Origin of the sequence: Streptomyces sp. NPDC051183 (assembly GCF_040682455.1) — a bacterium.
GTDB lineage: Bacteria > Actinomycetota > Actinomycetes > Streptomycetales > Streptomycetaceae > Streptomyces.
In genome coordinates this window covers 57,672-281,733 of record NZ_JBFBBA010000003.1, presented here as the reverse complement: position 1 = coordinate 281,733, position 224,062 = coordinate 57,672, and the positions used below count along the sequence as shown (strand labels likewise).

The 224,062-nt window shown below is 72.0% G+C and carries 195 protein-coding genes and 6 pseudogenes; 100 read left to right on the top strand and 101 right to left on the bottom strand.

What is annotated here, in order from left to right; genetic code table 11:
- Nucleotides 1-585 (top strand): AAA family ATPase (locus tag AB0M99_RS04490; RefSeq protein WP_365917153.1); only part of this gene is annotated, 585 nt, incomplete at its 5' end.
- Between the two features lie 39 nt (nt 586-624).
- On the opposite strand, the gene AB0M99_RS04485 is transcribed toward AB0M99_RS04490, so the two are convergent.
- From AB0M99_RS04485 to AB0M99_RS04475, 3 genes are all read right to left on the bottom strand, one after another.
- Nucleotides 625-1,518, bottom strand: a complete 894-nt coding sequence (locus tag AB0M99_RS04485) for a hypothetical protein (RefSeq protein ID WP_365917152.1) — start codon at nt 1,516-1,518, stop codon at nt 625-627.
- Between the two features lie 482 nt (nt 1,519-2,000).
- Nucleotides 2,001-3,515 carry a glycosyltransferase family 4 protein gene (locus AB0M99_RS04480; RefSeq protein ID WP_365917151.1) on the bottom strand — a complete coding sequence of 505 codons (1,515 nt, stop codon included), beginning with the start codon at nt 3,513-3,515 and terminating at the stop codon, nt 2,001-2,003.
- 148 nt (nt 3,516-3,663) lie between these two features.
- Nucleotides 3,664-3,912: a hypothetical protein gene (locus AB0M99_RS04475; protein ID WP_365917150.1), complete on the bottom strand. Its 249-nt coding sequence runs from the start codon at nt 3,910-3,912 to the stop codon at nt 3,664-3,666.
- Between AB0M99_RS04475 and AB0M99_RS04470 the strand changes: the two genes are divergently transcribed.
- Nucleotides 3,887-5,239 (top strand): GNAT family N-acetyltransferase, encoded by a 1,353-nt coding sequence (locus tag AB0M99_RS04470; protein ID WP_365917149.1) that lies wholly within the window; start codon nt 3,887-3,889, stop codon nt 5,237-5,239. The two genes, AB0M99_RS04475 and AB0M99_RS04470, sit on opposite strands and share 26 nt — an antisense overlap.
- A gap of 64 nt (nt 5,240-5,303) precedes the next feature.
- On the opposite strand, the gene AB0M99_RS04465 is transcribed toward AB0M99_RS04470, so the two are convergent.
- The 4 genes from AB0M99_RS04465 to AB0M99_RS04450 all read right to left on the bottom strand — a co-directional run bounded on the left by AB0M99_RS04465 (nt 5,304) and on the right by AB0M99_RS04450 (nt 9,302).
- A complete protein-coding gene (locus tag AB0M99_RS04465; RefSeq protein ID WP_365917148.1) occupies nt 5,304-6,398 on the bottom strand; it encodes an alpha/beta hydrolase-fold protein in 1,095 nt (364 codons plus the stop codon).
- A 122-nt stretch (nt 6,399-6,520) separates the two neighbouring features.
- Nucleotides 6,521-7,042: a 2-amino-4-hydroxy-6-hydroxymethyldihydropteridine diphosphokinase gene (folK, locus tag AB0M99_RS04460; protein ID WP_365917147.1), complete on the bottom strand. Its 522-nt coding sequence runs from the start codon at nt 7,040-7,042 to the stop codon at nt 6,521-6,523.
- A gap of 132 nt (nt 7,043-7,174) precedes the next feature.
- Entirely contained in the window at nt 7,175-7,879 is a 705-nt protein-coding gene (locus AB0M99_RS04455; protein ID WP_365917146.1) for a lytic polysaccharide monooxygenase, read from the bottom strand.
- A 70-nt stretch (nt 7,880-7,949) separates the two neighbouring features.
- A complete protein-coding gene (locus AB0M99_RS04450; protein WP_365917145.1) occupies nt 7,950-9,302 on the bottom strand; it encodes a fibronectin type III domain-containing protein in 1,353 nt (450 codons plus the stop codon).
- A gap of 285 nt (nt 9,303-9,587) precedes the next feature.
- Here AB0M99_RS04450 and AB0M99_RS04445 point away from each other — a divergent pair, with 285 nt between their 5' ends.
- Nucleotides 9,588-10,604, top strand: coding sequence for a hypothetical protein (locus tag AB0M99_RS04445; RefSeq protein ID WP_365917144.1), 1,017 nt, complete (start codon nt 9,588-9,590; stop codon nt 10,602-10,604).
- Between the two features lie 129 nt (nt 10,605-10,733).
- A complete protein-coding gene (locus AB0M99_RS04440) occupies nt 10,734-12,281 on the top strand; it encodes a hypothetical protein (protein WP_365917143.1) in 1,548 nt (515 codons plus the stop codon).
- Nucleotides 12,282-12,367: 86 nt separating this feature from the next.
- Here the strand turns inward: AB0M99_RS04440 and AB0M99_RS04435 are convergent, their stop codons facing one another.
- Nucleotides 12,368-14,929, bottom strand: coding sequence for an FtsX-like permease family protein (locus tag AB0M99_RS04435; RefSeq protein ID WP_365917142.1), 2,562 nt, complete (start codon nt 14,927-14,929; stop codon nt 12,368-12,370).
- A 401-nt stretch (nt 14,930-15,330) separates the two neighbouring features.
- On the opposite strand from AB0M99_RS04435, the gene AB0M99_RS04430 reads away from it, so the two are divergent.
- Nucleotides 15,331-15,657: a hypothetical protein gene (locus AB0M99_RS04430; RefSeq protein ID WP_365917141.1), complete on the top strand. Its 327-nt coding sequence runs from the start codon at nt 15,331-15,333 to the stop codon at nt 15,655-15,657.
- On the opposite strand, the gene AB0M99_RS04425 is transcribed toward AB0M99_RS04430, so the two are convergent.
- Nucleotides 15,654-16,391: a VOC family protein gene (locus AB0M99_RS04425; RefSeq protein WP_365917140.1), complete on the bottom strand. Its 738-nt coding sequence runs from the start codon at nt 16,389-16,391 to the stop codon at nt 15,654-15,656. The genes AB0M99_RS04430 and AB0M99_RS04425 overlap by 4 nt on opposite strands.
- 133 nt (nt 16,392-16,524) lie before the next feature.
- Between AB0M99_RS04425 and AB0M99_RS04420 the strand changes: the two genes are divergently transcribed.
- Together AB0M99_RS04420 and AB0M99_RS04415 are read left to right on the top strand one after the other, a co-directional pair.
- Nucleotides 16,525-17,136 carry an AraC family transcriptional regulator gene (locus tag AB0M99_RS04420; RefSeq protein ID WP_365917139.1) on the top strand — a complete coding sequence of 204 codons (612 nt, stop codon included), beginning with the start codon at nt 16,525-16,527 and terminating at the stop codon, nt 17,134-17,136.
- A gap of 153 nt (nt 17,137-17,289) precedes the next feature.
- Entirely contained in the window at nt 17,290-17,823 is a 534-nt protein-coding gene (locus tag AB0M99_RS04415) for a hypothetical protein (RefSeq protein WP_365917138.1), read from the top strand.
- Between the two features lie 66 nt (nt 17,824-17,889).
- Here the strand turns inward: AB0M99_RS04415 and AB0M99_RS04410 are convergent, their stop codons facing one another.
- From AB0M99_RS04410 to AB0M99_RS04390, 5 genes are all read right to left on the bottom strand, one after another.
- Nucleotides 17,890-20,409 (bottom strand): aldehyde dehydrogenase family protein, encoded by a 2,520-nt coding sequence (locus tag AB0M99_RS04410; RefSeq protein ID WP_365917137.1) that lies wholly within the window; start codon nt 20,407-20,409, stop codon nt 17,890-17,892.
- Nucleotides 20,406-21,566 carry an acyl-protein synthase gene (locus tag AB0M99_RS04405; protein ID WP_365917165.1) on the bottom strand — a complete coding sequence of 387 codons (1,161 nt, stop codon included), beginning with the start codon at nt 21,564-21,566 and terminating at the stop codon, nt 20,406-20,408. Before AB0M99_RS04405 ends, AB0M99_RS04410 begins: the two co-directional genes overlap by 4 nt.
- A 23-nt stretch (nt 21,567-21,589) precedes the next feature.
- Nucleotides 21,590-22,738 (bottom strand): GNAT family N-acetyltransferase, encoded by a 1,149-nt coding sequence (locus AB0M99_RS04400; protein ID WP_365917136.1) that lies wholly within the window; start codon nt 22,736-22,738, stop codon nt 21,590-21,592.
- Complete coding sequence (locus AB0M99_RS04395) at nt 22,735-24,006, bottom strand: AMP-binding protein (RefSeq protein WP_365917164.1); 1,272 nt, start codon at nt 24,004-24,006, stop codon at nt 22,735-22,737. Before AB0M99_RS04395 ends, AB0M99_RS04400 begins: the two co-directional genes overlap by 4 nt.
- A 347-nt stretch (nt 24,007-24,353) precedes the next feature.
- Entirely contained in the window at nt 24,354-25,472 is a 1,119-nt protein-coding gene (locus AB0M99_RS04390) for a right-handed parallel beta-helix repeat-containing protein (RefSeq protein ID WP_365917135.1), read from the bottom strand.
- Between the two features lie 483 nt (nt 25,473-25,955).
- Between AB0M99_RS04390 and AB0M99_RS04385 the strand changes: the two genes are divergently transcribed.
- Genes AB0M99_RS04385 through AB0M99_RS04360 form a run of 6 tightly spaced genes read left to right on the top strand, consistent with a single transcriptional unit; the run spans nt 25,956 to nt 34,686 of the window.
- Nucleotides 25,956-27,017 (top strand): 3-oxoacyl-[acyl-carrier-protein] synthase III C-terminal domain-containing protein, encoded by a 1,062-nt coding sequence (locus AB0M99_RS04385; RefSeq protein WP_365917134.1) that lies wholly within the window; start codon nt 25,956-25,958, stop codon nt 27,015-27,017.
- A gap of 3 nt (nt 27,018-27,020) precedes the next feature.
- Nucleotides 27,021-27,905 (top strand): hypothetical protein, encoded by an 885-nt coding sequence (locus AB0M99_RS04380; RefSeq protein WP_365917133.1) that lies wholly within the window; start codon nt 27,021-27,023, stop codon nt 27,903-27,905.
- A gap of 4 nt (nt 27,906-27,909) precedes the next feature.
- Nucleotides 27,910-29,874 (top strand): fatty acid CoA ligase family protein, encoded by a 1,965-nt coding sequence (locus AB0M99_RS04375; RefSeq protein ID WP_365917132.1) that lies wholly within the window; start codon nt 27,910-27,912, stop codon nt 29,872-29,874.
- Nucleotides 29,871-30,962, top strand: a complete 1,092-nt coding sequence (locus AB0M99_RS04370) for an NAD-dependent epimerase/dehydratase family protein (RefSeq protein WP_365917131.1) — start codon at nt 29,871-29,873, stop codon at nt 30,960-30,962. The genes AB0M99_RS04375 and AB0M99_RS04370 overlap by 4 nt, the downstream gene beginning before the upstream one ends.
- Nucleotides 30,959-34,006, top strand: a complete 3,048-nt coding sequence (locus AB0M99_RS04365; RefSeq protein WP_365917130.1) for a non-ribosomal peptide synthetase — start codon at nt 30,959-30,961, stop codon at nt 34,004-34,006. Before AB0M99_RS04370 ends, AB0M99_RS04365 begins: the two co-directional genes overlap by 4 nt.
- The gene (locus AB0M99_RS04360; RefSeq protein ID WP_365917129.1) at nt 34,003-34,686 is read left to right on the top strand and encodes a formyltransferase family protein; all 684 of its coding nucleotides are present in this window, start codon (nt 34,003-34,005) and stop codon (nt 34,684-34,686) included. The genes AB0M99_RS04365 and AB0M99_RS04360 overlap by 4 nt, the downstream gene beginning before the upstream one ends.
- A gap of 23 nt (nt 34,687-34,709) precedes the next feature.
- Here AB0M99_RS04360 and AB0M99_RS04355 read toward each other — a convergent pair whose 3' ends face one another.
- A complete protein-coding gene (locus tag AB0M99_RS04355) occupies nt 34,710-34,868 on the bottom strand; it encodes a DUF6126 family protein (protein WP_365917128.1) in 159 nt (52 codons plus the stop codon).
- A 236-nt stretch (nt 34,869-35,104) separates the two neighbouring features.
- Between AB0M99_RS04355 and AB0M99_RS04350 the strand changes: the two genes are divergently transcribed.
- Nucleotides 35,105-36,217 (top strand): PP2C family protein-serine/threonine phosphatase, encoded by a 1,113-nt coding sequence (locus AB0M99_RS04350; RefSeq protein ID WP_365917127.1) that lies wholly within the window; start codon nt 35,105-35,107, stop codon nt 36,215-36,217.
- A 36-nt stretch (nt 36,218-36,253) separates the two neighbouring features.
- Here AB0M99_RS04350 and AB0M99_RS04345 read toward each other — a convergent pair whose 3' ends face one another.
- Complete coding sequence (locus AB0M99_RS04345) at nt 36,254-37,411, bottom strand: serine hydrolase domain-containing protein (protein ID WP_365917163.1); 1,158 nt, start codon at nt 37,409-37,411, stop codon at nt 36,254-36,256.
- A 407-nt stretch (nt 37,412-37,818) separates the two neighbouring features.
- On the opposite strand from AB0M99_RS04345, the gene AB0M99_RS04340 reads away from it, so the two are divergent.
- The 3 genes from AB0M99_RS04340 (at nt 37,819) to AB0M99_RS04330 (ending at nt 43,694) form a co-directional block, all read left to right on the top strand.
- Nucleotides 37,819-41,838, top strand: a complete 4,020-nt coding sequence (locus AB0M99_RS04340) for a polymorphic toxin-type HINT domain-containing protein (RefSeq protein ID WP_365917126.1) — start codon at nt 37,819-37,821, stop codon at nt 41,836-41,838.
- Entirely contained in the window at nt 41,838-42,299 is a 462-nt protein-coding gene (locus tag AB0M99_RS04335) for a hypothetical protein (RefSeq protein WP_365917125.1), read from the top strand. The genes AB0M99_RS04340 and AB0M99_RS04335 overlap by 1 nt, the downstream gene beginning before the upstream one ends.
- Before the next feature lie 126 nt (nt 42,300-42,425).
- Nucleotides 42,426-43,694 carry a pyroglutamyl peptidase gene (locus tag AB0M99_RS04330; protein WP_365917124.1) on the top strand — a complete coding sequence of 423 codons (1,269 nt, stop codon included), beginning with the start codon at nt 42,426-42,428 and terminating at the stop codon, nt 43,692-43,694.
- Nucleotides 43,695-43,706: 12 nt separating this feature from the next.
- On the opposite strand, the gene AB0M99_RS04325 is transcribed toward AB0M99_RS04330, so the two are convergent.
- The 3 genes from AB0M99_RS04325 to AB0M99_RS04315 all read right to left on the bottom strand — a co-directional run bounded on the left by AB0M99_RS04325 (nt 43,707) and on the right by AB0M99_RS04315 (nt 47,732).
- Nucleotides 43,707-45,071, bottom strand: a complete 1,365-nt coding sequence (locus AB0M99_RS04325; protein ID WP_365917123.1) for an NAD(P)/FAD-dependent oxidoreductase — start codon at nt 45,069-45,071, stop codon at nt 43,707-43,709.
- A 118-nt stretch (nt 45,072-45,189) separates the two neighbouring features.
- Nucleotides 45,190-45,564 (bottom strand): hypothetical protein, encoded by a 375-nt coding sequence (locus AB0M99_RS04320; RefSeq protein ID WP_365917122.1) that lies wholly within the window; start codon nt 45,562-45,564, stop codon nt 45,190-45,192.
- A 59-nt stretch (nt 45,565-45,623) separates the two neighbouring features.
- Entirely contained in the window at nt 45,624-47,732 is a 2,109-nt protein-coding gene (locus AB0M99_RS04315) for a SpoIIE family protein phosphatase (protein ID WP_365917121.1), read from the bottom strand.
- 335 nt (nt 47,733-48,067) lie between these two features.
- On the opposite strand from AB0M99_RS04315, the gene AB0M99_RS04310 reads away from it, so the two are divergent.
- The 5 genes from AB0M99_RS04310 to AB0M99_RS04290 all read left to right on the top strand — a co-directional run bounded on the left by AB0M99_RS04310 (nt 48,068) and on the right by AB0M99_RS04290 (nt 51,883).
- Nucleotides 48,068-48,271 (top strand): cold-shock protein, encoded by a 204-nt coding sequence (locus AB0M99_RS04310; protein WP_150521945.1) that lies wholly within the window; start codon nt 48,068-48,070, stop codon nt 48,269-48,271.
- 425 nt (nt 48,272-48,696) lie between these two features.
- Nucleotides 48,697-49,287 (top strand): hypothetical protein, encoded by a 591-nt coding sequence (locus AB0M99_RS04305; protein ID WP_365917120.1) that lies wholly within the window; start codon nt 48,697-48,699, stop codon nt 49,285-49,287.
- Nucleotides 49,288-49,456: 169 nt separating this feature from the next.
- Nucleotides 49,457-50,260 (top strand): ABC transporter substrate-binding protein, encoded by an 804-nt coding sequence (locus AB0M99_RS04300; protein ID WP_365917162.1) that lies wholly within the window; start codon nt 49,457-49,459, stop codon nt 50,258-50,260.
- A complete protein-coding gene (locus AB0M99_RS04295; protein WP_365917119.1) occupies nt 50,257-51,057 on the top strand; it encodes an amino acid ABC transporter permease in 801 nt (266 codons plus the stop codon). Before AB0M99_RS04300 ends, AB0M99_RS04295 begins: the two co-directional genes overlap by 4 nt.
- A gap of 7 nt (nt 51,058-51,064) precedes the next feature.
- Nucleotides 51,065-51,883, top strand: a complete 819-nt coding sequence (locus AB0M99_RS04290) for an amino acid ABC transporter ATP-binding protein (protein ID WP_365917118.1) — start codon at nt 51,065-51,067, stop codon at nt 51,881-51,883.
- Nucleotides 51,884-51,902: 19 nt separating this feature from the next.
- Here the strand turns inward: AB0M99_RS04290 and bla are convergent, their stop codons facing one another.
- Nucleotides 51,903-52,817, bottom strand: a complete 915-nt coding sequence (bla, locus tag AB0M99_RS04285; RefSeq protein ID WP_365917117.1) for a class A beta-lactamase — start codon at nt 52,815-52,817, stop codon at nt 51,903-51,905.
- 159 nt (nt 52,818-52,976) lie between these two features.
- Here bla and AB0M99_RS04280 point away from each other — a divergent pair, with 159 nt between their 5' ends.
- The 3 genes from AB0M99_RS04280 (at nt 52,977) to AB0M99_RS04270 (ending at nt 55,213) form a co-directional block, all read left to right on the top strand.
- On the top strand, nt 52,977-53,246 hold the full coding sequence (locus AB0M99_RS04280) for a DUF6225 family protein (RefSeq protein ID WP_365917116.1): 270 nt from the start codon (nt 52,977-52,979) through the stop codon (nt 53,244-53,246).
- Nucleotides 53,247-53,342: 96 nt separating this feature from the next.
- Entirely contained in the window at nt 53,343-54,194 is an 852-nt protein-coding gene (locus AB0M99_RS04275; protein ID WP_365917115.1) for a PP2C family protein-serine/threonine phosphatase, read from the top strand.
- A gap of 47 nt (nt 54,195-54,241) precedes the next feature.
- The gene (locus AB0M99_RS04270) at nt 54,242-55,213 is read left to right on the top strand and encodes an MASE1 domain-containing protein (protein ID WP_365917114.1); all 972 of its coding nucleotides are present in this window, start codon (nt 54,242-54,244) and stop codon (nt 55,211-55,213) included.
- 15 nt (nt 55,214-55,228) lie between these two features.
- Here AB0M99_RS04270 and AB0M99_RS04265 read toward each other — a convergent pair whose 3' ends face one another.
- Nucleotides 55,229-57,529, bottom strand: coding sequence for a family 20 glycosylhydrolase (locus AB0M99_RS04265; RefSeq protein ID WP_365917113.1), 2,301 nt, complete (start codon nt 57,527-57,529; stop codon nt 55,229-55,231).
- 142 nt (nt 57,530-57,671) lie between these two features.
- Nucleotides 57,672-57,860 carry a hypothetical protein gene (locus tag AB0M99_RS04260; RefSeq protein ID WP_365917112.1) on the bottom strand — a complete coding sequence of 63 codons (189 nt, stop codon included), beginning with the start codon at nt 57,858-57,860 and terminating at the stop codon, nt 57,672-57,674.
- A gap of 194 nt (nt 57,861-58,054) precedes the next feature.
- Here AB0M99_RS04260 and AB0M99_RS04255 point away from each other — a divergent pair, with 194 nt between their 5' ends.
- Complete coding sequence (locus AB0M99_RS04255) at nt 58,055-58,426, top strand: hypothetical protein (RefSeq protein WP_365917111.1); 372 nt, start codon at nt 58,055-58,057, stop codon at nt 58,424-58,426.
- Between the two features lie 21 nt (nt 58,427-58,447).
- Complete coding sequence (locus AB0M99_RS04250; protein WP_365917110.1) at nt 58,448-59,416, top strand: hypothetical protein; 969 nt, start codon at nt 58,448-58,450, stop codon at nt 59,414-59,416.
- A 1-nt stretch (nt 59,417) separates the two neighbouring features.
- Here AB0M99_RS04250 and AB0M99_RS04245 read toward each other — a convergent pair whose 3' ends face one another.
- Nucleotides 59,418-60,005: a TetR/AcrR family transcriptional regulator gene (locus AB0M99_RS04245; RefSeq protein ID WP_365917109.1), complete on the bottom strand. Its 588-nt coding sequence runs from the start codon at nt 60,003-60,005 to the stop codon at nt 59,418-59,420.
- 54 nt (nt 60,006-60,059) lie between these two features.
- Here AB0M99_RS04245 and AB0M99_RS04240 point away from each other — a divergent pair, with 54 nt between their 5' ends.
- Nucleotides 60,060-60,938, top strand: a complete 879-nt coding sequence (locus AB0M99_RS04240) for an alpha/beta fold hydrolase (RefSeq protein WP_365917108.1) — start codon at nt 60,060-60,062, stop codon at nt 60,936-60,938.
- A gap of 15 nt (nt 60,939-60,953) precedes the next feature.
- Nucleotides 60,954-61,268 (top strand): hypothetical protein, encoded by a 315-nt coding sequence (locus AB0M99_RS04235; protein ID WP_365917107.1) that lies wholly within the window; start codon nt 60,954-60,956, stop codon nt 61,266-61,268.
- 21 nt (nt 61,269-61,289) lie between these two features.
- On the opposite strand, the gene AB0M99_RS04230 is transcribed toward AB0M99_RS04235, so the two are convergent.
- From AB0M99_RS04230 to AB0M99_RS04220, 3 genes are all read right to left on the bottom strand, one after another.
- On the bottom strand, nt 61,290-61,970 hold the full coding sequence (locus tag AB0M99_RS04230) for a hypothetical protein (RefSeq protein WP_365917106.1): 681 nt from the start codon (nt 61,968-61,970) through the stop codon (nt 61,290-61,292).
- A gap of 75 nt (nt 61,971-62,045) precedes the next feature.
- A complete protein-coding gene (locus AB0M99_RS04225) occupies nt 62,046-64,703 on the bottom strand; it encodes a CHAT domain-containing protein (RefSeq protein WP_365917105.1) in 2,658 nt (885 codons plus the stop codon).
- Nucleotides 64,693-66,393, bottom strand: a complete 1,701-nt coding sequence (locus AB0M99_RS04220; RefSeq protein WP_365917104.1) for a tetratricopeptide repeat protein — start codon at nt 66,391-66,393, stop codon at nt 64,693-64,695. Before AB0M99_RS04220 ends, AB0M99_RS04225 begins: the two co-directional genes overlap by 11 nt.
- On the opposite strand from AB0M99_RS04220, the gene AB0M99_RS04215 reads away from it, so the two are divergent.
- A complete protein-coding gene (locus AB0M99_RS04215) occupies nt 66,371-67,399 on the top strand; it encodes an aldo/keto reductase (RefSeq protein ID WP_365917103.1) in 1,029 nt (342 codons plus the stop codon). The two genes, AB0M99_RS04220 and AB0M99_RS04215, sit on opposite strands and share 23 nt — an antisense overlap.
- A gap of 4 nt (nt 67,400-67,403) precedes the next feature.
- Here the strand turns inward: AB0M99_RS04215 and AB0M99_RS04210 are convergent, their stop codons facing one another.
- From AB0M99_RS04210 to AB0M99_RS04190, 5 genes are all read right to left on the bottom strand, one after another.
- Nucleotides 67,404-68,243, bottom strand: a complete 840-nt coding sequence (locus tag AB0M99_RS04210) for a dienelactone hydrolase family protein (RefSeq protein ID WP_365917102.1) — start codon at nt 68,241-68,243, stop codon at nt 67,404-67,406.
- 58 nt (nt 68,244-68,301) lie between these two features.
- On the bottom strand, nt 68,302-69,024 hold the full coding sequence (locus tag AB0M99_RS04205) for a hypothetical protein (RefSeq protein ID WP_365917101.1): 723 nt from the start codon (nt 69,022-69,024) through the stop codon (nt 68,302-68,304).
- An 82-nt stretch (nt 69,025-69,106) separates the two neighbouring features.
- Nucleotides 69,107-70,327 (bottom strand): cytochrome P450, encoded by a 1,221-nt coding sequence (locus AB0M99_RS04200; protein ID WP_365917100.1) that lies wholly within the window; start codon nt 70,325-70,327, stop codon nt 69,107-69,109.
- Nucleotides 70,328-70,474: 147 nt separating this feature from the next.
- Nucleotides 70,475-73,870: an Ig-like domain-containing protein gene (locus AB0M99_RS04195; RefSeq protein WP_365917099.1), complete on the bottom strand. Its 3,396-nt coding sequence runs from the start codon at nt 73,868-73,870 to the stop codon at nt 70,475-70,477.
- A 404-nt stretch (nt 73,871-74,274) separates the two neighbouring features.
- Nucleotides 74,275-74,943: a CAP domain-containing protein gene (locus AB0M99_RS04190; RefSeq protein WP_365917098.1), complete on the bottom strand. Its 669-nt coding sequence runs from the start codon at nt 74,941-74,943 to the stop codon at nt 74,275-74,277.
- A 266-nt stretch (nt 74,944-75,209) separates the two neighbouring features.
- Here AB0M99_RS04190 and AB0M99_RS04185 point away from each other — a divergent pair, with 266 nt between their 5' ends.
- Nucleotides 75,210-76,457 (top strand): SLC13 family permease, encoded by a 1,248-nt coding sequence (locus tag AB0M99_RS04185; RefSeq protein WP_365917097.1) that lies wholly within the window; start codon nt 75,210-75,212, stop codon nt 76,455-76,457.
- Nucleotides 76,458-76,526: 69 nt separating this feature from the next.
- Here AB0M99_RS04185 and AB0M99_RS04180 read toward each other — a convergent pair whose 3' ends face one another.
- Entirely contained in the window at nt 76,527-78,107 is a 1,581-nt protein-coding gene (locus AB0M99_RS04180) for a hypothetical protein (protein ID WP_365917096.1), read from the bottom strand.
- 493 nt (nt 78,108-78,600) lie between these two features.
- Between AB0M99_RS04180 and AB0M99_RS04175 the strand changes: the two genes are divergently transcribed.
- The 3 genes from AB0M99_RS04175 (at nt 78,601) to AB0M99_RS04165 (ending at nt 80,869) form a co-directional block, all read left to right on the top strand.
- A complete protein-coding gene (locus tag AB0M99_RS04175) occupies nt 78,601-79,068 on the top strand; it encodes a LuxR C-terminal-related transcriptional regulator (RefSeq protein ID WP_365917095.1) in 468 nt (155 codons plus the stop codon).
- 104 nt (nt 79,069-79,172) lie between these two features.
- A complete protein-coding gene (locus AB0M99_RS04170; protein WP_365917094.1) occupies nt 79,173-80,210 on the top strand; it encodes a hypothetical protein in 1,038 nt (345 codons plus the stop codon).
- 50 nt (nt 80,211-80,260) lie between these two features.
- The gene (locus AB0M99_RS04165) at nt 80,261-80,869 is read left to right on the top strand and encodes a nucleoside/nucleotide kinase family protein (RefSeq protein WP_365917093.1); all 609 of its coding nucleotides are present in this window, start codon (nt 80,261-80,263) and stop codon (nt 80,867-80,869) included.
- Nucleotides 80,870-80,886: 17 nt separating this feature from the next.
- Here AB0M99_RS04165 and AB0M99_RS04160 read toward each other — a convergent pair whose 3' ends face one another.
- The 3 genes from AB0M99_RS04160 to AB0M99_RS04150 form a co-directional block, all read right to left on the bottom strand.
- Nucleotides 80,887-81,624: a class I SAM-dependent methyltransferase gene (locus AB0M99_RS04160; protein WP_365917092.1), complete on the bottom strand. Its 738-nt coding sequence runs from the start codon at nt 81,622-81,624 to the stop codon at nt 80,887-80,889.
- A 122-nt stretch (nt 81,625-81,746) separates the two neighbouring features.
- On the bottom strand, nt 81,747-83,291 hold the full coding sequence (locus AB0M99_RS04155; protein ID WP_365917091.1) for an FG-GAP-like repeat-containing protein: 1,545 nt from the start codon (nt 83,289-83,291) through the stop codon (nt 81,747-81,749).
- Between the two features lie 221 nt (nt 83,292-83,512).
- Nucleotides 83,513-83,953, bottom strand: coding sequence for a MarR family transcriptional regulator (locus tag AB0M99_RS04150; protein WP_365917090.1), 441 nt, complete (start codon nt 83,951-83,953; stop codon nt 83,513-83,515).
- A 68-nt stretch (nt 83,954-84,021) separates the two neighbouring features.
- Here AB0M99_RS04150 and AB0M99_RS04145 point away from each other — a divergent pair, with 68 nt between their 5' ends.
- Nucleotides 84,022-84,396: a cupin domain-containing protein gene (locus AB0M99_RS04145; protein WP_365917089.1), complete on the top strand. Its 375-nt coding sequence runs from the start codon at nt 84,022-84,024 to the stop codon at nt 84,394-84,396.
- 46 nt (nt 84,397-84,442) lie between these two features.
- Here the strand turns inward: AB0M99_RS04145 and AB0M99_RS04140 are convergent, their stop codons facing one another.
- Complete coding sequence (locus tag AB0M99_RS04140) at nt 84,443-85,654, bottom strand: endonuclease/exonuclease/phosphatase family protein (RefSeq protein WP_365917088.1); 1,212 nt, start codon at nt 85,652-85,654, stop codon at nt 84,443-84,445.
- A gap of 172 nt (nt 85,655-85,826) precedes the next feature.
- Here AB0M99_RS04140 and AB0M99_RS04135 point away from each other — a divergent pair, with 172 nt between their 5' ends.
- The 5 genes and pseudogenes from AB0M99_RS04135 to AB0M99_RS04115 all read left to right on the top strand — a co-directional run bounded on the left by AB0M99_RS04135 (nt 85,827) and on the right by AB0M99_RS04115 (nt 89,196).
- The gene (locus AB0M99_RS04135) at nt 85,827-86,009 is read left to right on the top strand and encodes a hypothetical protein (RefSeq protein ID WP_365917087.1); all 183 of its coding nucleotides are present in this window, start codon (nt 85,827-85,829) and stop codon (nt 86,007-86,009) included.
- 55 nt (nt 86,010-86,064) lie between these two features.
- Nucleotides 86,065-86,727 (top strand): hypothetical protein, encoded by a 663-nt coding sequence (locus tag AB0M99_RS04130; RefSeq protein ID WP_365917086.1) that lies wholly within the window; start codon nt 86,065-86,067, stop codon nt 86,725-86,727.
- 117 nt (nt 86,728-86,844) lie between these two features.
- A pseudogene (locus AB0M99_RS04125) lies at nt 86,845-87,129 on the top strand (nuclear transport factor 2 family protein); the annotation flags it as partial.
- A gap of 88 nt (nt 87,130-87,217) precedes the next feature.
- Nucleotides 87,218-88,123 (top strand): hypothetical protein, encoded by a 906-nt coding sequence (locus tag AB0M99_RS04120; RefSeq protein WP_365917085.1) that lies wholly within the window; start codon nt 87,218-87,220, stop codon nt 88,121-88,123.
- Between the two features lie 146 nt (nt 88,124-88,269).
- Nucleotides 88,270-89,196, top strand: a complete 927-nt coding sequence (locus AB0M99_RS04115) for an endonuclease/exonuclease/phosphatase family protein (protein ID WP_365917084.1) — start codon at nt 88,270-88,272, stop codon at nt 89,194-89,196.
- 23 nt (nt 89,197-89,219) lie between these two features.
- Here the strand turns inward: AB0M99_RS04115 and AB0M99_RS04110 are convergent, their stop codons facing one another.
- Complete coding sequence (locus tag AB0M99_RS04110; RefSeq protein ID WP_365917083.1) at nt 89,220-89,960, bottom strand: SDR family oxidoreductase; 741 nt, start codon at nt 89,958-89,960, stop codon at nt 89,220-89,222.
- 128 nt (nt 89,961-90,088) lie between these two features.
- Between AB0M99_RS04110 and AB0M99_RS04105 the strand changes: the two genes are divergently transcribed.
- Together AB0M99_RS04105 and AB0M99_RS04100 are read left to right on the top strand one after the other, a co-directional pair.
- Complete coding sequence (locus AB0M99_RS04105) at nt 90,089-93,601, top strand: molybdopterin-dependent oxidoreductase (RefSeq protein WP_365917082.1); 3,513 nt, start codon at nt 90,089-90,091, stop codon at nt 93,599-93,601.
- Between the two features lie 80 nt (nt 93,602-93,681).
- The gene (locus AB0M99_RS04100; RefSeq protein WP_365917081.1) at nt 93,682-95,292 is read left to right on the top strand and encodes an FAD-dependent monooxygenase; all 1,611 of its coding nucleotides are present in this window, start codon (nt 93,682-93,684) and stop codon (nt 95,290-95,292) included.
- Here AB0M99_RS04100 and cpt read toward each other — a convergent pair.
- Both cpt and AB0M99_RS04090 read right to left on the bottom strand, forming a co-directional pair.
- Nucleotides 95,289-95,819 (bottom strand): chloramphenicol phosphotransferase CPT, encoded by a 531-nt coding sequence (cpt, locus tag AB0M99_RS04095; protein ID WP_365917080.1) that lies wholly within the window; start codon nt 95,817-95,819, stop codon nt 95,289-95,291. The genes AB0M99_RS04100 and cpt overlap by 4 nt on opposite strands.
- Nucleotides 95,820-95,873: 54 nt before the next feature.
- Nucleotides 95,874-96,071 (bottom strand): hypothetical protein, encoded by a 198-nt coding sequence (locus AB0M99_RS04090; protein WP_365917167.1) that lies wholly within the window; start codon nt 96,069-96,071, stop codon nt 95,874-95,876.
- Here AB0M99_RS04090 and AB0M99_RS04085 point away from each other — a divergent pair.
- Nucleotides 96,010-96,305 (top strand): annotated as a pseudogene (locus tag AB0M99_RS04085) (CGNR zinc finger domain-containing protein); the annotation flags it as partial. The gene AB0M99_RS04090 and the pseudogene AB0M99_RS04085 sit on opposite strands and share 62 nt — an antisense overlap.
- Before the next feature lie 33 nt (nt 96,306-96,338).
- Here AB0M99_RS04085 and AB0M99_RS04080 read toward each other — a convergent pair.
- Complete coding sequence (locus AB0M99_RS04080; RefSeq protein ID WP_365917079.1) at nt 96,339-98,282, bottom strand: hypothetical protein; 1,944 nt, start codon at nt 98,280-98,282, stop codon at nt 96,339-96,341.
- Nucleotides 98,283-98,468: 186 nt separating this feature from the next.
- Here AB0M99_RS04080 and AB0M99_RS04075 point away from each other — a divergent pair, with 186 nt between their 5' ends.
- From AB0M99_RS04075 to AB0M99_RS04060, 4 genes are all read left to right on the top strand, one after another.
- Entirely contained in the window at nt 98,469-98,915 is a 447-nt protein-coding gene (locus tag AB0M99_RS04075; RefSeq protein ID WP_365917078.1) for an Ig domain-containing protein, read from the top strand.
- A gap of 313 nt (nt 98,916-99,228) precedes the next feature.
- Nucleotides 99,229-100,452 carry a hypothetical protein gene (locus AB0M99_RS04070; RefSeq protein WP_365917077.1) on the top strand — a complete coding sequence of 408 codons (1,224 nt, stop codon included), beginning with the start codon at nt 99,229-99,231 and terminating at the stop codon, nt 100,450-100,452.
- 80 nt (nt 100,453-100,532) lie between these two features.
- The gene (locus AB0M99_RS04065; protein WP_365917076.1) at nt 100,533-100,991 is read left to right on the top strand and encodes a hypothetical protein; all 459 of its coding nucleotides are present in this window, start codon (nt 100,533-100,535) and stop codon (nt 100,989-100,991) included.
- Between the two features lie 70 nt (nt 100,992-101,061).
- A complete protein-coding gene (locus AB0M99_RS04060) occupies nt 101,062-101,973 on the top strand; it encodes a S41 family peptidase (RefSeq protein ID WP_365917075.1) in 912 nt (303 codons plus the stop codon).
- Between the two features lie 41 nt (nt 101,974-102,014).
- On the opposite strand, the gene AB0M99_RS04055 is transcribed toward AB0M99_RS04060, so the two are convergent.
- Nucleotides 102,015-102,587, bottom strand: a complete 573-nt coding sequence (locus tag AB0M99_RS04055) for a helix-turn-helix domain-containing protein (RefSeq protein ID WP_365917074.1) — start codon at nt 102,585-102,587, stop codon at nt 102,015-102,017.
- Between the two features lie 121 nt (nt 102,588-102,708).
- Here AB0M99_RS04055 and AB0M99_RS04050 point away from each other — a divergent pair, with 121 nt between their 5' ends.
- The gene (locus AB0M99_RS04050; protein WP_365917073.1) at nt 102,709-103,149 is read left to right on the top strand and encodes a nuclear transport factor 2 family protein; all 441 of its coding nucleotides are present in this window, start codon (nt 102,709-102,711) and stop codon (nt 103,147-103,149) included.
- Nucleotides 103,150-103,306: 157 nt separating this feature from the next.
- Here the strand turns inward: AB0M99_RS04050 and AB0M99_RS04045 are convergent, their stop codons facing one another.
- Complete coding sequence (locus tag AB0M99_RS04045; protein WP_365917072.1) at nt 103,307-104,329, bottom strand: winged helix-turn-helix domain-containing protein; 1,023 nt, start codon at nt 104,327-104,329, stop codon at nt 103,307-103,309.
- A gap of 299 nt (nt 104,330-104,628) precedes the next feature.
- On the opposite strand from AB0M99_RS04045, the gene AB0M99_RS04040 reads away from it, so the two are divergent.
- Nucleotides 104,629-105,177 carry a hypothetical protein gene (locus AB0M99_RS04040; protein WP_365917071.1) on the top strand — a complete coding sequence of 183 codons (549 nt, stop codon included), beginning with the start codon at nt 104,629-104,631 and terminating at the stop codon, nt 105,175-105,177.
- Nucleotides 105,178-105,243: 66 nt separating this feature from the next.
- On the opposite strand, the gene AB0M99_RS04035 is transcribed toward AB0M99_RS04040, so the two are convergent.
- On the bottom strand, nt 105,244-106,428 hold the full coding sequence (locus AB0M99_RS04035; RefSeq protein WP_365917070.1) for a serine hydrolase domain-containing protein: 1,185 nt from the start codon (nt 106,426-106,428) through the stop codon (nt 105,244-105,246).
- Between the two features lie 107 nt (nt 106,429-106,535).
- The gene (locus AB0M99_RS04030; protein WP_365917069.1) at nt 106,536-107,687 is read right to left on the bottom strand and encodes a 3-oxoacyl-[acyl-carrier-protein] synthase III C-terminal domain-containing protein; all 1,152 of its coding nucleotides are present in this window, start codon (nt 107,685-107,687) and stop codon (nt 106,536-106,538) included.
- Nucleotides 107,688-107,941: 254 nt separating this feature from the next.
- On the opposite strand from AB0M99_RS04030, the gene AB0M99_RS04025 reads away from it, so the two are divergent.
- A complete protein-coding gene (locus AB0M99_RS04025) occupies nt 107,942-109,309 on the top strand; it encodes an AMP-binding protein (RefSeq protein ID WP_365917068.1) in 1,368 nt (455 codons plus the stop codon).
- Nucleotides 109,310-109,519: 210 nt separating this feature from the next.
- Here AB0M99_RS04025 and AB0M99_RS04020 read toward each other — a convergent pair whose 3' ends face one another.
- Together AB0M99_RS04020 and AB0M99_RS04015 are read right to left on the bottom strand one after the other, a co-directional pair.
- Nucleotides 109,520-111,016 carry a cellulose binding domain-containing protein gene (locus AB0M99_RS04020; RefSeq protein WP_365917067.1) on the bottom strand — a complete coding sequence of 499 codons (1,497 nt, stop codon included), beginning with the start codon at nt 111,014-111,016 and terminating at the stop codon, nt 109,520-109,522.
- 109 nt (nt 111,017-111,125) lie between these two features.
- A complete protein-coding gene (locus tag AB0M99_RS04015) occupies nt 111,126-112,043 on the bottom strand; it encodes an EamA family transporter (RefSeq protein WP_365917066.1) in 918 nt (305 codons plus the stop codon).
- A 78-nt stretch (nt 112,044-112,121) separates the two neighbouring features.
- On the opposite strand from AB0M99_RS04015, the gene AB0M99_RS04010 reads away from it, so the two are divergent.
- Nucleotides 112,122-112,619, top strand: a complete 498-nt coding sequence (locus AB0M99_RS04010) for a MarR family transcriptional regulator (RefSeq protein WP_365917161.1) — start codon at nt 112,122-112,124, stop codon at nt 112,617-112,619.
- A 95-nt stretch (nt 112,620-112,714) separates the two neighbouring features.
- Here AB0M99_RS04010 and AB0M99_RS04005 read toward each other — a convergent pair whose 3' ends face one another.
- The 3 genes from AB0M99_RS04005 to AB0M99_RS03995 all read right to left on the bottom strand — a co-directional run bounded on the left by AB0M99_RS04005 (nt 112,715) and on the right by AB0M99_RS03995 (nt 115,685).
- Nucleotides 112,715-114,106, bottom strand: a complete 1,392-nt coding sequence (locus tag AB0M99_RS04005; protein WP_365917065.1) for a hypothetical protein — start codon at nt 114,104-114,106, stop codon at nt 112,715-112,717.
- Nucleotides 114,107-114,348: 242 nt separating this feature from the next.
- Complete coding sequence (locus AB0M99_RS04000; protein WP_365917064.1) at nt 114,349-115,095, bottom strand: hypothetical protein; 747 nt, start codon at nt 115,093-115,095, stop codon at nt 114,349-114,351.
- 182 nt (nt 115,096-115,277) lie between these two features.
- Entirely contained in the window at nt 115,278-115,685 is a 408-nt protein-coding gene (locus AB0M99_RS03995) for a hypothetical protein (protein WP_365917063.1), read from the bottom strand.
- A gap of 134 nt (nt 115,686-115,819) precedes the next feature.
- On the opposite strand from AB0M99_RS03995, the gene sigJ reads away from it, so the two are divergent.
- Both sigJ and AB0M99_RS03985 read left to right on the top strand, forming a co-directional pair.
- Nucleotides 115,820-116,788, top strand: a complete 969-nt coding sequence (gene sigJ / locus AB0M99_RS03990) for an RNA polymerase sigma factor SigJ (protein WP_365917062.1) — start codon at nt 115,820-115,822, stop codon at nt 116,786-116,788.
- Between the two features lie 70 nt (nt 116,789-116,858).
- Entirely contained in the window at nt 116,859-117,428 is a 570-nt protein-coding gene (locus tag AB0M99_RS03985; RefSeq protein WP_365917061.1) for a DinB family protein, read from the top strand.
- A 27-nt stretch (nt 117,429-117,455) separates the two neighbouring features.
- On the opposite strand, the gene AB0M99_RS03980 is transcribed toward AB0M99_RS03985, so the two are convergent.
- From AB0M99_RS03980 to AB0M99_RS03965, 4 genes are all read right to left on the bottom strand, one after another.
- A complete protein-coding gene (locus tag AB0M99_RS03980) occupies nt 117,456-121,715 on the bottom strand; it encodes a trypsin-like peptidase domain-containing protein (protein WP_365917060.1) in 4,260 nt (1,419 codons plus the stop codon).
- Nucleotides 121,716-121,719: 4 nt separating this feature from the next.
- Nucleotides 121,720-122,061 (bottom strand): CU044_2847 family protein, encoded by a 342-nt coding sequence (locus AB0M99_RS03975; RefSeq protein ID WP_365917059.1) that lies wholly within the window; start codon nt 122,059-122,061, stop codon nt 121,720-121,722.
- Nucleotides 122,062-122,159: 98 nt separating this feature from the next.
- The gene (locus AB0M99_RS03970) at nt 122,160-123,122 is read right to left on the bottom strand and encodes an endonuclease/exonuclease/phosphatase family protein (protein ID WP_365917058.1); all 963 of its coding nucleotides are present in this window, start codon (nt 123,120-123,122) and stop codon (nt 122,160-122,162) included.
- Between the two features lie 356 nt (nt 123,123-123,478).
- Nucleotides 123,479-124,648, bottom strand: coding sequence for an alpha/beta hydrolase (locus AB0M99_RS03965; protein ID WP_365917057.1), 1,170 nt, complete (start codon nt 124,646-124,648; stop codon nt 123,479-123,481).
- 363 nt (nt 124,649-125,011) lie between these two features.
- On the opposite strand from AB0M99_RS03965, the gene AB0M99_RS03960 reads away from it, so the two are divergent.
- From AB0M99_RS03960 to AB0M99_RS03940, 5 genes are all read left to right on the top strand, one after another.
- Nucleotides 125,012-125,437: a subtilase-type protease inhibitor gene (locus AB0M99_RS03960; RefSeq protein WP_365917056.1), complete on the top strand. Its 426-nt coding sequence runs from the start codon at nt 125,012-125,014 to the stop codon at nt 125,435-125,437.
- 202 nt (nt 125,438-125,639) lie between these two features.
- Nucleotides 125,640-126,470, top strand: a complete 831-nt coding sequence (locus tag AB0M99_RS03955; RefSeq protein ID WP_365917055.1) for an AraC family transcriptional regulator — start codon at nt 125,640-125,642, stop codon at nt 126,468-126,470.
- A gap of 126 nt (nt 126,471-126,596) precedes the next feature.
- Entirely contained in the window at nt 126,597-126,719 is a 123-nt protein-coding gene (locus AB0M99_RS03950) for a hypothetical protein (RefSeq protein WP_365917054.1), read from the top strand.
- Nucleotides 126,720-126,731: 12 nt separating this feature from the next.
- The gene (locus AB0M99_RS03945; RefSeq protein ID WP_365917053.1) at nt 126,732-127,433 is read left to right on the top strand and encodes a GNAT family N-acetyltransferase; all 702 of its coding nucleotides are present in this window, start codon (nt 126,732-126,734) and stop codon (nt 127,431-127,433) included.
- A 64-nt stretch (nt 127,434-127,497) separates the two neighbouring features.
- Nucleotides 127,498-129,804 carry an Rv1355c family protein gene (locus AB0M99_RS03940; RefSeq protein WP_365917052.1) on the top strand — a complete coding sequence of 769 codons (2,307 nt, stop codon included), beginning with the start codon at nt 127,498-127,500 and terminating at the stop codon, nt 129,802-129,804.
- A gap of 55 nt (nt 129,805-129,859) precedes the next feature.
- Here the strand turns inward: AB0M99_RS03940 and AB0M99_RS03935 are convergent, their stop codons facing one another.
- Together AB0M99_RS03935 and AB0M99_RS03930 are read right to left on the bottom strand one after the other, a co-directional pair.
- Nucleotides 129,860-130,048, bottom strand: a complete 189-nt coding sequence (locus tag AB0M99_RS03935) for an antitoxin (protein ID WP_365917051.1) — start codon at nt 130,046-130,048, stop codon at nt 129,860-129,862.
- A 37-nt stretch (nt 130,049-130,085) separates the two neighbouring features.
- Nucleotides 130,086-130,376: a hypothetical protein gene (locus AB0M99_RS03930; RefSeq protein WP_365917050.1), complete on the bottom strand. Its 291-nt coding sequence runs from the start codon at nt 130,374-130,376 to the stop codon at nt 130,086-130,088.
- A gap of 233 nt (nt 130,377-130,609) precedes the next feature.
- Between AB0M99_RS03930 and AB0M99_RS03925 the strand changes: the two genes are divergently transcribed.
- Complete coding sequence (locus AB0M99_RS03925; protein ID WP_365917049.1) at nt 130,610-131,470, top strand: hypothetical protein; 861 nt, start codon at nt 130,610-130,612, stop codon at nt 131,468-131,470.
- A gap of 30 nt (nt 131,471-131,500) precedes the next feature.
- Here the strand turns inward: AB0M99_RS03925 and AB0M99_RS03920 are convergent, their stop codons facing one another.
- A complete protein-coding gene (locus tag AB0M99_RS03920) occupies nt 131,501-135,649 on the bottom strand; it encodes a hypothetical protein (protein ID WP_365917048.1) in 4,149 nt (1,382 codons plus the stop codon).
- Between the two features lie 122 nt (nt 135,650-135,771).
- On the opposite strand from AB0M99_RS03920, the gene AB0M99_RS03915 reads away from it, so the two are divergent.
- From AB0M99_RS03915 to AB0M99_RS03905, 3 genes and pseudogenes are all read left to right on the top strand, one after another.
- A complete protein-coding gene (locus tag AB0M99_RS03915) occupies nt 135,772-136,023 on the top strand; it encodes a hypothetical protein (protein WP_365917047.1) in 252 nt (83 codons plus the stop codon).
- Nucleotides 136,024-136,372: 349 nt separating this feature from the next.
- A pseudogene (locus AB0M99_RS03910) lies at nt 136,373-136,912 on the top strand (ArsR family transcriptional regulator); the annotation flags it as partial.
- Nucleotides 136,913-136,984: 72 nt separating this feature from the next.
- Nucleotides 136,985-137,404 carry a cupin domain-containing protein gene (locus tag AB0M99_RS03905; RefSeq protein WP_365917046.1) on the top strand — a complete coding sequence of 140 codons (420 nt, stop codon included), beginning with the start codon at nt 136,985-136,987 and terminating at the stop codon, nt 137,402-137,404.
- On the opposite strand, the gene AB0M99_RS03900 is transcribed toward AB0M99_RS03905, so the two are convergent.
- The 3 genes from AB0M99_RS03900 to AB0M99_RS03890 all read right to left on the bottom strand — a co-directional run bounded on the left by AB0M99_RS03900 (nt 137,391) and on the right by AB0M99_RS03890 (nt 139,533).
- Nucleotides 137,391-138,008, bottom strand: a complete 618-nt coding sequence (locus tag AB0M99_RS03900) for a TOPRIM nucleotidyl transferase/hydrolase domain-containing protein (protein WP_365917045.1) — start codon at nt 138,006-138,008, stop codon at nt 137,391-137,393. The genes AB0M99_RS03905 and AB0M99_RS03900 overlap by 14 nt on opposite strands.
- A 69-nt stretch (nt 138,009-138,077) precedes the next feature.
- Nucleotides 138,078-138,485: a nuclear transport factor 2 family protein gene (locus tag AB0M99_RS03895; protein ID WP_365917044.1), complete on the bottom strand. Its 408-nt coding sequence runs from the start codon at nt 138,483-138,485 to the stop codon at nt 138,078-138,080.
- A 79-nt stretch (nt 138,486-138,564) separates the two neighbouring features.
- A complete protein-coding gene (locus AB0M99_RS03890; RefSeq protein WP_365917043.1) occupies nt 138,565-139,533 on the bottom strand; it encodes a GNAT family protein in 969 nt (322 codons plus the stop codon).
- Between the two features lie 53 nt (nt 139,534-139,586).
- Here AB0M99_RS03890 and AB0M99_RS03885 point away from each other — a divergent pair, with 53 nt between their 5' ends.
- The 3 genes from AB0M99_RS03885 to AB0M99_RS03875 all read left to right on the top strand — a co-directional run bounded on the left by AB0M99_RS03885 (nt 139,587) and on the right by AB0M99_RS03875 (nt 143,857).
- Nucleotides 139,587-140,207, top strand: coding sequence for a TetR/AcrR family transcriptional regulator (locus tag AB0M99_RS03885; RefSeq protein WP_365917042.1), 621 nt, complete (start codon nt 139,587-139,589; stop codon nt 140,205-140,207).
- Nucleotides 140,208-140,334: 127 nt separating this feature from the next.
- Nucleotides 140,335-141,558, top strand: a complete 1,224-nt coding sequence (locus AB0M99_RS03880) for an FAD-dependent monooxygenase (protein ID WP_365917041.1) — start codon at nt 140,335-140,337, stop codon at nt 141,556-141,558.
- 106 nt (nt 141,559-141,664) lie between these two features.
- Nucleotides 141,665-143,857 (top strand): tetratricopeptide repeat protein, encoded by a 2,193-nt coding sequence (locus tag AB0M99_RS03875; RefSeq protein ID WP_365917040.1) that lies wholly within the window; start codon nt 141,665-141,667, stop codon nt 143,855-143,857.
- A gap of 73 nt (nt 143,858-143,930) precedes the next feature.
- Here the strand turns inward: AB0M99_RS03875 and AB0M99_RS03870 are convergent, their stop codons facing one another.
- Together AB0M99_RS03870 and AB0M99_RS03865 are read right to left on the bottom strand one after the other, a co-directional pair.
- Entirely contained in the window at nt 143,931-144,272 is a 342-nt protein-coding gene (locus tag AB0M99_RS03870) for a hypothetical protein (protein ID WP_365917039.1), read from the bottom strand.
- A 71-nt stretch (nt 144,273-144,343) separates the two neighbouring features.
- Nucleotides 144,344-145,330 carry an MsnO8 family LLM class oxidoreductase gene (locus AB0M99_RS03865; protein ID WP_365917038.1) on the bottom strand — a complete coding sequence of 329 codons (987 nt, stop codon included), beginning with the start codon at nt 145,328-145,330 and terminating at the stop codon, nt 144,344-144,346.
- Nucleotides 145,331-145,506: 176 nt separating this feature from the next.
- On the opposite strand from AB0M99_RS03865, the gene AB0M99_RS03860 reads away from it, so the two are divergent.
- Nucleotides 145,507-146,751 (top strand): FAD-dependent oxidoreductase, encoded by a 1,245-nt coding sequence (locus AB0M99_RS03860; RefSeq protein WP_365917037.1) that lies wholly within the window; start codon nt 145,507-145,509, stop codon nt 146,749-146,751.
- Nucleotides 146,752-146,796: 45 nt separating this feature from the next.
- Here AB0M99_RS03860 and AB0M99_RS03855 read toward each other — a convergent pair whose 3' ends face one another.
- The 5 genes from AB0M99_RS03855 to AB0M99_RS03835 form a co-directional block, all read right to left on the bottom strand.
- Nucleotides 146,797-147,426, bottom strand: coding sequence for a GNAT family N-acetyltransferase (locus AB0M99_RS03855; protein ID WP_365917036.1), 630 nt, complete (start codon nt 147,424-147,426; stop codon nt 146,797-146,799).
- 52 nt (nt 147,427-147,478) lie between these two features.
- The gene (locus tag AB0M99_RS03850) at nt 147,479-148,276 is read right to left on the bottom strand and encodes a VOC family protein (RefSeq protein WP_365917035.1); all 798 of its coding nucleotides are present in this window, start codon (nt 148,274-148,276) and stop codon (nt 147,479-147,481) included.
- Between the two features lie 31 nt (nt 148,277-148,307).
- Nucleotides 148,308-148,934: a TetR/AcrR family transcriptional regulator gene (locus AB0M99_RS03845; protein ID WP_365917034.1), complete on the bottom strand. Its 627-nt coding sequence runs from the start codon at nt 148,932-148,934 to the stop codon at nt 148,308-148,310.
- 101 nt (nt 148,935-149,035) lie between these two features.
- On the bottom strand, nt 149,036-149,875 hold the full coding sequence (locus AB0M99_RS03840; RefSeq protein WP_365917033.1) for an NmrA family NAD(P)-binding protein: 840 nt from the start codon (nt 149,873-149,875) through the stop codon (nt 149,036-149,038).
- On the bottom strand, nt 149,872-150,285 hold the full coding sequence (locus tag AB0M99_RS03835; RefSeq protein WP_365917032.1) for a nuclear transport factor 2 family protein: 414 nt from the start codon (nt 150,283-150,285) through the stop codon (nt 149,872-149,874). The genes AB0M99_RS03840 and AB0M99_RS03835 overlap by 4 nt, the downstream gene beginning before the upstream one ends.
- 452 nt (nt 150,286-150,737) lie before the next feature.
- Here AB0M99_RS03835 and AB0M99_RS03830 point away from each other — a divergent pair, with 452 nt between their 5' ends.
- The gene (locus tag AB0M99_RS03830; protein WP_365917031.1) at nt 150,738-151,397 is read left to right on the top strand and encodes a cutinase family protein; all 660 of its coding nucleotides are present in this window, start codon (nt 150,738-150,740) and stop codon (nt 151,395-151,397) included.
- A 33-nt stretch (nt 151,398-151,430) separates the two neighbouring features.
- Here the strand turns inward: AB0M99_RS03830 and AB0M99_RS03825 are convergent, their stop codons facing one another.
- The 5 genes from AB0M99_RS03825 to AB0M99_RS03805 form a co-directional block, all read right to left on the bottom strand.
- Nucleotides 151,431-152,504, bottom strand: a complete 1,074-nt coding sequence (locus AB0M99_RS03825) for a BTAD domain-containing putative transcriptional regulator (protein ID WP_365917030.1) — start codon at nt 152,502-152,504, stop codon at nt 151,431-151,433.
- 207 nt (nt 152,505-152,711) lie between these two features.
- Nucleotides 152,712-153,269: a DUF1062 domain-containing protein gene (locus tag AB0M99_RS03820; RefSeq protein ID WP_365917029.1), complete on the bottom strand. Its 558-nt coding sequence runs from the start codon at nt 153,267-153,269 to the stop codon at nt 152,712-152,714.
- Nucleotides 153,270-153,469: 200 nt separating this feature from the next.
- Nucleotides 153,470-154,519 carry an FUSC family protein gene (locus tag AB0M99_RS03815; protein ID WP_365917028.1) on the bottom strand — a complete coding sequence of 350 codons (1,050 nt, stop codon included), beginning with the start codon at nt 154,517-154,519 and terminating at the stop codon, nt 153,470-153,472.
- A 65-nt stretch (nt 154,520-154,584) separates the two neighbouring features.
- On the bottom strand, nt 154,585-155,694 hold the full coding sequence (locus AB0M99_RS03810; RefSeq protein ID WP_365917027.1) for a HAMP domain-containing sensor histidine kinase: 1,110 nt from the start codon (nt 155,692-155,694) through the stop codon (nt 154,585-154,587).
- Nucleotides 155,691-156,467 (bottom strand): response regulator transcription factor, encoded by a 777-nt coding sequence (locus tag AB0M99_RS03805; RefSeq protein WP_365917026.1) that lies wholly within the window; start codon nt 156,465-156,467, stop codon nt 155,691-155,693. The genes AB0M99_RS03810 and AB0M99_RS03805 overlap by 4 nt, the downstream gene beginning before the upstream one ends.
- Nucleotides 156,468-156,606: 139 nt before the next feature.
- Between AB0M99_RS03805 and AB0M99_RS03800 the strand changes: the two genes are divergently transcribed.
- The gene (locus tag AB0M99_RS03800) at nt 156,607-157,284 is read left to right on the top strand and encodes a DUF2064 domain-containing protein (protein WP_365917160.1); all 678 of its coding nucleotides are present in this window, start codon (nt 156,607-156,609) and stop codon (nt 157,282-157,284) included.
- A 13-nt stretch (nt 157,285-157,297) separates the two neighbouring features.
- On the opposite strand, the gene AB0M99_RS03795 is transcribed toward AB0M99_RS03800, so the two are convergent.
- From AB0M99_RS03795 to AB0M99_RS03780, 4 genes are all read right to left on the bottom strand, one after another.
- A complete protein-coding gene (locus tag AB0M99_RS03795) occupies nt 157,298-158,602 on the bottom strand; it encodes an MFS transporter (protein ID WP_365917025.1) in 1,305 nt (434 codons plus the stop codon).
- Nucleotides 158,599-159,723 (bottom strand): PLP-dependent cysteine synthase family protein, encoded by a 1,125-nt coding sequence (locus tag AB0M99_RS03790; protein ID WP_365917024.1) that lies wholly within the window; start codon nt 159,721-159,723, stop codon nt 158,599-158,601. The genes AB0M99_RS03795 and AB0M99_RS03790 overlap by 4 nt, the downstream gene beginning before the upstream one ends.
- A gap of 121 nt (nt 159,724-159,844) precedes the next feature.
- A complete protein-coding gene (locus tag AB0M99_RS03785) occupies nt 159,845-160,192 on the bottom strand; it encodes a hypothetical protein (protein WP_365917023.1) in 348 nt (115 codons plus the stop codon).
- Nucleotides 160,193-160,380: 188 nt separating this feature from the next.
- The gene (locus AB0M99_RS03780; protein WP_365917022.1) at nt 160,381-160,758 is read right to left on the bottom strand and encodes a hypothetical protein; all 378 of its coding nucleotides are present in this window, start codon (nt 160,756-160,758) and stop codon (nt 160,381-160,383) included.
- Nucleotides 160,759-160,960: 202 nt separating this feature from the next.
- Between AB0M99_RS03780 and AB0M99_RS03775 the strand changes: the two genes are divergently transcribed.
- Nucleotides 160,961-161,821 (top strand): maleylpyruvate isomerase N-terminal domain-containing protein, encoded by an 861-nt coding sequence (locus tag AB0M99_RS03775; protein WP_365917021.1) that lies wholly within the window; start codon nt 160,961-160,963, stop codon nt 161,819-161,821.
- Nucleotides 161,822-161,942: 121 nt separating this feature from the next.
- Here AB0M99_RS03775 and AB0M99_RS03770 read toward each other — a convergent pair whose 3' ends face one another.
- From AB0M99_RS03770 to AB0M99_RS03755, 4 genes are all read right to left on the bottom strand, one after another.
- On the bottom strand, nt 161,943-162,293 hold the full coding sequence (locus AB0M99_RS03770) for a hypothetical protein (RefSeq protein WP_365917020.1): 351 nt from the start codon (nt 162,291-162,293) through the stop codon (nt 161,943-161,945).
- Between the two features lie 32 nt (nt 162,294-162,325).
- On the bottom strand, nt 162,326-162,691 hold the full coding sequence (locus AB0M99_RS03765; RefSeq protein ID WP_365917019.1) for a CorA family divalent cation transporter: 366 nt from the start codon (nt 162,689-162,691) through the stop codon (nt 162,326-162,328).
- Nucleotides 162,692-163,196: 505 nt separating this feature from the next.
- A complete protein-coding gene (locus AB0M99_RS03760) occupies nt 163,197-164,237 on the bottom strand; it encodes an alpha/beta hydrolase-fold protein (RefSeq protein ID WP_365917018.1) in 1,041 nt (346 codons plus the stop codon).
- Nucleotides 164,238-164,401: 164 nt separating this feature from the next.
- Nucleotides 164,402-166,861: a penicillin acylase family protein gene (locus AB0M99_RS03755; RefSeq protein ID WP_365917017.1), complete on the bottom strand. Its 2,460-nt coding sequence runs from the start codon at nt 166,859-166,861 to the stop codon at nt 164,402-164,404.
- 216 nt (nt 166,862-167,077) lie between these two features.
- Here AB0M99_RS03755 and AB0M99_RS03750 point away from each other — a divergent pair, with 216 nt between their 5' ends.
- The 5 genes from AB0M99_RS03750 (at nt 167,078) to AB0M99_RS03730 (ending at nt 172,247) form a co-directional block, all read left to right on the top strand.
- A complete protein-coding gene (locus tag AB0M99_RS03750; RefSeq protein WP_365917016.1) occupies nt 167,078-167,350 on the top strand; it encodes a hypothetical protein in 273 nt (90 codons plus the stop codon).
- 139 nt (nt 167,351-167,489) lie between these two features.
- Complete coding sequence (locus AB0M99_RS03745; protein WP_365917015.1) at nt 167,490-169,166, top strand: FAD-dependent oxidoreductase; 1,677 nt, start codon at nt 167,490-167,492, stop codon at nt 169,164-169,166.
- A gap of 23 nt (nt 169,167-169,189) precedes the next feature.
- On the top strand, nt 169,190-170,650 hold the full coding sequence (locus AB0M99_RS03740) for an ATP-binding protein (RefSeq protein WP_365917159.1): 1,461 nt from the start codon (nt 169,190-169,192) through the stop codon (nt 170,648-170,650).
- Nucleotides 170,647-171,000, top strand: coding sequence for a UBP-type zinc finger domain-containing protein (locus tag AB0M99_RS03735; RefSeq protein WP_365917014.1), 354 nt, complete (start codon nt 170,647-170,649; stop codon nt 170,998-171,000). Before AB0M99_RS03740 ends, AB0M99_RS03735 begins: the two co-directional genes overlap by 4 nt.
- A 140-nt stretch (nt 171,001-171,140) precedes the next feature.
- Nucleotides 171,141-172,247, top strand: a complete 1,107-nt coding sequence (locus tag AB0M99_RS03730; protein ID WP_365917013.1) for a substrate-binding domain-containing protein — start codon at nt 171,141-171,143, stop codon at nt 172,245-172,247.
- Nucleotides 172,248-172,272: 25 nt separating this feature from the next.
- Here the strand turns inward: AB0M99_RS03730 and AB0M99_RS03725 are convergent.
- Nucleotides 172,273-172,680, bottom strand: a pseudogene (locus tag AB0M99_RS03725) (agmatine deiminase family protein); the annotation flags it as partial.
- 160 nt (nt 172,681-172,840) lie between these two features.
- Between AB0M99_RS03725 and AB0M99_RS03720 the strand changes: the two are divergent.
- Nucleotides 172,841-173,407 carry a GNAT family N-acetyltransferase gene (locus tag AB0M99_RS03720; protein ID WP_365917012.1) on the top strand — a complete coding sequence of 189 codons (567 nt, stop codon included), beginning with the start codon at nt 172,841-172,843 and terminating at the stop codon, nt 173,405-173,407.
- Complete coding sequence (locus AB0M99_RS03715) at nt 173,404-174,492, top strand: ABC transporter substrate-binding protein (RefSeq protein ID WP_365917011.1); 1,089 nt, start codon at nt 173,404-173,406, stop codon at nt 174,490-174,492. The genes AB0M99_RS03720 and AB0M99_RS03715 overlap by 4 nt, the downstream gene beginning before the upstream one ends.
- A gap of 64 nt (nt 174,493-174,556) precedes the next feature.
- On the opposite strand, the gene AB0M99_RS03710 is transcribed toward AB0M99_RS03715, so the two are convergent.
- Nucleotides 174,557-175,414 (bottom strand): NAD(P)-binding domain-containing protein, encoded by an 858-nt coding sequence (locus AB0M99_RS03710; RefSeq protein WP_365917010.1) that lies wholly within the window; start codon nt 175,412-175,414, stop codon nt 174,557-174,559.
- Between the two features lie 75 nt (nt 175,415-175,489).
- On the opposite strand from AB0M99_RS03710, the gene AB0M99_RS03705 reads away from it, so the two are divergent.
- Nucleotides 175,490-178,609, top strand: a complete 3,120-nt coding sequence (locus tag AB0M99_RS03705; RefSeq protein ID WP_365917009.1) for a BTAD domain-containing putative transcriptional regulator — start codon at nt 175,490-175,492, stop codon at nt 178,607-178,609.
- A 256-nt stretch (nt 178,610-178,865) separates the two neighbouring features.
- Nucleotides 178,866-179,597, top strand: a complete 732-nt coding sequence (locus AB0M99_RS03700; RefSeq protein WP_365917008.1) for a hypothetical protein — start codon at nt 178,866-178,868, stop codon at nt 179,595-179,597.
- A gap of 86 nt (nt 179,598-179,683) precedes the next feature.
- Here AB0M99_RS03700 and AB0M99_RS03695 read toward each other — a convergent pair whose 3' ends face one another.
- Together AB0M99_RS03695 and AB0M99_RS03690 are read right to left on the bottom strand one after the other, a co-directional pair.
- Nucleotides 179,684-181,057: an FAD-dependent oxidoreductase gene (locus tag AB0M99_RS03695; RefSeq protein WP_365917007.1), complete on the bottom strand. Its 1,374-nt coding sequence runs from the start codon at nt 181,055-181,057 to the stop codon at nt 179,684-179,686.
- Nucleotides 181,058-181,137: 80 nt separating this feature from the next.
- On the bottom strand, nt 181,138-182,424 hold the full coding sequence (locus tag AB0M99_RS03690) for a chloride channel protein (RefSeq protein WP_365917006.1): 1,287 nt from the start codon (nt 182,422-182,424) through the stop codon (nt 181,138-181,140).
- A gap of 294 nt (nt 182,425-182,718) precedes the next feature.
- Here AB0M99_RS03690 and AB0M99_RS03685 point away from each other — a divergent pair, with 294 nt between their 5' ends.
- A complete protein-coding gene (locus AB0M99_RS03685) occupies nt 182,719-183,741 on the top strand; it encodes a glycosyl hydrolase (RefSeq protein ID WP_365917005.1) in 1,023 nt (340 codons plus the stop codon).
- Here AB0M99_RS03685 and AB0M99_RS03680 read toward each other — a convergent pair.
- From AB0M99_RS03680 to AB0M99_RS03660, 5 genes are all read right to left on the bottom strand, one after another.
- Nucleotides 183,712-184,932 carry a cytochrome P450 gene (locus AB0M99_RS03680; RefSeq protein ID WP_365917004.1) on the bottom strand — a complete coding sequence of 407 codons (1,221 nt, stop codon included), beginning with the start codon at nt 184,930-184,932 and terminating at the stop codon, nt 183,712-183,714. The genes AB0M99_RS03685 and AB0M99_RS03680 overlap by 30 nt on opposite strands.
- Before the next feature lie 137 nt (nt 184,933-185,069).
- Complete coding sequence (locus tag AB0M99_RS03675; protein WP_365917003.1) at nt 185,070-185,327, bottom strand: hypothetical protein; 258 nt, start codon at nt 185,325-185,327, stop codon at nt 185,070-185,072.
- Nucleotides 185,324-185,923: an RNA polymerase sigma factor gene (locus tag AB0M99_RS03670; RefSeq protein WP_365917002.1), complete on the bottom strand. Its 600-nt coding sequence runs from the start codon at nt 185,921-185,923 to the stop codon at nt 185,324-185,326. Before AB0M99_RS03670 ends, AB0M99_RS03675 begins: the two co-directional genes overlap by 4 nt.
- 246 nt (nt 185,924-186,169) lie before the next feature.
- Nucleotides 186,170-188,359: a catalase/peroxidase HPI gene (gene katG / locus AB0M99_RS03665; RefSeq protein WP_365917001.1), complete on the bottom strand. Its 2,190-nt coding sequence runs from the start codon at nt 188,357-188,359 to the stop codon at nt 186,170-186,172.
- A gap of 266 nt (nt 188,360-188,625) precedes the next feature.
- The gene (locus AB0M99_RS03660; RefSeq protein ID WP_365917000.1) at nt 188,626-189,600 is read right to left on the bottom strand and encodes an anti-sigma factor RsbA family regulatory protein; all 975 of its coding nucleotides are present in this window, start codon (nt 189,598-189,600) and stop codon (nt 188,626-188,628) included.
- 197 nt (nt 189,601-189,797) lie between these two features.
- Between AB0M99_RS03660 and AB0M99_RS03655 the strand changes: the two genes are divergently transcribed.
- Nucleotides 189,798-190,343 (top strand): ATP-binding protein, encoded by a 546-nt coding sequence (locus tag AB0M99_RS03655; protein ID WP_365916999.1) that lies wholly within the window; start codon nt 189,798-189,800, stop codon nt 190,341-190,343.
- A gap of 47 nt (nt 190,344-190,390) precedes the next feature.
- Here AB0M99_RS03655 and AB0M99_RS03650 read toward each other — a convergent pair.
- Nucleotides 190,391-191,248 (bottom strand): annotated as a pseudogene (locus AB0M99_RS03650) (SigB/SigF/SigG family RNA polymerase sigma factor); the annotation flags it as partial.
- A 134-nt stretch (nt 191,249-191,382) separates the two neighbouring features.
- On the opposite strand from AB0M99_RS03650, the gene AB0M99_RS03645 reads away from it, so the two are divergent.
- A complete protein-coding gene (locus AB0M99_RS03645) occupies nt 191,383-194,289 on the top strand; it encodes a HAMP domain-containing protein (RefSeq protein ID WP_365916998.1) in 2,907 nt (968 codons plus the stop codon).
- A 33-nt stretch (nt 194,290-194,322) separates the two neighbouring features.
- On the opposite strand, the gene AB0M99_RS03640 is transcribed toward AB0M99_RS03645, so the two are convergent.
- A complete protein-coding gene (locus AB0M99_RS03640) occupies nt 194,323-196,593 on the bottom strand; it encodes a SpoIIE family protein phosphatase (protein ID WP_365916997.1) in 2,271 nt (756 codons plus the stop codon).
- A 213-nt stretch (nt 196,594-196,806) separates the two neighbouring features.
- Nucleotides 196,807-196,980: a CsbD family protein gene (locus AB0M99_RS03635; protein WP_365916996.1), complete on the bottom strand. Its 174-nt coding sequence runs from the start codon at nt 196,978-196,980 to the stop codon at nt 196,807-196,809.
- 202 nt (nt 196,981-197,182) lie between these two features.
- Between AB0M99_RS03635 and AB0M99_RS03630 the strand changes: the two genes are divergently transcribed.
- The 6 genes from AB0M99_RS03630 (at nt 197,183) to AB0M99_RS03605 (ending at nt 200,550) form a co-directional block, all read left to right on the top strand.
- Nucleotides 197,183-197,551 carry an STAS domain-containing protein gene (locus AB0M99_RS03630; protein WP_365916995.1) on the top strand — a complete coding sequence of 123 codons (369 nt, stop codon included), beginning with the start codon at nt 197,183-197,185 and terminating at the stop codon, nt 197,549-197,551.
- Nucleotides 197,552-197,644: 93 nt separating this feature from the next.
- A complete protein-coding gene (locus AB0M99_RS03625) occupies nt 197,645-197,974 on the top strand; it encodes a plasmid stabilization protein (RefSeq protein WP_365916994.1) in 330 nt (109 codons plus the stop codon).
- 131 nt (nt 197,975-198,105) lie between these two features.
- Entirely contained in the window at nt 198,106-198,261 is a 156-nt protein-coding gene (locus tag AB0M99_RS03620) for a DUF6131 family protein (RefSeq protein WP_365916993.1), read from the top strand.
- Between the two features lie 52 nt (nt 198,262-198,313).
- Complete coding sequence (locus tag AB0M99_RS03615; RefSeq protein ID WP_365916992.1) at nt 198,314-198,469, top strand: DUF6131 family protein; 156 nt, start codon at nt 198,314-198,316, stop codon at nt 198,467-198,469.
- Nucleotides 198,470-198,623: 154 nt separating this feature from the next.
- A complete protein-coding gene (locus AB0M99_RS03610) occupies nt 198,624-199,991 on the top strand; it encodes a mycothione reductase (protein WP_365916991.1) in 1,368 nt (455 codons plus the stop codon).
- A gap of 73 nt (nt 199,992-200,064) precedes the next feature.
- Nucleotides 200,065-200,550 carry a DUF6328 family protein gene (locus AB0M99_RS03605; RefSeq protein ID WP_365916990.1) on the top strand — a complete coding sequence of 162 codons (486 nt, stop codon included), beginning with the start codon at nt 200,065-200,067 and terminating at the stop codon, nt 200,548-200,550.
- A gap of 3 nt (nt 200,551-200,553) precedes the next feature.
- Here AB0M99_RS03605 and AB0M99_RS03600 read toward each other — a convergent pair whose 3' ends face one another.
- Nucleotides 200,554-200,916 carry an STAS domain-containing protein gene (locus AB0M99_RS03600; RefSeq protein WP_365916989.1) on the bottom strand — a complete coding sequence of 121 codons (363 nt, stop codon included), beginning with the start codon at nt 200,914-200,916 and terminating at the stop codon, nt 200,554-200,556.
- Nucleotides 200,917-201,092: 176 nt separating this feature from the next.
- Here AB0M99_RS03600 and AB0M99_RS03595 point away from each other — a divergent pair, with 176 nt between their 5' ends.
- On the top strand, nt 201,093-201,272 hold the full coding sequence (locus tag AB0M99_RS03595; RefSeq protein ID WP_365916988.1) for a hypothetical protein: 180 nt from the start codon (nt 201,093-201,095) through the stop codon (nt 201,270-201,272).
- A 108-nt stretch (nt 201,273-201,380) separates the two neighbouring features.
- On the opposite strand, the gene AB0M99_RS03590 is transcribed toward AB0M99_RS03595, so the two are convergent.
- Both AB0M99_RS03590 and AB0M99_RS03585 read right to left on the bottom strand, forming a co-directional pair.
- Complete coding sequence (locus tag AB0M99_RS03590) at nt 201,381-201,953, bottom strand: GNAT family N-acetyltransferase (protein WP_365916987.1); 573 nt, start codon at nt 201,951-201,953, stop codon at nt 201,381-201,383.
- Nucleotides 201,950-202,648, bottom strand: a complete 699-nt coding sequence (locus AB0M99_RS03585) for a 2-phosphosulfolactate phosphatase (protein WP_365916986.1) — start codon at nt 202,646-202,648, stop codon at nt 201,950-201,952. The genes AB0M99_RS03590 and AB0M99_RS03585 overlap by 4 nt, the downstream gene beginning before the upstream one ends.
- A gap of 192 nt (nt 202,649-202,840) precedes the next feature.
- Here AB0M99_RS03585 and AB0M99_RS03580 point away from each other — a divergent pair, with 192 nt between their 5' ends.
- The 6 genes from AB0M99_RS03580 to AB0M99_RS03555 all read left to right on the top strand — a co-directional run bounded on the left by AB0M99_RS03580 (nt 202,841) and on the right by AB0M99_RS03555 (nt 211,143).
- A complete protein-coding gene (locus tag AB0M99_RS03580; protein ID WP_365916985.1) occupies nt 202,841-204,325 on the top strand; it encodes an aldehyde dehydrogenase family protein in 1,485 nt (494 codons plus the stop codon).
- A 15-nt stretch (nt 204,326-204,340) separates the two neighbouring features.
- Nucleotides 204,341-205,942 carry a GMC oxidoreductase gene (locus tag AB0M99_RS03575; RefSeq protein WP_365916984.1) on the top strand — a complete coding sequence of 534 codons (1,602 nt, stop codon included), beginning with the start codon at nt 204,341-204,343 and terminating at the stop codon, nt 205,940-205,942.
- The gene (locus AB0M99_RS03570) at nt 205,939-207,039 is read left to right on the top strand and encodes a glycine betaine/L-proline ABC transporter ATP-binding protein (RefSeq protein WP_365916983.1); all 1,101 of its coding nucleotides are present in this window, start codon (nt 205,939-205,941) and stop codon (nt 207,037-207,039) included. The genes AB0M99_RS03575 and AB0M99_RS03570 overlap by 4 nt, the downstream gene beginning before the upstream one ends.
- A gap of 52 nt (nt 207,040-207,091) precedes the next feature.
- Nucleotides 207,092-209,155 (top strand): ABC transporter permease subunit, encoded by a 2,064-nt coding sequence (locus tag AB0M99_RS03565; RefSeq protein ID WP_365916982.1) that lies wholly within the window; start codon nt 207,092-207,094, stop codon nt 209,153-209,155.
- 109 nt (nt 209,156-209,264) lie between these two features.
- The gene (locus tag AB0M99_RS03560; RefSeq protein ID WP_365917158.1) at nt 209,265-210,146 is read left to right on the top strand and encodes an ABC transporter substrate-binding protein; all 882 of its coding nucleotides are present in this window, start codon (nt 209,265-209,267) and stop codon (nt 210,144-210,146) included.
- Nucleotides 210,147-210,267: 121 nt separating this feature from the next.
- On the top strand, nt 210,268-211,143 hold the full coding sequence (locus tag AB0M99_RS03555) for a hypothetical protein (protein ID WP_365916981.1): 876 nt from the start codon (nt 210,268-210,270) through the stop codon (nt 211,141-211,143).
- A gap of 12 nt (nt 211,144-211,155) precedes the next feature.
- Here AB0M99_RS03555 and AB0M99_RS03550 read toward each other — a convergent pair whose 3' ends face one another.
- Entirely contained in the window at nt 211,156-212,250 is a 1,095-nt protein-coding gene (locus tag AB0M99_RS03550; protein WP_365916980.1) for a HAMP domain-containing sensor histidine kinase, read from the bottom strand.
- Nucleotides 212,251-212,260: 10 nt separating this feature from the next.
- Nucleotides 212,261-212,974: a response regulator transcription factor gene (locus tag AB0M99_RS03545; protein WP_365916979.1), complete on the bottom strand. Its 714-nt coding sequence runs from the start codon at nt 212,972-212,974 to the stop codon at nt 212,261-212,263.
- Nucleotides 212,975-213,060: 86 nt separating this feature from the next.
- Here AB0M99_RS03545 and AB0M99_RS03540 point away from each other — a divergent pair, with 86 nt between their 5' ends.
- A complete protein-coding gene (locus AB0M99_RS03540; protein WP_365916978.1) occupies nt 213,061-214,086 on the top strand; it encodes an endonuclease/exonuclease/phosphatase family protein in 1,026 nt (341 codons plus the stop codon).
- A 37-nt stretch (nt 214,087-214,123) separates the two neighbouring features.
- On the opposite strand, the gene AB0M99_RS03535 is transcribed toward AB0M99_RS03540, so the two are convergent.
- The gene (locus AB0M99_RS03535) at nt 214,124-215,098 is read right to left on the bottom strand and encodes a WYL domain-containing protein (RefSeq protein ID WP_365916977.1); all 975 of its coding nucleotides are present in this window, start codon (nt 215,096-215,098) and stop codon (nt 214,124-214,126) included.
- Between the two features lie 136 nt (nt 215,099-215,234).
- On the opposite strand from AB0M99_RS03535, the gene AB0M99_RS03530 reads away from it, so the two are divergent.
- Nucleotides 215,235-215,630, top strand: a complete 396-nt coding sequence (locus tag AB0M99_RS03530; protein ID WP_365917157.1) for a RidA family protein — start codon at nt 215,235-215,237, stop codon at nt 215,628-215,630.
- Between the two features lie 17 nt (nt 215,631-215,647).
- On the opposite strand, the gene AB0M99_RS03525 is transcribed toward AB0M99_RS03530, so the two are convergent.
- On the bottom strand, nt 215,648-215,905 hold the full coding sequence (locus AB0M99_RS03525; protein WP_365916976.1) for a hypothetical protein: 258 nt from the start codon (nt 215,903-215,905) through the stop codon (nt 215,648-215,650).
- 106 nt (nt 215,906-216,011) lie between these two features.
- Nucleotides 216,012-216,535, bottom strand: a pseudogene (locus tag AB0M99_RS03520) (helix-turn-helix domain-containing protein); the annotation flags it as partial.
- Between the two features lie 182 nt (nt 216,536-216,717).
- Here AB0M99_RS03520 and AB0M99_RS03515 point away from each other — a divergent pair.
- Together AB0M99_RS03515 and AB0M99_RS03510 are read left to right on the top strand one after the other, a co-directional pair.
- The gene (locus AB0M99_RS03515; RefSeq protein ID WP_365916975.1) at nt 216,718-217,254 is read left to right on the top strand and encodes a hypothetical protein; all 537 of its coding nucleotides are present in this window, start codon (nt 216,718-216,720) and stop codon (nt 217,252-217,254) included.
- A gap of 181 nt (nt 217,255-217,435) precedes the next feature.
- Nucleotides 217,436-219,070 carry a multicopper oxidase domain-containing protein gene (locus AB0M99_RS03510; RefSeq protein ID WP_365916974.1) on the top strand — a complete coding sequence of 545 codons (1,635 nt, stop codon included), beginning with the start codon at nt 217,436-217,438 and terminating at the stop codon, nt 219,068-219,070.
- Between the two features lie 14 nt (nt 219,071-219,084).
- Here the strand turns inward: AB0M99_RS03510 and AB0M99_RS03505 are convergent, their stop codons facing one another.
- Nucleotides 219,085-219,663 carry a hypothetical protein gene (locus AB0M99_RS03505; protein WP_365916973.1) on the bottom strand — a complete coding sequence of 193 codons (579 nt, stop codon included), beginning with the start codon at nt 219,661-219,663 and terminating at the stop codon, nt 219,085-219,087.
- 187 nt (nt 219,664-219,850) lie between these two features.
- On the opposite strand from AB0M99_RS03505, the gene AB0M99_RS03500 reads away from it, so the two are divergent.
- Nucleotides 219,851-221,155, top strand: coding sequence for a cytochrome P450 (locus tag AB0M99_RS03500; RefSeq protein WP_365916972.1), 1,305 nt, complete (start codon nt 219,851-219,853; stop codon nt 221,153-221,155).
- A gap of 25 nt (nt 221,156-221,180) precedes the next feature.
- Nucleotides 221,181-222,287 (top strand): amidohydrolase family protein, encoded by a 1,107-nt coding sequence (locus AB0M99_RS03495; RefSeq protein ID WP_365916971.1) that lies wholly within the window; start codon nt 221,181-221,183, stop codon nt 222,285-222,287.
- A gap of 104 nt (nt 222,288-222,391) precedes the next feature.
- Here AB0M99_RS03495 and AB0M99_RS03490 read toward each other — a convergent pair whose 3' ends face one another.
- Nucleotides 222,392-223,861, bottom strand: coding sequence for an MFS transporter (locus AB0M99_RS03490; protein ID WP_365916970.1), 1,470 nt, complete (start codon nt 223,859-223,861; stop codon nt 222,392-222,394).
- Between the last annotated feature and the right edge of the window lie 201 nt (nt 223,862-224,062).

Below are 224,062 nucleotides of genomic sequence, written 5' to 3'. Positions count from 1 at the left end.
TACAGCGTGGTGCTCCTGGACGAGGTCGAGAAGGCCCACCCGGAGGTCTTCGACGTCCTGCTCCAGGTCCTCGACGACGGCCGCCTCACCGACGGGCAGGGCCGGACGGTGGACTTCCGCAACACCATCCTGATCCTGACCTCCAACCTCGGAAGCCAGTACCTCGTCGACCGGTCGACATCGGTGGAGGACAAGCACACGCAAGTCATGGAGGTGGTCCGCTCGTCCTTCAAGCCGGAGTTTCTCAACCGCCTCGACGACCTCGTCGTCTTCTCCGCCCTGAGCAGGGACGAGCTGGCCCACATCGCCGAGCTCCAGATAGCAGGACTGGCCCGGCGGCTGGCCGACCGCCGCCTGACGCTGGACGTCACCCCCGAGGCCCTGGCCTGGCTCGCCGACAAGGGCAACGACCCCGCCTACGGGGCCCGGCCCCTGCGGCGCCTGATCCAGACGGCCATCGGCGACCGCCTCGCCAAGGAGATCCTCTCCGGCGAGGTCAAGGACGGCGACACCGTACGGGTCCACGCCGACGACGATCACCTGCTGATGGGAGCGAGGAGCGAAGCGGAGATGCCGCAGGCCTGAGGATCGCGGCGGGCCGCGCCGCGCCGCGCCGGGCCGGGATCAGACCTCGTACACGGGGGTGTTCCTGGCCCAGCGGGCCGCCTTCGTGCTGGTCCCGGCAGCGGTACTCGTCCCGGCGTCGGTGGTCATCGGCGGTACCAGCGCGCTGGGGATGACGTACTCCAGCTCCGCCGAGGCCCCGCCCCCGGCGCCGGCCTGCGGGCTGATGGTGTGCTCCTTGTGCGGCTTCCCCCGGGCCCACAACGCAAGGGCGTTGGGCTTCTTGTCCCATTCGACGCGGATGCGGACCGTCGCGCGGTTCCCGTACTGGAGCGCCCCCTCGCCGTACGACAGGGTGTCCGTCCGCTCCTGCCCCAGACTGCTGGTGTGGCCTTTTGCCCTCTCCCGCTTGTACGCGACCCCCGCCGTCGCGTTGCCGCCCAGCTGCTGGAGGCCCATCAGGGTGCCCGCGGTGCCGGTCGCGGAGAAGGTGGGCCCGGTGGTGAGGGTGTTGCTGTCGGCCAGGGAGCCCGTCGCCTTGTGAGCCGTGCCGACGGTGGCGTTCGGCAGGGAGACGGGCCCCGACGGACGGCCTTCGGGCAGCAGCGAGATCCATACCCGGCAGTCGTAGTTCCAGGTGTGGTTGCTGCCCGTCAGGTGCGCCAGCAGCTTCGCGCTGCGCCCGATGAAACTCGTCCCGAGGGCGATGAGGTGCTGCCCCGAGAGCACCTGCTCCAGCAGGTCGAAGTTCCGCGGGGTACGCAGGGCCTCGGGAAGCTTGGCGTGGACCTGCGCGAAGAGCTCGGTGTCGACGTGCAGGCTGCGGACCTGGCTGCTGAGGGGGAGGGGTAGGGGTTGTGGCTCGGGCTGGGGTATTGCGCGTGCGGGGGCACGAAAGGCCCTCCGGTTTTGCCGGGCACGCTCGAATGGGGTGCTGTAAACGGATCCGGGCATCGGTCACCACCGCACGGTCGACGTTTTCACACTGGTTGTGAGCAGTGTGGCACGGCAATCCGGCGTGCCGGATGGGACGAAAGTCCCGAAGGAGCAGACCCGGGAGGGGGATGACATCGACACTAGGCCAGGAAAAAGACGAAGACTGCACGAATCGGCCTTCATTCGCTTTTCTTACGGCCTTTTTAAGGGTGAGCTGAAGCGGGGTTAGGGAAAGGGGCGGACCAGCCGTTAAGTGGAGGCCTTCGGCCTCCGGCTGCCCCACACTCGGACGATCCGCCCCTTCCCCTGCCCCTTCCCTTGCCCCTTCACGCTCCGTGGGACCCTTCGTGAACCTGAAGAAGTGCGGCACCCTCCTGGGATCCGCCCTCGTCGTCTCCGGCCTGCTCGGCGACCCTCCGGCCGACGGCATCGACGACGAAGCCCGGCTCAAAGCGCTCGACGCCCACCTCCCCGAGTCCGGTGGGTCCGACGACTCCGGCTCAGGTGGTCGTGACCGTGGCGCGCGCCGGGGTGGAGCGAGAGCGCTGGAGCGCGGGACGACGCCGGGTCCGGGCGGGCTCCTTGACGCTCTGTGAGCGCGTGAGGGGGTTGATCTCGTGCCACGCGGCGTGCTCGCGGGCCGCCCCCGGCGCCCAGCCGACCGAGCCGTCGTACCACGGCCCGACCGTCCACTCCGTACGGGTGCCCGCGGGGACCACCGTCCCGCCGGGGCCCTGCCTCGTCCTGCGGCCGAAGTACCTCTGGCGGAACGAGCGCTGAGTCGCCGGCGCCGTCTGCATGGCCGCCTGCGCCATGGCGTCTCCCGCGTGCTCCCAGGAGTACTCCGCGAGGTAGCCGTAGAGCGTACGGGCCTCGTCCCACCGGCCGGACAGGTCCTGCCGGAGTCCCTCAAGGGCTTCGGCCCAGGCCTCGGGCACCGACTCGCCCTCATGGACGCGGACCACGCAGTTCCCGCCGCCCGGAGCCTTGTCGAAGAACCCGGCGGCGCCGCTCTCCGCGTTGACCAGTACGGGTATGCCGCGCCCGGCCGCCTCCGTGGCCACCAGTCCGAACCCTTCGTGCAGCGACGGCATGATCACCGCGTCCGCACGCTCACGGTCCTTGACGAGGTCGTCCGGATTCTTGGTGAAGGGCAGCAGCGTCACATTGCCTTCGGCGCCGTACTCCTTCACCTTGGCCACCCACTTCTGGTGCTCCGCGGGCTCCTTGACCGGATCGGGCCCTCCCCGGACCGTCAGGTGAAAAGTCGCTCCATGACGCTGCTTCAGGATCCCCATGGTGCGGATCGCGTTGTCGACGCCCTTGATCTCGTCCGTGGCCCGTCCCGGCAGGAGGAGGTCGACCCGCTCGGCACCGCCGTGCGGCCCCGCGATCAGTTCACCGATCTCCGTACCGGGTACGAACTCGTGCAGCCCCGGCACGTGCAGCACCTGATCGGACAGGCGCTCGCACTCGGCTGTGAGCAGCGCCCCCACACCCGTCACGAGGTCGGCCCGGTGCATGATCCTGCGCTCGGAAACGGCGTTCCTGGCGCCCTTCTCCCACCGGTTCTTGATCTTGTCCAGCCGCACGGGGCTGGTGTGCAGGAAGTGGATCAGCCGGGCGTCCGGGAACCACTGCTCCCGGATCGACTTGGCCGCCGGTCCCGAGAATCGGGAGTGGCCGATGACCAGTTGGAACGGTTCGTCTCCGGGCGCGAGTAGCCCGTACCCTGCCGGACTGCCCTTCACGAGGCTCTCCAGCGCTTCGCGCGGCTCGCGGCCGGGGGTGAAATCCGGAACGTTGACGATCCGCGTGTCGCCGTGCTGCCGACCCATGCTCGCGGCGTCGTACCGGTCGTCCGGGTCGACCGTCAGCAGTGTCACGTCGTGGCGCTGCGCCAGGCCCTTGCACAGCTCCATGTTGAACACCGGTACCCCGCCCAGGCCCAGTCCGCTGACGTCGGACAGGACCAGGATCCGCAATCGGGGCTGGTCCGGTTTGGTGGTCTCCACCTGCATGTTCGTCCTCTCCGGTCATGAGGCCGCACACCCCCTCCCGAGGAGAATGAAGCCCATGAGTGTATGTGACTCTCCATCAGCATCACTGGAGGTACGGGTCGGAATCCATGGACCAATGGCCCTAAAGGCCATGAACCGGGTCTCAGGTGGCGTTCCGGCCAAAGAAACGGACAGCCACCGTCTCTGTTCCGCGGATGCCTTGCACCGAACTGCCGTGGATGAACAGGCAAACGCGCCACGCCACCTGATGGATCGACGGCTGCATGTGGTGGCGTGAAGCAGCCCGGCTCCCTGTGAACACCTGGTTCCCGTTGCTACAGATGGGGCGACGATCACCAAGAACCAGAACCAGGAAGGTGCCCGAGATGTCGTCGAAGACGTCCACGTCCACGCCCGTACCCACCTCCACCTCCACCCCCACCCGGCCCGTCAACCGCGGCCTCCCGCCCCCCTCGTGGGAGGTGCGCGCCCTGCCGGCCGACCACTGGCCGTCGTTCTACGCCGCGGTGCTCGGCGCGTTCCACGAGACCGAACCGCAAGAGGCCACCGAGCTGTGGCGAACCCTCGCCGAGCCGCAGCGCTGCGTGGTCGTCCAGGACCGCGGCGCCATCATCGGCACCGCCGGGGCCTTCTCCTTCCGCATGACCGTCCCCGGCGGACAGCTCGTGGACACCGCCGGGGTGACCATGGTCAGCGTCCAGCCGACCCACCGACGGCGCGGTGTCCTCAGCACCCTGATGCGCCATCAGCTGGAGTCGCTCCAGCGCCAGGGCCAGCCGCTCGCGGTACTGACCGCTTCCGAGGCGCCGATCTACGGGCGGTTCGGCTACGGGGTCGCGGCCCGGCAGCTCTCCCTGGACATCGCCTCCCGCCGGGTCCGGATCCCCGCCCGGTCCGGCAGTGACGGTGCCGGCGGCGCCGATGTGGAGCTGACCGTGGAGGACCCGTACAAGGCCCTCGACGCCTGCGAGGAGTTCTACGCGCGTCAGGTCCCGCTGCGCCCGGGCATGCTGACCCGCGCCGACGGCTGGGAGCTGCTGCCGCTGCTCGACCCGCCCGCCTGGCGCCACGGCGCGTCCCCGCTCGAATGCGTCGTCGCCCGGGTCGACGGTGAAGTCGTCGGCTACGCCCGCTACGCGGTCGCCGTCGACTGGTCCCGCACCAACACGGCCGAAGGCACCGTACGGGTACGCGACATCGAGGCCCGCGACCCGCACGCCTACGCCACGCTGTGGCGCTTCCTGCTGGAGACCGACCTCACCTCCAGGGTGATCGCCCCGAACAGGCCCGTGGACGAACCGTTCCTGCACCTGGTGTCGGACGTCCGCCACTGCACGCCCACGGTGCTTGACAGCCTGTACGTGCGCGTGGTGGACGCCCCCGTCGCGCTGACCGCCCGCGCGTACGCCACCGAGATCGACCTGGTCCTGGAGATCGAGGACGTCCTGGCGCCCTGGAACCAGGGTCGTTGGCGGCTCACCGGGGACGCCTCCGGGGCGGTGTGCACCCGTACCTACGACGCCCCCGACCTCACCCTGGACGCCTCCGCGCTCGGCTCGGCGTACCTGGGCGGCGTCACCCTCACCGAACTGGCCGGCGCGGGCCGGGTCCGTGAGCACCGGCCCGGCGCGCTCACCGCCGCGACGACCGCCTTCGCCTCGGCCGCGGCCCCCTGGCTGCCGTACGCCTTCTGCCGCTCGCTGCTGCCGCGGCTGTGACTCCGGGGCCCGTCCTCCCCCCGGAGGACGGGCCCGCCCGCCGAGTCCTTCTTCCGTGGCTCCGCTACTGCGGCTTCGGGCCCTTCATCAGCTTGCTGAGCTGCTCCAGGGGGCCTTCCTTCATGCCCCGGACGTAGTCCCAGCCGTTGTGGTCGCCACCCTGGATCTCGTGGATCGAGACCTTGATCGGGCCCTTGCCGAACTGCTGCTGGAACTTCTCCATCCGCTCGCGACCGCCCTCCTTGGTGCCGTACTGGAAGAGGACGTTCACCTCGGGGCCCTTGTCGTTGATCAGCTTCGGGGCGAGCTTCTCGGGGTTGTTCGCGTCCATTTCCGCCTGGTGGCCCTTCCAGAGCGGGGAGTCCGGGACGATCTCGCCGCCGTTGGCGAGGACGGCCCGGAAGCGGTCCGGCTTCTGCAGGAGCTGCTTGAGGCCGACGAAGGCGCCGGAGGAGTTGCCCATGAAGGCCCAGCCGTCACGGGACTTGTAGGTACGGAAGTTGGCCCGGGCGAGGTCGGGTATGTCCTCGCCGATCCAGGTGCCCATCTTGGCCTGGCCCGGGATGTCGGAGCCGTCGTAGTAGAACTTGTTGTCCGGGTTGAGGATCGGCATGACCAGGATGAACGGGAGGCTCTTGCCGGCCGAGGCGCCCTCGGAGATGGCCTTCTGCAGACCCAGCTGCGGCATGGTCGCCCAGTAGTTGTCGGCGTTCCCGTTGCCCCCGGGCAGCGCGATCATGACCGGGAAGGCGCTCTTCGCGTACTCCGGCCGGTCGTACTCCTTGGGCGTCCACACCCAGACGCTGCCCTCGAAGCCGGACTTGGCGCCCTTCACCCGGGCCTTGGATATGCGGGTGCCGTCGTCCAGCTTGACCGTCTGCTTGAAGTCGGCGAACGGTCCGGCGGGGAGCGACACGTCGGGGTCCGCGCTCGGCGTCGGGGCCTGCTTCCCGCCGCCGGCCGCCTTGTCCTTGCCCGTGTCCGCCGCGGCGGGGGGCTTCGCGTAACTGACGGACTCGCCGTTCCCGTCGAACCAGTCCGTCTTCCAGAAGACCAATCCGGCGCCGGCCCCGGCGAGCAGGGCAACGGCCACCGCGGAGCCGATCCACACCTTCTTACGGGATCGCGTGGGCGGCTGCGGCTGCGGGTACTCGTGCACGAACGTCGCTCCGAACAGTTGCGGCTGCCCTCAGGGGCAGAACGGTTTGGTTCCTCGCTCCCTCTGATGCGTTTCGCGACCTTTAAGGTTGCAAAAATATGCAAAAAGATGTCGTTTCGGTTTCAAATTCCCGGCAGGTTCAGCACCAGATCGGGGCGGCGGCGCACCTCGGAGGTGTCGGCCGCGGCCAGCAGGTCCGCGACCGGGCCCGCTCCCGCGAGGACCGCTGCAGGTTCGAGGCAGTGCCAGGGAGCCAGGACCCGGGCGCGCGCGTGGGCCCGCGGATGCGGGAGCGTCAGGTCCGGGTCGTCGCAGACCAGGGCGGCGTACCCCACGAGATCGGCGTCGATGGTGTCCGGCCCGACCCGGTCCCCGCGACGCCGCTGGAAGGCCTCCTCTACGGCCTGGCAGCGATCGAGCAGGGTGGCCGGCGCCAGCACGGTGCGCACCAGCGCGACTGCACTGAGCACGGCGGAAGCCGGTCCGCTCCCGCCGCACGGCGCCTCGTAGACGGGGGAGACGGCCTCGACGACGAGCCCCGGGGTGTCGCCGAAAGCGTCGACTGCACCCTGGAGCGTCTCCATCCGGTTGCCGAGACACGCGCCGAGGGCGATCACGGCCGACTCGCTCCGCACGTAGTACATCGATGACTCCGGGATGTGGTGGAAGTGGCTGTCCGCCCGATTGTGGCCATGCAGAACGGCCCACCGGGTCGGCCGTCGGGATACGTCCTGTCGCCGAAAGGATGATCTTCGGCGCTGGGGCCTTTGGACGGCTCACTTGAAGGTGACGTCCGAGCAGGAGTAGAAGGCCTCCTCGCTCTGGAAGGATCCGTCGGGCTTCTTGAGGCCGTGCCAGATCGTGTAGATCATGTGCTTGCCCTTCTTCTCCGGCAGCTGAGCCGTGAAGTTGAACATCTTGCTCCCGAGGAACCCCGGGGCCGCCGCGACGGCCGCGGTGTTGTCGGCGCTGAGGAAGGGGGTGTCCTCCAGGTCCGACCACTTCAGCGGTTTCGTCGGGTCGTAGCCGTCCTTGGTCGCGTACATCTCCATGCGGTACGGGTTGTGCAGCGCGCTGATGTCATAGCGCAGGGTGTACTCCTGGCCGCTCGGCAGCGTCGTCGAGGGGAAGTCGGCGCGCGGCAGGTCCAGGCCCGCGAACTGCGCGTTGTTCGCGCTGCACAGCTTGCCGTCGGGGATGACGGCGCGGTGCTGCGGGGAGGACGTGGGGGTGGTGTGGTCCATGGCGCGGCCCTGGACGATGGACTTCCAGTCGCCGAGCTGGCCCGTGCTGATGTCCTTCGCGGCCCGGCAGGCCGGGTTCTTCGGGTTCCAGCCGTCCTTGGCGCAGACGACGGCGCGCCCGGCGGGGTCGCCGGTGGCGCCGTGCGCGGCGGCCGGGCCGGCGGCGAGGGTGGTCAGGGCCAGCGGGACGGCCCCGAAGGCGGCGGTGAGGACCGCGAGGCGGCGTCGGGTGGTCATGGCGGGATGCTCCTTGGCGGCGCGGTGGCGGGTGGGGGAGGGAAATGGGGAATACGGCCCGGGCGGACCGTCAGCGGCCGGTGGTGACGGTCTTCTCCTCGGAGAACGCGCTCCACTTGCCGTCGCCGAGCTTCGCCCGGATCTTCACCTTGAAGGTCCTGCCCGCCTTGTCCCCGACCAGGACCTCACGGGTGGCCGTACCGGACGGGATCGGCATCACCGGGTCGCCGGTGCCCCACATGAACGTCTGGGCGGGCTTGCCGTCCAGGTACACCTGGTACGTGCCGATCTGGCCCTGCCCAGTCGGCACGGACCACTTCAGGTTCAGGTAGTGCTGCGTGACGTTGCCGTTATGCTTGCTGCTCGCGGACGCCGTCAGGCCCCCCGGGGCGTTGCCGCCTCCGCCGCCCCCGTCGGGCGCCTTGTCGGTCCGTACGGCGGCCTCGTCGGTCGGCGCGGACTCCTTGCCCGCGGAATTCACCGCCGTCACCCGGAACTTGTACGCCGTGTCCGGGCTCAGGCCGCCCACCGTGGCGGTCGTGGCGCCGGCGTCCACGTCCTGCACCTTGGCGCCGTCGCGGTAGATCCGGTACCCGGTGACCCCGGCCGGGTCCCCGTCCCCGTCCTTGCCGGTCTGCCAGGTCAGGGAGGCCTGGTAGGGGCCGGACGCCTTGCCGTCGAGCTTCTTCGGGATGGTCGGGGCGGGACGGCCGGGGTCCGGGGCCTTCTTCGTCTTCAGCTGGATCTCCTTGCTGAAGGCGGAGGTCTTCCCGGACTCGGTGACCGCACGGACCTTGAACTTGTACGCCGTGTCCGGCGTCAGCCCCTCCACGTTCGTCATGGAGATGTCGCCCCCGACGGTCTTGACGGGCTTGCCGTCCTGGAAGACCTCGTACTTGGCGATCTTCGAGCCGAAACCGGTCGACGGCTTCCACATGACGTGGACCGTCCGGTGGTCGATGACGTACGAGCCGGTCTCCTCCGGAGCCGTCGGCGGCTCGGGGTCCTGCGACCCGCCCGAGCCGTTCACCTTGCAGCCGGTGATCTGCGGAACGGCCTTGCCGCCCGGGTTGATCCCGACGTTCACCAGACGCTCGCCCTTGGCGGGGACGGCGCCCCGGTCCTCGATCGGGGTGACCGTGACGCGCTTGCCGTTCTGGACGAGCTTGAACGCCCAGGGGTTGTCGATCGTGGCCTGGCCCTCCGAGACCTCGAACTCCAGCTTCCAGTCCTTGGCCGCGCTCTTGCCCTGGTTGCTGAGCGCGAGCCGCCCCGAAGCCCACCACTTGCCGGCGCCGTCGGCGACCCCGCAGGTGGTGCTGAGGTCGTTGTCGGAGCCGGCGTTCGCGGCGATGGGGATCGCCAGCGCCCCGAGTCCGAGGGAGACGGCGGCGCACGTGAGGACCATTCGCTTACGGGACATCGAAGATCAGAACCTCTGGTCGGGAGCATGTTCGGCCTGCGGCCACAAGATCGACACTAGGTTCCGTTGTGCAGCAAAAATGACAGGATGCCCCGTTGTTCGGGTTCCTTATAGTCCCGTTAAGGGTCGGATATGACGCCCATAGGGTGCGCCTCGCGGCGTGAGGGTCGCGCGGTGATCAACATCCTGGTCGGCCGAAAAGGTGAGTCGCCCGGGGGGCGCTTGCGTGAAGGTGGATGGAGGGCCTCCGCCCCCATCCACCCCACCCCGCACGAGAGGTGACCCATGTTCAGCTTCACGCACAAGCGCAACGTCGTGGACCCCGGTATCGAGTTGACCTACAGGGGCAAGCAGAGCCAGGCCAAAGCACGCGGCAAGGCCCGCCAGGTCGACGATCAGGTGCGCGAGTACCTGAAGAAGGGCGGGGGAGGGCCGTTCGCCGGGAACGGCCTCGGCGGCAAACTCGCGGACTTCTGCACCGCGTACGGGATCACCGGCGAGGGACGTAAGGACTTGGCCCGCCAGCTCCTGGAGCGCGCGATGCGGGACCGGAGCGACATGCGCCGGGCCGACCAGCAGCGCATCGCCGGGTGGGAGAAGGAGGCGAAGGCGCACGCGCAGCGCGTCCTGGACCAGGCGCCCGCCTGGTTCTACGGGAGCGAGCTGGGATGCGCGTACATCGCCCAGCTCTTCCGCCTCTGCAACCGCGCCCCCGAGCAGGACCTCGCGGACGCGCCGTCCGTCGAACGACTGGTCAAGGAGCTGAAGAGGACGCTCCAGGGGCAGGGGCGCGACGCCGAGGTCGACGCGATGATGCCGGTCTTCGCGCAGATCCTGGGCATGCCGAAGGAGAAGGCGGCCGCCTACTTCCGGGCCGAGTTCAAGGCCCCGGGCGGGCGGCTGGACGGTACGTACTACCGCGCCGAGGTGCTGTCATGCCTCGACTGCGAGGAGGGGGACGTGCTGCGCACCCAGGCCCCGACCTCGATCTCCGGCAAGCGGGAGAAGGCGGAGGACTTCTTCGAGCACCGCAAGAAGTACCGCGGCGCCTCCGGCGTCGACGTCCTGTACGTCTTCGACGCACCGCAGGCCAAGCGGCTGCGCACGGCCCTGGACGTATCGAGTACCGGCGAGGGCGAGGCGGTCGTCCCGGACCGCGCGTTCTTCCGCGTGACCAAGGTGCTCCGGCAGGGCTCCCGGGTGGAGGTCCACCTGACCCCGATCCGCTCGGAGCAGGCGAGCAGGACCCCGTGGAGCTGGCTGGGCCACGACGCCGGCCTGCGCCTCCCGGCCCGGCGCTGACCGGGAAGCTGCCGCGTGGAACCCGCGGGGACCAAGGACCCTTGATCCACTCGGACCGCGCTGCCACGCTCGGAATCTCATTCCAGGGATCCGGAACCGGAACCGGACCCGTACCGGAAAGAGGCGGACGTGCCACTGACCCCCGCAGCCACGGCCAAGGCGCCGGCCCGCAGGAACGCGCAGCCCCCTGGCCGCGAGAGCGCCGAAGGCACGGCCACCGGGCAGGTGAAGCACGAGCCGACCCCGGCCGAGTGCGCGCAACTGGCGCACTGGGTCGGCGGCGGGGGCACGACGCCCGGCCACGGCGAGGCACTGCGCATGCTCGGCTCCGTCGGGAACAACTGGGTGGCGGCGAAGGGCGCGTACGTCGGGAGGGACGGCGCCCCCATGCTCACCCTCACCGGCTTCCGGCGCCCCTACGTCGACGAACTGCTCAAGGCGCTCCTGCGGAACCATCCCGGCGCCTTCCTCGCGGCGCCGGGCAGTGACAACGAGACGTCCGACTACGACGTCGCCGTGCTCGGCGGCGAGGGGACCTGGGCGGTCCTGCGGGAATTCAACAACATCATGCGCGAGGTGTGGGGGACCGAGTCCGGAATCACCTTCGATACCAACGTCTACGTCGACCTGGCCGTGCCGCCCACCAGCCGCCTGCCGTCCAGCGCCGATTCCTGGCAGATGAAGGGCGGCCGGCCCAATACGGATCCGGAATGGGTCCGGGTCCAGGAGACGGCCTCGCTCGCGAAGATGCGCCGCTTCATGTCCGCGGGGGATTGGCAGCGCTTCACCCGCGGGATCAGGGACGAGGTCATGGCCGCATCCGGCGCCGGAGACGGAGGCCGGCCGGTGGCCGCCCGGTTCGAGCAGACCCGCCGCACGGACTCCCTCTTCGGCGCCGCCGACGGCCTCTACCGTGCGTACGTCCGCGACCTCGCCCGCCTGCTCCGAGCCCGCGGGCACGGTGCGGATCGTCCCGCGATGGACGACGAGCGCCTCGTCACGCACCTGGAGCACCACGACGAGAACGCCGTGATGGAAGCCAGGAACGTCCTGTACGCCGTCCACATGCGCGGCGCGCAGAACCTGGCCCGCTCCTTCGTCCGTCGCGGCCCGTCCGCCGCGGGCGATCCCGCACCCCGTTCCAAGCCGAACGTCGCGGACCTCAACGCGCGGGCCCAGATCTACGCCATGGAGGCGTACCACTCCGCCGGCGCGGTCTTCGACGTGGTCCACCGCCAGCAGGCGGGCAAGGTCACCGCCGAGGAGCTGTCCGAACCCGACTACGGGCAGTCGTTCAACGAGCAGGTGGGCGACGCGCTCAAGGACCTCACCCACTACGGGAGCGACCCCGGCAAGGCCTTCTACCAGAGCTCGAAGTACGTCTACCGGATGACGCTCGCGGCCGACAAGATCCTGGAATACGGCGGGGGTTCACTGCCCCCGCAGGCGGAGGAACTCCTCGCTGCCCTCCGGCATCTGAGCTCCAAGACCGGGGTACTCCAGCGCATCCGCAACGGTGCCGACAAGGAGTTCGCATCCCTGACGGAGGACCAGAGGTCGGCCCGCGCCCGCACGGAGACGCTGGGCCTGCTGGGCACCGATTCCCTCGACGAGTTCCGCCGCCGCCTCCTCGACCTGGCCCGCGCTGTCCTCGTCATGCGCTACTCGCGCCCCTGACGCGGTCCGCCCGGTCGTGGCATCACCACGGCCGGGCGAACGGGCAGCCCCGGACCCCGGACCCGGCTCCCGAGACCACATCGGGCCTACTCGGCCTTGATCGCCTCCAGGGGGTTCAGCCGCGCCGCCCGGCGCGCCGGCCAGAGCGCGGCCAGGATGCCGATGAGCAGGGCCACGGCGAGGAAGGCGCCGATCCGGCCCCAGGGGATGACCAGTGCGTACTGGGGGAAGCTCTTGACGACCAACTGCCCAGCGAAGGCGGCGATGAGGGTGCCGAGTCCGATGCCGAGCGCCGCGCCGAACAGTGAGATGACCACCGACTCCAGTCGGATCATCAGCTTGACGCCTCGCTGCTGGAGCCCGACCGCCCGCAGCATCCCGATCTCCCGGGTCCGCTCGAAGACGGACAGGGCAAGGGTGTTCACGATGCCCAGCACGGCGATCAGTACGGACATCGCGAGCAGGCCGTAGAGCATGTTGAGGGTCATGTAGATGTTCGCCTGTGCGTCCTTGCGCATCGCGTCCCGGTCCTTGACCTGGACCAGCGGACTGTCGCCCGCGGCCTTGGCGAGCGCCGGGGTCAGATCACCGGCCCCCGCTGCGGCCTTGACCAGCATCGTCATGGCATGCACCTTCTCGCCGCCGAGGTGCGGGGTGACGGTGCCCGTCGTGGCGACGGCCGTACGAGAGAGCGGTTCCCCCTCCGTGCTGTAGATGCCCGCGACCTCCAGGTGGCCCGAGGTCCGGTCCGGATAGGGCACCTCGATCCGGGAGCCGACGTTGGCGTTCAGCATCCGCGCAGCATGGTCGGGAAGCAGCACCGTACCCTCGCGCAGCCCGTCGATCGAGCCGGACAGCATCTTCAGGTTCACCAGTTGGCGGTAACCGGCCGGGTCGACCAGTTGGAGTGGCATGCCGTACTCGTACGCGGCCGTGGGCCGGGTGCGGGCCTCCTGCAAGGCGGTGGACGCGCCCACTCCGGGCGTCTTGGCCACGGCGGAGACCTGCGCTGCGTCGAGGCCGACCCCGTTGGACGTACTCAGCACGTAGTCGGCCCGCTGGTCCTTCTCCGCCATCTTGTCCAACCCGCCCTGGACGGACAGCGCGCCCACGGTGACCGAGGTCATCAGGGCCAGCCCGACCATCAGCGCCGAGGCGGTGGCCGAGGTGCGCCGCGGGTTGCGCGCCGCGTTCAGCGCGGCGAAGGCGCCGCAGATCCCGAAGATCCTGCGCAACGGAGCACCGGCCAGGGTGAGCAGCGGGCCCGCCAGCAGCGGGGTCAGGGCGATGGCTGCGATCAGGAGCAGGAACCCGCCGGCCATGACCGGCTGCTGGCCCGTGATGTCGCGGGTGGCCGCGCCCATGGCCAGCAGGGCCAGTGCGACGGCCGCGAGTACGCCGCCCAGAACGGCGCGGACAGCCAGGCTCCGGCCCTTGGCCGGGGTCTCCACGGTGGACAGCGCCTGCACCGGCGCGATACGGGCGGCCCGCCGGGCCGGCAGCCAGGCGGCCGCCATCGTGACCAGCACGCCGACCGCCAGCGCGCACAGCAGGGAGGTCGGAGAGACGACCAGGGGTCCCTCGGGCAGCGAACCGCCGAACCCGTTGATCAGCTTGGGCAGGCCGACGGCGATCCCGGTGCCCAGTACGAAGCCGGCCACCGAGGAGACCACCCCGATCAGGAAGGACTCGGCCAGGATCGCCCGGGTGACCTGCTTGCGGGTGGCTCCCACCGCGCGGACCAGGGCGATCTCGCGCGTGCGCTGGGTCACCAGCATCGTGAAGGTGTTGGCGATGGTGAAGGCCCCGACGAACAGGGACACCCCGGCGAAGCCCAGCAGCAGGATGTTCAGCTGCCGGGTCGTCTTGGCGAGGCTCTTCGCCTGCTGCGCGGCCAGCACTTCGCCGGTCTCCACCCGGATGCCGTCCGGTACCAGCTCCTGGATCCTGTCGGCCAGCGCACGCTGGCCGGTGCCCTTCGCGGCGGTGACGGTGATCTGGGTGAACTGGCCCGGCTTGGCGAACAGCGCCTGCGCGGTGGCGGTGTCGTAGAGGGTGAGGCTGGCGCCCAGGGCGAACGAACCGTCGTTCGCGGCGGTGATGCCGACGAGCTTCTTCTGCTGGGTCGGACCGTCGGTCACCACACGTACGGTGTCGCCCAGGCGGAAACCGCCCTTGCGTGCGGTCTCCTGATCCACCGCGATCTCGCCCGGGCCCGTGGGTGCGCGTCCCGAGAGCAGCGGGTGGCGGGCATCACGGCCGTCGGTACCCGCGATGTGGTTGGCGCCGACGCTGCTGTACTCGCCGCCGATGAGTTTGTTCTTGTGGTCGACGACCCCGGAGAAACCGCTGACTTCGGCACGCACGGCCTGTACTCCCGGCAGGCCGGAGATTTCCTTGGCGACCTTGTCGTTCAGCAGGGGCGGGGCCTCCTCGGCCATGGCCCGACCGCCGGGAATCCGGTCCGCCGTCACCTGGACGGAGACCCCTTCGAGGTCCTGGCCCACGGCCTTCTTGCGCACGGAGGCATAGGAGTCGCCGAACATCAGGGTGCCGGAGACGAAGGCGATGCCACAGACCACGGCGAGAGCGGTCATCAGCAACCTGAGCTTGTGCGCGAGGATGTTGCGCCATGCGGTGCGGAACACGGGAAACCATTCCTGGAATTCGAGCCTGAGCGGGGGATCCATTCACCCTGCCGGACGAATCCGCTTCCGAGCCTCAATCTCCGGGCCCCACCCGCGGCAGCATTCAGGGCTACTTTGCCCGCCCCTTGATCATCCTTTCGGATGAGAATCCGCTCAATTGCGGGAGCGGAGTCCAATTCGCGCTCGGCCGACGGGCCTTCGGGGCACTCGGGCAGGCCGGACCGGCGCAGTGTCCGAGGCGCTGTCCGGTCGGGCCGGGGGCAGGCGCGCGAAGCGCGGTGGGGGCGTGCGGCCGTCCTTCCTGCTTCTGCTTGCCCGCTCACCGGGGCGTTTCCCTGGTTCCCTCAAGCGGCGCTGGGAAGCATGGGTTCATGATCATCACACGCAATACACGCAATTCCATGCCGACGGCGCGTCTCGGCCGTGTGGCCCTTGCCGTTGGTACCGCTCTCGCCCTCTTCACCGCGCTGCCCGCCAGCAGCGCCCATGCCGCCACCGGCACGTTCTTCTACCACTCGCCCGAGTCGGGGGACCTGGAGATGGAGGACCCGGACAACGACGAGTGCCGGCTCCTCCTCCAGGGCGCGACCAGCGCCTCCAACCAGACCAACGCCTCCGCCGCCCTCTACTTCGACCGCGGCTGCGAGGAACCGAGGAGCACCCTCCGGCCGGGCCAGACCGCGCGCTTCTCCGTGAGCATCCCCCACAGCGTGAAGTTCGGCCGCTAGCGCGGGGTGAGGACGCAGAACTCGTTGCCCTCCGGGTCGGCCAGGACCGTCCACGGGACGTCGCCCTGGCCGAGGTCGACGTCCGTGGCGCCGAGGGCCCGCAGCCGGGACACCTCCGCCGCCTGGTCGTCTCCGGGGTACGGGCGGAGGTCGAGATGGATGCGGTTCTTCACGGTCTTCGCATCGGGTGTGCGGATGAATTCGAGATACGGGCCGACTCCCTTGGCGGAGCGCAAAACCGCCTGATCGTCCGTCACCTCGTACAGGGTCCAGTCCATGGCCCCGCCCCAGAACCGGGCCATGGCGCGCGGGTCCGCGCAGTCCACCACCACTGCTGCCATCGGCCCGGTGTCCCGGTAGACCTCCCGGGGCTCCAGCACGCAGAACTCGTTGCCCTCCGGGTCGGCCAGGACCGTCCACGGCACGTCGCCCTGACCCACGTCGGCGGGCGTCGCACCGAGGGTCCGGAGGCGCGCGACCAGCTCTGCCTGATGGGCCGCGGAGGTGGTGGCAAGGTCGATGTGCACACGGTTCTTGACCGTCTTGGGTTCCGGGACGCGAACGACGTCGATGTAGATGGCGACGGGGTCGGGATAGACAAGACCCACGGGTTCGACGTTGGACACGCCGGGTTCCTCGCTGGAAAGGCCCCAGCCGAGCACCTCCGCCCAGAACCGACCGACCGTGGAGTCGTTCCGAGCATCCATCGCGATTTGAACAAGCCGTGTCGCCATGCCGCCGACCTTAGCCATCTGGCGGGTGCGGCGAGCTGCGGCAGGCAGGCCACCGGTCGCGGATTGGTCTTGGCGGCCGAACGGTACGGCGGGGGAGACTCGGAAGATCCATTCCGTACTTCGAGGAGGAACCGTGACGCAGGTGGCCGTGGTTACGTTCGACGGGTTCAACGAGCTCGACAGTTTCATTGCGTCCGCGCTGATCAACCGGTGCCGCAAGGACGGCCTGGAAGCCTTCATCACGACGCCGACGCCCGTGGTCACCTCCATGAGCGGCGTCGAGGTATCCGGGCAGCGTCCGATGGAGTTCCTGGCCGAAGCCGATGTCGTGCTGATCGGAAGCGGGGTGAAGACGCGAGAGGTGATCGCCGACGACCGGCTGGTCTCCAGACTGCCCCTCGACCCCTCGCGACAGCTGATCGGCGCGCAGTGCTCCGGCGCGCTGGTGCTCGCGCGGCTCGGGCTGCTGGGCTCCATGCCGGCCTGCACGGACAGGATGAGCCGGCCCTACGTCGAAGCCATGGACGTCACCGTGCTGGACGTGCCGTTCCACGCCGAGGGGAACATCGCCACGGCGGGCGGCTGCCTGGCGTCCCAGTACCTCGCCACGTGGGTGATCAGCCGGACGCTCGGCGAGGAGGCCGCGCGCGACGTCCTCGACTACGTGGCTCCGGTCGGAGAGAACCAGGAGACCGTCGAACGCGCCCTGCGCGCCATCCGTACGGGCGAGGCAGCGCTGCGCTGACGCCGACCGCGAGCCGACTGCCGACGGCGCGCACGGGTACGGCTTTGCGACACCGGCAATCGTCCGAGTTGCGTCTGTCCCCGTACCGAGGGGCGGTGGAAGCCTGAACGCGCACGGTCCGCACCCGTCCGCCCCGACGACAACGGAGCAGTCATGCGCAAACGCACCCGGCGTATCGCCAGAGGGGCCGTCCTCGCCCTGACGTCCCTGGCGGCCCTGGTGGTGTCACCGCCGGCCCACGCCGACGTGAGGAGCCTCTACAACGGCTTCGAGAGCGCCGACATGGGCACCTGGGACCGACTCACGGGCGGCGACGGCCGGGCCGGCTTCGAGATCGGCACCGGCACCGCCCGGTACGGATACGGCAACGGCTGGCTGTCGGCCACCCAGGGCTGGGCCCGCGAGGGAACCTGGGCAGCGTTCGGCCGCGGCTACCGCCACTGCACGGCCCGGATCTACGTCCAGCCCGTCCAGAACCTCCAGTTCGAACTCAGGGTCTGGACACCCCAGGGCCGACAGCTCGTCAGCACCGCGCCCTGGCTCACCGCCAACGGCACCTACCAGCTCGTCCAGGTCCAGTGGACGACCGAGGAGGACAGCAACAACTTCGTCGAGGCCGTCCTCGGCTCGAACGGAACTCCGAGGGCCGTGCGACTCGACGACCTGAGCGTGGTCTGCGTCAACTGACCCTCCTTCAACGAGACCACGAGCGTGGGCTGCTCGGACGGGGACGTCCGAGCAGCCCACCGCCGTTCACCGCCGGAGGTCCACCACCGTCCGCAGCTTGCCGCTCGTCGGCGTGCGCTCCAGGGCGTCGCCGGCCACGCGCTCCACGGCGAGGTCCAGCAACCGCTCCTCCACCGCCGACCGCAGCTCCGGGTAGCCGGCCAGGAAGGCCGCGCGGGCCTCCTCGGGCGAAGTCGAGCCGTCCATCCGTACGGTCAGCCCCTCGCGGGCCGCGCCGCCGGTCAGCACCACCTGGAGCTCCCCGCGGTGCCCCAGTTGCTCCGAGGCGATGGCCACGAAGCGGCGGTGGTTGAGGAGGTGCGTCGCCACCCGCATCACGTCGCCGAGCCGCCCGAGCAGCTCGAAGCGCGGCGACCGGCTCCCGCAGGCGCACCGGCCCGGCAACGCCCGGCCGAGGTCGCCGATGACGTACCGGTCGAGGCTCTGCCCGCGTCGCGCCCGCGTGGTGAACACCAGCCGACCCGTCTCGCCCACGGCCACCGGGCGGTCCTCGTCGACGTCGAGGATCTCCAGGGTGTGCAGGTCGGCGTGCAGGTGGTGGACACTCCCGGTGCTGTGCTCGCACTGGTGGCCGAGCGGTCCCAGGTCGGTGCTGCCGTACGTGAGGGAGCGCACGACCTCGATGCCGAAGGCCTCGGCCAGGTGCTCGCGCTGCCCCTCGCTGAAGCGCTCGCCACCGTAGAAGATCTTCCGGATGCCGCCGTACGAGCGCAGCAGCTCCTCTTCCTCGGTCAGGAGCTGCCACAGGTAGGACGGCATGCCGAAGAGGGTGTCGGCCCCGTGGCCCACCAGCATCTCGGCCGTGGCCCGGTGGTCCGTCCCGGCGGCGATCGGCAGCTGCACGCCGCCCAGCCGCTCCAGGATGGAGAAGAAGCTGATGAAGCTTCCGTACATGCCGCCGCAGAAGAGGAGGTTGGCGGTCCGGTCGCGCGCCGGGTCGTAGCCGGCGGCCAGCAGGCCGCGGGCGGCGGCGTGCATCTGCGTGTCGTAGTCCTCGTAGCTGAAGAGGGACAGGGCAGGGGCCCCGGTGCTGCCGCCGCTGCGGAAGTACAGCTCCGCATCGCGCGGCGCGACCTGCGAGTTGAGCTCCTGGACGGTTCCCTTGTCCCGCAGCGGGCCGGTGGGCGGCGGGAACTCCACCGGTCGGGCCAGGTCGTCGAGACAGGCCGTGGTGGCGAAGCGCTCGGCGTCGGCCCGCACCGCGACCCGGCGGCTGTAGCGCTGGAGGGCGTACACCCCGTCGTGCGGCTCGCCCGAGTAGCCGGCCGTCATGGCGCCGACGGGCGCGATACGGGTGGCACCCGCGGCCAGGACCGTACGGGACAGGTCCGCGACGTCCGGGCGGCTGCCCGCGATGCCGGCCGTCTGGAGGTAGCGCCGCATGGGCCGCAGCGTGGCGATCAACTGCTTGCGGGGCAGCGGTTTGACCCACACGCTGCGGTGCAGGGGAGAGGCCGTCAGCGCCGGGCGTACGTCGGCCAGGACGCGCCAGGAGCGGTCGGCGGCGGCGCGTACCCTCGTCAGGCCGAGGTGCTCCTCCAGGCGCGCGACCAGCTCCGTGGTGGTGATCTCGGCGTCCTCGGCGGTGCTCGGCCCATCCGCGGAAGGCGGGTCCATCGTGGCGAGCGCGGCGGCGAGGCGGTCCGCGAAGGCGAACACCTCCTCGGTGTCCTCGGTGTCGAGGTACACCACCTGCGGGTTGGAACAGGCCTGCTGCTCGTACAGGCAGACGTCCGCAGCCAGCGCGGCGAGTGTCCGCGGGTCGTCCCAGGCGTCCCGGGTGAGGTAGGCGAAGGAGATCTTGTGCCCCCACTCCACCAGGCGGCAGCCGGCGGGCACATGGGCGGCGACCCCTTCGACAGCGGCCTCGCCGCCCCATACGGCGACGGCGTCCGCCGGAGCGCACATCAGGCGCAGCCACTCCTGGCGGGAAGAGGGGAAGCGCAGGACGACCGTGCGCTCGGCGATGGCCCCCGTCGTGTCGAAGGCGGCCAGCGCGGCGAGCAGGTGCTGGGCGAGGAGGGTGTCGCCGCTGCTGGTCTTGAGGACGTTGACGTTGCCGGCGAGCAGGCCCTCGACCAGGCTGAGCGGGGCGACGGCCGCGCCGTTGCCGGGCGCTATGTGGGCGACGAGGCCGACCGGGGCCCACGCCTCGTAGACGGTCTCCTTGGCGTCGGGGCGGTTCAGCCGCTGCGGTGCGGCCGAGCCGAGCTCGCGGCGCACCTTGCGGGTGAGCTCGCCGCGGCCGAGGAGGCCGGCGAGTTCGGCGAGCACCGTGGAGTCGTCGCCGACGGGTACGTGCTCGGCCAGCCCCGCGGAGACGGGGTGCGCGGGATCGCGCAGGGCCGTGGCCAGCGCGTCGCAGGCGGCCAGGACGGTCTCGGTCTCCAGCGGTACGGCCAGGGCCGCCTCGACGATCGCGGGCAGGTCGGCCAGACGCCGCTCCGCCTCCTCGTCGTCGATGAAGGCGCCCTGCCAGTAGTGGTGGTTGTGGTGTGCTGCGGGGTTCGAGGTCGTCGAGGTCACGACATGCCCTTCATGAGTTCGGCGGCGGCCACGGCGCAACTGCGGTTGCGGCTCACTCCGGCCCGGCCGTGGACGGTGAACCAGTCGGTCTCCAGCCCGCAGCCGCAGGCGCTGCCCGGCCGCACGGTGGCGAGGTCGCCCATCACGACGCTCTGCGCCGGTACGGAGGTGATGTACGGCGACACCAGGTGCAGGTAGCCCGCCTCCCCGTACGGAAGGGGCTCCAGGGTCCGCGTGGAACGGGCGGCGATCCTGGACCAGACCGGCGCGTGCAGGCTGTGGCGGTCGCACTCGACGTACGGGACGCAGTGCTCGACGGAGCCGAAGGTGTCGCGGATCCGCTCGGCGGGGATGCCCAACTGCTCGTGGATGCGCCCGTACAGCTCGTCCTTGCCGATCCGGCGGTCCGCGTTGCCCTTCCAGCCGCCGCCGAGGACGACCAGGGAGTCCTCGGGCAGGCTCAGGGCCGGCATCCCGAGGGCGCGCATCCGCTCCAGGGTGAACCACAGGAAGGCGGGGAAGCCCAGGATCCGTACCGGGGCGTCGTCCCGCTCGAAGCGCTGGAGTGCGGAGATGCAGCCGAAGGGGTCGAACTCGTGCCCGCCCTTGCCGGTGTTGCGCAGTGCGTACGCCACCTCGCGGGCGGGGGCGAAGTCACAGAGGTAGTTGTCGGTGAAGGAGGTGCCCAGGTTGAGGTCGCGGGCGGGCTCGTAGCTGGACAGGAGGTAGTTGACCTCCTGCGCGGGGGTGATCCAGCCGTTCCGGTCGAAGATCCGGGCGACCATCCGCTGGGCGGAGCGGATGGTCCACCGGTCGAAGAACATCTGCGACTTCTGGCCGGTCGTACCGGACGAGGTCAGGTGCAGGTGCACGTCCTCCCGCTCGATGGAGAGGATCTCGTGGCGCTTGAAGAGGTTCGCGTGGACCAGGGGAGCGCGGTACTTCTCGCCGGGTCCCGTGGCCTCGTACAGGCTCCGGAAGAACGGGGACCGTTCGGTGTGCCAGGCGTTGATCTCCGCCATGGCGGCAGCGAACAGCGCGTCCTCGGCGGGCCCGACGGCGTACGGGTCGGTGAGGTCGCACAGCTCCTGGACCCGGGGCAGGAGCGCGGGGTCGGGGACGGCGACGGGGGCGAGATGGGGGTTGACCGGGGTCACGGAATTCACAGGGGTCACGGGGGTCACGGGGCCACCTCGGGTAGGGGCTGGACGGGCAGGTATCGCGAGGACCACGCCGAGACGTAGGCGTCGAGGTAGGGCTGGAGGGGCGCGTCGACGACCATGCCGCGGAAGTCGATCTGCTCGGCGGTGCGGGACATGACGACGTAGTCGTGGAACCGGTCGTCGCCCTCGCGGCGCATCGCCGGGTAGAGCGCGCTCGGCAGGAAGCCCTGGGCGAGGAACGCGGAGAGCGCGGCGCGGTGCGCCAGGGGCACCAGGGCTTCCACGTAGCCGGCGCCCGCGCGGGTGATGGCGTGCGTCAGCGCTTCCAGATGGGCGGCCGCGGCCGCGCCCGGATAGCCGGCGAGCAGGGCGCAGTAGCCACCGCTGCGGTTGAGGCAGGCGTACACCTCGAAGCTGCCGTCGTCGGCGGCCAGCAGGGTGTTGGGAGTGTGCAGCGGATAGAACCACTGGGCGGCATCGGGGAAGTGCTCGTCGAAGCGGCGCCGCACGAAGGCCGGAGCCTCGATCAGCTCCAGCCGTACGTCGCCTGCGGGCCCGGCCGGTGGTGGCAGGTCCGGGACCACGCGTGTGTCGGCGTAGCTGAGCCCCAGACCGCGCTCGACGGTGCGCAGGAGCGGCGCCAGCGGTGCGGGCACCTCGGGGACCGGGACCCGCCGCTCCAGCACTCCGGGGGAGTGACGCGCGTAGAGTGCGAGGCTCTCGCGGGAGCCGAGGGCAACGGCGTTGGCCAGCAGGCCCATCGGCCGGAAGCCGCAGCGCGCGACGACGCGCTGGGGCCCGGCACTGACGGTCCGTACGGTGGCGTAGACGGAGTCGAGGCGGCCGGTGCCCAGGGTCCGCTCGCACAGCCGCTCGGTGAGCTGGGCGGCCAGGCCGCCGCCGCGGTGGTCGGGGTGGACGGCGAGCCCCTCCAGGCGGCCCAGACGGCTGCCGGGCTCACCGTGTACGGCTGCCGAGCCGACGAGGTCGTTGCTCCCCGGGCAGCGCGCGACGAGCCAGACGGTGTGCGGGTCCCGGATGAGCCGGGCCATCTCCTCCGGGTCGGTGCCCAGCGCGACGGGGTAGTGGGGTCCGTACACGGCGTAGTAGAGCTGGCGCAGATCGGCGATGTCGGCGCAGGTGGCCCGCTCTATGAGCGGGGTCATGAGGTGGGCCGTTCGTCGAGGACGCGGATGAGCTTGCCGGAGCGGGAGTTGACGGCGAGGTCGCGGTGGCGCACCCACTCCACCGCGAGCGGGTGCACGAAGCGCTTCGCCACGCTGTCGGGGTAGTGCGGGCGGGCCGCGTACAGCCCGTGGGCGATCGCCTCGGCAAGGGCGCTCAGGCGGACGGGGTCGCTCTCTCCCGGGGCGGTGGCCAGGCGCAGGACCAGGCCGTCCCGTCCCTCCCAGCGGCGTACGACGAGCTGCGAGCCCACGATCAGGCCCTGCCCGTCCGCCGCGGCGAGCACGGCCTGCACGTCCTGGTGGTACAGCGCGACGGGGCCGAAGCGCACCCCCTCCTCGGACCGGCCGAGGATGCGGAAGTGACCTGCCAGGGGGTCCGTCCACTCGGCGCGGTCGCCGGCGGGGTAGCGGATGATCGGCATCAGGGTGCGGAAGAGGCTGGTCACCACGATGCGTCCGGGCCGGCCCGGCTCCGAGATCGGCTCGCCGGTGCTCTCGTCGAGGATCTCGACGACGGAGTGCGGGGTGAAGGCCCGGTGCGTGCGCGGGTCCGGCCCGGGGACGGGGCACCCGAGCAGGCCCGCGTCGACGCTGGCGTAACCGAGCGAGCGCACCTCGGCGTTGGGGAAGGCGGCGGCCAACAGCCTGCGCTGGTCGGGGAAGAGCGCCTCGCCGCCGAAGAACAGCAGTCCCACGGGGGGCAGTTGTTCCTCGGTGGAGACGAGCTGCTCGGCGAGCCGGCACAGGGTGGTGGGCGTGCCGGCCACGACGTCCGCGGCGAAGTCGCGCAGCGCCGGGATCGTCGACTCCAGCGGAGCGGAACCGCCGATGGGCAGCCGCACGTTGTCGACGGGGGCGTGGGCGAGCGAGTCGAGGACGAAGAGGAAGCTCGCGTACAGCTCCCCGGCGTAGAACAGGTCCGCCACCCGGTGGCCGGGCCGCAGCCCCGCCTCGACCAGCCCCGCACCGAAGGCGGTGACGAACTCCCGCCATTCGTCGCGGGTGTAGAACGAGAACTTCGGAGCACCGGTGGTGCCGCCGGTCTTGAACACGGCCGCCTCGGTGAGCGGAGCGGTCAGCACGCGGTTCCGGTGCAGGGTGTTCGCGGCCCAGAACTCCTCCTGATCCACGACGGGGAGGTCCAGAAGACAGTCCACGTCGGGCCTCAGGGAGGCGTAGAGGTCAGCGTAGAACGGGGAGTGGTTACGGGCATGACGTATGAGTTCGGATAGCTGGTGAATGACTATTCGGCCTTGCTGAAGAGAATGCTTGAATTCTGGATTAGGGTCGAAGTGACTCCTCTCTCTGTACGTGCGGTCAAGAGGAGGAGCACGAACAGAACTTACGCAACGATGACGGTGGCACCTCAAGAGTGGGTGGCCAGAAAAGGCCGCGAAACAACTCTTCGTCGCATGCCTGGGGTGCGCCTTTTCCAGGCGGGCCGGGTTGTGTCGGGGCGTGCGATCCTCAGCGGCCGCAGTTGTCGAATGTCTGGATGTGACGGGCCCGCAACGACCGGCCCGCAACGACCGGCCCGCGCGCCGTACAGCGCGCGGGCCGGTCGTACGGTGTGTGCGGGCCGGCGGCGCCGCTCTCAGGGCTCGGTGGTCACCGTCGCGGTGAACCCGCAGCACTCGAACTTCTGGATCGGCTCTCCGGAGACCTCCGTGATCCGTACCCGGTTCAGCCGTGCGGTGGTGTCGACGGCCGAGGCGACGACCGCGACGCCGCCCCCGCCGCCCCGGATGCTGTCCTTGTACGCGGTGAACTCCCCGTCCTGGAGGGCCATTCCGAAGTACTCGTTGTCGATGAGGGTGTTGTGGCTCGTCTCCATCGTGCCGAACGCGTAGATGCCGAGCTGATTGCCGACGAGGCGGTTCTTGGTGACCACGACCCCCGTGTTGGCCAGGATGCCGGCGTGCTGGAACTCGGTGAAGAAGTCGGTGCCGCAACCCGCGTCGGGCTCGCGGCATGAGTTGTCGCTCACCGTGTTCTGCTCGACCCTGCCGGTCGCCTCGACGAACTCGATCCCGTCCGTGGAGATGCTCTTCTGGCCGGTGATGATGTTGCGGAGCAGCGTGGCCTCCGAACCCGAGTTGAGCACGACGACGCCGGAGCCCTGGTAGTCCGTGATCCTGGAATCCCGGATGGTTGCCGAACCCGTACCGGCGGGCAGGTCGCCGATGAGGATGGAATTGGCACTGCGGAAGCACGGGGCCATGGGGGTGTCCTTGATGTGGGACACCGCCGCGTGGCTCAGGTCCAGGTGCGCTCCGCCCAGAACGCGGATGCCGGCTCCGAGCGCCCCCTCGTCGCAGGTGCCGGACCCCGGCCCGCTCACCGCGAGGCGTGAGATCTTCACGGAAGCCGCGTTGTCCAGGGTGACGATCGAGTTGAGGCCGTCGGAGCCCGTCACCAGGTGCGCCGGAGCCAGGATGGTCGTCTTCCCGGCCCCGGCCCCCGTGATGGTGAGGTTCTTACGGATCGTCAGCTGCTCCCGGTAGACGCCGGGGCGCACGGCGATGCGGTCCCCGGAGCGTGCGGCGTCGACCGCGGACTGCACCGTCGGGTAGGCGGCCGAGGGAACCACGAGCTCGGGCGGCGGTGACGCGGCGGACGGCGACGCGGCGGACGGGGCCGCGGCGGAGCCGATGGCCACCGTGGCGAGCATCGTGCCGATCGCCACCGCGCACCGTGTGCGTAGAGGGTTCATCGCGTTCTCCTCCTGAAGGAACGGCCGGCCGCGCGTGGCCGCTCGGCGCCGTGGGTCACGTGGCGGCACGGCGGGAACAGCCGATTCGCACGGGGCCACCCGAGCACAGGGCGGGCGGCGAGGTCGGGGGCCGTGCCGCAGGGGTGGGCCGTCCGGAGCAGCGCGACCACACGCCCGGTCACATCGCGGCGTCGGCCCGGTCGAGGCGGACCGAGTGGTTCCGGACAGCTTTTGGGCACCGTGTGTGACGTTCCGGCCGAGAGTCGGAGTGCGGGGAGGTGCCACGGGGCTCCGCGGGCCAGGGGGGACGGCCCTTCCCGGAGGTCCGGATTCCCGGGTGCTGGCGAAATGCCATCCATCGACCGATTGGCCGGTACTCGACCCATCTGCACTCTTCGGAGCGCTTTTGTGAACTCGCATGCAATCTCTACGCTACGGTAACTTCGCTGCCTGTTACGGGGATACCCATGGAGAACCAGAAGTATGAGCACGCTGAATCGCTTCAGCCGGTTAGAGGCCCTCGGGGCCCACATACCGCAGACCGTGATGACCACCCGGGAATTGACCGAGGGGATATCCGCCGTCCATGACGTGGATCTCCAGCGGATCACCGGAGTCGCGGAGCGACGGGTGTACAACCCCGATCCGCAGGCCGGCGAGAACTCCTTCTCGATGGCCCTCTCAGCCGCTCGGGACTGCCTCGACAACTCCCGCTACGACGCAGCCGATCTGGACGTCGTCATCTCGGCTTCGATCACACGCTTCAAGGACGGCGGCCGCTTCTGCTTCGAACCGTCATTCGCCGCCATGCTCGCCCGCGAGCTGGGCGCGCGCTCGGCCATCCACTTCGACGTGTCCAACGCCTGCGCCGGCATGATGACCGGCGTGTACCTGCTCGACCGCCTCATCCGTTCCGGCGCGGTACGCAACGGCATGGTCGTCAGCGGTGAGCAGGCGACCGGTGTCGCCGAGACGGCGGCCCGCGAGGTCGCCGATTCCTACGACCCGCAGTTCGCCTCGCTCTCCGTCGGCGACTCGGCGGCGGCGGTCGTCCTGGACGCCTCCGCCGACGAGGCGGACCGGATCCACTACGTGGAACTGATGACCTGCTCGGAATACTCGCACCTCTGCATGGGAATGCCGAGCCACCGCACACAGGGGATAGCCCTCTATACGGACAACAAGAAGATGCACAACCGCGACCGGCTCAAACTGTGGCCGCGATTCCATGCGGACCTCCTGGCCAAGGAGGGCCGTGAATTCGCCGACGAGGAATTCGACTACGTCATCCAGCACCAGGTCGGCACCCGTTTCATCGACTACGTGAACCAGACGGCCGAGGCCGAGTTCGAGGCCCCCATGCCCACTTCCCTCGCGGTCGTCGAGAAGTACGGCAACACCGCCACCACCTCCCACTTCCTGACACTGCGTGAGCACCTGCGGGCCGGCACCGCCCGCCCCGGCTCCCGGTTCCTCATGGTCCCCGCCGCCTCCGGCGTGGTGACCGGCGCCCTGTCGGCCACGATCACGAACATGGGGGTCTGAGTCATGGGAATGGTCATCGCCGCAGCCGACACCGCCACACACCTCGGCACCGGACCGGCCTCCGCCGTCGAACTCGCGAGCCGGGCCGCCCGCGCCTGCCTCGCGCAGGCGCAGGTCTCCCCGTCGTCCGTCGGCGTCCTCATCAACGTCGGCGTCTACCGGGAGTCCAACACCTTCGAACCCGCCCTCGCGGCCCTGGTCCAGAAGGAGGTCGGCATCAACCTGGACTACATCGCCGACCCGGCACCCGCCGCGGGCTTCTCCTTCGACCTCATGAACGGTGCCTGCGGCGTCCTCAACGCCGTCCAGCTCGCCCAGAGCCTCCTGGGCACCGGCAGCGCCGAACGCGTCCTGATCACCGCCGCCGACGTGCACCCCGGCGGCGACGCCCGCCGCGACCCGCACTACCCGTACGCGGACCTCGCCGGCGCCATCCTCCTCCAGCGCAGCGCCGACCCCGACGCCGGGTTCGGCCCCGTGTCGGTGTACCCGGGCGACGGGCCCACCGACACCGAGGGGTACCTCGACACCGCGGCCATGGGCACCGACGGCCGCTCCCGCATCACGGTCCGGCGCACCGAAGGACACGGGGCGCGGCGCAGCCTCCTCGCCGCCGCCTGCGCCGTCGGGTACGCCCGCGAGCACGGCATCGACCTGGACCGCACCCTCGTGGTCGGCCCGCACGCGGAGGAGGAGCCGCACCCGGCCGAGGAGGCGGACCCCGGCCGCACCGGCCCCGCCGCAGAAGCCCACACCGCGGCGCCGATCCTCGGCTACCTCCGGGCACTCGCCGCCCCGCGCCCGAAGGACTGCGACCGGATCCTCCTGGTCGCCGCGGGCGCGGGCCCCAGCGCCGCCTGCGCCGGCTACCGGCCCGAAGGCTGGTGACGCGATGAGCACCGTTCCCCACTCCGGAACCGCCGCGGGCCTGGCCGACTGCCTGGAGCGCAACGCGGCCGCCTTCCCGCACAAGCCGGCCGTCATCCACCCCGACGGCCGCGAGCCCGACGGCGGCGGCCTGCGCTACCGCGAAGTGACGTACGGGCAGTTACAGGACACGGTCGAGCAACTCGCCCACGGACTGGCCCGGGCAGGAGTCACCCGCGGCACCAAGACCGTACTGATGGCACCGCCCGGCCCGGAACTCTTCGCCCTCGCCTTCGCGCTCTTCCGCCTCGGCGCCGTCCCCGTCGTCGTCGACCCCGGCATGGGCGTACGGCGGATGCTCCACTGCTACCGCGCCGTCGGCGCCGAGGCGTTCATCGGCCCGCCGCTCGCCCACCTCGTACGGGTCCTGGGCCGGCGCACCTTCGGCCGCGTACGCATCCCCGTCACCCTGGGCCGCCACCGGCTCTGGGGCGGCCACACCCTCGCCGCGCTACGGACCCTCGACGGCCCGCGAACCCCCGCGGCCGAGGTCGGCGGCGACGACCTCCTGATGATCGGGTTCACCACCGGAAGCACCGGCCCCGCCAAGGGAGTCGAGTACACCCACCGCATGGCCCTCTCCATCGCCCGCCAGATCGAGGCCGCGCACGGGCGCACCCGCGACGACACCTCACTGGTGACACTGCCCTTCTACGGCATCCTCGACCTGGTCTACGGCTCCACCACCGTCCTCGCACCCCTCGCGCCGGCCAAGGTCGCCCAGGCCGACCCCGCCCTGCTCGTGGACGCGCTGGAACGATTCGCCGCGACCACCATGTTCGCCTCGCCCGCTCTGCTGCGGAACCTCGCGGACCACCTCACCACCCTGGGCCGCACGCTGCCGGACCTGCGCTGCGTGGTCTCCGGCGGCGCGCCCGTCCCCGACTCCGTCGTCGCCGCCCTGCGCACGGTCCTCGACGAGAAGGCATCCGTCCACGTCACGTACGGGGCCACCGAGGTCCTGCCGATCACCTCGATCGAATCCGAGGAGATCCTCGGCGAGACCGCCGCCGGCAGCGCAAGCGGAGCCGGCACCTGCGTCGGCCGCCCCGTCCCCGGCACCCGCCTCCGCATCATCCCCGTCACCGACGGCCCGCGCACCCGCCTCTACCCGGGGACCGCCCTGCCCGTCGGCAGCGTCGGCGAGATCCTCGTCGAGGGCGAATCCGTCAGCCCCGGCTACCACGACGCGCCCCACGCCGACGCCCTGCACAAGGTGTACGAAACCCGGCCCGGGGGAGCCGCCGCGCTCGCCTGGCACCGCACCGGCGACCTCGGCCACCTCGACGACCGCGGCCGGCTCTGGTTCTGCGGGCGGACCTCCCAACGGGTGCGCACCGCCGGCCGCGACCTGTACACCGTGCGCTGCGAAGGAGTCTTCAACGCCCATCCGCTGGTGCGCCGCAGCGCCCTGGTCGGCATCGGCCCGGCCGGTGCGCAGCGCCCCGTCGTCTGCGTGGAGACCGACGTCGCGGCCGGCAGCGCCGCCTGGCGGGACCTGGTCGCCGAACTGCGCGCCCTCGCCGCCGCCCACGCCCCGACCAGGGGGCTGGAGGAGTTCCTGCACCACCCGGCGTTCCCCGTCGACATCCGCCACAACGCCAAGATCGGCCGAGAGCAGCTGGCCCGCTGGGCCGAACGGCGCCTCGCCCCGCCCCCGCCCCTGTTCTCGCGGGCCCGCGCGGCCCGCCTCGTACCGCTCGCCGGCTGGGCGTACCTCCTCGGCGGTGCGATCTGGGCAGCCGTCGCGGACGTCCCCGACGTAGCCCTGCTGCGCCGGCTGTGGTGGGCGGACGCCTTCCTCAGCATCCCGGTGCACGCCGCGCAGATCCCCCTCGCGCTGCCCCGGGGCAAGGCCGCCGGCCGCGGCCGCGCGGCCACCGCAGCACTGACCATGCTCTACGGCGCGACCTGGTGGCGGGCCCTGTGAACATCCTGATCACCGGAGCCACCGGCTTCCTCGGCGGCCACCTCGTCGACGCCTGCCTGCGCGACGGCCACCGCGTCCGCGCCCTGGTCAGGCCGGGCAGTGACACCGCCCGGCTGGCCGCCCTGGGCCCCGGACTGGACCTCGTACCGGGCGACCTCAAGGACACCGCCTCGCTGGCCCGCGCCGCGATCGGCTGCGACACCGTGCTGCACAGCGCCGCCCGCGTCGTCGACCACGGCAGCCGCGCCCAGTTCCAGGAGGCCAACGTCGCCGGTACGCAGCGGCTGCTGGCGACGGCACGGTCGGCGGGCGCCACCCGCTTCGTGTTCATCAGCAGCCCGAGCGCCCTCATGCACCGGCGCGAGGGCGACCGGCTCGGCATCGACGAGAGCACCCCCTACCCCACCCGGTTCTTCAACCACTACTGCGCGACCAAAGCCGCCGCGGAACAGTACGTACTGTCCGCGAGCACACCGGACTTCACCACCTGCGCCCTGCGCCCGCGCGGCATCTGGGGCCCCCGCGACAACGCCGGCTTCCTGCCCCGCATGATCACCTCCATGCGGGCGGGCCGACTGCCCGACCTGTCCGGCGGCAAACCGGTACGGGTCTCGCTGTGCCACGTGGACAACGCCGTCGACGCATGCCTGCGCGCGATGGCCGCCCCCGCCGAACGCATCAGCGGGAAGGCGTACTTCGTGGCCGACCGGGAGGAGACCGACCTGTGGGCCTTCCTCGCCCGCGTCGGCGCCCTCCTCGGCTGCGCCCCGCCGCACCCGCGCATCCCCGTACTCGCCGCCCGGGTCCTCGCCGAGGCCGTCGAGACGGCGTGGCGCCTGCGCCCCTCAGCCGGTACGGGACCGCCGCTGAGCCGCTACATGACCGCCCTCCTCACCCGCTCCACCACGTACGACACCGGCGCCGCCCGCCGCGACTTCGGCTACGACCCGCCCCGCACCCAAGCGGACGGCGTACAGGAGCTGCTCCGCTGGATCCACGGCATCGGCGGCATCGATGCCTGGGCACGGCCCACGAGCCCGAAGCCGAGCGCGTCCACTCGTACCGACCAAGGGGACACCCCGCGATGACGCACCCTCAGACCACCCCCGTCTACCGCCGGCCGGTGTCGGCCACCGAACACCTCTACCTCGCCGCCGGGCACGCGCGCGGCGCCATGGCCCTGCGCATCGTCGTCGAAGGGGACACCGCCCCCGAACCCGCGGCCCTACGGGCGGCGATCGCCCGGGCCGCCGAGGCCTGCCCCGGATCCCGGCTGGTGCGACGCGGCCCCGTATGGACGGCCGAGGGCCCGCTGCCCACCGTCCGGTACGCGGCCCCGACGGCCACCGGCATCGACGTGTCGGACCCCGCCACGGCGGTGCTCCTGACCGGCCCCTCGCGCCGCGGCGACGCACCGGGGTGCGGGGTCCTGGTGATCCCCGGCACGGCCGCCGGGGGAGCCGCCACGCTCGTTTTCAGCGCCTCGCACGCCCTGATGGACGGCCACGGCGCCCTGACCTGGGTACGGGAGGTCTTCCGCGCCCTGCGCGCGGAGCCCGGCCGTCCCGCACTCGCCCCGGACACCGACCGCGGGCTGCTGCGCCGACTGGGCGCGGGCGCCCGGCGCCCGGCACTCGTACCCGACCGGCCGTCTCCGCTGGGCCGGTCCACCGCGGGCCCCGAGCGGACCCTGTGGCTGCGCCGGACCCTGCCCGGCCACCACCCGGCGCTCACGGCCCGACTGGCCCAGGCCATCACCGACAGCGCCGCCACCGACAGCGCGGCCACCGGCGGTGCCGCCACCGACAGGGCGGCCCACGGCACCCGCGTCATGGTCCCCGTCGATCTGCGCCGCCACCGCCCCGGCATCGCCTCGACCGGCAACCTGACCCTGCCGCTCTTCCTCGACCTGAACGCCGGGCAGGAGTGGCCGAAGGCGCAGGCCGGCCTGCTGCAAGGCCTGGCCGAGAGCCGCGAACTCGCCGCGGGCTTCGAGTCGGCCCTCCTCCCGCTGCCGCCCGCCGCCTGTCGTCTGCTGCTGCGGGCCGCCCAGGCCGGCGCGGTGCGGGCCGACCGCCATCTCGCCTCCGCCGTCGTCTCCCACCTGGGGCGCCTGGACCCGGCCGACTTCTCGGGCGGGGGCTTCACCGCGACGACCCTCTACGCGCTGCCCGTTCACGCCCCCCTGGTCCCCGTCTCCCTGGTCGCCTCCGAGACGGACACCACCACGGAGGTGACGATGGGTGTACGCGGAGGCCCCGGCCTCGCCGAGCGCGCCGCCCGCCTCCTGGACGGCGCCCTGGCCCGCGTGACGGGCACCACGGCCTCCGCACCTGCACCGATGCCCATCCCCGCCCCCGGCGCCACCGTCGTGGACCTGCTCCGGGAGCAGGCCGCCCGTACCCCCGGCGCGCCCGCGCTCGACGGGCCCGACGGCGTGGTCACGTACGCCGAACTCGACCTCCGCTCCGACGCGGTGGCCGCCGAGCTGCTGCGCCGGGGCATCGGTCGCGAAGACCTCGTCGGTCTGGTCGTGGACCGCACCCCGGCCGGGATCTGCGCCTTGTGGGGCATCCTCAAGGCGGGCGCCGCCTACGTACCCCTGGACCCCGCCCACCCCGCCGCGCGGAACGCGGAGATCCTCCGGGAGTGCGGCGCCGGGCTGTGCCTGACCCAGCGGCACCTCGCCGACGCCCTCACCGCGCTCGTCCCCTGCACGCTGCTCGCGGCCGAGGACCTCGTCACCGGTGCGCCCGGGCCCAAGCCTCCCGGTCCCGCGCCCGAGGACCTCGCGTACGTCATCCACACCTCGGGCTCCACCGGACGCCCCAAGGGCGTGCAGATCGAGCACCGCAGCCTCGCGTGCTTCGCGCAGTGGATGGGGCCGGCCTGCCGCGTGGACGCCCGCAGCCGCTTCGGCTTCGTGTCCTCCTACGGCTTCGACATCTCCTGCTTCCCTCTCTTCCTGCCCCTCCTGGCCGGGGGCACCGTCGTCCTCGCGCCCGACGCCCCCTCGCGCGCCACCCTGCGCCGCCTCGTCGCCGACCACCGCGCCGACACCCTCGCGCTCACGCCCTCCCACCTGGCCCTGCTGCCCGACAGGGGCGCCGTACGCACCCTCCTGCTCGGCGGGGAGGCACTCACTCCGGCCGCCGTACGCACGGCCCGTACGGCCTTCGGCCCCGACTGCCGCATCATCAACGGCTACGGCCCCACCGAGGCGACCGTCGTCTGCCTGGCCCACGTCGTGGACGACACGGCGACGCCGGGCGCGACCGTCCCCATCGGCACCCCCGGCCCCTACGCCCGAGTCGACCTCGTCACCGCGGACGGCGAACGCATCGGCACCGGACCCCAGGACACCGGACGGACGGGGGAGATCGTCGTCAGCGGCCCCCAGGTGGCCCGCGGCTACCTCGGCCCGCCCGACGGCCGAACGTCCCCGTTCACCGAGCACGAGGACGGCACGCGCAGCTACCGCACGGGCGACCTCGGCCGGCGGCTGCCCGGCGGAGCGGTCGAGTTCGCCAGCCGCATCGACGGCCGGCTCAAGATCGCCGGACACCGCATCGAACCCGCGGAGATCGTCGCCGCGCTCGAAGCCCAGCCCCAGGTGAGCCGCGCCGTCGTGGCCGCCCGCAGCCGGCCGCACACCACCACGCCGGTCCTGTGCGCGTACGTCGTCCCGCGCGCGGAAGCCCCGGACCTGCCCGGCACCCTGCGCACCGCGCTCACCGCCCTCCTGCCCGCCGCCCTGGTGCCGCCCCACATCATCACCGTGGACGCCATCCCCAGCACGGTGGGCGGCAAGGCCGACCTCGCCGGGCTGCCCGACCCGTTCGCCCCGGCCGACGAGGCGGCGGCGCCGTCCACCCTGCGGGCCCAGGTGGCCCGCCACTGGGCCGCGATCCTCGGCGTGGACGCGGCCGGACTCTCACCGGACTCCGACTTCCAGGCCCTGGGCGGGGACTCCCTGGCCCTGGTCGAGATGCTCACCGCCGTCTCCTCGGACCTGCTCACCCCCGGCCAGGCAGGCCGCTTCCTGGGAGCACTCGACTGCCTGGTGCGCAACGTGACGCTGGACCAGGTGTGCACCCACGTCACGGCCGCCCGGACGGAGGCACCCGCATGATCTTCGTCGGAGACGGGGCCCTGCTGCGCCGGGCCGTCACCCACGCCGGCCGGCTGGGCCACCCCGTCGACCTCGTCTGCTGCGACGATCCGCAGGACGCCGCGGGTGCCCGGCACCTGACCGCACCGGACATCAACGCCCACGCCTCCACACTCGCGGCGGCCTGCACCGACGGCATCGTCTGGTCCCTCAACAACCGGCGGATCTTCCGCACACCGCTGCTCTCACAGGGTCTGCGCATCCTCAACATCCACAACGGCCTGCTGCCGCGCCACCGCGGACTGCCCTCCGTGGCCGTCCTCTTCGCCCTCCTGCACGGCGAGCGCGAGTACGGCGCCACCCTCCACGAGGTCGACGCGGGCATCGACACCGGCCGGGTCCTGGCCGAGCACCGCTTCCCGATCGCCCCCGACGCCCGCCACTTCCAGGTCATGCTGCGCGGAGTCCGGGCCTGCCAGACCCTGTTCGAGGACACCCTCCCGGCCATCGCCTCGGGTACGGCCCTGACGTCCGCACCGGCCCCCGCGGGGCCGTCGGCGTACTACGGGCTCCGCGCACTGGCCCGGCTCGGGGACCACCGCGGCCACCCGGCCTTCACCCGCGCCACGGACCTCGGTCCCTTCGCCGCGCACGCCCCGGAGCTGGCAGGGGCGATCCTCGGCGCCACCAGCCGTACCTGACGGGGCCGACGTGCCCGGGCCCGTTACTTCTGGGCGTGCTGGCCCAGATAGAACAGCAGCCAGACGAACCCGGCGAACACGTGCGTGCCGAAGATGTAGAAGAAGGCCCGCATCGCGACGCCCTTCTCCTTCCACTTCTCCTGGTCGGCCGCCGTGTCCTGCTCGGGCGGATTGTCCGTCATGATGCGCTTTCCCTCCTGCTCGACGGCGCGCCGTGTACTGAATCGAGAGCTAACGAATTGCAGAATTCTGCAAGTCTAGCGCCCGCGAGCAAGCCCGCCAGGGTTCGCGGTGCCCGCCCCCGGGGCCCCGGGAGGCCGCAACCACTTCCGCGAGGCAGGCTGTCCGTATGAGGTCACATCCTCTGCTGCGATATGCTCGCTCATTCGTTCGATCTGGAGCGTCCTCCGGACCGGGAGTGGGCGAGCACCACGCGATCCTGTTCACGCTGGCGCAGTGCGCGCCCTTCGTGATCGCGTTGGGCGTGCTGGGCATCGAGCTCTCACCCGTGCACCATCTGGTCACCGGCCCTGTCCTCACCACGACACCGGCCCTGGCCGCGCTGACGATGGGCCCGGTCGGCACGCTGTCCGCGGCGGCCCTCGCCGCGAGCGTGAACGCGACCTCCGCGACCTACAACCACTCCTGGGGAACCCAGACCCAGCTGATCATCGGCAACTTCCTGGGGATCCTCGTGGTGTCCGTGGCCAGTGTCATCCTGAGCAACGCGGTACGCACGCGCAGGCAGAGCGAGCTCGACCAGGTCCGCCGGATCGCGGTGGCCGCCCAGGAGGTCGTCCTGCGGCCCGTCCCCGAGTACCTCGGCCCCGTACGGGCCGCCAGCATGTGCCTCGCCGCCGGGACGGGGGCCCGGATCGGCGGCGATCTGTACGAGGCCGTGCAGACGCGCTACGGGGTCCGGCTGATCGTGGGGGACGTCCGGGGGAAGGGGCTGTCGGCCATCCGCGCGGTCGCCGTGACCTTGGGCGCGTTCCGCGAGGCCGTTCACTACGAGGACGAACTGCAGGAGGTCATGGACCACTGTGCGGCCGCCCTCCAGCGAGAAGCCGCCGTACCGGGTACGTACTCCCAGGCGGAGCTTCCCGAAGTCCTCCTGGAGGGATTCACCACGGCACTCGTGGCCCAGGTGCCGGCGGAACCGGTGGTGCACCTGGTGAACCGCGGTCATCCTCCTCCACTGGTGCTCCACGAGGGCAGGGTCCGGGCCCTGATGCCGGCCACGCCCACGCCGCCGCTCGGACTCGAAGACCTCGTCGCGGGCCCTCCCGCAGGGCCCGACGAGTATCCGTTCCTCCCGGGCGACCGGCTGCTGCTCTACACCGACGGTGTCATCGAAGCCCGCAACCGCGACAACGAATTCCTCCCGCTGCCCGAAACCATGGAGCGGATCCCCGCCGACACCTCCCCGCGGGAGTTCCTGGACGAACTGCACGAGGCGCTGATCCGCCACACCGAAGGTCACCTGGCGGACGACGTGGCGATGATCCTCATCGACCGGCGGGCGGTCTGAAGGCTTTCGCGGACGGGCGCGACGGCGGCCCTCCTGTCAGCGTCCCTTGAGCAGGGCGCAGGCGAAGTCCTCCTGCACGGTACGCAGCCGGGCCAGCAGGGCGGGCTTGTTGCTCTTGCTGGTCTGGGCGTTGATGGAGAAGGTCAGCGAGCGCGTGCCGTCGGGGGTGGTGGCAGCGAGCTGCGTGTAGCCGGGGAAGTTTCCGGTGTGGCCGTAGAGCACACCGCAGCGGGTGGTGTACTGGAAGATCGCCAGCCCGGCGGCGTTGGTGCCGGGGCCGGCGGGCTCCGACGAGTCGCCGGGGCGGAAGGTGAGCTGCTCCTTGCGGGTCTTCTCCGACAGCATGGCGGGTCCGCCGTAGGCGCGGATGAAGGCGCCCAGCTCCTTGGGCGTGGAGATGATGCCGCCGGAGGCCCAGATGCCGGAGACGCCGAACTCCTCGCTGACGTCCTCCGGCTCGGCGGGCGGGGCGACATCGTAGCCGTGCAGGTACGGCTTCGGGAGACGGTAGCCCAGGGGCAGGCTGGTGCGGCGCAGACCCAGCGGGCCGTGGACGAGGTCCTCCAGGAGGTCCTCGTAGCGGCGGCCGGTGACGGCCTCGGCGATGAGCGCGACCGCGATGTTGTCCGAGTTGGAGTACTCGTACAGGGCGCCGGGCCGGAACAGCAGCGGCTCCTCGGCCACGAAGTCGAGGAGCGTGCGCGGGTCGAAGACGTGGCGCGGGTCGGCGCCGACGAGCTCCAGGAACCGGGGGGCGGCCGAGTAGTCGGGCAGGCCGCTCGTGTGCTGCAGGAGCTGGCGCAGGGTCACCGCGTGCCAGGCCGCGGGCTGGTCGGGCAGGAGCTCGCCGATGGTGTCGTCGAGGGAGAGCCGGCCCTGGTCGACGAGCTGGAGGGCAACGGCCCCGCTGAAGGCCTTGGCGATGCTGGCGATGCGCATGTGGTCGTCGGGCCGCGGCGGGCGGCCGGTCGCGATGTCGCCGACACCGGCGGTGTACACCTGCGTACGGCCATCCCGGGTGAGGAGGGCGATCACCCCGGGCGGGCCGTCGTCATGGGCGACGAGCCGGTCGAGCTGCTGCTGGAGGCTCTTGTCGTGGCGGGGGCCGCCGTCGGCCGGACCGGGTTCGCCGGCCGCCTGCGCGGGCTGCAGCAGCCCGCCGAGCGCGACGGCGGCGAGGGCGGTGGCGGACAGTCCGGTACGGAGGCGGCGTCCGCGGGCGGGGGTCGGCGCGTGCGTGTCTCCTGGTGTGCGATGGGACGGCGGGGCCGGCGAGACCCGAGCGGTACATCCGCCCTGCCGCACCCAGCACTAGCAGCCCGCGCCCGCCCCGGGGCCGACGACGCGCACCGGCACCCCCGGTTGGCTCCGTAGGATTCCGTCCTGACTCGAGCGGTGCCGGGGCGCCCGCATGGCACGCCGTGCATGGACGGCGGCTCCTAACCCCCGGGAATAATCCCCAGATGAATCCCAGTCAACCGTAATTGATTTTTCGGGACTTCACACATACGGTCACGCCAGGCCGGGCCACAGCCATGCCCGGTCGCTCTGACCAAGTTGGGGGAACCTGCCGAATGAATCGGCGAACACTCTTCGATCGGGTGCAACACCCGAGAAGCGGCGGCCGTATCGGCGCCGCGCGCATGACGGGCGCGCGCATCGTCGCGGGCGGTCTGCTGCCCGCCGCGCTCGCGGCCGGCCTGCTCGGCGCGTCACCTGCCGGCGCCGCCGAGGACCCGGACTACACGGATCCGTTCGGCCGGATGCGGGCCGTCGCCTACTGGCGGACCGGTGAGGCCGGCATCAAGGAGGCGGCCGAGCGGGCGCTCCTCGGTACGGACGAGGACATCCGGAAGTTCCTGGACGCCGCACCGGCCATCGAGTACGACGACAACTACGTCCGGGCCAGCCGCCTGTTCAACGTCGGCGGTCCGGCGGTCCGCACGGCGGCCAAGCAGGCGCTCAAGGGCACGCCCGCACAGCTGAACACCTTCCTGAACGACGGCTGGAAGGCTCCTCTCAACGAGGACCGCCAGGTCGAGGTCTCGCAGATCATCAACATCGGCGGCACCGGGGTCAAGGACGCGGGCAAGACCGCGCTCAAGGGCACCCCGGAGGACATCGCCAAGTTCCTCGACGAGGGCCAGTACACCGCGCGCGAGTCCGACAACGAGGTCGCGGTCTCGAAGCTGGCCGGCAGCGGTGGCCCGAACGTGAAGGCGGCCGCCAGGATCGCCCTGCGCGGTACGCCCGACGACATGGTCGAGTTCCTGGAGATCGGGCAGTTCACGGCCCGCAACCGTGACCAGGAGTACGCCACCGTCGCGCAGTTGACGGAGGACGCGAAGCAGGCCGGCATCCAGGCCGAGGACGCGACCAAGGCGGCCGAGGAGGCCTCGGCCCGTGCCATCGCGGCATCGTTGCTCGCGAAGCAGGCCGCGCAGAAGGCGGCCTACGAGGCCAACCTCGCCAAGAACGACGCCAACCGTGCAGCGGTGAAGGCCAAGCAGGCTGCCGACGCGGCCCGTGCCGCGGCCGCTGCCGCGCAGCAGGCCATCAGCTCGGCGAACGCGGCCAGCCGCGCCGCAAGGGTCGCGGCGCTGGCCGCTGCGCAGACCGCCAGTGCGGCCGCCGCCGCGGCGAACGCGGCGAACAACGCCTACAACGCGGCGATCGCCGCGGGCACCGACGCCGCGCAGGCCTCCGCCGCCAGGGACATGGCCGGCGTCGCGCGCCAGGCGGCGGCTCTCGTCGAGACCTCCGCCCTCGCCGCCGAGATGGCCGGTCACGCCTCGCTGGCGGCCGGCAACGCGGCCAAGGCCTCGCAGAGCGCGGGCGACAACGCCAACGCCGCGGCCGACGCCGCCGAGCAGGCGAACAACTACGCCGACGCGGCCGGCAACTCCTCCGCCGAGGCCCGCCAGGCCGCGGCCGAGGCCCGTCGTCACGCCAACGCCGCCAACCGCGCCGCCGACCAGGCCTCCGCGCTGGCAGTGCGCTCCGCCAACGCGGCCTACGAGGCGCGCGACGCCGCCCGTTCCGCGGCCCGGCACGCCCGCGCCGCCGCGGACGCGGCCGACGAGGCAGCCGCCCACGCCGGGGAGGCCGCGAACGCGGCCGCCGAGGCGAAGAAGCACGCGGACGCGGCCAAGACGGCCGCCGAGGCAGCCGACACCGCGGTAGCCACGGCGAAGAAGGTCGTCCAGATCGCCCGGGAGACCGAGGCCACCGACCTCGCGACCCGGACCGAGGCCTCCATCGAGCGGGCCAAGTCCGCCAAGGCGCAGATCGACAAGTTCGTCTCCGCCGCCGCGGCCCAGCAGCTCGAAGCCGTCGGCCTCGACACCACCGCCGCGGCGCTGGCCTCCGAGGCGGCCAAGCCGGACGTGGACGTCAAGGCCACCGCGGTCAAGGGCCGTGCCCTGGCCATGAGGGCCATGAAGCTGCGCGGTCCCTGGAGCCAGGAAGCCGCGGCCACCGCCCTGGGCGGCACGGACGAGGAGGTCCTGACCTACCTGCGCACCCGCTGGAAGCAGGCCGGGCAGGACGAGGTGCGCGAGCGCGTCCTCCAGCTCAGCGGCCAGAGCCCCTACCCCTCGGTGCGCACCGCAGCCGCGACCGCGCTGACCGGCACGCCCGAGCAGGTCAACGGCTTCTACACCACCGGTCAGTACGTGGCCGGCGCCGATGACCTCGCCGTCGAGGTCTCGAAGTACAACAACGTCGGCGGCCAGGGCGTCAAGGACGCGTCCAAGAAGGCCCTGGCGGACGGCAGCGGCAAGGCACTGGCTGCCTTCCTGGCCGTCGGCCAGTACACGGCGCGCAACAGCGACGAGCAGGTCATCGCCTCCCAGCTCGTCAACACCGGCGGTCCCGAGGTCAAGGCAGCGGCCAAGATCGCCCTCTCCGGTCCGTCCGACCAGCTCCACGAGTTCGTCGCCGTCGGCCAGTTCATGGCCGCGCACAAGGACAAGCTGGCCGAGCACCACAAGAACCAGGTCGACCGTCTGATCGCCGAGGCTTCGGGGATCGCCGCGAAGGCCAACGAGAACCGCTGGCGCGCGGCCGAGGCCGCCGCCAAGGCCGCCGCCGCCAAGGCCGAGGCGGACATCGCGGCGGCCGAGGCGCAGAAGTCCAAGGAAGCCGCCGCCAAGTCCGCCGCCGACGCCAACAACTCGGCGAACGCGGCCCAGGCCAGTGCCACCGCGGCCAAGAACTCCGCGGCCAGTGCGCGCAACGCGGCAGCCGCCGCCGACCGCGACGCCGATGCCGCCGAGGAGTCCGCCGCCCAGGCCGCCTTCTCCGCGCAGTACGCCCGCGACTCGGCCGCCCAGGCGGACGCCTCCGCGGCGGATGCCCGCCAGTCCGCGATCGCCGCGGGCAAGAGCCGGGACGAGGCCGACGCCCTCGCCGGTGAGGCCTGGACCGAGGTCAAGAAGAAGTTCGAGGCCGAGGAGGCCACCAGGCGCCGCCTGGCGGAGGAGGCCCGCAAGAAGCAGGCCGAGGAGGAGAAGAAGAAGAAGCCGAAGTGCATCGTCCCCTACAACCGGGACAGCCTGCCCCCGTGCATGATGGGCGCCGACCCTGATCAGGTCGTCTTCGGCAAGCCCGACCCGGACCTGGCCAAGCTCCTCCTCAAGGGCGCCTGGGAACTGTCCGGCGGCGCCGACATCCAGCGGTGCATCGAGGAGCCCAGCTGGGGCGGCTGCGCCATGGCCATCGCCGGCGTCACGCCTTGGGGCAAGGCCCTCAAGGTCGTCAAGTGGGGTGCCCAGGGCGTCGAGGCAGCGGTGGACGCGAGGAAGCTCCAGCGCGTCCTCACCTGCCCCATCCCCGGTGCGAAGCACAGCTTCCCCGCGGGCACGCGCGTCCTCATGGGTGACGGATCGGCCCGCCCGATCGAGCAGATAGCGGTCGGTGACTCGGTCCTCGCGACCGATCCGGAATCGGGCACCACCGGCTCCCGCCGCGTCGACGCCACCATCTACACCCCCGACGACCGCGACTTCACCGGCATCACCCTCGATGCCGCTGTCGGCGGCGGGTCCGTCACCACGACGGACCACCACCCCTTCTGGTCCGAGAACGCCAAGGCCTGGATCAACGCGGGTGACCTCAACGCCGGGGACACCCTGCGCACGGCCGACGGCAACACCGCGCGGATCGACGAGGTCCGGCACTGGAAGACCCTCCAGCCCGCGTACAACCTGACCGTCAACGACCTCCACACGTACTACGTGCTGGCGGGCACCGCGCCGGTCCTGGTCCACAACGAGGACGGGTTCTGCGGGTTCTCCCTGGACACCGTGGGCACCGCCTACGAGAACATGAACAAGGGCGGCGGACACGCCATCCGCTACCTCGTCCGGGACGGACTCATTCCGAACGCCGGCAGCCTCCCGCAGCGCGTCGAGCAGTTCAAGAAGCTGACCAGCCACATCCTCACCAACCCGACGAAGACCTTCGACTGGAAGACGGGCAACACCCCGGCCAGGGCGTTCGCCGGTATGGTCGACGGCAAGCACGTCGTACTGATGGTCGCGAAGGAGGGCCCGCACGCGGGGAAGGTCCTGACGTCCTACATTCCCGACGCGGACCAGATCATCGAATGGGGACTTTAGTGAGTGAATTCGTCGAGGCTCTCCGGTGGGGCGGCTCGGAGGCGGTCGTCAGCCTGTTCGCGGCGGCACCTTCCGCCGAGCCCTTCGATCTCACCTTCGACATCGGCGGATCCGCTCCGGACCGAATCGAGACCTACCATCTCGAGGACGTCGACAACACCCTCACCGGTCTCCAGATGGTCGAGTACGACCTGGCCTTCCGCGAGTTGCCCGCCGAGCTCGGGCCGTACCTGGAGGCGTGCCTCGAACAGGTCCGCGCGCGGGGGGCCCGGGTGGCATGGCTCGGGTTCGAGGGGTCGTTCCACTACGACCACCTGCTCACGGATACCGTCGCGCGGACCCTCTACGGAGTCGCGGCGCAGGGCGAGCCCACGGTGCTCGCGCTGGACGACGAGTTCCGGGAAGGACCGGGGTGGCCGAAGCTCCTGGCCGCCTACCGGGACAAGCTCCTGAACGGCTGAATCACCACCTGTAGTCCAAGACCGCCGGCCCGGCCGCATCCACGGATGCGGCCGGGCCGGCGGCGTCCGGCCGCCGGTCACGCCGTGGCCGGAGGGGGCTCCTGACAGGAACTGACCTTCTATGTAATGTCACATCGCATGATGATGCCGTTACGCCGTGCGGCCCTCGCCGCCGCCATGCTCGGGGTTGCCGCCCTGCTCCCGCCCGTCACCGCACACGCGGACACCGCACCCGCCTGCCTCACCGCCGCACCGGCGCCCGACCCGGAGCAGGGCCGCCTCGCGGACCCGCGGACCGCCGCCTTCCCGGAGCGGGCCGCACTCGACACCTTCGTACGCCGCTTCCCGGCCGCCCTGTGCGGCATCAGGAACGCCACCGAGGCCGAGCGGCTCCTCGACGCGTGGGGCGAAGGGCTGTGGCAGGCCGCGGTGAACCGCGCCCAGGGCCGGCGCCCCGGCGGCGACCTGGCCGCCGGGGACGACCGGCCGCTGTACTGGGCCAGGCTGGCGATGACCGTCCAGCTCGCCCGCTGGCAGCCGGCGTTCGCCGTCGACCGGCAGGCCCTGCGCAGCAGGTTCGAGGACGCCTCCCGCGGTCTGACCGCCAACGAGTTCCGCGCCGTGCCCGGCGTACGACGGATATTCGTCAGCGGATTCGACCCGTTCGGACTGGACGCCGAACTGCGCCGGGCCAACCCCTCGGGCTCCGCCGCCCTCCAGCTCAACGGCCGCCGCGTGACCCTGGCCGACGGCACGGTGGCGGAGTTCCGGGCGGTCGTCCTGCCCGTCCGCTACGCCGACTTCGACGCCGGCATCGTGGAGCGCGCCTACGGCCCGCGCCTGGCGGCCGGTCCGCGTGCCGCCGACATGATCACCAGCATCAGCCAGGGCTACCCCGGCCTGTTCACCCTGGAGGCCTGGGCCGGCCGGGCCCGCTCGGCCGACCCCTACCCGGACAACGCGCGCGCCCTGTCCGGCGGTACGTACGACCGGCCCGTCACCGCGCCGGGACTCGGACCGGGCGCGGAGTTCCTCCGGACCAGCCTGCCCACGGACACCATGACCGCCGTCCAGAGCCCGTACCCGGTGCGGCTGAACACCGCCGTCACCGAGATCCCGGCCGGGGCGCAGGCCCCGGTGGACCGCGAGGACGGACCCACCCCGGGCTCGCGCGCCGTGGCGGGCGGGGGCGGCGGCTACCTCTCCAACGAGGTCGCGTACCGCTCCAACCGGCTGCGCCTCGAACTGCGCCCCCAGCTGCCCGGCGGTCACCTGCACACCCCCGTCCTCACCGGACTGCCCGCGGACCGGGCCCAGTTGACCGGCGCCGACTTCGAACGGAACGAGAACGCGATCACGGCGCAGGTGCTGGCCGTACTGCGGCACTCCCGCTGAGGCACCGCGCCCTCAGCCGGTGGCCCGCAGGGCCGCCGTGTGCGCACGCACCTGGGCCGGGGTCAGGTACGCACCCGTGTGCTCGAACTCCCGCAGCGTGGGCGGCTTCGCGGACTGGAAGCCGGTCCGGACGAAGTCGTCCCCGGCCACCGCGTTGATCAGCCAGTTCGTCATGACCCGGGTCTTGGCCACGTTCGTGCGCAGCGCCGACCAGTGGTACCCGCGGGCCACCGCCTGGGCCGGGAGGCCGCGCAGGGCGATGCCCAGCGGCTTGGAGACGGCGTCCGCGCCGCCGAGGTCGACCACCAGCCCCAGGTCCTTGTGCACGTACGGCCGCAGCGGCTGGTGGCGCAGCGTGGCGACGATGTTGTCGGCGAGCGTGCGCCCCTGGCGCATGGCGTGCTGTGCGGTGGGCGGGCAGAGCGCCCCGTCCTCGCCCTTGGCGAGGTCGGGGACGGCGGCCGAGTCACCCAGCGCGAAGACCCCGGGTGCGCCGGGCACGGTCATCTCCGGGGTCACCACCAGCCGGCCGTGGTCGGTCCGCGCGTCCAGGGTCCCGATCAGCGGGCTCGCGACCACCCCGGCCGTCCAGACCAGGGTCCGGCTGGGCAGCACCCGGCCGTCGGTCAGCGTCACCTCCCGGGGACCCGCCTTGGCGATGCTCACGCCGAGGGACACCTCGATGCCGCGCCGGCGCAGGATGTCCAGGGCCGTCCGCCCGAGGTCGTCGCCGAGTTCGGGCATCAGCCTGGGTGCCAGGTCGAGCAGGTGCCAGGTGATCTGGCGGGGATCCAGGCGCGGGTAGCGCTTCACCGCGTGGTGGGTCAGCCGCTGGAGGCAGGCAGCCGTCTCGGTGCCGGCGTAACCGCCGCCGACCACGACGAAGCACAGCCGGGCGGCGCGCTCCGCCGGGTCCTCGCAGGCATCGGCCAGGTCGAGCTGGGCGATGACGTGGTCGCGCAGGTACGCGGCCTCGGCCAGGGTCTTCATGCCCCGCGCCTGCTCGGCGAGTCCGGGGATGTCGAAGGTGCGGGTGACGCTGCCGGGAGCCAGGACCAGCTGGTCGTACGCCTGCTCGACCACCTCGCCGGTGATCTTGCGGATGATGCAGATCCTGGCTCCGGGGTCCACGCCGATCGCGCCCCCGGGGATGATCCGGGTCCGGTGCCGCCGGCTGCGGCGCAGCGAGACGGCTATGGACTGCGGGGTCAGCACTCCGGACGCCACCTGCGGCAGCAGCGGGAGGTACAGCTGGTAGGAGTCGGGGGTGACCACGGAGATCTCCGCCTCCGACGGGGACAGTCTGCGTTCCAGTCGGCGCAGGCACTCGACGCCGGCGAAGCCGGCGCCCACCACGAGGATCCTCGGTCGTACCACGGTGTCCGTCCTCTCTCGGGCCCGGCAGGTCAGTACTGCGCCTGCCCGGTCCGGGACGGGTGTGCACCTCCCGGGGCGCCGCCGCGGGAGAGTTGGCCGGAACCCGGCACCGCCCGGCTCAGTGGTCGGAGTAGCTGAAGTCGCCCATGGTCCAGGCGCTGACGTCCTCGATCGCGACGCGGTACATCCCGCCCGTCTCGGGGATCCCGATGCTGCCCTGCAGGATCCGCGCCACGTGGAAGTGCAGGTGCGTGGGAGGCCCGGCCCGGTCGGGCCGATCCGCCGTCCGGGCCGTGGCGAAGACCCCGGAGAACGGCCCCAGGTGCTCCGAATCCGTCAGGACGTCCGAAACGCGCTGCCTCCAGACGGCTTCGGGAGCCAGCCGCCCGGTGATCACCGCACCACCCACGACGACGGTCAGGGACATCTGATTGCTGCGCTCGGACTCCACGGTCGTGGCGATGTCAACGAGCAGCTCGTCAGGCTTCGACATGGGACCCGATTCTATTCAGTCGGTGCGGCCGGCGTGCCGGTATCCGTTGCCCATACTGCTCACGGGGGCGGCGGCAGGCCCTTCGCGCGGGCGATGACCAGGGCGACGTCGTCGTGGTCGTCCGCCCGCCGCAGGGAGTTCAGCAGCCGGTCGCAGGTCTCCTCCAGCGGCCGGCCGGCCTCGGCGAGCAGCTCCAGCAGCACGGCGAGGCGGTCGTCGATGGACTGGTCGCGCACTTCGACCAACCCGTCGGTGTAGAGGACCAGTTGGTCACCCGGCTCCATCCGCACCGTGGTGGACTCGAAGGGTACGCCGCCCACGCCGAGCGGTGTGCCGGTGGGCAGGTCGAGCAGCCGGGGGGCCTGCCCGGCGCGGATCAGGACGGGCGGCAGGTGTCCGGCGACGGCTATCCGGCACTCGCCGGAGTGCGGGTCGTAGACCGCGTACACGCAGGTGGCGATGGTCTCCTCCAGCGTGGCGGTGGCGCGGTCGAGCTGCTGGAGCACCTCGGCCGGGTCGAGGCCGAGTTCGGCGAGGGTACGGGTGGCGGTGCGCAGCTGTCCCATGCCGGCGGCGGCGTTGATGCCGCTGCCCATGACGTCCCCGACCACCAGGACGGTCGTGTCGTCCGGGCGGGGGATGGCGTCGAACCAGTCGCCGCCGATCTCGCTGGTGGCCGCGGCGGGCCGGTAGCGGGAGGCGACTTCGAGGCCCGGGGTGTGCGGCGGGTGGTGGGGGAGCAGGTGGTGCTGGAGGGCGAGTGCGGTGTGGTGCGCGTTGCGGTACCAGCGGGCGTTGTCGATGCAGACCGCCGCCCGGGCGGCGAGTTCACCGGCCAGGATGATGTCGTCCTCGTCGAACGGCAGCGGGTTGCGGGTGCGTTTGAGGTCGAGGGCGCCCAGTACCTCGCCGCGGGCGATGAGCGGCACGGCCAGGTAGGAGCGCAGGCCGGCGCGGGCCAGCATGGCGCCGGCTTCCTCGTTCCGGGCGATGCGCGAGATGTCGTGGGCCTTCACGTGGGCCACGAGCACGGGATGGCCCGTGGTCACCGACCGGGTGACCAGCCGGTCGGCCTCGTAGCGCGCGATGTCGCCCGGCGGATCCGCGGCGCGCACGGCCTCGCTGGGGTAGGCGGCCGCGACCGCGAGGGCCCGGAACACGGCCGGCTCGTGGTCGGAGGACCTCAGGCTCGGGCGGCCGTCGAGGACGGAGTCGAGGATGTCGACCGCGGCGATGTCGGCGAGCTCGGGCACGACGACGTCGGCCAGCTCGCGGGCGGTCAGGTCCAGGTCGAGGGTGGTGCCGATCCGTACGGTGGCGTCGGCGATCAGGGCGAGCCGCCGGCGGCTCCGGGCGATCTCCTTGGCGGCCTGATGGCTCTGGGTGACGTCCACGACCGAGGTGGCCAGGCCCAGGACCTGCCCGGCGGCGTCCTCCAGCCGGTAGTACGACACCGACCAGGCGTGTTCGTGGTGCTTGTCGCCGTGGGTGTGGCCCGCGGTGAACTGCTCGACCAGCGGCGTGCCCGTGGCCAGGACCTGGCGCATCGCCGATTCGACGGCGCCCGCGTCGTCGAGGAAGGACAGGGCCTCGCGCACTCCGCGCCCGATGTGGTCGGCCGCGGGCAGCCCGTTGATCCGCTCCAGCGTCGGATTGACCAGGACGTAGCGCAGGTCCGTGTCCAGTACGGCGAGCCCGATCGGCGACTGCGCCACCAGCCGCGCCGAGAGGGCCAGGTCCCGCTCCAGGTCCCGCAGCCTGGTGCGGTCGGTCGCGATCCCCAGGGCGTATGTGTCCCCGTGCTCGTCCAGCAGCCGCATGTTGCGGAACTCCACCAGGTGGCTGCTGCCGTCCTTGTGCCGCACCGGGAAGGCGCCGGCCCAGTCCCCAGCGCCCCCCATGACCCGCGCGAACAGTTCCAGCACGAGCCCCAGGTGCTCCTTGGCCGCGAGCAGCTTGGCGGCGGGCCGGCCGAGCGCTTCCCTGGCCGTCCAGCCGAAGAGCTGCTCGGCCTGGGGGCTCCACAGGGCGATGCGGCCCTTCGCGTCGAGTACGACGGCTGCCACGTTCAGTACGTCGAGCAGCCCGCTCGGCGGGGACACCCCGGCCTGGAGGGGCCCGGCGGGCCCGGCGTCGGGCGGCCTGCCGTGCGTATCGGACGCATCCATCGCCGAGCTCCCTTCCGGCCGGGTCGCGGGCCACCTCCCATCGTCCCTCCGTACGCCCCCCACGGCCCCCGGACGCCCGAGCACCGCCGGAGAGCGCCGCGGAGCGGCCCCGGAGCGTGCCCCGGCCGAAAATGCGCGACGGTTTGGGTGATCTTTTCCTCTGGTGACGGTGCGTGTCGTCCGTGTAGCGTGACGGTAGCTGTCGTGGTTCGAAGTGCCTTCTGCCCGCGTCTTCTCGGTGCGGGCAGTCTTGCTGTGTTGTGCCGTTGGACCAAGGCGATCACCTCTGCCTCCCGCGCAGTGCTGGGGGCTTTCATCGACTGGAAGGCATGAACATGGCTACGGGAACTGTGAAGTGGTTCAACGCGGAGAAGGGCTTCGGCTTCATCGCCCAGGACGGCGGCGGCCCGGATGTGTTCGCGCACTACTCGGCGATCAACGCCACCGGGTACCGCGAGCTCCAGGAGGGCCAGGCCGTGACGTTCGACATCACGCAGGGCCAGAAGGGCCCGCAGGCGGAGAACATCACCCCCGCGTGACCCCAGGCCGGCCCGCCGCGTCCGCACGACGGGCGCAGAACCGTTTCCTCGCCCGACTCGGGTGAGGCGCGGCCCGCGGCGGCCGGTCCGGGCCGGGGCCGCGTGCCCCGGCCCCAGTGCTGACTCAGTCCCGGTGGAAGAGGTCTTCCGCCGGGACTGACGGCTGTCCGGGGGCTCTGGGAGGCTCCCGCCCCTGCTGGACCCACTGCCGCGCGAGGGCGTCGTAGATCGGCGAGTCGGACGCCTCCTGCGGCGGACTCGATGCCGCCGGGTCCGGTGCGGCGTCGGCAGAAACGTTTCCTGTCTTCTCCATACGGAGCCCAACGAGCCGGACGACTCGCGGGAAACCCGTATCCCCCGAGCGGGGGATACGGATCACGCCCGTGCATGATCCCCGGCCGCGGGCAGCCGGACAGGCTTGTCGCATGGCGATCAACGAGACGCACCAGGCGAAGACGATGAGCACGGCGATGAGCACGGCGACGAACACGGCAACGGCAGGGACGGCGACCGAGCGCCCCGTCCCGCGCTGGGCCGTGACGGTCGCCCGCCTCATCCCCCTGATAGGCCTGCCGGTGTGCCTGTGGCGGCTGCCCGTCGGATTCGGCTTCCTCATGGGGATGGACGTCCCCCGCGCCCAGCAGCCGCTCTGGCTGACGGTGCCCTACGTCCTCACCCTGAGCCTGCTGTCCGAGGCGTTCGCACTGCTCTGCTCCGGCCTGGTGAGGCGGTGGGGCGAGGTAGTGCCCGACGCCGTCCCGGTGTTCGGCGGCCGGCGCATCGCGCCGTCCGTCGTGATCGTGCCCGCGACCGTCGCCGGGCTCGCCCTCACCCTGCTGACCGTCGACTGGGTGCTCTGCATCCTCGGCATCGCCGGGTTCTCGGACGTCGGGTACACCAACGGCTGGTGGCGCGCGCTGGCCGCGACGGTGAGCGGTCTGTTCGCCCTGTGGGGCCCGCTGGTGCTCGCCCTGACCTATTCCTACTACCGGCGACGGTGCGGACCGGCCAATTGAGACGCCGCATGGCCAACGTTCCCTCACCCGGCGCACCCGGTGGCTTACGATCTCGGCGGACGGTCACGTCCTGCGACCGCCGCCCATCCTGCCCCAGTGGAGGTCACCCGTGTTCAGGACGGCCGAAGGACACCGCAGTCACCGCAGCACCCTCCGCGGCCGCTCCCGCATCCGCGCCGCGGCCGGTGCCGCGGCCGCCGCGGGGGTGTTCCTCGCTGCCGGCTGTTCGTCCGGCGGCGCCGGGAAGGGGGAGGCGGCCGGCGGCGTGCCCGTCGTGGAGAAGGGCAAGCTGACCACCTGCACCCATCTGCCCTACCCGCCCTTCCAGTTCGAGCAGGACGGCAAGGTCGTCGGCTTCGACGTGGCCCTGATCGACCTGGTCGCGAAGAACCTCAAGGTCGAGCAGAAGATCCTCGACACGCCCTTCGAGAACTTCAAGACCGGAGCCTTCCTGAACTCCGGCGAGTGCGACCTCGCCGCGGCCGGCATGACGATCACCGACGAGCGCAAGAAGAACGTCGACTTCTCCATCCCCTACTTCGACGCGACCCAGGCGCTCCTCGCGACCAAGAAGAGCGGCATCACCTCGCTCGCCGACGTCAAGGCGAAGAACAAGAAGCTCGGCGCCCAGGCCGAGACCACCGGCGAGAGCTACGCCAAGGCCCAGGGCTTCAACCCCGTCGCCTTCGAGAGCTCGGACGCCGTCCTCAACGGTCTGCGCACCGGGCAGGTCGACGCGGTCGTCATCGACTACCCCGTCGTCCAGGGCTGGCTCAAGGACCAGAAGAACGCCGGTGAATTCGCCCTCGGGCAGAGCATCGACACCGGTGAGCAGTACGGCTTCTCGGTGAAGAAGGGCAACACCGCCCTGCGCGCCGCGATCGACAAGGCGATCACCGACGCCAAGGCCGACGGCACCTACAAGAAGATCTACGAGCAGTGGATCGGCCCGCTGCCCCAGGCCGCCTCGTGACCTCTCGGCTGACCCGGCGGCAGCGGCGCCGTGTCTGGCAGGGCGTCCAGTACGCGGTCTTCGCGGCCGCGCTGGTCGTACTGGGCGTCCTCGCCGACTGGGACCGGCTGCAGAACCAGTTCGCGCAGAAGGACCTGGCCCTGCGGCTCTTCCCGGAGATCATCACCCTCGCCCTGCGCAACACCGTCGTGTACACGCTCTCGGGGTTCGTCTTCGGCCTTGTGCTGGGCCTGGTCATCGCCATGATGCGGCTGTCGTCGGTGGCCCCCTACCGGTGGGTCGCCGGCATCTACATCGAACTGTTCCGGGGCCTGCCCGCCCTGCTCATCTTCATCTTCGTGGGCGTGGCCGTGCCGCTCGCGTTCCCCGGTACGGAGATCCCCGGCGGCACGTACGGAAAGGTCGCGCTCGGCCTCGGCCTGGTCGCCGCCGCGTACATGGCTGAAACGATTCGGGCCGGCATCCAGGCCGTCCCCAAGGGCCAGATGGAGGGCGCGCGTTCGCTGGGCTTCTCGCACGGCCGCGCCATGGTATCGGTGATCATCCCGCAGGCGTTCCGCATCGTCATCCCACCGCTCACCAACGAACTGGTCCTGCTGTTCAAGGACTCCTCCCTGGTGCTCTTCCTGGGCGTGACGCTGGAGGAGCGGGAACTGACGAAGTTCGGCCGGGACCTCGCCAGCCAGACCGCCAACTCCACCCCGATCCTCGTCGCGGGCCTGTGCTACCTCCTCGTGACCGTGCCCCTGAGCTTCGTGGTGCGCCGTCTAGAGGCCCGCGCGGACAAGGCCACGTGAGGACGAGATGTCACAGAAGACGAGGCCGCCGGAGACGGCGGCCGCCGACCGCCCGGAGATCGAGATCCGGGGCCTGCACAAGTCCTTCGGGGACAACCACGTCCTGCGGGGCATCGACCTCGACATCGCCCGCGGCGAGGTGGTGTGCGTCATCGGGCCCTCCGGCTCGGGCAAATCGACGCTGCTGCGCTGTGTGAACCTGCTGGAGGAACCCAGCGAGGGCCGGGTCTTCGTCGGCGGTACGGAGGTCACCGACCTCGACGTCGACATCGACGCCGTACGCCGCCGCATCGGCATGGTCTTCCAGCAGTTCAACCTGTTCCCGCACGTGAACGTCACCGAGAACCTCACCCTCCCGCAGCGGCGGGTGCTGGGCAGGGACAAGACCCGGGCCGCCGAGGTCGCCCGGCACAACCTCGCGCGCGTGGGCCTCGTCGACAAGGCGCAGGCGTATCCGGCGCAGCTCTCCGGCGGCCAGCAGCAGCGGGTGGCGATCGCCCGGGCCCTGTCCATGGACCCGGAGGTGATGCTCTTCGACGAGCCGACCTCCGCGCTCGACCCCGAACTCGTCGGCGAGGTGCTGTCGGTGATGCGGGTGCTGGCCGGCGAGGGGATGACGATGATGGTGGTCACCCACGAAATGAGCTTCGCCCGCGAGGTCGCGGACCGGGTCGTGTTCATGGACGGGGGAGTGATCGTCGAGCAGGGGCCCGCGGCGCAGGTGGTCGGCCGTCCGAGCCACGAGCGGACGAGGAACTTCCTCAACCGCATCCTGGACCCGGCGGCCGCCCCGCCGCCCGTCGCAGACGGCCCGCCCGGAGCCTGAGGCCCCGGGCGGACTCCCGTCAGGCGAGCGCCGCGGCCAGCAGGGCGGCGGTCTTCGCGACCAGCGGGTTGTCCGCGGCGGCGTCGGGCAGGTGCTTGGTCGTCAGGACGGCCATGACGATCGGCGCCCGGCCGGGCGGCCAGGTGATGCCCGTGTCGTTGTTCGTCCCGTACTTGCCGCCACCGGTCTTGTCCGCCAGGACCCAATCGGCCGGCAGGCCCTTGCGGAAGCGCTCCTTACTGGTCGTGTTGGCCAGCAGCCAGCCCCGCAGCAGCGCCCGGTCCCCGGGTGCGAGCGCACCGCCGAGAGCGAGGCGCTCGTACGTCCGGCCGATGGCGTGCGGGCTGGTGGTGTCCGTCACCCGGTCCGGCTCCGCGGAGTTCAGCGCGGGCTCCCAGCGGTCGAGCCGCGTGACCCCGTCCCCCACCGAACGGCAGAAGCCGGTGATCGCACCGGGCCCGCCCAGCTCGCGGAGCAGCAGGTTCCCGGCCGCGTTGTCGCTCTGGCAGATCGTGGCGGCGCACAGCTCCCCGACGGTCATGCCGGCGGCCAGGTTCTCGGGCAGCCCGGTGACCGGGCCGTACCCGGAATCCGTCACCTCCTGCTGCGTGTAGTGGATCCGCTTGGCCAGGAACTCCCCGTCCCGGTCCTTGTCGCGCAGGACCGCGGCGACCGCGAGGGTCTTGAAGAGCGAGCACATCGGAAAGAGCTCGTCCGCCCGGTACCGCACGGTGCGCCCGGTGGCCGTGTTGCGGGCGTACACGCCCAGCCGGGCGGCGTGCTCCCCCTCCAGCGCGCGCAGCTCGCGCAGGATCCCCTCCTGCCGCGCCGGCGCCGCGTACGCCGTACCGCCCAGGGACATCCCGGTCAGTGCCGCTCCGGCTCCGGCCGCCAGTACGGCTCGTCGGGACGGTCGGGCTCCTGAGGTCTCCACGATGCGCTCTCCCCTTCTGATGGTCTTCAACTGTCGGCCTGCTGAGGTCCGTATAGAGATCAGGACGCACCGCCGGCACCTTTGGTTCGCTCTGGCATCATTTGGCTCGATTCGGCGCGGCGCGGTCCGGTAGCCGTCCGGGCGCTCTAGCCTCGGCTCATGGCTGACACGTTCGAGCACACCCCCGAGGTGTGGACCGCGGCGAAACTGCGCGACGCCCTCTCCGGTCTCCCCGACGAGACCCCGATCCACATCGGCGTCGCGGACGGGCCCGGCGACTTCGCCGGGTACGGAGAGTTCGTCCTGGTCAACGCGGAACCGGTGGAGCTGGACCCCTCCGACGAGGAAGCCGCCCACGGCGGACCCGAGGTCCAGTTCACGCTCTTCGCCGACGCCAAGGCGGGTGCGTACTACCTCGACCTGGACTGACCGCACCGCGCTCCTGATGTGATCACCGGCCAGCCGGAATACACTGGGCGTGCGTGTGCGCCAGAGCCCAGCAGCGGCAGTACCCCGGAGCCGTCCATGACCCCCCACAGGTCCGCGCGGTCGGCGACCGCGGACGATTTGCTGACCAGGCTCGGGCGGCTCACCGCCCAGGCCCGGGAAGGGGCCGAGCTCCAGCAGGCCCGGGTCGAGCTGGCCGAGGCACTGCAGCGCGAGATCCTGCCCAAAACGCTGCCGGCCCTCCCCGGGCTGCGTACGGCGGCCCGGTACGCGCCCGCCCGGCACGGCCTGAGCATCGGCGGCGACTGGTACGACGGCTTCCAGCTGCCCGAGGGGGCCCTGGGCTTCTCCATAGGCGACGTGGAGGGGCACGACGTGGAGGCAGCCGCCTTCATGGGGCAGGTACGGATCGCCGTGCGGGCGGTCGCCGCGGCCGCCGCCGACCCGGGCGAGGTGCTCAGCCGGGCCAACGACCTCCTTCTCTCCGTGGACTGCGACCTCTTCGCGACCTGCACCTTCGTCCGGTTCGACCCCGAGGCCTGGGAGATCCAGAGCGCCCGCGCCGGCCACGTACCGGGGGTGTGGGCCACGACCGACGGCCAGTACGGCGTGGTGGAGGACGAGGGAGGCCTGCCGCTCGGCATGCTTCCGGGCTCGCGGTACCCCGTGACCAGGCGCAGGCTGACGGCCGAGGGCTCGTTCATCCTGGTCACCGACGGGGTGGTCGAAGGCCCGAGGTTCCCGATCGAAGCCGGTCTGGAGCGCGTGGCCGAGGCGGTCCGGGCGGGGGCGGCCGCCGACCCGGGGGACCTCGCCGCCGAGGTGATGAAGGTCGCCGACTCCACCGGCCACGAGGACGACGCCGCGGTCCTCGTCCTGCGCCACGAGGCGTTTCCGGGTCCACCACGGGTGACGCGGAGTGCGGCGTAGCGCGTGTCACGTACGCGCGGCGGGCGCGGCTGTCGTCTGATGAGGTCATGCGCACCGAGGGCTTCCGACGTCCGTGCCTCACAGGGCTTTGGATCCTTGCCGTCGCCGCCGCCTACTTCGCGGGCGGACGGATCGGACTGCTCCAGCAGGTCGTGCTCGACGGCGCCGTCGTCACACCCCTGTGGCCGCCCAGCGGCATCGCCGTCGCCTGCCTGCTCTGGCTGGGGCTCCGCGTCTGGCCGGGGGTCGCGATCGGTGCCTTCCTCGTCATCCAGTCGATCAGCCCGATGGATCCCGTCGGTCTCGGGATCGTCGCGGGCAACACGCTGGCCCCCGTGTGCGCCTGCCTCATGCTCCGCGCTGTCGGCTTCCGCACGGCGCTCGACCGGCTCCGGGACGGCCTGGCGCTGGTCTTCCTGGGCGGCCTGCTGCCGATGCTGATCAGCGCCACCGTCGGGGCCTGGCTGCTGGAACTGACCGGCAGCCTGCCGGGGGGCGGATTCTGGACCGTGTGGTGGACGTGGTGGGCCGGTGACGCCATGGGCGTGCTCGTGATCACGCCGCTGCTCCTGGTCCTGCGCGGGGCCCGCCTGTCCGACGACGTCTACCGGTGGGCGGAGGCGGCCCTACTGCTCGTCTCGGCCGTCGCGATCACCCTGCTGGCCACCAGGAGCGAGCTGGCGCTCCTCTTCCTCGTCTTCCCGCTCCTCATCTGGGCCGCCCTGCGCTTCCAGACGGCGGGGAGCGCTCCGTGCATGCTGCTCGTGTCCGTGCTGGCGAACTCGGCGGCGATCGACCAGCGCGGACCCTTCGTCGACCACACCCTGGTCGAGGGCATGGCCAACCTCCAGGCGCTCAACGGCAGCGCTGCCCTGACCTCCCTGCTGCTGTCGGCGCTCGTCACCGAGCAGAACTCCATCCGGCTGAGGATCGAGCAGGCCTGCCTGGACCTGGCCGAGGTCGTCGACCAGCTCTCCTCCGGGAAACCGGCTTCCCGTTGGCCGCCACCGGGGGAGTGACGGCCACGCGAGAGGTCAGGCGATGCGCCACTGCTGGTACGTCGAGCCGTTGGCCGGCTGCTGGGTGACCAGGGCCCCGTCCGCGCCGGACGCCGTGGTCAACAGGAGCGTGCTCTTCTTGTTCGCCACCGAGTAGCCGCCGGCGCCCACCGGCGTGATCTTCCAGCGCTGGCTGTCACTGCCCGTGCACGTGCTCTGGACCACGGCCGCGCCCGCGGCGGTCGAACCGCCGGAGACGTCCGCGCAGAGCTTGGAGGAGCCGTTGACCATGGTGTGGCTGCCGTCGCTGCCCGGGATCAGCTGCCACTGCTGGTTGGGCCCGCCGTGCGGTGTCCAGGTGATCAGCTGGGTGCCGGGGATGCTGGAGCTCGCGGGGTCGTCGAGCGCCCTGCCGGCCGCTGTGAGCGTCCGGACCCCGCTCAACGGGCCGCCGTACACCTCGAATTCGTACAGCGAGTAGCCGTACGAGGTGCCGCGCTGGGTGCCGTACACGCGGATGAAGCGGCCCGATCCGGTCAGGCCGGTCAGGTCCTGGACCCCGCCGGTGCCGGCCGTGGCGGAGTGGACGGTGCGCCAAGTGGTGGCGTCGTCCGAGAGCTGGATCTGGAAGGCCTTGCCGTACGCCGCCTCCCAGCGCAGCACCACCCGGTTGACGCTCTGGACGGAGCCGAGGTCGACCTGGAGCCACTGCGGGTCGCTGTAGGCGCTGGACCACCGGGTGCCGGGGTCGCCGTCGGTGGCCGAAGCCGCGGGGAAGTTCGCCGTCTCGGTGCTGGAGGCGGTGGTCGGACGGCCCAGGGCCAGGTTGCCGGGCTGCGAGAGGCCGGGCCAGGCGGGGTTGTGGCCGATGGCCGCCGCGATCGGGGTGAAGGCGGCGTACGTCGAAGTCAACTTCGGCGAGCCCCAGGTCTGTTGGGCCAGTGCGCGCAGCGGGTACATGATGCCGGCCGCGATCTGCGTCTCGGTCTCGGCGTTCGGATTGTCGCACCAGACGTGGATCAGCGAGCCGGGGTTCTTCGCCGGGTCGGACAGGGTGCTGCCGCCCTCGAAGCGGTCCGGGGTCCAGGTCTCGTACATCCACTTGGTGTCGGGCTTCGCGCCGCCGAGCACGTAATAGGTCGGCGTCCAGGACTCGTTGGCGACGATGTGGCCGGCGTCGGCCAGCTGCTGGGGCGTGAGCCCGTAGCTGTACCAGTACTCGACGAGGATGCCGGCGTTCGGTTTGACCGTCCCGTCACCGGACTTGATGCCGTCGTTCCACATCCGGGTGGTCTTGCCACCCGCCCGGACCAGGTCGTCCGCCCAGTTGACGAACCCGTAGTAGGTGTCCTTGGCGGTCGCGTTCGCCCCGTAGTGGGAGCGGGCGTAGCTGAGCAGCTGCGGGTACTTGCCGTAGTCGGTGACGTACTCGTCCGCGCCGATGTGCCAGTACGGGGCCGGGAACAGCGGCAGGTACTCGTTGACCAGGTCCTTGATCAGCGCGTACGAGGCGGGCAGCGAGAGGTCGATGAAGTCGGGGCTGACCGTGCCCGAACTGCTCTTGAGCTTGAGCTCGGGGTGCGCGGCCAGGACCGCGTTCATGTGCCCGGGGGTGTCGATCTCCGGGACGATGGTGACGTGGTATTTGTTGCCGAGCGCGACGAGGTCGGCGATGTCCTGCTTGGAGTAGTGGTCGGTGGAGACGATCTCCGGGTGGGTGGAGCTCTCCAGGCGGAAGCCGTACGTGTCCGACAGGTGGAAGTGGAAGTAGTTGAGCTTGAGGTAGGCCAGCTCCTTGATGTGCTGCTTGAGCCAGTCGACGGTGAAGATCTTCCGCCCCTGGTCGACCATGAGCCCGCGCTCGGACTTGGTGGGCCAGTCGACGGCCGTGCCGGCCGGCACCGAGGCGGACTGGCGGAGCAGTTGCAGGACGCTGCGGGTGCCGTAGAAGGCGCCGGCGTCGGTGCCCGCCCGGACGGTGAGGGATCCCGCGACGGTCATCCGGTAGCCCTCGGCGGGCAGGGTCGTCTCGCCGAGCCCGAGTCCGATGTCGCCGGCCGCGGCGCTTCCGGTGACGACGGCCACGCTGCGGCCGGCCAGTGCGCCCAGGTCCTCGGCGAACGTGGCGGCCTCGTCGCCGAGCTGGGCGGCGTGGGCGGGGTCGACGACGATACGGCTCGTGTCGGTGAAGGTGTACGTGCCGGAGCCGGCGGTCCATTGGCGCAGCGCCGGAACGGTCTGCGGCGGGCCGGCGGCCGCTTCGGCCGGGGTGACGGCGGGTAAGGCGAGCGCGGACACCGCGCAGGCGGTGGCGATCAGGAATCTCAGCAGGCGCATGGAGTGTCCCCGAGTCGTGAGTGGGGGGCTAAGGGGGGCACAAGTGCAGCGCAGCACCGAGCGCATGTCAATAGATGCTCGAAACCAGGCCGAAGCACGCATCATTGCGCAGGAGTGCAGCGGTGTGCAGTACGCCGGACCTTCAGCGTTTCAGGGCCCGGTACCGCCGCAGGAGGGCGATGATCTTCTGCTGGTCGGCCGCGCCGTTGAGCTCGACCAGCAGGTCGTCCGGGCACAGTTCGTAGAGGTCGCCCCACCATTTGCGCCCCCGGTTGTCCCATATTCGATAGCCGCCCGGCACGCCCCTGGCGACGTATCGTCGTCTGCTCACGCGTCCTGGTCCCCCCTCTTGGTCGGTATGTCCTCCGGTCCCGGAAGCTACCCGCGGAGGCTCGTCGGTGCACCCGGATATCCGGCGGGCCGGGCCCGCGGCCCATGGGGCCGCTCCGTCGTGCCGAGGGTCGAAGGGGGCTACCGTGAGCCGCATCCGTTGTCCGGTCGGGGTGTTGGCGATGGGAGAGGTCGGTGGGGGCGATGCCGGAGGCGACGGGGCGGGGTCCGGGTACGGGGCCGGGTTCGAATGCGAGTGCGGAGTTCGCGGGCTTCTACCGGGCGCGGGCCGCTCCACTGGTCGCGTTCCTGTGCGTGAGGGGCGCAGGGCCGGCGGACGCCGCCTCCGCCGCCCAGGACGCGATGGCCGCCGCCCGCTGCTGGACGGGACGTGTCCCGGACCTGCGGACGTGGACGTACCGGGCCGCCGCCGGCGGCTCGCGGGGGCGTGCCGTGCCGGAGAGCCCCTTGCTGAACTCGTGGCGGAACGCGAGCGGCGCGTGCGGATCCGTGCCGGCCAGGGTCGCCGCCGCGCTCGCTCCACTGGCCGGACTCGACCCGCGGTAACGGCGGGTGCTCGCCCTGGCGATGGAGTCCGTACCCCCGGGCGAGATCGGCTACGAACTGACCCTGCCCGCACACGAGGTCCACCGGACCCTGCGCGACGCCGGCGAGTTGCTCGGGGCGGCCCCGCCCGACGCGTTGGATGCCCGACTCGGTGCCCTCCGGGCCGAGTTGGCAGCCGCGCTGGAACCCGTGCTGGACCTGGAAGCGGGCCTCGCCCGGCTGAGCGGTGCCATCGGCTCCCGGCTCCCGGTGCCGCCGTACGGTGCTCCCGAACCGGCCGCCCCGCGCCCCGGCGAGGTCGGCGCGCCGGGTTCGGGGCTACGGGCCTACGCCGCCGGCCTGGCCGCGCGCGGCATCCCGTACCGCATGGTGGAGCGGGCGCGCTTTCCCGTGGCGGAGCTGGCGGCCGTCCGCCTCGGTGCGCTGTTCGCCTTCCACACGGACCGCTTCCGGCGCGACGCCGAACGGTCCGGCTTCCCGAACTCCGCCTGCGACTTCACGGCGGTCGACGCCCGCGCGTTCGCCCGCGCCCTGGCCCGGGACCTCGCGGGCGCCGCGCCGCTGTTCGGTGCCGTGACCCGCTCCGACGCCGTACGCCGGGCGCACCACCTGGCGTCGAGCCTGGAACGCGACGACCCCCACACGAACGAGATCGCCCACGACGGCATCGACCTGGCCCTGGCACTGGGCGAGTTCCGGCGGCGGTCCCTGGACCTGGCCCTGCAGGCGCTCTCCCCCCGGCGCGGCGAGGGCTCCGCACTGGCCGAAGCGCTGAGCCGCTGCGCCTTCGACGCAGAGCGGGTGATCGTGCAGCTGAGGACGCTGAGCAGTGACCTCTCCGCCGCCGAGTCCACGCTCCCCGACGGCGTGTACGTCGACATGGCCCGGGACTTCGCCGCGCACGAGGCCTACCACTTGGACCTGATCCACGGCATCGACGCGGCCCGCGACGCACTGTCCGAAGGGGCGGCGGCCCGGTCGGGCCCCTGATTCAGCCGGCCGTCAGCGCGTCGCGGACGATGGCCGACGCGGCGCGGGCGGCGGCGCGCACGGGGGTAGTGTCGTGCGCCGCGCGGCCCAGCATGAAGGCGCCCTCCAGCAGTGCGATCACCGAACTCGCGGTGGCCCGGGCCGTCTCCGGAGCCATGCCCGCACCCGCGTAGAAGGCGGCCAGTGCCTCGGTCCAGGTGCCGAAGACCTCCGCCGTGGCGAGGCGCAGCCCCTCGTGCGTACTGGCGACCTCCAGGGCCACCGTGGCGACCGGACACGGGTCGGCGAACTCCAGCTCCCGGAGCGTCTCGGCGGCCCCCTCGAACGCCGCGGCGGTCGCGCGCGCCGGATCGGCACCCGGGTCCGGGAAGAGCTGCCCGATGAGCTCCAGATGGGCGGCGCCCGAGGTGCGGACGACCTCCTCGCCCAGCTGTGCCTTGCCGCCGGGGAAGAAGTGGTACGCCGAGCCGTACGGCGCCCCGGCCGTCGTGACGATCTGCTTCATGCCCGTGGCGGCGTAGCCCTGCCGCCGGAACAGCTCCGTGGCGGCCGTCACGATCCGCGCTCTCGTATCGCCGGTGACTCTCATGTGGGCTAGTCTCTCACTAGATCGATCTATCAAGTACCTGCCGGGGGAGGGCGCGTGCCGGAAGTCGAGTTGAGTGCCGGAGCCATCGAGTACACCGATACGGGAACGGCCGGGGGTGCGGGGGAGACGATCGTGCTCGTCCACGGGCTCGCCTTCGACGGAACGGTCTGGGACGACCTCGTGGCCCTCCTCCGCGGCGACTTCCGCGTCGTGGTCCCGAACCTCCCGCTCGGCAGCCACCGTCGGCCGATGCGGCCGGACGCCGACCTGTCCGCCCAGGGTGTCGCGAACCTGCTGGCCGAATTCCTGGAACGCCTGGACCTGCGGCAGGTGACGGTCGTTCAGAACGACGCGGGAACCGCGCAGTTGCTGGTCGGCGTGCACGACGAACGCGTCGCCCGCCTGGTGCTCACGTCCTGCGAAGCCCTGGAGAACTATCCGCCCGGGATCCAGGGCCGCACGCTCGTGGCCGCCAACCGGCTGCCCGGCGGCCTGTTCCTGCTGCTCCAGACCTTCCGCGTGCCGTTCCTCGCGGCGATGCGCAGCTCGCTCGGCGGCATGACGGCGCGCGGGATCCCGTATGAGCGCGTGCGCCACTGGTACGGGCCGCTGCTCACCGACCGGGCCATCCGCAGGGACCTGGCCCGCTTCCTGACGGCCACGGAGAAGGACACCTACCTCCGCGCGGCCGAACGGCTCCGCGGGTTCGACCGGCCCGCGCTGGTGGCCTGGGGAGCGGAGGACCGGATGATGCCCGCGTGGACCGGACGCCGGCTCGCCGCACTGCTGCCCCGGGGGCGGTACGTGGAGATCCCCGGAGCGGGGACCCTCGTCCAGCTGGACAATGCCCCGGGGCTGGCCGAACAATTGCGCGGGTTCATCTCCGAGACCCCACCGGCAGACCAGGACCGATCGGAGCACGCACCCCACTGAGGGCTTCCCGCCAAGATGAGCAAGACCCCGGACCCGTTCGCCCCGCCGTCCGCCGCCGCGACGGCCCGGCCGGCGGACCAGGATCCCGAGCCACAGCCACAGCTCGAGCCGCAGCCCCAGCCCCAGACCGGCGACCGGGGCTCGGATCGCCTCCGGCAGGTCCACGACCAGGCCCTGCCCCGCCCGTTCGAGGGGACCCTGGCCCCGGGCGCCACCGCCACGGCCGCCTTCGGCTTCCTCACCGGCCCGGGCGCGCAGGAGCTGACCTTCGAGATCTCCCCGGGCCTGACGGCGTACGACGGCCACACCTGGACGGGCCGTCTGCCCTGACAGGGGTGGGGGCGCGGCGCGCTACGCGTCCGCCCCCGGAACGAGGACCACGGTGGAGTCCAGGCCGCCCTTCTTGCGTACGGGCACGAGGTTCCTCAGCCCCGGCATGCGCAGCCGCGCCCGTACTCCGAAGGACGCCACGACCGGCGCACCGGCAGGCACGCTCACCAGGAGTCGCAGCTCCCGGTTGGAGTGCAGATAGCTGCCGCCCTTCGCGGCGAAGTCCCAGTACGCCTTGTGGAAGCCGGTCCCGGACGCGGTCACGGTCGGGAAGTGGACGGTTCGCCTGCGGGTCACCTCCGGCGTCGCCGAAATGTCGACGGCGCTGAACAGCGTGGCGAAGGCCAGCCCCGCACCGACCCGCGTCTCTACCTCGACCGCGGTGTCCTCGACCTGGTCGGGGACCATGTCGTGGATGACCGCGCCCGGGGTGGCCGTCAGGTCGACGACGAGCCGCGACCAGACGAACCGGCATTCGGGGTGGGCGTGCACCACGAGCATCAGGCCGATGTCATAGGCGGCGCGGCCGGGGCCGGGCGCGTCGGCGGGCGCCGGTGTCCGTACCGCGACCCCGATGCGGTTCTCATGGCCCAGCAGCCGCAAGGTCCGCTCCTCCGCGGCGGTGTACTCGGACCGTGCGTCCTCCTGTTCGTCCACGTCGAGCGCGAACTCTTCGACCAGGGTGAAATCGTCATCGTCCACGTGTGCTCTTCCCGTTTTCCTCGTACGTCGGACCGTGCGGCGGATCGTGCGTGGGGGCGTGCGGCGGATCGTGCGTCAGAGCCGGGCGCCGGCCAGGACGAAGGCGGCCCAGCGGTCGAGCCGCCCGTCCTCCTCACGGACCGCCAGCGAGGCGGACCGCAGGGCCGCGGCTTTCGACCCGGTGCTTTCGAGCCCGGCGTAGAAGTGCGTCATGAAGCGGTACGCGGCGCTGTCCGGGACCTTCCACAGACTGACCAGCACGGAGCCGGCCCCGGCGAACAGCAGGGCGCGCGGCAGCCCCATCGGATCCTCCGAGAGGCCCGCGTGGTAGATGCCGCTCTCGCAGGCCGACAGCGTCACCAGGTCGAGGTCCGTGGCCCGTACGCCCAGGATCTCCCGCGCCGTCAGCACCCGGTCGGCCATCCGGATGCCCGAGGCCAGCGGATCCTCGGCGGTGAAGGCCGCGTGCGCCGCGACATGGACCGTCGCGGCCGAGCCGAGCGCTTCGAGCAGCGCGTCGGCCGTGGCCCGCTCGCCGATGCGGGCCGCCGCACCCCACCGCAGCGCCAGCTCGCGCGCCTCGTTCCGGGCCCCGGCCAGGTCTCCCGTCGGATCGCCGAACACCGCGCGTACGTGCCCGCCGCGCCCCCGTTCCACGGGGGCCCGCGAGCGCAGCAGGGACGCGCTCGGGCTGATCACGAGCGGGTTGCGGGCCAGCAGTACGTCCTGCCCCAGCCGCACCGCGCCGAGCGGGAGGTTGTGCACCGGCCCCGCGGGGCAGACGACCAGGGTGTCCCCGGGCTCGCAGAGGTCCGCCAGCGGTGCGACGACCTCGGACAGCTCGTGGTGGAAGAGGTCCTCCAGATCCGCCGCGAGCTCGCGGACCCGGGAGGCCGAGCCGAAGTTCGCGGCGGCGAACCTGGCCAGCCGGGTGCGGTCGACCCGTGAAGTGGCGACGCGTACGGGGCGGTCGGTGCCGTCCACCGCGAGGAAGACGAGGTGCTCGTCGTCGGGGAACAGCAGGTTGACCGCGACGACCCGGCCGCCCGATGCCCCGGGCCGCGCGCGCAACTGCTCCGCGACCTCCGGACGGGAGAGCGGCCGCGCCTGCCGGACGGCCGCGTACTCGGCGCCGGCCGGCGACAGGGCGGCCATCGTCCGCCAGACCTCCGCCAGCTGCCGCTCGACGGACCGGTGCGACGACCAGAACTCGGCCTCGCCCCTGGCCGAGGCGCGCAGGCCGCGCCGTCGGGCGAGCAGGGAGGCCTCGCGCTCGGCGAGGGCGGCGGGGACGTCCGCGGGCGGAGTCAGGGCCGCCTCCCCGACCATGTCCAGGAAGGTACGCGCACGCAGCGTTTCCACGGTCTTCCAGGCCGCGTCGGCGAGGTCCGGCGCGTCCGACTCCCGGGCGAGGGCCAGCTGAGTACGGGCCAGGGCCAGGAGCGCCTTCCCGCGCTGCTCCTGTACGGCGATCCGCGACGTCTCGTCGACGGCCCCGCTGCGCACCTCCTCGGCGATGCCGGCCGCCAGGTGGAGCAGCTCGCAGGCGTCGGAGAGCCGCCGGCGTTCCTCCAGGATCCCCGCCGCATCCAGGACGACCGGCCAGGCGGCGTTGAAGTCCGCGACGCGCAGTCGGCGCCCGTCCGCGGCCACCCACGTGTGCGGGTCGCCCGGCGCGGCCGGCAGGCTGTCGTACTCCAGGGCCCTCAGCAGGTGCTCCAGTGGGTCGCCCAGCCGGGGACTCCGGCGCAGGACCTGTGCGGCCGAGACCTCGATCAGGGCGAGGAAGCTCTGCTTTCCGCTGTCCGCCATCAGGGTTCTGGCCTTGTCCAGCATGACCAGCGCGGTCCGGGGCGTCCCCAGCCTGCCGTAGGCCTCCGCCATGCGCCGGTGGGCGTTGCTCGCGACCTGGGCGGGCAGGTGCTGCACCTCTTCGCTCCCGGCGAGGGCGAGCGCCTGCTGGAAGTGGCGCAACGCCACGTCGGGCCGGTCCGAGTCCAGATGGAACTCGCCCTTGAGGAGGAGGTCGTCGATCTCGTCGTAGACGGTCGGATCGTCGTCGCGGTGATCGATGGCCAGGAGGTGGTAGCGCCTCGCCTCCCCCTCGTTCCCCACCAGCCACGCGGCCCTGGACAGGGTCCGGTAGAGCCCCTCGCGGCCGTCGCCGATCCCGAGGACCCGCTGCGCGACGGGACGCCCGGCGGCCCCGTCCCGACCGCGGACGTCCCGCTCGGCGTCGAAGTGCCGCTCCGCCTCCAGGAGCAGGTCGTAGGCGCGCTCGACCGCGCCCCGCATCGTCTCCACGCTGGCGACCCCCATGAGGGCCGCACCGATGTAGTGGTCCCTGCCCAGGCCCAGGCGGCTGTGGCCCGGAGCGAACCACGTCGGCAGCGTCCGGGCCAGCCGCAGGTGGGTCTCGGCCCAGAACAGCGCGGCGTCGATGTTCCGGTCCCGGTCGCGGTAGCAGATCGACAGCCCCTGAGCCGCGATGATGACCGGCTCCCGGCAGTCCGGTTCGGTCGCGGCGAGCCACGGCCCCCATGCCTCCGGCCTGGCCTCCAGCCTGCCCTCGAAGAACCCCGCATGATGCGGATCGCTGCGGTACTTGCGCAGGAGCATGTCCCCGACGGAGCCGTTCGCGCGCGCCGCCTCAGCGGGCTCCCGGTGTTCCCCGTACGGGCGGTCCTCGTGCGGGCGTTCTTCGTACGTCGGGCCGTTCCCGTCAGCGGCCACCGGCGGGGCCTCCGCGGGAGTCGCCCGTCAGCAGCGCGAGCGCCTCCCTGGCCCCGCCGTACGCGGGGTCCAGCGCGAGGGCCTGCTCGTAGCACTGCCTGGCCCGTCGGCGATCGCCCTGGCCCTTGAGGACCGCGTCTCCGAGGAAGCGGTACGCCTGCGGGGTCGGCCTGATGGCGATGGACTCGGTGAAGTGCGCCGCCGCCAGGTGGAAGTCGCCCAGCATGTAATAGGCGTCGCCCAGACCGAGGTGGGCGTATTCGAGCTCCGGATCGGCCTCGATCGCCTTGCGGTACTCGGCGACGGCTTTACGGAACTCGCTGTTCGTGAAGTGCTCCTCGGCCATCGCGAGGTGCCGGTCGGCCGAGGACTGCGGCCGCAGGTGCGGCGGGAGCAGCTCTACGACCTTGGGGAAGAGGCCCGGTTCCTTCACGGCGACGTCGTCGCGGAGCCGCGCTCCCTCCACGGGGCCGAGACCGATGATCATCGCCGCCCGCATGTGCGCGGCCATCGCTTCCGGCCCCAGACCGGCGAGGCTCGGATCGATCGTCAGGCTGCCGTTCTCGTACCGGGCGAGTAATCGGGGTCCCGCCGCTCGGGCCGCCAACTCCCGGACCTGCGACGGCGGCGGCATCGCGGATGCGGGGAGCTCGCCTCCGAGCACCTTCAGCGTCGTCGCCCAGGCGGCGGCGTCCGGATCGGAGGTGCGTACGCAGCACATCACCAGGAACTTCACCAGTTCGAGGTGCTGCGGCCCCGGCCGGTCGCCGATGCGCGCCGTCAGGAGTGCCTTCGCCTCGCTCCAGTTCCCGGCCTCGAGCAGGGAGAGGGCGAGCCTCGTCAAGGTCTCGGGCCGGCGGTCACCGTGCGCGATCATGTCCCGGAGCAGGCGGATGCGGGGCTCCCAGCGATGGAACTCTCCCAACATCTCCGCCATGCCGTCGAGTTCCTCGGTGGAGTCGGCCGGCAGACCGCGCAGGGCCTGTATCCACCTCGCGATGGGCGCGATCCGCTCCGGCGTGTGCCTGGCGGAGACCATGGCGGTTCTGAGCGTGTTGAGTTCGTCGCCTGTGACATCGGGCAGCCCGGCGGGCGGCGCAGCGCCCTCGGCCAGTTCCCGGGTGAGCCGCAGCAGCGTCCGGAACCGGGCGATGTACGGCGCCAATCGCCGGGCGCAGTCCCCGTCCGCCGCCTCCAGGGCGTCGAAGCTCTCGAACGCCGCCGGGAGTCCGCCGTCGGACAGGTCGACCGCTCGCGACTCGGCCCTGGAGGCCTCGGCGGCCAGGGCCGACAGGGCCTCCAGGGTGCGTGAGCCGAGGTCGCGGTAGGCGAGTCGGGCCTGTTCGAACTGCCGTCGGCCGTCCTTCCGGTCGAACTGGAGCGCGTACCCGATCAGGAAGTGCCCCGCCGCCAGGCCCTCGGCCGAATGGGCGCCGAGGGCGATGAGCATCCGCCCCATGTGCTCGGTCTCCCGGCTGCCCGACAGGACGTCGGTGCGCCCCCGGTCGATCAGTCCGGGCAGGTCCTGCAGCAGTTCCGCCCGGCGCTCGTTATCGAGGAACGCGGCCAACTCCCCCTGCGCCAGGGCCTCCAGTGCGCCCTGGATCGTTCCCTCGGCCACCCGTCCCGGGGCGCCGTCCCGGGGCGCCAGGTGGCGCGCCCACTCCATGCCCAACCGTTCGAAAAGCAATTGGTCCCCCCATCGCCCCGATCAGCCCGGCCATCGTACAGAAGCGACCCGGCCGGTGATCGTCCGACCGGAGTCGGACCGCCGCTCCCGAGGGCTTGCCTTCGCGTGCACTCCAACACCTAGCCTCTGGGCGGTCAACGCATCGGCTGTCCGCGGGACCTGCTGGTGGGACCGCCCGGGCAGCCACGGAGGTGAGAGCGAGGAACTGCTCGGACGCTGGATGGCCCGCTCCGGGCGGCGCGACCAGGTGTTCCTGGCCACCAAGGGCGCGGCGCTCGTCGTGAACCCGGACGAGGCGCGGGCCGAGCGGGGCGGGGCGGACTGGAGCAAGGCCCGGTTCGACGGCGCCGGCGCGAAGGCGCTGCACGCCTCGATCGACGACAGCCTGCGCCGACTGGGCACCGACCACGTCGACCTCTACTACGTCCACGTGGACGACCGCGCCACGCCGCTGGAGGAGACGCTGGAGGCCCTCGCCGGCATCGTCCGGTCCGGCAAGGCCCGCCACATCGGCTGGTCCAACGTCCGCACCTGGCGCATGGAACGCATCCGGGCCCTGTGCGAGCGGTACGGCTGGCCCGCACCCATCGCCCTCCAGCAGCAGCACTCGTACCTGCGCCCCCGCCCGGGCCTGGACACGGTCTCGATCGTGGACCACGAGCAACTGGACTACCTGCGCACGCACGACGACCTGAGCCTCGTCGCGTACTCGCCCATCCTCCGGGGCATCTACGACGACGCGGCCAAGCGCCGCGCGCACTGGATGATGGAGCGGTACGCGGGACCCGACGCGGAAGCCCGGCTGAGCGTGCTCGGCGAGGTGGCCGCCGAACTGGGGGTGACCCCCAATCAGCTCGTACTGGCCTGGCTGCTGCACCAGACCTCGCCCCGGGCCGTTCCGCTCATCGGCCCGCGCACCCTGGACCAGTACGAGGCCTCGCTGCCCGCCCTGGACTGCGCACTCTCGGAGGAGCACCTCGGCCGCCTGGACGCCGCGGGGGCCTGACGGTCTAGACGGCCTGGGCCGGCTCCCCGAGGAGTCGGGTGCGGAACAGGTCGAGGACCGTGTCCAGGGCTTGCCGCGTGGGCTGTCCGGGTTCGTCGATGAGGTGCTCGGTCAGTACGGAGTGCGGCGCGAGGGCGCTGTCGGGGTTGGCCGCGCTGTCGTCCAGTTCGATGGCGACGAACGCGTCGCCGAGCTCGCGCCGCAGGTACGCGAACCGGTCCCCGGGTACGAGCCGGTCGCTCCGGAACCGCATCCCCAGCACCTGGAGTCCGTCGCGTTCGCAGCGCCGGCGGACGACCGCGAGGTCCCCGGGGCTGATGTCGATGCTGCCCGCGCGGCTCGATGTGCAGGCCAGCGGCAGCGACGGCTGGGCCAGCACGGGGGCGAGGAGCCGGTCGTCCGTGGCCATGGCCAGGGCGAACCCACCGGTCAGGCACATGCCGACGGCGCCGACCCCGGGGCCGCCGCAGCGCTCGTGCTCGGCGGCGGCCAGGGCGCGCAGCCACCCCACGACGCGCGAGGTACGCCCGGTGGCCAGCAGCGTGAACTCGCGGCTCACGCACACCTGCCACAGCGACGACGCCAGGTAGCGGCCGGCGTTCGGCCAGCCGCGGGTCTTGGGATCGGCATCCCGGCCGGGTTCGCCGAAGAGGACCGGGAGGACGGCCGTGCAGCCTGCCGCGGCCACCTTGTCGGCGAACTCCAGGACCTTGGGGGTGATGCCGGGGATCTCCGCGATGACGATCACCGCGGGGCCGGTGCCGCGGCGCAGCACCCGGCGGGTGGCGCCGTCATGGGTGAACGTGCCCCCGGTGAAGCCGATGGGTTCGTGCTCTGCTGTCACGGGCCTGCTACCTCCGCCAACGCTCCTGGGACGACACCAAGTTACCCCGAGTGCCGGGTCAGGAGACGGCGTACCACTGGCTGGCCCAGCCGGTGTTGATGGTGCTGGTGGACTGGTCGGCGAGGTTCACGGTGGCCGGCAGCGAGGTCTGGCCCGTCAGGACGGTGCTGTAGCGGAGTTTGGGCGGCGTCAGACCGGCATTGACCGAGATGCCGGCCCCCGTGGCCTTCAGGGTGAGGGCGTTGGTGGCCCAATTGCCGTTGAGCAGGAGGGCGATGAAGTAGGTTCCGGGGGCCGCGGTGAACGGCTTGGCGAGCGGCAGCGGTTTGGCGATGGCATCGGTCATCAGCTGGGGCGAGATGTCGGCGGTGACCGCGACCCGGCTGCCGTTGGCGTCGTACACGCCGAGGTAGCAGTTGGCGAGCTGGGCATTGGGGTCGATGCCGGCGAGGCCCAGCCAGATGTTCGACCAGGTGATCTGCTCGCGCAGGACGATCCGTACGAGGGTGACCCGCCCGCCGACACCGGAGGCCGACTGGGCGGTGACGTGTCCCGCGTCATTGGGGTCGCCGGTCCACGCGAGCAGGTTCTGGTCCTGCGGCCGGGGCCCCTCGAAGCCGGAGCCGGTCCCGGTCCCGCTGCTCTGCGTGGGCGCGGAGGCGGCCCCGGGGCTCACCGCGGCGGGCCGTTTCTCGCCCGGTGCGGAGCAGCCGGTCAGGACGAGCAGCGCCGCCAGTGCGGCAACGAAGCCGGTCGCGGCGGTGGTGGTGCGGGTGTGCATGGTCCCCCCATGAAGTGCGGTGTGCCGGGGTCATCGTCACATGAGCCCCGGCCGGCGGCGGCGCGGGGCCTTCGCCCGCCGCTCAGGCCACGACGTTCGCCGCGACGGGAAGGGCGCGCACGGCGTGCGAGCGGAACGTGGTGCCCCAGGCGAGCTCCTCGGCCGGGCGGGCGAGCCGGAGCCCGGGAACGCGGTCCAGGAGGGTGCCCAGCGCGAGGGTGAGTTCGAGACGGGCCAGGGGCGCGCCCAGGCAGTAGTGCATGCCGTGCCCGAGGGCGAGGTGGGCCTTGTCCGCCCGGTGGATGTCGAAGCGCTCGGCGTCCGGGTAGCGGGCCGGATCACGGTGGGCCGAGGCGAGGCTGAAGAGCACCGTCTCTCCGGCCGGGATCCGCCGGCCCGCGATGTCGACCGGCTCGGTCGGGAAGCGGCGGATCGCCGTCTGCACGGGCTGCGCGTACCGCAGGAGCTCCTCGACGGCCTCCGGCAGCAGCCCGTGGTCCGCCCGCAGGGCAGCCAGCTGTTCGGGGTGCGTGAGAAGCGCGAGCATCCCGTTGCCGATGACGTGCTGGACGTTCTCGCTCCCGGCCATCAGGATCAGGAAGGCGAGCGAGACGAGTTCGTCCTCGCTGAGCCGGTCCTCCTCGTCGCGCGCCGCGATCAGGCCGGACAGCATGTCCTCACCCGGCCGTACGCGCCGCTCCGCCACGAGGTCGATGAGGAAGCGGTGGATCGCGCCGATCGCCGTCACCAGTTCCTCCCGCGAGCGGGGGGCGAGCATGCCGGCCACCCAGCCGGCGAACCGGTCCTGGTCCGCGGCGGGCACGTCCAGCAGCGCTCCGACGACCCGCAGGGGCAGCGGCTTGGCGAACGCGGCCACCAGGTCCGCCTCGCCGGACGCGGCGATCCGCTCCAGGACCCCGTCGATCAGGCCGTCGACGGCCTCCTGGATGCTCTCCCGCAGCATGTCGACGTGCCGGGGGGTGAATCCCTTCGCAACCAGGCGGCGCAGCCGCAGGTGATCGTCCGGGTCCACGTTCAGTAGGTTCCTGTCGAGCGCGGGGGGCAGGGAGAAGCCGCTGAAACCCGTGGTGGAGTGCCTCTTGTTCACGGAGAAGCGGGCGTCGGGGAGCCCGGCGCGCACGTCCCGCTCGTGGGTCACCAGCCACACCTTCAGACCGTCGGGCAGTTCGACGCGGTGCACGGACCCGGCCTGACGCAGCCGGGCCCAGACGGCGTGCGGGTCCTTCGCGAACGAGTCGTCGAAGGGCCGCGGGAGCGGCGCCGCTTCCGTGTTCTGCGTCATGCGACTGCCTGCCGTTCCTGTCGGTGCCGATGGGGACGTGGGTGAGACCATCCCGGCACCCGAGTCTGCCAGTTGACACGACGGCGCCCCGTGCCCGGGGTGAACCCGGGACGGGGCGCCGCGATGTTCCCGACGTGCGGGCCGGAGCTAGTGCTGGCCCTTCCTCTTGTCCTTGTCCTTGTGTCCGTGGTCCTTCAGCGTGATGTCCTCCGTGTCCGTGAAGTCGATCCGCGTCTTGGCGTGCGTCGTGTGGGGGTAGGCGACGAGGACCGAGCCCGTGCCCTTCTTGCCCGGGTACTCCTCCTTCAGCAGGCCCTTGGGAGAGCCGGCGCGGACGATCAGCTCGTCGCCCTTCTCCGGCTGCACCTGGGACGGGTCTCCGCCGTCGACGGAGAGCTGGGTGCTGACGGTGTCCTTGACGAGGAAGTCGATCCTGTCCTGGCCGCCGCGGGCGAGGACGCCGATCCGCTCGGTCTGCGCCGTCGTGATCCGCAGGCCGAGCAGCGTCACGAGCGACGACGGGTCGCGGACCAGCGGCAGGGCGTCGACGCGGAGCGTGGTGAAGGTGTCCACCACGCCCCGGATCCGGTCGCCACGGGTGGTGCCCACGATGGTGACCTCGTCGTCACCGCCGTCGGTACTGACCGCCACGTCACCGGTGACGCCGGTGAAGTTCAGCACCTGCCGGGAGTCCGCCCGCGTGAGGCGGCCGCTGTTGGTGCTGAGCGGCGTGAAGGTGAGCCGGTCGTCGCCCGATCCGCCCGCCACGGCCGCGCCGTGCCCGTTCGCGTCGAGGTTGACGACCGGGATCCCGCGGATGCCGGCGAAACCGCCCGGGATGCCCGGGTAGCCCGTCACCCGGCCCTGGGCGATGTCGACCAGCACGTTCGCCGTGGCACCGGTGAGGCTGAGCGAGTGCCGGGCGATGGTCACCGCGAGGGAGGGGGAGGCCGGGCCCACGTTCCCGGCGAGGTCCTCCAGGAGCACGGCGACGTCGTACCGTCCGTCGCGCAGCGCCGAGCTGACGACCTGGTACTCACCGGCCGGAGTGACGGTGTCCTTGCCGACCACGGCAGGGCTGCCGCCCGCGGGGGTGGTCCGCAGCCGGACCAGTGCGTTCGGCTCGACCGAGGCGCCCTGGAAGGCGGGCTTGCCGATGGTGGTGATGTTGTCGACGTCGCTGCCCGCGCTGTCGCTGGAGGACAGCAGGTCGGGCGCCGCGGCCGGCCTGGCAGGCGCGATCGTGTCCAGGGTGATCACCAGTGCGTGCGCGCTCTCCGCGCCCGAGCCGGTGACGTGGGCGGTGCCGGCGACGCGGGGGTTGTCGGACGGGTCGACGATGATCACCTCGGCGGTGATCTGGTTCTCGCCCTCCCGCAGGACCGGGGCCAGGCGGATCTGGTACAGCCCCGGCTTGTTCGTCGGGTCGACCGGCGTGGCGAAGCCGACGCGCTCCCCGTCGCGCTCCACGGCCACCTTGAAGCCAGGGTTGTCGTCGCCGAGGTCCGGCGAGGCGTTCTGCGGGGACAGCTGGATCCCGGCGGCGCGCAGCTCGGCGTCGTTCACGCGGAGGAAGAGGTCCGGCCCGGCGATCTTGGTGACGTCGTCACTGTCGGAGCGGCCCGAGTCGGACTGCTGCTTGAGATCGAGCGCGAAGGGCTCGGGGGCCGCGCGGTTGACGACGACGAGGTCGTACGTGCCCTGCGGCGGGTCGGTCGGCGAGGAGTCCCCGGGCCGGGTCGGGTCGGCCACCCCGGCGGCGCTGACCACGACGTAGTACGGCTCGTCCTGGACGACCGGGATCCCCAGCCGGCCGGTGGAGGTGCCGGCCCGGGTGGTGACGGTGCCGGTCGCGACGCGGTTGCCGTACTTGTCGTACGCGCGAACCGCGAGCGGGGCGATCACCTCGTTGAAGCGGATCTCGGTGGTGAGGTGGCCCGTGTGGCGCGGGGTGACGCGGAAGAAGTCCACGTCGGTCGCCGTGTGCAGGGTGAGACCGCGCCGGTTGAACTGCTCGTTCGAGCCGAGGTCGGCGGCCACGGCGTGGTCGATCGACTCGTTGGGCTCGTGGGCGTCTGGGAAGGCCCCGGCCATGGAGAACACGTCGAAGTACGTGGCCTGGTTGCCCCGCGCCGGGTTGGTGCCCGTGGGCGGGGTGGTGTTGCCGGTCCAGGTGGCGTAGCCGATGCCGTCGACCGACCACAGGCCGTTGTACTCGCCGATGCGCAGGGTCTGGTTGGTGGAGCCGGCGCCGCAGTCGAAGCGGCACGGGGCGTTGAGGTCGGGGTCGAAGGCGGAGTCGCTGACCCGGAAGTCCTGCGTCCAGGTCTGGCCGCCGTCCCGGCTGGTGGTGCCGTACAGCTCCAGCAGGAAGTTGTTGCCCCCGTTGGGCCCGGTGCCGTTGTTGCGCCGGCCGCTGCGGTTGTCGTACCAGGTGACGACGGCGTTGCCGTCCTGGTCGATGTGCGCGGTGGGCATCACGGCGAAGGTCTGGCCCGGACCGTGGTCGACCCGGCCGCGGGTGAAGGTCTGACCGTTGTCCGTGGAGCGGGCGATGACCACGTCGGCGTCGTCGCCGTTGCCGAAGACGTTGTTGGGGTCGTCGTTGGAGACGACGTAGACGTTCCCGGCGCGGGCCGGGTCGGGCAGGATCCACGGCTGAACGGTGCCCTGGAGCCAGAAGTCGGTGCCGGGGATCGTGCCGGCGCCGGACTGCACGTTGCAGGTGACCGTGGCCTGACCCGCCGTGAACGCCGCGTTCTTCTGCGTGACGGTGCCGGCCGCGAAGTCGGCGCCGCCGGACCCGTCGCGCAGGAGCTGTACCGTGCCCGTGCCCGGGGTGCCGCAGGTGTCGGTGTGGTAGGCGACGTAGAGGTCACCGTTCTGGGCGACGGCCGCGTGGGAGGGCCAGACGAAGCCCTCGCCGGCCGCGGAGATGGCGGCCGGCGCGGACCAGGTCGCGCCGGCGTTCGTGGACCGGGAGAACAGGATCCGCGTCCCGATACCGAACTCCGTCCAGACGATGTAGAGGTTGCCCACGTACGGGCTGGTGGGGTTGGCGTCGACGACCAGCCACTGCTTGTCGTTGTCGATGGCGCCGTTGTTGCTCACCCGTACGGGGGTGTAGGTCTGGTTCCCCGTCGTCGTGGTGTCGTTGATCCGGGCGACGCCGACCCCGAGCTGGTTGGGGGTGGTGTTCAGACCGCGCGACAGATGGGTGACGAACAGGCGTCCCTGGGCGTCGAAGGCGAGGGACGGGTCGCCGTTGCACGGGGTGACGGTCGACGTCCGCGTGATCGGGAAGCCGTCCCGGCCGAAGTTGAGGTCGATGTGGACGGTGCATCCCTGCATGACGGCGACGTGGCCGGGCCTGCGGGGATTGGCGGTGGCGTTGTGGGGCTCGAACCCGCCGGTGGCGATCCTCTGATCCTCCCCGGCCCACGCCGTGGACGTGGCGGGACCGAGGATCACGAGCGACTGCAGTACGAGGAGAATGCTGCTGACGATGGTGACGGCACGCCTGTGGAGATGATTGCTCAGCATGCGTCCCGCTCTCTGGCTCTGTACATCCCTCTCCTATTCCAGCCCGGCGGCCGCCTGATCAGCGGCCCCGTGCGCTGTTCGAGAGGACTCTGGCACCGCGCCGATGACGGCTCGGGCCGCCCGGGGCCGCGACACGGGAATTCACCAAGATCCCGGGAAGAACCACCCGCCCGGGGTAACGATCACGGCAGTGGCGTACGGGGAGCAGGGCGCGGTCACGTGCATGCGGGCATGCAGATACCGGCATGCAGATACCCCCCGGGAGCGGCAACGGGCGGCTCCGCGCGGAACCGGACGCGGCACTGCCCTCCGTCGCCCGGGCAGGGGCGACGGAGGGCAGAGCGGCGCAGAGCGTGGAGCGCAGGGAGGAGTCGGGGGGAGCCGGGCAGGGCGCCGCGGTGTCCCTACCTCTCGCACCTGCCGAAGGTGACGACGTAGGTCCCGGCGTCCTTGAAGCCGGCTCCCGCACGGTCGGCCGCCCCGCCCCTGGACGCGGCACCGATGTCGGTCAGGGAGGGGTCGCGGATGATCCGGTCGTGGCCCTGCGTGCTGACGTTCAGCCACCAGTTGACGGCTGCCTTCGGGGTGCCGGCTCCGCTGCCCCAGCCGTTGTAAACGATCTCCCTGCCGAACCAGGAGCTGCCGTCCGAGCAGTAGCCGGCGTTGCTGATGCGGCGCCCGATCTGTTCGTCGCCGCTCCCCGAGACCTTCGGGTTCTGATGGGGATTGCGGTTCGGTCCCCACCACTTCTGGGCCAGCGAGGCGTCCAGGTGCGTGCGTGCGGCCGTCGTCAGATCGGAGTCGAACGTCAGCTCCGAGAGCCCCAGCCGCTGGCGCTCGTCGTTGATCAGGCACACGGTGGCCAGGGTCTGGAACATGGTCCCGAACCCGAAACGGCCCGGGTCGGTGGAGGGGACGAGGTCATCGGCCTCGGGGCCCATCTTCGTGCAGTCCACCGTCTCGGCGGCGGCGGGAGCGGCGACCGTCGGGACCAGCGTCACCGAGAGGACGGCCGCTGCGGCGACGGAGACGGCGGCCCTGGCGTGCGGACCGTGCGGAGTGCGGATTCTCATGGAGACTCCCTCCTCTCCCGCGTACCGGACACGGAGAGGCCCGGAGCTGGAGGTGGTGGGTAGGCACGGCGCGCCGCTTCTCATGGTGCGCCCGGCGGGGCGGGTCTGCCACTCGGCCCGGTGCGCGCCGTGCGTCCGCCCGCTGCCGCGGCCCTCGTGTCCGCCGTGTCCGTCGTTCAGCCGTTCGGGTGTCATCCTGGAGGGGGACGTACGGGCCGTCATCCGGCCGAAGAAGTCTGTTTGCCGGGAGCGCGCTGAGTACCGTCATGGCCGAGTCACTTTCGGTCGTCCTGCTGCTGGGTGTGCTGGCCTTCGCCGTCGTACGGCCGCGCGGGCTCCCCGAGGCCGTCGCCGCGCTGCCGGCCGCCGGCATGGTCATCGCGACGGGGGTGATCTCGCCGTACGACGCGTGGCAGCAGACGCGCGAGCTGCTGCCGGTGGTCGGGTTCCTCGCCGTGATCCTGGCGCTCGCGCACCTGTGTGCCGAGGAGGGACTGTTCCGGGCGGCCGGTGATGCGGTGGCCCGGCGGTGCGGGCGCAGCCCGAGGACGCTGCTGGGCGGGGTCTTCGCGGTGGCGGCGGTGGTCACGGCGGCGCTCAGCCTGGACGCGACGGTGGTGCTGCTGACACCGGTGGTTTTCGCGACCGCCGCCCGTCTCGGTGCGGCCCTCCGTCCGCACGTGTACGCCACCGCACACCTGGCGAACTCGGCGTCGCTGCTGCTGCCGGTCTCGAATCTGACCAATCTGCTGGCCTTCACCGCGAGCGGCCTGTCCTTCACCCGGTTCGCCGCGCTGATGGCCCTGCCCTGGCTGGCCGCCATCGCCGTCGAGTACGCCGCTTTCCGCCGCTTCTTCCGGGCCGACCTGGCCAAGCCGGTCGACCGGTCCGACGATACGGAGCCTGCGGCGCCCGTGTCCCGGTTCAGCCTGGCGGTGCTCCTGCTGACCCTGGCCGGATTCGCGGTCGCCTCCTTCGCCGGGGCGAGCCCGGCGTGGGCGGCCCTGGCCGGTGCCGGGGTGCTCGCGGTGCGTGCGCTGCGCCGGCGCCGTACGAGTCTGCGGAGGCTCGCCGGCTCGGCCGCGCCGGGATTCTGCCTGTTCGTGCTGGCGCTCGGGGTCGTGGTCCGGGCCGTCGTCGACCACGGTCTGGGCGACGCGCTCGCCGGCGTCCTGCCGGCCGGCGACGGGCTCCTGGCGCTGCTGGCCATCGCCGCGGTGGCCGCGCTGCTGGCCAATCTGATCAACAACCTGCCGGCGCTGCTCGCCCTGCTGCCGCTGGCGGCACCGGCCGGACCGGGCCCGGTGCTCGCCGTGCTGATCGGGGTGAACATCGGCCCCAACCTGACCTACGCCGGTTCCCTCGCCACCCTGCTGTGGCGGCGCATCGTCCACGAGCACGAGGACCGGGTGCGACTGGCCGAGTTCACCCGCCTCGGGCTGCTGACCACGCCGGCCGCCCTCGCCGTCGCCGTCGCGGCCCTCTGGGCGTCCGTCCGGTTCATCGGCACCTGATCCGGCGGCCGTGGCCCGGCCCTTCGGGGGCCGGGCACGGCCGTGTGCCGGAGCGGGACGGAGCCGGTGCTACTGAGTGAAGCTCGCGGTCAGGGCCGTGGCGTCTCCGCCGCCCGCGGGGGTGGCCCAGTCGTTCCACTGGCCGGTGTTGTAGTCGCCGTCGCGTTCGGTCAGGGTGTTGTCGCTGCGGACCGCGAAGACGTGGTTGACGTTGTTCGCCATGGCGCTGGTCACTCGCTTGAGGTTGCCGCCGCCGCCGTTCCACCAGCCGTTCCAGGAGCCCCGGTCGAAGTCGCCGTCGGTGTTGTACCAGTTGCCGTCCAGGCCGATCGCGCCCAGGTGGACGGTGTTTCCTGACGCGGTGGCCGTGACGTCCTGCGCGCGGAAGCCGCCTGCCGGGCCGGCCACCTGCCAGTCCGACCACTTGCGCGCCGCGTAGTCCGCGTCGAGTTCCATCAGCTGGTCGTTGGCGTCGACTGCGATGATGTGGTTCACGTGGTCGGCGGTGGTGGCGCTGGTGAGGCGCTTGAGGCCGTTGCCTCCGTGATCCGTCCAGCCGTTCCAGTTGCCTCCCGCGAAGTCCCGGTCGGAGTTGTAGAGCCTGCCGTCCAGACCGATGGCGACGAGGTGGACGGTATTGCCGTCCGAGGCCGCCGAGACGGCCTTCACCTCGGGCGAGCCGGCCAGGGCGTACCAGCCCGACCACTTGCCGGTCGCGTAGTCGCCGTCGTTCTCGTAGATGCGGTTGTCACCGCCCACTGCGAACGTCCGGTTCACCGCACCGGTTCCCGTACTCGTCACTTCCTTGAGCTGCGAAGCACCCTGGTTGCTCCAGCCGCTCCAGCGGCCGGTGGCGTAGTCGCCCTCCGCGTTGAAGAGCTCCCCGTTCGGTGCGATCCGCTGGAGGTGCACCGCGTTCGTCAGCTGGGGCTCGTCGATGACGTTGTCGTAGCGGCGGGGGCTGAAGGTGCCGTGCCCGGACCAGTACGGGTAGGGGATCTCGCGGTGCACCGCGCCGACGCTGCCCGCCTGCTCGTAGGCGTCGTAGCGGGTGTGCTCGGCGTTGGCCCAGCCGTTGAAGATGACCACGTGGCCGCTGGCGCCCGGGTTCGGGTTGAGCAGGATGTCACCGGGCTTGAGGGACTCCTTGGCTATCGAGGAGGTGAACTCCAGGAGGGTGCCGGTGGTCTCGCCCCAGTTGTTGGCCGAGGACGAGGAGAGGTGCCAGGCCATGGAGACGAAGCCGGAGCAGTCCGTGCGGTAGCGGCCGTTCGCGTCGGTGCGGTAGTTGGTCATGCTGTAGGGCACGCCGGCGGCCACCCACGTCCTGGCCCGGGCGATGACCTCGGCGCGGCTGATCGGGCCGGCCACGTTCGACGCGGCCGCCAGGCCCTGCGGCGCGGCGAGGAAGGGCGAGGCCTTCTTCCGGACCGGGGAGGCCGCCGCGTCGAGCTGGGCCCGGGTGGCGGTCGTCGGGTTGGGGACCGTCGGGGTGAACGGGGTGATCGTGCCCTGGTCCGCCCGGTCGGCCGTGGACGGCGGTGCCGGCGGCTGCGCCGCGTGGGCGGGGACGGTCGTGGTCAGCACGACGGAGGCCAGGCCGGCCGCGAGCAGGGCGATGGCGGACGTACGGCGCTGAGCGTGGGACATGGGTGTTCGCCAGTGGTGGTGTCGGGGCAGGCCGGAGCAACGGCCGGTGCCGGGAGGTCGAGACGAGGAGGATCAGGCGATGCGGAGGGTGAATCCGTGGGTGGCGGCGGGACCCGCCACACGGCCCAGCAGGGCGCGCATCTGGTCCTGTGCCGTCCGGTCGCAGCGGGCGCGGACGAAGAGGACGACGTCGAGACCGCCGTACGGGGCGGGCCGGGCCCGCAGGTGCTCCAGGCCGTCGGAGGGCCTGGCGTGCGCCCAGACCAGGTCATGGACTGGGCCTGCTCACCGGCTCCCTGGACACGCCGGGCGAACTGCGCGCCGTCAGCCCCGAGTCGGGTCTCGAACAGCTCCTGCGGCGTCAGGAGCAGGACCTCGCCCGCCGGCAGCAGGAACTCGCGCTGAGCAGGGCGGCCGTGTCCCGCGCCGTCGCCGAGTTCGCGGACCTGCGGCCGAACACGGCGCCCTGGCCCGGCAGATCGGGTTGCGGGCGGTGTACCAGGACAGCGCCAGGAACGACGGGGCGACGCTCGCCTACGCCCAGTGGGAGACGGGGCTCGGCGCGCAGGTGCGCACCAGTCCCGTGCTGCCGCCCCGGATGCTGATCTTCGACCGGGAGACCGCGCTCGTCCCGATCGATCCCGCCAACTCCCGGCTCGGAGCGCTCTGCACCACGTCCCCGGGCATCGTGGCCTCGCTCGTCGCCCTGTTCGAGCAGACCTGGGAGACGGCCGTCCCGCTCGGGGCGGCCCTCGCGCAGACGCCCGAGGACGGGATCACCCCCGGCGAACAGGTGCTGCTGAAGCTCCTTGCGGCGGGGATGACCGACGAGGCGGCCGGCAAGCGGCTGGGCGTCTCCCTGCGGACCGTACGACGGCAGATGTCGGCGCTCATGGAGCGCCTCGACGCGACCAGCCGGTTCGAGGCCGGCCTGAAGGCCGCCCAGCGCGGCTGGCTCTGAGCAGCGCGATCCGGCGAACCTCCCCGGACGGAGCACGGCACTGATTAGGCTGCCGCCGACCATGACAGCGGCATCCAGGGGGGATCCGAATGGTACGGAGCACGATGCGGCTCGCAGTCGTACGCGCCTTGGCGACGGCAGGACTGCTGGTGGGGCTCGCGGCCGGGGGAGCGGCCGCGACCGGCACCGCGCAGGCCGCCGCCACGCCGGCCGCCACGCCGGCCGCCGCCGCGGCGACGGTGCCCGCGGCGGCGCAGCCTTCCGCCTTGGCGGAGCACGGCCCGCGCTACGCCCGGACGGCCGCGAGCGCGGACCTGCCGGAGATGCCGGAGCTGCCCGGCATCCAACAGCCCGTGTCCGAGGGAACGTTCAGCTTCAGCGGTGACTCCGGTGACGAGGTCACCCAGGGCCGTACGAGGTCCTTCGGCACGCCCGCGCAGAACTTCTTCATCTACCGCAGCACCGGCAGCAACATGGCGGAGGTCCGGGTCCAGGACGGTGACACCTGGTGGTACGCGGCCTTCGGCGCCCCCGCGGGCCGACGGCTCACCGCCGGGACCTACTCCGGAGCCACCCTGTTCCCGTTCCACGAGAACACGCCCGGGCTCGACTTCTCCGGCGACGGCCGCTACTGCAACGCCGTCTCGGGCAGCTTCACCGTGCACAGCATCGACTGGACCCCGCAGGGCCATCTCAACTCCCTCGACGCCAGCTTCGAACAGCGCTGCCAGGGCAGTACGGCCGCCTCCCGCGGCTCCGTCCGCGTCCAGGCCCCGCCCGCCCCGCCGGTGCTGGCACTCGCCGTGACGGGCGCCCGGATCGGCAGCGTCACCCCCGAGGGCGAGGCGGTGCTCCACGGCACCCTGCGGTGCACCAAGTCCGCGCAGGTCAACGTCTACGCGTACGTGGTCCAGCAGCAGGGCGACCGGAAGATCACCGGCTGGCTCCGCGAGTTGGTCGACTGCACGGCCGGCACGACGGTCGCGTGGCAGGGGAAGGCGACCGCCTACGACTTCGCCCGCTACCGGGACGGCTGGGCCGACGCCGCGGTGGGCGCCAGGGCCTACGACGGGGACTACCTGATCGACACCCAGGCCCCGGGCAGGAACCCGAGGGTCTGCCTCGGCCGCTGCGGGAGCTGACCCCGCGGGCCCCCGGGCTCCGGAGGGCCGGCCCGGGGCAGGATGGGGGGATGGAGCGGAAAGAACTGGAACGGCGGGCGCGGGGGCTGGCGGCGCAGGGTGGGCGGCGGATCCTGGGGATCGCCGGGCCGCCCGGCGCCGGGAAGTCGACGCTGGCCGCCGACCTCGCGCGGGCGCTGGGGCCCGGGCTGGCGGCCGTCGTGCCGATGGACGGCTTCCACCTCGCCCAGGCCGAACTCGTACGGCTGGGACGCGCCGACCGCAAGGGAGCGCCGGACACCTTCGACGCCGCCGGGTACGCGGCCCTGCTGCGCCGGCTCCGGGAGCCCGGCGGGGTGGTGTACGCGCCGGCCTTCGACCGCGCACTGGAGGAGCCGGTCGCCGGGAGCATCCCCGTGGACCCGGACGTTCCGCTCGTGATCACCGAGGGCAACTACCTGCTGTACGAGGCGGGGGAGTGGGCCGCGGTGCGGCCGCTGCTGGACGAGGCCTGGTTCCTGGCGCCCGACGACACGCTCCGCGTGCGCAGGCTGATCGCCCGTCACGTCCGCCACGGCAAGGAGGAGTCGTACGCCGCACAGTGGGTGAGCCGGTCGGACGAGGCGAACACCCGCCTCGTCGCCCCGGGCCGCAGCCGCGCCGACCTGGTGGTGGAGTGAGTGCGGCCGCCCCGACGTCAGGGACGGCGGGTCGCGAGGTTGAGGTCGACGACGTAGTGCTCCTCGATCCAGCCGTCGGGGAAGCGGGCCGTCAGGTGGGCGCGCTCGGCGGTGAGGAAGTCACCCGTTCCCGGTGTGCCGATCAGGAAGAGCGAATGCGTGGCGAGTTTGGCCAGATGGGTGTCGACGGGTATGCGTCGTGACCAGCGCAGCCGGCGGTTGGTGAAGGCGAGACCCGGATGCGGGCGCGTGCGTTCGTTGATGTACCAGCCGGGGCCGAAACGGTCCTCGATGCGGGTCTGCTGGTCGGCGATCCACTCGACGCGGGTGTCGGGGTCGTTGGACCAGACGGCCAGTGCGCCGCCGGGTCGCAGGACGCGCAGGGCTTCGGGGACCGAGCGCTCGGGGTCGGTCCAGTGCCAGGACTGCGCGTACGTGAGGACGTCCAGGCGGGCGTCGGCCAGCGGAAGGCGGTTGCCGTCGCCGCGGACCAGGGGGACGGCCGGGTTGCGGCGCCGGAACTCGGCGGCCATTCCGTCGCCCGGCTCCACGGCCAGGACCCGGGCGCCGCGCGCGTGCAGGAGGGCGGTCGCGATGCCGGTGCCCGCCCCGACGTCGGCGACGCGCGCACCGGCCAACGGGAAACCGGCCGCCTCCTCCACGGCGTCGAGCAGTGCGGACGGATAGGAGGGGCGGGAGGCGGCGTACCGTGCGGCCGCGGCGCTGAACGAACGAGCACGGGATCCGGTCGTCATACCGTCCATGATGAGTGCCCCGTCAACGGGGCGTGCGCCCGGCCGCCGTGCCGTCAGAGCTGGAGGCAGGGCCCCGGGGCGCATGCCCCGGGGCCCATCCCCGTGCTCCGTACCGGTGTCGGTCAGGCGCCACCGGCGACGGTGCCGATGTAGGTCCAGCCGCCGTTGGGGTCGCCGCCGTTGAAGAGGTAGCCGGTGAGGCTGCCGTTGGGTCCGGCGACAAGGTAGTCGGCGTGGCTGTCGCCGTCGAAGTCGGCGATGTGGACCTGGTTGTGGTCCGTGGTCACGCCCGTGGCGATCTGCCCCACCGGCCGCCAGCCGCCGTGGGCGTCGCCGCCGCGGTTGAGGTAGGCGGTGATGCTGCCGTCGGGGGCGACGGTCCAGTAGTCGGCGCGGCCGTCGCCGTCGTTGTCGGCCAGGCGGACCCGGGTGCGGTCGGCGGTGGTGCCGCCGGCGACCTGGCCGATGCCGAACCAGCCTCCGCCGATGTCCCCGCCGCGGTTGAGGTAGGCCTGGACGGCGCCGTTGTCGGCGATGGTGAGGTAGTCGGCCCTGCCGTCGCCGTCGAAGTCGGCGAAGCGGACCTGCTCGTGCTGGTTGGTGGTGCCGCCGGCGACCCGGCCGATGCCCTGCCAGCCGCCGCCGTTGTCCCCGCCGCGGTTGAGCCAGACGTTGACGGAGCCGTCGGGGCCGATGACGACGTAGTCGGCCTTGCCGTCGCCGTCGAAGTCGACGAGACGCACCCGGCCGCGCTCGTTGGTGATGCCGCCCGCGACGAGGCCGCGGTCCTTCCAGCCGGCCGCCCCCGCCGGGTCTCCGCCCCGGTTCAGCCGAGCCCGCACCTCGCCGTTGTCGGCGATCGTCATGAGGTCGAGGCGGCCGTCCCCGTCGAAGTCGGCCCACCGCGCCGCCCCGCTGCCGCCGTTCTCGGATCCCGCCCGCGGTGCCGGAGGACGTACGGTCCAGCCGTTGGTGACGGCCTGCTCCAGGCCGCCGTAGAAGGACTCGGCCATCTTGCGGTAACCGGAGTCGTTGGGGTGGAGCTGGTCGGGCAGCTCGGCCGCCTCCAGGCGCGGCGGGGGGACGTAGAGGATCCGCTCGCCCCGGGCGCGCCGGGCGGCTGCCTGGTCGCTGACGTAGGTGTTGACGTGCTCGATCTCGCTCGCGAGTCCGGTGGTGTCGGGGAGCAGGCCCTGGACGACGATCGTGACCGAGGGACGGTTGGCCACGATGCGGTCCACGAGGGTGGAGAAGCTGCGCGCGGTGTCGGCGGGGCTGATGTGGTTCCACGTGAGGTCGTTGATGCCCAGGTGGAGGAGGATCACATCGGGGTCGGCCGAGGTCTGCCACCGGTCGATGTTGGTGCGTATCTGGTCGACGGTGTAACCGGGGTGGCCCTCGTTGTCCGGGTCCGCGACGGACCCGCCGGAACCCGAGCCGACGAAGTCCGGCGTGAAGCGGGACTGGCCGGCCATCAGATCCCACAGGTGCGCCCGGTACCCGGCGGCGTGCGAACTCCCGGCGCCCGCGGTGATCGAATCGCCGAGCGGCAGGATCCTGACGAGGGGCCGGGGCGGCTGCGGCGCCGCCGTGGCGACAGTGGTGTCGAGTCCGAGTGCGCAGAGCCCGCCGACGACGGCGAGACTCAGAAGGGTGGAACGTTTCATCACGTTTATGAGGCCTTGGGGTGGTAGCAGTGTGACGCGATGCCCCGCCCGGGCGGGCGGGTGGGAGCGAGTCACAGGAGATGAGCGGTCAGAACACGCCAGCTTATCCGGCGTTGCGCCCGGTGCATCCGCCAGCCTCGTCGTTCTGACGGGCAAGATCAATAGGATTTAGCGCTCGCGTTGGTGTTCGCGCCACCCCCGTCGGCGAGCAGGTCGAGGCATCACCAGGCCGGGCGGATCGGTCCCGGTGGGGTCAGTCGGGTCAGGTCGGCGACGAGTTCGCTGAAGCGCGCCTCTCCCAGCGCGTCCCGCCACGGCGCGACGGCGGCCCGGGCCGCCTCGTCGGCGGCGCGGGTGGCGGCCCAGCCCGCCTCGGTGAGCCCCAGGAGCCGGGCGCGGGCGTCGGTGGGGTGCGGGTGCCGTGCGACGTACCCCTTGCGGACCAGCTCGTCGACCAGCTGGGCGGCGGCCTGCTTGGTCACCCCCAGGTGCTCGGCGAGTTGGGCCGTGGTGGCGTCGCCCACGGAGATGCGGGCGAAGGCGAAGCCGTGGGCGGGCCGCAGGTCCTCGAATCCCTGCTGGGAAACGCGAGCGTGGATCTCCTGCACCAGCTGCCCGGAGAGTGCCAGTACGAGCGCGGAGAAGGCGAGGGCGTCATCCATGGGCTTGACTATAACTCGTCAAGCTGCTTGTCTTTATGGACAAGTTACTTGTCCATATGGAGGTTGGTATGCCGTTCATCCGCAGTGACCAGGCCGTCGCGCACGAGATCCACGGCGGCCGCTTCGTTTCCTACGTCCGCCCGGGCACGGGCAGCCGGGATCTCGCCGCCTGGCGCACCGAGATCCCGGCCGGAATGGTCGGCCCGGCCCACACGATCAGTCACGAGGAGACGTTCTACGTGCTGTCCGGTCGCCTCCGGCTGACCATCGACGGCGAGAGTGCCGAACTCGGCGTCGGCGACGCGGCGGTGGCCCCGGCAGGCTCCGAGCTCGGGGTCGCCAACACCACCGATGAGCCCGCGCACATGTGGGTCACCACCAGCGTCGGACTCACGGCCAAGCTGGCCGACGGCAGCACCATCGCGCCGCCCTGGGCCCACTAGGGGGTCAGCGGAAATCGGACGGGACCTTGCCGGTGGCGCGGGGTGATCAGAAGTACGCGATGACGGGAGCGTGGTCCGAGACGCCGGTCGTGGGCAGGGTGTCCGGCGTCTGGTGCGTCATGTCCATCAGCGTCTGGTCCACCTGGCAGCTGCTGAAGTGGTGTCCGGGGCGCCGGTCCGTGAACAGGTGGTCCAGGGTGTAGGTGCTGGGGGTGGCTCCGGTCCAGGTCTGGTGGGTGTGGAGGGCCGGGTCGGTGGCGCACCGGTCGAGGTCGCCCGAAATGCCGCCGAGCGTTGCCGACGTGGCCGAGGCGTTGAGGTCGCCGCCGATGACGATGCCGTTGCGGAAGTCGGTGACCAGCTCGTTCCTGATCAGCTGCGACTGCAGGGTCCGGACGATGTCGGGGAACTTCTTCCCCTTCAGGCCCGGGACCAGGTGCGTCGTGCACAGCTTCTCGGCCCACGCGTTGGGGCGGACGCACAGTACGGGGCTCTTGCGCTTCGCCAGCTTCTGCAGCTCCTGAGTCAGGACGTTGCCGCTCTCGGCCGCGGGCAACTGCGTGAAGTCCGCCGCGGTCAGGTCGCGCGGCAGGCTTTCCACGATCTGGGTCCGGCCCGGGGCGAAGCCTCCCTTGACGGCGATCAGGACGCCGATCTCGCCGCCCACGAACGGCCCTTCCAGGCCCGGCTCCGAGCCCGGCCGGCAGTCCTTGCTGCCGTCTGCCCGCGTGCCGGGCGCGTGGACCAGCTGCCAGTCGTCCGACAGGACCTGGTCGAGCCGCCACATGTGGCTCAACTTCTCGTTCGCCGTGGGCTCCCCGGGGTGTGCGGTGTATCCGCAGGCCTCCTGGAGCATGATCACGTTCGCGTCGTGCTTCGCGACGAGATCGGTGAGCGCCTGGATCTTCTTCGCCGGGAAGTTGCGCTGCGGGCAGTAGCCCCCGTCGCCGCGTGCGCTGCCGGCGTCTCCGCAGATGTTCCAGGTGACCACCCGCAGGGGGCCGGTCTTCGCCTGCAGGCTGTGGGAGAAGTCCTCGACGGCGTACGGCATGGTGCCCGTTTCACCGTCGGCGGGCAGGGCGGTGGCGTAGGTCGCCACGCCGACTCCGGTGAGGACGAGTGCGGCCACGGTGACGAGGGCTCTGCGGGCGCGGTGTATCACGCTGGTTCCTTTGCGGCGGGCGGTGCGCTTGGCCGTGTCGGCATGGACCGGCTCCGGGAGCGGCCCGGCACTGGCCCTGGTGATGCCTGAGCTCATGGTCCTTCCCGGGGGAGACGGTAACCGTTTACGACCTTCTTATCAATCGTAGTTGCAAATCAATCAAGGCTGGTTGAAATCCGACGGGTTCCCCCATACGGTCCTCGGAGGCCGCGCCGGGCCTTTCGCACGCCGGGCCCGGTGGGTACCGGCCGGCAGAAGGGGAGATTCAGTGCGCCGCAGAATGGGGGCGGCCGCGGAGCCGACGGTCAGTGACCGTGGGCGGACCGTGGCGTTCTGGAAGTCCGGTGGTCCGGCGGCGAAGGCGGCCGCCGACGCGGCGCTGGACGCCCGCATCGAGGCCGTCCGTGCGTTCCCGAGCGACCGCGCCCAGGACCGGGAGTACGCCTCTTGAGCCCGGTCATCGGCGGAATCTTCTCGCACTGCAGTTGCATCGGATGAGGGAACGCATGGATCCACAGCTTCAACGCCTGTACCCGGACATCTCCGCGGCGGGCGGCCTCGCGATCGCGATGAGTACCTTGGCGCACCTGCGCGGCCTGGCCATCGGGCCGGTGGCAGCCTCGCTCCACGGCATCAGGATCGGAACGGACAGGGGAACGGTCACCGTCAGCCTCGCGCCCGAGGAGCGGCTGTTCCTCCTGGGTGTCCACTCCCCGGGCTTCACCTGGGGGACCGGCTCGACGGGTGAGCTGGGGCTGCTCGTGGACGCGGTCTCCGCCTGGTGCTCGGGGATGTCGATCGACGAGTTCGAAGCGAAGTTCCCGTTCGTGCGGCTCGACGAGTTCGCCCGGGCGCTCGAAGTCGGGGACGTCACCCCCCAGCAGTGGTCCCAGTTGCTCGGATCCGACTTCTACGCCGCCCACCGAAGCCTGCTCCGCCGCATCCACGCGGACGAGCGGCTGCGCACGCTGTTCCCCACGTTCACGCACGGCGAGCTCCGGCTCCGCGTCGACCCGATGGACTTCGAAAGCCGCCAGTTCCTCGTCGATCACCTCGGGGAGCACCGCTATCAGGTCACCACGGTCGATGAGCTGCGGACGACGCGCGTCACCGAGTCGCTCGACGATCTGATCGGATGCCTGCGCGCCCTCCTCGGCGGCACCGACTGATCCGGCTCGTAAGGCGATGACGAAGACGGCAAACCTGCGCTCCGGGCTCCGCAAGGGCCCGGACCGCAGGCGCGCCGCCCCGCGTGCGCGACTGCGGCGGGGGGTCTCGGCGACAGCTTCTCCGACCGCACGTCGTACGTGTTCGAACTGCTGGCGTTCGACGTCGTGGGTGACATGGCCCATACGGCCGGCCTGGAGCACACCTCCGACTCCGTCGACGGACAGCCGCGCACCTACACCCTGCGGGCCACCCAGGTGTACCGCCGCGAGGACGGCCAGTGGAAGGTGGCCCATCGCCACGGTGACACCGTGACGGCGTGCAGCGGCAGGGCGCGTGCCGCCGAGTGCGCCTTCGCGCTCCGTCGAACGGCGCAACCACCGCTGGGCCGCGGCTCGCCATGATCAATAACCTGACGCCCGGTGCGTGACCTCGCGCCTGTCGGACAGAGAAGGCGAGCGACGCCCAGTGAAACTCCCGATGTTGCAGCGCATGGCCTCGCTCACCGCGGCGACAGCGCTGCTGGCGGCGCTCGCCGCCGCCCCGGCCGGTGCGGCCGGCGACTGGCAGCAGGTCGGCGCCGACACCCGCAGCGGTGTCAGCGGTATCGCGTACGAGGGCCGGACCGAAGACGGAGCCGGGGTGCACGTGCTGGTCGTGCACGACAACAAGCGTTCCGGGCTGCAGCGGCTCTCCCGGATCACGCACCGGGAGGGCTCCGACGGCATCTCCCCGATCGCCTGGGCCGGGGCGGAACCCGTGGACCTGGAGGCCATCGAAGCCGTTCCGGGCCTGCCGGGGGAGTACCTGGCGCTCACCGGCCGGGGCATCGTCTACCGCCTGAAGGTCACCGGCTCGACCGCGACGGTCGTCGACTACACCCCGCTGCCGGCGATCGGCGAGGGTGACGACTTCGAGAGCTTCGCGCTCGTCGCGCAGAACGGGCAGCTCGCCGTCCTGTGGGCGGACCGCGGAACCGGTGCGGACCGTCCCGCCACCCTGTACGCGGCGCCCCTGACCTTCGCCGCGTGGGGGCAGCCGCTGTTCGGCGCCGTGACGCGCAGGGCCTACCGGGCGGCGTACCCGACCGATGGGGGAACGCGGCACGTCTCCGACATCTCGGTGACCGACTCCGGCCGGCTCGTCGTGAGTTCGGCCTCGGACGCCGGGGACGACGGCCCGTTCGACTCCGCCGTGAGCGACGCGGGCCGGGTGACCGTATCGGCGGCAGGCAGGGTACGGGTCACGCTCGCACCGACCCCCACGGTGCTGGGGACGTTCCCGGGGTACAAGATCGAGGGCGTGGAGTGCCTGCCCGGCTCCACCGACGCACTCCTGGGCACCGACGACGAGAACCTCGGCGGATACGTGCGGACCGTGCCCTTCTGCGGAGTCTGACCAGGGGTCTGCCGTCCGACCAGGAAGGATCAATCACAGTTGGGCTGCGATCAGTCGTAGTTGTTCGGCGGGGTTTCAGTCGGTACGGTCTCCTCCGGTGATCCGCCCGGTCCGAGGCGGCGCGTTCTCGGGAGGGGAACCCACGTATGAAGCTCCGCCACAAGCTTTCGCTGGCCGGTGCGCTGTGCGCGCTGCTGCTGCCCGTCACGACGGCCCAGGCCGACGCCGTGAGCCCGAAGACGTACAACGTCTGGCAGTGGAACGTCGCCGGGGACTCGATTCACGACGGCCGGACCGACACCGGCATGGTCGACGCGGCGGTCGGCTCGATCGTCTACCGCGGGGCGGACTTCGCGGCCTTGAACGAACTCTGCGAGAACCAGTACGACGCCCTCGTCGCGAAGCTGCGCATCGAGAACTGGCCGCAGAATGCGGACAACTTCGCACGCTTCGAGCCGAGCCGCCAGGGCGGCAACAAGGCGATCTGCAAGAACGGCGCCTACGGCAACGCGATCTTCAGCAAGCGGCCCCTGGGCCCCGCCGACCGGATCGCGCTGCCGGACGACGGCACCGCCGAGAAGCGGAACATGCTGTGCGCGGGCCTCCTCGACGGGTCGGGCACCCGCTTCTGCACCACGCACATCACCAAGGAGCTCGCCTTCAGCACCGCCCAGCTGGACGCCGTGCACACGCAGTTGGAGGCGCACAGCGGCGAGTCGGTGCTGATCGCCGGCGACTTCAACGCCCAGCCGGACTACGGCCGGCTGAACACCTTCTACACGGCGAGCGCGAACACGCCCAACAACCCGAACAACGCCGGCGAGTACCGGGAGCTCGACGACAACGACGAGGGCCAGTGCCTCGGTTACGGCGAGTGGACCGTCGAAGGTTCCGGATCCAACACCCCGCCCTGCGGGCCGAATGCCAAGATCGACCTGATCTTCGTCCGTGAGTCCGCCCTCGCCGGCCCGTACAGCGCGGACTCGCTGGGCATCTCGGCCGGCTGCACCTACGTGCCCGGAGGCCTCTGCTCCGACCACCGCATCCTGACCGGGACCGTCACCGTCAAGTAGCGGCCCCAAGAGGACAGATCAGGTCAGGTCAGGTTCAGCCCGCCGTCGAAGACGATGACCTCGCCGGTGAGGTAGGTGCTGGCGATCACCGAAGCCACCATTTCGGCCACGTCGGCGGGCTGCGCCGGGCGGCGCATGGGTGCGCGGTCCCGCCACAGCTCGTGCGCCCCTACCCAGTCCTTCGTCATCGGCGTGTCCACCAGCCCCGGGGCCACCGCGTTGACCCGTACGTCGGGACCGAGCGCGGCCGCGAGGAGCCGTGTCACGTGGTTCAGAGCGGCCTTGCTCGCTGCATACGGCACCGACGAGCCCTTGGGGCGCACCCCGGCATGGCTGGTGACGTTCACAATGCTGCCGCCCGCGGGGGACCGGCGCAGCGCCGGGAGCGCCTCCGTGCACAGCACCCAGGGCGCGATCAGGTTGACCTCCAGCAGCCGGCGCCAGTCCGCGGGGGTGGCCGCGGCCAGGTCGTCGTGGGGGATCGGCCAGCTGATGCCGGCGTTGTTCACCAGCACGTCCAGCCGCCCGTACCGGCCGAGCGCCGCCTCGACCAGCCCCCGGGCCTCCTCCTCCACCTCCAGATCCGCCCGCACGTACGCACCGCCGAGCTCCGCCGCCAGCGCCTCGCCGGCCTCCACGCTGCCTCGCGAGTGCACGACCACCCGCATCCCGTCCGCGGCGAGCCTGCGCGCGACGGCCTCCCCGATGCCCGACGTCGACCCGGTGACCAGGGCGACGGGCCGATCCGTTCGATCAATGCTCATGCCCACGGATCCTGCCACGGCCGGGACGTCCGACCTGCAAGAAGGGGACCGATGGCGGTGGGACGGGCCATCGAGCTGGCGTGCAATGGAGGGGGCGGCGACGGAGCCGTGCGCGAGCGGAGGTCCTGATGGCGGTCGAGGAGAAGCGCGGGTACTGCACCCTCTGCAAGTCGCGCTGCGGCGCGATCTACACCGTCGAGGACGGTCGGCGGCTCATCGGGGTGCGGCCGGACCCCGACCACCCCACCGGCGCGGCGATGTGCCCCAAGGGCCGCTCCGCTCCGGAGATCGCGCACAGCACCCGGCGCCTGACCACCCCGCTGCGCCGTACGAATCCCAAGTCGGACCCCGATCCGGGATGGGTCGCCGTCTCGTGGGACGAGGCGATGACGGAGATCGCCGGGAAGCTCCGGACGATCTCCGAGGAGCACGGGCCCGAGGCCGTCGCGTTCGGCGTGGCCACGCCCTCGGGGACGATGGTCTCGGACGCGACCGAGTGGATCGAGCGCTTCGTACGCCTCTTCGGCAGCCCGAACACCGTGTACAGCGCGGAGATCTGCAACTGGCACAAGGACTTCGCGCACGCCTTCACCTTCGGCTCGCCGATCCCGCCGCCCGACTACGCGCACGCCGGGCTCGCGCTGCTGTGGGGCTTCAACCCGGCCAAGACCTGGCTGGCCCAGTCCGCCGCGCTGTCCCAGGCCCAGGCGAAGGGCACGAAGCTGGCCGTCGTGGACCCGCGCCGCTCCACCAGCGCCCTGCGGGCCGATCACTGGCTGCGGGTGAGGCCCGGCACCGATGCCGCGCTCGCGCTGGGACTCGCCCACCTGCTGATCGAGACCGGCGGCTACGACGAGGGGTTCGTGCGGGCCTGGACCAACGGGCCCCTGCTGGTACGCACCGACACCGGACGCTTCCTGCGCGCCGGCGACCTGCCCGTCGAGGACGGCGGCGCCGGGTGCTCAGCGGTCACTGCCGCCACCGCCACCGCCACCGCCGACACTGCCGCCACCGCCGACACCGCCGACACCTTCGTCGTCTTCGATGACGAGACCGGCCGGGCCGAGGCATACGACACGACGCGCGCCGCTCGCCGCCCGCAGCGGTTCGCGCTGCGCGGCACCCGACAGGTCACCGTCCGGGACGGCTCCCTCGTGGAGTGCGCGCCGGCCTTCGAGCGGTACGCCGAAGCCTGCGCCGCCTGGCCACCGGCCCGCGTCGCGGAAACGACCTGGATACCCGAACGGGAGGTCCGCGCCCTGGCGGCGGAGATCGCCGCCGCGCCGTCGGTCACGTACTACGGCTGGACCGGCGTCGGACAGAGCGCGAACGCCACCCAGACCGAACGCGCCCTGGCCACCCTCTACGCCCTGACCGGCTCCTACGACAGCCCCGGCGGCAACCACGTCGCCCCTGCCCCGCCCTACAACCCGGCCGGTTCCTCCGCCCGGCTCGCCCCCGAACAGCGCGCCAAGGCCCTCGGCCTCGACAAGCACCCCCTTGGCCCGCCGGCCTCCGGGTACATCAACGCCGGCGACCTGTGCACCGCCATCGAGACGGGCCACCCGTACCGGGTCCGCGCCCTGATCGGCTTCGGCTCCAACCTCGTCGTCGCCCAGCCGGACTCCGACCGCACCGCCCGCGCCCTGCGACAGCTCGACTTCCAGGTCCACCTCGACCTGTTCCACAACCCGACCAGCGCCGGCGCCGACATCGTCCTGCCGGTCAACAGCGCCTACGAGCGCGAGGCCCTGCGCTTCGGCTTCGAGATCGACCACCGCGCCCAGGAACACGTCCAGCTCCGGCCCCGGATGGTCGAACCGCAGGGGGAGTCCCGGAGCGACACCGAGTTCGTCTTCGACCTCGCCTGCCGCCTGGGCCTGGGCGAGGAGTTCTTCGGCGGGGACATCGAGGCGGCCTGGAACTGGCAGCTCGAACCCCTCGGCCTGACCGTACGCTCGCTGCGCGACCGGCCCGGCGGGGTACGGGTGCCCCACCCGCTCGCGCACCGCAAGTACGCCGCGCCCGCGCCCGCATCCGCATCGGCACCCGCCTCCGCCGGGCGAACCGGAGCCACGGTGACCGGCTTCAACACCCCCACCCGGCGCGTCGAGCTCTACTCGGAGCGGCTGCTGGACCACGGCTACCCGCCGGTGCCCGAACACCACGACCCCGCCCCCACCGACGCGGCGTACCCGCTCGTGCTGACCTGCGCCAAGCACGGCCACTTCGTCCACAGCCAGCAGCGCTCGCTGACCTCACTGCGCCGCCGCGCCGCCGACCCCTCGGTTGACCTGCACCCCCGGGCGGCGGCCGCGCGGGGGATCGGCGAGGGCCAGTGGGTCGTACTCACCACCCGCCTCGGCTCCATCCGCCTGCGCGCCCGCTTCGACGACTCTCTGCACCCCTCGGTCGTCGTCGGCGAGTACGGCTGGTGGCAGGACGCCCCCGACCTCGCCCTGCCCGGAGCCGATCCGACCGGCCCCACCGGCAGCAACTTCAACCGGCTCGTCGACCACAGCAGCACCGACCCGCTCAGCGGCTCGGCGCCGCTGCGCTCCTCCGTGTGCCAGATCCGCCCCGCGCCCGCCGACGGCTCCTGGACCGGCACCCGCGCCTTCACCGTCACCGCCCTCACCGACGTGAGCCCCGGGGTCCGCGGCCTGCGACTGGAGCCCTGCGACGGCGGCGCCCTGCCCGACCACCTGCCCGGCCAGCACGTCACCCTCCGGGCCGAACACCCCGACGGGACGCTCCAGGACCCGGCGGCGGGCCGCAGCTACTCCCTCACCGGCCCCGCCGTGCAGACCGGCCGCGCCGCCTACGAACTCGCCGTACGCCACGTCCCCGGCGGCGCCTTCTCCACCGGTGTCCACGAACGGCTGCGGACCGGCGACCGCCTCCACCTCACCGGCCCCGCGGGCATGTTCCGCATCCCCACCCACACCGACCACCCCGTCGTCCTCCTCGCCGGCGGCATCGGCATCACCCCCTTCCTCAGCTACCTGGAGACCCTCGCGGCCACCGGCGGCACCGTCCCCGAGGTCGTCCTCCACCACGGCAACGGCAACTCCGCCGACCACCCCTTCCGCGGCCGCCTGCGCGAACTGGCCGCCCGTATCCCGGTACTTCGGATCGTGGACCACTACGCCGCCCCTTCCCCGGGTGACCGGCTCGGCCGCGACCACGACCGAACCGGCCGCATCGGCGTGGACGACATCGACCCCGGACTCATCGACCGCCGTGCCCGCTTCTACCTGTGCGGGCCGCAGCCCATGCTCGACGCCCTCACCGGAGCCCTCGGGGCCCGGGGCGTCCCGCGTTTCGAAATCTTCAGCGAGAAGTTCCGTCCCGTCCCGCGCGCCGTGTCCGTACCCGAGGACGCCGCCTTCACCGTCACCTTCGCCCGCACCGGGAAGACGGCCACCTGGCGCAAGGACGACGGCCCGCTCCTGGCCCTCGGCGAGGCCGCGGGCATCGCCATGCCCAGCGGCTGCCGCCTCGGCCAGTGCGAAAGCTGTGCCTGCACCGTGCTGACGGGAACCGCCGCCCACCTCGTCACGCCTCCCGAGGACCTCCCCGACACCGACGTCCTCACCTGCCAGTCGATCCCCACCTCCGACGTCACCCTCGACGCCTGACGATCCGTCGGCCGTTTCGTCGGCGCAGTGCCTATCGTGGTCGTCCGGCAGCCGTCCGTCGCAGAGCAGGAGGACCCGACATGCCCGTGGCAAACGCCGAGGTGGAGGTACTGATCGTCGGCGGTGGCCCGGTCGGGCTCACCGCCCGGGCGCTGCTGGAACGCTGGGGCGTGCGGACACTGCTGGTCGAGAAGCACCGCGAGCTGTCCCCTTTCCCCCGGTCCCGGCTGGTCAACGCGCGCTCGATGGAGATCTTCCGCCGCCTCGGGCTCGCCGCCGAGATCACGGCCAACGCGTTCCCGCCGGAGTTCGGGCGCATCCGCTTCCGCGACACCCTGTACGACCGGGACTTCGCCACGGCGGCCATGGTCGGGGTCAACGCGCCGATCCCCGAAAGCCCCGTGATCGGCGTGGTCACCTCGCAGGACCGCCTGGAGCCCACCCTGCTCGGCGCGGCGGACGCACCGGTGCGGTTCGGGGTCGAGCTCACCGGCCTCGACGAAGGACCCGAGGGCGTCACGGCCCTGCTCGTCGACCGCCGAAACGGTGCGGAGACCCGTGTCCACGCCCGCTACGTACTCGCCGCCGACGGCGCGAACTCCACCGCCCGGCAGCGGCTGGGGATCGGCACGACCGGCCCCGGAGCGATGGCCGCCATCACCACCGTCGTGTTCGACGCGGACCTCGACAGCTGGTGCGCCGACCAGCCCGCCGGGGTCTACTTCACCGCGCACGGATCGTTCCTCCCGCTCTACCCCGAAGGAGGTTGGGCCTGGTTCGGTCCCACGCCGGAAGGCGCCGAGCGCGCCGACTGGCCCGGCCTCGTCTCGCGCGCCCTCGGCGCCGGCGCGGGTGTGAGGGCCGAGGTACTGCGGGTCCAGCACTGGGTGATGAACGCCTTCGTCGCCGAACGCTTCCGCCACGGCCGGATCCTGCTGGCCGGGGATGCCGCGCACGCGATCCCCATCACCGGCGGCCTGGGCATGAACACCGGAATCGCCGACGTGCACAACCTGTGCTGGAAACTGGCGGGAGCCGTCCAGGGGTGGGCCGGACCGGCCCTGTTGGACACCTACGAGACGGAACGGCACCCCGTAGCCCACCGGACCCTGCGGCAGGCGGTGGCCAACACCCAGCTGATGTTCCAGGCGCAGACCCTGCGCCGCGAACAGCTCCGAGCGGCCGAGGAACCGCCGGAGCAAGTCGAACTGCCCTGGTCGGAACGGTACTTCGCCCAACTCGGCCTCGTGCTCGGCACCGCCTACCGGTCCGCCGCCGTCCTCGCCGACGGCAGCGCCGCGCCCGCCGCGCCCGCCCCGCCCGAGCCGTCCGAGTCGTCCGACGGAGCCACGGACTACGTCCCCACCGCGGAGCCGGGCCACCGCATGCCACACCTCTGGCTCACGCCCGACCGCTCCACGCTCGACGCCTTCGGCGAATGGTTCACCCTGCTCACCCCGGACCCCGCCCGTTGGGAGCCGCAGGCCGCCGCCCGGTGGCCGCTGCGCATCGAGCCACTGACCGACGAGCACACCGGCCTCTGCGGCCTCTCCCCGCGCGGAGCGCTGCTCGTCCGGCCCGACGGCCACATCGCTGCCCGCTGGAGCGACCGTTCATCGGGTGACTCCACCCTCCGCCAGGCCCTCGCCGCGGTCACGGGCTCGACGAACGACACGCCACGTCCGACTTAGACACGGGCCGCGATCGCCCGCGCGCACAGCAGGGATTCGGTGTGCGTCGTGTCCACCTCCAGGTCGTAGAACACCCCCTCGTGAACCACCTCCGCCTGCGCGGCGGCCATCCCCTGGACCCGGTCTCCCCGTGCGATCTCACGGCCCGCGGCGACCGCGGTCTCGCACCGGACGCCGACCCACAGCACGCCCAGTCCGCCGAGGGCCTTGCGCCACCGCTGCTGGGACTCCGCCGCGCCGAGGAAGACGTCGTCGATGATGACCCCGGCACCTGCGCGGGCCATCCCCGCGACACCTTCCATCCAGGCCGCCTCCAGCGCCCGGAACTCCGCCCCGACGCTCACCCCGCCGTCGGCGGCGAAGACGATCCCCTCGTCCGACGCCTGCATCCTCGCGGGCATGGCGTCCACGAACGAGTCGCACCCGAACGCCAGCCACGGATCCTGCAGTACGGCTTGCAGGCACCGTACGATCCCGGACTTCCCCGAGCTGGAACCACCGTTGAGAATGATCACCTGAGTCGTCACCGCGCCACAGTAGGGCGCTGCCCTACGGCGCGGCAGCGAATATCGGCACCCCGGTCACGGGACCCTCCGTGGACGGAAGGGGCCTCCGGCCTCTTCGTACTCGGTGCCGTGGTCCGCGATGTCGCCGGTGACGAGCAGGGCGTCCACGGGCCGGCCACGGCCGACGAACAGCCGCGCCCGGCGGTACGGGGCCCTGTTCGCGCGCGCGGTCGGCCCGGCTCCGCCCAGCCCGGCCGACGCGAGCCGCCTCATCCCGGTCGGCGAGGCCCGGTCCGGGACCCGCGAGCGGCTGCACGCGTTACGGGCCCGGGCCGCGGTGGAGTTCCTCGCCGGCCCGCAGCGCGCGCACCGGCGCTCCTGCCAAGCATCGTGCTGCGTCCGCTACTTCGTGCGGAGCCACGGCCGTCGGGCCTGGTGCGAGCCGTCCTGCGGAAACCGCGCCCCGTCGCCCGCCATGTCGAGCGGCACCGGTCGACGAAGCCGTGATCCGGCCGGACCTGACGTGACGCTCGCAGCACGTCAGTCGGTCCGGGGCCGGTCCCGCAGTTGACGTTCTGCCGCGTTTCGAACGCGGCGGGTCCGACCGCGTTCGGCCAGCAGCCCCAGGGCCTCGGGTGAGCTCACGATCTGCGTGGTCGCGACCATGCGCTGGAACCAGTCGGACGCGCCGGTCAGCTCCTCGGCGGCCCACGGCTCGCCCAGGGCGAGGGTCCGCAGCAGGGTCCACTCGCGCAGGCGGCGGGTGAGGAAGCCGCGGTCCGCGATCACCTCGGCCATGGTCCCGGCCCAGGCCGGGAAGCCGGGCAGGGCCAGGAGATCGGCGGCCCGGCCGTCCAGATGGAAGCTCACCGCGCTCTCGGCCATCCCCTCGTCCGGGTCGCGCAGCACGGCGGCGAGCAGGGCGACCTCGTCCGCCTCGGCGACGGCCTCAAGAGCCCGGAGGTAGTCGGCGTAGCGCAGGTGCTCGGCGGGTTCCGGTTCCTCGTCGGTGTCGGTGTCGGTGTCGGGTTCGGCCGCGGTGTCGATGCCCGGCCCGAGCAGGTCGGCGGCCACGCGGACCTCGTGGGCCAGCGCGGGCAGCCCGGCCGCCTCCGCGGCCCGGGCCAGCTCCGCGTGCTCCGCCCGGAGCGTCGCGCCGAGGTCGCCCCGCCGCCAGCCCGCCGTCGGCCGGGACGACGGCGGGAACTGCGGGCCGAGGCGGCTGTCGAGGACGCCGACGGCCTGGTACAGCGCCTGCCGAGCCGCCTCCGGCGCCCCCGCGCGCCGCTCCAGCGCGGCCAGGTCGGCCAGGGCCGCGCCGCGGTCATACGGCTCGTCCTGGAGGGAGGCGTACAGCCGACGGGCCCTGGCGGCGTGGCGGAAGTCCCCGAGCTCCGCCAACTCCGACGCCAGCGCGCCCAACAGCCTCCCGTCGCGTGGCCCGGCGCCGTCCAGCAGCCGCAGGAACGTGGCGCGGGCCAACTGCTCCCGGCCCTGGAACGCGGCCAGTCGCGCCCACTCCAGGGGCGGAACCCGCTCGGGGTCGTCCCCGAACTCCGCCGCGTCCAGCGCCCGCGCCCACACACCCCAGCCCTCGGCGGACCGCGGGAACCCGTACTCGTCCAGTGCTGCGCGCTGGTGCGGTTCGGCCTCCAGCAGCGCCACCACCAGGGCGTGGTCCGCGGCCTCGCCGTGTGCCCCGACCAGCACGGCGGCCTGCAGGAAGTCCCAGGTGCCGCCGTTCGCCGCCTCGTACCGCAACAGCGCGCGCAGCAGCGGCAGATCCGTGGCCCGCCGGTCGTACCGTGCGGCGCCCGTCATCGTCGCCCGGCGCGGGTCGTCCGCCATGACCTCCGCCCAGCAGCCCTCGTCCGCCCGCATCCGGGCCAGGTCCGCGCGGCCGGATCCGAGCACCGTCTCCCACAGCGGCGGCCGCGGCAGCTCGTGCAGCAGCCGGTACGGGCCGCCCTCGGCCGAGTTCAGGAGCAGGAAGTCGGGCTCCGTGCGCAACAGGGCCCGGCGGACCCGCGCCGCCAACTCGGCGACCGGCCGCTGCCGCAGCCCGAGCCCGGCGAGCAGCACCGCACGGTCGGCCGCGAGCGAGCCCTCGTAGTACTCCTGCTCCTCCTCGTCGGCCGCGGCCACGAGCGCGGCAAGTCCGGGGCCGTCCAGCGCCGGATCGACCTCCTCGCACCACAGGCCGCTCGGCAGCCCCACGATGTTCTCCAGCGCCTCGTCGAGGCTGTCCCCGAAGAGCGCGTACTCGCCTTCGGAGCCGGCGAACAGCACCTCGCCGCCCGCGCACAGGAAGTACGTACCGCCGGTGTCGGTGCCCGCTATCGGCGTCAGCGCCGCGCCGGAGGCCAGCTCGACCTCCTCGACGTGGTCGGCGCGCCCGATGTCGAAGCCGAACGGGTACGCGGCCAGGGCGGCGAGGTCGGGGCGGGTGCGCAACAGGTGCAGGGCGCGGTCACGGTGCGTCATGCCCGGACCATAGCAGCGCCCTCCGACACCGGCCGTCCGGGCCGTCGGCGCCGTCGACGCGGAGCTCCCGGCCGCCTATGATTCCGACGCCCCATCGCACCTCGAACGCACATACCCACGCAGGGGATCGGCGGCCTCCGGAACCCGTACCGGGACGCTGCCGCCCCGCTGAGTTCGGAGGTTCCTTTGAGCACACTCCTTGGCACTCCGCGCAGCGCACGCACCCCGCGCACCCCGCGCCGCATGGCAGCACTGGCCCTCGGTCTGACCGCCTTACTGGCCGCCCCGGCCGTCCCCGCAGCCGCCGCCGGGTCGGCCGCCACCCCGGCGTCCCACAGCGTGGCGGCCGCGTCCGCTGCCCTGGCCGTGGTCAACCCCGGCAATCAGGTCAGCCTTCAGTACGACGCCGCCCACCTCCAGATGTCCGCCACCGGCGGCACGACCCCGTACACCTGGTCGGCCACCAACCTGCCGACGGGCGCGGTGATCAACCCCACCACCGGGTTGATCACGGGCCTGCTCCGGGGCAGTGGAACCCGTACCGTCACCGTCACCGCCAGGGACGCGGCCGGCGCGACCGCCGGCACCACCTTCACCTGGCGCGTGATCCGCGACGCCTGCCCGCGCTGCTGACCCAGCGCCCCGGTGCGCGACCGGGCGGCCCGGGGCCGAGGCGAGGGCCGGGCGGGCCCAACCAGGCGTCCGGCCCCGCCGACCGGGGTGTTCGAGGGCCCGGGGAGTGATGGATCCCCCCGGGCCCTCGAGTCGCGGATGCCGCGGGGGACGCGGGTCTGTCTATCTGCGACGTAGAGAGAAACGATTCACCCCGGACGGGGTTACGCCGTGGCCCCTCCTCGGGGGGAGTTGTCGTCCCGTACGCGCGGCATGCCAGACTGGCCGCCGGCCGGAGCCGAGGGCTCCGCATTCGGACAACAGGGGCGCAGCGTTGGGAATCAGTGTTGAGGGGCAGATAGACATCGCCGGTCCGGTGGGCAAACTGCTCCACCGGCGGCCGTTGAAGAACGCCACCGTCATGCAGTCCTTCGGCATCGACCCGGTCACCGGCGAGATCTTCGTCCTCCAGGTGCTCCCGGGCGGCGCCGGCCGCGGCGACCTGACGGTCACGCGCCTCGACGGGGCGGGCGGCATCACCGGGTCCATGGAGCTGCGGGGCTTCGGCCACGGCGTATCCATGGGGGTGGAGCACCGCTCCGGCGTCTCCCGCCTGTGGACGGAGACCGCCTCCGTCCCCACCGGCGCCGAGAACGACGGATACGGCACGGCCGTCACGCACTTCGAGTTCCGCGACGGCTCCGTGCTCGACTACGGATCCCCCCTGCACGCCGCGCCGTACACGCCCGTCGCCGGCGCCACCAACGTCACGTGCACCATCGACCCCACGACGAACCGGCTCGTCGTCCGGTTCAAGAGCGGGGGCATGAAATTCGAGGCGTACGACCTGGCGAAGGCCGCCACCGGGGTGTGGGAGCCGCTCGCCCGTATGTCGCAGCCCGACCCCAAGGGCGTCTTCCAGGGGTACGCCGCCCTCGGCGGGGTCCTCTACATGCTGGCCGGAGAGGCCACCGCCCCCGGCAACCCGGCGCCCGGCAACACCTATCTGACCTCCGTCGAGTGGCCCACGGGCACCGTCCTCGACCAGCGGTTGGTCACGGCAGGGCCCGGTCTGGAGTACCGGGAGCCGGAGGGCATGGCCGTATCGGTGCGCGGCGGCGTACCGCACCTGCACTTCGGCTTCGCCTGCGAGGATCCGGGTCCGCGTACGTGCACCGTCCTGTCGCTGTCCGCGGCGCCGGAGGCCGATGGCGTCAAGGTGCTCACCGATTGGCAGCCGATCCAGCTCGCGAGCGGGGTGGCCGTGGACGGCAACGCCCCCCGCGGCCGCCTGATCAGCATCGGGGGTACGACGACGCTCCAGCTCAGCGGCGGGGTCCAGGGAACCTTCACGGCCGACGCCAAGCTCGGCACGCTGCCCGACGCGCTGGCACCGAGCATGGTGGCCCGCGCGAACGTGCCGCGCAACAACAACGGCGGCTACTGCGTGGCAAGGGTCGAGGCCAACACGAGCCGCGAACTCTGGCTCTACGGCGGTCGCAGCACGAACGCCATCACCTGGGCCCAGTTGGACAGCTTCAGCGCGGTCTGGCGCTGACCGGCTCCCCCGCCCGTCCTTTCCCCTCCCCCTCCCGGTTCGCCCGGCACCCTTCACCCCGTCAAGGAGACGCCCCCGCCATGTCCCGGAACCGCCGCAGCATCCTCGGTGCCGTCCTCACCCTTCCCGCCGCGCTGGCCGCCGGCAACCTCCTCACCTCGGCCCCGGCCGCCGCTGCGGAGAGCGCGGGCGGCGTGGAGGCACAGCCCTGGGCGGACATCGTGCTCGACCCCGGCATCACCGCGCAGGCGGGCGCGACCCCGCAGGTCCGCCTGATCACCATCGCCGGCACCGTCTTCCTGCAGGCGCGCGGCGCCGTGACCTGCAACCTCACCGCCGACACGAAGATCGGTACGCTCCCGAACGGCCTCGTGCCCACCTGGTACGTGCGCGCCGCCGTCCCGCGCAACAACAGCCAGGGGATCAACGCCTGCCGCCTCGAAGTCAAGCCTTCCGGCTCGGTGTCGGTCTACGGCGGCAACGAGGGCAACCCGATCACCTGGGTCCAGCTCGACTCCTTCCAGGCGATCTGGCGCTGAGCCGGGCCCGAGAGCGGCCCGGGGAAAACCTGCTGTCCACCGGGGCGTTGGCCCCTTAGTATGATCCACCATGCTTACGAACGAACAAGTGGTCGAGCAGGCCCTGGGCCGGATCAGTGCGGGCTACGTCTTCCCCGAGAAGGTCGCTGTCATCGAGGCCGCCATACGGGGCCGCCTCGCGGAGGGTGCGTACGAGGGCCTCGACGACCGGCAGCTCTGCGAGACGGTGACGGCGGACCTCCAGGAGGCGTGTCCGGACAAGCACTTGCGGCTGCTCTGGACGGACGAGCCGCAGTCGCTGGAGCCGGTGGACGACGACGGCGGAGAGGCCGCGTTCCTCGCGCTGCTCAGGGCGGAGGGCCAGGGGATCAGCCGCGTCGAGCGGCTGGAGGGGAACGTCGGGCTCATCGACGTCCGGCGCATCGCGACCGCCGTCGAGGGCGCGAGCGCGATCGGCGCGGCCATGCAACTGGTCGCGCACACCTCCGCGCTCGTCCTGGACCTGCGGGAGTGCCGCGGCGGGTCGCCGGAGGGTGCGGCGATGTGGTGCAGCTACTTCTTCCGCGACGACCAGGTGCACCTGAACGACATCTACGACCGGAAGACGGACACGACCCGCCAGTACTGGACGGCCGGGCACCTTCCCGCGCCCCGCTACGCGGACCGCCCGGTCTACGTGCTCACGAGTGGGGACACCTTCTCCGGCGGCGAGGACGTGGCGTACACCTTGCAGGCGCACGGCCGGGCCGTGGTCGTCGGCGGGACGACGCGGGGCGGTGCCCATCCGACGGCCCGCCACGCGGTCGCCGAGCACGTCCTCGTCACGGTGCCGGCGGCACGGAGCATCAACACCGTCACCGGCACCAACTGGGAGGGCGTAGGGGTGGTTCCGGACGTACCGGTACCGGCCGACCAGGCACTCGAAGAGGCCCTGAAGGCAGCACTGCGCCAGGTGCACCGGGAGGACGCGGAGTCCCGCTGAGGCAAGCGGAGCCGGTGACCTCGGGCCCGGACGGCCCGGGGTCAGCGCGGCCGCAGGCCGTCGAAGACCACCTCGAAGATCCGCTCCCGGGGCGCCGGATCCGCTCCGAGCTGTTCCAACGCCCGGCCGGTGCCGGCGAGCAGGGCGATGAACTCCGGCAGGCCCAGCTCCGGGCGGACCGCCCCGGCCCGTTGTGCCCCGGCCAGCAGGCCGGCCAGCCGACCCTGGATCTCCAGGGTCGGCTTCTGCAGGGACGCGTGCACGTCCACCCCGGCCGCGGCGAGGGCCTGGGCGAACTCGTTCTTCCCCTCGGACTGTTCCACCACCAGGCGGAAACAGGCGAAGAAGGCCTCGGCGGGATCCGACTCGGCGGCGAACCGCGCCGTGTGGGCCGCCATTTCCTCCAGGCGGCGCACCATGACCGCCTCCAGCAGGGCTTCCTTGGTCGGGAAGTGCCGGAAGAGCGTGCCGATTCCGACCCCGGCGGTCCGGGCGATCTCCTCGGTCGGCACGCCGACGCCGCGGGTGGTGAACACCTCCGTGGCGACATCCAGCAGCCTGGCCCGGTTGCGGGCCGCGTCCGCCCGCAGCGGGCGCTCCTGAGCGCCACCCATCCCTTTTCCGCCTTTCGCCGTCGACGGACGAACCGCCCTGTAGACAATCGGAGTTGCCAGTCCGTATCGTAAACGGAGTCGCTGGTCCGATTCTATCCGCGGATCCCACCGGAGGTTGGTCATGCCCGAAACGCTGTCGCCGCGCGAGGTCTTCCAGAAGCTGATCGAGGGCATCGGCGAGGGACGGTTCACGGAGCTCGCCGATCTCTACGCCGATGACGCCGTCGTCGAGACCGTCTTCGAACCGGTCGGTCCGCGCCGGATCGAGGGCCGGGCCGCACTCAGGGAGAGGTTCGCCCTGGTCTCCACGAGTTCGCCCGTGGAATTGACCCCGGCGAACGTGGTCGTCCGGGAAACCGACGACGAGGAGGTGGTCGTCGCCGAGTTCGACTACCACGTGCTCCACCGGGCGACCGGGCGGACCTTCGAAGCCGCCAACATCCAGGTACTGCGGGTCCGCGACGGCCTGATCGTCAGCAGCCGCGACTACCACGACCACCTCGCCCTCATCGTGGCCGGCGGAGCCCTGCCCCAGCTGGTGGCGGCACTGGAGGCCGAGTAGCACCCGTACGGCTCCCCGTGCGGCGCCTCACCACCCGATCTGCGGTTCGCCCAGGACCTCGCCACCGATGTGCGCGGCGAGCTCCCTGGCCCGGGGCAGGTCTCCGAACTTGCCCACACACGATCGCACGCCTCCGCGACCGCAATTCGCGCAGGCGCTACGTCGCCGCCCCGCCCAGGAGCACCCGCCCCAGCGGGGTGAGGGCGTGGAGGACCCCGCTGCCGTCCCGCTCCGTCGTCAGCAGGCCCGCGGTGCGCAGCACGGTGGCGTGGTGGCTGGCGGTCGCGGGGGACGTGCCGGTGCGCCGGGCTAACTCGCCCGTACTCGCCGGGGTCTCGACGGCCCGCAGGACCCGCGCGCGGGTGGCGCCCAGCAGCGCGGCCAGGGCGCCGCCCGGGCCGGGCGGCGCGGGCGATGCGGACGACGCGCGTGGCGCCGCCCAGACCGAAGCGTAGTCGGCGAGGTCGAGCGCGATCGGGTAGCGCAGCACCAGCGGCCGGCCGGGATCCGCGTTGTCGAGCAGGGCCAGGGGCTCGGGCCAGAAGAACGTCGGGACGAGGAGGAGCCCGCGCCCCGAGAGCCGCAGGTCGGCGTCGGTCCTGCACGGGACGTGCAGCACGGGCGAGGCCCAGCGCACCTCGGGATGCAGGGTGGCGAGGAGCCCGTCGACACCCGAGTCGGCCGTGACCAGCGCACGCCGCGAGCGATCGGCGTGCGCGGCCGCCAGGAGCTGCGCCCAGTAGGGGGCCACGGCCACGGCGTGGTACTTGAGCAGGGCGTTGCGGACGAGAGCGCCCCACTCCCGGTCACCGTGGTGGAGCGCGTGGATCCAGCGCGGGGCGTGCGGCCGCAACTGCTCGGTGGCGAGGAAGTCGGCCGCCCACTGGTGACGCGGCAGCGACCAGGTGTGGTCGAGGCTGTCGGGGAGCGTGGCGGTGGCGGCGTGGGTGAACGCTTCCGGTACGTACTCCCCGGCCCTGGCGGGGGCCAGTTCGAGCAACGGCCGCATCGAGGGCCGAAGGCTCCCGCGTGTCCGCGCGCGCCATCCCGCCAGCGCGACGCCGTGCGGGCCGCTGCCCTGGAGCACGGGCAGGCTCAGGATCGTTTCGGCGAGCGGGTCCGGGGACCGGGCGATGCGTACGCGTGCGAGGTCGTCGGGGGCGAAATGGACGCGCAGCACCGTCTCTTCTCCAGGGTCGGCCGCGCCGGCGGTACGGCGATGGGACGGGGTGTCAGATCTCGGGAGCACGCTAGTCGCCGCCTTGCGGGGGCCGTGGTGCCGAGCCTGGTATCTGGCCGGGAGGCTGCGCGTGGCGCGGAGTTCTGTCCGGATTCGGGATACGTCGAAGGGCGTTGTCCGCCGCCGTCGCCCGCGGTGACACTGGGCCGGCCGAGGTCGTGGGAAGGGGGAGCAGGGGGAAGGCCACGGCCTCGGCCGACCGCACGCCGCACTTCGATGAGATGAGAAGAGACGCCATCATGAAGTCCTTACGCCCGTCCCTCCCGCGCACAGGTGTCGCCGTCGGCGCGGTGCTCGCGGCCGTCGGCCTGCTGGCCGGGCCCGCACACGCCGGTCCGGCCGCCCCGGGCCCGGTCGTGCCGGCCTCCGCCGCGAGCGCCACGGCCGACAGCGGCGAGACGATCATCCGGGGCACCAGCGGGCTGACGCGCGGCCAGGCCTGGTACTCGCCCGACGGCCGGACGATGCTCGCCATGCAGACCGACGGCCACGCCGTCCTCTACCACGACGGCGTGGCCGTCTGGACGGCCCGCGGAACGTACGGCGTCGGCAACACGCTCTACATGCAGGCGGACGGCAACCTGGTGGTCTACGACGCCGCCATGCGCCCGGTGTGGTGGAGCGGCACCCACTACCACCCGGGTGCCCACCTGGCCATCCAGAACTCCGGGAACCTGGTGGTGTACTACGGCTCGACCCCGCTGTGGTGGTCCAACTTCCACCCCGGAACGGGCCCCGTCGACCCCGACCCCGAGTGCACCCCGACCCCGAACAGGCTCTGCCCGTAGAGCGGCGCCGATCCCGCGGACGCGGCCGGGGCCGGCGAACCCCGGCCCCGGCCCCGGCCGCGTCGGCTACTCGGACCGACTCCTGCACAGCGCCGTGTCCACGACGCCATCCAGACGCTTCGTGGCCGCCCCGCCGATCGGGATGCTCGTCACCGCGATGTTGACGGCGTGGCCGTCGTCGGTGACCCCGCCCCGGGTCTCGTATCCGGTGATGTCACCGCCGTGGCCCCAGTAGACACCGCCGCACGACAGGGGCCGGCTCATGAGCCCCAGTCCGTACCCCGCGCCGGTGTTCCCGATGGGGACGGTGGTGCGCATCTCGGCGAGCTGGGCCGGGGAGAGGAGGCCGCCGGCCAGCAGGGCGGTGAAGAAGCGGTTGAGGTCGGAGTTGGTGGAGATCATCTGACCGGCCGCCCAGGCCGCAGAAGGGTCGATCTCCGTGGCGTCGCGCAGGGGCGCGTCCGCCGCGTCCCGGTGGTAGCCCCGCGGATGGCGTTCCCGGACGGTCATGTCACCGGGGGAGGGGAAGTAGGTGTGGCGCAGGCCGATGCGCTTGATGACGCGCCGGTCCACCTCCTCGCCGAGGGGCCGGCCGGTGACCTTCTGGACGATCAGGCCGGCCACCACGTAGTTCGTGTTGCTGTACGCCCATTTCTCGCCGGGGTCGAAGGCGGCCTTGCGCCGGAAGGCGATGTCCAGGAGGTCGCGGGGTTCGAAGTACCGCTGTCGAAGCATGTCCTCGGTGACGAGGTCTTCGTAGTCGGGAAGCCCGCTGGTGTGCTGGAGGAGTTCACGGACGGAGATGCGGCTGCCGTCGATCCCCTCCCCGCGGACGACGCCCGGCAGGACGCTGTCGACCTTGGTGTCGAGACTGAGTCTGCCCTCACCGACCAGTTGCAGCACGACCACGGCGGTGAACGTCTTGGTGTTGCTCCCGATCCGCACCTGACCGTCGGCCGGCACCTTCGAACCCGTGGCCAGGTCGCCCACCCCCGCGGTGTAGTTGCGGGTACGTCCATCACCGCCCCGGACGCTCGCCAGCGCAGCCGGCAGGCCATCGGCGTGCACCAGCGCATTCAGGCCCTGCTGGACGCCGTCCGCCCCGGCGGCCGCAGACGCCGCCGGCGGAGCCACGGCGCCCATCGCCGCGAAGCCGACGGCCACCACCGCGGCCGCGGCCGACACCGCTCTGCGACCGCGACCGCCCTGCCGCCGGGACGAACGGAACCTGCGCTCTGTCTGCTGACGCACGAGTCAACTCCTGCGGAATCGTTGGGAAACCGGCGGTATGTGCCGGTCCCAGCTTGTCCGGATGCGGCCGCCGCAGCGATCGTGCTACCCGCCGGCTCCAGGTGGGGCTAGCCCCCGTCACCCTGCCGCCGGGGCTCCGCGCGCCGGGTGAGGGAGGGGATGCGGACGGGGGCGATGAACGTGCCGCGTTCGGGTCCGGCTCCGACGACCGAGAAACAGACGCGGTCGCCGTGGGCGAGGTTGCCGGCGGTGTGGTCGGCGTGCAGCAGGGCCAGGGTGGAGGGCGAGACGGTGTTGCCCAGTTGCCGGACGTTGCTCGGTGCCGTCTGCCGGGACAGGCCCATCTCCTCGATGAAGGCGTCGACCAGGGTGGGGTTGGCCTGGTGGGTGTAGAAGCGGGCCACTTCGTCGAGGTAACCGGGGCGCGCCTCGTTCAGGTCCCGGTGGTTGAGGGTCATACCGCGGCTGTAATAGCGGGTGATCTCCGGGGCGTTCATGCCGAAGCAGGCCAGTTCCGCGGAGCCGGGGAGGCCCACGGCACGGTCGTTTCCGCCGCCCAGGATGTGGATCAGCGGATCGGTGATTCCCGGACCGTCGTCGAACGACTGGCTGTCGCGCGAGTACAGCAAAACGCCGGCGGCGTCCTCGTCGCGTTCCAGGACGACCGCCGCCGCGGCGTCGGAGAAGAGGGCGGGGCTGGCCCACACGCCCTTGCCGTACGGGTGGACGGAGTTGTCCCGGTAGGCCTTCGGGAGGGCACCGTCCTCGTCGAAGCCGACTATGCGGCTCGCGATGTTGTAGGAGATGACCAGGGCGCGTTCGGCGCGCAGCCGCGCGACGAGCGCCGCGGCCCGGGCCAGGCCCCCGCAGCCGGCCCCGAGCTGGAGCGGCAGCACGTGGTCCGGTATGCCCAAGGAGCGCATCAGGGCGAAGGCGTCCTGGTCCATCAGGATCTGGTACGGGGTGCACGTGACGACGATGACGGCGTCGACCTCGCCCGACCGGATGCCGGAGCCGGCGAGCGCCGTACGGGCCGCACCGGCAACCGCATCGAGGGAGGCGAACCGCTCCGGCCCCCAGCTCTTGCCCTCGACACCGAGGAGCCGGGTGATCTCCGGGCCGTCCAAGTGGCCGTCGGGATCGTGGCGGTGGGGGACGCGGGCGCGCTTGGCCCATTCGTCCATGGTGATGACCGGGCCGAGTTCGGTGTGGGCGCCGATGATGGCGTAAGGGAAGGGGACGGGGGTCGAAGGGGTCATCGCAGTGACCTTTCGTCGTCGGAGCGGCCGCAGTGGCCGGTATTGAAGGATCATGTCCGCCGAGGTGGCCCGGGCCAAGACCGCCGCTCCGGACGCCCCGCCGTCCAGTGGTGACCTCCAGGCCGTTTTCCCTGGTCGGAGCTGCCCATTGGGCTTTCTGCTGAGGGAACTCGGCGTCCATGGTCGGGAAGACACATTGCACATGAGGGTCTCGGCGGATTGGCTTGAGATCACACGGCGGCCGGAGGAAGCGAATGACACCCATGCTCGACGGCTGCACGCCCTGGCCCGAGGAGTTCGTCGACCGCTACTGGTCGGCCGGGCACTGGCGCGGCAACACGCTGGACAACCTGCTGCGCGGCTGGGCCCAGCAGTACGGACCGCGGACCGCCCTCGTGCACGGCGACACCCGCATCACGTACGCGGCCCTGAACCGGCGCGCGGACCGCATGGCCGCCGGGATCCGGCTTCGCGGCCTGCGGCCCGGGCAGCGCGTCGTCCTCCAGCTCCCGAACGTCCCCGAGTTCGTCATCGCCGCGTTCGCGCTGATGCGCGCCGGTGTGATCCCGGTGTTCTGCCCGGTCTCGCACCGCACGTCCGAAGTGGCCGAGCTCGTACGGATCACCCAGGCCGTCGGCTACGTCGGCCCCTCGGCGTACCAGGGCTTCGACCACACCGCGATGGCCACCGACATCGCGGCCCGAGGGCCCTTCCTGCGGCAGGTGTTCACCTTCGAGCCGCCGGGCACCTCATCCCCGTACGGCGGCTTCACGATCGACCCGTCGGGCTGCCACCACTGGCCGCTGGGCTCCGTCGACGCCCCGCCCGAGCGGCCGCTCGCGCAGAGCGCCGACCAGGTGGCGTTCCTCCTGCTCTCCGGCGACGCCGCCGAGGGGCCCAAGCTCGTGCCGCGCACTCACAACGACTACGTCCACCAGGCGCGGGCCGCCGCCGAGTCGGTGTCGCTCACCGAGAACGACGTGTACCTCGCCGCGCTGCCCGCCGAGTCCAACCTCGCCTTCGGCTGCCCCGGCATCGTCGGCACCCTCTCCGCGGGCGGCACCGTCGTGCTGGCCGAGGACCCGGGACCCGCCGCATGCCTGGCGGCCATCGGACGGGAGCGGGTCACCGTCACCTCGGTGGTACCCGCCGTCGCCCGGCTCTGGCTCGACGCACTTCCCGCGGCCCAGGCCGACTTGACCAGTCTGCGCCTCGTGCAGATCGGCGGCGACTGGCCCCTGGACAGGGCGACCGCCGAACGGATCGGGCCCGAATTGGGCGTTCGCCCGCAGCAGGTCTTCGCCATGGCCGAGGGGCCGCTGCTCCTCACCGGGCCCGCCGATCTGGACGAGACCGTGCTCACCGCGCAGGGCTGCCCGCTCTCGCCCGACGACGAGTTCCGCATCGTCGACGCCGACGGAAAGGACGTGCCCGACGGGGAGGTCGGCGAACTCCTCGCCCGCGGTCCGCACACCCTGCGCGGCTACTACCGGGCACCCGAGCACAACGCACGCTCCTTCACCGCCGACGGCTACTTCCGTACGGGCGGCCGCGCACACCGCACCCCGGACGGCAGCCTGAGGGTGACCGGCCCCGGCCAGGAGCCGTCCGGCCGCGCGTAAGGCCGATCACGGGGTTGGCGTCGCGGTTCCCCGAGCCCCGGATGACGAGACCGTGCCGTAGGCCCGGAGGGTGTCGGCCGGGTCGCCGGGGCGGCGGTGAGCCGGTAGCTCGTCGCGGTGCTGCGTTCGAGAGCCTCGGTGAGCCGGGGCAGGTAGCGCGGGTTCGAACGACGGCAACACGACCGGCCGGACAGCTCCCCGGCCACAGCGCTAGCGGAGGGCGGCGAACGCCCTGGTGAAGGCCAACGGCTGCTGGAGGATGGAACTGCACGTCGCGTCGGCGTAGTTCACCGCGCCCGCAGGGCACTGCCGGTCACGGGCCGCGGACCACATCGCCAGGCGGCCGATCCCCTTGGACTTCGCGAAGTCCACGAGCTGGGAAGCGTCGGCGACGGTGAAGATTTCGCTCACGACGTCGTTCACGCCGATCATCGGGGTGACCACGAGCGCCTTCCAGGCGGCCGCGTCGGAGAGTCCGAGCACCCCCTTGATCTGTGCTTGAGTGGCGGTCGCCGCCTGGATCGCGTACTGGCCCATGTCGCCGCTGTACGCGGGCCCGTAGTCCATCGCCATGATGTTGACGCCGTCGACCCGCACCCCCGCCCGCTTCGCGTCGGCCAGCAGCGCCACGCCCGGCTGGGTGAGGCCCTCGGGCATCACCGGGAGGGTGAACGCCACGTCCAGGCCCGGGTGCGACTTCTGCAGAGCCGCTATGGCCTGCGCACGGCGGGTGTTGGCCGCGGTGTCGGGAAGCGCGGCACCCTCGATGTCGAAGTCGACCTTGGTGAGGCGGTACTGGTCGACGACCTTGCCGTACGCGGCGGCCAGTTGGTCCGCGGTCGCGCAGTTCAGGGCCAGCTCGTGCCCCGCGGCTCCACCGAACGAGACCCGTACGTCGCCGCCCTTGGCCCGAAGGGCCCCGATCTGCGAGGCGACCTTGTCGCTCGCGAGGTCGGTGACGCCGCCCCACATCGGGGTGCAGCCGCCGCCGGAGGTGATGAAGGCGAGATGGAACTCCTTCACGCCGGTCTTGTCCGCGGTGTCGACCAGGTCGTACGCGGGGTACAGCGAGGTGTCCACGTACGGGGCGAAGCGCGCCGCGCCCGCCGGGGCGGTGGGCGCGGGCGGAGCCGGAGCCGTCGCCGAAGCCGACGGTGATGCGGTCCGGGTCGGCTGCGCGGTGGGCGAGGCCGTCGCGGGAGCGCTCGTACCGGGCGCGGCGGTCGGGGTGACGGTGGGGCGGCCGCCGGGCGGGGGAGTGGCGCCCTGGTCCACCGAGCACTTGGCCCCGTTGATGCGGCATGCCGTCGGATCGCCGGGGCTGCCGGTGCCGCTCGCGACGAAGCCGACCGTGACCGAGGCCCCGGGCGCCAGTTCCCCGTTCCATTCCGCAGGCTTGACGGTGATGTGCCGGCCATCGGCCGTGTGGGTGCCGTTCCACAGGGAGTCGATCTTCGTGCCGGCCGGCAGGTCGAACTCCAGGGTCCAACCCGTCTGCTTCTGCACGGTGTTGTTGGTGATCACGTACTGGCCGGTGTAGCCGCCCGACCAGGAGCTGGCCTTGGTGTACACCGCTCCGACGGAGGTGGCCTGCGCGGCGCCGGTGAAGGCGAGGGCCGTGCCCGCGATCACCGCCGCCACCACGAGCCCGCCCGCGGCCTTCGCCTTCGTACTCGCCTTGCGCCGGTGTCCGGTCGTGCTGCCCATCGCGTGCCTGCCTCTGCATTGCCGGGGGTTGGGGTGCGGCAGCACGCTAGCCGCCCCGAAACGGACATTCGTTCGTTTCGGGGTCCGGTGGGTGAGTCTTAGGTTCCGCTTAAGGAAGCGATCGGAATGGTTTAAGTCCGTCGGCCCGTTCGGGCAGGGCCGGCTCCTCGGGTACGGGACGGGGTGGTGTCGGGCGGCCGAGGAGGATGCCCGTCAGGGCGAGCACGAGCCCGAAGGCCTGCTGGGGCGTGAGGGGTTCGCCGGCGATGGCCGTGCCCAGCAGCACGCCCGTGACGGGGTTGAGGAGGCCGATCAGGCCCACCGTGGCCGCGGGCAGTCGCTGCATGCCCGCGAACCAGACCGCGAAGGACAGTGCCGTCGCCACCACGACGACGTATCCGAAGGCCAGCACGGCCGGGAGATCGAGGGCCGGCGGTGCGCCCTCGACGGCGACGGCCAGCGGCAGCAGCACCAGGCCGCCGCCCACGAGCTGCCAGGAGGTCGAGGCGAGCACTCCGGCCTCCGTGCTCCACCGCTTGGCGAGGACCATGCCGAGGCAGGACATGAGCATCGCGCCCGCGGAGGCGAGGAGGCCCAATCCGTCGACTTCCACGCTCGCGGTGAGCAGCATCAGGCTGACCCCGCCGACTCCGACGACGGCGCCGGCCAGGTGCCGCACCCCCGGGCGCTCGGCCAGGACCGCCCAGGCGATCAGCATCAGGACCAGCGGGGCGGTCGCCATCACGATCGAGGCGACGCTGGTCGGGAGCCGCTGAGCGGCCACGTAGACCAGTGCGAAGAACCCGCCCATGTTGAGGATGCCGAGGAGCAGGGACTTCCACCACCAGGAGCCGGTGGGCAGCTTCCGGCACCCGGCCAGGAGCAGCAGGCCGGCGGGCAGGGCCCGCAGCACGCCGCCGTACAGCGGGTACTCGGCGGGCAGGAACTCGCGGGTGACGTAGTAGTTCGCACCCCACGCTATCGGGGCGACAGCTGTGACCGCCGACCACCGGAGATTGGCTTCCATGGAAGCCATTATATCTTCCCAGGAAGATATAATGGTCCGGTGAAGGCGAACCACCAGGATCAGCACCAGCACCAGACGATGGACCACGTCGCTCGCATCCAGGCTGAGTGGCGGCGGGAGCGGCCCGATGTGGACGTGAGCCCCCAGGGCGTGATCGGGCGGCTGCACCGCCTCGCACCGCTGCTGACGGAGCGGCTCTGCCTCGTCTACCGGCGGCACGGACTGGGTGAGGGCGAGTTCGACGTCCTGTGCGCACTGCGCCGCGCGGGCGAGCCCTTCGAGCGTGCACCCGGCGAGTTGGCGGAGCACACCATGGTGACGACCGGCGCGATGACGAAACGGATCGACCGGCTCGAACGCGGCGGCCTGGTCACGCGCCGCCGCTCGACCGCCGACGGCCGGGGCAGGGTGGTCGCGCTCACCGGGGCCGGGCGCGAGGTCGTCGACGCGGCGTTCACCGACCACATGCGCAACGAACGCAGCCTGCTCGACCTGCTCACCGCGGAGGAGGCGGCTCAGCTCGAATCGCTGCTCGCCGCCTGGCTGACCAGGCTGGAACCGCCCGCGGACACGTAGAGGCCCCGGGACGCTCGGTCCCAGGGCCTCGGCGGCGGCGGAAGTGCGGCCCGGCGGGGCCTCGCGCTGCCGTTCCGCGGTGTTGTCGCGTGCCGCTACTGCGCGGTGCGGCCGTTCGCGAGGAGCCACTCGCGGTTGAGGGTGCCCAGCGGGATGCGGCGCTCGATGACCGGAGTGCCGAACAGGGACAGCTCGAAGTGGAGCTGTCCGCTGAGGTCGAAGCCGCCGTGCACCGCCCAGGAGCCGTCCACCGAGGTCTTGCCGTCGGTCGACGCGCTCGCCCTGGCGTCGGCCTCGCCGCGCAGGTACGGGGCGAAGTCGGCCGTCACGCCGACGGCCCCGTACAGGCCGACGGAGGCCTCGGCGCCGAGGGCGCCCTTGACCCGTCCGGCGGCCGTGACGCTCGCCTTCACCGGGGAGCTCTGCACGGCCGACGTGCTGACGGGGGTCCAGCCCTTGCCCGAGGCGTAGCTGCCGCCGACGCGGAAGTCGCCCTTGACGTCCTGCTGGACGTCGAGGGTCACACGGCCGTCGGCCTCCACCTGGACGTAGCAGGTCAGGTCGAGGTTGACGACTACGGGCACGGGGCCCACCTGGATGACGGGGGCGCTGTGCAGCTTGGCGAACGGGATCCGCTTGGGTGCCCCGGTGCTCGCAGCGGCGCGGCCCTTGAGCTCCCACTGCGAGGACCAGTCCCCGCTCATGCCGAGGAAGGCGGAGCGCGGGCCAAGGCCACCGCCCGAGCTGCCGTCGTACGAGAACTCCACCTCGGGGGCCAGCTGGACGAAGCCGGACACCGAGGCGCCTGCCGAGGCGGGGGCGTCCTGGGCGGTGTCAACAGAGGCGTCCACGTCGAGCCGGAGGCTGCCGAGGGGGAGGGTCGCGCCCTTGGGCCCGAACTGCACACCCTGGCCCTTCGCCCAGGAGAAGGTGACGCCCTTCATCAGCGGCTCTACGGTGACCGAAGCCGGGTCGACCGGCACCTTGCCGTCGGCCTTGTCGTCGTTGAGGACGGAGGCCAGCGTGGTGGAGGCGGTCTTCACCTCGGTCCCGCGGTCGGTCCTGCCGAGTACCTCGGTGACCTTCGCGAGCAGGCCGTCGGGGGCGCCGGGCGCCGGAGCGCTGGCGATGACGTCACCCACCGCGACCGGTTGCCCGGCGGTGGGGGAGGAGCTCGGTGCAGCCGAACTCCGCTGCGGAGCAGCGGATATGACGGCCCGTCCGTTCCTCTTGTCGTAGGAGGCGACCTTCAGCGAGGACTTCACCGGGCCCTTGCCGGTGCGGGTGCGGGCGACGGCGGTGGGAGTGGGCGCCCCCTGCGGAGCGGCGGCCACGTCGAGCTGCTGCGTGCCCTCGGCCGTCGGCGCGAGGGTCGCGGGGCTGCCCGGTTCGGCGGCGTTGGTGTGCGCGGTCGAGGCGCAGCCGGTGGCGGCGAGGGCCAGTGTGGTCAGGCCGGGGAGTAAGAGGCGTGTGGCGAACGTGCGCACTGAGGTGTGACTTTCGATGGGGGGAGGTGTTACTCGCAAGTAACGCGAAAGTCGATCATGTCATGTGTGCACGGCGGCAGTCACCTCGGTCTTCGGCCAACTCATCGGCCCGACAGGGTGATTGAACCTTCATTCAAGTGCATCGGCCGGCCGCCGCCCGGCAGCGTCAGCGGCAGGCCGCGAGCGGCCGCCGGGCAGTATGGCGGCATCGGGAACGTGCTCCACGGGCCGCTCGGCCGGTCCTAGGCTTCCGCGGCCTTCTCCTCGGCGGGCGCGGTCCCGGGAGTCGCGGCGACGGCGGAGGCCGGCCGCTCGGCCGCCGCCAGGGGGGCGGTGTACATCACCGAGCCCTGCTTGTGCTCCTTCTCGATGGCCCCCTTCTTGGTGAGGTTTTCGAGGGTGTTGCGCACCACCTGGGTGGAGGCCGTACGGCCGGGGTGGGCCTGGGCGAGTTCGGTGGCGACCTCGCTGACCATGCGGGGTTCGGACGCGCCGACCAGGAGGGCGAGGACGAGCTCGCGCAGCGGCGGCTCCCCGACGCTCACCTTCGCGTTCGCGCTCGCGTCCGTGCTCGCCTTCGCGCTCGCGCCCGCGTCCGCCACGGGGGTCTTCCTGGCCGTCTTCACGGCGGGCTTGCGCACGGCCGCCTTGGCGTTCGTGCCGGAAGCGGGAGCGCCCGCGGCCTTCTTGGCCTGCGGCGCCTTCCTGCCGCGCCGGGGCTGCGGGACGGTCCCGGCCCCGGCCGTCGGCGCGGGCTCCGCCGACTCCTGGCCCCCGGCGGCAACTGCCTTGCCCTCGGCCTTCGGGGGCAGCCCGCTCTGCATGCCGGAGAGCCAGCCCTCGTCCGTCTTCAGCTGCTTCAGACGATCCTGGAGCTCCGAGATCTGCGAGGAAACGGCGTCCTGTTCCTTGCGGTTGGTCTCAAGGTCGGCGGCGAACCGCTCCGCGTACACGTTCTGGATGGTCGTGGTGTCGGGCTCGTTGGCCATTGCGGGCTCGCTTTCTTCGTACCTCGCGTTGTTGCTGCGGGATGCTACTCACTTTCAGGCCGCTGCTGTGCCCTCCTGGCAAGATGCCCTGCACTGATACGCGGATTCCTGCCCCCACGGCCCATCCGGCACGGCACGGCACGCACAACAGCACCCAACGAAACGATCCGCCCGGCCTTCGGTCACGCAGTCCCGGGGCGCGAGCGCTCCGACAGGCGGGCGGACAGCACCTGGCCGAGCGCCAGCACGCTCAGGCCGAACATCAGGACACCCAGGGGGACATGGAGCGTCGCGTTGCGCGCGATGCCCAACACCACCTGCACCGAAGCGAGTACGAGGAAGCCGGACGCGTGCAGGATGGGCCGCGGCGAACCGCCGCCCGGCCGCCACGCCAGGATGGCGGCGAGTACGTACAGCATCGACGCGCCGTACATCACGCGCGCTCCGACCCCGTGCAGCAGCTCGCCGTGGGACGAGGACAGCAGCAGTCCGGCGGTGGCCGCCTGGAAGAATATGGCCAAGGTCTGCAAGGCGATCGCGACCTGCAGGAACGTGGACTTGCCGGGTACTGCCGTGATCTGTGCGGCCATGACGTGGCCCCCTCTTCTGCCTCGCGGCGGTGGATCGGTACTGTCTCGGTACTCCGACGACGTGGCCCCGCGAAATGTGAGGCGAGGAGCGGAGAGCGGTGGCGGACGACACGGAACAGGGAACGGTCGCGAACATGAGCACGCCCACGAGCACCCCGTCCCAGCCGCGGCACGACCGCCCCGAGCCGGCCTTGAGCACGATCGTCGGCGAGCGGCGGCATCTGACCAACCTCGCCTACCGGCTGCTGGGTTCGCTCTCCGAGGCCGAGGATGCCGTACAGGAGACGTACGCCCGTTGGTACGCGATGTCACGGCCGCAGCAGGAGGCCATCGAGTCGCCCGGCGCCTGGCTGACGACGGTGGCCGGCCGTATCTGCCTGGACATGCTCGGCTCGGCGCGGGCCCGGCGCGAGCGCTACGTCGGCGAATGGATACCCGAGCCGCTGCCCGAGCGTACGGAGTGGTTCAGCGGGCAGGCCGGCGGCGACGGGGCGGAGCCGGTCGACCCCGCAGACAGGATCACCCTGGACGAGTCGGTGAGCATGGCCTTCCTCGTCGTACTGGAGTCGATGACGCCGGCCGAACGCGTGGCGTTCATCCTGCACGACGTCTTCCGCTATCCCTTCGCCGAGGTCGCCGGGATCGTCGGCCGGACGCCCGCGGCGTGCCGCCAGTTGGCCACCTCGGCCCGTCGACGCGTACGTGCCGCACAGACCCCGGCGGTCGCGACGGCCGGACAGGCCGGCCTGGTACGGCACTTCAAGGAAGCGTGGGAGGCCAAGGACATCGAGGCCCTCGTCGGACTCCTCGACCCCGACGCGACGATGGTCTCCGACGGCGGCGGCCTGGTCGGCACAGTCCTGCACCCGGTCGAGGGCGGCAGGAGCATCGCCCAGTACCTGATCTTCATCGCCGACAAGGCTCCCGGGCTGACGCTCCTGGAGCGGACGGTCAACGGCCGGCCCGGCCTGGTCGCCCAGCATGCCGGAGTCACCGTGACCGTAGCGGCGTTCGGCCTCGGTGACGGCGACCGCGTCACCCGCATCTGGGCGGTCCGCAACCCGGAGAAGCTGCGCCCGTGGACCGAGTACGGACGCGGCTGAGGTCCGCGGGGTCCGGGCTCCGCACCACCGTGGACAAACTCACTGGCGGGACCGGGTCTCACACAAGAGGATGGGGCGCATGAGCGAACAACCCGCGCGCTGGACCCAGTCGACCGTCTACCCCGACATGTGGGCGGACCCGGAGGACGACCCCCGCAACAGTGAAGGAGTCAGTCCGGACGGTGAGCTCCCGACGCTCGACGACTTCCTGACGGGCTACCGCACGACCCTGCGGATGAAGTGCGAGGGCCTGGACGCGGAGCAGTTGGCCCGCCGCTCGGTTCCGCCGTCGACGATGTCGCTGCTCGGCCTGCTCAGGCACCTCGCCGAGGTGGAGCGGGACTGGCGCAACTGGATCGGAGAAGGCGACCCGCTGCCCAAGCTGTACGGCAAGCGTGACGGGGACTTCGACGGAGCCGTGGCCGACCAGGCCGTGGTCGACGCCGCGTACCGCGACCTGGAGCGCGAGCAGGCCGAGACCGACGCCGCCCTGGCCGCCCACCCGGATCTGGGCGAGCGCGTGGGGAAGGACGGGATCGCGGTGCGGGAGCTGATGGTGCACAGGATCGAGGAGTACGCACGCCACTGCGGGCACGCCGACCTGTTGCGCGAATGCGTCGACGGACGGGTGGGGCAGTGAGGCACCGCGGATGAGACCCGCGGCACGTCACCGGACGGTCGGGCACACGGGGCCGACCGACTGGCCCGGCAGGTAGGACGTCCGTTCCTCCTTGGTCAGGTCGCGGTCCACGGAACGGCAGATCTCCTCGATCGCTTCGGCGGGTTTCTGGAGGACGACGTCCCACAGCTGCGCGGTGGCGTCGGCGCCGCCGGTGGCGATGGTGTGCCCGTTGGGGCTGAAGGCCACGGCGAACACGGCGTCGGCCTGGGGGATCGCGAATCGCTTGCTGCGCGTGGTCACGTTCCACAGCCTTACGGTCCAGTCCTGGCTGCCGGAGGCGAGCGTGCGTCCGTCGGGGCTGAACGCCACCGAGACCACCGGGTCGAAGTGGCCCGTCAGGATGGTGTGCTTGCGGCTCTCGGTCACGTCCCACAGGCGGACGGTGCCGTCACGGCTTCCGCTGGCGAGGACGCGTCCGTCGGGGCTGAACGCCACGGCCCAGGGGCTGTCGGTGTGGCCTTTGAAGGTGGTGCGGTTCTTGTGCGTGTCCACGTCCCACAGCCGGATGTTGTTGTCGCCGCTGGCGGAGGCGACGGTCCGCCCGTCGGGGCTGAACGCCACCGCGACCACGATGTCGTCGTGGTTGGCCAGGATCGTGGGCTTCTCGGCCGGTGCGGTCACGTCCCACAGGCGGACCGTGCCGTCGTAGCCGCCGGTGGCGAGGGTGCGCCCGTCGGGGCTGAACGCCACCGAGATCACCGCACCGGTGTGGCCCCTGAGGATGGTGCGGTTCTTGGCCGTGGCCACGTCCCACAACCCCACGGTCGTGTCCGCGCTGCCGGTGGCGAGGGTGCGTCCGTCGGGGCTGAAGGCCACCGAGTAGACCTGCTGGAGGGAGCCTTTCAGGACCGCCCGGCTCTTGTGCGTGGCCGTGTCCCACAGCCGTACGGTCCGGTCGTAGCTGCCGGTGGCGAGGGTGTGTCCGTCGGGGCTGAACGCCACTGACCGCACCGCGTTGTCGTGGCCTCTCAGGACGGCGTAGTTCGCGCCGGGAGATACGTCCCACAGCCGCGCGGTGTTGTCGTGCCCGGCGGTGGCGAGGGTCAGACCGTCGGGGCTGAACGCTGCCGAGACCACCGCGTCGTAGTGGCCGGACAGGTGGTTGTGGGACCTTCCGGTGGCCACGTCCCACAGCACCGCGGTGTTGTCGTGGCTGGTGGTGGCCAGGGTGCGTCCGTCGGGGCTGAACACCGCCGAGTTCACCATGTCGGTGTGCTCGGCCAGGGTGAGGCGGGATTTCCCCGTGGCCACGTCCCACAGTCTCGCGGTCCAGTCGTGGCTGCCGGTGGCGAGCGTGCGTCCGTCGGGGCTGAACACCACCGAGTACACGGTGCCGGTATGACCCTTCAGGATGCTGCGGGTCGTTTCGGCATCCGTGTCCCACAGCCGCACGGTCTTGTCGGGGCCGCTGCTGGCGAGGGTGTCCCCGTCCGGACTGAACGCGATCGAGCTCACCGCCGCAGTGTGGCCCTTCAGGACGGCGTCGCTCGTGCCGGAGGCCACGTTCCACAGCCGGACCGTCGAGTCGCGGCCGCCCGAGGCGAGGGTGGTTCCGTCCGGGCTGAAGGCGACCGAGTACACGGCGGCGCTGTGCCCCTTCAGGGTGGTGTGGTTGGTGTGCGTGGCCATGTCCCACAGCCGTACGGTGTTGTCGTTCTCGGCGGTGGCGAGGGTGGTTCCGTCCGGGCTGAACGCCACCGCCCACACCACCGAGCCGTGCCCCTTCAAGGTGGTGTGGTTCTTGCCGGTGGCCGCGTCCCACAGCCGTACGGTGTTGTCGTGCCCGGCGGTGGCGAGGGTGCGCCCGTCGGGGCTGAAGGCGACCCGGTTCACGGCGCGGGTGTGGCCGGTCAACCGCCGCCTGAGCGGTAGGGACGCGGCGTCCTCGACGCTCGCGACGGCCTCGGGAGTGTGTTTGGCCCGGTACGCCTGGACGGCCAGGAGCGAGGCGAGGTCGGGGTCGGTGTCGATGAGGGTTTCCGACAGGGCGGCGAGCTGCCGGGACTGGGCCGTCACCCGCTGGTCGATGGCCGTCCGCCACTGCCAGAGCGCTCCTCCGGCGGCGACGAGTGCGAGGACGAGCAGGGCGGCGAGGACCATGTTGAGGCGTCTGCTGCGCTGGATGGCGGCGTGCTGGTGGTCCTTGCTGGCCTTGAGGAAGCCTGCGATGTTGCCCGGCAGGCGGCGCTGGTGCGACCAGTCGAGGCCCTCGGCGAGAGCCGTTCCGCCGAGCAGGTCGCCGGCGTCCTTCCCTTCGGCCCAGCGCGCGTACCGCGAACGGGTCTGGTCGAGCCACACCTTGAAGCGGTGGTCCTGCTCGACCCACTCGCGCAGGGTGCCCCAGTCCCGGATCAGGGCGTCGTGGATCAACTCGGCCACCGGCAGCGCGGGAGGGGCGTTGCGGACCAGGGAGACGCTCGGCGTGTGGGTGGTGATGATGCGGTGACCGATGAGGGTGTCGAGGACTTCCTCGACGGCCTTGCCGCCGCCGTCGCCACTGCCGTCGCCGCTGCCGGTGTCCTCGCCGGGGTCGGCCGCCATCTCCCGTAGCTCCTGCAGTGTGACCTGCTCCCGGATGGGAGGGATGTTGTGGCGCGGGTCGCCGGAGCGGACCAGGGAAGTCAGGATGCGCTGTGCGATGGGCAGGTGATCGGGGTCCAGCTGGTCGAGGGCGATGTCGCACCACGTGGTCAGACTGCCGGTGACACCGCCGATGCGGTGGTAGGCGTCGTTCGTGAGGTAGCCGTCCCGGCGCCGCTCCCACAGCTGGCTGAGGGCCAGCTCCAGCAGGGGGAGTACCGTGACGGGCGCGAGCCGGGTGGTCTTCCCCTCGGGGGTGCTGGCCAGGACGTCCTCGATGATGTGCTCGGGCAGGCCCGGCTCGAAATGAGCGCCCGCCTTCAGCGCGGGCAGCGTGATGATGGCGTTCAGATCGTCCTGGCTCAGCGTGCCGGGCATGTTGAGCAGCCCCGGCATCGCGGCTTCGAGCAGCTTGGGGGCGAGAGCGGCCTGCTGCGGGTAGAAGTCGTCGCGCATGACCAGGATCACGAAGAGCGCGGAGTGCGACTTGACCGCCGTGGTGATCTGGTCGGTCGCGGCCAGGCGCAGGTCCCGGTCCCGGCCGGTCACGGGCCGGGTGAGGAGCTCTTCGAACTGGTCGATGACCAGGACGACGCGCCGGCGCCCGGGCTCGGTCCGGAGTCTTCGCGTGACGGCCGCGCCGATCCCGTCGCTGACCGCGCCGGGCAGTCCCGAGCGTTCGAGTTCCAGCAGCAGGTTCTGCCGGGGCCGGACGACCAGGGGCAGCCAGCGGTCGCTGCCGGGTACCTCGCCCGCCGCCAGGGCCGGCAGGACGCCCGCCTGCACCAGTGACGACTTGCCCGAGCCGGAGGGGCCGAGGAGCAGCGTCACCCGCTGCTGCTCGGCGAGGTTCGCCAGCACCTGCCGGACGGCGTCCTTGCGGCCTTCGAACCACTCGGCGTGTTCCGCGCCGAACGCCTCCAGCCCCCGGTAGGGGCAGACGTCCCGCTCGGCCAGCTCCGGCCAGACCTCGCGCAGCACCTGGGTCGGGGTGACGTAGGCGATCCCCTGGCCCCGCTCGTGCTCGTCCGGGGCCGTGATCTCGGTGAGCATGCCGATGACCAGGCCGCTCGTCTCGTCGACGACCGGCCCGCCGCTGAACCCGGTGGTCAGGTCGTTGGCGCCGGTGAGCTGCAGGTGGGCGGCCCGGCCCTCGGTGGCGGGCAGCAGGGCGCCGGCCGTGCCGTACCCGAAGTGGCCGCCGACGGGGGCCTGCGCCGGGAACCCGAACGAGTGCACCTTGTGGCCCCGGGAGCCCGCGGCGGTGCCGAGGGGCAGCGGTGCGACGCCCGCGGTGACCTCGGCGCCGGTGCCCAGGCGTACGACGGCCACGTCCTCGTCCTCGGGGGCGCGCCACGCGTCGGCCAGGACCAGCCCCTCGACCTCGGGTGCGCCCTCCAGGTGCGGGAAGGCCAGCCGCAGGCTGTCGCCGGGCTCGGCGCCCGCGGCGCGTACGACGTGCGCGCACGTCATCAGGACGGCCTCGGCGACGAGGAAGCCGACGCCGACCACCTCGCCGTCCGGTCCGAGGACCTGGGCCACGGCCCGGAACAGTCCCGCGTCGCGGGAGTGCTGGTCGCTGTTGTCGCCGTGGTCGTGGTCGTGGTCGTGATCGTGGTCGTAGTGGCCGTCGTCTCCGGACGGAGGCGCGCCGGTGGTGTCCACGGGATCAGTCCGCGTGTGGTTCGGCGCCCGGGCGGCTGCCCTTCTTCCACTCCATGGTCACGCGCAGGTGGCCGTTGGTGCTGGTCTTCGTGATCACGGCTCCGGCCTCGAACGCGAGGTCGACACCGAACTCGATCTTGATCGCGTCGGGGCCCGCCTTGCGCAGCTGGTCGAGCATGGCGCCGGCCGCGTCCGTCACCGAACCCAGGGCCGATTGCAGGCTCTTGGGCAGTTCCTGGATGACGTCGCCGATGCGGCCGGCCTTCACCGGCCCCTCTGCTGCCGACGGAGCCTCGATCAGCAGGGAGCCACCGTCTGCCAGGGAAATCCGAGCCAGATGTGTCACGGCTCCTCCTCTGCCCGCGGCCTCGGCCGTTCCGCCCCTCGATGCCATGGTCAGCGCGTCCGGTGGCGGGCGCATCCGGGGCGGCCCGTACGCGTGACTCACGCGACGGGTCGCAGCCCGGTGAGGACGGGCCGGTGGTCACTGCCGAGGTCGGGCAGGACGGTGGTGGTGGCGGGCTCCAGGCCGCGCAGCAGCACGTGGTCGATCCGGACCACGGGGAAGGCGGCGGGCCAGGTGAAGCCGAAACCGCGGCCCGCCTCCTCCTGTGCGGGCTTGAGGTGGCGCGTGAGGGGGGCCAGGCCGCGGTCGCGAAGGCTGCCGTTGAGGTCGCCGAGCAGCATCACGCGTCCGACGGGGTCCTCGGCTATGCGGTCGGCCAGTTCGGCCGCGGCGGCGTCCCGGCGCCCGATGGTGAAGCCCTCGCTCGCGCGGACCCGTACGGAGGGCAGGCGCACCGTGTAGATGGCGGTGTCGCCCCCGGGGGTGGCGGCGACGGCACGGATCGCGTGGGGCCAGGCGCCGCCCAGGTCCATCTCCTCGACCTCGCGCAGCGGGTAGCGCGACCACAGTCCCAGGGTGTTGCCGGTGGTGTGGTGGCCGTAGGTCCCGGCGAGCGCCTTCTCGTACCCGGCGATGGCCGACAGGGGAACCTTCTCCAGGGCGACGACATCGGCGCCGGTGGCGATCACTTCCCGGGCGACGTCCTCGGGCGTGGTGCGGTCCCCGCCGACGTTGAAGGTCAGGGCCTTGAAGTCGGCGTGCCCCGTACGGGGAGCCATGGCCAGGGTGGGGACGAAGAGCAGGCACCAGGCCACCAGGGGTACCAGCGCCGCGGCCTTCCCCGGACGCGAGCCGCGCACCGCCGCCCACGCGAGGAGGATCGCCACCGGGATGCCGAACCACGGCAGGACGGTCTCGGCGAGACTGCCGAGGTTGCCCGGCCTGTTGGGCAGCAGCCGCGGGAAGAGCAGCGCTACGGAGAGGAGGAGTGCGGGGACGGCGATGCGTGCGGTGTGACGGGGGCGGAACCCCGAGCCGTCCCGCCGTGTGCTGAGGGCCATGAACGCTCGCTGTGTTGCGGGTGCGGCAACGGGGCGGCTCGGAGCCGCCGGGACGCACCGGGGCGGGGCTTCGGTGAAGCGGTCGACGGAGGGGCCGGGCAGCGGCCGGCCCACGGCTGAGACACGGCCGGAGAGAGTTCAGCCGTTCAGAGCGGAAGCGGATGCGCGCAACTTGGAGGTTCGCCGTACGACACAACGACCACCTCCGTCACACGTCATCACACGTCGTCACACGTCATCGAGCAAGCCTGAACGCTGGACCTTGTGGGGGTATGTCCGACTTGGCGACGAGCCGACGATGACATCCCGGTTCATCCCGGGTCAAATCCGCTGACATGGTCGGCTCCGGCCGGCCATCACCTGCGGTGGAACACGACCTCCGGGTCGGCCGCCGTCGGGCCGTCGAGGCGTGGAGCCTGCATCCCGCGCAGGTGCAGGTCGAAGAAGTCGCCGACGTACGCCCGGGTGATCTGCTGGGAGCGGGTGCCCGAGAGCGGCGTCTCGGGGTGGGCGTACCCGACCTGGTCACCGAGCACCGGCCAGTCGGTGAAGCCCGCATGGCCCGCACCCGTGACGGTCAGCCAGCGCTTCCAGCCGTCCAGCAGGGGCCAGTTGTCCTCCCAGGAAGTGTCGGGGAAGTCGGGCGGCAGCAGGGCCGGGTCTCCGGCGAGCATCAGGAAGGGGCGTCCGTCGAGGCCGCTCCCGGGAACCGGTGTGAAGAAGGTGCCGTCCATGTTGACCCCGGCGTCCACGCGCGGGTCCGCGGCCATGGCGGCCGAGGCCGCGGCTCCGCCGATGGAGTGGCCCGCCATCCCGATGTGCCGGGAGTCGATCAGCCAGGAGTACCGCCAAGCCGAACCCGGGCCGGTGAGGCGGTCGAGGAGGAAGGGGATGTCACGGGCCCGCCCGTCGGAGACCCGGTACAGCGACTTGTCGGGGAACACCTGCTCGCACGCGGTGCAGTTGAGCATCCGCCCGCCGGGGAAGAGGGTGCCGTCCGACTCGTACGCGTGGTCCACGGCGGCCACGACGTAGCCGCGGCTGGCGAGTTCCTCCGCCAGGGTGCTCAGTGAGGAGCGGGGCGCGGTGAAGCCGGGGGAGAGCACGATCAGCGGGTAGCGGCGCATCGAAGGCCGGGGCAGGGCGTTGTCCCGCGCATGGGTCCGGGTGGCCGCGATGCGCTCGGGCGTGGCGTGCTCGCCGAGCTGCCCCCGGTCGGTCAGCAGTGCCTTGGCCTCGGGGACGGCCATGTAGGGAGCGGGGGTTCCGGTGTGCGGGAGGGCCGGGTAGTACAGCGACAGCAGTAACTCCCGGTCGGCCGTGGGCACCCAGGGGTCCTTGCGGTCCCGGTCCACGAGGTGGAGGGTGTCGCGGCCCACGGCGAAGGCGCCGGTGGGCCGCGGGAGTTCGATTCTGGAGGCGCTCGCCGGGGTGGTCGCGGCCGCGGCGGGAGTCGTGAGCGTGCCGGGCGCGGCGAGGGCCAGTCCGGCCGCCACTGCCGTCAGCATGCGGATGATCTTCTTCATGTCGACACCCTAAGGCATATTAGGCAAGGCTTGCCTAAGTGGCCCGGGGGTTCGTGGAGTTCAGTGCGCATCCGGCCAAGCTCCATGGCCGTTCGGTGAATCCGGCGCGGCCGGCGGCGGGTCGGAGGGCTCAAGAGCGCACGTCGGGGCCCGGCGTCACTCGCGTACGCGTACGGCCGCGAGGCGGGTGCATCGCCCGTGACCTGCCCGAACCGGCGCTCAGGGCCCGATATTCGAACGCTGTGTCCGTAAATCGGTCATCGAAATGCACCCGGCCTTCGCGTCGGACACTCTGGGTTTCGACAGGACGTGGTATCGAAACCAAATATCGCGTTCAACCTTTGAATCGAAAGCGAGTTTGTTGTGCGTCACCGCATCGCAGTTGTCTCCGCCGCTGCCCTCCTCTGCCTGATCGGCGCCAGCGGCATGGCGACGGCCCAGCCCGACAGCCTGTACGCCCCGTCCGCCCTGGTCATCGCCGTCGCGCAGGGCGATGACGCCGACACGGCCACCGTGGTCCGGGCGTCCGCCCTCAGCTGCATGCCGGCCGCGCGGGGCACCCACCCCGACCCCGAGGCCGCCTGCGCGGCCCTGAACTCCACCGACGGGGCGTTCGACCGGCTGCTGGACTCCCCGAACCCGGACCGGGCGTGCCCGATGCACTACGACCCGGTCACCGTCACCGCGGACGGTGTGTGGCAGGGCTCCCGCGTTGCCTGGAAGTACACCTTCTCCAACGCCTGCGTCATGTCCGCGACCCTCAACGGCAGCGCGGTCTTCGCACTCTGACTCCCAGCCGGGCCCGGCCGTTGCGGCCGGGCCACTCCGGCTCGGCCGCTCTCTCTGGGATGCTGATACCTGATCGGGGTCTCGCGGGGGGCGGGGCGCACCGGCCCTGCGGGGTCGGCCGGCGCCCGGCGCCCGGCGCCACGGGAGGGAGAGGGGCATGCCGGTGGTCGCAGGCACAGACATGGCCGTTCGGGGAGTCGCGATGACCCGGGTGGGTGACCGGTGGCGGGTGACCCGGCCGTGGCCCGCCCAACTGCGCCCGATCGTGCACAGCTACGCCGGCTACTGGGAGGCGGTGGCGGCCTCGCCCTATCGGGTGCGGCTGGTTCCCACGGGCCGGGCCGTCGTCGTGATAAGCCTCGGCGAACCATTCGCCCAGATCCACCGGCTGGGCGGCGCGAGCCCGAACAGCCAGGTGACCGGCTCGCTGATCGCGGGCCTGGAGGACGGGTCCCGGGTGTGTGACCACCCCGGCGGCCAGGAGGCGATCCGGCTCGAACTGACCCCTCTGGGCGCCTTCCGGCTGTTCGGCATGCCGATGAGCGAGTTGACCAACCGAGTGGTCGAACTCAGCGACGTCCTCGGCCCCGGGGCCGGACTGCTGGTGGAGCAACTGGCCACCACCGGCGACTGGGGAGCCCGGTTCGACCTCCTGGACATCGCTCTGACGGCCCGGCTCGAACACGGCCCGCGTCCCGCGCCCGAGGTGAGCCACGCCTGGCGGCTGCTCGCCCGCGCCGGCGGGGCGATCCCGGTCGGCCGGATAGCGGCCGAAGTGGGCTGGAGCCAGGGCTACCTGGTCCGCCGGTTCACCGAACAGGTCGGCCTGACGCCCAAGATGTCCGCCCGGGTACTGCGTTTCCACCGGGCCATGGGGCTGCTCACCCGCGAGGGTGCGAATCTCGCCGAAGTGACCGCTGCCTGCGGCTTCTACGACCAGGCCCACCTCAACCGCGAGTTCCGCTCCCTGGCCGGGACCACCCCGGGCCAGATGGCCGCCGCCCGCGTGGCGGAGGGTGCCCTCGCCCTGTGAGGGGCGTGAGGTCAAATTTTTCCAAGCCAGGCGGCTCGCACATCGCTAGTCTCCCCGTCCGTAGCCGGTCAGGCACCCGAGCACATGGATGCATCTGCCGGGACCTGACCCAGAGGGGAGTACTCGATGGAAGACCTGCTGCGCATCCTCGTGGCCGGCGCGCTCACTGGCGGCCTCGTCGGTCTGGCGGGAGCCCTCGGCCGACGCAGCCGCAGACGCCGGGACCGCGGTGACACGAGCCGCCGCTGACGAGGTCGCCACATGCACTTCAAACTGTTCGAAATCCACTTCGATGACCCCCTCTACCAGGAGTTTCTCGCCGAGCAGGAGAAGGCGTACGCCCGGCGCGGCCACCAGTCGATGGTGAGGTTCGGAAAGGGCGACCCACGCGTCGGGGCCGATGTCCTGAGCTGTGTGGCGGCCGTTGACGACGACGGCCGGCTCGTGGGAGGTGTGCGGATCCACCACGGAGTCACGGGGGAGCTGCCCTCCGAGATCCACCTCCGCAGCCCGGAAGTGTCGGCTGCCGTCGCCCGGGCCCGTGCTCAGGGACTGGCGGTGGCGGAGCTCGCCGGCGCCTGGGTGGCGCCGCACTGGAGGGGGCGCGATCTCATCACCCTCCTGATGGTCGCCGGGATCGCCGCCGCCGAAGGACGTGGCGCCACGGCGATCCTCGGCAGCTGCTCGTCCCGGCTGACCGATACGTACGCGCTCTGCGGCTTCCGGTGGCGGTGGGAACTGCCCCTGATCGACGTCCCCTTCCCCGGCATCACCTCGTACTACGCCCTCGACGGGATCAGAGCGTTCCACAACCGGGAACCGCGGCTCACGCGGGCGTTGCAGCTGGTGGGCCGAGCGCTGACGAACTCGCGCGAGCACCTGGCCGAGGACGTCCTGCGCGACTGCGCCCGCCGGCTCGGTATCCGGCTGTTCGAACTCTCGCTGCTCTCACCGGAATCCTGACACCGCCGCCCCTCTCACTCTGGCCTCCGCCTCCGCCCCGACCACGATCTGCCGAAGGTGCACGATGAGTCTGGAATCGCACATCAACTCCCTTGCCGGGACAGCCGACGGCGCGACCCCCTGGCGTCCGCGGCTGTTCGCCGCCGGCGACCCCGGCCAACGGTCGGAGCTGACCGGGATCCTGGCCCGCGGCGAGGCGACTGCGGTCCGGGACACCCTCACCGAACAGGTGGCGGAGCTGCTCACCACCCGTCGCCCCGCCTGGCGCCCGGGCGACGAGGAACTCGCGACGGCGGTGGAAGGGCACTTCGACGGGCAGCCGCCCCTGGAGTACGGCACATGGGTCTGGTACCCGTGGTCCCGCCAGCTCGCGCACGTCCTGCCCGAGCCCGAGTACCGCGAACTGCGGCAGTCCCGCAACCAGTACAAGATCACAGCGGCGGAACAGGCCGACCTCGCCGGCAGGACGATCGCCGTGGCCGGCCTCTCCGTGGGCGCTGCCAGCGCGTTCACCCTTGCCCAGGAAGGAGTCGGAAGCCGCTTCCGGCTCGCGGACTTCGACCGGCTCTCCCTCTCGAACCTGAACCGGCTGCGCGCCTCGATCACGGACATCGGACTGCCCAAAGTGGTCCTCGCCGCACGGCAGATGTACGAGATCGACCCCTACCTCGACATAGAGGTCTGGCCGGAGGGCCTGACCGAGGACAACGTCGACGCCTTCCTCACCGGAGACGGCCGCGCCGACCTGTTCATCGAGGAGTGCGACGACCTCTACATCAAGGTCTTCGCGCGGGAGCGCGCCCGTGCACACGGAATCGCGGTGCTCATGGAGACCAACGAGCGCGGCATGCTGGACGTGGAGCGCTTCGACCTCGAACCGCATCGGCCCGTGCTGCACGGCCTGCTCGACGGCGTGGCCGCCGCAGACCTCAAGGGACTGCCGGTCCGCGAGAAGGTCCCCCACGTCCTGCGGATCCTCGGCCCGGAGAACCTCTCGGCACGCATGGCCCCCTCGCTGATGGAGATCGGGCACACCCTCTCCTCCTGGCCCCAGCTCGCCTCGGGGGTGGCCCTCGGCGCCGCCGTGCTCACCGACACCGCCCGACGGGTCCTGCTCGGGCAGTTCACCGGCTCGGGGCGCTTCCTCGTAGACCTCGCCGAGCTCGTACGCGACTGGACACAGGCCCGCCCGGCGCCCGCGGAGCCGTCCTCGGCCCGCCCGGCAGGGGCTGCGGCCGAGCAGCCGCACAGCCCCCCGCTCGTCCTGCCCGGCCCCGGCGAGGCCCTGGGCGAGGAGGGCATCCGCCGTCTCGTGGCGTACGGAACCAGGGCCCCCTCGGGCGGGAACGTCCAGCCCTGGAGGTTCGTCGCCCGCGGCCCGGTGCTGTACTGCCGCACCGACGACACGCAGCCGCCCACGCTGCTCGACTTCCAGGGGACCGCCACCCAGTTGGCGATCGGAGCGGCCGTCGAGAACATCGACCTCGCGGCCCGGGCCGCGGGCTGGGCCTGCCACGTACGCCCCATGCCCGACCCGGCCGACCCCGGGCTCGTGTGCGAGCTCACCTTCTCCAGGGCCCCGCACGCACCGCGGCCCGAACTCGCCGACTGGATCGACCGGCGCGCCACGAACCGCCGCACCGGCCCCGCCCGTCCGCTGGACGAGTCGCACCGGCAGGCCCTGATGAGCTGCGCGGCCGACAGCGGCGCGCGCCTCCACCTGATCACCGACCGTCCGGAGCTGGAGGAGGCCGGGCACATCCTGGGCGCGGGCGACCGGCTGCGCATGCTGTCCCCGCGCCTGCACCGGGAAATGATGAGCGAGCTGCGCTGGACGCCGGAGGAGGTGCGGACCACCCGCGACGGCATCGACATCGCCACCCTCGAAGCGGACAGCGCCGATCTGGCGGGCCTGTCCCTCGCCCGCCACTGGCCCCACCTCGCCTTCGTACGGCAGATGGGCGGCGGCCGCGCCTTCGAGCAGGGCGCGCGCAACAGCGTCGCGGGCTCCTCGGCGATCGGCTGCCTCACCACCACCGGGACCGGTGCCCATGCCCATTTCGACGGGGGCAGGGCCCTGCAACGGCTCTGGCTCACCGCGACGTCCCTGGGCCTCGGATTCCAGCCCGTCACCGTCCTGCTGTACCTCTTCGCCCGCATCGAGCGCGGCGACGGCACCGGACTCGACGCGACGGAAACCGCCATCCTGCAGACCCTGCGCAAGCGCCTCTCGGCTCTGGTCCCGCAGCACCCGGGCGAGACCGAACTGCTGCTGTTCCGCCTCGCCTACGCACCGCCCCCCACCGCCCACGCCCTGCGCAGGGAGGTCGACAGCGTACTGAGCTTCGACGCCCCCACCCGGCGCGGCTGACGCGCGGCGCCCGGGACGGCCCGGTGGCGGCCGTCACGGGCGACACCGCCACGGGCTACTTCGGCTGGTCGGTCGGCGGCTGGTTGCCGATCTGCTCGTTGAGCTTCTGCTGGACGGTATCCACCTGGGACTGGTACTTGTTCCCCGTCTTCTCGTCGAAGGCGTCTCCGGCCTTCTCGACGCCTTGACGGGCTACGTCCTCGTGGCCCTTCAGCAGACCCTTGAGCTTGTCGATCATGGACATGGGGTGTCCTCCTCACGGAAAACTGACCCCTCCACTGTCACCCAAGAGGGTCAATCCCACATCCGGAGGCCGAGGACGAGGCCGACACCGTCAGCTGACGGCGGCGGTGCGCAGGGCGGCCGTCGTCCGGGCCGGCGGCGTACCCGCAGCTCAGGCCGCCTCCGGCCGGACCCGGGTCGAACGAGATGGATTTGCTGCTCTTCTCGTCCCTCAGCGCGGGGTCCCATTCGGTGCTCCGGGCCGTGAAGACGGCGCGCACGGTCTCGTCTCCGTCCTGGTCGTAGAACCAGAGACGCAGGGCATCGGGCTTGGACCGGTCCGCCAGCATGGCGCTCTCGGCGCGCGCGGCCGAGCCGCCTCCGACGCCCGCGGCTCGGGGTGGTAGCCGAGCGCGCCCTTCACCACCGCCGCGACGGCCGGCACGCCGCAGACCTGGCCGAGGGCGTAGCTCTGCGACGTGGTGTCCACGGAGAGGGTGATCATGCAGGTGTTCGTATGCGCGCTGGAACGATCGTCGGATCACGATCCGATATCCGCCCACCCCCTCCACGAGGAGCTTTCATGTTCGAAGATGTCCAGGGCCTCTCTCCTGAGCGTGCCGCGCGACTCGCCCTGCTGGTCGCGCAGTGCGAGCCGCTGCTCGACCAGGACGAGGGCATGGAGCACGCCCAGCGGCTGCTGCGGGACCTCGGGGCCGGTGTCATGGACTCGATCCTCGTCACGCGAGCACTGCTGGGAGCCGGCCCCGGGGAGCTCGGGGAGCTCGGGGAAGCCGAGAGCGCCGTACTTTCGAGCAACGCGCGGACCACCGAACTGCCGGCGCGGCGGCCCCTCGTGGACGTGATCGCGCAGGCGCAGGACGTTGCCGACGGCCTCCTCCGGCCTGCCCGAACCCCTGGCGGCACCAGGATCCTCGCCATCGACGGCACGGGAGGATCGGGCAAGACGACGTTGGCCGCCGCGGTGGCAGGAGTGCTCGACGGCGCCGCCATCGTGCACGTCGACGACTTCTACCGCCCCATGCCCGACGGCGAGCGGGAGCGGCTCGACGCGGAACAGGGCTACCACCACTACTTCGACTGGGAACGTCTCCGGGACCAGGTCCTGATTCCGCTGCGGGACGAGCGGGTCGCGCGCTACCGGATCTACGACTGGACCACCGGGCGGCTCGGCGCCCGGCGTGAGATCGCCCCGGGCGCCGCGGTGATCGTCGAGGGGGTCTACGCCGCCCGCCCGGAACTGGCCCACTACTACCACTTCACCGCGTACGTCGACACCCCGCGGGACGTCTGCCTGCGACGGGTGCGTGCGCGTGGCGAGAACGGCGAGGAGTGGATCCGGCGTTGGCGCGCCGCCGAGGAGCACTACCTGCGAACCACATGGCCCCAGAGCAGGGCCGACCTCATGGTCAGGGGCTACTGAGGCCGGCGGGCCACCACACGCCGTGCGCCCCTACCCGGGCCGCGGGGGCGTCTGCTGCGCCCACGCGTGGGCGAACCGTTCGTGGACGGGGGCCGGGACCGGCTCGGTGTCGTCCGTCGGGGCAGGCGGGGCAGGACGGGGGGCCTTCGCGGCGGTGAGCTCCTTGCGGACGGCGCGGTGGTGTTCGAGCGACCAGGTGTTCCAGCGGCGCACGGTACGGTCGGCCGGGCCGCCGAGGGCGTGCAATTGGAGGTGGAGCGCGGCCGCGTCGCAGCTGACACCGAGCACGGCCGCGGCCTCGGCCACCAGGTCCGGGACGCTGAAGAGCGGGTTGGTCTCGTACTGGCCGGGCGGCACCGGGGTGGCCGCCGACCGGTCCGCCAGTCGCCGCAGGCGGGCCAGGGGAGCGGCCGGGGAGTCCGCGAGCCCGTCGACCAGGGCGCGGGCACCGGTCGCGGCCGGATCGCCGATCGGACGTTCGGTGAGTGCCCAGGCAGCTGCCGTCGCAGCGCTCCGCACCCCGTCGGCGTCCAGGGGCTCCGGGGCGCGGCCGGTGAGCAGGGCCTTGGCCCAGGCCTCCGGCAGGCCGCGGTCCGCCTCGAGGGCGGCGGCGTGGCTGCCGTCGTCGGTGTACGGGGTGACATCGAGCAGCCCCGCCCAGGCGGTGGCCATCCGGTCCGCGGCGGCGGTCATCCCGCCGGGGGCCCACAGCTCGGCCGGGTCCGCGGGCAGGGCGGCGGCGAGCACCGTACGCCGGCCGCCCGGGCCGAGCCGCCACTGGAGGTCGTGGTAGGCCTGGGCCGCGGCCCGGTCCGCCTTGTACGGCTTGGCGCGCAGCAGTTTGCGGTGCGCGTCGTAGTCGGCACTGCCGGGGAAGCCGTCGAGCGCGAGGGCGGCGACCGGGCGGGGCACGCCGGTGCGCCAGCGGAACAGGTCCACGGCCTCCTCCGGCACGGGCAGCGGGCCGTGCTCGGCGATCAGGGCCGACAGGTGCCCCAGCCGGGCGGCGTCGTCCCGGGCGATGGTGTGGATCGCGCACTCCTCGGCATCGGCCGGGGCCGGGTCGGCGGCGCGCTGGAGGAAGGGGGCGAGGCCGCTGCGGACCGGGCCCGAGGCCACGGTGACCCCGGCCGAGCGGAGTTCGGCGATCCGCGGCTCGGCGGCGCGGCCGGTCCGCCAGGCGCTGCCGGCCTCGGCGAACGGCTGCCGGCTCCACACCTCGACCAGGGCGGTCAGGGCCCGGCGCTGCTCGTCGGGGGTGGCGGCGACGGCGGCCCGCCAGGCCACGGCGCCGATCCCGCCGACCAGCGCCGACCACTCCGGCGGAGTGGCCGGCCGGGCCAGCACCCGGACCTCGTCCTCGATCTCCCCGCGCAGGTACCGGCCATCGGCGGCGACCGCGGTGAGCAGGGCGGGCTGCGGCTGCGCGGGCCGTTCGTCGTACGCCCGCAGCTCGGGCAGCAGGCCGTGCAGGGCGGGGGAGAGCTGGGTGTCGGGCACCGCGTCGGGCAGGTCGACGACGGGCCCGGACCGCATGACGGCGACCCGGCGGGACAGTTCCCGGCGGCGCCGCAGTACGTCGGCGGCGAGCCGGACAGCGCGGTCGACGCCCTCCCGTACCGCCGGATCGGTCACGCCGGGCAGCGGCCGGCACGCGTCGTCGCCACCCTCGGCGTGGGCCCGCATCAGCTGCCCCGCGGCGGCGTCGGTGACGGCGCGCAGCGCTTCGGAGGAGGCCTCGTCGCGGGGGGTGAGGAAGTGCCAGTAGGCCGGTGGCGGAACCGGCCCGGCCAGCTCCCCGAGGGTGACCCGGACGGGGGAGCGGTCGTGGCCGCCGGGGAAGCCGCGCACCTGCCAGAGCAGCGAGTTGTCCTCGGCGGCGTGGCAGCGGATGGTGGTCTCGCCGGCCAGGACGGCGTCCTCCCCGCCGAGCGGCAGGGCGAGGACGCCCCACGGGCGGCGGCCCCAGCGGCTGCTGCGGTAGGAGGCGGTGCGGCCGTCGACGGACTCCAGCACGAACTCGCGGGGCGACGGCCCGGCGTACGGCGTGCGGTGCAGGACCCGGCACCCGGTGAGCGGCCCGTCCTGGCCGAGCGGGGACGGCGGTGCGCCGGCCGGCAGCGCGGCGAGGATGCGGTGGTCGGCGAACGGCTTGGTACCGGGCGGGGTTTCGGCCGGCTGGTGGAAGGCGGGCAGTGTGCGGTCGCCGGTGGGGATGCCCGTGTCCGGGTCGACGCAGTCCCAGCCGCTGCGGCGGTCGCCGAACACCTCCGAGCTCCAGACGGTACGGCCGTCGCTCATCTGGTAGTCGCGGTGGCCCACGCCCTCGCGGCCGCCCGGGCGCAGGATGCGTTCGCCGTCGAACCGGCCGCCGCCGTCAGGGGTTTCGAACTGGTACCCGAGGCCGCCCTGGATGCTCCCGCCGTAGGGGCGCAGTCCGTACGGCTCCTCCGGCTCGAAGACCTCGCCGGGCCGCCCGGACCAGTAGGCGCACCGCGTCCACTTGGCCTTCCCGGGCTCCGCGGTCTTCTCGGCCTCCCCTTCCTGCTCCTCCCAGGAGACGAGGAACTGGCCACCGACCCAGTGCACGGTGTGGGAGCGGGAGGCGTCGGGCAGTTCCAGGGCGTGGTCGCCGCGCCGGCCGGCGTGGTCGACGGCGATGGCGCGGGTGTCCCCGTACAGCGCGAGCACCGGCCACGTGCAGGTGACGTGCACGGCCTCGTCGGGCCGGAACTCGGCGAGGGCCTGCTCCAGGGCGGGCCAGCCCAGTTCCTCGGGCAGTCCGGCGCGCAGGGCGCGGGCCAGGGGGCCGGTGAGGTCGAGGGCGGCGAGGGCCTCCTCGATGCCGTCCAGCGCGATGGCCGTGGGCCTGTCGAGGAGTTCGCCCAGTTCGTCGACGGATTCGTCGGCGGCGGCGAGGCCGCCGCCGCGCAGGGCGTCGAGCAGCTTCTCGACCCGCGCGTGCACCTCGGCGGCGATGCCCGGGTTGTGCGGGAGCCGGCTGATGGCGGTGCCGCCCCGGGTACGGAGCCCGGCGTGCACGGTGCCCTCCAGCCGGGGCCCGAACACGGGGTCGGCGGCGAGCGCCTTCAGGTCGCGCTGAGACTGCTCGCCCCAGAACTCCAGGCCGACGGCCGGGCCGGGATCCTCCACGGGCACGCCCTCGGCGAGGCACAGATCCAGCAGATCGGCGTCCAGGTGCTGCCACCGGTAGCGGTCCTCGTGCAGCCGCACGGGCGTGCCGGCCGCCCGCATCAGGGGTGCGAACCGGCCGACCAGCCGGAACAGTTCGGCCGGCATCGGCTGGCTGGTCACACCGCCGCCCGCGACGGGGCGGTGCGAGTAGCGGGCGGCGTAGCGGCGCAGCCAGTCGCCCGGACCGCCTTCGGGGGTGATCCGGCCGGCCGCGGCGGCGTCGGCGGCGCCGCAGGCGATGAGCAGCCGCAGCCAGGCCGCCGCGTCGTTCTTCGACTCGGGGAACAGGTCGAGCAGGGCCGTGGCCCGGTCGCCGGTCGGCGGATGCGCGCTGAGCGGGCCGACGGCGGCTTCGAGCAGCCGGTCGGGTACGGCCTTCCCGGCGGCGGCGGCCAGCAGTTCACCCAGCACCCGGGCCTCCTCCTCGCTGCCGAGACCGGCGGCGCGGGCGGAGTCCCGGACCCTGCGGGCCAGATCGGCCGGGAGCTCCCCGGGCGACGCCGCCCAGAGGGTCAGCACGCGGACGAACTCGCGGTGCGCCCCGCCCGGTTCGAGGAGGTCGGCCAGCCACGCGCTGTGTCCGCTGAGTTCGGTGGCGGGCAGGGCGCCGAAGCGGGCGAACAGCAGGACGTTGGCCCGCCGCCAGTGGGGGTCCACGGGCAGCCCGCGGGTCCGTTCGGCCGCGCGCGCCCGGCCGTACGCGCGGGCGGCGGAGCGGCGGTGCGTCTCCAGCAGCCAGTGGCCCATGGTGTCCCAGAACCACGGCAGATGGGCGTCCGGCAGCCCTCGGGCCAGGCGTTCCATGTCGTCCACGAAGCGGCCGGGCTTCTCCCAGGACCGCCCCCGCTTCCGGTCGGCCTCACCGAGCACCGCCTGCGCGGTGGCCGCGGCGCCCGGATCCTGGGTGCGCGCCCAGTCGGCGTAGGTCTCGGAGATGCGGTGGTTGGTCGGGAGCGGGACAGGGGCACCGGTGCTGCTGGTCATGTGCCGATCTTGCCAGGCGCCACTGACAGTGGGCCTCCCGCCGTTCGCTCCGGGGCCGGCCTCCCGTATGGTCCCCTTCCGGAACACGGCCGCAGGCCGTGCGGTACCTGAGGAACGGCTGGATGACTACGGGGCGTTGGCTGGTCAGTAGTGCGCTGCGGTACCTTTTCGTGGCGCTGGCGGGCTGGGTGGCCGCAGCGGCGGTCCTGCCCAGGGGATCGGATCCCTTCGGCGCCGTGTTCGGCGCGGGGATGCTGGTGGGACTGCTGGTCCTGCCCCTGCTCACCGGCGCGACCGTGCTGGTGCTGAGCCTCCTGGCCGACAGGCGCTTCGAGCCGCCGGACGGTGGTGCGGCGCGCATCCGCGGCGGCTAGAAGCTCCTCCTGCCGTTCGTTCCGGCCCTGCCCGCGGCCCTCCTGGTCCCGCTCCAGTACATGATCATGCTGTGCGTGCAGGCGGTGTACGTGGTGTGGGTGCTGCCCTGCGAGGACGCCCGGGCCACGGGGGACGCCGTCCGCCGCGCGGGGGACCCGGCGCTGCCCGCCGCGGACCGGATCCGGGCGGTGGCGGCCCTGGAGCGCTTCGGGACCCGTCCGGTCCTCGAAGTCCTGACCGCCGCCGCGGCCGGACCGGACCCGGAAGTCGCCGCGGCGGCGCTGGAGTCGCTGGTCGTGATCTGGCGGCGCGACGCCGTCCTCGGCGAGGACCTGCTGCTGCGGCTGCGACATGGCCGCTGCCACGGGGCTTTCGGTCGCCACCGTCCGCCATCATCTGGCAGCCCTGACCGGGGCCGGCCTGATCGCGGCCACAGCCTCGGCAGGGCCTGGCCGGGGCCGCCCCGCACTCCGGTACGCCCCCACCCGCCCCGATCCCGGGCAGGAGTCCGCAGGCGCCCCCTTCCGCGAGCTGGCCGAAGCCCTGGCCGAGGCCGTGGGCGGGGGACCGGGCGCCTCCCGCGAAGCCGGCCGCGGCTGGGGGCGGCGCATGGCCGGGAACGGTCCGGCGGCGGAGCAGGTCTTCGCCGTGGCCGCCCGGATGGGCTTCGACCCGCGCGAGGAGCCGGGCCCCGGTCCGGGAACGCGCACGGTGCTGCTGCACGGCTGTCCGTACCGCGAGCTGGCCCGGACCCGGCCCGAGGTCGTCTGCGCCGTCCACCAGGGCGTGCTGGACGGCCTGCTCGAATACTCCGGGACCACGGCGAGGCTGCGGCCCTTCATCGGACCGGACCTGTGCGCGGCAGAACTGCACCAGACCCCGAACTGACCCCAACACCCGCTTCATTCCCCCTGTACCGACTGATACCGATCGATAACGATCCATACCGAAGGAACCTAGATGTTCGGCATGACCATCGACACCGCCCACGACTCCGCCGCCCAGAGCCCCGCGCTGCGGCTCGACCCCGAGGGCGGCCCCTTCCGGCAGCTCGCCGCGGTACGGATCCAGGTCCCCGCGGGCGGCTCCGTACCGGCCCATGCGCACGGCGCCTCGGAACTGCTCCTGACCGGGGTCGCAGGCGTGATCGAAGCCTCCTGCGGCTGCGGGGCGAAGACCGTCGCCCAGGGCACCTTCGCCATGCTCCCCGCGGGCAAGGAGATCACCCTCGTCAACCACGGTGAGGAGGACGCCACGGTCCTGGCGGTCTTCTCGCAGAGCATGCGGGTCATCACGACGACGCCCGGGGTGGGTTACCGCATCGCCGGACCGCTGCCGACCGGCGATGCGTCCCTTCGTACGCCGGTCACAGACTCGTGAGGAGGTCGTCCAGCGGGGCCGGTACCCGTCCGGGGGCGAGGGTCTCCACCAGGAGGCGCCCGTAGCGGATCTTGCGGCCCTTCTTCGTGCCGAGGAAGCGCCGCAACTGCTGTTGCCGGGGCCGGCCGTGCTGTGCGGGCTGGCGCAGGAAGGTCTGCCAGGCCCGCAGGTCGCCCTCGGCCCGGATGATCTCCTCGACGCTCTCCGTGCCCAGCGCGCGGATGAGCTCGTCCTCCAGGTCCGCCACGCACACGAAGAAGCCCTCGTGCGGGGCCCGGGCCCGCTCCAGGGCGCGGTCGTAGAAGGGCTGTTCGCGTACGTCGCACAGTCCCCTCAGGCGCAGGCCGAGACCCGGCGGCCCGAGGAGGGCGGTGTAGCGGCCGACGTTCATGGCCCCGCCCATCGACAGGACGCACACCCCTTCGGCGGCCAGGTCCCGGCCCCGCCGTGCGGTCAGGGCGTCGACGGCCGCGAGGTCGCTCAGTCCTTCCAGCAGCACTGCCGTCCGCAGCCCCAGCTGCACGGCCAGATCGCCCGCCGGTTCGCCGGGGCCGCCGGCTGCCCAGCGGTCGGCCGCGTCCCGGAATGCCTGCATGTCCACCATGGGGCGATTCTGCACTTCCACCGGCCGGCACGCCGCGGAATATTCGACCGCCGTCGGTTCATCGGCTCGTCAGTTCATCAGCTCCGGAGCGAAATAGTCGCGCAGGCGGGCGATCTTCCCGTCGCGGATGCGGAAGATCTGCACGAGCGAGACGGCGACCTCCACGCCGTCCCCGTCGAAGACCGTGTCGATCTCGGCGATGAACACGTCCGGGTCGGAGGTGGTGTGCAGTACGTACCCGGACTTCTCGAAGTTCGGCGCGCCGTCGTCCGCCACCGGCCGCTCGTAGTACGCCGACATCGCACTACGGATCTCCTCGCGGCCGACCAGCCGCCTGGGGAAGGTGGCACCGCCCGGCATGAGCGGTGCCTCAAGGACGCCGTCCGCGGTGAAGCACTCGGCAAGGGCATCGGCATCGCGGCTCATGGTGCCGGCGTGGACGTAGCTTCCGAAGATCTCCTGCGGTGTTCTCGACACGGCGGGCCTCCCTGTGCGCGGTTGCGGAAGACCATCTTGGACCACCGTGCCCCCGTAGGACCGGCAAGCGCGGGAACCCCTACGCGTCGACCCAGGCCATCGAGCTCATCCGCCAGCCGGCCGGGGTCCGGACGAACTGGGTGGTCTTGCGGCCGCCGCCCTCGAACCGCTCGCCGTCCCGGAAGCCGGACTTGCGGTACTCGCTGAACCGGTGCGCGATCGACCCGAGGATCTCGGTCCGCTCGGAGACCTCCCATTCGGAGAACTCCGTCAGGGTCCCGTCGGTGAGGATCTTCTGCCTCGGCTCGATGAAGGAGTCGAGGTCGTAGACGACGGGCTCGTCCCCCGTGTTGCTGATGATGGTTCCCTGCGGAATGAACACCTCGCGGACGACGTCGAGGTTCGGCCGGCCGCCGTCGGTGTTGGTGAACGCGCCGAGGAAGGCGCGCATCAACTCGTCGAGCCGGGCCTTGTCGTCGGACGCAGGCACGCGTTCGGCGGGCGAAGCGCCCGACCACTCGTCGCGGAGGAGGGACCAGATCTCGGTGTCGTGCCGCAGGCCGCGGTACGGATGGCGCTGTCGCAGCACACCGTCGCGGGTCATCCCGAGCCGGCGCGCCGCTGCGATGCTGCGGGTGTTGCCCGCCGCGACCCACCATTCGACGCGGCTCATCCCGCGCTGCCCGAAAGCCCAGTCGATCAGCACCCGGCAGGCCCGGGTCACCAGCCCGCGGCCCGCGCCGGCCGCTTCCAGCCAGCACCCGATCTCGCACACCCCGGTGGTGGCGTCGAAGTTCGGGAACATGACCCCGCCGACCAGGGTGCCGTCCAGCCAGATCCCGTAGATCCTGCGGGTGTCCTTGGCCTGCTGGTCCGCGTAGCGCTGGAGCGTGGCGGCGGCGGAGTCGAGGTCGGTGCTGAAGGTCGCCCAGGGTATCCAGGGGTCCACGTAGGGCCGGGCGCGGTCCATGTGGTCCAGGAACTCCTGGGCGTGCCAGGGCTCCAGGGGCCGGAGCCGGGCATGGTCACCGAGCGACAGTTCGAACACGGGTTCCTCACTCCATGGGTACGTAACGAGCGTTCGGTAGGTAGGGTAACAGCATGCCACCCGCACCCGGAGACCGTGAAGCCCGCCGCGAGGACGTCTCCCAGGCCGTCTGGAACGTCCTCGCCGACAAGGGATTCGGCGGGCTGACCCTGCGCGCCGTCGCCGCCGCCATGGGCGTCTCCACGGGGATGCTCATGCACTACTTCCCGACGAAGCGGGCCCTGGTCGCGCACGCGCTGGACCTGCTGGAGAGGCGTACGGCGGAACGACCCCGGCGCGAGCGGCCCGCCGAGGGCCTCGCCACCGTGCGGGTCATGCTGCTGGACATCCTGCCGCTGGCCGCGGACGACACCGCCCGCAACCGCATCTGGGTCAGCTCCTGGGACCTGGCCCTCGCCGACGACGGGCTCGGCGCGGAGCAGGCCGACCGCTACACCCGGCTGCGCTCCACGCTCCGCCCGCACTTCGAGGCCGCTCAGGGGCTGGGTGAGCTGCCGGCGGGCGCCGACCCTGAACGACTCGCGGCCACCGCGGTCGCGTTCGTCCACGGACTCGTCGTCCAGGCCCTCTTCGACCCCGGCCGGTTCCCCGTGGACGAACAGACCGCCATGGTCGACGACTTCCTCGCTTCGATCGCCCCGCCCCGGCCCGCGAGGACACCGCGGCACGCTTGAGCCGGGCCGGAACCCGGGGCGCCTGTGCTCCGTATGGACGTCCGCCCGGGCTGGACAGGGTCAGGCTCTACAGCTGTAGAGTGAGGGCTCTGCAGCTGTAGAGGGAACCCGAACGGAGAGGTGTTCCATGCCGAAACGTCACGCGGTGGTGGCCGGAGCCGGAATCGGCGGCCTCACGGCCGGCATCGCCCTGCACCGCCGAGGCTGGCGCGTCACCGTCTGTGAACGCGCCGCCGAGCCCCCCGCCACCGGCGCCGGCATCGGTCTCGCCCCCAACGCCCTGCGCGCACTCGACGCCATCGGCGTCGACGCCGCCCGAGCCGCCGGCAGCGCCGTACCCACCACGATGGGCGTACGCCGCTCCGGCGGCCAGTGGCTCACCCGGACCGGCACCGCCGACATGGCGGCCCGCTACGGCATGCCCCCGATCGCCGTTCCGCGCACGGCCCTCACCGCCGCCCTGGCCGCGGCCCTGCCGCCGGAGGCCCTGCGCTACGGCACCGCCGTGACCGCCGTGGACGACACCGGGGGCGGCCCGGTCGTCCGTACGGCAGCCGGCGCGGACCTTCCCGCCGACCTGGTCGTCGCCGCCGACGGCATCCACAGCCCGCTCCGCCAGGCCTGCTTCCCGACCCACCCCGGACTGCACTACCTCGGCGAGATCGCCTGGCGCGCCATCGTGGACGCCCCGGACCTCTTGGTGCCGGCCATGAGCGAGACCTGGGGGCGGGGCGAGCGGTTCGGCGTGACCCCGCTCTCCGACGGGCGGTACTACCTCTACGCCACCGCGCTCGTCCCGGCCGGCACCCGCTCGGCCGACCCGCGCGCCGAACTCCGGCGCCGCTTCGGCTCGTGGCACGACCCGATTCCGGCCCTGCTGGACCGCATCGAGCGCCTCGACCGCGCCGACATCCTCCAGAACGACCTGTACGACCTGGCCGCCCCGCTCCCGAGCCTGCACCACGGCCGGATCGCCTGGCTCGGAGACGCCGCGCACGCCATGGCCCCCAACCTCGGCCAGGGCGGCTGCCAGGCCATCGAGGACGCGGTGGTCCTCGCGCACCTGCTTCCTGTCGGAGACGTGGGTGCCGGCGGCGGCAGCGGCGGCGGCGACACCGGCGGCAGCGGACCCGGCGCGGACCCCATACCGGACGCCCTCGCCGCGTACACCGCCGCCCGCCGCGACCGCACCGACATGGTGCGCGTCCGGGCCCGCCGGGTCGGCCGTCTCGGCGCCCTCCGCAACCCGCTCGCGGCGGCCGCCCGCGACCTCGCGGTCCGCGCCACCCCCGCCCGCCTGGCCCTGCGCGGCATGGACGACCTCTTCAACGGCTTCCGCCTCCCCGGGTAGCCGGCCCGGGCCGCCGTGGCCGCCCCTCCGGGACCGCGCACCGACGGCTCCGATCGGCCTGAATCAGCCCCCGCGCGGACAAGGGGCGCTCGCTATCATGTGCCGCGTGAACCCAGGCGCAGCACGGTGGCTTTCGGGTCTGGCGGGCGCCGTCGGCGCGTTCGCCGCAGCCGCAGCCGGATGGCAGGCGTTCGGCGAGGTCGGGCCGGTGCAGTACGCGTCCGCCGGGGTGACGGCGCTGCTCGGCGGAGCGCTCGTATGGCACCAGGCGGGCCGTACGACATCCACCGGGCCGGGCCATCCGGTACCGCGGGAACTGCCGCGTGACATAGCGGACTTCACCGGTCGCGCCGCCGAACTCACCCGGCTGGGCGAGTTGTTGCAGGCGCCGGGCCGGTCGGCCGGGCCGCTCGTGACCATCGCGGGCAAGGGGGGCCTGGGCAAGACGACGCTCGCGGTGCGGGTCGCCCAGCGCTCGGCGGCGGCCTTCCCCGACGGGCAGCTGTTCGCGAACTTACGGGGGTACGACCCCCTGCCCGCCGAACCGGCCGAGATACTGGCCAACTTCCTGCGCTCGCTGGGCGCCGAACCGCGTACGATCCCGGACTCCCAGCACGACCGCGAGCAGATGCTGCGTACCCTGACGGCCGGGCGGCGGCTGCTCATCGTCCTCGACAACGCCAACGGGCCCCGGCAGGTGCGGCCGCTGCTGCCGGGAACCCCGGATGTCGCGGTGATCGTCACCAGCCGTGCTCCGCTGAGCACTTTGGAAGGAGCCCACGCGATCGTGCTCGACCTTCTGGAGCCCGAGGAGGCCATTGAGTTGCTGGGCCGGGTCGCGGGCGCGGACCGGATCGCGGGAGACCCGTCGGCCGCACGGCGGCTGGTGGCGCTCTGCGGGCATCTGCCGCTGGCCGTACGCATCGCCGGAGCGCGGCTCGCCGAGCGGCCCGACCTCAGCCTGGCAGGCCTCGCCGACCGTCTCGCCGACGAGCGCGACCGGCTCGACCACCTCGAAATCGGAGACCTCGACGTACGCTCCACATTCATGATCAGCTATCAGGGACTGCCGGAGGCGCAGCAGCGGGCGTTCCGGCTGCTCGGGCTGTTCCCCGGAGCCGACTTCGCCGCCTGGTCGCTCGCCGCGCTCATGGACGTCTCCCTGCGCGAGGCCGAGCGCCATCTCGACGCGCTGGTGTCGGCGCAACTGCTCGACGCCGTGGGCTCCGACGAGACCGGTACCGCCCGCTACCGCTTCCACGACCTGCTGCGCGCGCTCGCCCGTGAGCAGCCCGAGCCCGGCGCCGCGGCCGCGACGAGCCGTCTCCTGGGCGCGTACCTCACGCTCGCGGCGGCAGCCGAGGAGCGGTTCCAGCCCGGCGAGCTGCGCAAGACCAGCACGCACCCGCGTCAGGCCGTCGAGGCCCGCCACCTGGACGACCTGCTCCGCGAGCCGGTCCTGTGGTTCATCACCGAGCGGCACAACGTCGTGGCGTGCGTGCGGCTCGCGCACGAGCGGGAGTTCTGGGATGCGGCCTGGGAACTCACCCACATCGGGGCGCCGTTCTTCGAGATGCTGGCCATCTGGGACGACTGGGGAACCGCCGTGGAACTGGCCCTGGCCGGGGCCCGCCGGTCGCGCAACCGCTGGGCCGAGTCGATCACGCTCTTCGACAACGGCGCGCTCTTCCGCGACCTGGGCCGTCAGGACGAGGCACTGGCCGCGTACGAAGAGGCGATGGCCGGGTACGCCGCGTCCGGCGACGAGCACGGCATGGGCGCCGTGATGCTGGTCCAGGGCATCGTCCACCGCAACCGGGGTGAGTGGGAGATCGCGGCGCAGCGGCTGAGCGACGGGGTCGAGCGACTGCGGGCCGCCGGGGACCGCCGGCTCGCCGCCCAGGCCCGACGCAGCCTCGCGGTCGTCCGCAGCGGCCAGGGGCGCGTCAGCGACGCGGTCCCCCTCTTCCAGGAGGCGCTGGCCGAGTTCCAGCGTCTGGGGGACCGGCGGGCCGAGGCGTACGCCTGGCGCGGCCTCGCGCAGGCCGAGCTCGACACCGGCGACTCGGGCGCCGCGGCACGGTCGTTCGGCATGAGCCTCGACCTGACCCGCCAGCTGCGGGACCGGCGAGGCGAGGCCAGGGCGCTACAGGGGATGGGGCGGGTGAACGCCGCCGACGGCGCCGCCGCGGTCGCGCTCCGGCGGTTCGCACAGGCCCGGGAGATCGCCGACGAGGCCCACGACCGGATACTCGCCCGGGAACTGGACCGCGACGTCGCCTCCGTGAACCGGACGTAGCCGCCGGGGCCGGGCGGCGAGGGTGCGCCCGCCCCGCGCCCGCGCCCCCGCCCCGCGCCCGCGCCCCCGCCCCTCAGGGCAGCGGCTGTTCGACCGTGCTGGTACCGCTGCCCTCCCGGGACTCCCATGTCCACGTCTCCTCCAGGCGGACGCGGCCGTCGGGGAGTTCCGTCACGAGGGAGACGCAGTGCCCGGAGGCGGTCGTGCCGTCGGGGCGGAGCTGGACGTAGCGGAAGTCGACGGTGTCCTGCGCCCGGGTGCCGACCAGGTAGCCCCTGATCACGTCTCCGCCGGAGTATTCGGCCCAGACGCGGCCGTCCTGCTCGTGGTATTCGAACCGGGTCTGCCGGCCGACCTGGCCGGGCGCCTGGTCGGCTACGGGGACCAGGGTGAGGCCGTCGAGTGAGCGTGCCATGGGCGAGGTGGCTCCTGAAGGAGGGGACGAGGGGGGAGGAGGAGGCGGCGGCATCGCTGCCGCCGTCGTTCCTACGGTGCCGAAGGTGCCCCGGCGTGGTTCCGGATGAGCTCGTAGGAGTGAATGCGGTCGTGGAGGTCGTAGACGGGCGTGGTCAGCATCAGTTCGTCCGCCCCCGTCTCGTCGACGAGTTGCGCGAGCCGGTGCACGACGCTCTTGGGCGTCCCGACGGCCTGCTGCGCACGGAAAGCGGCGAGCGCCTGCCGCTCCTCCGCAGTGAAGGGGTGCGTAGCGGCCTCCTCGGGCGTGGGGAAGGGGGCCTGGCTCAGTCCCTTGAGGAGTCCGGCCTTGACGACGTCCATCGGGCCGACCCGCCGCGCGGCCTCCTCCTCCGTCTCGGCGCACACCGTCTCCACGCACAGCAGCACGCGGGGCCGTTCGCACCAGCGGGACGGGGTGAACGCCGACCGGTAGCGTTCCAGCGCGGCGAGGGTGTTGTCCGGCCGGATGTGGTGCGCGACGGCGACCGGCAGGCCGAGTTCCGCGGCGAGAGCGGCACCCGCGGTGCTGGAAGCCAGCAGCCACGGCTCCGGCAGCGGGCCGAGCGCGACTTCGTCGACGAGGAACGACAGGATCGCGGCTATGTCGTCCCGGTACTCGGCGTCCGTCGCCGGCCCGGCTCCGCGGCGAAGTGCCCGTGCGGTGGCCTCGTCGAAGGTGCCGGGACCGCGGCCGATGCCGAGGTCGATGCGGTCCTCGTGCAGGGCGGCCAGCGTCCCGAACTGCTCCGCCACCGTGATGGGCGCGTGGTTGGGGGCCAGCACCCCGCCCGGGCCGAGCCGGATGGCCGAGGTGGAAGCAGCCGCGTGCGCGGTCAGCACGACGGGCGGGAACGCGCCGATCGCGGGCGAGTGGTGGTGCTCGGCGTACCAGATCCGGTGGTAGCCGAGGTGTTCCATTCCCTGTGCGAAGGCGGCCGTATCGCGCAGGGTGTCCAGGGCCCGGGAGCCCGTCTGGACCATCGCGACTTCCAGCGCGGAAAGAGGTACGTCGATCATGTGGTCAGCATAGAGAGCATATGTTCGACGGGGGGCGTGATGGCGGTGCAGTGACGGAGCGGTGACCTCATTCGCGCCACGGCGGCAGGCCGGCGCCGCCTTTACCGAACCCGCATCCCCCGGTGCGGTATACGTCCCTTGGGGCGCACCCGATGCCCGCGAAGGGAGTGGTTGCCGTGGAGCGCACGACGTGCTGCGTGGTGGGAGGCGGGCCGGCCGGCATGGTGCTGGCGCTGCTGCTGGCCCGGGCGGGTGTGGAGGTTACGGTGCTGGAGAAGCACGGCGACTTCCTGCGCGACTTCCGCGGGGACACCGTGCACCCCTCCACCCTGTCACTGCTGGACGACATCGGCCTCGCCGAACGGTTCGCGCGGTTGCCGCAACGCCGGGTGAATTCGGTGCAGTTGCCCATCGGGCCGGACCGGTCCCTGGTCACGGTCGGGAACCTCGGGGCGCTGAAAGGGAAGTACAACTACATCGCGATGGTGCCCCAGTGGGACCTGCTCGACCTCCTCGCCGACGAAGCCGCCCGGGAACCCTCCTTCCACCTGCGCATGGACACCGAGGCGACCTCCTTCCTCATGGAACGCGGGCGGGTCACGGGCGTGCGCTACCGCACCGCGGACGGCGCTACCGGCGAGCTCAGGGCCACCCTGACCGTGGCCTGCGACGGCCGTGGCTCACTGGCCAGGGCCCTGCCCGAACTCGGCCTGGAAGGCTTCCCGTGCCCCATGGACGCCTGGTGGTTCCGGCTGCCGCGCCGTGAGGACGACCCCAGCGGACTCGTGGGCGGCCTCGGCGACAGGTTCTTCACCGCACTCATCGACCGCGGCGACTACTGGCAGTGCGCCGCGCTCATCCCCAAGGGGACCGACGCCGAACGCCGTGCCGAGGGCCTGGAGCGCTTCATGGAGCGGTTCACGGCCGCGGCCCCGTGGCTCGCCGACCGGAGCGACGCCGTCACCTCCTGGGACGAGGTGAAGCTGCTCGACGTACGGCTCGAACGGCTGCGCCGGTGGCACCGCCCGGGGCTGCTGTGCATCGGCGACGCCGCCCACGCGATGTCACCCGTCTTCGGCATCGGCATCAACCTCGCGGTCCAGGACGCGGTGGCCGCGGCCCGCCACCTCGTGCGTCCGCTGCGCGAGGGCACCGTAGGACTCCGCGACGTACGCCGCGTCCAACACCGGCGCTGGCCCACCACCGTGGCGACCCAAGGCCTCCAGCGCCTCGCCCACATGCAGGTCATCGGACCGCTGCTGGCCGGCCGTACGGCGTTCGGCAACCCTCGGCGGGCCGAGCGGATGTCGGAGCTCGTCACCGACTCGCGCTGGCTGAACCGGATCCCGGCCTACTTCATCGCGTACGGAGCCCTGCGCGAGCGCCCCCCGAAGGAGTCGCTGCGCACTGGCGGCAGCTAGGGGGTGTCCGGGAAGGTTCGCCGTGTCGCGGCGCCCGGTACGGCACTAGGCGGCGGGTTTGTAGACGAACCCGGTCAGGGGCGCGAGGACCTTCCAGTCGAGCGCTTCGTAGAGCGCCCGGCCCTCGATGGTCGCGCCCAGAATGCCGGTGGACACCCCGCCTTCGATGGCCGCGTTGGTGAGTGTGCCCATCACCACCGTCCCGAGACCACGGCGCTGGTGAGCCGGTTCGGTGACGATCTGGTCGAAGACGCAGGCGGCATCGGCCAGCCCGGTCTGGCCGCACGCGGCGAGTTCCCCGTCGGCGCTCAGGATCCGCACGTGGGTGACGCCGTCGGCGGTCTCGACGGTGGCGGTGTACCCGTCCGGCGCCTGCACGCGCGAGGGGCGCAGATCGACGGCCATCAGGAAGCAGGGATCGGTGGGCTCCCATTCGGACGAGAACCAGGGATCCATTTCGCCCGGTGGGAGGAATCCCTTGATGCAGGTGGTGGGTTCGGTGATCGTGCCGATGAGCCCGCGGGCGACTGCGGCGTCGGCGTCGAGCAGGACGTGCCGGACCGTCTGGGTCGGCTGTCCGACCTCGATCCGAAGCCCCCAGGGCACCTCCACCGGCTCGGGTATCCCTCGGGCCACGGCCCACCCTTCGACCCACGACCGCGCAGTCTGCAACATCCGGCCACTGTAACTCGCCCCGACCGCCGACCGGTTGTGGCCCGGGCTGGGCTCAGCCGGGGGTCGGGGTGAGGAGGACGAAGTCGGCGTTCGACGGGTCGAGGCAGACGGCGAGCCGGCCGACGCCCTCCGCGTCCTCCGGGCCCATCTGTACGCTGCCGCCGTTCTCGGTGACCTTGGCGACCGCGGCGTCGCAGTCGGCGACGGCGAAGACGGGGTGCCAGTAGGCGTGCCCGCCCGCGAGCGCGAGGTTCTCCTCCGGCATTTCCATGAGGCCGCCGTGCATGCGTTCATCGGGGAGTCCGGCCGGTGTGATCAGGACGTACGAGCCCCCGCCGCCGGGCAGCTCCATGTCGCCGTACTGCCAGCCGAGGACACTGCCGTAGAACTCCTTGGCAGCCGCGGCGTCGCTCGTGTACAGCTCCGTCCAGGAGAGCGAGCCCGGCTCGTCCACCAGGTCGACGCCCTTGTTCGTGCCCGGCTGCCAGACGGCGAACTGGCCTCCCTGCGGGTCGGTGTACTGCGCCATCCGGCCCCACTCGTCGAGGTCCCTCGGCGCCACCCGTACCGTGCCGCCGGCGCGCTCGACGGCCCGGGTCGTCGCGTCCGCGTCGGTGACGCTGTAGTAGATCATCCAGGCCGAGCGCGCACCCGCCTCGGTGAGCTTGCCGAGCCCGGCGACGATCTTGCCGTCCTTGCGGAACATCCCGCCTTCCATGTCCTCGCCCTCGCCCATGGACTCGTAGTCCCATCCGAGGACGGCGCCGTAGAAGGCCGCGGCGGCCGGGACGTCCGGGGCTCCGAGGTCGAGCCAACAGGGGGAGCCGGGCGCGAAGTCAGTGGTGATCACGATGGTTGCCTTTCGCGGGTCGCGTACGACCTCAGCCTGGCACCGGAGACCGGCCACCGCCCGTCGGCGGCTCGGAGGTGTTGCCGAGGACGTTGCCGATGTGGGCCGCGAGCGAGGCCCGCAGGCCTTCGGGCGTCATCTTCAGGTCGTCGATCAGGTGCGCCACGAGGTCGGCGCGGATGGCGGCCAGCAGCGCGTGGGCGGTGAAATCCGCCTCGTGGACCTCGGGCACCCGGTCCAGGGCCGTACGAAGGATGCCGTGCCACCAGTCGTAGTGCCCGGCCCGGTAGGGGCTGCTGAGCCCGGCATCCTCCGCGGCCGACATCAGGTTCCGGTTCTCGATCTTGAAGCGGAGCGAGGCGTCGAGGAGGTCCAGCACCCGCTGTCGCGGCGTGGACCCGGCGGCGTCCTGCGCCTCCTGCACGGCTTGCTGAAGGGGTTCGAGGCGTGCGGCGATCACGGCGCCGATCAGTCCGGCACGGTCGCCGAAGCGGCGGAAGAGGGTGCCCTTGCCCACGCCCGCCGCCGCGGCGATGTCGTCCATCGACACGTTCTGGGGGCTGCTGCTGGCGGCGAAGAGGGCATCGGCCGCGGCCAGGACGGCTTCCCGGTTGCGCAGGGCGTCCGCGCGTTCCGTACGCTCCGTACGCTGGGCCACGGGCCCTCCTCGTTGGTCTTGGCGGTCAGGTGGTGGTGTCGTCGAGCCAGTCGAAGATACGCGCTACGGCCGGGCGGGAGGTGCCCGGCACCGCGGCCGCCTCACGCCACCTCCCGTTCGACGAAGGCGCGGAACGTGCCGGGGGTGCGGCCGGTGAGGCGCTGGACGGCGTCCGAGGTACGGTCCTCCGCGCCCCCGGCGATGGCGCGGTCCATGTCGGCCAGCATGGTGGCGAACTCCAGCGGGATCTCGGCGGCCCAGCGGTCGCGCAGCTGCTCGAAGGTCAGCTGCCGGTGCACCACGGGCCGTCCGGTGGCCTCCGCGATGATCGCGGCGACGTCGTCGTAGCTCAGAGTCTGCGGCCCGGTCAGGATCAGGTCGGTGTTGGGCGCCTCCGCGTCGGTCAGAGCGCGTACGGCGACGGCGGCGATGTCCGCCGCGTCGATGAACCCGACGCGGCCGTCTCCCGCGGCCGACATGATGGCGCCCTGGTCGCGGATGCTGCGCGCGTGAGGGGCCGGGTCGGTGAAGTTCTGCATGAACCAGGAGGGCCGCAGCACCGCCCACTGGTCGAACAGGCCGGGCAGAGCCTCGTGGACCTGCCCCACCGCCGGACCGCCCTCGGGGATCGCCGACGAGCTGAGCAGCACCGCGCGGTGCACGCCGGCCGCGCGGGCCCGGCGCAGGAAGGGGAGCATGACCGCGGCCGGGTCGGGGGAGCCGACGGGCGGGACGAGGTAGAGGCGACCGACGTCGTCGAGGGCATCGGGCCAGGTCGCGGGCTCGTTCCAGTCGAAGCGGACGGCCTGCGCGCCCTCCACCGGCGTGGCGCTTCGACTGGCGGCCTTGACGGGGTGGCCCTCTGCGATCAGCCCGGCGGTGACGCGGCGGCCGGTGGTGCCGGTGGCCCCGATGACGAGGGTGGCGTGGTGGGTGTTCATCGGTCCGCTCCGGCGAAGTCGGCGCCGGCCTGCTGCGCGGCGAGGGGGTTCCAGTAGTCGCGGTAGGAGGTGATGCGGCTCTCCTTGACCGTGACCACGGCGATGTAGGTCATGTCGAAGGGGCCGTCGGTCTCCACCAGGCGGCCGACCCCGCGCATCTCGACCACGATCGTCTCGGGGGCGGTGGTCTGGTGGATCGTCACGTCGGGGAAGTCGTGGAGATCGATGTGGTCGGGGTAATGGCGCATGTACGCGCCGACCGCGGCCCTGCCTTCGAGGCGCACGGGCCAGCCGTCGGGCGCGAAGGGGAATTCGAGGACACCGTCGACGTCCCACAGCTCCACCCAGGCGGGGATGTCCTTCGCGAGCAGCAGTCCCAGCCCGTGGCGGTACAGCTCCGCGGCTGTCATGGGAGGGGGAACGGATGTGGGCATGGGTGCGGTCATGTTCAGGGGCTTCCGTCCTGTTCGACGCCGGAAAGAAAACGGACCGGCAGTCCGTATGGATGGAGCATACGGACTGCCGGTCCGTTTAGTAAACCCGTGAGGCGGCGCAGGCTGCTGCCGAGACGCTCAGGACGGGTCGATACCGGAGCACGGCCGCACGGCGGGACTCCAACTCGGCGTCACCGTCTCCGGGTTGCTGAACGAACTGGCGCACCAGTCGCATCTGGCGCCGGCAGGCGTCCACGCTGAGGGTCAGCTCCGAGTAGGCGGCCCGCTGGCGGGCGATGGCCCCGTTTCATCGGGATGTCATCGGTCGCTGCCACTGTCGTCCGGTGACCTCGGCCGACCGCCTACCGCACCGGCATCGGGGAGCGGGCGCACAGATCGGCTGACGCTGACTACATGGGGAGAATCGAATGCGAACACGAAGGATCGCGGCCGCGCTGGCCGGTTTCCTGTTGACGGTCGGGCTGTCGGCGACGCAGGGGGCCACGGCCACGGCGCAAACGGCAGCCTCGTGCGAGGGCACCTACACCATCGTCGTCGGGGGCACCGGCAGCTCCTGGAACAACGACGGCTTCTCCGGCAACATCCAGCAGCACGTCGGCTACCCCACCCAAATCCCCAACGGCGCGAGCGCCCGGGCAGGCGTCAACGAGCTGAACCGGCTGGTCCGCAACCAACGCGCCGCCTGCCCCTACCAGCACGTCAAGATGGGCGGGTACTCCCTGGGCGCCGCGGTGGTGCACATCTGGGTCACCGAGAACTGGCAGACGTTCGGCAACGTCAACGCCATCCTCATCGCGGACCCCAAGCGCCAGGCCCCTCCCGGCGCCAACGGCGGGTCCGTGCCGTTCGGCGGCATCATCGGCGCTCCGCTCGCCGGCGCCGACAGGTTCTTCGGCAACGTGCCCGTCAAGTCGATCTGCAACTGGGACTACGTCTGTGACGAGTCCGCCGGCATCTGGACCTACCCGGCCAACCACGTCAACAACTACCCCGTCGACTTCAACATGGATCACCACAACGACAGCGCCCACGAGCAGTGGTACAACGGCGCCTGGTCCACCTGGTAGCCGCAGAGCCGCCGCCCGGGCGCGGCGCCGTGGTCAATGCGCCGCGGTCCGGGTGAGGCCGAGGCCGGCCTCGTCCCCGCGCAGGATCATCTGGTACGTCCGCCGCAGCATCGGACTCGGAGGCACCTCCAGGTCGTCGGCCAGGCGGCGGCGGGCGCGGTCGAACACGGTCAGGGCATCGGCCTGCCGACCGCTGCGGTACAGCGCACGCATCAGCATCGCGGCCACCGGTTCGTTCAGGGGGTGCGCCGTGGACAGGGCGAACAGCTCGGCGATCGCTTCCGAGCACTGGCCCAGCCGCAGCTGCCACTCCAACTTCCGCTGTACTACGGCGATCCTGCGCTCGGTGAGCCGCAGCCGCTCCAACTCGGCAAGGGGCCCGGGCAGTCCCGCCAGCAGCTCCCCGCGGAACAGGTCCAGTGCCTGGGAGCACAGGCGGACCGCCTCGGTCCGGTCGCCCGCCCGGTCGGCCGTACCGGCATCGACGACCAGCCCCTCCATGCGCGCCACGTCCACCTCGACCGCCCCGGTGACCAGCCGGTAGCCGCACCGGTCGTGCTCGATCACGGAGTCCGGGCTGTCTTCGATGCGCAGGGTCTTGCGCAAGCGGTAGACGTATACCGGCACCACATTCGTGACCGGCGGTTCCAACCCCCACACCCCGTCGAGCAGTTCCTGCTGGCTGACCGTCCGGCCCGCGCGCAGCGCGAGGGCCGCCAGTACGGCCTGCTGGCGCAGGTGCCCCAGGTTCAGGGGCCGCCCGTCCTGCCATGCCCGTAGCGGTCCGAGTACGGAGATCCGCACCTTCGGTCCGGGAGCCCGGCCGCCGGCGGTTCGCGGCACCGGGCTCACCGCCTGCGTACGGGGGCCGCGGCCGGGGACGACCATGCCGCAGTCGAAGGCGTGGACGATGGCGGCGGCCCGGTCGCGCAGACCGAGCTTCACGAGGATCCGCGCGAGGTGTCCGGCCACGGCGTCCTCGGGGATGGCGAGCGCGGCGGCGATCTCGTCGTCCCGCAGGCCGCAGCCGACCGCTTGGAGCACCTCGCGCTCATGGTGCCCGAGTCCGGTGGCAGTCGGCCGGTCGGTGGTGGCGGTCGTCGGCATTGCTGCTCCCCGGGGTCCGGGCTGGTCTGTCTGGCGGACGCGGTCGACAAGGTAGCCGCGGGTACGCCGGGCAAGGCATCCGGAACGATCCGGAGTGACACGCGCGACGGCCGAGGGCCTGCCCGGCGGATCGGATACCGCCGGACAGGCCCGGGCCGGAAGGGCTCAGAGCTCAGAGCTCAGAGCTCAGAGCTCAGAGCTGAGGGCTCAGCGCTTGAGCGTGAAGGTGAAGTCGCCCGAGAGCTTGCCGCTCAGGCGCACCGTCGACACGAGGTTCCCGTCGGTGAGCAGCCTCTCGACCTCGGCTCGTGAAAGGCCGAAGCCCTCGGAGATCAGCCGCACCGGCCGCACCGGGATCCGCGCCGCGAAGCGGACCGAGACCTCGATCGCCTCGCCCTCCGGCTGATGCGGCTGACCGGGCGCACCGCTGTCGAGGCGCCAGGCGTTGTCCCAGTCGAGGGCGATGTGGTTGCGGCGCCGCAGGACCGGGTCCTGGAGCAGTTCGGCCGCCAGGCCGGGGTCGTTGTGGTGCATTCGGTTCAGGAGCCCCGGCTGCACGGCGCGTACGTTCATCCGCTCCAGGACAGTGACCTTGGTGGTGTCCCCGCACACGGTGCACAGTGCGAGGAGCCAGGCGTCGAGGAGCTTGTGGTTCGCGTTGACGCGGAACTTTCCGTCCGCCCGGAAGCGCCCGGAGGCGCACCTGTGGCAACGGCGGAGGATTATCGGCAGGCAGGTGGGCATGACCACCCAGGTTTCGGACACAGAAATACACCGGTTCCAGTGAGAAGACCGCAGCGAAAAGGAGCACGCCGCACACGAACAGGTGCGACGCGCGACGGTTCAGCGCTCGGGGTGTCTCACTTGGTGTACAACGGCACGTCCTTGACGGGGCGACTGCGGGCGGGAGCACGCTAACGGCACGCAGGAGCGCGGTTCCACTGGTTTTCGGTGGCCGAGGTGCTTCAGGCCGGGCCGGCGGACGGCCGGTCGAGGCCGTTGAGGAGTTGGTAGAACGGCCGGCGCAGGGCAACGGCGAGGGGCCGGGAGTCGGCGCGGGCGTAGGCGTCCAGGTTGTTCCGGGCTGCCGCCACGGCCGGTCGGGGGTCGTCTCCGGCCAGGGTGTCCTCGATGGCCCGCGCGGTGAGCGAGGCCAGTTCGGGGAGCCGGTGCCGAGCCCGGGCGAGGTCCGGAGCCAGGTCCTCCCGCCCGGTGAGTGCGGCGGCCTCCGCGGCCAGGGTCCCCAGGTGCGCGGTGAGTCCGTCGGCCGCGGCGATGCGCTCGGCCTGCAGGTGTACGAGGTCGCGGTGACGGCGGCGCAGGGGGTTGAACCTCATGGCACGTTCGGCTTCGCGGGCGCGTGCGACGCCCGCCCGTACCGCCTCGATGTGGCCGTTCACCAGCGTGAGGTTGTCGCGGGCGGCGGCCGGGCCGGCGCCCATGGCCGCCACCGTGCCGACGAGGGCCCGGGTCAGGCGCGCACGGCAGTCGTCGGCGACGGCTGCCAGGACCCGGTGAGGGTCGGGCGGCCACAGCAGCGGGGCGAGCAGAATCGTCACCACCGCTCCCTCCGCGGTCTCCCAGACGCGGTGCAGTGCGTACGCGTCGGGTGAGGTGCTGGCGAAGACCAGCAGCGACGACGCCGCGACCTGGATGTTCAGCGCGCCGCCGGCCCGCAGGACCATTCCGATCCCCAGGCCCAGGGCGACCACCAGCGCCAGCGTCACCGTCGAGGGGCGCAGTACGTTCAGGACGGCGATCCCGATCACCACGCCCGCCACCACGCCCAGGGCCCGCTGTAGCGATGTGCCGAGCGCGGTCATGGGATCGCCGCGCAGGGCCACGAGCGGGACGATCGCCGCGAAGACCGGCGGCTGGTCGGCTCCCAGCCACAGGGCGACCTGCCAGGCGACGGCGACCGTGACCACGATGCGGGCCGCCGCCGGGCCTTCCGTACGGACGATCTCCCGAGCCCGGCGGCCCCGGGGCGCTCGGGGCCCGGCGATCTCGCTCATCCGCGCGATCGTACGCCGCCGCTTCCCCGGGCACACCGCGCACAGCGGCCGAACAGCCCAACGCCCTAGGCCTTCAGGGGCAGGGTGACCTCGAAGCGGCAGCCGCCGGGCACGTTCCGCACGTCGGCGCGGCCGGCGTGCGCCTCGACGAGGCCCCGTACGATCGCCAGCCCGAGCCCCGCGCCGGCCGGGGGAGTCCGGGCGGCGCTGCCCCGCCAGCCGGTGTCGAACACGCGCGGCAGGTCCTCGTCGGGGATGCCGCCGCAGCCGTCGGTGACCGACAGCACCACGGCGTCGGCCCGACTGGCGACGCCCAGCGCCACCGTGCCGTCGGCCGGGGTGTGACGGATGGCGTTGACCAGCAGGTTCGACAGGACCCGGGCGATCTCCTTGCCGTCCACCTCCACGGGCACGTGCGCGATCTCCTCGCCCACCAGCCGCACGCCGTGTTCCCGGGCGAGCGGGTCGGCTCCCGACAGCGCGTCGGCGGCCAGGTCACGGACGGAGATCCGGCTCGGGTTGATGGTGAGGGATCCGGCATGGATGCGTGACAGCTCGAAGAGGTCGCCGACCATCGAGTTGAGGCGGTCGACCTCGATGCGGATCCGACGGTGGTAGCGGGCCGGGTCGTCCACCATGCCGTCCTCCAGCGCCTCGGACATCGCGCGCAGCCCGGCCAGCGGAGTGCGCAGATCGTGGGAGATCCAGGCGAGCAGTTCACGCCGCGAGGACTCCAGCGCCCGCTCCCGTTCGCGCGAAGCGGCCAGCGTGGCACTGGTGACGGCCAGTTCGCGGGAGAGCGCGGCAAGTTCGGCGGTCGCCGGTGCGGGTGGCGCGAGGAATCTGCCGTCCTCACCGAAATCACGTGCGGCGAGGGTGAGTTCACGGCTTCGGGCCACCACCCAGCGGCCCAGCACGAAGGCGGTCAGCAGGGAGACGACGGCGGCCATGGCCACGACCAGGGTGACCACGGTGAGGTCGTGCGAGGACAGGAACATCGCCTGCGCCACCGCCAGGGTGCCGGCCAGCATGGCGGTCACGGTGACGGCGGCCACCACCATCAGCGAGACGGCGGCCGAGCGCTGCCGTACCAGGCGCAGGACGAGGGCGCCGAGCAGCCCGGCGCAGGCGGCGCCGCCGAGGGCGAAGGCGGCGATGAGCAGCAGGTCCTTCACCGCTCCTCCACCGCGCTCGCCGCGTCCACCGAGTCCACCGCGCTCGCCGCGGTTCCCGCGTCCGGCTCGGCCTCGAAGCGGTAGCCGACCCCCCACACGGTGCGGATCAGCTCCGGTCGCCCGGGGTCGTTCTCGATCTTGCCGCGCAGGCGCCGGACGTGGACGGTGACGGTGGACAGGTCGCCGAAGTCCCAGCCCCACACGTCCCGTACGAGCTCCTCACGGGTGTGCGCGGCGCCGGGGTGCGTCAGGAAGTGGGCGAGCAGGTCGAACTCCCTCAATGTGAGCGTGAGTTCGCCGCCGTTCTTGGTGGCCCGCCGCGTCTGCGGGTCCAGGGTGAGCCCGCCGCCGCGCAGCGGAGTCCGGGCCGCCGCGGGCGGGCCCTCGGCGGCGCCGCGGCTGCGGCGGAGTACGGACTCGACCCGCAGCACGAGCTCGCGCGGGCTGAACGGCTTGGTGACGTAGTCGTCGGCGCCCAGCTCCAGGCCCGCGATCCGGTCGTCCTCGTCCCCGCGGGCCGTCAGCATGATGACCGGTACGGGTGCGGTCGCGCGCAGCCGGCGGCAGACCTCCAGGCCGTCGATGCCGGGGAGCATGAGGTCCAGGACGACCAGATCGGGCCACTGTTTCCGGGCGCTGTCCAGAGCGGCCGGGCCGTCGGCGGCCTGCTCCACGACGTGTCCTGCACGGCGGAGGTATCCGGTGACGACCTCGGCGACCGTCGGGTCGTCGTCGACGACGAGGATCCGGTCCGGCGGGGTTTGCGTACTCATGGGCTCCAGCCTCGCATCCGGCGCTGCCGGGCGTCCCGCCCCGGACGCGCCTCCCGGGTGACGTCCGCGTTTCGTAAGGAGTCGAAGGCCCTTCGGCCGGTCCCCGGTTCCTACGGTGAGTCCCGTGACCACCGTGAACGTGACCACTCTGCTCGTCATTGCCAAGGAGCCGGTGGCGGGCCGGGTGAAGACCCGGCTGACTCCGGCCTTCACCCCCGAACAGGCGGCCGCGCTGGCCGAGGCCTCGCTCGCCGACACCCTGGAGGCGGTCGCCGCCACCCCCGCCGGCCGGCGGGTCCTCGTCCTCGACGGTCGCCCCGGACCCTGGCTGCCGCCCGGGTTCGAGGTCGTCGCCCAGTGCGGCGGGCCGCTGGACGAGCGGCTCGCCGCCGCTTTCGCCGCGTGCGAGGGTCCTGCGCTGCTGATCGGCATGGACACCCCGCAGGTGACGCCCGCGCTGCTCGCCCCGGCGCTGGTGTGGGACGCGTACGAGGCCTGGTTCGGCCCCGCAGCCGACGGCGGGTTCTGGGCCCTGGGACTGGCCGAGCCCGACCCGGCGCTCCTGCGCGGCGTCCCGATGTCCGCGCCGGAGACCGGCTCCGTCCAGCACGGTCGGCTGACCTCGGCCGGTCTACGGGTGGGCCGGCTGCCGCAGCTGCGGGACGTGGACACCGCCGAGGACGCCCGGCTCGTCGCTGCCGAAGCTCCGGCCGGGCGGTTCGCGGCGCTGCACGCCCGACTGACGGCGGCCCCGGCCGGTTCCGGGACCCGGGCGGCCGGTGAGGACCCGGCCCCAGTGAGGACCGGGCCCGGGTGAGGACCGGGCCCGGTCAGGCGGCCATGGCCGCCGTCCGTGGTTCACGGGCGGGTGGGTCGAGGCGGCCCGTGCGGTGCAGCCCGTAGAGGGCGGCCGTACATCCGAGGCCGAGGGCGAAGAGCGCCAGCCAGGGGAGCGCGGACACCCCGGCGGCCCGGGCCGCGTCCAGCGCGGCGCCGGTGAGCAGGTTGCCGAGTGCGATGCCGACTCCGCAGACGGTGTTGTAGAACCCGTAGTGCGTCGCCACCAGCCGGTCGCCGGAGAGGCGGACGATGGTGTCCATCTCGAACGGGTAGGCGATCATCGTGCCCAGGGCCAGCAGCAGGGCCGACAGCGCGGGCGGCACCGCGGCCAGCAGCCACGCTCCCGTCGCTCCTGCCGGTACGGGCACCGCCGTGGCGGCCAGCATCGGCAGGAAGGCCACACCCATGGTCAGCAGCCCCCAGGTGAGCGCGCGGCCCGGCTCCATGCGGGCCTTGCACCAAGCGGTGACCCTGGTCTGGAAGAGGATCGTGCCCAGCCCGGACACGGCGAAGAGCGCAGCCACCGCGGCCGTGCCCGAGAGGCCTTCGCCGCCCAGGCGCCGGACTTCCAGCGGGAGTGCCAGGTAGACCTGGAAGGTCATGACGTACGAGCCGATCATGGCCACGGAGAAGAGGAGGAACGGCGGGTTGGCCAGGATGCCCCGCCACTGGGTGAGCACGCTCTCGGACCGGCCGTCGCGCCCGTCCGGGGCGTCATCGCCCCGGCGGGCGGGCAGCGCCCGGATCTGCACGATGCTCAGCAGCGCGAAGATCCCGGCCGCGACCAGGCACGTGACGCGGAAGTCGACCCCCGTGAGCACCATGCCCACCAGCGGACCCAGCATGATGCCGGCCTGGTAGAAGACGTTGAACAGCGCGAAGGCCTCGACCCGGCGTTCTCCCGCGTCGGCGGCCAGGTACGCCCGGGTGGCCGGGTTGAACAGGGCCCCGGCCAGCCCCGTGGCGGCGGAGGCACCGATCAGCGCGGGTACCGAGTCGACCAGCCCGAGGGTCGCGAAACCGGCGATGCGCAACACGAGCCCGGCAATGATCATCGGCTTGTAGCCGAAGCGGTCCGCGAGCGTCCCCCCGATCAGGAACATGCCCTGCTGGCTGAAGTTGCGTACGCCGAGGATCAGGCCGACCGTCCAGCCGGCCAGCCCCAGCGGCCCGGCCAGGTGCGCGGCCAGGTAGGGCATGAGCATGTAGAAGCCGAGGTTGATGGTGAACTGGTTCACCATCAGCAACTGGACGCTGCGCTCGTACGTACGCACTTGCGCGAGGGTGCCCTTCATCGGGCCGGCTCCTGCGCGGCGGCATCGGCGGCGGCAGTATCAGCGGCCGCGTCGAGGGTGAGCGGGTCGACCACGGCCGTGCAGCGCGTCCAGCGCGTGACCTCCTTCTCGTCGAGGCGGCCGATCGTCTCGGGCTCGGCGGCCGGCGGGGAGTCGAGCAGGCCGTGGGCGGCGCAGTAGTCGTCGTCGTACACGGTGGCGAGGTAGCGCTGTGGCCCGTCGGGGAACACCGCCGCGATCCGGGTGCCCTCCGGCAGGGACCGGGCCAGCCATCCGGCCACCAGAGCGACCGCGCCGACACTCCAGCCGCCGGTCGCGTAGTGGGACGCCGCGAGCCGGCGGCAGGCCCACACGGCCTCGGCCGGGGCGACCCAGTGCACCTCGGAGAACCGGTCGTAGGCGACGTTGCGGGGGTAGATGCTCGATCCGAGGCCGCGCATCAGCCGGGTCCGGGCGGGTTGGCCGAAGATGGTGGAACCCACGGTGTCCACGCCCACCAGCGTCAGATCGGGGTAGAGCTGCCGCAGGACGCGGGAGATGCCCGCGGAGTGGCCTCCGGTGCCCACGCTGCACACCAGGACGTCGATGTGCCCCAGCTCGGCGGCCAGTTCGAGGGCGAGCGGAGTGTACGCGCTGGTGTTGTCGGGGTTGTTGTACTGATCCGGGCACCATGAACCCGGGTGCCGGGCCAGGAGCTGGGTGACGCGGTCGCGGCGGGCCTGCTGCCAGCCGCCGGAGGGGTGCGGCTCGGACACGACGTTGACCTGGGCCCCGTAGGCGGTCAGCAGCCGGGTCATCGACCTCTCCAGGCCGGGGTCCGTGACCAGGGTGACGGGATGGCCGTAGACCATGCCGGCCAGGGCCAGGCCGAGCCCGAGGGTGCCGCTGGTGGACTCGATGATCCGGGCGCCCGGCTCGAGATCTCCCCGGGCGCGGGCGCGCTCGACCATGTGGAGGCCGGGGCGGTCCTTGATGCCGCCGGGGTTGAAGCCTTCGAGCTTCGCCCAGAAGCCGCGGCCCGCCGGGGCGAGGGGCTCCGACACGCGGAGCAGAGGGGTGTTGCCCACCAGTCCGGAGAGGGTGGTGCGGGCAGGGGGTACGTCGGTGATCGAAGAATGCATGGTCCGGCTCTCATTCGATGATGCGTCAGGTAGTCGCTCATGCGGATGCCGCCGACGGGCAAGGCGGTGCTCGCCCGTTCAGCGCACGTCAGGCCGTGGTGAACGGCCGTACGGGAGCGGTCTAGATGCGCCATCGACAGACGCTGGTCAGCGTGGACCGGCCGGATGCGGCTATGGCCGCCCGGCCGGCACCGGGCGCCACGGCCGGGTGCGCGGAGTGCGGATCCACGCCGTGGCCGAGGGGGAGTGTCCCCTCGGCCACGGCGGTGGACGGGGTCCTGCTCTGGGTCGGCGGGGTCAGGCCGGGGGCGTCGCAGGCGGAGCCGTGGTCCGGGTGCGGGGGTGTCTGCTCCTCGGCCGGCCAGGACTGGTGCGCGCCTGCCGCGGCCGCCGTGGACGAGGCGGAGGAGGTGTGCGCGAGGCCCTCGCCGAGCACGTGTGAGGAGCAGTGCAGGGCCGCCAGCAGCAACGCGCACAGAATGCCGAGGAGTAATCCGCCCGCCCTGGACGCAACGCCACGGGGCGCGCACCGGCTCGCCGATGAGCGAGCCCGCGACGCCCGACGGGAGCTGGCGCTGACCATGCGGTGATCTTAACTTCCCGTTCGGGCGGGGGCGGATGACACTTCGGACATTGTCGGACGGGGAATTCCCGCCGTCACCAGATGAGGACGCCCCCGCCCGGGGCCTCCAGGGCGCGGCGGGCGGCCGCGATGAAGTTGTCCAGCTTGCTCTCCACGTTGTCGAGGAGCGCGGGGCCGGCGGGTTCTTGCAGACCGGCGACGAAGGCTTCGCTCTTGCTTCGGAGCGTCAGGCACTCCTTGAGGAAGTCGGCGACGTCGTCCGCCTCGACCCGGAGGTCCTCGTCTGCCAGGCGGGGCAGGAAGCGGGCGCCGAGAGCCACCGCTGATCCCGATCCCCAGACGACCCTGCGCCAGCGTTCCCCTCCGGCGAGGTCCCTCCCGTTGGGCGGGTCCTCCAGCAGGTCCCAGCTTCCGTCGGCGTTCCTTATGAACGTGTGCACCAGAAGACTCATGCAGAAACTCCTTTGATCTCCGAGTTGGAGATCTTGGCTCGGGCGGCCCCGGCCTGCAATCGAGATTCCCCGACCACCGGCAACGCGGGCCGTCCGGCCCGCTGTTGGGCCGAACCCGCGGCGAGAACTCTGCTGCACGGCCCTATTGCAGCCGCAGTACCCGACGGTAACCTGCAAGCCGTCCGCAACATGGGGGAGTGGCATGGGCACCGTCTCCAGACTCGATCCTGTCGCCGAGCACGAGGGGACCCGCGCCGCGCTGCGCGCCGCGCTCGCGCGGCTGAGCCGGCTGCTGCGCGACGTCCCGGACCTCGACGCGGCCTCCGGTGTCCCGGAGTGGACGGTGTGCGACGTCGGCGCGCACCTCGCGGCCGTGTACCTCGCGTACACCTCCGCCGCTTGCGCCGACGGCTCCATGGACTGGGACGGACTCCTGCCGCCGGCCGACGGGCCGCTGATCGAGCGCATCACGGCCATCAACGCCAAGTCCATAGGCCTCATCGGCGGCCATGACCGCGCCCGGCTGGGCGAACTCCTCGCCGAACGGGGCGAGTCGTTCCTACGGGCCACCGAGGGCCTCGCCCCGGATGCTCCCGTCGCCGCACCCTGGTACGGGCCCGGTACGACGCTCACCCTGGCCGCGGCGACCGGTCTGATGCTGAGCGAGAGCCTCGTACACGGCCTGGACATCGCACGCGGCGCCCGACTGCCGTGGCCGATCGGCCCGGACGAGGCACGCCTGGTGCTCGGGCAGTCGATGCCGGCGATGATGGCCCTGGCCGTGGACCCGGTGAAGGCGCGGGGCGTCGGGATCGCGTTCGACCTCGCGATCAAGGGTGGCCCGCGCCTGGCGGTCGTCGTGGACGACGGGACGGTGACGGTGACCCGCGACGCCCCTCCGCGTGCCTACGACTGCAGGATCACGGCGGCGCCGACCGCTTTCCTGCTGGTCTCCTTCCGGCGCACGCCCATCTGGAAGGCGATCGCCCGCGGCCAGATGCGGGCCGGCGGCCGCAGGCCGTGGCTCGCCATGCGACTCGGCGAACTCATCGCCACGCCCTGAGCCGAAGGACGAGCCGCACGAGCCGGACGAGCCGCACGAGCCACCGCAGGGCCCCCGCCAGCGGGTCCTGCCACTTGCCGCTGACGGGGGCCCCGTACGGCCGGGAGTGCCGGCCGGGACGCTACAGGCAGCCCTTACGCCGCAGATGGGCGAACATCGCGACGCCCGAGGCCAGTACCAGGAGGAGGAAGGCCGGCCAGGCCCACACGAAACGGGTTTCCGGCTGGTAGAAGTTCGCGGCGTAGATGCCGCCCAGCAGCGTGGGAATCATGAACACCACGAGCCACGAACTCACCCTTCGCGCGATCTTCGTTCCTTCGTAAAGATCGACCGACTTCTGGTGGAGCAGGACCAGTTCCTTCCGGTACCGGCGGACCCCGAGGAGAAAGGTGTGAAGTTCCTCTTTGGAGCAGGCGCTGAGGTCTTTTTCGGTAAGCCCGTGCAGGCTCGGGTACTTGGAGTTGTCCGACATGCGAATCACCATTCCTCTGGTCGTTGTCGGGCTCAGAGCCAGCCCTTGCGCTTGACCGCGAAGTAGGTGGCCAGCGAGGTCGATGCCAGGGCGGCGAGGAACAGCGGCCAGCCGTACTTGAACTGGAGCTCGGGCATGTGCTCGAAGTTGGAGCCGTAGAGCGATGCGAGGGCTCCGGGCACCACTGCGATCGCCGTCCAGGCGCTCACCTTCCGAGTCTCCACAGTGGCCTTCAGCTGGTCCTCGGTGATCTCCCGGATGTCTTCCATTTCCTTGTTCAGGCCGTGGATCTCCCTGTTGATCTCGCGGAGCAGCTCCACCTGCTGACCCTGCTGACCTGCTGTTTCGTCTGCCGCGAGGGTGTTGTCGCGGTTCGTCGGCATCGTGTTGTTGCTCATGGAATTCCTTCGTTCAAGGCACCAGGGCAGCGCTCGGAGCGCACTTGTCACCGCTCGGCGGAACAGGCCGGAAACGTGGCACGCGTCAACAGCCGCGCGGCCCGCTCAGCAGTGGACGTGCAGGGCACGCCGATGGGGCGTCGGATTCTGATAAGAGAGAGAAATCACCGCGAAGGCGAGATGCGCGCTGCAGGCGTATTCACCTGGCGCGGCACTGTGGCCGCTACTGCAGGGCGTCAAGCGGGATCGGCGGCGTGAACGTTCTGGCACTACTTCCACCAGGCACGCTGATCACCTCCCGCACATCGTGGCGCGGCTTTCCCGCGCCTCAGACACGGTAAACGACAAGCAATGTGAGTGCAAAGTCGGCAAATGCCGCATCGGTCCCATTGGCCCCATCGGTCCCATCGGACTCCAAAAGCCGAACGCCCTGCCCCCCGAGGCGCGCATGGCGCGCACGAGGAGCAGGGCGGACGGGCCGGGTGACGGGCGCCGTGCGGCGGCGTCAGGCGGCGAAGGACCTCTCCAGCCTGGGGATCAGGTCCCGGAGGTCCTGCTCCCAGCAGCCGCCGCTGTGGCCGCCGTTGCACATGTCGCCCCAGGCGGAGCCGTCACCGTAGTTGACGTAGTAGTAGGACATGCCCAGAGCGTCCATGGCGTCCTTGACGTGCTTGGACGCGCTTTCGAGCCAGAACTCCAGGTCGGTGACCTGACCGCGGCCGTTGCCCACGTAGATGGAGACCCCGACCCCGCCGGCTTTGAGCTTGTCCATGTGCTGTGACGGGTCGACCTCGTTCCACACCCGGTCGACGTTGAACACCGGGTAGGGCGAGCCGAACAGGGCGTCACTGTCCACGCCGGGCTTGTAGGGCGAGTCCTTGGGGTCGCAGACGCCGGACATCGAGCCGCAGGCCGCACCCTGCGCGTCGATGAGGGAGGCGACGACGGCCAGCCGCAGGTCCATGGACCTGGCCGACAGGTCGATGTCTCCGGACAGGGACGCGGTCTGGCTGAACAGGTCGGGACGGACCTGGGCGTAGTGGAACGCCCCGAAGCCGCCCATGGAGACTCCGGCGATGGCCCTGGCCTTCTTGGTGGCTACGGTCCGCAGGTTCGCGTCGATGAACGGGATCACCTGCTTGAGGTGGAAGTTCTCCCAGTTCTGGGCGCCGGCCTGAGTCCTCTGGTTGAGCCAGTTGGCGTACCAGCCCCGGGGGCCGCCGTCCGGGATGACGGTGATCATCGAGTTCGACGTGGTCAGCGCCGGGTAGTTCTGCTGGATCGGGTCGTCGGGCGAGCCGTGCAGGAAGTACAGCACCGGGTACCGCCTGGCCGGGTCGTCGTAGTAGCCGCTCGGCAGGATGATTTTGATGTGGTGCTTGCCCGCGACCTCGGGCGTGGTCACGGTGATGTAGAAGTTGGTGGGGCCGCCCACTGCCGAGTCGACCTGGGTCAGGCCGAACCCGTCCGCCATCGGTGGCGGTGCGGTGCGGTCGGCGCCCTGTGCCGTACCCGCCGGCACGGCCATTCCCACGATGGCGGCCATCAATGCCACCACGATTCGCCACCGGCTCGATTTCCTCATTGCAGCGTGCCCCCTCGTGACTCTTGTAGTTGCGCGGCGCGAAAGCTATCGGGAGGTGATGAAACCCCGATGAAAGGGCACGCCCGAGACCGTCATCGAGGCTCCGACGTGCCCGAACGTCCCTGTCAGGAAAGGACCTTGACCTCCAGGGCCGGTGAGGCGGCGATCTGCTCCTCGGTGAACCGCTCGGTGACCCATCGGCCTGCGGAGAACAGCTTGGTCTGATCGGCGTAGTGCGGCGAGTTCGGGTTCGCCGACTGGGAGTAGGCCAGTACGGAGAGGGCCTCCGGCGGGCCGTCGGCGGTGAACCGCACCATCTGGACGAAACTGGACCCGAAGGTGATGTCCAGCTTGCCGTCGACCTGGCCGGGCGTGATCACGTTCAGTACGCCCAACTCGCCGATCGAACCGTGGATCGGGATCTGCTCACCGTTGCGGGTGACCTTCTGGACGTCCGCCAGCCGTGCGTTCAGAGGAACGCCCGAGTTGCGCAGCGCGAGAACCGCCCGGGCGAGCGCATTGCGGACGGCGGAGCTCCCCGAGTCCAGTGAGTTGGGCGTGTGCACGGGGTCCTTGGGATCGAAGGGCACGCGCCACGGCAGCTTCTCGATCGCCTGGCCGCCGCCCAGGAAGGCCCAGTAGTTCTCGAACAGCCAGGAACCCCTGCTGTCCGCCGAGAAGTTGTGGTCCTTCCAGGCGGCCAGGATCGGACAGGCCTCGCTCACGTTGACCAGGTTGCCATCCACCAGGACGAGCCCGAAGGGGACGTTCTGACAGGCCGTCACCGTGGCGTTGAGGGCCAGGTCGGCCGCCCTGCTGTTGTCGGCGAACAGCAACTGTCCCATGTTCTCCGGCGTGAACCCCCTGCCCGGCAGGCCGTCGGTGCCGTTGATCCGGTTCTGCGCGGTCAGGATCAACTCCTGGGTGCGCAGCGACCGGGGCGCCCCGGTGTCGCCCATCACCCGCGGGAACGACAGCGGCTGTTCGGGGTTGGCCAGCCAGGCGCTGTCGTTGGCATTGCCCGCGAAGTCGCGCCGGATCAGACGCGGCTGCTTGTGCGGATCCAGCAGTCCCGGCGCGACCGCGTTGGGGTCGTCGGGCCAGTCGCACGCGCTGCGCTTGCCGTCGAAGACGGAGACCGGCGGTACGTTCGGCAGCCTCAGCGTCTGGTTGAACAGCAGCTGTCCGGTCAGGGTGAGGCACGACTGCGCGTGCTCGTCGGTGATGTTCGGGGTCGCCTGGATGTCCGCGTACAGTGCGTTGCCCTTGCGGTCGGAGGCGACCGTGTTGAAGAAGGGGACGCCCTGCGTGGTCTCCAGGGTGTTCACGACGTCGTTGACGTCCTTGGCCTGGTCGAGGTGGAACCAGGTGTTCAACGCCCGCAGGTTGTCCATGTTCACGTCGCGCACGGCGTGCGCGCTGACCACCCAGGGCAGGGGCTGGCCCATGATCGATGTGGTGATCGGGCCGTAACGGGTGGACCACAACGTCCTGGTGACCTTGCCGATGGAGCCGTCCGCCTTCAGTACGTCGACTCCGACCTGCTGCGAGGCCATCGGCTGCCAAGCGCCGTCGACCAGGTAGTTGGTCGGGTTCAGCGGATCCACCTGGACGTCGAACAGACCGAACGGGGCCACCGTGGCGACCGTGTGGCTCCACGCGACGTCGTCGTTGTGCCCGATGTTCACCGCGGGGAATCCGAGCAGGCTGGCACCGGAGACATTGATCTTCCCCGGAATCGTCAGCTGGCTCTGCCACATCCGGTTCTTGCCCTGCCACGGGAAGTGCGGGTTGGCCAGCAGCATGCTGGTGCCGCCGGACACGCCCTGAGAACCGATGGCCAATGCATTGCTGCCCATGCTCTGTTGACGACTGACGGCCATGGCATCGCGGATCTTCGCCGCGGTCTCCCCGGCTGACGCCGCGGGCGGCGGGGCGGCCGAGGCCCCCGGCGGCGCGGCGTTCACCTGGCCGTCCAACAGCGGATCGGCGCTGCCCATGATGATCTCGGCGTGCGCGTGCCGGTAGACGTCCAGCTCCGTGATCGGCCGCACCCAGGCCTTACCGCGGCAGGCCGGGTCGGAGATGTTGTTCACGCCCGTCTCGGCCAGGTACCGGTTGTACCCCTGGACGTAGCCGCGAATGGCCTCCTTGACCTCCGGCTCGGGTCCGTTGGGCGCGGGCTGGTCGATCAGCCGCTCCACCACACGGTTGTCGTTCATCCGCTGGAAGTACAGGTCGCTGTTGAGATTGCTCGTGGTGTTCTGGTGCTCGCCGGGGCTCGCCCTGCCGTCGGGCCCCAGGTGGCGCGACCTCTGGGCGTTCACCATCAGGTAGGTGTCGGCCAAGGTGCAGATGTTGTCCTTGGCCGCCGCGTACCCGTAGCCCGTTCCCAGTCCCTCCCAGTTCGAGGCGACGATGTGCGGGATCCCGTATTCGGTGTAGCGGATCGTCGGCCTGTCCGGCCCCTGTGCCGCGGCCGGTGACCCGGTGGCCGGTGACCCGGCGGCCACCATCGTGCCCATCACCGCCACCGCGGCCATGACCGCCACCGGCATCCTCGCGCTGAATCTCCTCCGCGCCATCGAGCGGTCCTTCCCCTGTGGTCAAGGCCTACGTCTGAACGCGGCCACGCTAAGGAGCACCGATGAAATCCCGATGATGCCGCCGCACCCCGGGGCGCCCCAGCGGGTGCGTGCGGCAGGGGGCTGTTCTAGCGTCGAATGAGGGAGGGATGTCCGGCCGAGCCGGTCCGGTACGGGGGCCGGGCCCGCGCGGCGATCCCGGAGAGCAGGTGTCCCATGCGCACGTCGACACGTATCGCAAGCGTCCTCACCGGCCTGACCCTCGCCCTCGGCGGCGCGGCCCTTGTCGCCCCCGCCGCCCACGCGGACGTCACGGCCTGCGTCAACCAGGTCGAGCGGGAGCTGAAGGGCGGTGAGGCTCCGGAATCCGTCCGTGCAGCCTGTTACGTCGGGCTGGCCGGTGCCTACGACGAGTGCGTGACCGGTCTGACCGAGGACGGCGTGACCAAGGGGACCGCGGCGAGCGCCTGCCGGCTGGCCTCCAAGTAACAGCGCCCCGCGCGGCGCATGCCCCTCGAAGCAGCAGCACGCGTCCCGAAGCGGAGCCGGGCGATCGAACATACGATGACGGGAACCAGCGCGCGCCGCCGGCTGTGCCGCCAGTCCAGGCCGCTCGGGCGGGAGACGTATGACAGAGGTCGCCGACGCAGCGCGGACCGTCATCCTGACCGTGGACGACGACCCGGGAGTCTCCCGTGCCATCGCCCGTGACCTGCGGCGCCGCTACGGCGGCGGGTACCGGGTCGTGCGCGCCGAGTCAGGCGATTCCGCGCTGGAGGCGTTGCGCGAGCTGAAGCTGCGGGGCGACCTGGTGGCCGTGATCCTCGCCGATTACCGCATGCCGCAGATGAACGGCATCGAGTTCCTCGAACAGGCGCTCAACGTCTATCCGGGCGCGCGGCGCGTGCTGCTGACCGCGTACGCCGACACCGACGCGGCGATCGACGCGATCAACGTGGTCGACCTCGACCACTACCTGCTCAAGCCGTGGGACCCGCCGGAGGAGAAGCTCTACCCGGTCCTGGACGACCTGCTCGCGGCCTGGCGTGCCAGCGACTACCGGCCGGTACCCGCGACCAAGGTGGTCGGACACCGCTGGTCGGCGCACTCCTCGCTCGTTCGCGAGTTCCTGGCCCGCAACCAGGTCCCGTACCGCTGGTACTCCTCCGACGAGCCGGAGGGGCGGCGCCTGCTGGATGCGGCCGGGGCCGACGGGCAGCGGCTGCCCCTGGTGATCACCCCGCAGGGCACCGCGCTGATCGAACCGGAGGCGGCCGACCTCGCCGCCCACGTGGGGCTCGCCACGACCCCGGCCTCCGACTTCTACGACCTCGTCGTGATCGGCGGCGGCCCCGCCGGGCTCGGCGCGGCCGTGTACGGAGCCTCCGAGGGGCTGCGGACCGTACTGATCGAGCGATCGGCGACCGGCGGGCAGGCCGGCCAGAGCTCCCGCATCGAGAACTACCTCGGATTCCCCGACGGGGTATCGGGCGCACAGCTCACCGACCGGGCCCGCCGCCAGGCCGGCAGGTTCGGCGCCGAGATCCTCACCGCGCGCGAGGTCACCGGTCTGGAGGTCAACGGCGCGGCACGCGTCGTCCGCTTCTCCGACGGCTCGAAGATCGCCGCGCACAGCGTCATCCTGGCGACCGGAGTGTCGTACCGGCAGCTCCAGGCGCCGGGCTGCGAGGACTTGACCGGCTGCGGAGTCTATTACGGGTCCTCGCTCACCGAGGCGTCCTCCTGTCTGGAGCAGGACGTGTACATCGTGGGCGGCGCCAACTCTGCCGGGCAGGCGGCGGTATACCTCGCGCGGGGCGCGAAGTCGGTGACGATGCTGGTGCGCGGGGAGTCCTTGACGGCGTCGATGTCGCACTACCTGATCCAGCAGATCGAGGAGACGGCGAACATCACCGTCCGCACCGGGACCGCCGTCGAGGCGGCGCACGGCGAAGGACACCTGGAACAGCTGACGCTGCGGGACGTGGACAGCGGCGCGACCGAACTCGTCGACGCCCAGTGGATGTTCGTGTTCATCGGCGCGGCCCCGCTGACCGACTGGCTGGACGGAACGGTGCTGCGCGACGAGCACGGCTTCATCCTGGCCGGTCCGGATCTCACACCGGACGGGCGACCGCCGGCCGAATGGGAACTCGACCGGCCGCCCTACCACCTGGAGACCAACATCCCAGGCGTGTTCGTGGCGGGCGACGCGCGCGCCCAGTCCGCCAAGCGCGTCGCGTCCGCCGTCGGAGAGGGAGCCATGGCCGTGATGCTCGTCCACCGGTACCTGGAGCAGTCATGAGCGAGCAGGTGAGCGGGCAGGTCATGCCGTGCAACCCGGGCGAGATCGCCTCGCTGTTCCTCTTCGAGAAGCTCTCCCCGGAACAGCTCGGGCGGCTGTGCAGCGAAGGGCGGGTGGAGCGCTTCGAAGCCGGTCCCGTGTACGCGGAGGGCACTCCGGCCACCTGCTTCTACGTGATGATCGAGGGCACCGTCGTACTGTCCCGCCGGGTCGGCGGTGACGACGTGGAGGTCAGCCGGACCTCGCAGCGAGGGGTGTACGCGGGGGCCATGCAGGCCTACCTGGGTGACCGGGTGCCGCAGACGTACAACAACTCGATGCGGGTGAGCGAGCGCACACGCTTCTTCGTACTGCCCGCCCAGTCGTTCGCGGACATCATGCAGGAATGGTTCCCGATGGCCGCGCACCTCCTGGAGGGGCTGTTCTTCGGCTCGAAGAACACCCAGCGGGCCATCGGCCAGCGGGAACGGCTGCTCGCCCTCGGATCGCTGTCCGCCGGTCTCACCCACGAGCTCAACAACCCGGCGGCAGCGGCGGTACGCGCCACCGCCACACTGCGCGAACGCGTCGGCAAGATGCGGCACAAGCTGGCCCACATCGCTCAGGGCAACTACCCCCGCGAGGCGATCGCCGACCTCATCGAAATCCAGGAGCGCACCGTCGAACGCGTCGCGAAGGCAACGGCGTTGAGCCCACTGGAGGCATCCGACCGCGAGGACGAGCTCGCCGACTGGCTGGAGGACCACGGCTTCCCGGAGGGCTGGCGGGTCGCGCCGACCTTCGTACAGGCCGGACTGGACACCGACTGGCTGGAGCAGGTCGCGGCGAGCGTGGCCGAGGACATCCTGCCGGGGGCCATCGGCTGGCTCAACTACACCGTCGAGACAGAGCTGTTGATGGACGAGATCGACGACTCAACCACCCGGATCTCCCACCTCGTGGACGCGGCCAAGCAGTACTCGCAGCTCGACCGCGCTCCGCACCGGGTCGTCGACGTCCACGAACTCCTCGACAGCACCCTGCTGATGCTGTCCGGCAAGATCGGTTCCCGGGTCCGGGTGGTCAAGGACTACGACCGTTCGGTGCCGGACGTACCCGCTTACCCGGCGGAGCTGAATCAGGTGTGGACCAACCTCATCGACAACGCGGTCTTCGCCATCGGGAGCACCGGCGGCGAAGGCACGCTCACGGTCCGCACCGCACGGGAGGGGGACCGGCTGCTGGTGGAGTTCCGCGACACCGGGCCAGGCATCCCGGCCGACGTCCGCAGCCGCATCTTCGATCCCTTCTTCACCACCAAGCCGGTCGGGGAGGGCACCGGTCTGGGCCTGGACATCTCCTGGCGGATCGTCGTCAGCAAGCACCACGGCAGCCTCCAGGTCGAATCGGTGCCGGGCGACACCCGCTTCCAGGTGCTGCTGCCGCTGACCGTCCGGGAACCCGGGACCGCGCCCGAATCCGAGAGCACCGAGGAGTCCTCGTGACCGACATCAGCGGAATCGACCCGAGCGTCCCGCCCAGCGGCCCCGGCTGCGTCGAGTGCGACGAGGTGGGCGGCTGGTGGTTCCACCTGCGGCGCTGCGTCCAGTGCGGCCACGTCGGCTGCTGCGACTCCTCGCCCGCTCAGCACGCCACCGCGCACTGGAAGTCCACCGGCCACCCCCTGGTGCAGAGCTTCGAGCCGGGCGAGGAATGGTTCTGGGACTTCGACAGGGACGAACTGTACGATTCCGGGCCCGAGCTGACGCAGCCAGGTGCCCGTCCGGCGGACCAGCCGGCGCCGGGACCGGCCGGCCGGGTCCCGCAGGACTGGACGCGGCTGCTGCACCGGTGAGCGGCGCACATTTTCATGACTTGAAGTCAGGTGACGTTGCTATTTCGTTAATAATTCACTTCTTGACCACGGCGTTCACGCCGAGTTGACTGCGCCTACCTCGGCCGTTCACACACGGCCTCGTCAGGGAGGTTAAGAACGTGAACGCGCTTTTGGCTCGTGCTTCCGTCTCGGTCGTCGCCTCGGCGGTCACCCTCTCGCTCGCCGCGTGCGGCGGTGTGGAACAGGGCGACGGGAAGCCGGGGAGCCGCGCCGAAGGCGACGCGATCAAAGTGGGGCTCCTGCTGCCGGAGAGCCAGGCCGCGCGGTACGAGAAGTTCGACAAGCCCCTCATCGAGAAGGAGATCGCCGTCCTCACGAGGGGCAGGGCCCAGGTCCTCTACGTCAATGCCAAGCAGAGCGCGACCGTGCAGAACGCGCAGGTCGACGCGATGATCGCCAACAAGGTGAACGTCCTGATCATCGACGCTGTGGACTCCAAGGCCATCGCGGGCGCGATCGGGCGGGCCAAGGCGGCCGGTATCCCGGTCGTGGCCTACGACCGCCTGGCCGAGGGTCCGATCGACGCCTACACCTCCTTCGACAACGACGACGTCGGCATGGTCCAGGGCAAGGCGCTCCTGGAGGCCTTGGGCGACAAGGCGAAGGACGGCCGGATCGTCATGATGAACGGTTCGGTCACAGACCCGAACGCGGCCATGTTCAAGTCCGGTGCGCACTCCGTCCTCGACGGCAAGGTGAACATCGGCAAGGAGTACGACACCGTCGAGTGGAAGCCCGAGAACGCCGCCGCGAACATGACGGCCGCGATCGCGGCGCTCGGCAAGGACAAGATCATCGGCGTCTACTCGGCCAACGACGGCATGGCCGGCGGCGTCATCGCCGCCCTCAAGGCGGCAGGCCTGTCCACCCTGCCCCCGGTCACCGGTCAGGACGCCGAACTCGCCGGTGTGCAGCGGATCGTGGCGGGCGAGCAGTTCATGAGCGTCTACAAGCCGTACGCCCCCGAGGCCGAGGCCGCCGCGATGATGGCCGTCGCGCTCGCCAAGGGCGAGAGGATCGACGAGATGATCAATCAGATGGTCGACAGCCCCACGACCAAGCGGGTGCCGGCGGTTCTCGTGCCCAGCATCTCCCTCACCAAGGACAACGTGAAGACGACGGTGATCAAGGACGACGTCTACACGGTGGCCGAGATCTGCACCGACAGGTTCAAGGCCGCCTGTGAGGGGATCGGCCTGAAGTAGCGATCCGGCCGTACGGCGGCAAGGGTCAGGCGGCGGGCTTTCCGGGCTGGTCGTGGGTCGAGCAGTGGATGCCGCCGCCGCCCGGGGCGATCGTGTCGATCCCCACCGGCACGATGTCCCGCTTGGGGAAGTGTTCCCGGAGGATGCCGCGGGCCCGGTCGTCGGCCTTCGCGTCCCCGAACTTGGGCATGAAGACGGCACCGTTGGCGATGTAGAAGTTGGCGTAGGCCGACACGAAGTCGTCGCCCCGGCCCGTGATCCTGTCCAGGTCCGGCTGCGGCAGGTCGATCACCTCGAAACGCCGGCCCCGGGCGTCCGTCGCCTTCGACAGGACGGCCTTCGCCTGGTCGGCGGAGCGCGACCAGGAGTCCGCCGGGGTGCTGGGGTGGGCGTGGTCCAGCAGGACCACGCCCGGCACGGTGAAGCGCACCAGGCCACTGCGAACGGCCGCCAAGTACGGACGAAGGCGCGGCCGCGTGTCGACACTGTGGCATTGACTGAAAATTCAGTCAATTCGTGGCCGGGGGAGCCGCCGGTCCGCCGAGGCCGTAAAACGATGGACAGCCCTCCGGCGCTCGGCGACGATCTCCGCGATGAACAACGAACCTCTCCCCACCCCTGCCCCCGCCCCCAGGCGCGTCCGCTTCGTCGAGCTCAACGCGAAGGCGCTAAGGGCCCTCGCCGACGGCGACCTCGCCGGAGGCAGCGCCGAGGCCGGGGTCGCCCTCGACGAACACTTCGTCGGCGACCGGGCCCGCTGGATCTTCGGCTACCGCGCCGACCAGCTCGCCGAGGACCCGTCCGCCGCCCCCTGGATCACCAGGGCCGCGGTGTCCGAGCCGGACGGGGCCGTCATCGGCGACGCCGGGTTCCACGGACCGCCGGACGAGGCCGGCATGGTCGAGGTCGGCTTCACCGTCGTGCCCGGGTACCGCCGCCAGGGCTATGCCCGCGCCATGCTGAAGGCGCTGCTGGTCAGGGCCGCCGCCGAACCCGGTGTCAGGACTGTGCGGGCCCGTAGCAAGTCCGACAACAACGCCTCCCTGGCCACCATCGCGGGCTTCGGTTTCACGCGCGTCGGAGAGCAGGGGAGCGAGGACGACGGGCTCGTGATCGTCTTCGAGATCCCGGTGGACGCGATCCAGGACGCCACCGCATGAAAACGCCACCGGACGGGGCATCCGTCCAGATCGGCGCCCTCGTTCCGCTGACCCGGCCCGGCTGGGTCGAAGCGGGCCGGCACCTGCTCGCCGGACTTGAGCTGGCCGTCAGCGAGGTCAACGACGCCGGAGGGATCGACGGCACACCGCTGGAGCTCGTCGTCCGGGACACCGCCGCCGATCCACAGCGGGCCGCAGCAGCCGTGGACGAGTTGGCCGGACTGGGCGTGGCCGCCCTGGCGGGGGAGTACCACAGCGTCGTCGCGCGCGCGGCCGCCGCCAGGGCCGACGCCCTCGGCCTGCCGTACCTGTGCTCGTCGGCGGTCCTCGACGCGCTCACCGAACAGCCGACGCAATGGGTCGCACGCCTCGCCCCGGCGCAGTCCCACGGCTGGCGGACCTACGCGGACTTCCTCCTCGGAGCGGGCCACAGCCGGATCGCCGTGGCAGCCGAGCCGAGTGTCTACTGGGCGTCCGGGGCCCGCGTCCTTCGGGACCACCTCGCTCCCCGCGGCGGCACCCTCCTCGAACTCGACATGCGCACACTGACACCCGCCGCCCTGTGCGACGAACTCGTCGCCCACCGCGCGACGGCCCTCCTGCTCCTGGTCGGCCACCCGGACCCGGCGGTGTCGATCGTCAGGTCCGTACGCCGCGACCAGCGCCTCGCCGAGATCCTGATCGGCGCTCCCGCCGGGCAGCCGGAGTTCACCGAATGGGCCGAGTCGCTGGGCGACGACGGCGCGGGGATCCCGTTCCTGCGCTACCTGCCCGAGCACCTCGGCCCGCTCGGAGCGCGCGTCGAGAGGGCCCTGCGCGAGCGGCTGGCCGAAGCGCCCTCCTTCGTCGCCTTCGAGGGCTACGACACGGTCACCGTCCTGGCCGACGTGCTGCGTACTCACGGCGCGGACCGGGCGCGCATCGCCGCATCCTGGCCGCACGTCGAGGTCGAAGGCACCCGCGGACCGATCCGGTTCTCCCGCACGCCGGGCATCGGCGTCCGGCAATGGGCCTGGGCACCGGTCCAAGTCGTCGACCGCGATCCGGCGGCCCCCGGTCGATTCCGGATCCGCCACACGGGCTGAGACGGCGCGGAGCGGCCGGGCCGACACGGCCGGGCCGCTCCGCGCGTACGGAAGGGGACGGACGTTACGCCCGGCCCCGGAAGACCTCGATGAGGCTGGCGTAGCCGGCACCGGCATGACCGGCGTCGACGGCGCGCTCGGCCAGGGCCTGGATGCGGGCGGGCCACTCCGTGTCGATGCCCGCGGCGGCGCTCTCGCGCACCAGGTACTTCATCGTGGCCAGATGGGTTTCGAGAGCCGCATCGTCCGCCGGGTAGGTGCCGCGGTCGATCTGGTCGGCGTAGGCGCTGACGAACCCGGTCACGCTGGAGAGCCACTGGTTGGCGAAGGGGGCGAAGGCGGCCGCCCCGACCTTGGCCGCGCCCAGCAGGGCGGCCCCGTGCAGGAACGCGTTCAGGGTGCCCCACATGACGCCGAGCAGTGCCACGTCGTAGAGGGAGGCCAGGCCCGGATCCTCCCCGAAGAACACGGGGTTGCCGAGGTGCTGGAGGGTGTCCTTGTGCTGGTCGAACGCGCTGGACGCTCCGCTGAAGAGCAAGAACGCCTCGGGGCGGCCGATCACTTCGGGGATGGACATGATCGCGCCGTCCAGGTAGGCGGTGCCCCACGCGGCGGTCCGGCGGGCTTCGTCTGAGGTGCCGGAGGTCAGGTTGACCAGGGTCCGGCCGGCCAGTTCGGCCCGGTGCGGGCCGACCGCGTCGTGCACGGCGGCCGAGTCGGCCAGGCACACCACGATCAACGAGCTCGCCCGGATGGCGTCGCTCACGGTGCGGGCCACGACGGCTCCTCGGGCCGCGAGGCCCTCCGCCTTGGCCGGAGTGCGGTTCCAAACGGTCGTCGGGTGGCCGGCCTTGAGGAAAGCGGTGGCGAGGGCCTTGCCCATCAGCCCGAGGCCGATGACGGTCACTGGTTCGTTGTTCATGGGGCGACTGTGCGCGAGGGAGGTTGCGCTCCGTCTCCGGAAAGGTTGTGGCCGGGGTGCGGGTAACGTGGCCGTATGCGTTTCGGGGTGCTGGGTCCGCTGGAGGTGTGGACGGCGGACGGGTCGCGCGTCCGGGTGCGCGAGACCAGGATCCGCACGCTGCTCACCGCACTGCTCGTGCGGCGGGGGCAGGTCGTCTCGGTGGACCGGCTGATTGACGACCTGTGGGGCGACGCACCTCCCTCCAGCGACGTCCGCACCCTGCGGTCGAAGGTGTCGCTGTTGCGGCGGACCCTGGAGGACGCCGAGCCGGGCGGCCGTGACCTGGTGCTGTCCCGGCCGCCGGGATACGCGCTCCGGGTGGACGGCGACGCGATCGACGCCGGGCGTTTCGAGGCACTCCTGACGCGGGCCCGGACGAGCACCCCCGACCCGCGCGCGAAGGCCGAACTGCTCACCGAGGCGCTGGCCCTGTGGCGGGGACCGTCGGCCTTCGCCGATTGCGCCGACGAGCCGTTCGTACGGGCCGAAGCCCGGCGACTCGAGGAACAGCGGCTGGTCGCCCTCGAAGAGCTCGCCGAAGCGCGCCTGGCCCTGGGCGAGCACGGGCTGGTGGCAGCCGAGTTGGGGGAACCGGTCGCCGCGTACCCCTTGCACGAGGGACTGCGGTCCGCCCACGTCCGCGCCCTGTACCGGTCGGGGCGCCAGGACGCGGCACTGGCAAGCCTCGGTGAGCTCCGCGACCGGCTCCGGGAAGACCTCGGTCTCGACCCCGGCCGCGAACTGGCCGAACTGCACGGGGCGATCGTGAGGCAGGACTCCGTACTCTCCGCCGACGGTGTTGGGGCGCAGCGGTCTCGCGGCAGCCTTCCCGCCCCGCTCACGGGCCTGATCGGCCGCACCGAGGAGGTGCGTCGCATCCACGGACTGCTGGACTCCGAGCGGCTGGTGACCCTGACCGGCACCGGCGGGGTCGGCAAGACCCGGCTGGCACTGGAAGCGGCCGCCCGCCGGGCCGAGGGTCAGGATCTCCCGGACGGCGCCTGGCTGGTGGAGCTCGCTGCCGCACGGACGGGCATCGACGTACAGGAGGCCGTCGCGGCGGTGCTCGAACTGCGGGACGACGTCCACGCCCCGACGCGGCCCCTGGCCGCCCGGCTCGACGACGCCGTCGCGGGCCGGCGCATGCTCCTCGTGCTCGACAACTGCGAGCACGTCGTGGAGCCGGTCGCCGAACTCGTCGCGCGGTTGCTGCGCGCCGCGCCCGAGCTGCGCATCCTGGCCACCAGCCAGGAACCGCTCGCGGTCACCGGGGAACACACCTGGCCCGTCCCTCCGCTCGAACTGCCCGAACCGGGCTCCGACCGGCCCGAACAGTCCGATGCCGTACGGCTGTTCGTGGCCCGCGCCGCGGCCGCCGTCCCCGGCTTCGCCCTCGGGCCCGACAACGCGGAAGCCGTCGCGGCGGTATGCCGCCGCCTGGACGGAATCCCGCTCGCGCTGGAGATGGCCGCCGCCCGGGTACGCGTCATGGACGTGGCGGAACTCGCCGACCGCCTCGACGACCGGTTCCGGGTCCTCGCGGCGGACCTGCGCGGGGTGCCGGCGCGGCAGCGCACGCTGCGCGCGATGATCGACTGGAGCTGGGGACTGCTCACCGAGACCGAGCAGATGCTGCTGCGCCGCCTGGCCGTACCCGTGGACGGCTGCACCCTGCGGGCCGCCGAGACGGTGTGCGCGGGCGAGGGCCTGCGGACCGAGGAGGTCCTCGGCCTGCTCGGGCGGCTGGTCGACCGTTCCCTGGTCGTCCACCGGGACGGCCGCTACCGGCTGCTGGAGTCGGTCGCGGCCTACAGCCTGGAACAGCTGGCCGGGTCCGGGTCCGGGGAGGAAGAGCGCGTACGCGACCGCCATCTCACCTGCTACGTCGACCTCGCCGAACACGCCGATCCCCGGCTGCGGGGCCACCAGCAGCGGCTCTGGCTGGACCGCATGGACGCCGAGGCCGCCAACCTGCGCGCCGCCCTCGCCCACGCCGTCCGCAGGGGAAACGCGGACATGGCCCTGCGGCTGGTGAACGCGACCGCCTGGTACTGGTTCCTGCGCGGCCGATTCGCCGAAGCCAGACGCTCACTCGACCTGGCCCTCGCCCTGCCGGCCGGGGGCGACCCCGGACCGAGGGCATCGGCCCGGGCATGGCGGGCGGGCATGTCGCTGCTGCTCCTCGACGTTCCCGACCACGAGAGCACGCTCGTACTCGACCTCTACGACCAGGTGGACGATCCCGGCGGACGTGCCCGGGCCCGATGGTTCCTCGCGCTGGGCAAGGTCGGGTTCGGCGACCCGGAAGGGACACTCGAACTCGCCGACCGGGCCCACGCCGAGTTCCGCACCCTGGAGGACCGTTGGGGAACGGCTGCCGCGCTCTGCGTCCGGGCCGAGGTCGCCCTGTACCAGGGGAAGCCCGACGCGGCGCGCGCCGACGCCGAGGAGGCCGGTGCGCTGTTCCGGGAACTCGGTGACGGCTGGGGCGGGTTGTACGCAACGCTGACCCTCGGCGACCTGGCCGAAATCAACGGCGACTACGAGGCCGCGGGCAAGCTGCGCCGAGAGGGGTTCCAGCTCGCCGAGGAACTCAAGCTGTGGAACGAGGCGTCCAGGGTGCTGGCGCGCCTGGGGCGCACCGCGCTCCTCACCGGCGACCTCGATCGCGCCGAGACCCTCCACCGACGCGCCCTGCGGCTCGCGGCCGCGCACTCCTACCAGCGCGGCGAGGAATTCGCCGAGGTCGGACTGGCCCTGGTGGCGCGGCGCCGGGGCAGGCTGGACGACGCGGAGAACCACCTGCGCGCGTGGCTCGACTGGTGCCGCCGGTGGGAGGGCGATCTCGGAGTGGCGTTCATCCTGGCCGAACTGGGCTTCATCGCCGAACAGCGGGGCGATGGCGACGCCGCGCTGGTGTTGCACCAGGAAGGGCTGGAGCACGCCCGTCGCACCGGCGACCGACGTGCCCTCGCCCGCGCCCTCGAAGGTCTGGCCGGTGCCCACGCCCTCACCGGCGACCGCGAGAGCGCCGCCCGGCTGCTGGGCACGGCCGCGGCACTGCGCGACGCGGTCGGCATACCCCTGCCGCCCGCGGAGCGCGGCGACGTCGACCGCATCACCGCCGCCATCGGCCGGGCCCCGACCGGCTGACAGGTCCGGACTGCTCGGCCACCAGTGGAACAACGCATGACATCCCGGCGTGGGTACGACGGGCGGTCGCAGCTCCGCGTCCCCGGCTGATTGGATGCGGTGGACGGCGTGTGAGGGTGGCCGGTGGCGGAGATCGGTGCCGACCGCCCGGCGGGCTGCGCCGCCGGGGAGCACAACCCGGCCGTCGGGCGTTGGACCGTCGAAGGGAGCTATCTCGTTGGACACACGGCACTACCCGAGCGATGAGGAGGATGTGATGGGCGCGGCCGATGAGGGACGGCAGTGGCTGGACGAGGCCAGTGTCGACAACGCGAGGACGACGCTGCTGCAGCTCCTCGCGCGGACGGGCGTACCCTCCGATGACGCGCGGCAACTGATCGGGCTCCTGGAAGCGGGTGCGCTGGCGCTCGCGCACCAGGAGCTGAGCGGCGGCGGCCGGAGGGCGCCGGGGGACAAGGGCGAGGCGTACGAGGCGGGCTGGCTCGACGGCGCCGGCGACCTCCTGGAGGAGCTCGGCACCGTCGCCGAGCGGACCCTGCTACGGGTCGTGGGAGCCGACGGGCAGCAGGGACCGGCAGGGGAGCACCCGCGGGCCGGGCGCATGGAGGTGGAGCGGGCGCGGGTGGCGCTCATGCCCCTGTACCTGTCGTTCACCGCGGACTCGGACCTGGACCCGGAGGTCACCGAGGAGGTGCTCGGCGCCGTCCTCGGCACGATGAGCCCCCGGCAGCGGGCCGGGTACGCCGGGCGGCTGGCGCAGTTCGCCGCGGCCCACCGGGCCCGGCTGGAGCGCCTGTTCGCGGCGTACGGACCGGGCAGCGCCATCACGGTGCACGGCCGCTACTCGCTCCTCCACTCCGCCACGAGCATCGCCGTGCTGGAGCGGCTCATCGCCGTGCCGCAGGAGCTCCGTGAGGAGTGGGACGCCGCGGAGCTGCCGCCCGCGTGGCTGGACGGCATGACGACCGCCTGGGACGCCGCGGCCTGATCACCGTCCTTCGGAGTGACGCGAGAGACCCCCGCACCGTCCGTACGGGGGTCCCTCGCGTCGCGGCGCGCAAACGTCCCACCCGGTCAGCCCGGGATGAGTGCGTCCCACTGGTCGCGCGTCGGGCCGTCGTACTGCGGTGAGAAGTCGGGGTTGGCGGCCAGCCAGGCGGTGACGTGCCGGTCCACCTCGTCGGTGCCGTAGGCGTCGCGCGCCGGTCGCACGAGATGGCGTACCTGGGCTCGGGCCCTCATGACGACGGGATCGTCGAAGGCGCAGGCACCCACGGCGGCGGCCCGCCGGTCCGAGGGCGGCGCGCTCTCGGCGAGGCGCTGTCCGGTGGTGCGGTCGGCCGTCACCTGCGCGTCGAACCACGGGCGGAGGGTCTCCGTCGTCCAGGCGTGGTACCCGGTGGGGTCTTCGGCGATCCGGTCGACATGCGTGGCGAGTTGCTGGGCGGCGCGCAGGCCGAGGGACACGCCGTGGCCCGAAGTGGGGTTGGTGTGGATGAGGCTGTCCCCGGCGTTGACCAGGCCGGTGACGACGGGTCCCGCCTCGTCGACGAGGGCGGTCCAGCGGTTGTCCAGGCCGCCCATCGCCAGTACGGCGGACTGCGGTTCGGGGTCCAGGCCGAGCCAGGCGGCAGGGGCGGGGAAGCGGCGGGCGACAGCCTCGAACACCTCGGGGTCGGTGAGCGCGCCGCGGGCCGCATCACCCGTGGAGAGCACCATGTGGAGGGCGAAGGTGTCGTTGTCGGAAGGGAAGACGCCGGCGATGGCGAACGGGGCCGCCGAGCCGGCCTTCACCCGCCCGGGGTCACGCGGACCGTCGGCGCGCAGGCGGTACCAGCGGCACAGGTAGACGATCTCGGTGCGGTGGCTTTCGACCACGGGCGGGCGGCAGCCTGCCGCGACGAGCCAGGCGGGAACCGGCGAGCGACGACCGGACGCATCGATGACGAGGTCCGCCCGGTGCACCTCCGCGCCCGCGCGGACGCCGGTGACCCGCGGCGGGCTGCCCTCCCGGAAGGCGAGACCGGTCACCCGGCAGCCCTGCCGCACCTCAACGGCGGGTTCCCGCCGCACGGCCGCGGTCAGGGCGGCCTCCAGTACGATGCGGCGGGTGCGCAGGGTCACCAGATCCTCGTCGCCGGCCCGATGCGGGGGATGCTCGCCGAACCAGTCGAACTCGTGGTACTCGCGGGCTCCGCGTGCCAGCAAGTCGGCGTAGACATCGGGGATTTCGGAGCGCAGTACGGTGCGTACGGGCGCGAGGAGCGAGTGGGGCTGGACGGCGTGCGGGCTCCGGGGCCTGTGCCAGTCGAAGAAGTCCCGGTGAAGGTCCTCTCCGGCCTGCCGCGCGTCCTGCTCGAACAACGTGACCCTGTGGCCCCGCCGGCCCAGCATGAGCGCCGTCCCCAGCCCGCTCGTACCCCCACCGACCACTGCAACCCGCGCCATTCGGCATCCCCTTCGCGTCGTGTTGCGGGCCGAGCCTACCGCTTGACGATCTTCGTGCGGGAACCGGGGTGCCGTCTCCCTCAGGGGCGTTCGAGCATCCGGCGCCGAAGGCTGTCGTAGATGGGCTCGCTCTCCAGCCGGTCCGCGGTCACGGTCGCGGCGAAACAGGCGACCAGCAGCGGGACCAGAAGCACGGACGTGCCGGTCATCTCCACGACCAGGACGACACCCGTGAGCGGCGCCCGCACGACCCCCGCGAACAGGGCCGCCATCCCCACCGCGGCGAACGCGGCCGGACCCGCCGCCTGACCCGGCAGGAGTGGGGAGGCGAGCGCGTGGGCGAGGGTGCCCCACAGGGCCCCCAGGGCCAGCAGCGGGGCGAACAGCCCGCCGGGCGTCGCGGCGGCATAGCTGAGCGGGCCCGCCACGAACCGGACGGCGAGGTAGGTCCCCAGCGCCACCACCGTCATGCCGCCGCCCGCCAGCAGGCGCATGCTCAGCGGGTCGCCGCCGCCGGCCAGGAGCGGATCGACGGCCATGAGGGCGCCGACCACGGCACCGATGGCCGCCGCTCGGACGGTGGCCGGTACCCGGGTCAGCCCGTCGCACGCCTCCAGCGTCCGTACGACCAGAGCGCTGTACGCGGCGCCGAGCGCCCCGGCGGCCACCCCGAACAGCAGGAAGACCGGCAGCATCCACACGGGCGGGTCGGGGACCTCCGGCATCGGGAGCACGGGCGCGCCCGCCACGACGGACAGGGAGCAGACCACCGCGGCGACGGTGCCGACGAGCGTCAGCAGCACCAGACGGGGCCTGATCGTGCGGGTCACCTCCTCGCAGACGAACAGCAGCCCGCCCAGCGGAGCGATGAACGCCGCCGCCAGTCCCGCCCCGCCGAGCGCGGTGTGGACCAGGCGGGCGTCCTCGGCGTCCAGCCGGCCGCGGTGACCGGCCACGGACCCGATCGCGGCGCCCATGTGGACGAGCGGGCCCTCCCGCCCCAGGACCAGGCCCGAGCCGATGGCGATGACACCGCCGACGAACTTCGCCGGTACCAGCCACAGCGAATGCTGATCGGACTCCTGCCGCCACACGGCTTCCACGTGCTGGATCCCGCTGCCCGCCGCGTGCGGGACCCGCTGGGCGATCGCACACGCCACCGCCGCGCCCACCGCGCAGAGTGCGACCGGAACCAGCCGGCCCGCGACGCCCAGACCCGCGGCGGTCCCCACCAGGGAGCCGCGCAGCCTGTCGGCGTGCTCCAGGCACCACCGGAAGGCGCCGCCGACCAGCCCGACCAGGCAGCCGGCCGCCGCAGCGACGACGAATGCGCGGCCGGTCTTGAGGGAGGGCCGAGCACCGGGCATGAACTGCCTCCACCGAGCGGCACGGGGACGTCCGCCGAGCCTGCACCCATCGGCCGGCCATCACGGCAAACCTCGCCGTAGCCCTGCCCCGACCCACCCCGACCGGGCGAACCCGCCGCCCGCTGAGCCCGGCGGCCGGTGAGCGCGGCGCCTTCACCTGGTCGGGCCAGGCGAAGGCCGTCGGCTGCCGCGAATGGCCCAGGATCGGGACACCGGAGAGGCAGTAGGACGGATGGGATGCCTAACGTCGATGCCGGACACATCCCATCGGCTCGCGAAGGTTATGGAGACGTCATGTCCCATCGAGGCCGCCGGCTGGCCGGCGCCTGCATAGGTACGGTCGCTGCCGCTCTGCTCGCCACCGGCGGCGCCCTCGCCGCGCCGCCCCAAGAGGCCTCCGGCGGCAAGACCGGGCCCAAGGTCGCCGTGGGTGCCTATCTCCACTACGGCTCGCCCGGCGTCGAGCGGATGCGGGACCTCTCGCGCTGGCTCGGGGGCACCGAGCTGCGCGCCGGGCACACCTACCTGCCCGGCGACACCTGGGCGAACATCGAGGGCGAGCCCGACTCCTTGCGCAGCTGGGCACGGTGGCGCAAGGCGAGGGCCGACCGCCTGTTCGTCCTGAACGTGCCCATGCAGGAGCAGAACGAGGCCGGCGTCCCCGACGAACGGGTCGCCGAGCTGATCCGCTCCGGCGCGGAAGGTGAGTACGACCACCACTTCCACCGGCTGGCCGAACGCCTGGTCGCCCTCGGGGTGCCGGACACGGTGATCGTGCTCGGCTGGGAGATGAACGGCTTCAACTACACCCACCGGTGCGGTCCCGACCCCGAGAACTGGAAGAGGTACTGGCGGAACATCGTGGCGGCCATGCGCGCCGTGGAGGGGCAGCGGTTCCGCTTCGACTTCGCCCCCAACCGCGGCAGTGACGCGGTCCCCTGGACCAGGTGCTACCCCGGCGACGACGTGGTCGACATCGTCGGCATGGACACCTACGACCAGCCGCCCGGCCACACCTTCGACGAGCAGATCAACCAGCCCTACGGACTCCAGCAGCAGGTCGACTTCGCGAGGGCGCACGGCAAGCGGATCTCGTACCCCGAGTGGGGGCTGTTCCGCAACGGCGACAATCCGGAGTACATGCGGCGCATGCTGGCATGGATCGCCAAGCAGAAGCCGATGTACCACAGCATCACGGACTACTGCCCGCACGGCGTGTGGCAGTGCAGCAAGAACCCCCGTTCCACGCGCGTGTTCCGGGAGTTCCTGTCCACCAAACGGAGAGGTTCACCAGATCGCGTGCAGAGCCCGCGGTGAGCGGTGGATCAAGGTGGGCCGCATGGTCGGCGAGGGGGCCTCGGGATCCAGGCGCAGACCCGGCAGGCGGCGGGTGAACAGTTCGAGGGTCAGGCGCAGTTGTTCGCGGCCCAACTGTGAGCCGGGGCAGCCGTGCGGTCCGTGGCCGAAGGCCAGGTGGTGGCCGGCGGGGCGGCTGATGTCGAAGCGGTCGGCCCGCTCGTGGCGGTCCTCGTCGCGGTTGGCCGAACCGTAGGCGACCAGCACGTGGGCCCCGGCGGGCAGCTTCGTCCCGGCGAGCGACACCGGCCGGGTGGCGGTACGGCGGAAGGCCTGCACGGCCGTGTCGTAGCGCGCCGCCTCCTCCACGGCCGCCGGTATGAGCGCCGGATCGGCGCACAGCACCTCCCACTGCGCCCGGTCGCGCAGCAGGTGCAGCAGGGTGCTGCCGATCATCGCGCTGGTGGTGAGGAATCCGGCGATCAGGAGGTTCTGGAGGCTCGCCACCAGCTCGTGACGCTGCTCCAGGGTGAGTTCACCGGTGCCGGGAGCCAGGGCGGCCACCATGGTCGAGCACAGATCGTCCCGGGGAGCGGCACGCCGGTCGCGCAGGTACCCGTCCAACAGGTGCTGGAGCGCGACCACGTCCGCGGCGGCGGCCGCCTGTGCCTGCGGAGGCATCGGCCGGAACAGCAGCTCCTCGGCCCGGTACCCGCCGTGCACCGCGGCGGGCACGTCCGCCGGGTCCAGTCCGATCAGCCGGCCGACCACCAGCCCGGGCAGCCGGCGGGCGTACGCCTCCACCAGCTCCGCCGACCCGTCCGCGGCGAAGCCGTCCACCAACTCCCGTGCACACTCCCGGGCGTACGGCAGCAGGGCCGCCACGCGCGCGGCCGACAGCCCGCGGTTCAGCACCGCCCGGTGTCGCCTGTGCTCGGCGCCGTCCGTGCTGACGACGGTGGGACGCGGACCGAACCCCTGCGGCAGGACGCCCAGTGCCGCTTCCGACAACTGGACGTCCGGCAGCAGGGAGTTGACCGAGGAGAAGTCCTCGGGGCGCAGCAGCACCTCGCGTACGTCCTGGTCCCGCGCCACCAGCCACGCGTCGAACTCGGGTACGTAGGTCAGTCCCTCGGCCCTGCGGGCGCGGGCGTACAGCGGGTACGGGTCGAGGTACAGCTCGTCGCGCCCTGCCTGGTCGTAGGTCGGCACACGGGCCTCCGGGTCGCGGTCGGTTGCGGGGCGCGGTAGGGCCCGCGCGGGTGAACTCCGGTGCCGGGCCATGATGCAGGAGCCCGGCCGCGCAAGGAAGTGCGCCTGCGCGTGCCGCGCCCCCGCGCCCTACCGCCCTATGCCGCCGGATGCGCCTTGGTGAGGGTGCAGACGCCGTCCGTGCACTCGCGCTCCAGACGGCCGCGTGAGACGGTCTGTGCCAGCCCGACCATCCAGCAGGTGGGGCAGCCCCGGAAGGCGATCAGGGCCAGCGGAGCCGCCAGCAGGGTGACCGGGCCGGCGACGGGCACCAGGGCGACCGAGCCGACGATCACCCCGAACCCGATGGCGCCGCGCGCCAGGTGGCGAGGGACGGACTTGCTGGCGTAGTTCATTGGGGTGAGCCTCCTCCGACAGGTTGGTCGACGGGTCGATCCGGGGTCCGGCCTTTCGCTTCCAGCGAGTGACGCAGCGTCGCTCGTGCCCGGTGCAGCCGCGATTTCATCGCGGCGGTGCTCAGACCGAGCGAATGGGCGACGGTCCTGCCGGGCAGGCCCTGGACGTCCCGCATGATCAGGACCTGCCGCTGATCGCCGGGAAGGGCGCTGACCGCGGCCGCGATCCGCGCCACCTCCAGCCGGTGCAGCACCGCCTCCTCGGCGGACGGTTCCGCGGCCGCCTCCGGTGCGGCCGGGCGCTCGTCGCTCCGCGAGACGAGCACCCGTACCTGCCGGAGGCATTCGTTGCGCACGATCCGGAACATCCACGAGGCGAGCGCGCCAGTGGCCCGCAAGGTGCCGATCTTCCGGTAGAGGATGATCAGCGCCTCCTGAGCCGCGTCCTCCGCGTCCTGCGGCGAGGAGCACAGCGACAGGGCGAACTTGCGCACGTGCGGCTGCGATTCCATGACGACGGTGGTGAGCGAAGCGACGTCGCCGTCCTGAGCGGCCTTGATCACCCGCTCGTCCGGCCACGAGAACTGCCGGCTCATGCGCGGCTCTTGTAGCGCCGCATCAGGTGCCAGCTGCACGCGCCCACGAGCAGGGCTCCGATCACTACGAGGCCAGTGACCATCATGGGTGTTCCTCCCGGTTCCGCCGGCCCGTTCGGCCGGTACACAGACAAGAGTCGGGCACCCCCGAAAAGGATTCACCTCCGGCCGAAGCAGTTCCCCGTGCCACAGCGTCCCGGTCGGCCGGTGGGTGGCCGGCCGGGACGGCAGGTGGGCTTTCGGGGGTCAGGCGAGGTCGAACCTGTCGAGGTTCATCACCTTGTCCCACGCCGCCACGAAGTCGCGTACGAACGTCCCTGCCGCGTCCTGGGACGCGTAGACCTCCGAGATCGCGCGGAGCTGGGAGTGCGAACCGAAGACGAGGTCGACGGCGGTGGCCGTCCACTTGACCTCGCCCGTGACGCGATCCCGGCCCTCGAAGACGTTCTCGGCCGAGGCGGACGCCTTCCACTCCGTACCCATGTCCAGCAGGTTGACGAAGAAGTCGCTGGTCAGGGTCTGCGGCCGCCGGGTGAAGGCGCCGTGCGGGGACTGATCGAACCCGGTGTTCAGGGCCCGCATGCCACCGATGAGAACCGTCATCTCGGGTGCGGTCAGCGTCAACAGGTTGGCGCGGTCCAGCATGAGCATCTCCGGCGACAACTTCTCCCCCGCGCGGAGGTAGTTGCGGAAGGCGTCCGCCCGCGGTTCGAGCACGGCGAACGACTCGACGTCGGTCTGCTCCTGCGAGGCGTCCGTGCGCCCCGGCGCGAACGGGACGGTGATGTCGTGCCCCGCGTCCTTCGCGGCCTTCTCGACGGCCGCGCACCCGCCCAGGACGATCAGGTCGGCGAGCGAAACCTTCTTTCCGCCGGTCTGCGAGCCGTTGAAGTCCTGCTGGATCCCTTCGAGGGCCTGCAGTACCGCGGTCACCTCGGGCAGGGCGTTGGCCTCCCAGTCCTTCTGCGGCGCGAGCCGGATCCGTGCCCCGTTGGCCCCGCCGCGCATGTCGGTGCCGCGGAAGCTGGCGGCCGATGCCCAAGCGGTGGTGACCAGCTGGGAGACGGACAGTCCGGAGGCGAGGATCGTGCCCTTGAGGGCGGCGACGTCCTGGTCGGAGACCAGCTCGTGGTCGGCCCGGGGGACGGGGTCCTGCCACAGTTGCGGCCCGGCGACCCACGGGCCGAGGTAGCGCGAGAGGGGGCCCATGTCGCGGTGCAGCAGCTTGTACCAGGCCTTGGCGAAGGCGTCCGCGAGCTCGGCGGGGTTCTCGTGGAAGCGCTTCGCGATCGGAGCGTAGACCGGATCCACCTTCAGCGAGAGGTCGGTCGTGAGCATCATGGGAGCGTGCCGCTGCGACGGGTCATGGGCGTCCGGCACGGTGTCCTTGGCCGCGGGATCCTTGGGGGTCCACTGCTTCGCACCGGCCGGGCTCGTCGTCAGCTCCCAGTCGTACCGGAACAGGTTGTCCAGGTACCCGTTGTCCCACTTGGTCGGCTCGGTGGTCCACGCACCTTCGAGACCACTGGTGAGCGTGTCGACGCCCATGCCGCTGCCGCACGTGTTGCGCCAGCCGAGGCCTTGCTCCTCCAGGGGGCCGGCCTCGGGTTCCGGACCGATGTACTCGGGGTCGACCGCACCGTGGCACTTGCCGAACGTGTGGCCGCCGATGATGAGGGCGGCCGTCTCCTCGTCGTTCATCGCCATGCGGCCGAACGTCTCGCGGATGTCCCGGGCGGCAGCGACCGGATCCGGATTCCCGTTGGGGCCTTCCGGATTGACGTAGATCAGCCCCATCTGAACGGCGCCGAAAGGACCGGTGAGTTCCCGGTCGCCGATGTAGCGCTCGTCTCCGAGCCACGTGTCCTCGGGTCCCCAGAAGATTTCCTCGGGTTCCCAGACGTCCTCCCGTCCGAAGCCGAAACCGAACGTCTTGAAGCCCATGGATTCCATGGCGCAGTTTCCGGCGAACACCAGAAGGTCGGCCCATGAGATCTTCCGACCGTACTTCTGCTTGACCGGCCAGAGCAGACGGCGCGCCTTGTCGAGGCTGGCGTTGTCCGGCCAGCTGTTGAGAGGTGCGAACCGCTGGGCGCCGGCGCCGCCGCCGCCCCGGCCGTCGGCGATGCGGTACGTGCCGGCGGCGTGCCAGCTCATGCGGATGAAGAGCGGCCCGTAGTGGCCGTAATCCGCGGGCCACCAGTCCTGCGACGCGGTCATGACCTCGAAGACGTCCCGCTTCAGCGCGTCGACGTCGAGGGTCTTGAACTCCTCGGCGTAGTTGAAGTCCTCGCCCATCGGATTGGACAGGGGCGAGTGCTGGTGGAGAACCTGAAGGTCGAGTTGGTTCGGCCACCAGTCCCGGTTCGTCCTGGGGCGGGTCGGCGCGGGGGTCGGGGAAGGGATTGCTGGGTTCTCGCTGTCGCTGCCGGACACGTCCGTCCTTCTTCCTGTCTCGATGTTTCCGCCTGCTGGCTGCTCAGCGCTTGGCGCTCGGCGCTTTCCGGTCTCGCTTCCCGCTTTCCGTTTCCCGCTCTCTGCTTTCCGCTTTCCGCATTCCGAGTCGGGCATTGCGACCCGCGCCCGCAGCGCGCCATGGCGTATCGGCGTCCGTATGGTCGCGCACCGCAGACCGCACTGCTACGAGAACACGCGTGGGCGACTGTTCCGGTCTCGGAAATGTGCGAGGAATGGTGACATTTTCAGATCGTGAGCGGCCGCCACCGCGCCGTCGGCCACAAGTCGAAGTAGGCCCGGACGGTCGTCCCCGCAGCGCCGGTGTGGATGCGGACCAGCGTGGCGAACTCGTTGACGAGGAGCAGACCGCGGCCCCCGGGCCGCTCGACCGGGGCCGGTACGCGACCGGCGAGCGGATCGCGTAGTAGCCCGATGTCCCTTACGTCACACACCAGTTGACCTTCTTCGATCCAGAGCCGCACGGTCCCCCGCCCGCCGCCGTGCACCACGCTGTTCGTCGTCAGCTCGGCGACGGTCAGCGAAACCGCCGCACGGCCCTCGTCGGCCGCGCCGAGGCGTGCGGCGGTCCGGTCGGCGAAGAGTCGCGCCTCGTGCAGAAGCCCCTCGTCGAAGTCGAAGGCGGGGGCGCCCTCGGGATGGGGCAGCGGTTCGTTGCCCCGCGCGAGAGCGCGGGTGGGGGAGAAGGCGCCGCTCACCCGCTCGCGGCTGTCCTCCATGACGGTCGGATGGGTGACCCGAGCGTCGGCGAGCGCCTCGGCGGGCAGGCGGTCCGCGTCGTACGGGCACAGGATGGTCACGTCACGACCGCGGAAGGCGGCGTTGATCAATGCCTCGTGCTGGACGCACGCCGGGTACTCCAATGGGGTACGACCCGGCCACACGGGTTCCCCGACGATACGGACGTGCCCGGATCCTCGGGCGTCGGCGAAGGCCCGGAGAACCCTGGGGATGATCCGGCCCGGGTTGCGACCCGCCTGCGTCATGTCGAGGAAGCGCACACCGGGCGCCCCGGGGTCCGGGTCCGGATCCGGGTCGCCGATCTCCGCCCTGATCAGTTCGAGGTTCCCCGGCGGTACGGCCACGGCGACGGGCTCTCCGGCCTCCGTGCCGTCGCGGATGAACGGCACCACGGCGGCCACGTACTCGCGTTCGCCCCGGTAGAAGAACGCAGGGTGCCGGAAGGGCCCCGCAGACGTCATTCGGCCGTTCACGGCTCGGGCGCCCCCGTCGGTCATGGCGATCCCTTCCCGGGCTCTGCCCCGGACGGCCCGATTGGGCCGGCGTACGCCGGGGTAGGCGCGAACGGAGCGAGAATGCGGCTCTTCCCGGTGCACGCTGACGTGGAGGAAGCGCCGGCCGGGCGCAGCACCGGTGAGCCAGGTAGCGGAGGAGCATCATGGGCGAGCGCCCGCCACTCGATCAGAGCCGCCGCCTGGTGCTGAACGGCACCGAGGGTGTTGTCGGTCAGTGCCGGGACTTCGTCCGCCGGACGCTGACGGAGTGGAGCTGGGCGTCCCGTGACGCCGACGCAGACACCGCCGATGCCGCCGATGCCGCCGATGCCGCCGATGCCGCCGAAGCAGTCGATGACGTGCTGCTGCTGGTGTCCGAGGTGGTGGCCAACGCCTGCCTGCACGGCGGAGGTCCGAGGGCGCTCCAACTGCACCGCGCCGGACCGCGGCTGCGGATCGAGGTGACCGACAACAGCCCGGTCGCTCCCACGGTGCGCCCGAGGCCCGATCCGTCCTTGCCGGGAGGTCACGGCATGCTCATCGTGGAGCGGCTGGCCCGGGAGTGGGGTTCGGTCCCGGTGGACGGCGGCAAGTGCGTGTGGCTGGAGGTCTCCTCGCCGCCGTGGTCCGGCGACGGCGACGGCGGCCGGCCGCGCGCGGGGTGGCTCGGCTTCCTGTCCGGCCGCGGTCCCGGATGGCCGTCGGACTGATCGGCGCGATCGGCGCGAACGTCCGCGTCGGTCTGGGCACCGGTCGGCTCGTCGGTCAGAAGGCCCGTCCTCAGCTGTTGCATGATCCGGTTCAGCAGCCGGGAGACGTGCATCTGGGAGAGGCCGAGCCGGTCGCCGATCTCGGATTGGGTGAGTTCCTCGCCGAACCGCAGAGCCAGGATCTGCCGGTCGCGCTCGCCGAGCGAGGCCAGCAGGGGCTTGAGCGTCTCCAGGCACTCGATGCGGTCGTACGCCGCCTCCTCGCTGCCGAGCGAGGACAGCAGCGGCGTCACGTTCGTGTCCTCGTCGACAGGTGCCTCCAGGGAGCCGGCGGTGTAGCCGTTGCTGGCCAGCAGGCCCTCGGTCAGTTCCGCGTCCGTGATTCCGAGGCCTTGCGCCAGTTCGTGCTCGGTCGGCCGGCGGCCCCGCCGCTGTTCGAAGGCGTCGCACGCCTTGGCGATGTCGAGCCTGAGCTCCTGCAGGCGCCTGGGAACCTTCACCGACCAGCTGGTGTCACGGAAGAATCGTTTGATCTCGCCGGTGATGGTGGGGATGGCGAACGTGGCGAATTCGATCCCGCGTTCTACGTCGTACCGGTTGATGGCTTTGATGAGGCCGATGGTGCCGACCTGGATGATGTCGTCCAGCGGTTCGCGGCGTGCGCGGTAGCGACGGGCCGTGTACTTCACCAGGCTGAGGTTGAGCTCGACCAGGGTGTTGCGCACGTAGGAGTACTCGGGAGTGCCCTCCTCCAGGGTCTTCAGGCGCCGGAACAGTGCGGCCGACAGCGGCCGGGCGTCCGCGGTGCTCACGCTGACCGGGTGCTCGGGGACGAGGGCGCGGAGGGAGTCCGGGAGGACCTCGGTATGGAGGGGGTCCGCGGTGTCGCGGGAAATGGGTGACATGTGAAACCTCCGACGGCTGGGGCTGCAGCTGACAGGCGCAGCGGGGGCCGTCGTCGTCTTCCCGAGCGGTATATACCCCTCGCGGGGCGAAATGACCCCTTCTCGTGTCACAGTGGATCGCAGCGAGGTCCGATATGAACGATTCCGACCGGATTCTGGAGAAGCTGCTGGCCGGGCTCACCGCGGTGCGGGACGGGGACCTGAGCACCCGGCTCCCGGACGACGCGGCCGGCCTCCCGGGCGAGATCGCCGCCGTCTACAACGGTATGGTCGACCAGCTGTCCCTGGTCACGGCCGAGGTCACCCGAGTGGCCCAGGAGGTCGGCGGCCAGGGCCTGCTCGGCGGCCACGCCCGGGTTCCGCGTACCGGCGGCGTCTGGCGCGAGCTGACCACGGGCGTGAACAGCATGGCCGACAACCTGACCTCGCAGGTGCGCAACATCGCCCAGGTCGCCACGGCCGTGGCCAGGGGCGACCTCACCCAGAAGATCAGGGTGGACGCGAGCGGTGAGATCCTTGAGCTCAAGGACACCATCAACACCATGGTCGACCGGCTCTCGGCCTTCGCCGAGGAGGTCAGCCGCGTCGCCTTCGAGGTCGGCACGGAGGGCAATCTGGGCGGGCAGGCGACCGTCCGCGGCGTCTCCGGCACCTGGAAGGACCTCACCGACAACGTCAACTCGATGGCCACCAACCTCACCAACCAGGTGCGCAACATCGCCCAGGTCACCACCGCAGTGGCCAGGGGCGACCTCACCCGCAGGATCGACGTGGACGCCCGCGGCGAGATCCTGGAGCTCAAGACCACCATCAACACCATGGTCGACCAGCTGTCCTCCTTCGCCGCCGAGGTCACCCGCGTGGCGCGCGAGGTCGGCAGCGAGGGCCGGCTCGGAGGCCAGGCTGAGGTCGCCGGCGTCTCCGGCACCTGGAAGCGCCTCACCGAGAACGTCAACGAGCTGGCCGGCAACCTCACCCGGCAGGTCCGCGCCATCGCCGAGGTGACGAGCGCCGTCGCCGAGGGGGACCTCACCCGCTCGATCACCGTGGAGGCACCCGGCGAGGTCGGCGAGCTCCGGGACAACATCAACGCCATGGTCGAGTCCCTGCGCGCCACCACCCGGGCCAACGAGGACCAGGAATGGCTCGGATCCAGCCTCGCCCGCGTCTCGCGGCAGATCCAGGGGATCCGCGAACTCCCCGCCGTCGCCCAGCTGATCATGCGCGAGGTGCCGCCCCTGGTGAACGCCCAGTACGGCAGCTTCTTCCTGGCGCAGGACGGCCCGGAGGGCACGGAGCTCGTCGCGATGGCCACCTACGGACTGCCGGACGACCCGGGCACCGGCCCCCGCCGGTTCCGGATCGGCCAGTCCCTCGTCGGCGAGGCCGCAGCCGGCCGCCGCGCCATCACCGTGGAAGACATCCCGCCCGGCTACGCGACCATCGCCTCCGGCACCGGAGCCACCGACGCGACCACCCTGGTCGTCCTGCCGATCGTCGCCGAGGACCAGGTCCTGGGCGCCGTCGAACTGGCCGCCCTGCGCCCGCTGCGCCCCCTGCACCGCGACTTCCTCGACCAGTTCACCGAAATGCTCGGCGTCAACGTCCGCTCCCTGATCGCGAACGCCCGTACCGACGAACTGCTGGACCGGTCCCAGCAGCTCACCGCCGAACTGCGCTCGCGATCCCAGGAACTCCAGAGCGGACAACAGGAACTACAGCGCTCCAACGCCGAGTTGAAGGACCAGGCGGCGCTGCTCGCCGACCGCAACCGGGACATCGAGCGCAAGAACCTGGAGATCGAGCAGGCCCGCCAGGAACTGGAGGCCCGGGCCCAGCAGCTCTCGCGCACCTCCATGTACAAATCGGAGTTCCTGGCCAACATGAGCCACGAACTGCGCACCCCGCTCAACAGCCTGCTGATCCTCGCCCAGCTCCTCGCCCAGAACCCGGAAGGGAATCTGACGGAGAAGCAGGTCGACTACGCGACCGTCATTCACTCCGCCGGATCCGACCTGCTGCAACTGATCAACGACATCCTCGACCTGTCCAAGGTCGAGGCGGGCAAGATGGACGTACACCCCGAACCGGTCCCGCTGCGCCAGGTGCTCGACTACGTCGACGCCACCTTCCGGCCCGTGGCGGACGAGCGGAAACTGGAGTTCCTGGTGACCGCGGCCCCCGGCGTGCCCGAGGAACTGACCACGGACGAGTCCCGGCTGCGCCAGGTGCTGCGCAACCTGGTGTCCAACGCGCTCAAGTTCACCGAGTCCGGCCGGGTCGCCCTGAGAGTGGAGCGGGCCGCTGCGGCCGACCTGCCGGCCGCCGCGGGCGACATCGGTGACGCCGTCGCCTTCCACGTCACCGACACCGGTATCGGTATCCGCGCCGATCGCCTGGAGTCGGTGTTCGGCGCCTTCCAGCAGGGCGATGCCACCACCGCGCGCGCCTACGGAGGAACCGGGCTCGGGCTGTCCATCAGCCGCGAAGTGGCCCGGCTGCTGGGCGGTGCCATCGGCGTGGACAGCGTGGAGGACCAGGGCAGCCGGTTCACCCTGTACCTGCCCGTGCACGCCGGCCGGTCCGCGCCGGCCGGGCCCGTAGGCACGGACCAGGCCGACGCCCGGTCGCCGGGGGACGGGCCGAGGCGGCCGGCCACGGATCTGGAGGGCCGCACCGTACTCGTCGTCGACGACGACGCCCGCAACGTCTTCGCGCTCAGGGCCGTGCTGCAATCGGCCGGCATCCGAGTGCTGAGCGCGGACAACGGCGAGGCCGGGATCGCCCTGCTCAGCAGCCGCGACGACGTCGACCTGGTCGTGATGGACCTGATGATGGCGGGCCTCGACGGGTACGCCACCACCCGCGCCATCCGGCAGATGCCCGGCCGCGCCGGCCTGCCCGTCATCGTCGTCACCGCCAAGGCCATGGCCGACGACCGGGCCGAAGCGCTCGCCGCCGGGGCGACGGAGTACGTGACCAAGCCGGTGGACGGCGACCAGCTGATCGAGGTCGTCCGGACGTGCCTGACCGACCGCTGAACCTGCTCCCGCGGGCGCCGGGGCCCGGGCGGGTCACGTCACGCGGACCACCACGAGGCTCGTGTCGTCGTCCGTGTCCCCGCTGACCGCGGCCATCAGCTGGTCCGCCTGCTCGTCGGGCGACCCGGACCCCAGCTGTTCCGCCACCCGCCGCAGCACCGCCAGGCTCTCGTCCAGCTCCACGCGCCGCCGCTCGACGAGTCCGTCCGTGTAGAGGAGCAGGGTGTCGCCGGGCAGGAGCCCGGTGACCGTCTCCTCGTACGAGGCTCCGGCCAGTGCCCCGAGCAGGATGTTGGGGGACGTCTCCAGCAGCCGGGCCCGCCCGTCGCGCAGCAGGAGCGGCGGCGGGTGCCCGGCGCTGGTCCACCGCAGGGTGCGGGCGGCCGGGTCGTACAGCGCGCACAGGACGGTGGCCGTCGGCTGCCCGGCCGTGCGCAGGGCCACCTCGTTGAGCCACTCCATCAGCCGGCCCGGGGTCCGGCCGGTGAACCCGAAGCCGTGCAGCGCGCCCCGCAGCGTGACCATGCCGGTCGCGGCGGCCATCCCGTGCCCCGCCGTGTCCCCGACCGTGACCAGGACCCGCCCGGTCGGCAGCGCCTGGACGTCGTACCAGTCGCCGCCGACCCGGTACTCCTCGGCCGCGGGCCGGTAGCGGGCCGCGACCTCCAGCCCGGGCGTGGCCTCCAGTGCGGGCGCCTGGGGCACGATCATCTCCTGGAGCTGGAGGACGACCCGGTTGCGCAGGACCGCTTGAGCCTGCGCCGCGTTGAGCCGGTCGAAGCTCGCGCTCAGGGCCACCTCGGTGCGGTGCTGCGCGGAGACGTCCTGGTAGATGCCGGCCAGGCCGCTGAGCGCGCCGCCGGTCAGGACGGGCTCGGCGGCGATCCGGACATGGCGCACGCCGCCGTCCGCGCGGATCACCCGGCACAGTGCGTGGGCGCCCTCGTGGCGCTCGGTCAGGGCGGCCAGCAGCTCCCGCAGCGCCTCGGAATCGGCCGGGTGCAGCCGCGGGGCGAGCTCGCGCAGCGGTAGCGCGTCCTCGGAACGGTCCAGGCCGAAGATGGCGTAGGCCTGGTCGCTCCATCGGGAGCGGCCCGTCAGCAGGTCGTCCTCGAAGGACGCGACCCGCTCCAGCCGGCCGAGCACGCGGGCGAGCACGGGGCTGTCGTCCACGGCGTCCCACAGCACGGCTGCACGGCCGCGCCCGAGCGACAGCACGCGGACGTGCGCCATCGACCCCGGCGAGGTCCCGTCCTCCGGCAGGCAGGGCGCGTACCGAGGGCCGGGGCCGCTCGCAGCCTCTTCGAGGAGGCGTACGAGACCGTGGTGGGCGTAGGGGAAGACCTGGGGAAGCGGCCTGCCGAGCGGGTCGTGCACACCGGCGACCGCCCTGTGGGCCGCGGGGTTCAGGTGCTCGACCAGTACGGCGCCCTGCGGCGTCGCGTCGACGATCGCCGCGGGCTGCGGCAGGACGTCCAGCAGCGCCGCCATGGTGCCCGGGCCGCCCGCATCGTCCGTGTCCCAGTCCAGCACGAGGGCCGCCGGTCCACAGAGCTCGGTGACGCTCCTGCGCAGCGGCTCGTCCAGGGTGGTGGGTTCGCCCCAGACGGCCAGCAGGACCCCGCAGATCCGGCCCTCCCGCCGCAGCGGGAGCATCGCACGGGCCGCGGCCTCGGGGGACCCGGGAAGCCGGGACTCACCCCGGAGCGTGCCCCCGGGCAGCCAGAGCGGCTCACCCCCGGTCACCACCCGGTGCAGCGCTCCCGGGCCTTCCGGCGGGACCCACTGCCAGTGCGCCGCCTCCTGGAGGCTCACTCCGCCGTGGCCGACCAACTCCAGGCAGCCGGTCTCGGAACGCCGCCACAGGAGGAGCGACTGGACGCCGAGCTGCCGCAGACCCCCTTCCAGGAGGGTGCCGACCGCCGCCGAGGCACTGTCGGCGGCGAGTACCGCCATGTCGTTGCGCCGGGCCCGCCGGCCCCGCGAGGTTGCCGTGGGCTGACCGCCGGGGGTGTCGACGACCACCGTCCCGGCGGCGGCATTGACGATGTCCGCGGCCAGGTCCGCCGCCCCGAGCCCGGTGGACACGGCCAGCCGCACCAGATGGTCGGCCGCCTCGTCCGGAGAGGTGCCCATCTGCTCCGCCAGCACGCCCGTGGCCAGATCGAGGATCCGGCGCCGCGCCCGGTCGGAGTACAGGGCCGAGATCTCCGCCGCGAGCTCGGTGACCGTCGCGGCCAGGGCGTGCTCGCCCGGCTCCCCGGCCCCCTGCGGGGCGGGCCTTTCGGCGGACGGCGACGTCATATCGGCTCCTGTGGCGACACGTCTGGTAGCCGGATCCCCTGCGCCCGAGTCTACGGCCCGCCCCTGCGGGCACCCGCGATGGCGCGTGCCTGCCGCGCGAACGGGGAAACGACAGCGCCCCGGGGCCGTCGTGGGGCACGACCGCTCCGGGGCGGGTGGGGTAGCGGGGACGGGGAAGAGAATCGGGAAATCGGGAAGGGGTGCAGCCGCGATTCAGCGCTTGGACTTCTTCAGCTGGTCCGCAGCCTTCTCCGCAACTTCCTGTGCCTTGCCGGTCAGACGTTCCGCGGCGCCTTCCGCTTCCATGCGCTTGTCGTCCATCGCGTCGCCGGCGGTCTCCTTGATCTTGCCCTTGACCTGCTTGGCTCTCGCCTTCGCCTTGCTCATGACGGTTCCGGTCCTCTCGGTCGTGCTGTGCTTCTTCCGACGCGCCGCGACTGCCCGGGACCTACCGGTGTATGCCTCCCGAGCCGACCGACTTCGCGCGACGGTCCGGGGGCGCGGGGGCCGTGGCCCGTACGAGTGAAGGCGTGGGCCCTTCCGCCTCCCCGCAGCGCCTGCTCCGCGTCACGGACGCATACTCGGGGCCATGGACGATGGCGGTGACGACTTTTCCTCCGAGGATGCGCGGCTGCCGGCCGATGTGGCAGTGACCGTCTCCCACGAGACGCCCGGCACCTGTGTTATCGAGGCCCGGGGCGAGTTCGACCTGAGCACCGTCGCACCGCTCTCCGATGCCCTGGCCGAGGCGGCCCGCACGCACAGCCGGGTGGTCCTGGACGCTTCCGGGATCCGGTTCGGGGACTCCTCCCTCCTGAACCTGCTGCTCCGCGTCCACCGGACCACCGACCTGCGCATCGCCGCGCCCGGGCACCAGCTCCGGAACCTGTTCGCGATCACCGGAGCCGACACCGTCCTCGTCGTGCGGGACTCCGTACGGTCCGCCGAGCAGGACTGATCGCGGGCCCGAGCGCCGTCGCGCTCCGGCACTCGCGAAGGGTTGGGGCGGGCATCCGCGGGTAGCCGCGCGCTGACCGAAAGGAGCACTGCCATGCCCCGTGGATCCAGCCCCAAGCGGGAGCGACAGTACGAGCACATCAAGGAGAGCGCGCTCGACCGGGGGGAGTCCGAGAAGCGCGCCGAGGAGATCGCCGCCCGGACCGTCAACAAGGAGCGCGCGCGTCACGGCGAGTCGAAGACGGCGAGCCGGCTCTCGCTGGAGGACATGTCGTCCGGCGAACGAGGCGGTCACCGCTCGCACAGCGGCGCCCAGGGTCGCACGTACGACCAGCTGTACCAGGAAGCCAAGCACCGCAACATCGATGGCCGGTCGAAGATGAACAAGGAACAGCTGCGGCGCGCCCTCGGCGGCGGCAGCTGAGGAGAGCGCGCATTCGCTGCCCGCGGAATCACAGGGACGAGCCGCAAATACCGACGGAATTCCCGGGTACACGCGAAACCAGGGCGGATCAAACCGTTCCGCCGAATTCCCGGCGTGGGAACGAGGACACCATGATTGTCGCCGGACTCATCCTTCTGCTCATCGGATTCCTGACCGGAATCTCCATCTTGTGGACCATCGGGATCATCCTGCTCGTGGTGGGGGCGGTGCTCTGGATCCTGGGGTCGGTCGGGCACGCGGTAGGCGGCCGAGCCCACTACTGGTGACCGGTACATCGCGACTGCATCGCGACCAGAGGCTCAAGAGATCGGAGACGTCATGATCGCCCTCGGAATCGTCCTGCTGATCATCGGCTACATACTCGGGATTTCCATTCTGTGGACCATCGGAATCATCCTGCTCGTCGTCGGCGCCGTGCTGTGGATCCTCGGCTCCGTCGGACACGCGGTCGGAGGGCGTCGCCATTACTGGTAGTCGCACCGCGGCCCGGGGCGAGTTGGCGGAACACCACCGCCGACTCGCTTCTTCACGGCCGCGACGTGCTGCCCCGGGACCTCTTGCGCGACACGCGCGCTCACGACCCGGGCACGGGCACGCGCAGCGCGGTCCGGCCTCGTAGCCTGGCGTGATGCGTCAGCACGATCTTGTCGTCATCGGTGCGGGATCCGGCAACGCCGTCATCGACGATTCCTTCGCCGGTCTCGACGTGGCCATCGTCGAGGAGAAGTGGTTCGGCGGAACCTGCCTGAACGCGGGCTGCATCCCGAGCAAGATGCTCGCCTACACCGCCCAGGTGGCCCGGACGGTCGCCGCGGCCGGCACGTACGACGTGGACGCGCAGCTGCGCGCGGTGCGCTGGCGGGCCATGCGCGACCGGGTGTTCGGACGCGTGGACGCCGAGCGGGACGAGGGCCGCCGGGGCCGCCGGGAGTCGGACTACGTCACCGTGTACGAGGGCAGGGCTCGTTTCACCGGCCCGCGGGAGCTACGGATCGACCTCGCGGACGGCCCCGTCGACATCGGCGCCCGGCAGATCGTCATCGCCGCGGGCGGGCGCCCCTCGGTTCCCGGGCCCGTCGCGGACTCCTCGCTGCCGTACGAGACGTCCGACACCGTCATGCGGATCGACGCGCCACCGCGCCGCCTGGCCGTCCTCGGCGGCGGCTACATCGCGGCCGAGCTCGCGGAGGTGTTCGACGCGGCGGGCAGTTCCGTCGTCATCGTCGAGAAGGAGAACCGCCTCCTCGGCCCCCAGGACGAGGCGGTCGCCGAACGGTTCACCGAACTGGCCCGTGCCCGCTACGACCTCAGGCTCGGCCGGGAGGTCACGGCCGTCACAGGCCGTGCGGGCGCGATCCGGCTGACCCTCGACGACGCTTCGACCATCGGGGCGGACATGCTGCTGGTAGCCGTGGGCCGAGTGCCCAACAGCGACCGTCTCAACCTCGGCGTCGCGGGCGTCGACACCCACGACGACGGCCGCATCGTCGTCGACGCGCACCAACGGACCACGGCAGAGGGGGTCTTCGCCCTCGGCGACATCTGCACACCGCTGCCGCTCAGGCACGTCGCCAACCGCGAGGCAAAAGTCGTCGCCCACAACCTCCGCCATCCGGACGCCCTGATCGCGGCCGACCACGAGCTGGTGCCCGCGGCTGTCTTCACCCGCCCCCAGGTCGCCTCGATCGGCGCCACCGAGCAGGACTGCCGGGACCGGGGGCTGGACCCGCTGGTGGGCGAGGCCCGCTACGAGGACGTCGCCTACGGCTGGGCGATGGAGGACACCACCGGCTTCTGCAAGGTGCTCGCCGAACGCGGCACCGGCCGCCTGCTCGGTGCCCACCTCATGGGCCCGCAGGCCGCCACCCTCATCCAGCCCCTCGTGCTGGCGATGACCCTGGGCATCGACGCGTCCACCCTCGCCAGGTCCCCGTACTGGATCCACCCGGCGCCCACCGAGCTCGTCGAGAAGGCCCTGCTCGACCTCGGCCTGTGACGCTGCGGCGCACGGGCATGGGGTGGCCGTCCCGGGGTAGGCGCAGCCGTACACGACGTTCCAAGGAGGCGTCATGCCTGGTGACAACGCGGCCGGACGTGACGAGACCGTGGAGGAACGCGCGGACCGGCAGTGGCAGGAACTCATCCAGGAGATCCGCGTCGCCCAGACCGGCGTCCAGATCCTCTTCGGATTCCTGCTCACGGTCGTCTTCACGCCCATCTTCCACGGGCTCGAACAGGCGGACAAGACGATCTACATCGTGACCGTGGTACTGGGCTCCCTCGCGACCGGCGCGCTCATCGGGCCGGTCGCCTTCCACCGCATCGTCTCGGGCCGGCGGATCAAGCCCAAGGCGGTGACGTGGGCGGCACGACTCACCTTCACGGGACTCCTGCTGCTGCTGGCCACCTGTACCGCGGCCCTCTTCCTCGTGCTGCGGGTCGCGACCCACAACGCCCTCGCGCCGTGGCTCGTAGGAGGCGTACTGGCCTGGTACCTGCTGTGCTGGTTCGCGCTGCCCCTGTGGGCGCGCATCCGCTACACGGCCGAGAGATGACACCTACGGCCCACCGGGAGCCGCCAGCGCGGTCCTCACGTCCGTGTGGGTCCGGAAGAGCCGGTCCGCGCCCGTGACGTGGAACATCCGGGCAACGGGCTGGTGCAGGCCGACCAGCTCCAGGCTGCCGCCGGCCGCCTGGAGCTTGAGCCGGCCGTGCAACAGCAGGTTCAAGCCCGTGGAGTCGCAGAAATCCAGGTGGCTCAGGTCGACCAGCAGCCGCCCGCCGTCCCGCCACAGCGCATCGAACACCTGCTGGAAGGGCGCGGCGGTGTCGTGGTCGAGTTCCCCCGACATGACCATGACCGTGGCACCCGAAAGGGGGAGCGCCTCAAGGGTGAAACGTTCTCCCTTGGCCATGGACATCACGCACACACCCTTCCGGACGTGGATTCCGCGGGTCTTTGGCGCCTACCCGGTCGCCGGCCGCCCAAGCGCACGGCCGTAGTTGTTTCGGGCACGTTCGGCGGGGCAGGCGCCGTGCGCGGTGTACGGCACGTACGACCGCGCACGGCCAGGCCAGGAGATCAGAGGTGAACGGCATGGACTGGAAGACCACCGAACCGCAGCCCGACGGCCCCGGACCGGTCCCGAGCAACCCGGATCCGGTGCCGCGTGAGCCCGTACCCGCACCTCCCGGCCCCAAGCCCCGCGACCCCCGGCCGGCGCCCGACCAGCCGTCGCCCGTCGAACGCCCGCCGGTGCCGGAGCCTCCGGACTAGGTCAGGGCGTACGAGGCCGCCGGCGCGGGCAGCGGCTGGATGGTGGGCGAGGCGGAGGCAGGGGTGGTGACGGCCAACGCGACGGCACCCGTGATGCCGAGCCGCTTTTCAGCGCAGGTCGAGCCGCATCAGGACCCGGGGATGACCGGCCAGTACCGAGGTGGTGTCGGCGGCGTGGGTGAACCCGGCACGTTCGAAGTTCTTCCGGATCCCGGCGTACGCCATCGTCAGGTCGACCTTGGCGTCCCCGCTGTCGAGGGGGTACGCCTCGATCGCGGGCGCGCCGTGGGAGCGGGCGAACTCGACCGCACCGGCGATCAGGGCGTGGGAGATGCCCCTCTTGCGATGGCCGGGGCGGACGCGGATGCACCACAGTGACCAGACCGGCAGGTCGTCGACGTGCGGGATCTTACGGCTGTGCGCGAAGGATGTGTCCGCGCGCGGCGCCACGGCGGCCCAGCCGACCGGCTCGTCGCCGTCGTAGGCGAGCACCCCCGGAGGGGGACCGGTACGGCACAGCTCGGCGACGTACTCGCCTCGCGCCGGTCCGCGGAGCTCGTTGTTGAGCTTGGACGGGATCCGGTAGCTCAGGCACCAGCAGACGTTGGCTCCGGCCGACTTCGGACCGACCAGGGTACGGACGTCCTCAAAGTCCGAAGCGGGGCGCACTGCAATGGTCATGGCAGCACGATGTCATGAGGCGGCACGGCGCACGGGCGCAGGACCATCAGCGAGTCTTCCGGGCTCGCGGCCATGGCGAAGGGGAACCGGTCGAGTTCGAGGCAGAGCTCAACGTCGTCGGGATGGACCCCTTGGCGCACCCCCGTCGCCAACTCGACGGCGGCACGCGACTCGGCGGCGCGGCGGAGGAACTCGGCCGGATCCGCATCGGCCCCGGTGACCCTCCGGCCGATGTACTGGGCGCAGGCCAGGTCTTCATCGGCCCGCCCGTCCTCGCCGGTGACCACGAACGTGACGCTGTCACTCCGGCGCGTCCGCACGAGCCGGGCCGTCGCCTCCGCCACCACGAAGCCGGCGCACAGCACCAACGACGCATCCTTGACCGCAAGAGCGCCGACCGTCCCCGCCGTGGTCTTCTGCACGACGGTCCGTCCGCGAAGGTCGGCGGACCGCAGCATGCCGGGCGAGTTGACCATGTCGAACCCGGGCGCCGGAGCGCCGTCCTTGAGCGCCATCCAGCCCGGGTGGCGGGCCTTGAGCGCCAGGGCCTCGTCCAGCGACCCGGCCAGAACGATCTTCTCCGCGCCTTGGCCGAAGGCCCAGGCAGCCACCGTGAAGGCACGCATCACGTCGACCACGACCGCCACGGAGGGGGCTTCGGTCAGCTCTGCGATGCCGAGGAAACGAGTGTCCATTCCGATCATGATCGTGCACGCCCGACCCGAAGTACCCCGCGAGTGACGCGCGTCATATCGACGCCGCAAGGGGAGTGACTCCCGTCACTTCCAGTGACGGATGGCACATGGCTCCGGCGAACGGGGGCAGGCGGCCACGAGCACCACCACTGCGGGTGAGCCGCAGTGCCGGAATCGGAGGTACAGCGAGTCGTGTCCGACCAGACGACCATCCACATCGCCGGAACATGGCGTTCCGCGATATCAGGAGCCACCCGAGAGGTCCTCGACCCGGCGGACGCCACGGTCCTCGCCGTCGTCGCCGAGGGTGGCACCGCAGACGTCGACGCGGCCGTCAGCGCCGCCCGCGCGGCCTTCGACGGCGGAGAGTGGCCCCGGACCCCGGTCCTGGAGCGGGCGGCACTGCTGCGCCGCACCGCCGACCTGCTCCACCGCGACCGCGAGCGCCTCGGGCTGCTGGAGAGCCGGGACGCGGGCAAGACGCTGAAGGAGGGCTGCGTGGACGTCGACTGCGTAGCCGATGCCTTCCGCTACTTCGCGGACCTCGTCGCCGGCGAGAGCGCGGGCCGCGTGGTCGACGCCGGCACCCCCGACGTCCACAGCGTCGTCGTCCACGAGCCCGTCGGGGTCTGCGCCCTGATCACCCCGTGGAACTACCCGCTCCTGCAGGCCTCCTGGAAGATCGCCCCCGCCCTCGCCGCGGGCAACACCTTCGTGCTCAAGCCCAGCGAGATCACCCCGCTGTCCACGGTGGCCCTGATCGGCCTGCTCGCGGAAGCCGGACTTCCGGCCGGCGTCGCGAACCTGGTCACCGGCCCCGGCGACCCGGTCGGCGCCCGCCTCGCCGCCCACCCCGCCGTCGACCTCGTCTCCTTCACCGGCGGTCTCACCAGCGGTACGAAGGTGATGCGCGCGGCCGCCGACTCGGTCAAGAAGGTCGCCCTCGAACTCGGCGGCAAGAACCCCAATGTCGTCTTCGCCGACGCCTGCGCCACCGAGGAAGGCTTCGACACCGCCGTCGACCAGGCCCTCAACGCCGCCTTCATGCACAGCGGCCAGGTCTGCTCCGCCGGCTCCCGGCTCATCGTCGAGGAGATCGCCGCCGAGCGCTTCGTCGCCGAACTCGCCCGCCGGGCCGACCGGATCCGCCTCGGCCGCGGCACCGACCCGGACGTGGAGTGCGGACCCATGGTGTCCGCCGCCCAGCGCGAACGCACCGAGGAGTACGTGGCCTCCGCCCTCGCCGAAGGAGCCGTACTCCGCTCCGGCGGCCGGCGGCCCGAGGGGCCCGGTTACTTCTACCGGCCGACCGTGCTGGACCGCTGCCACCGCGGGATGCGCGTCGTACGGGAGGAGGTCTTCGGGCCGGTCCTGACCGTCGAGACCTTCCGTACCGAGGCCGAGGCCGTGGCGCTCGCCAACGACACCGAGTACGGCCTCGCCGGCGCGGTGTGGACCTCCGACCCGGGGCGCGGCCGCCGCGTGGCGGGCCGGCTGCGCCACGGCACCGTCTGGATCAACGACTTCCACCCCTACCTCCCGCAGGCCGAGTGGGGCGGTTTCGGCAAGTCCGGCACCGGGCGCGAACTGGGCCCGTCGGGACTGGCCGAGTACCGCGAGACCAAGCACGTGTACCAGAACCTCGCCCCGCGCCCCGTGCGCTGGTTCGCGGGCTGAAGGAGCAGCAGAGCCATGACCACCCCCACGCACACCCCCACGCACACCCCCACGCCTTCCCCCACGCGCACCCCCGCGGCCCCGAAGCAGGAGCAGGAGTACGACTACGTCGTCGTCGGCGGCGGCACCGCCGGCTCGGTGATCGCCTCCCGCCTGACCGAGGACCCGGACGTCACCGTCGCCGTCATCGAGGGCGGCCCCAGCGACGTCGACCGCCCCGAAGTGCTCACCCTGCGCCGCTGGATGGGCCTGCTCGGCGGCGAACTCGACTACGACTACCCCACCACCGAGCAGCCCCGGGGCAACTCGCACATCCGCCACAGCCGCGCCCGCGTCCTCGGCGGCTGCTCCTCGCACAACACCCTGATCGCCTTCAAGCCGCTCCCCTCGGACTGGGACGAGTGGGAGCGGGCGGGAGCCGAGGGCTGGCACGCGGCCGCCATGGACCCGTACTTCGACAGGCTCCTCAACAACATCGTCCCGGTGGCCCAGAAGGACCGCAACGCCATCGCGCGGGACTTCGTCGACTCCGCGCAGTCCGCCCTGGGCGTCCCGCGCGTCGAGGGCTTCAACCGCAAGCCCTTCCACGAGGGCGCCGGCTTCTTCGACCTCGCCTACCACCCCGAGGACAACAAGCGCTCCTCCGCGTCGGTGGCCTACCTCCACCCCGTCATGGACGAACGCCCCAACCTCCGGATCTTCCTGGAGACCTGGGCGCAGCGCCTGGAACTCGACGGCACCCGGGCGCGGGGAGTCCACGTACGCGCCTCGGACGGCACGCAGTCCCTGGTCACCGCGCGCCGCGAGGTGCTGGTCTGCGCCGGCGCCGTGGACACCCCGCGGCTGCTGCTGCACTCGGGCATCGGCCCGCGCGCGGACCTGGAAGCCCTCGGCATCCCGCCGGTGCACGACCTGCCCGGGGTGGGGGAGAACCTGCTGGACCACCCCGAATCGGTGATCGTCTGGGAGACCGACGGCCCGATACCGGAGAACTCCGCGATGGACAGCGACGCGGGGCTGTTCGTCCGGCGCGACCCCGACTCCGCGGGACCCGACCTGATGTTCCACTTCTACCAGGTCCCCTTCACCGACAACCCCGAGCGCATCGGCTACGAGCGCCCCGTGCACGGGGTTTCGATGACCCCCAACATCCCCAAGCCGCGCAGCCGCGGCCGCCTCTACCTGACCAGCGCGGACCCCGAGGTGAAACCGGCCCTGGACTTCCGCTACTTCACCGACCCGGACGACTACGACGGCCGGACCCTGGTGGACGGCATCAAGCTGGCCCGGAAGATCGCCGCGACCCAGCCGCTCGCGGGCTGGCTGGGGCGCGAGGTGTGCCCCGGCCCGGAGATCACCGGCGACGAGGAACTGAGTGCCTATGCCCGCTCCGTCGCGCACACCGTCTACCACCCGGCCGGTACCTGCCGGATGGGCGCCGTCGACGACCCCGGGGCCGTCGTCGGCCCGGACCTGAAGATCCGCGGGCTCGAAGGCATCCGCATCGCGGACGCCTCCGTCTTCCCGACGATGCCCGCGGTCAACCCGATGATCGGAGTGCTCATGGTCGGCGAAAAGGCAGTCGAACTGCTGTCCCGGGAAGGCGGTACCCGGTGAACAGCACGGAGAACACCACCCCTGCCGGGTCCACCGGCCCCGCCGCGCCCCCCGTCTTCGCGGTGGACGGCCTGTGGAAGGTCTTCGGGCCGCAGAAGGCGGCCGCGCAGGTCCCCGGTTCCGCCGAAGCCGACCTGTCCGCCGCCGAACTGCGCGAGCGCACCGGCTGCACCGCGGCCGTCCGCGACGTCACCTTCGACGTCCGAAAGGGCGAGGTCTTCGTCGTGATGGGCCTTTCCGGCTCCGGCAAGTCCACCCTCGTACGCTGCCTCACCCGGCTCATCGAGCCCACCGCCGGAGGTCTCGCCATCGACGGCGAGGACGTCCTGGCCATGGACACCACCCGGCTGCGCGCCCTGCGCCGCCACCGCGTCGCCATGGTCTTCCAGCACTTCGGCCTGCTCCCGCACCGCACCGTCCTCGACAACGTGGCGTACGGACTGGAGATCCAGGGCGTCGGCCGCGGTGACCGCCGGCACAAGGCCGCCGAACTGGTCGCCAAAGTCGGCCTCGAAGGACTGGAGGACCGGCGCCCCGGCCAGCTCTCGGGCGGCCAGCAGCAGCGCGTCGGCCTGGCCCGCGCCCTCGCCGCGGACCCCGAAGTGCTGCTGTTCGACGAGCCGTTCAGCGCCCTCGACCCCCTCATCCGTCGCGAGATGCAGGAGGAGGTCGCCCGGCTCCACCACGAAGAGGGCCGCACCATGGTCTTCATCACCCACGACCTCGCCGAGGCCCTGCGCCTCGGTGACCGGATCGCGCTGATGCGCGACGGCCGCATCGTGCAACTCGGCACGCCCGAGGAGATCGTCGGCTCGCCCGCCGACGACTACGTACGGGACTTCGTCCGCGACGTCCCCCGCGAGCAGGTGCTCACGGTTCGCACCGCGATGCGCCCCGCCGCTGCCGGCGAGGCCGAACAAGGACCCGAACTGGGCCCCGCCACCACCGTGGTCGAGGCCATCCAGGTCGTCGCCCTCAGCGGCGGCCCGGCCCGCGTGGTCGACCACGGCCGCTGCCTGGGGGTCGTGGACGACGCCGGGCTGCTCGCCGTCGTGGCCGGACTCCCGGCCACCGCCGGCCGGGGGGTGGCGGCATGACCCGCCCCGCCCGTCCCGCGGCCCCCGCCCCCGGCGCCCGGAGGTGGTGCGCATGACCGCGATCCCGACCCGCACCCCGCCCGGCACCAGCGCCGCCGCCCCTTCGGAAGCCCCGCAGTCCTCCGAACGGCCCGCCGGCCCGCGTGCCTCCCGCGCCGCGGCCGCCCCGCAGGACCGCCCCCGCAGACCCTGGGCCGGCCCGGCCGCGCGCCGCGGATTCCTGATCCCGATGGGCGTCGCCGTCGCCCTGCTGGTCCCGCTCGCCCTGGCCTTCCCGGGCGCCGGCACCTGGCCCGCGGCCCTGGCCGTCGACCTGTCCGGCCCGCTCGGCCGCGCCGGCGACTGGATCATCGACCACCGCGACAGCCACCCGCTGTTCCTCTACTTCTTCGGCCACGTCAGCAACGCCGTCGTGGTGTCCGTACGCGCGGTGTACGTGATCCTGCTCGCCGCCGGCTGGACCGGGGTCACCGCCCTGGCCGCGCTGGTCGCCTGGCGCCTCGCCGGCATCCGGCTCGCCCTGACCTGCGCCGCCGCCTTCGCCGTCTGCGGACTGCTCGGCATGTGGGTGCCGACCATGCAGACCCTCGCGCTGATGGTCGTGGCCGTCGCCGCCTCCGTCGTACTCGGCGCCCTGCTGGGCCTCGCCGCGGGGCTCTCCCCGCGCGCCGGCCGCGCCCTGCGCCCCGTACTCGACACCATGCAGATCCTGCCGGCCTTCGCGTACCTGCTGCCGATGGTGCTGGTCTTCGGCATCGGCGTGCCCGCCGCCGTCCTCGCCACGGTGGTCTACGCCGCCCCGCCCATGGCCCGCCTCACCGCCCTCGGCCTGCGCGAGGCCGACGCGGGCGTGCTGGAAGCCGCCGCCTCGCTGGGTGCCACCGGACGCCAGCGGCTGCTGACCGCCCGCCTCCCGCTCGCGCGCCGACAACTCCTGCTCGGCGTCAACCAGGCCATCATGACGGGCCTGTCCATGGCCGTCATCGCCTCCGTGATCGGCGCGGGCGGCCTCGGTGACCGCGTCTACCAGGCCCTCGCCTCCGTGGATGTCGGCGCCGCCCTGGCCGCCGGCATCCCGATCGTCCTGCTCGCCGTCGTGCTCGACCGCACCGCCGATGCCGCCGGCCGCCGGATCGGCGCCGCCCCCGTACCCGCCCGCGAACAGCACCTGCTGCGCCAGGTGTTCTCGGGCTGGTACGGCCGCCTGCTCACCTTCCTCGCGGCGGTCGCCGTCGCCGTCGCCGGCCGTATCGCAGGCACCTCGCTGTGGCCCGAGCCCTGGACCGTCCCCCTGGCCGATCCGGTGAACTCGGCCGTCGCCTGGATGACCGATCACCTCTACTCCGGCGTACCCGTCGTCGGCGGGACCGCCGACTGGGCCGCCCGCTTCACCGGCTGGATACTGGACCCGCTGCGCAACGGGCTCCAGGGCGCTCCCTGGTGGCTGCTCCTGCTGGCGGCCTGTGCGCTCGCCCTGCTCGCGGGCACCTGGCGCACCGCGCTCACCGCCGTCCTCGCCCTGGGCGCCGTCGGGGTGCTCGGCGTGTGGGAAGCCTCCCTGGACACGCTCTCCCAGGTCCTGGCCGCCGTCGCGGTCACGCTCGTACTGGGCTTCGCCATCGCCGTGGGAGCCGCCCGCAGCGCCCGCGCCGAACGACTGCTCCGGCCCGTCCTCGACGTGTGCCAGACCCTGCCGCAGTTCGTCTACCTCATCCCCGTGGTCGCCCTGTTCGGCGTCGGTCGCGCACCGGCCGCCGCAGCCGCCGTGGTGTACGCGCTGCCGGCCGTCGTGCGGATCACCGTCCAGGGCCTGCGCGAGGTGGACCCGACCGTCATGGAGTCCGCCCGCTCGCTCGGCGCCACCCGCGTGCAGCTACTGCGTCAAGTCCAACTCCCCTTGGCCCGGCCTGCGTTGCTGCTGGCCGTCAACCAGGCTGTGGTACTGGTCCTCGCCGTCGTCATCATCGGCGGCCTGGTCGGCGGCGGGGCCCTCGGCTACGACGTCGTCCTCGGCCTCGCGCAGGGCGACCTGGCCACCGGCCTGGTCGCCGGCGCCGCGATCGTCTGCCTCGGCCTGCTCCTCGACCGTCTCACCCAGCCCGCCAAGGAGGCATGACATGCGCGACGCACAACGCCGGGGCCGCGGCCTCCGACGCCGGCGCGGCGCGGCCGTCCTCGCCGCCGTGACCGGCCTCGCCGTCCTCACCGGCTGCGGGGCCGCCGACATGACCCGCCAGTCCTCCCCGTACGCCGCCGCACAGGGCGCCAAGACCGTCACCCTCTCCGTCCAGTCGTGGGTCGGGGCCCAGGCGAACACCGCCGTCGCCTCCTACCTCCTCGAACACGAGCTGGGCTACCGGGTGGACACCGTCCAGGTCGACGAGGTCCCCGCCTGGGACGCCCTCAGCCAGGGGCGCGTCGACGCGATCCTGGAGGACTGGGGCCACCCCGAGCAGGAGAAGCGGTACGTAGAGGGCAAGAAGACCATCACCCCCGGCGGAGACCTGGGAGTGACCGGCCACATCGGCTGGTTCGTCCCCACCTACTTCGCCGAGGCCCATCCCGACGTCACCGACTGGAAGAACCTCGACAAGTACGCCGACCGGCTGCGCACGCCCGAGAGCCGCGGCAAGGGCCAGCTGATGGACGGCTCCCCGTCCTACGTCACGAACGACAAGGCGCTGGTGAAGAACCTGGGCCTGGACTTCGAAGTGGTCTTCGCCGGCTCCGAGGCGGCGCAGATCACCCAGATCAAGCAGTTCGCCAAGGAGCACAAGCCCTTCCTGACGTACTGGTACGAGCCGCAGTGGCTCTTCGAACGCGTCCCGATAACCGAGGTGAAGCTCCCCGAGTACACCGAGGGCTGCGCCGACGATCCGCAGAAGGTGGCATGCGCCTATCCGCGCACCCCGTTGCAGAAGTACCTGAACACGCGCTTCGCGGAGTCGGGGGGAGCGGCGGCCGACTTCCTGAAGAAGTTCCACTGGACCCAGGCGCAGCAGAACGAGGTGTCCTTGATGATCGCCGAGGGGAAGCTGTCCCCGCAGCAGGCGGCGAAGAAATGGGTGGAGCGCAACGAGGGCGTCTGGAAGCCCTGGGTGGAGTGACCCGCCGGGCCAGGCGTGCACGAAGAATGAATTGAACGCGTTCAGCCCGGCTGGCAGAATGGATCCACGTCGCCGGTCGGGCGGACGGGTTCATTTCGCCGTGCCACGAGGGGGGTTGACCATGCATCAGAAACGGTCGTACGGCCGGATGTTGCTGGTCTCGGCGCTGGTGGGCTGCCTGGAGGTGGCGCTCACCGTCGTGGTGATCCTCCTGTACGTCCGGACGCAGCCGCCGCCGGACCATCGCGTCGACTACACCGACCTGGTGGCGGCCCTGTTCTCCTTCGGCACGATCGTCGCGGTGATCGCGGTCGTCCTGTCCCTGGTCTTCGTACTGCCGGCCGTGGCGCTGGCCGACCTGCTCGGCCGCCGGATCGGCGGCCGCGAGGCGTGGTGGTGGGTGCCGCTGACGGTGGCGGTCCTGGTGGCGCCGCCGATCTGGATCTTGGCGGGGTACAACGACGTGGAAACGCAGCCCGTGCTCGTGTTCTGGGCGGTGGCCACGGCATCGCTCACGCTGGGCGGCGTGGTCGCCCGGCCCCGGCACCCGCGGCTGGTCCGGCACGTGGCCCTGTGGGGCACGGCGGTGGTGGTGGGAACCGGCCTCCTCGGCGCATTCGGGCTCACCACCCGCCAGCTGCCCCTGTACGAGCCGCCGACGATCGGTCCGGCGACCATGACCGGTACGTGGGTCGACCACACGGGCGGAGATCTGGTCTTCACCCCGGACGGCCGTGTCACGGCCTCCGGCGTCGGCGACCCCGAAGCCGACAACCACACCGGCGACCCGATCCGGCGCTGCTCGGGCTCCGGTACCTGGTCGTACGAGCCCGGGCGGGACGCCTGGACCCAGAAGGTCCGCATCGATGTCCCGGGGTGTTCCCGGCGGGCGTGGAGCGTCGGCGGCACCGACGTAACGCCCCGGCTCTACCAGCACGTCGGTCCCCCGGATTCCGGGGAGCGGTACCAGCTGCGGAAGGTCTACGACGGGTCCTGAGGCCGGGGCGCCCTACGGGTGGTCGTGCGCGGCTGCCGCGGGCAGCTCCACGGTGATCCGGAGCCCGCCGCCGGAGCGCGGGGTGAGGGTGAGCGTTCCGGCGTGCGCGTGGGTGATGGTCTTGACGATCGCCAGGCCGAGGCCGACGCCGGCGTGATCGGTGTGGACGCGCTCGGCGCCGCGCTGGAACGGCTCGGTGAGCGTCGCGGCCAGCTCCGGGGCGACCTGCTCGCCGGTGTTCTCGACGGTGAGCACCACGGTCCGGGGGCGGACAGTGGTCTTGACCCACACGGCGCCCTGCCCGGGAAGGTTGTGGACGATCGCGTTGTGCACGAGGTTCGTGGTCAGCTGCAGCAGGAGCGCGGGCGATCCCAAGGTGCGGGCGATCTCGCCGCTGGTCACGAGGGTGACGCCGCGCCGGTCCGCGAGGGGGAGGAGCGTTTCGGTGGCTTCCTCCGCCAGGAGGGACAGGTCGACGGATTCGAGGGTGAAGGCTCCCTGGTCGGCGCGGCTGAGCAGGAGCAGTGCCTCGGTGAGGTCGATGGCCCGGGTGTTGACGGCGTGAAGGCGTTCGATGAGTTCACCGGTGTCGCGGTTCGGATCGGCGCGGGCCACGTCGAGAAGTGCCTTCGAGATCGCGAGCGGGGTGCGCAGTTCGTGAGAGGCGTTGGCTGCGAACCTCTGCTGTTCGGCGACGTGCGCTTCGAGCCGTTCGAGCATCGCGTCGAAGGCGTCGGCCAGTTCGCGGAACTCGTCCTTGCGGCCCGGCAGCCGGACCCGGTGGGAGAGCGATCCGTGCGTGGCCATGCGCGTGGCATCCGTGATGCGGGTCAGCGGGGCGAGCATGCGCCCCGCGAGGAGCCACCCTCCCAGGAGACCGAACACCAGCAGGAACGCCAGTACCGCGGCCGCCCTCGGAGCGAAGACGTCCAGGAGGGCGGAGCGGACGGGAAAGACACCGTTCGTGGGCTTGTCCTGGGGGTTGATGAGCATCGCACGGTCGGGGACATAGCGCAGGAGGAACACCCACACCGCCGCGAGCAGCAGCACGCCGGCCAGCATGAGGAATCCGGCATAGCTGAGGGTGAGTCTGAGGCGCACGCTCAACCCGGGCGCCCTATCCACGCTCGGCCCTCCCATCTCCCTCGCCTCCCTCGCGTCCGGCCTCCGGCCGGGCGTCGATGCGGTAGCCGACGCCCGGCACCGTGGCGATGACCCAGGGTTCGCCGAGCCGCTTGCGCAAGGCCGAGACGGTGATGCGTACGGCGTTGGTGAACGGGTCGGCGTTCTCGTCCCAGGCGCGTTCCAGGAGTTCCTCGGCGCTGACCACACCGCCTTCGGCATCGACGAGGACTTCGACCACGGCGAACTGCTTCCTCGTCAGCGCGATGAAGCGGCCGTCCCGGTAGACCTCGCGCCGGAACGGATCGACCCGCAGCCCCGCGATCTCCCGTACGGGGGGCCTGCTGCGGGCGCGCCTGCGGTCGAGCGCCCTGAGCCTGAGCACGAGCTCCCGGAGTTCGAAGGGCTTCGTGAGGTAGTCGTCGGCGCCGAGCGCGAACCCGGACGCCTTGTCGTCGAGACGGTCGGCCGCGGTGAGCATGAGGATCGGCATGCCGCTGCCGGAGGCGACGATGCGCCTGGCGATCTCGTCGCCGGAGGGTCCGGGAACGTCGCGGTCGAGAACAGCGATGTCGTAGGCGTTGCTGCCCAGCAGTTCCAGAGCGGTGTCGCCGTCACCCGCGATGTCGGCCGCGATCGCTTCCAGGCGCAGGCCGTCGCGGATGGCTTCCGCCATGAAGGGTTCGTCCTCGACGATCAGCACGCGCATGAATCGATGCTACGAGTCGGCACATATCGCGGGCGTATCGAAAACCCCATACGTGCCGGCAACACGGCGCCGCCTTGACTGGCGGCATGTATCGAAACCCGCCGTCAGTACGAACGAGGATCCGCCGGGCGATCCGCACCGCCTCCCGACCGGGGCCGTGGAAGCGCGGCCGGGTGCTCACCGCGGTGGCGCTGCTGCTCGGCCTGCTCATGCTGCTGCACGCCGGGATCACGGACCGCGCGGGCCTCGGCAGCCTGGTGGAGACCTTCCTGCCCTGGTTCGGCCTGCTCGTCCCGGTGCTCCTCGCCGCGGCCCTCCGGCGCCGCTCCGCCTCCGCGGTGCTCGCGCTGCTCCTGCCGTCCGTGGTGTGGCTGAACCTCTTCGGCGGGCTGCTCGGGGACAAGTCCCGCCCGGGCGGCGACCTCACCCTGGTCAGCCACAACGTCGACGCCGGCAACCCCGACCCGGCCGGCACCGCCCGCGATCTGGCCGCCTCCGGGGCGGACGTACTGGCGCTGGAGGAGATCACCCCGCAGGCGAAGCCGCTCTACGAGGAGGGCCTGGAGAAGGCGTACCCGTACCACACGGTGCAGGGCACGGTCGGGTTGTGGAGCAGGATGCCGCTGTCGGACACCCGGCCGGTCGACATCAAGATGGACGCCGGGCCGCTGGGCGACACCAAGCCGGTCGACGTCAAGATGGCCTACAACCGGGCGCTGCGCACCACGGTGGCCACGGACCAGGGGCCGCTCGCGGTGTACGTGGCCCACCTCGGGTCCGTACGCGTGCTCCCCAGGACCGGCTTCTGGACGGGCAGCCGGGACCGCGGCGCGAAGGCGCTCGCCGAGGCCCTCGCAGCCGAGCACAACGAGCGGGTGGTGCTGCTCGGCGACCTGAACGGCACGACGGGCGACCGCGCGTTCGACGACATCACCTCGCGGCTGCGCTCGGCCCAGGACGCGGCCGGGGACGGCTTCGGCTTCAGCTGGCCGGCGAGGTTCCCGGTGGCGCGGATCGATCAGATCCTGGTCCGCGGGGTGGAGCCGAAGAACTCGTGGGTGCTGCCTGCCACCGGCAGCGACCACTTGCCGGTGGCGGCCGCCATCAGCTGAACGGACGGCCGGACGAGTGGGCGTGGGCTCCCGCCTCTCACGGCGAGGCTCCGTAGCGGGCCGCGACCTCGGAGGCGCGGTCGCGCAGGCGGGTGCGCAACGACTGCGGGGTCAGGGCTTCCGCGTCCGTGCCGAGCTGCCACAGCGCCCATTCGGCGTGCCGGAAATCCTGGAAGGTCACCTCCAGCCGCAGCCGGCCGTCCGGGGCGGGTTCCTCCGCGCGGACGGCCAGCGCGGTGTCCAGCAGTTCCTCCCGCCGCGCCGGGTTCACTCGTAGCAGCACGGTGATGTGGTCGCCGACGGAGAGGAACCGGGCGGAGCGGTCCCGCCAGATCCGGTCCAGATCTACCTGGTTCGGCCGCTGCGCCGCTTCGGGGAGTTCCTCGGCGGCCAGCACCCGCGACAGCCGGTACGTGCGGTCCGCACCGGCTCGCGTGGCCAGCAGGTAGGCCCGGTCGCGCACGGTGACCAGGCCGATCGGGTCGACCGTGCGCCACTGGGGTGCCTGGCCCGTGGCCGCGTAGTGGATGCGCAGCTTGTGTCCGGCGAGCACGGCGCGCCTGACCTCGACCATGGTGGTGCGGGGAACCTCCTCGGTGACCGTCCGGCGGGAGAGAAGGTCGGTCTCCGGGTCGACGAGAAACCGCTGAGCCGCGTCGCTCGCGGAAGCCCGGTGGCTCTCGGGCAGTGCGTCGACCACCTTCCGCATGGCCGAGGCGAGCGCCGAACCGAGGCCGAACACCTGCTCTCCGCGCCCCGATCCGGCGGTCAGCAGGGCGAGGGCCTCGTCGTGGTTCAGCCCGATGAGCTCGGTACGGAAACCGGGCGACAGCGCGAAACCGCCGTGCCTGCCGCGTTCGGCGTAGACCGGGACCCCGGCCGCGGACAGCGCCTCGATGTCGCGCAGCACAGTGCGGGTGGACACCTCCAGCTCGCGGGCCAGCGTGTCCGCCGTCAGGCGGCCGCGCTGGCGCAGCAGGAGCACCAGAGAGACCAGCCGGTCGGCGCGCATCCGAGAACTTTATCGGAATACATGACAGAGGGTGTCGTGATCTGTTGCGAGGCTCGTTCACACGACGTCGGAGCCGGTGGCCACCGAGCCGATGGACGTACGTACTTCCCATGAATCGAATGGAGCTGACGTGGCGATGGAACGAACGGCGATCAACCCGGTGACGTGGTCGAAGGAGATCGGATTCAACCAGGGCGAGGTCGTCACCGGGCACACCCGGACGCTGTACATCTCGGGGCAGACCGCGATGAGCGGCGACGGCAAGCCCGAGCATGACGGTGACATGGCAGCCCAGTTGGCGCTGAGCACCGACAACCTGGAGGCCGTGCTCGGCGAGGCCGGCATGACCCTCGCGAACCTCGTGCGGCTCAATGTCTACACGACCGACGTCGACCTGCTCTTCCAGCACTACGGCGTGCTGGCGGCGCGGCTGGGCGCCGCCGGCGTGGCGCCGACCTCCACGCTGCTGGGAGTGGTGCGACTCGCGCTCCCCGGGCAGATGGTCGAACTGGAGGGCACCGCAGTCGCGTGAGCGTGGCGCGGACCGCGTCAGCTGTCGGGAGGGGCGGGCAGTCTGCGGAGTTCGAGGAGGGCTACCGAGATCTTCACCGCGGTCGAGATCGTGAGGGCCTGGAGGAAGGGCATGCCCATGAGCCACAGGGCCACCATCATGACCGTGAGCACCAAGAAGGCCGCTAGCAGATTGGTCCGCCGGATCGCGGTCCGCAGGTGTCCGGCGCGGTTGCGGCGCTGATCCGCCGCGCCGGTCGGGCGCACGGCGGCGTCTTCCTCCTCGGCCTGCGGCATCGGCTGCTGCCCTTCACTCGGGTCTGTCTCCGGCTACGAGTCTTGGGCGCGCCCCGGGGTACTGCCAGTGCCGGCGCTCGTCCCCGCCGCCAACCGAGGTACAGGTTCACCTCACCGGCGGGCCGTTCACCGCGGGCCGCGGGTCGGTGCTGTCCGCGCCCAGGCCCGCGAGGAGGCGCAGCCCGTCCTCGGCGGGGCTGCCGGGGGCCGCGGAGAGCACCAGCAGCTCCATGCCCGATTCGTCGGGCAGCGCGAAGTTCTCCTGGTGCAGCTCCAGCACCCCGACCAGCGGGTGCCGGTACGCCTTGCCGCGGGTGCGCCGGCGACCAGGTCGAGGACCCGCAGCAGCTCCGGCCGGACCCTTCCGCCAGGCGCCTTCACACGGCGGCGGCGCTGCCGGGCGAGCCGGCCCAGGTGCCCGCGTTCGGTCTCGTCGAGGCCGAGGACGCGGGCGAGCGAGTCGAGGACCTGCTCGGAGGGCTGGGTCGCGCGGCCCTGCTCCAGCCGCACGTAGTAGTCGACGCTGACTCCGGACAGGTGCGCGACCTCCTCGCGGCGCAGCCCCTCGACACGGCGGCGGCTGTCGGTGGGGATGCCGACGGCCGCCGGGTCGGGCCTTCGACGCCGGGACGCTCACCCCGGACGTCTTCGCCGAGCAGGCCGCACGGGCTTCGGACTGCACGTGCGCGGCTGACCGCCGGCGGGGGACAGGGAGATCGGAGCCTTCATCGGGATTCGCCGGACCCGGCCCGTTCGGCAGCCGTAGCGTGGGGACACGCGTCGCTGCACGCCCTGTCACCCGGGAGGATCCTGTGCCATCGTCCTACGACCCTCAGTACGCTCCGGCCGGCGATGTGGGCGCGGCGCTCATGGTGATCGACTCCCGACTCAAGGCGATCTACGACGGCAGCACCGATTCCGGCCCCGAACAGCGGCTGCTGATGGACCAGTTCATCGCGTCCCTGGGGCCCGGGGGAGTCGATGACCTGCTCGACGGCACCTGCACGCTCATCTACATGTTCATGACGTGGCTGCGGAAGACGCACGAGGACCACGACAAGGACGTCATCGAGTACGTGGTGCCCAACCTCGTGGCCACGATGTGCACGATGTCCAGGAGCGTCCGGCCCGAGGCCATCCCCACCATGGCCGGGATGGTCATCGCGGCGGCCACGGGCCTGAGCCCCAGCCTGTGGCGCCGGCAGTACGGGGAGTGGACCGAGGGCGAGATGAATGCCCTGGAGGCCACCGCCCTCCTGCTGGCGGAGCACATCAACCGGATGACGGGCGACCGCGACTCCGCCACCCGCCTGATCAGCAGCGCACTGTCCAGCGCGGAACAGGACTGAAACCGGCGCTCGCGAAATCCGCGGGCGGTCGCACCCGCACTCGGGCCCGCACTCGGGCCCGCACCCGCACCCGGGCCCGCACCCGCACCCGGGCCCCTGAACCGTCTCGGGGGCCGTGTCGGGGTCGGCCCCGGGTCGGTCCCCGATGTGGGGCGCGGGCGCCCTCCGTAGCGTCATGGACATGGCGAAGATGGGGAGCAGGGGCAACAGCGGCAACAGAGACAACAGCGGCAACAGAGACAACAGCGGCAACAGAGACAACAGCGGCAACAGAGACAACAGCGGCAAGCGCCCGATGCCGCGCTGGAAGCGGGCGCTGCTCATCGTCGGCTCGCTGGTCGGGGGCTTCGCCCTCGTCATCGGCGCGCTCTTCACCTGGCTCTACACCGGAGCCGAAGTGTCCACCGTCGGCGCGGTGGACTTCCGCAACGCCCTCGCGGTGCCGCCCCTCGCCGCGTCCACGGTGGAGGCGGACGGGACCCGTGTCTTCGACCTGCGGATGCAGGCGGGGGAGACCGAGTTCACCCCCGGGACCAAGACCCCGACCTGGGGATTCAACGGCAGCTACCTCGGCCCCACCCTCCGCGCGGCCAAGGGCGAGAAGGTCCGGGTGAAGGTGGCCAACACCCTGCCCGAGGAATCCACCGTCCACTGGCACGGCATGCACCTGCCCGCCGCGATGGACGGCGGCCCGCACCAGATGGTGCCGGCGGGCGGCAGCTGGGCCCCCGAGTGGAAGGTCGACCAGCCGGCCTCGACCCTCTGGTACCACCCACACCCGCACGGCGCGACCGAGACGCACGTCCAGCGCGGACTCGCGGGCCTGTTCCTCCTGGACGACGCGGAGTCCGCGGCCCTGCCCCTGCCCAGGACGTACGGGATCGACGACATACCGGTCATCGTCCAGGACGTGACCTTCGACGGCGCGAAGCTCGACCACGGCCACGAACTGATGCGCAACGTCGGATTCCTCGGCGACCGGACGATGGTCAACGGCACCCTGGACCCGTACGCCACCGTCCGGGACGAACTGGTCCGGCTGCGCCTGCTGAACGCTTCCACCGCCCGCGTGTACACCTTCGGCTTCGACGACGGCCGCACCTTCCGGCAGATCGCCTCGGACGGCGGCCTCCTCGAAGCCCCGTACGCGACCGACCGCCTGCGCCTGTCGCCGGGGGAGCGCGCGGAGATCGTCGTACGGATGCAGCCGGGCGAGCGGACGGTCCTGCGCTCCCACCCCCTGGACGCGGGCCTTGACTTCTGGAACCAGCGCTTCGGGGGCGGCGACGACTCCTTCGACGTGATGCAGCTGCGCGCGGCGCCCACCCTGAGGCCCTCGGCGGAGCTGCCGGGCGCGCTGGTGGCATCGACGCTGCCCACGGGCCAGGACTCGGTCCGCAGCCGCTTCTTCGAGCTCAAGATGTCCGGCATCAACGGCCGGAAGATGGACATGTCCCGCGTGGACGAGACGGTCACCCGCGGCACGGCCGAGACCTGGACGCTGCGCAACGACGACGGGATGCCGCACAACTTCCACGTCCACGACGTGCAGTTCCGCATCCTCGACGTCAACGGCGCCGCCCCGCCGCCCTCGTTGCGCGGTCCGAAGGACACCGTCTTCGTCCCCTCGGGTTCGACGGTCAGCATCGCCATGCGCTTCGACGGCCCCGCGGACCCGGACACCCCGTACATGTACCACTGCCACCTGCTGTACCACGAGGACAAGGGCATGATGGGCCAGTTCGCGGTCGTCGACCCCGGCGGGCCGGCGGCCGCGCCGAATCCACCGCCCGCGTCCGGCTCGCACCGGCACTAGGTCGGCCGGCCCCGTCAGGGGGACGGGCTCGCGGGGGGCTTCGGCCGGGTCGTACCGGGCAGGCAGGTGACCGCCGGGTTGTACGTCGCGAAGGTCCCCGAGGGGTTCTTCTTCCAGAGCCACAGGTGCAGGGCGTAGTGGACGGGCTGACCGGGGAAGTTGCCGCGATGCGGGCCGGTGAAGGGCCTGCCGAGCAGCGTCGGTCGGTCATCGTCCGTCCCCGTGTCCTGGTCGCGGTCGTAGACGACCCACTGGACGCCGAGGAGGCGTTTGCCCCCGTGCCCGTCGTCCTCGTAGTAGAGGGCGGCGGGCTTCGCCGGGTCGACGGAGTTGTCGTACGCGTGGTTGAAGTGCGGGTAGCCGAGGGCGCCCGACCCCGCCCGGTCCACGACGCAGTACTTGTCCGGGACGTAGCCCGCCTTCACCGCGGCGGCATGCCGCTGGAACGGGGCGGTGGCGCGGTAGACGACCGCGCGCTGGGCGCTCGCCCTGCCGGTGTCGATGCCGGCAGGGGACGCGGAGGCCGGGGCGGCGGCGGCCGCGAAGGCGAGGGCGGCGGCCGCTGCGAGGGCCGGGGCGGGACTGCGGACCATGCGCGGACTCCTCGGTGAAGGGCTCGTAGCGAGCAGGATGTCCCGCGTCCGCCGGGCCCGCCACACGGCCGGACCGGACGGCTGACCCCCTGCCTCGAAGGAACCAAGGACCGTTTCGCGGGCGGTCCGCGCGGGGAACCGGTGTGTCCAGTCCACAGAACACCGATGCCCCGAAGGGACGCGGAACATGGCGCAGGAGAATGCGGCACCGAACGGCGGCCAGCCGCTGCAGGACCTCGTGTCGGCCGTGTCCAGGGGCGCGCCGGAGTTCCGCGCATGCCCCTACCCCGCCTACGCCGCCCTGCGCGAGCAGGCACCGGTCTGCCGCCTGACGCCTCCGCACGGGGTCGACACCTACCTCATCACCCGCTACGACGACGCCCGTGACGCCCTGTCGGACCGGCGCTTCAGCAAGAACATGCGCGGGGCCATGGACACGTACCACGCGGTGTTCGGCAGCTTCTTCGACGCGCTGGACGACAACGTGCTCTTCTCGGACCCGCCGCGCCACACGCGGCTCCGCCGCGTCCTCAGGAGCGCCTTCACCCCCCGGCGGGTGGAGGACATGCGAGCACGGATCACGGAGATCACCGAGGGCCTCCTGAAGGAATGCCGCAAGCGCAACGCGGTCGACCTGATGTCCTCCCTGGCGTTCCCGCTTCCCGTCGCGGTCCTCTGCGAGTTGCTGGGGATCGAGGAATCCGACCGTCCCGAGATCCTGGAGCAGTTCGGGGTGGTGACGCGGTCCAGGTTCAACCCCAAGCTGAAGGCGGAACTGAAGGCGGCCGAGGAGTGGCTGCAGAAGCGCCTGGGACAGATGGTCTCCCACATGCGGGCCAACCCGTCGGACTGCTTCCTCAGCGACCTCATCACCGCGGAGGAAGGGCTCGACGACGCGGACCTGGTCGCGTCGATGTGGGTCCTGTTCTTCGCCGGCCACAAGACCACGGCCTTCCAGATCGGAAACTCCGTCCTCGACCTCCTCCTCAACCCCGACCAGCTGGAGAAGCTCCGCAGGGATCCGTCCCTGATCCCCGGCGCGGTCGAGGAACTCGTACGGTTCGACGGATCGGTCGAGACCTCGACGTTCCGGTACGCGGCCGAGGAAGCCGAAATCCGGGGAACCGTGATCCCCAGGGGCACTCTCGTCCAGATCGCGATCTCCTCGGCGAACCGGGACCACGAGAAGTTCGAGTCCGCCGACGTCCTGGACGTGACCCGCGAGGGGATCCAGGGGACGCACCTGGGTTTCGGGCACGGGACGCACTACTGCCTGGGAGCCCCGCTGGCACGGCTCGAACTCGAGATCGCGCTCGCCTGCCTGCTCCGGGAGTTCCCCGAGATGGAGCTGGCCGACGAGGAGGAGAGCGGCGCGGCCTGGCTCAAGGGCCCCGTCGCGGCGTTCCGGGGGCTGGAGCGGCTCCACGTCGTCCTGGAGCCGTCGCGGCCGATCGAGGACCTGGCCATGACGCCGACGGTCTCCGTCAAGTAAACGAACCGATGGGTGGTGGAACGGCATGCCCAATTCCGGGAGCACGTCCGGCCTGAACTTCGAGGAGCTGTCCGCGGACAAGGTGCCGGTCCCAGCCGTCGTGGGCGCCGGAGAGCAGGTGCGCGAGGTACCCGCGGCAGGCGGCGCCGCGCCCGGGGACCCGGACCACGGGCAGGGAGCTCAGCCGAAGATCGACATGCACCACCACTTCTGCGCTCCGGAATGGCGCGAGTGGGCCGCACAGCACGGGCTGATCGATCCCGCACAGCTGCCCCGATGGGCGCACCTCGGCGCCGAGGACGCCGTCCGCTTCATGGACGCCGCGGGGATCGGGACGGCCGTGCTCAAACCCATGCTGCCCGCGCGCTACCGTTCATCGGCGCAGCTCCGCGAAGCCGTCAACATCACCCTGCGTTCGATGATGAACGTGGCGCAGGAGCATCCGGCCAGGTTCTCGTTCTACGTCCCGCTGTTCCTGGACGACCTCGAAGCATCCTCGTGGGCCGTGCGCCGCGGACTCGGGCAACTCGGCGCCGTCGGCGTGAACGTGACGGCCAATTACGGGGGCGTGTACCTCGGAGATCCCGCCTACGACCAGATCTTCGCCGAGCTGAACGACTTCTCGGCCGTGGTGGACACCCATCCGCACCACCTGCCGGGGGGCCGGCCCGGGGCGATGACGGTTCCCGGCATCCCCAACTTCATGTGCGACTTCCTGCTGGACACCACCCGGGCCGCCGTCAACATGATCAGCAGGAGGACCCTGGACCGCTTCCCCGACATCTCCGTCATCCTGCCCCACGCCGGCGGGTTCCTGCCGTACATCGCCCACCGCCTCCAGGCCCTCGGACGGTTCTGCGACCCGCCGGTCGACCCCGCCGCCGTCCGCCACCACCTGGCACGCTTCTACTACGACACGGCAGGGCCCATGGCGCCGGCCGCGACGCTCCTCGCCCATGTGCCCGCCGACCGCATCCTCTTCGGCACCGACTGGCCCGCCGCCCCCGCGGACACGGTCACGGACCTGGCGCTCCCCGCTCTGGAGGCGGACCCGGCCTTCACCCCCGAGCAGCTGAGGGGGATCTACCGCGAGAACGCCCTGCGCCTGATTCCACAGCTGGCAACGGTCTGACCCCGCCGGGACCGCGACCGGACCCCGCGCCCGGTCGGGCGCGGGGTCCGGCGCGTACGGGGTACGGGGTACGGGGCCTGCGGCCTGCGACGGCTACGAGCCGGTCACCGCGGCCCGTCGGGCGTGGCGCCGGGGCCCGCCGGGGCGGGGCGGCCGGGGAGGAAGAGGGAGCCGACGGCCGCACCGGAGGTGAAGAGGGCGGCGAAGAGGAAGGCGTGGCCGTAGCCGGCGGTGAGGGCCTGCACCCCGGGGCTGACGTGGCCGCCGACGGCCCGGGAGGCGATGGCGGCGAGGATCGCGAGGCCGAGTGCGCCGCCGACCTGGCGGGAGGTGTTGACCAGCCCCGAGGCCAGTCCCGCTTCGCGCGGCTGGATGCCGGTGGTGGCTGCGGCGGTGACGGGCAGCATGGACATCCCCAGCCCGAGGGCGCAGAGCACGAACGGCGCGGCCACGTCGGTGGTGAAGGAGCCCCCGACGGCGATGCGCGAGAGCCACAGGAAGCCGAAGGTGCTGACGGCCATGCCGGTGACCAGCAGGGGGCGCGGGCCGATGCGGCGCACGAGGTGGGTGGAGGTCCGGGTGCCGAGGATGACCGCGAAGCAGCCGGGCAGGAACAACAGGCCGGCCTTCAGGGCGCTGAAGCCGAGCACCTGCTGCATGTAGAGGGAGAGCAGGAACCACATCGCGAACATGGCGGAGCCCACGCAGATCATGACCAGGTTGGCGATGGCCAGGGTACGGCGGCGCAGGACGGCGAGGGGGACCAGCGGGGCGGCGACCTTCGACTCGATGACGACGAAGGCGGCCAGGAGCAGGATGCCGGCGGCGAGCGCCGCCCAGACCTGGGGGGAGGCCCAGGACGAGCTCTCGGTGGAGATGATCCCGTAGACCAGGGCGGTCAGGCCGACGGTGACCGACAGCGCGCCCGGCAGGTCCAGGCGGCTCAGCCCGCCGCGGCTGCCGTGCGTGGCGGGCGCGTAGAGGAACGCGGCGGCGAGGATCGCGATGCCGATGGGCACGTTGACGAAGAAGACCCAGCGCCAGCCGGTGTACTCGGTCAGGAGCCCGCCGACCACCGCGCCGGCCGCGCCGCCGACGGCGTTGACCGAGCTCCAGGCACCCATCGCGCGGGTGCGGGCGCGGGGCTCGGTGAAGGTGGTCATGATCAGCGTCAGGGTCGCGGGGGCGAGGACCGCACCCCCGAGGCCCTGGACGGCCCGGGCCGCGATCAGCGTCGTGCCGTCGTCGGCGAGTCCGCAGGTGAGCGAGGCGGCGGTGAAGATGCAGAGGCCGACCATGAAGGTGCGGCGGGCGCCGACCAGGTCGGCGGCCCGGCCGCCCAGGAGCAGCAGCCCGGCGAAGCCGAGGGTGTAGGCGTTGACGATCCACTGCTGGCCGGCCGGGCTCAGGCCGAGTGAGGTCTTCATGTCCGCGAGGGCGACGTTCACGATGGAGACGTCCAGCACGACCATGAACTGGGCCGCGCAGGCGATCAACAGGATCATCGCCGTCCGCGCGCCGCGGCGCGCGGACGGCGCGGGTTCGGTGCCGATCGCGGGCGGAGCACTTGCCATGGGGTTCCTCCGGGGCGGTGGACGGGGTTCGGGTCGGGAACAACCCCCACCGCATGTCTGCCCCCGCACGCGACCGCCGTCCCAGACGCGCGGCAACCGGGTGACCGGCGCCCGCTACGGCGGCCCGCACCGGTTGGCGGTGCGCGCCGAGGGGGCGGGCGTCAAGGGACGTTCGTGAGCGATCGGGCAGACAAGGGCATT

Bases quoted from the DNA above. Each gene is read 5' to 3' on its own strand.
- AB0M99_RS03560 (WP_365917158.1), top strand. From the start codon at position 209,265: ATGACCCGCCAGTCCTCCCCGTACGCCGCCGCACAGGGCGCCAAGACC.
- AB0M99_RS04115 (WP_365917084.1), top strand. From the start codon at position 88,270: ATGAAGCTCCGCCACAAGCTTTCGCTGGCCGGTGCGCTGTGCGCGCTG.
- AB0M99_RS04360 (WP_365917129.1), top strand. From the start codon at position 34,003: ATGATCTTCGTCGGAGACGGGGCCCTGCTGCGCCGGGCCGTCACCCAC.
- AB0M99_RS03915 (WP_365917047.1), top strand. From the start codon at position 135,772: ATGACTACGGGGCGTTGGCTGGTCAGTAGTGCGCTGCGGTACCTTTTC.
- AB0M99_RS04130 (WP_365917086.1), top strand. From the start codon at position 86,065: ATGGATCCACAGCTTCAACGCCTGTACCCGGACATCTCCGCGGCGGGC.
- AB0M99_RS04025 (WP_365917068.1), top strand. From the start codon at position 107,942: ATGACACCCATGCTCGACGGCTGCACGCCCTGGCCCGAGGAGTTCGTC.
- AB0M99_RS04055 (WP_365917074.1), bottom strand. From the start codon at position 102,587: ATGGGTGGCGCTCAGGAGCGCCCGCTGCGGGCGGACGCGGCCCGCAAC.
- AB0M99_RS04200 (WP_365917100.1), bottom strand. From the start codon at position 70,327: ATGACGCAGAACACGGAAGCGGCGCCGCTCCCGCGGCCCTTCGACGAC.
- AB0M99_RS04140 (WP_365917088.1), bottom strand. From the start codon at position 85,654: ATGAGCTCAGGCATCACCAGGGCCAGTGCCGGGCCGCTCCCGGAGCCG.
- AB0M99_RS03920 (WP_365917048.1), bottom strand. From the start codon at position 135,649: ATGACCAGCAGCACCGGTGCCCCTGTCCCGCTCCCGACCAACCACCGC.
- AB0M99_RS03640 (WP_365916997.1), bottom strand. From the start codon at position 196,593: ATGACGTCGCCGTCCGCCGAAAGGCCCGCCCCGCAGGGGGCCGGGGAG.
- AB0M99_RS04090 (WP_365917167.1), bottom strand. From the start codon at position 96,071: ATGAGGCGGCTCGCGTCGGCCGGGCTGGGCGGAGCCGGGCCGACCGCG.
- AB0M99_RS03620 (WP_365916993.1), top strand. From the start codon at position 198,106: ATGATTGTCGCCGGACTCATCCTTCTGCTCATCGGATTCCTGACCGGA.
- AB0M99_RS04100 (WP_365917081.1), top strand. From the start codon at position 93,682: ATGCCCGTGGCAAACGCCGAGGTGGAGGTACTGATCGTCGGCGGTGGC.
- AB0M99_RS04375 (WP_365917132.1), top strand. From the start codon at position 27,910: ATGAGCACCGTTCCCCACTCCGGAACCGCCGCGGGCCTGGCCGACTGC.
- AB0M99_RS03750 (WP_365917016.1), top strand. From the start codon at position 167,078: ATGCGCACGTCGACACGTATCGCAAGCGTCCTCACCGGCCTGACCCTC.
- AB0M99_RS03935 (WP_365917051.1), bottom strand. From the start codon at position 130,048: ATGTCCATGATCGACAAGCTCAAGGGTCTGCTGAAGGGCCACGAGGAC.
- AB0M99_RS04355 (WP_365917128.1), bottom strand. From the start codon at position 34,868: ATGACGGACAATCCGCCCGAGCAGGACACGGCGGCCGACCAGGAGAAG.
- AB0M99_RS03545 (WP_365916979.1), bottom strand. From the start codon at position 212,974: ATGCGCGTGCTGATCGTCGAGGACGAACCCTTCATGGCGGAAGCCATC.
- AB0M99_RS04365 (WP_365917130.1), top strand. From the start codon at position 30,959: ATGACGCACCCTCAGACCACCCCCGTCTACCGCCGGCCGGTGTCGGCC.
- AB0M99_RS04400 (WP_365917136.1), bottom strand. From the start codon at position 22,738: ATGACCCCGCTCATAGAGCGGGCCACCTGCGCCGACATCGCCGATCTG.
- AB0M99_RS04275 (WP_365917115.1), top strand. From the start codon at position 53,343: ATGACCCCCCACAGGTCCGCGCGGTCGGCGACCGCGGACGATTTGCTG.
- AB0M99_RS03710 (WP_365917010.1), bottom strand. From the start codon at position 175,414: ATGAACAACGAACCAGTGACCGTCATCGGCCTCGGGCTGATGGGCAAG.
- AB0M99_RS03610 (WP_365916991.1), top strand. From the start codon at position 198,624: ATGCGTCAGCACGATCTTGTCGTCATCGGTGCGGGATCCGGCAACGCC.
- AB0M99_RS04430 (WP_365917141.1), top strand. From the start codon at position 15,331: ATGCCGACGGCGCGTCTCGGCCGTGTGGCCCTTGCCGTTGGTACCGCT.
- AB0M99_RS03555 (WP_365916981.1), top strand. From the start codon at position 210,268: ATGCATCAGAAACGGTCGTACGGCCGGATGTTGCTGGTCTCGGCGCTG.
- AB0M99_RS03945 (WP_365917053.1), top strand. From the start codon at position 126,732: ATGCACTTCAAACTGTTCGAAATCCACTTCGATGACCCCCTCTACCAG.
- AB0M99_RS03815 (WP_365917028.1), bottom strand. From the start codon at position 154,519: ATGAGCGAGATCGCCGGGCCCCGAGCGCCCCGGGGCCGCCGGGCTCGG.
- AB0M99_RS03765 (WP_365917019.1), bottom strand. From the start codon at position 162,691: ATGAGCAACAACACGATGCCGACGAACCGCGACAACACCCTCGCGGCA.
- AB0M99_RS03745 (WP_365917015.1), top strand. From the start codon at position 167,490: ATGACAGAGGTCGCCGACGCAGCGCGGACCGTCATCCTGACCGTGGAC.
- AB0M99_RS03855 (WP_365917036.1), bottom strand. From the start codon at position 147,426: ATGTTGCAGACTGCGCGGTCGTGGGTCGAAGGGTGGGCCGTGGCCCGA.
- AB0M99_RS04000 (WP_365917064.1), bottom strand. From the start codon at position 115,095: ATGGCCAACGAGCCCGACACCACGACCATCCAGAACGTGTACGCGGAG.
- AB0M99_RS03565 (WP_365916982.1), top strand. From the start codon at position 207,092: ATGACCGCGATCCCGACCCGCACCCCGCCCGGCACCAGCGCCGCCGCC.
- AB0M99_RS04270 (WP_365917114.1), top strand. From the start codon at position 54,242: ATGCGCACCGAGGGCTTCCGACGTCCGTGCCTCACAGGGCTTTGGATC.
- AB0M99_RS03600 (WP_365916989.1), bottom strand. From the start codon at position 200,916: ATGTCCATGGCCAAGGGAGAACGTTTCACCCTTGAGGCGCTCCCCCTT.
- AB0M99_RS03925 (WP_365917049.1), top strand. From the start codon at position 130,610: ATGTTCGAAGATGTCCAGGGCCTCTCTCCTGAGCGTGCCGCGCGACTC.
- AB0M99_RS04305 (WP_365917120.1), top strand. From the start codon at position 48,697: ATGGCGATCAACGAGACGCACCAGGCGAAGACGATGAGCACGGCGATG.
- AB0M99_RS03755 (WP_365917017.1), bottom strand. From the start codon at position 166,861: ATGGCGCGGAGGAGATTCAGCGCGAGGATGCCGGTGGCGGTCATGGCC.
- AB0M99_RS03630 (WP_365916995.1), top strand. From the start codon at position 197,183: ATGGACGATGGCGGTGACGACTTTTCCTCCGAGGATGCGCGGCTGCCG.
- AB0M99_RS03885 (WP_365917042.1), top strand. From the start codon at position 139,587: ATGCCACCCGCACCCGGAGACCGTGAAGCCCGCCGCGAGGACGTCTCC.
- AB0M99_RS03790 (WP_365917024.1), bottom strand. From the start codon at position 159,723: ATGCATTCTTCGATCACCGACGTACCCCCTGCCCGCACCACCCTCTCC.
- AB0M99_RS03685 (WP_365917005.1), top strand. From the start codon at position 182,719: ATGTCCCATCGAGGCCGCCGGCTGGCCGGCGCCTGCATAGGTACGGTC.
- AB0M99_RS04065 (WP_365917076.1), top strand. From the start codon at position 100,533: ATGTCCCGGAACCGCCGCAGCATCCTCGGTGCCGTCCTCACCCTTCCC.
- AB0M99_RS04120 (WP_365917085.1), top strand. From the start codon at position 87,218: ATGGCCTCGCTCACCGCGGCGACAGCGCTGCTGGCGGCGCTCGCCGCC.
- AB0M99_RS03760 (WP_365917018.1), bottom strand. From the start codon at position 164,237: ATGGCCGCCATCGTGGGAATGGCCGTGCCGGCGGGTACGGCACAGGGC.
- AB0M99_RS04195 (WP_365917099.1), bottom strand. From the start codon at position 73,870: ATGCTGAGCAATCATCTCCACAGGCGTGCCGTCACCATCGTCAGCAGC.
- AB0M99_RS04245 (WP_365917109.1), bottom strand. From the start codon at position 60,005: ATGAGAGTCACCGGCGATACGAGAGCGCGGATCGTGACGGCCGCCACG.
- AB0M99_RS03705 (WP_365917009.1), top strand. From the start codon at position 175,490: ATGCGTTTCGGGGTGCTGGGTCCGCTGGAGGTGTGGACGGCGGACGGG.
- AB0M99_RS04190 (WP_365917098.1), bottom strand. From the start codon at position 74,943: ATGAGAATCCGCACTCCGCACGGTCCGCACGCCAGGGCCGCCGTCTCC.
- AB0M99_RS04155 (WP_365917091.1), bottom strand. From the start codon at position 83,291: ATGAAACGTTCCACCCTTCTGAGTCTCGCCGTCGTCGGCGGGCTCTGC.
- AB0M99_RS04425 (WP_365917140.1), bottom strand. From the start codon at position 16,391: ATGGCGACACGGCTTGTTCAAATCGCGATGGATGCTCGGAACGACTCC.
- AB0M99_RS03500 (WP_365916972.1), top strand. From the start codon at position 219,851: ATGGCGCAGGAGAATGCGGCACCGAACGGCGGCCAGCCGCTGCAGGAC.
- AB0M99_RS03495 (WP_365916971.1), top strand. From the start codon at position 221,181: ATGCCCAATTCCGGGAGCACGTCCGGCCTGAACTTCGAGGAGCTGTCC.
- AB0M99_RS03780 (WP_365917022.1), bottom strand. From the start codon at position 160,758: ATGAGTCTTCTGGTGCACACGTTCATAAGGAACGCCGACGGAAGCTGG.
- AB0M99_RS04215 (WP_365917103.1), top strand. From the start codon at position 66,371: ATGCCCAACCGTTCGAAAAGCAATTGGTCCCCCCATCGCCCCGATCAG.
- AB0M99_RS03965 (WP_365917057.1), bottom strand. From the start codon at position 124,648: ATGAAGAAGATCATCCGCATGCTGACGGCAGTGGCGGCCGGACTGGCC.
- AB0M99_RS03795 (WP_365917025.1), bottom strand. From the start codon at position 158,602: ATGAAGGGCACCCTCGCGCAAGTGCGTACGTACGAGCGCAGCGTCCAG.
- AB0M99_RS04385 (WP_365917134.1), top strand. From the start codon at position 25,956: ATGAGCACGCTGAATCGCTTCAGCCGGTTAGAGGCCCTCGGGGCCCAC.
- AB0M99_RS04280 (WP_365917116.1), top strand. From the start codon at position 52,977: ATGGCTGACACGTTCGAGCACACCCCCGAGGTGTGGACCGCGGCGAAA.
- AB0M99_RS03645 (WP_365916998.1), top strand. From the start codon at position 191,383: ATGAACGATTCCGACCGGATTCTGGAGAAGCTGCTGGCCGGGCTCACC.
- AB0M99_RS04020 (WP_365917067.1), bottom strand. From the start codon at position 111,016: ATGGGCAGCACGACCGGACACCGGCGCAAGGCGAGTACGAAGGCGAAG.
- AB0M99_RS04060 (WP_365917075.1), top strand. From the start codon at position 101,062: ATGCTTACGAACGAACAAGTGGTCGAGCAGGCCCTGGGCCGGATCAGT.
- AB0M99_RS03525 (WP_365916976.1), bottom strand. From the start codon at position 215,905: ATGCCGCAGGCCGAGGAGGAAGACGCCGCCGTGCGCCCGACCGGCGCG.
- AB0M99_RS04180 (WP_365917096.1), bottom strand. From the start codon at position 78,107: ATGTCCCACGCTCAGCGCCGTACGTCCGCCATCGCCCTGCTCGCGGCC.
- AB0M99_RS03635 (WP_365916996.1), bottom strand. From the start codon at position 196,980: ATGAGCAAGGCGAAGGCGAGAGCCAAGCAGGTCAAGGGCAAGATCAAG.
- AB0M99_RS04290 (WP_365917118.1), top strand. From the start codon at position 51,065: ATGTCACAGAAGACGAGGCCGCCGGAGACGGCGGCCGCCGACCGCCCG.
- AB0M99_RS03840 (WP_365917033.1), bottom strand. From the start codon at position 149,875: ATGAACACCCACCACGCCACCCTCGTCATCGGGGCCACCGGCACCACC.
- AB0M99_RS04330 (WP_365917124.1), top strand. From the start codon at position 42,426: ATGTCACATCGCATGATGATGCCGTTACGCCGTGCGGCCCTCGCCGCC.
- AB0M99_RS03930 (WP_365917050.1), bottom strand. From the start codon at position 130,376: ATGCTGGCGGACCGGTCCAAGCCCGATGCCCTGCGTCTCTGGTTCTAC.
- sigJ (WP_365917062.1), top strand. From the start codon at position 115,820: ATGAGCACGCCCACGAGCACCCCGTCCCAGCCGCGGCACGACCGCCCC.
- AB0M99_RS04080 (WP_365917079.1), bottom strand. From the start codon at position 98,282: ATGACGCACCGTGACCGCGCCCTGCACCTGTTGCGCACCCGCCCCGAC.
- AB0M99_RS04445 (WP_365917144.1), top strand. From the start codon at position 9,588: ATGTTCAGCTTCACGCACAAGCGCAACGTCGTGGACCCCGGTATCGAG.
- AB0M99_RS03905 (WP_365917046.1), top strand. From the start codon at position 136,985: ATGTTCGGCATGACCATCGACACCGCCCACGACTCCGCCGCCCAGAGC.
- AB0M99_RS03715 (WP_365917011.1), top strand. From the start codon at position 173,404: ATGAAAACGCCACCGGACGGGGCATCCGTCCAGATCGGCGCCCTCGTT.
- AB0M99_RS04455 (WP_365917146.1), bottom strand. From the start codon at position 7,879: ATGACCACCCGACGCCGCCTCGCGGTCCTCACCGCCGCCTTCGGGGCC.
- AB0M99_RS04310 (WP_150521945.1), top strand. From the start codon at position 48,068: ATGGCTACGGGAACTGTGAAGTGGTTCAACGCGGAGAAGGGCTTCGGC.
- AB0M99_RS04145 (WP_365917089.1), top strand. From the start codon at position 84,022: ATGCCGTTCATCCGCAGTGACCAGGCCGTCGCGCACGAGATCCACGGC.
- AB0M99_RS04205 (WP_365917101.1), bottom strand. From the start codon at position 69,024: ATGCACACCCGCACCACCACCGCCGCGACCGGCTTCGTTGCCGCACTG.
- AB0M99_RS03870 (WP_365917039.1), bottom strand. From the start codon at position 144,272: ATGGCACGCTCACTCGACGGCCTCACCCTGGTCCCCGTAGCCGACCAG.
- AB0M99_RS03900 (WP_365917045.1), bottom strand. From the start codon at position 138,008: ATGGTGGACATGCAGGCATTCCGGGACGCGGCCGACCGCTGGGCAGCC.
- AB0M99_RS03995 (WP_365917063.1), bottom strand. From the start codon at position 115,685: ATGGCCGCACAGATCACGGCAGTACCCGGCAAGTCCACGTTCCTGCAG.
- AB0M99_RS04015 (WP_365917066.1), bottom strand. From the start codon at position 112,043: ATGGAAGCCAATCTCCGGTGGTCGGCGGTCACAGCTGTCGCCCCGATA.
- AB0M99_RS04150 (WP_365917090.1), bottom strand. From the start codon at position 83,953: ATGGATGACGCCCTCGCCTTCTCCGCGCTCGTACTGGCACTCTCCGGG.
- AB0M99_RS03775 (WP_365917021.1), top strand. From the start codon at position 160,961: ATGGGCACCGTCTCCAGACTCGATCCTGTCGCCGAGCACGAGGGGACC.
- AB0M99_RS04250 (WP_365917110.1), top strand. From the start codon at position 58,448: ATGGAGTCCGTACCCCCGGGCGAGATCGGCTACGAACTGACCCTGCCC.
- AB0M99_RS03985 (WP_365917061.1), top strand. From the start codon at position 116,859: ATGGGGCGCATGAGCGAACAACCCGCGCGCTGGACCCAGTCGACCGTC.
- AB0M99_RS04110 (WP_365917083.1), bottom strand. From the start codon at position 89,960: ATGAGCATTGATCGAACGGATCGGCCCGTCGCCCTGGTCACCGGGTCG.
- AB0M99_RS03510 (WP_365916974.1), top strand. From the start codon at position 217,436: ATGGCGAAGATGGGGAGCAGGGGCAACAGCGGCAACAGAGACAACAGC.
- AB0M99_RS04160 (WP_365917092.1), bottom strand. From the start codon at position 81,624: ATGACGACCGGATCCCGTGCTCGTTCGTTCAGCGCCGCGGCCGCACGG.
- AB0M99_RS04450 (WP_365917145.1), bottom strand. From the start codon at position 9,302: ATGTCCCGTAAGCGAATGGTCCTCACGTGCGCCGCCGTCTCCCTCGGA.
- AB0M99_RS04165 (WP_365917093.1), top strand. From the start codon at position 80,261: ATGGAGCGGAAAGAACTGGAACGGCGGGCGCGGGGGCTGGCGGCGCAG.
- AB0M99_RS04105 (WP_365917082.1), top strand. From the start codon at position 90,089: ATGGCGGTCGAGGAGAAGCGCGGGTACTGCACCCTCTGCAAGTCGCGC.
- AB0M99_RS04390 (WP_365917135.1), bottom strand. From the start codon at position 25,472: ATGAACCCTCTACGCACACGGTGCGCGGTGGCGATCGGCACGATGCTC.
- AB0M99_RS04470 (WP_365917149.1), top strand. From the start codon at position 3,887: ATGTCGTCGAAGACGTCCACGTCCACGCCCGTACCCACCTCCACCTCC.
- AB0M99_RS03595 (WP_365916988.1), top strand. From the start codon at position 201,093: ATGGACTGGAAGACCACCGAACCGCAGCCCGACGGCCCCGGACCGGTC.
- AB0M99_RS03970 (WP_365917058.1), bottom strand. From the start codon at position 123,122: ATGGCCCTCAGCACACGGCGGGACGGCTCGGGGTTCCGCCCCCGTCAC.
- AB0M99_RS03535 (WP_365916977.1), bottom strand. From the start codon at position 215,098: ATGCGCGCCGACCGGCTGGTCTCTCTGGTGCTCCTGCTGCGCCAGCGC.
- AB0M99_RS03740 (WP_365917159.1), top strand. From the start codon at position 169,190: ATGCCGTGCAACCCGGGCGAGATCGCCTCGCTGTTCCTCTTCGAGAAG.
- AB0M99_RS04170 (WP_365917094.1), top strand. From the start codon at position 79,173: ATGCGGCTCGCAGTCGTACGCGCCTTGGCGACGGCAGGACTGCTGGTG.
- AB0M99_RS03830 (WP_365917031.1), top strand. From the start codon at position 150,738: ATGCGAACACGAAGGATCGCGGCCGCGCTGGCCGGTTTCCTGTTGACG.
- AB0M99_RS03590 (WP_365916987.1), bottom strand. From the start codon at position 201,953: ATGACCATTGCAGTGCGCCCCGCTTCGGACTTTGAGGACGTCCGTACC.
- AB0M99_RS04040 (WP_365917071.1), top strand. From the start codon at position 104,629: ATGAAGTCCTTACGCCCGTCCCTCCCGCGCACAGGTGTCGCCGTCGGC.
- AB0M99_RS04030 (WP_365917069.1), bottom strand. From the start codon at position 107,687: ATGACCCCTTCGACCCCCGTCCCCTTCCCTTACGCCATCATCGGCGCC.
- AB0M99_RS04010 (WP_365917161.1), top strand. From the start codon at position 112,122: ATGGACCACGTCGCTCGCATCCAGGCTGAGTGGCGGCGGGAGCGGCCC.
- AB0M99_RS03490 (WP_365916970.1), bottom strand. From the start codon at position 223,861: ATGGCAAGTGCTCCGCCCGCGATCGGCACCGAACCCGCGCCGTCCGCG.
- AB0M99_RS03770 (WP_365917020.1), bottom strand. From the start codon at position 162,293: ATGTCGGACAACTCCAAGTACCCGAGCCTGCACGGGCTTACCGAAAAA.
- AB0M99_RS03880 (WP_365917041.1), top strand. From the start codon at position 140,335: ATGCCGAAACGTCACGCGGTGGTGGCCGGAGCCGGAATCGGCGGCCTC.
- AB0M99_RS04235 (WP_365917107.1), top strand. From the start codon at position 60,954: ATGAGCAAGACCCCGGACCCGTTCGCCCCGCCGTCCGCCGCCGCGACG.
- AB0M99_RS03575 (WP_365916984.1), top strand. From the start codon at position 204,341: ATGACCACCCCCACGCACACCCCCACGCACACCCCCACGCCTTCCCCC.
- AB0M99_RS03660 (WP_365917000.1), bottom strand. From the start codon at position 189,600: ATGACGTCTGCGGGGCCCTTCCGGCACCCTGCGTTCTTCTACCGGGGC.
- AB0M99_RS03625 (WP_365916994.1), top strand. From the start codon at position 197,645: ATGCCCCGTGGATCCAGCCCCAAGCGGGAGCGACAGTACGAGCACATC.
- AB0M99_RS03690 (WP_365917006.1), bottom strand. From the start codon at position 182,424: ATGCCCGGTGCTCGGCCCTCCCTCAAGACCGGCCGCGCATTCGTCGTC.
- AB0M99_RS04050 (WP_365917073.1), top strand. From the start codon at position 102,709: ATGCCCGAAACGCTGTCGCCGCGCGAGGTCTTCCAGAAGCTGATCGAG.
- AB0M99_RS03720 (WP_365917012.1), top strand. From the start codon at position 172,841: ATGAACAACGAACCTCTCCCCACCCCTGCCCCCGCCCCCAGGCGCGTC.
- AB0M99_RS04315 (WP_365917121.1), bottom strand. From the start codon at position 47,732: ATGGATGCGTCCGATACGCACGGCAGGCCGCCCGACGCCGGGCCCGCC.
- AB0M99_RS03675 (WP_365917003.1), bottom strand. From the start codon at position 185,327: ATGAACTACGCCAGCAAGTCCGTCCCTCGCCACCTGGCGCGCGGCGCC.
- AB0M99_RS03695 (WP_365917007.1), bottom strand. From the start codon at position 181,057: ATGGCGCGGGTTGCAGTGGTCGGTGGGGGTACGAGCGGGCTGGGGACG.
- AB0M99_RS03700 (WP_365917008.1), top strand. From the start codon at position 178,866: ATGGGCGCGGCCGATGAGGGACGGCAGTGGCTGGACGAGGCCAGTGTC.
- AB0M99_RS03835 (WP_365917032.1), bottom strand. From the start codon at position 150,285: ATGACAGCCGCGGAGCTGTACCGCCACGGGCTGGGACTGCTGCTCGCG.
- AB0M99_RS03605 (WP_365916990.1), top strand. From the start codon at position 200,065: ATGCCTGGTGACAACGCGGCCGGACGTGACGAGACCGTGGAGGAACGC.
- AB0M99_RS04485 (WP_365917152.1), bottom strand. From the start codon at position 1,518: ATGCCCGGATCCGTTTACAGCACCCCATTCGAGCGTGCCCGGCAAAAC.
- AB0M99_RS03655 (WP_365916999.1), top strand. From the start codon at position 189,798: ATGGGCGAGCGCCCGCCACTCGATCAGAGCCGCCGCCTGGTGCTGAAC.
- AB0M99_RS03950 (WP_365917054.1), top strand. From the start codon at position 126,597: ATGGAAGACCTGCTGCGCATCCTCGTGGCCGGCGCGCTCACTGGCGGC.
- AB0M99_RS03505 (WP_365916973.1), bottom strand. From the start codon at position 219,663: ATGGTCCGCAGTCCCGCCCCGGCCCTCGCAGCGGCCGCCGCCCTCGCC.
- AB0M99_RS03865 (WP_365917038.1), bottom strand. From the start codon at position 145,330: ATGATCGACGTACCTCTTTCCGCGCTGGAAGTCGCGATGGTCCAGACG.
- AB0M99_RS04415 (WP_365917138.1), top strand. From the start codon at position 17,290: ATGCGCAAACGCACCCGGCGTATCGCCAGAGGGGCCGTCCTCGCCCTG.
- AB0M99_RS04265 (WP_365917113.1), bottom strand. From the start codon at position 57,529: ATGCGCCTGCTGAGATTCCTGATCGCCACCGCCTGCGCGGTGTCCGCG.
- AB0M99_RS03825 (WP_365917030.1), bottom strand. From the start codon at position 152,504: ATGCCGACGACCGCCACCACCGACCGGCCGACTGCCACCGGACTCGGG.
- AB0M99_RS03670 (WP_365917002.1), bottom strand. From the start codon at position 185,923: ATGAGCCGGCAGTTCTCGTGGCCGGACGAGCGGGTGATCAAGGCCGCT.
- AB0M99_RS03940 (WP_365917052.1), top strand. From the start codon at position 127,498: ATGAGTCTGGAATCGCACATCAACTCCCTTGCCGGGACAGCCGACGGC.
- AB0M99_RS04380 (WP_365917133.1), top strand. From the start codon at position 27,021: ATGGGAATGGTCATCGCCGCAGCCGACACCGCCACACACCTCGGCACC.
- AB0M99_RS03585 (WP_365916986.1), bottom strand. From the start codon at position 202,648: ATGGACACTCGTTTCCTCGGCATCGCAGAGCTGACCGAAGCCCCCTCC.
- AB0M99_RS03955 (WP_365917055.1), top strand. From the start codon at position 125,640: ATGACCCGGGTGGGTGACCGGTGGCGGGTGACCCGGCCGTGGCCCGCC.
- AB0M99_RS03540 (WP_365916978.1), top strand. From the start codon at position 213,061: ATGTATCGAAACCCGCCGTCAGTACGAACGAGGATCCGCCGGGCGATC.
- AB0M99_RS04185 (WP_365917097.1), top strand. From the start codon at position 75,210: ATGGCCGAGTCACTTTCGGTCGTCCTGCTGCTGGGTGTGCTGGCCTTC.
- AB0M99_RS04320 (WP_365917122.1), bottom strand. From the start codon at position 45,564: ATGTCGAAGCCTGACGAGCTGCTCGTTGACATCGCCACGACCGTGGAG.
- AB0M99_RS03805 (WP_365917026.1), bottom strand. From the start codon at position 156,467: ATGAGTACGCAAACCCCGCCGGACCGGATCCTCGTCGTCGACGACGAC.
- AB0M99_RS03530 (WP_365917157.1), top strand. From the start codon at position 215,235: ATGGAACGAACGGCGATCAACCCGGTGACGTGGTCGAAGGAGATCGGA.
- folK (WP_365917147.1), bottom strand. From the start codon at position 7,042: ATGTACTACGTGCGGAGCGAGTCGGCCGTGATCGCCCTCGGCGCGTGT.
- AB0M99_RS03615 (WP_365916992.1), top strand. From the start codon at position 198,314: ATGATCGCCCTCGGAATCGTCCTGCTGATCATCGGCTACATACTCGGG.